The following is a 196,020-nucleotide window of genomic DNA, read 5'->3' as shown; positions in this document are numbered from 1 at the left end:
GTCTCTGGACTATATGGCACCCCGAGCACACCCCGCATTAGCTGCGTAGGGTGTGCAGAAACCAGGGGGTCATTACACAATGAGGCGCCGTCCATCGACCTTAGCTAGGCAACACTCAGTACTATCCGCTTCGAGGTACCATTCAGCCTAATATTCTTGACCTAAGCAAAGCACCCACGGTGGTGTCTGGACTAATAACAATATCGACAGAACGTCATCGACCAAGAACTTTTTATAAAATATTAAGGAGAAAATCCACTAACAATTTCTACCTCAGTCAAAGACGCCTTAAACCTTCTAATTTACTGCAGACCCATCCCTCATTTCACAAAAACTATGAAATTCATAGTGGACATGGATCCGTTATCGGCAATCCTGGGGCAGACACCTTCCCCTCGCTCTTTCACTCTTCACTATAGGAAGGGTGCTTACGCTTCCCCCCAAACCCCAAGCTAATGAAACCATAGAATGCCAAACTCCCCCTCTTTTTAACGAGCGACCACTCAAATATTCAAAACTCTTTCGCACAACCTATTAACCTGAGCATCGGAGTGCGAAACCAATACAACAGTCTGTTCTGAGTGAAGCTTCTTCATCATCTCGGCCTCGGCCTTTTTCTTGAAGTGTTTATCGCCGACACTCAGCACTTCATCAAGCAGAAGTACATCAGGCGTCATATACATAGCCACCGAAAAACCTAAGCGCGCCCGCATCCCCGACGAATACGTCTTGACCGGCTCATTCATAAAACTACCGAGCTCCGAAAACTCGGCAATATCATTCAGCCTTTTTTCCACTTGCCTTCGGGTATATCCCATCAGCATACCACTGAGAATAGCATTGTCGGTACCAGGCAACTCAGCATCGAACCCTGCCTGCAAAGCCAGCAAGGAGATGGTGACACCATGGTTGATGACTTCACCACTATCAGGTTGAATGATACCAGCAATGACTCGAAGCAGGGTTGATTTTCCGGCGCCATTTCGCCCCAGCACCCCTAACGTTTCTCCCCGGTGAATATCGAAACTCAACCCTTCCAGAGCCTGGAAATATTCCGGTTTTTGAAACAGCCCGCCCCGTCGTTTATAGCGCACGCCCACATCTCGAAGCGAGATGATGACCTCTCTCCCAGTTTCTGATACGACTTCATTCATTCAATAACAACCCTCGGAAAAATAGGCTCGAAACGTCGATACAGAAAGACCACAACTACCAGTCCTAGTCCGCACCCAAGGGCCACCCAGCCAAGGCCACTCCAGTCCGGCCACTGGTTTTCCACTAATACCAACCTATACTGATAGAGAATATTAGCCATGGGATTGAGAAAGAATAGTGACCGCCACTCTTCTGGAATGCGCTCAATATTATAGAAGATACCACTGGTAAACAGAAGAAACTGGATGCCTGTTGGTATTAGGTTGGTCAGATCACGTACGAAAGGTACTATCATAGCCAGCAAACAGCTCACTACTGCCATCAACAACAACTGCACTAAAACAACGGGAATAAAAGCCAACCAATGAATGGTAGGAGGCAGCCCATACAGTATCAGAAAGATCGCTAGCATGGCGAAGACAAGCAGCTGTTTTCCAGTATTCTGCACAATGCCCACCAGCGGAAAGAAAAGCGGCGAGATGCGGACTTTATGCATCAAGCCCTTGCCACCGACTATGGAGTTGGATGTATGCTGAACCGTCTTTGCAAACCATTGAAAGGGTACCAACCCTGTCAGCAAGTAAGCGATGAACCCAGGCCCTCCACGCTCCATCAATAGGCCGAAGACGACGTAGAAGACCGTCATATAGAGCAAGGGGTCAAGAATCCACCATAGGTAGCGCAAATGATTCTGACTGGCCTCGCTTTTCAGGTTCAACCGTGCTTTCGTCCAGACAAGATCCCAGAACATCCTCACAGTTCTGCGGCTAGGTGGATTAATTACTTCGCTTACACTACCCTCTTGATTGGATTCCTTCTCGAGCCAATCATTGCCGTATTCCTGAGCAAGCTTTAACTGTCGCGCGTATCGCACTTGCCCCATTGCCTCGGCTGCCTCGGCTGCCTCCGCTGCACGAACATACCCCTTGGCATGATCGGGAAAGCGAGAACGCACATCCGCCCAACGTTCCAAGGCCGCCGACCAGTCGCACGCTTTCATGGCCATCTCAGCATATTGTACCCATGGCCAAGGATGATCAGGACAATATTCCCGGGCATGACGGTTCATGGTTACCGCTTCGTCATGTCGTCCAAGTCGTTCCAGTACATCCGCGGCCCTGGCCCATCCAACAATATTCTTGGGAAAGTTGTCTCGCAACATCCTCAATCGTTCTAGCGCTGAGGCAAACTCACCGCGATCGACGTCCAGATCACTCCACTGGGCAAGTACACTAGCGTTGAGCGGAAAGCGTTCCCAGGCTTCACGAAGAAACCTTTCGCTTTCTTCATATCCCTCTAACTGGCGATGTGCGATACTCAACTGTATCCATACAGCGACATCATTCGGATAAAGGCGGCGCAAAACATTCCACCTTTCGATAGCAACGCGCCACTGGCGCTTTTGCATCGCTTCCATGCCCCAGCCGACCACATTCTCCAAAGGAGGGAGAGAGTCGGTCATCGATGCTTCGCCGGCTGATGAACTCTCTTTCATACCCGAATATTCAACTTTGAATTCAAGACTCTAACCCCGTAAACCTTCATACTCATGGAAAGCCACTGCCAACCAATCACTCTCTGCTTAACCAGGAAAACGTCCAGCAGGTGAGAGTTGGCTGGCTTATACTGCCTTCATGGATAACCATGCGCTTCATTAGCATTAAATTCGAATCAATTTTTACAGCCTAATATTCACGAGCCCAAAAGGTACAAACCCTTCAGGATACCACTCTAAACCTCATAGGACTATTCTGAGTGGATAGCACACCGCCGTCCTTGCAAGGCAAGGACCCAAAAGCATCGGGGCCCAGCACAGCAGGGCCCCGATACTTTCGGAGAAGGGTCCGCGATCGTGATGGCTATTACCGATACACGGGCAACCGGGTGCAGACCTGCTCGACCTTGGCCTTCACCTCGGCCTCGATGGCGGCGGTGTCGTCGCCCTTGACCATGACGTCGAGGATATCGCTGATCCAGCCGGCCAGCTCCCGACACTCGGCTTCGCCGAAGCCACGGGTGGTCACCGCCGGTGTGCCGATGCGCAGCCCCGAGGTCACGAAGGGGCTCTGCGGGTCATTCGGTACGGCATTCTTGTTGACGGTGATATGGGCACGGCCCAGGGCGGCGTCCGCGTCCTTACCGGTCAGGCCCTGCTTGACCAGCGACAGCAGGAAGAGGTGGTCCTCGGTGCCACCGGAGACGATATCGAACCCCCGCTCGATGAACACGCCGGCCATCGCCTGGGCATTCTTCACCACCTGCTGCTGATAGGCCTTGAACTCGGGATCCATGGCTTCCTTGAAGCAGATCGCCTTGGCGGCGATGACATGCTCCAGGGGACCACCCTGGCCACCGGGGAACACGGCCGACTGCAGCTTCTTCTCGATCTCGGCATCGTTCTCGCTGGAGAGGATCAGGCCGCCACGCGGACCGCGCAAGGTCTTGTGGGTGGTGGTGGTCACCACGTGGGCGTGGGCCATCGGGCTCGGGTAGACACCGGCGGCCACCAGGCCGGCGATATGTGCCATATCGACCAGCAGGTAGGCACCGACGTCGTCGGCGATTTCACGGAAGCGAGCCCAGTCGATGATCTGCGAGTAGGCGGAGAAACCGGCGATGATCATCTTCGGCTGGTGTTCGCGCGCCAGATTGGCGACTTCGTCGTAATCGATGCGGCCGCTCTCGTCGATGCCATACTGCACGGCGTTGTAGTGCTTGCCGGAGAAGTTCGGGCGGGCACCATGGGTCAGGTGGCCACCGGCGTCCAGGCTCATGCCCAGCACCGTGTCACCCGGCTTGACCAGTGCCTGGAAGACGGCACCGTTGGCCTGGGAGCCGGAGTGAGGCTGGACGTTGGCGTAGCTGGCACCGAACAGTTCCTTGGCGTAGTCGATGGCCAGCTGTTCGACGACATCGACGTATTCGCAACCGCCGTAGTAACGCTTGCCGGGATAACCTTCCGCATACTTGTTGGTCAGCTGGCTGCCCTGGGCTTCGAGCACCCGGGGGCTGGCGTAGTTTTCGGAGGCGATCAGCTCGATGTGGGCCTCCTGCCGTGCGCTCTCCTTCTGCATCGCATCGAACAGGGCATCATCGAAACCGGCAATCTGCATATCACGGCTGAACATCGGCGCAAGACCTCGCATCACGGAAAAATCGGAGGCGCTCATCATACCCCAGCCCATGACGGCTTTCACATGAAAGGCCGTCATGGGTGACCGCATCATTTCTCATGTGGACTTGAGAAATTCTGAAGGATCCTTCATCGCGATCAACGCGTGTGTACCTTCATCGACAGCTTGCTCGGCAGCACCAGCGGGTCATCGGCCAGCGCGTCCAGTTCGTGCTCGCCGTCCTCCGGCAGGGTGAGATGTACGACCAACTCACTGGCCTTGCCTTCCATCATGTCGACCAGCCCGCCGAACAGGGTGGCGAATTCAGGACCGAACATGCTGCCGAGCCCTTTAGCCTGAGTACGCGCCTGGGCCAGGAACTCGCCCTCGCTCACGCCCTGGCGGGTCGCGATCACTGCCGGCAGACGACCGAACAGGCCGAGGTCGGTCAGCGTCGTCTCGACCTCCCCGCCCAGCAGGGTGACGCCCTCGAGGCCATCCACTCCGGCAAAGTATGTCGCCGGGTCGGCACCTTTCGGTAGACGGGCCGGGGTCTCGCTGTCGAAGGTCCAGCGGAAAGCATCGTCGGCCGTCACACGGCTCTCGCCGGTCAACATTGCTCTGGTGTCGCCCAGCGACTCCCATTGTCCGTCGAAGGCGGCATCGAGTGCCAGGCGACCGCTGCCGCCAGTCAGCACATTGCTCATCATGCGCAGCCGAGTCCGTTCCTCTGCCGGCGCCAGCTCGATCATCCGCGCCAGGTCGAGATCGAGCGACTCCAGCTGAAGACCGCCGCTACCATCCGCCATGTCACTGTCGAGCAGCAGCCGTTCGAGGGTCGCCGCCAGACGCTGGGCCTCGATATCCAGCGCTTTCAACTCCACGCGATCGGCCCGCGTGTCGGTGTGATGATCCAGGTCATGCAGGCCCTCGATATTCAAGCTGCCCAGCGTGAACTTGCCATCGCCGATCTCGCCGAAGGCCTCGCCGCTGCCGGCGATACCGGTCGCCTCCAGGCGCCCGATGGTGTCCGGGGCGAGATCCAGGGCATGCAGCCGTTCGACCGTCATGCGGGGGTTCGTCACGCTGTGCGGTGTGTCCCCTGTCGCGTCGAGCACGGTGCGCCCGCGACTCTCGACCGTCAGGTCGTCGACGGTCAATTCGGCGGCTTCGAGGCCATCGGCCAACAGCCCCCGGGGCGACAGCACCGACCGGGAAGGTTCAATGACCACCAGGCGACGCGCGGTGATGGTGCCCTCCTGACCGTCCGTTTCCTCGGTGACGTTCAGCCCTTCCAGAACTACCTGGTCGGGGTTGTCGTAGTCGCCCTCGATGGTATAGCGGTCGACCTGCACCCGCTCGCCTCGCTCGCCGATGTATACCAGGTCTTCCGCCCGGGTCTCGCCGCCCATCATGCTCTCGGAGACATCTCCGATGGTCAGCTCTCCAGGCTGGTCGGCGAACAGCGCCCGCAGGTCTGCCTCCAGCCGCTCGGTATCTGCCAGGGCGGGCCCGACGAGCGGGACGGAAAGTGCTGCGGACAGCGCCAGGCGGGACAAGGCGACACGAACAAGATGCATGATGGGATTACCTCCTATGTAATCTGAGTAGAGTGCGTCCTGCCAGTCTAGCCCAGTTTTTTCTCATGGCTCACGGCGTAAGGCTCCCGGCACTGCCGGGCTCAGGCCTCCCCGAGCAGACCGAGGCTCGCCGCCGGCGCCCGACGCCGGAGTCCTCGCGACAGCCACTGGCCGAGTCCCCCGACCAGCAGTATGCCGACCAGGGGCAGCCCAACCCACAAGGCAGGATGCCAGCGGGGCGACAGGTCCAACCAGGTCGTATAGATGCCGACGGCAGCCAGTTCGGCCAGCGAGGCAGCCAGCAGACCGCTGGCCAGTCCCAGCAGAGCGAACTCGGCTCCCTGAATGCGCGACAGCAACCGGTCTCCGGCACCGAACACTCGCAGCAGGCCCGCTTCATGCGCCCGCACGGGCATGCTCGCGACCAGGGCGGCATAGAGCACGCTGACACCGGCCAGCAGCACGAAGACCAGCACCAGCTCCACGGCCTGGGTCACCTGATCCAGCACCTCGCGAACCCGTGAAAGAATCGACTCGACGTCGAGCAGCGTCACGGCCGGGAAGTCTCGAATCAATCCTCGCAGCAGCTCCTGCTGGCCATCGTCGAGATGAAAGGCGGTAATGTAGCTGTGGCCGAACGGTTCCAGCACCCCGGGGGGGAAGATGACGTAGAAATTGGGCCGGAAGCTGTCCCAGTCCAGGTCCCTCAAGCTCGCGACTCGCCCCTGCAGCGTCTCGCTGCCGACCGCAAAGGTCAGGGTATCGCCGAGCGCGAGCCCGAGGCGTTCGGCGAGCTCGCGCTCCATCGAGATCGGCGCGACCGGGTCGGCAGCGACGGCCCCCATCCAGCCTTCCGCCGTGGACGCCGATGGCTCGAACCATTCGCCGGCCACCAATCGGTTACCGGTCGGCAGTTCGGCACTCCAGGTCAGATTGAGTTCGCGACGCAGGGCATTGTCGCCTTGCGATTCCTCCGGGACCACCTCCCGTGGCGGCTGACCCTCGATGGCAGTGATACGGCCGCGCACCATGGGGTACAGCGCGCTACGCGCCTCGGCGGCCCCGGCCAGCGCCGCCTCGAAGGCATCGCGCTCGGCCGGTTGAATGTTGATGGCGAAATGATTCGGGGTGTCCTCGGGCAACTGAGCACGCCAGGTATCGAGCAGGTCGCCACGCACCAGGGCAATCATGCCCATGGCGAACAGCGCCGTCGCGAAGGCCAGCAGCTGGCCAAGACTGGCAGCTCGACGCCGGGACAACTGCTGGCCTCCCAGCCTCAGGGCCCGCCACAGGCTGTCGTGAGTCTTCGCCTCGCGTGGCAGGCGCGCACAGAGTCTGGCCAGCAGAGCGAGCAAGGCATTCCCCACCCCCCAGAGCGCCAGCAAGGCCAGCAGGCCGCCGAGCAACAACCCCAGGGCCAATACGATATCGCCGGAATACAGCCACAGCAGACCGCCGAACACGCTGGCGGCGACGGCCACCACCCACCAGGCCGAGGCCGGGAGTGGATCGAGCTCTCGGCGCAACACCTTCAGGGCACTGACGCGACGCAGCCGAAGCAGAGTCGGTCCGGCAAAGCCCGTCAACACCGCCAGGGCCGTGAAGATTCCCATACCCAGCGGCAGGATACCCGGCGGCGGCAACTCGATCGGCATGACCGCCCCCAGCAGGGCCAACAGCGCCGCCTGACCGGCCAACCCCAGGACGGCGCCGACCAGCGAGGCCGCCAGCGCCAACCACAAGAGCTGCAAGGCGAAGATCCAGACCAGCTCGCGCTGGCTGGCGCCGAAGCAACGCAGCAGGGCCGCCGTGTCCAGGTGCCGCTCGACATAGCGGCGCGTGGCCATCGCCACGGCCACACCGGCCAGCAGTACCGCCGCCAGCCCCGCCAGACTCAGGTAACGGTCGGCGCGTTCCAGGGCACTACCCAGTCGAGGGCGATCCTCACGGACGTCCTGGACCTCGACCCCCTCGGTGCGCAAGCGGGCAAGCAGCGGTGCCACCTCCTCCACCGTCTGGGCCGAGCCCGCGGCCAGCAGTTCATACTCGATGCGCGACCCTTCCTGTACCAGCCCCGTGGCCGGCAGGTCATCGACATGCATCATCAGGCGCGGATTGAAGCTACCGAACCCCGCCGAGGGGTCGGCTTCGCGCTCGATCACCGCACCGACCCGGAACTCTCCTCCGCCCACACGCAGGCTGTCGCCCGTCTCGACATTCAGCAGCATGGCCAGTCTAGGCGCGACCCACACCTCGCCACGAGGCGGGCCTTCGGCGACCTCCTCGACATCGCCTCCCCGCGAAATACGCGAGACCCCATAATGCGGATAGACATCATCCACCGCCTTGAGACTGACCGACTGGAAGACATCTCCCCGGCTGACCATGGACACCATGTCGACCTGGTCGGACAGCGCCAGCCCTGCTGTCTCCAGCGTTTCTCGCACTTCGGCCTCGAAGGGGCGGGACTGTTCCAGGACCACGTCGCCACCCAGCAGCTGTCCTGCCTGCCGGGTCAGTCCACGGTCCAGACGATCCAGAAAGAAGCCGATCATCGTCGAGGCGGCCACCGCCAGGGCCAGCGCCACGAACAATGCCCGCACATCGCCGGCCCGCAAGTCGCGCTTGAGGCCGCGCCAGGAGAGGCGCAGCAATCGCATCGGCTCGCTCATGCGCCGACCTCTTCGCGAGTCATCTCGACGAGCTGGCCATCCGCCAGGCGTAGACAGCGATCGCAACGCCGCGCCAGGGCGTGGTCATGGGTCACCAGCACCAGGGTGGTCCCGGCCTCATGATTCAGCTCGAACAGGGTGTCGATGATCCGTTCGCCGGTCGTGGGGTCGAGGTTGCCGGTCGGCTCGTCGGCGAATACCAGTTCGGCGCCCGTGACAAAGGCCCGGGCCAGGGCGACGCGTTGCTGCTCGCCGCCGGAGAGCTGCTTGGGCAGGTGGTCGAGCCGCTCTCCGAGGCCGACCCGGGACAGCCAGTTGCGGGCTCGTACCTCGGCATCCGCCACCGCTGTCAGCTCCAGCGGCATGAGCACGTTTTCCAGCGCCGTCAGGGTCGGCAACAGCTGGAAATTCTGGAACACGAAACCGACTCGACCGGCTCGCAGCCTTGCTCGCCCGTCCTCGTCCAGCGCGCCCAGGGCCTGGCCAAACATCGCCAGCCTGCCGGTACTGGGTGCATCCAGCCCGGCCAACAGGCCCAGCAGGGTCGACTTGCCTGCCCCGCTCTGGCCGAGGATGGCCAGACTCTCGCCGGACAGCACCGACAGGTTCAGTTCCTTCAGAATGGTCAGATGCCGTTCACCACTGACGACCTGCTTGGTCAGGTCCTCGGCATGTAGAATCGGTTCATTGGCATTCTCGTTCGAGGAGTTGGACATGCTGCAACGTTCCCCCGTGGGTCGAGTCGACACGCCCTGCCGAAAGCTCCTGCGGCGCGTATGGCTGATCCTGGTACTGTGCCTGGTCGCGGGGCCGGCACTGGCCGCGCCTCGCCCGCTGATCCTGGTGATGGGCGATAGCTTGAGCGCTGCCTACGGCATCGAACGCCAGGATGGCTGGGTCAGCTTGATGGCCGATCGTCTGACGGGCAAGGCCCGGGTCGTCAACGCCAGTATCAGCGGCGAGACCACCGCCGGCGGCAAGACGCGCCTGCCCGAACTGCTGGGACAGCATGACCCGGACATCGTTCTGCTCGAGCTGGGTGGCAACGACGGCCTGCGCGGCCTACCGCCGACCCAGATGCGCGCCAACCTGGCGGCGATGATCGAGGCCAGCCAGGCGTCCGGAGCCAGGGTGGCACTGCTCGGCATCGATATTCCGCCCAATTATGGTCAGGCCTACCGCGATGCCTTCACCGGGGTCTTCACGACCCTTGCGCAGCGCTACGAGGTGCCCCTGGTTCCCTTCCTGCTCGACGAGGTGGCCTTGAACGATGACCTGATGCAGGACGACGGCATTCACCCCACCGCCGCCGCCCAGCCCCGGGTGCTCGACAACGTCTGGACGGTACTCGCGCCGCTGCTGGAAACCTCGGGCGTCAAACTCGCTCGCCGACAGGAGTAGGCCTCAGGGCTGAACGTCGGCCGATTCGGCTGGCGCCTTCTGCCGTTGCTGCAGACCGAGCCCACCGAGGATCAATACCAGGCCCAGCAGCGTCGAGGGCAGGATCGGCTCGCCGACGATGAAGAACAGCAGCAACAGCGATACCGGCGGCGACAGGAAGATCAGGTTGGAGATCCTGGCGGTACGCGAGATCGTGCGCATCGCCAGCTGCCAGAACACGAAGGCAATGCCCATCTCGAACAATCCCACATAGATGCCGGCGGCGAGTCCGGTGGCGCCGACCCACTCCACCTCCGGGCCCAGCAGCAGGATCAGGGTAAGCACCGGCATGCCGACGCTGAAATTCTGCCATTGCGCCACCAGCGGCGAACGCTGGTCGCGGGTATTGAGCAACCAGTACAGCGCCCAGATCAGTGTCGAGACCAGCGCCAGGCCGACTCCCAGAGGATCGGCGAAATCCACGTCGAGCACACGCCCCCGGGTGGCGATCACCCAGACCCCGGAATACGCGATCAGGCCGGCCAGCACGTCCATGCGCGTGAGCCGTTGACCAAGTATCGGCACGGCGAGAAACGCCATGGTCAACGCCCAGGTGTAATTGAGCGCCATGGCTTCCTGGCCCGGCAGCCGGTCATAGGCGGCGAACAGCACCAGATAGTAGGCCACCGGGTTCATCAGGCCGGCCCAGGCAGCGGTCCGCCAGCCGTGGCGAAGGGCCTCTCGAACCTGCCCACGGCGCCATACCAGCACACCGATCACCGCCCAGGAAACCAAGGAGGCGATCCACATCAGGGTCAAGGGCGACATATGGCCAAGCGCCACCTTGAAGGCCGTGGCCACGGTGGACCACAGTCCCACGGCGCCGAGTCCATAGAGAATGGCGCGACGGTCCGGTGTCATAGTCTCTCCCTGCTCATGGGTCAACGCTCAAGCCGCACGAACCCACGGCCCTGCGGGATGGCTCGTATCTCGTATCTCGTATCTCGTATCTCGTATCTCGTAGCTCGTAGCTCGTAGCTCGTAGCTCGTAGCTCGTGGCGCATTATCGATCGACGTGCCCCAGGTCGCGTTCCGGATCCAGCCGGTCGCGCACCTTCTGCTTCAGAATCTTGCTGTCGGGAAAGCCTCCGTCGCGCTTGCGTTCCCAGAGACTCTCGTCGTCGAAGAAAATCTCGAAATGGCCGCCGTGGGAGGGGGCCAACGCCACTTCCTCGAGCGCCTCACCGAAGGTGGAAAGCAGTTCCTGTGCATACCAGGCACTGCGCAGCAACCACTGGCACTGGGTGCAGTAGTGAATGCGAATACGTGACATGGAACCTCGACTACCGCAAGAATTGACGCTCCATGTTACCGCCAAGGAGGGACGATGGCCCAGCGCGAGATCGGTCAATCCCGATGATTCGCGCAGCTCGGTGGTAAAAGTCGGTCGCCAGCCGGCAATCCGGGGTTGCACTGATCGGCATCTCGTCTTATACAGCCGGCAGGTGCCCTCGCCGAGCGCCGGCTCAAGGCCTGGCGCCGTGTACGGCAACGTAGTGACTGGCCATGGGAGGAGATCGCATGCGCCCCGACTCTCTTCACGACGAGCACTTCGACGACCCCGACCAGGATACCGACATCGATGCCGATGCCACGCCCGAACGCCCGACCGGTCGTGCCGAGCAGCTGCGCGCCAGGCGGCGTCTGGAGGACCTGCTCGAGGAGCGACGGCTGCGACGTGACATCGAAGACGACTGGGATCTGGATGAAGAGCAATGATGGGCGGGCATAGTTTGTCCGTCCATTCTCTAGTGTCCTGTTTCGAAGGTTCGTTGACGAGGTGGCGAGCGCATTGGGTCGCCAGAATTCTCCAGTCAACCTCTGATACAGGACACTAGCCTTTCCCCTGTCCGGCCACTATCATCGTGGCCAGTCAGTGCTCCAATCCCGAACCTCCAACCCTAGTGAGATTCCATGGCGCAATACGTCTACACCATGAATCGGGTGGGCAAGGTCGTGCCCCCCAAGAAACAGATTCTCAAGGACATTTCCCTGTCCTTCTTCCCGGGCGCCAAGATCGGCGTGCTCGGCCTCAACGGCGCAGGCAAGTCGACCCTGCTGCGCATCATGGCCGGTGTCGATACCGAGTTCGAGGGCGAAGCGCGTCCGATGCCGAACATGAATGTCGGCTACCTGCCTCAGGAGCCCGAACTCGACGACGAGAAGAACGTCCGCGAGACCGTGGAAGAAGCCCTCGGTGCCATCAAGGACGCTCAGGAGAAGCTCGACGCCGTCTACGTCGCCTATGCCGAGCCGGACGCCGACTTCGACGCCCTGGCGACCGAACAGGCACGTCTGGAGAACATCATCGAGGCTGCCGACGCCCATAACCTGGAACGCAAGCTGGAGGTGGCCGCCGAGGCCCTGCGCCTGCCGCCCTGGGACGCCAGGGTCGGCAATCTCTCCGGTGGCGAGCGGCGTCGCGTGGCACTGTGCCGCCTGCTGCTCTCCAACCCCGACATGCTGCTGCTGGACGAGCCGACCAACCACCTCGACGCCGAGTCAGTGGCCTGGCTGGAGCGCTTCCTGCACGACTACAGCGGTACCGTGGTGGCCATCACCCACGACCGCTACTTCCTCGACAATGTGGCCGGCTGGATTCTCGAGCTGGACCGTGGCGAAGGCATTCCCTTCGAAGGCAACTACTCCCAGTGGCTCGACGCCAAGGAAAAACGCCTTGCGCAGGAGGCCAAGCAGGAAGCCTCACGCCAGAAGGCCATCAAGCAGGAGCTCGAATGGGTACGCTCCAACGCCAAGGGCCGACAGGCCAAGAGCAAGGCGCGCCTCAACCGCTTCGATGAACTGCAGTCCGGCGAATTCCAGCAGCGCAACGAGACCAACGAGATCTATATTCCGCCCGGTCCGAGACTCGGCGACAAGGTCATCGAGTTTCACGGGGTCTCCAAGCGCTTCGACGACAAGCTGCTCTATGAAGACCTCAGCTTCACCGTACCTCCCGGCGCCATCGTCGGCCTGGTCGGCGGCAACGGTGCGGGCAAGTCGACCCTGTTCAAGCTGATCGAAGGCAAGGAGACGCCCGACACCGGCGACGTGGTCAAGGGCGAGACCGTGGACATCGCCTACGTCGAACAGCTGCGCGATGACCTGGACAACAAGCAGACGGTGTGGGAAGCGGTCTCCGATGGCCAGGACATCCTCAACATCAATGGCTATGAGGTCTCGTCCCGCGCCTATGTGGGCCGATTCAACTTCAAGGGCAACGACCAGCAGAAGCGCCTGTCGGACCTGTCCGGCGGCGAACGCGGTCGCCTGCAGCTGGCCCAGACCCTCAAGCAGGGCGCCAACGTACTGCTGCTCGACGAACCCTCCAACGATCTGGATATCGAGACCCTGCGCGCCCTGGAGGAAGCCCTGTTGGCCTTCCCCGGCTGCGCCCTGGTGATCTCCCACGATCGCTGGTTCCTCGACCGGATCGCCACGCACATCCTCGCCTTCGAGGGAGATTCCCACGTGGAATTCTTCGAAGGCAACTACACGGAATACGAGGCGGACCACAAGAAGCGCGTGGGGGACGATACCCCGCACCGGATGAAGTACAAGCGCATCGACGCCTGACCGGCTTCGCCGGAGCGATAAGCCGTAAGCTTTAAGCTGTAAGAATAACCCCACTGACCTCAGGTTCGTGGGGTTTTCTTATGGCTTACGGCTTAAAGCTTACAGCTCCCAAGCTGTACTGAAGCGAAGCTTCAGTACAGCTTGGGCTCGCCCTGGGGTCGGGTCTTGAAACGCCGATGCAGCCACAGGTATTGCTCGGGGTGGCGGCGGATGGCAGCTTCGATGATGGCGTTGATGCGAGTGGCATCGGCCACTTCGTCGCCGGAGGGAAAGTCTTCCAGGGGCGGCAGGTACTCCAGACGATAGGTGCAGTCGTCGGGATTGCGATGAAAGATCAGCGGTATGACGGGCGCGCCGGTCATGCGGGCGATCTTGGCGGTAAGCTTGATGGTTGCGGCCTCGACGCCGAAAAAGGGCGCAAAGACGCTAGCGTCGCGCCCGAAGTCCTGGTCCGGCGAATACCAGACATTGTGGCCGGCCTTGAGCCGACGTACGACACCGCGCAGGTCATGGCGATCGATGGCGACACCGAAGATGCGATTGCGCGCCCGTGTCATGAAGCGCTCGAACAGCAGGTTGTCATGGGGCCGATAGACCACGTCGGCGGGGAAGAACAGGGAATGCAAGGCACCGCCGAGGTCCAGGGTCGAGAAATGAATGCCGATGATCAACGCGCCCTTGCCCTCGGCTTTCACCCGTGCCATGTGCTCTTGCCCATCGAAGACGACACGATGACGCAAGTGCTCGGGATCCCGACACCAGCCAGTCGCCGTTTCCAGGATACCGATACCATTGGCAATGAAAACGTCCCGTACCAGACAGCGTTGTCGCGCGCCGTCGAGCTCGGGAAAACACAGCCGGATATTGGTCTCGGTGATATGACGACGCCGCTTGGCAAAACGCCAGGCAGCGAGCCCGATGCCCTTGCCGACCCACAGCTTGAGTCGCCAGGGCAGCCAGGCGCTGATATACATGGCACCGATGGCGACCCAGGTCGGCCAGTAGCGAGGATGAAGAAAGCGGGTCGAGGATGCTTGCTCGGACATGGGGCTCTCGCACTTGGATTCAGCCGCCATGATACCGTCTGGGCACCCTCGGCAGCACCCCGGTCAACAACGTATAACTGATGGTCTCGCAGTGGCGAGCCACCTCATCCACCGTCAGTACCTCGCCGCTGGCGGCGCGTCCCCAAAGCACGACCTCGCTGCCGATATCGGCCTCCGGCAACTCGGTGAGATCCACCGTGAGCATGTCCATGGAAACCTTGCCGGCAAGCGCCGTGCGACGGCCCGCGACCAGGATCGGCGTGCCATCGATGGCATGGCGATCATAGCCGTCACCGTAACCGCAGGCCACCACGCCGATACGCGACGGACGCGGTGCCCGCCAGCGCCCGCCATAGCCGACGGGCTCGCCCTCGTCGAGGTCACGCACGGCGATAAGCTCCGAGCGCAGCGTCATCACCGGCAACAGACGACGGCTCGACGCGTTGGAGGCCTCGAGGGGGTCGCTGCCATAGAGCATGACGCCGGGGCGATTCCAGGCACCATGGCTCTCCGGCCAGGCCAGGGTCGCCGGCGAATTGGCCAGACAGACAGGCGCCTCCAGCATCTCGGCCAGATCGCGCATGACGCGCATCTGGTGCTGAAAATAGGCCGGGTCGACATGGTCGGCGGTGGCGAAGTGGCTCATCAGGTGCAGATCGCACACTCGCGTCGGGGCGGCGCTCAGACGCGCCCAGACCGATGCTGCCCGCTCGAGGGAAAAGCCCAGGCGATGCATGCCGGAATCGACCTTGATCCAGGTGGGGACCGGTGTCGCCGGCCGGTGGGCCAGCAATGCCTCGACCTGCCAATCGCTGTGCACCACCGTCCCCAACCCCAGCGCTTCCACTTTTGCCAGTTCATCGGTCGAGAAGATGCCCTCCAGCAGAACAATCGGCGCCGTGATGCCAGCATCGCGCAGGGTTTCCGCTTCCTCGAGACACGCCACGGCGAAGGCGGGCGCCACCCCTTCCAGCGCGCGGGCGCACGGCACCAGGCCGTGGCCATAGGCATCGGCCTTCAAGACCGCCAGCGACTGGCTGTCCGGCGCCAGGTCTCGGGCGAGGCGATAGTTATGGCATAAGGCATCGAGGTCGATGTCGGCACGCAGGGGTCGGGCCATCTGTCACTCCAATGGATCGGGATACGGGGCGAGCGTCTGGACGCTGAGCAGGCACCAGAATGCCACGCCTACACCCGAATAAGATGCCAAATTATCTAGAAAATGCAGTTCAATAGACTATAAATAAATCATTTATCGACTATTTTTCATATTTAAAAGCAAGAAAGCCAGGACAATGTCCTGGCTTTCGCGTGTGTCGAAAGGATCGCTTACTCGAAGATGGCGTCCAGATCCAGCCCCTGCTTGTCGAGCATGCGACGCAACTTTTTCAGGGCCTCGACCTGAATCTGGCGGACTCGCTCACGAGTCAGCCCGATCTCCTCGCCCACCTGTTCCAGGGTAGAGGCCTCATGGCCACGCAGCCCGAAGCGTCGCACCACCACTTCGCGCTGCTTGTCGGTCAGCTCGGCCAGCCAGTCATCGACATGCTGCTTGACGTCACCATCCACCAGGGTGGATTCGGGCCCCAGGTCATTGTCGTCGGTCAGCGTCTCGATCAACGGCTTGTCGCTTTCGCTACCCACCGGATAATCCACCGACGAGACCCGCTCGTTGAGCCCCATCATCTTCTTGACGCTCTCTACCGGCTTGTCGAGGTGGTCGGCGATTTCCTCGGCAGTCGCTTCGTGATCGAGCTTCTGGGTCAGCTCCCGAGCTGCCCGCAGGTAGATATTGAGCTCCTTCACCACATGGATGGGCAGGCGAATGGTACGGGTCTGGTTCATCAAGGCCCGCTCGATGGTCTGGCGAATCCACCAGGTGGCATAGGTGGAAAAACGGAAACCACGCTCGGGATCGAACTTCTCGACGGCGCGGATCAGCCCCAGGTTGCCCTCCTCGATCAAGTCGAGCAGGGTCAGGCCCCGATTGAGATAACGCCGCGCGATCTTGACCACCAGGCGCAGGTTGGACTCGATCATCCGCGAACGTCCCTGCGGATCGCCCTGGCGAGCAAGGCGACCGTAGTGGACCTCTTCCTCGGGCGTCAGCAGCGGCGAGAAGCCGATCTCGTTGAGGTAGATCTGCGTGGCATCCAGGCTGTGGTGATGACGATCCTCTCGGCTGAGCGCCTTCTCGAAGGCTTCGTCACTGTCATCGGCCGCACCGGCTTCGATCTCGACGGTCTCGACGGCATCGTCATCCGCCTCGGCGGCCGATTCCAGATTCACATCCTGAAGGTCCCGTTCAAGCATGCTCATCGATTGCTACCCCATGGTTGCGGCTGGACATCGTTCGTCATGCTGATCACGATCCATGCCCGAGATTATTATTGTATGACGCTCCGGTAATCATACGGGAGAGGCTCGCTGGACACGCTATTCAACGTGCGGGCAGATACTCCAGGGGATCCTGAGGCTGGCCATCCTTGCGAACCTCGAAGTGCAGCCTGACATCCTGGGCATCGCTGTCGCCCATGGTGGCGATCACTTCGCCAGCTCGGACCACATCGTTCTCCTTCACGCTCAGGGTGTCGTTATGGGCATAGGCACTCAGGTACTGGTCATTGTGCTTGAGCAGGATCAGCTTGCCGTAGCCGCGCACCCCGCTGCCCGCATACACCACGATACCCGGCCCGGCCGCCTTGACAGGTTGCCCCTTTTGACCATCGATATCAATGCCGGCGGTGATACTGTCGCCTTCGCCGAAACTTCCCACCACACTGCCATCGGTCGGCCACTGCCAGGGCACCTCATCCACCGGCGTATAGCGGCGCTCATCGTCGTTCTGCGTATTCTGTGCAGAGGTATCGGCATCGGCTTCCCCGGCGCCTGCCGTCTCGCTGGTCTGTGTCTCGGTCTCGGACGCGTCATCCTCCGCTGGCTCGTCGGTGGCCTCGTCGGCGCCGCTATCGTCACCGTCATCGCTGGAGGCGTCGTCGTCGGCCGTCGTGTCGTCCTCGTCGGATGCCGGCTCCTCGTCATCCTCATAGACCGGCCCCGGCACACCGTTCTCCGATGCTTCCTCGCTTGCCGGACCGGCGCCAGACGCACTGTCCTCGGGCAGCAACCAGTCCAGCGAGCCATCGTCGCTGTCGCTCGACCCGCCTCCGGTACCGCTGGCCACCGCACCGGCAGCCGCCACACCAGTGGCGACAGCGCCTTCGGCATCACTGGTACCGTCCGACGTCGACGCTTGACCGGCCGAGCCGCCTTCACCGCCCAGGACCAGCCGCTGACCGGGCTGGATGCTATAGGGCGGGCCGATGTCATTCATCTCGGCCAGGTCTCGATAATCCATATCGTGTCGCCAGGCGATCCCGTACAGGGTGTCACCCGACTTGACGGTGTACTCGGCAGGTGTCGATGCCGCCCGGCCGGTCGACAGATCCTCGACCTGTACCGGCGGCGTCTCGCTCCGGGGTGTGGCACAACCGGCCAGTGCCAGCGCGAGCCCCGAGATCAGCAGCCCCTTATGCATTGGAACCATCCTCCTTGTCCTTGTCTACGCTATCACGCCCACCGGTCTGTGGTGTATCGGTGCCGTGGTTGAGGCGATCAACGCACAGCACCAGGCCGGCACCGACCAGCATCAATGCCAGCACGGCCGGCAACTGGACGGGATCACCGGTGACCACCCCGAAGTCGCCCGGGGTCAAGTAATGATAATCCAGCGGGATCATCTGCCCATCCGGCCCCAACTGATACGACGCCAGTTGGCGCCAGGGCCAGAGCATTGGCAAGGATCCCACGATGAAGCCAACCAGCAGTTGCAGCGTGGCGTCATGGCAACGCCGCAGCAACCAGGACAACAGGCGCGAGAAGACGAACAGGCCGATCAGGCAGCCGCCGCCGAATACGGCGATCAATCCCATGTCGAAATTCCGCACGCCTTCCATCACCGTGCCATAGAGCCCCATGGCCAACAGCAGGAAACTGCCGGAAACCCCCGGCAGCAACAAGGCGCTGATGGCGATGGCCCCGGCCACCGACAGTACCAGATTGGTACTACCCAGTTGCGCGACCCAGGGCATCAGAGCGGGCAACCACTGTGCCAGCAGCAGCCCGACGACCAGCGGCAGCAGATACCACCACCGCCATGCCGCCGGGTGGCGCCAGACGACCAGAGCCGAGGCGGCCACCAGGCCGAAAAAGAAGCCCTCGAGCAGCCGTGGCTGCGCGTCCATCAACCACACGACCAGGTGAGCGACGCTGACCAGGCTGATCACGATACCGAGCAACAGGGGAACCAGAAAACGCAGGTTGAGATACTCGGCCAGCCCGACCAGCCCTTGGCGTCGCCATACGACGAAGGCTCCCGGACCGAAACGCTCGATGGTGTGAATCAACTCTTCATAGATACCGGTGATGAAGGCGATGGTGCCGCCCGAGACGCCGGGTACCGCATCGGCAGCCCCCATGCCGGCACCCTTGAGCAAGAGGCCAAGATGACGCTTCAACGAATGACTCCTTCCAGCAACGGCACGAAACGTACCGGTTCCAGGCGCTCTCGCTCGAACTGGTCGCCATTGCGGCGCACCCGCACGAGCCACTGGCGACCCCCTTTGTCTGCCACCGGCGCGATCATGACACCACCATCGGCCAACTGGGCCAGCAACGACATGGGCATCTCGCTGGCACAGGCCGTGAGCAGAATGACCTCGAAGGGGGCCGCTTCAGGCCAACCGTGTCCTCCGTCGGCCAGTCGCAACTGGACATTGTCCGCCCCGAGCAACCGCAATCGGTCGCCGGCGCGCTGGTGCAATGCATTGATCCTCTCCACCGACCAGAGTTCCGCGACCAGTCTTGCCAGCACCAGGGTCTGGTAGCCGGAGCCGGTGCCAACTTCCAGTACTCGGCCCGGTTCGGCCTGGACGACCAGCTCGCTCATGCGCGCCACGATCCACGGGCGTGACAGGGTCTGGCCGTGGCCGATGGGCAGGGACGTATCCTCATAGGCACGATGCGACAATGCCTCGTCGAGGAACAGGTGCCGCGGCGCCCGCGTCATCACGTCCAGCACGCGCCGGTCGCGAATGCCCTGATAGGCCAGGCGCTCCACCATGCGGTCCCGGGTCCGCTGGGATGTCATCCCGATCCCTTGCAGCAGGCCGGGGCGAAGGTCAGGTGAGTGCATTCAGCCAATCCTGCACGTCGTCGCGCGCCGCATGCCGAGTCAGGTCGGTATGCAGCGGCGTGATGGACACGAAGCCAGCTTCCACGGCGGCGAAATCGGTATCCGGACCATCATCGGCATTTTCGCCTACCGGGGCAATCCAGTAGCGCTTGTGGCCACGCGGATCCCGCACTTCGAGGGGCCGTGCTGCCGGTCCCCGGTACCCCATCCGGGTCACCCGGAAGCCTCGCAGCTCTTCCCAGGCCAGGTCGGGAACGTTGACGTTCAACAGACTGCGCGGCGGCAACGACAGCTGGTCGGCGGCACCCACCAGGCTTGCCGCCACACGACCGGCCGTCTCGAAATGGTGCCGTCCCACCAGCGACATGGCGATGGCGGTCATCCCCAGGTTGCGTCCCTCCATGGCCGCCGCGACAGTTCCTGAATAGAGCACATCATCCCCCAGGTTACCGCCATGGTTGATGCCGGAAATCACCAGATCGGGCCGCTCTTCCCAGACGCCGTTTACCCCCAGATAGACGCAATCCGCCGGCGTGCCATCGACACTGTAGAAACCATTCTCCAGAGCGGACAGCGCCAGAGGCCGCGTCAGGGTCAGCGAATTGCTGGCACCGCTCTTGTCGCGGTCGGGCGCCACCACACGCAGGCGGGCATGCGGCATCAACGCATCATGCAGCGCCCGCAGGCCGGGGGCGTGGACACCATCATCATTGGACAGCAGCAGTCGGCGCATCCGGAGCTCCTCGTTCGTCGTCCCCAGTCGGGGACGGCTGGAAATTCAGGGTCGGGTGATCGATCAATTCGCGCAGTACCGAGGTGGCGTAGGCGCCGGGCGGCAGTTCGAACGACAGCCAGATCGCTCCGTCGATATCGCGTTCGAGGCCGGGCGACGTCAGACGCAGACGCAGGGGGCGCCGCGCCAGGCGGGCGCCGGCACGCTCCAGCCCCTCGCAAAGCGCCGGGTGCGCCGCCAGGGAATCGCGCTCGGACGCCAGGGCGGCGTCCCGGGCCACCGAGTCGCCACGGCCCCACAGCACACCACTGGGGTGAATATCCAGGCGCGCCGCTCTGTCACGGAGCTCATCATCGAGCCGCTCTGTGACGAACTGGCTGCTCGACCCATCCAGGACCACAACCTCCCCCTCGAGCGGCGAGTCCCAGGTGCCCTGCTCGATACGTGCGGCCAACTGGACGTTGAATAGATAACCGCGTGCCGCCGAGAGCAGCATCCCCTGGGGATCGTCGCGCTTCCGCCACTTCCGCGCCAGCAGCGAGGCTGCGCGATACAGGTTGCGGCCATCCGGACCGAATCGCTGAGGACCGAAGTAATTGGGCACCCCATGTCGACACAGCCACGACCAGCGCTCGTCCAGTCCTGGCACGTTCGCGGCCTCCCCCGTCAGCCGCAGCCGAAAGCGGTTGCCACGATGCACGCCACGCTTCAGCTTGCGTGGATGCCGATGCGTCTCCAGCAACACGATGGAAGGCTCCGTCAGGCGAGCCGTCAGGTCGTTCGGCGCTTCACGACCCGGGAGATGTACCGAGAACCACTGGCGGGTCACGGCGACACGATCCTTCAGGCCAGCATAACCGATCGACCTGGACGGTACCTCGCAGGCTCGCGCCAGCTCTCGTGCCACCATATCGCTGGTCATGCCGCGCTTCTCGACCCATAACCAGAGATGTTCCCCTTCTCCTTCCGGCGAGAACCCGAGGACTTCTTCCACCTGGAAATCCTCGGGGCGGGCCCGGTAGGCGCCGGGGCAGGGCGGACCGAAAGGGGCATCGAGCACCCGAGGCCAATGCGGCGGCCAGACGGGACGCGTCTCAGTCATTCGCGCGCTCCATCAGCAGGACAACCGCCTCGGCGGCCACGCCTTCACCACGGCCGGTAAACCCGAGACGCTCGGTCGTGGTCGCCTTGACGTTGACCGAGGAACGCTCGACGCCCAGATCCTCGGCGATATTGGCGGCCATGGCGTCGATATGCGGTGCCATGCGCGGCAACTGGGCGATCACCGTGGCATCCAGGTTGCCTGGGTGCCAGCCACGTTCCGCGATCAACGCCACCACATGGCGCAGCAGCATGCGGCTGTCGGCATCGGCCCAGGTCGGATCGTCATCGGGGAAATGGTGGCCGATGTCCCCCAGGGCACAAGCGCCCAGCAGGGCATCGCAGATGGCATGCAACAGGACATCGCCATCCGAGTGAGCAACGAAGCCATGGGTGTGAGGGACGGCAACGCCACCGATCTTCAGGTGGTCGCCGTCGCCGAAACGGTGCACATCGAAACCGTGGCCGATTCGCATCATGATGTCAGCGGCACTCCTCATCGTCGGTTGGAATCGCACCCGATACCTGGGCGGCCAGGATCTGCCCGGCCAGCGCCAGGTCTTCGGGGTGCGTGATCTTGAGATTGTCGCGACGCCCGGGGACCAGCCGCGGCGACAACCCCAGGGCTTCCACCGCCGACGCCTCGTCGGTCACGGCCACGCCGTCGGCGCGGGCCCGCGCCAGGGCACGACGCAGCACTCCCAGGCGAAATCCTTGGGGGGTCAAGGCATGCCACAGGCCCGCACGCGCCTCCGTACGCGCCACTCGCCCGGCACCATCGTCACGTTTCATGGTGTCGGCCACCGGCGCGGCCAGCAGGCCACCGACGGGATCGTCGTTCACCACGGCGAACAGGCGCGCCAGGTCGTCGGCAGCCACACAGGGGCGCGCCACATCATGCACCAGAACGATCGCCTGCTCGTCGGCGCCCTCGGCCACGATGGCTTCCAGGGCGTTGATCACCGAGTCGACACGTTCCACGCCTCCGTCAACCCGACGCCAATCGCGAAATGGTACCCAGGCGGAATCGAAGTGACGGTCCTCGCCATCCAGGCAGAGGCACAGGCGCGCCTCGGGAAAGGCGGCGTGAAGACGCATCAGCGTATGCGCGAGAACGGTTCGCCCTTCCAGCGTCAGATACTGCTTGGGGCGATCGGCGCCCATGCGTCGGCCGCATCCCGCGGCGGGCACAACCAACCAGGGCGGCGTCACTGAGCCGTCCTCCCGTCTCCCGCACCGGGCACCCAGAAGAACTGCTCGTCGCTACGCACCATGCCCACTTCGCTGCGTGCACGTTCCTCAATGGCGTCCAGACCGGTCTTGAGGTCCACCACTTCGGCGGCCAGGCGCTCGTTGCGCGCCCGCAAGGGGGTATTTTCGGCCTCCAGGCGCTCCACGCGCTGCCCTACCTCGGCGAGCTCGCGAACACTGCCCTCACCCAGCCACAGGCGATACTGCAACAGCGCCAGCAGTGCCACGAGCACGACGGCCAACCACTTGAGCATGCGAGAATTCCGTCACCAGATTGCGATGGCGGCATTATGCCATCTTCCCCCGCCGGCCTCACCCACGAAACGCCCCGGGCCCATATGCCCGAAACAGCAACGGCGACCGGGACAAGGCCCGGCCGCCGTACTGGTATCGCGCCTCAACCCTCGGGTCTCGGCCATTCCCTCCTGTCCCTCAGAGCTGGATTGGCATGCGGAAGGTCAGGCTGATATCGGAGGCATCATCGGTGAGGCCAATGCCCAGGTTGGTCACGATGGAAGTGGAGTCATTCAAGGCATAGGTGCCACCGATATTGAAGACGCCGACATTGGCGTCGCTGTCGATGACCTGGCGAGTACTGCCGTTGGAAGTGATTTCGGACTTGCGGATATGCTCATGGGAGTAGGAGAGCGCCAGGCTGAGTCGCTCGTTGAGCGCGAAGGCCGTACCGAAACCTGCCTGGATGCTGTCGCCCAGGTCGACATCACCGGGTTGATCCCCTGAGGAGGCCGAAATGTCGTCGAACGATTCTTCAAAATTGTAGGTGTATCCCAGGCTGCCGAAGACGATGGCCGGATCCAGCGTCTTGAGCAGCGATATGCTGGTCGTCGCTGCCCAGACACCATTACCGGTAGGCAACTCGGTCGGCACCATCAAGTTCGTATTATCGTCTTCACGCAGACCGATACCATAAGGATCCTTGCCGGTCGGCGCGCGGACTCCTGCACTGATGACGACATCGGGTCGTGTCTGGGTTTCCGGGAGCAACCGATAGGACAAGGTTGCCGAAACATCGCCCAACGCCGCCTCATCGACATCCACTTCGCTTGCCCGTTCCGTGGAAAGGTCATCGCCAATGGACTGATAGGTCGTGCTTCGGTACACGAAAGGCACCGTCACCCCAAGCTCCAGACGATCGGAAAAGCCATACCGCATGTTGAGGTCCAGGGTGGTGATGTGTGTTTCCACTCCGTCGAGGTTCAACTCCCCCAGAAAGATCGCATCCAGGGCGAGAAACCCCCTGAGCGCCAGCTTGGACCGGTCGGAATAAGAGTAATTGATGCTCGGCTCGATGGAGAATCGGTTGTCGAACAGGGTATGCTCTTCGCGAAGCACATTCTCGACGCTCTGACTCGGTCTCGCCTCACGTACCACCTCTCCGTCACTCTGTTGCGCCACGGCCGGAGTGGCCGCGAACCCTGCCATGCCGATGACGACAAGCCGCCACCTTCCCCCTGCACCCTTGGCTGACATGTTATTTTCCACAATCATTCTCCTTCCCCCTCGGTATAGGACCGCAGGCGTACTGACCGGGCGCCACATGCAAGATGTCGGGAGCACGCCTTTCCTGAATCAGCCTAGTCGTCCCTGGAAAACTGTCTCGTCCACTTCTTGTACGGTGTCTTCAACGGCGAAGTTGTGACGCCATGCGCATGGCACTTCTGACGCCCATCGACGATTCCATCGTCGGTCGGTTGTTCATGTAGAGCTGGACTCGGGTCAGGTTCTGCACTCGCTGCAGGTTGCTCGAGAGCTGGATGCGCTGATGCAACCCCTGTCCCGGCAGGATGGCCTGCGATACATGGCCAACGCCGGGCACCTTCATGTCGACACTGAAATCGTTGCCCGACGCGCTGACCGAGACTCGAGTCCCTGACGTCAGGTGTCGTTCGATCCGAGATGAACGCGCCGAAGCGGTCGGCACGGAGGTGCCGGCGGCATCCAGGATATCGATCTGCAACTCGTTAGCCGCCGTGTTGAAGTCCCCACCGGCCTGGATCGACTGCACAACGCCTCTGGCATTGGGCGTTCCACCATCGACCACGACGGCGCCATTGCCCATCGTGGCTTTCAGGCCTGCCCCTTCGACCACCGAAATGACGGGCTCGAACGACACGCGAGGCGTTCTGCCGCTGAGATCGCCCATGACGCCCGCCTTGGCCCGGATATGCTCACCGGTCGCCGTTCGCCATTCACTCGACATCTGTACCCCGAAATACATGATTCGCCCTCGATCCACGAAACGCCCCCGCATGGTGCCCAGTTCCTCGTCACTGAGCTGTCGACCCTCGGAGAACGACTCGAAGCTCGAGGTCGCCGCTACCGCCGGTGAAACTCCCCCCTGCCACATGGCCGCCAGCAACGGCGTAGCCAGAGCAACAGTGCGCCAGGTACTGGCGACCCCGTGATATTTGCCGATCATGACCGTACCCCCTTGAGTGGTACACCAGGCCGACGAGCCCGAGGCTCAGAAAAGCTCGGCGTGCCGAAAACCAAAATCGATCAACTGATCTCGCGGTGCCGGAGAAAAGACGTCCTGCAGGCGATGCGCGGTCAATGGCTGACGCGGATCGAGCAGCACCGTATAACGGTCATACCCTTCCCCCACCACTGCGAAGATGATGTTGTTCCATGCCGCCATGAAGTCGTCGCGCGACATCACGCGGTTGCCAAGCGCCGGATCCCCGACATAGACACGATCTCCCCGGGCCTTCTTCATCACCACGAAATGTTTGTAGCCTTCCAGATCGAGCAGCACAATCACCGGTATCGATATCTCATCCAATGTCGCGGGGTCGACCTCATAACCACGCCCTCGGTAGCCGCTCGTTTCCACATAACGTTTCAGATCCAGCAAGGAAAAACCGCGCTGACGCACGACCTCGGGATCGGCTACCTCGAGCATGCCCGCCAGGACCTCGTTCTCGGTGATGTCCGTACGCCCATAGGCATACTTGAGTACCGTGGCCAGGGCGGCGGCGCCGCAGGAAAAGTCGGTATGCTGTTCGACCAGATCCTCGTAACGTCGCTCGCGGATGGACTGCACGTCCTTGCGCACCATGGTGTCGGACAGCACATTGCCCAGGCTCATGCTGGCCCCCAGTGCCATGTCGGCAGATGCCACACTGAGACAGATCCCCGCCACCATTGCCTTGAATCGTTGCAAACGCCTGGAGTTCATGGTGCGCTCCTGGTCCCGAATCGTCGGAGGCCGAAATCGCCCCCCGACAAGGAAAGAATCTCCCGACCCGCGAAGCGGGCCGGGAGTGTTGAGCCTGTCCTGATACCCATGGGTATCAAGCAGTGCCGAGAGTTACTCGGTGCCGCCGCCACCGCCAGTGCCGCCAGCAGCGGACGACGCGATGGACAGGGAGTTGCGTTGCAGGTTGTTGGTGCCGGCGGCAACGTTGACGCCGATGTTGCCGACCGCACCGCGCAGGGCATTACCGCTCAGGTCGGCATTGTTCTCGTTGGCCACATACACGGTATTGGTCGCCGTGACGCTACCGGAGAGCGTACCGCCCATGGCCATCAGGCCCGCTTCGCGGAAACCCAGCCGGCCACGGTATTCCCCTTCTGTGGTGCCGTCCTCGTTGAAGGCGAAGGCGCCGCCATCGTTGTTGAGGTCCTGAGCACCCTGAGCGGCGGAATCGATATCGATGTGCCCGGTGGCATTGCCTGAGGCATGCACCCCACCGTCACCGTTATCGGTGCCATTCCATGTATCGGGATACAGATCGCCGATCTGGTCGGACTGGCCGGTATAGGTGCCATCGTAAGTACCGGATTCGCGGCCACGGCCGACACCCGCATAGCCGCCCACCATCACGCCGGACACCGTAACGTCCGTAGTATTGGTGAAGGTCTCGGTATGCCCCTTGTTGGTGGTACGGTTGCCATAGGTGGTCTGTACGCCACCCGTGGTGGCATCGGCCGACCCGCTGGAGGTGTTGACCGCCGCGGCCAGGCTGTTCTGCTGGCCATTGCCGACACCGGCGGCCACGTTCACCCCGATGTTACCGCTGGCACCGCGCAGGGCATTGCCACCCATGCTGGCGTTGTTCGGGCTACCGCTGTTCTTGGTCCAGTTGCCTGAGCTGGACTGGGCAGAGAAGGAAGCAGCCTGACCGAACACGCGAGCCGCATCGGAGGCGGCGAGTGCCGCATCATTGGCCTGCTGGTTGTTGTCGCCCGCCGCCACGTTGACGCCGATGTTGCCGGCGGCATTGCGCAGGGCATTGCCATCGAGACTGGCATCGTTGGTCGAGACGGTGTTATGGACCCCATTGCCATTGATCAGCTGCTTGCTGTCCACGGTGGCACCAGCATAGTTGGGATCGCTGGCCCTGACCCGGACATCGACCTTGAGGTCCTTGTAGGTATCGCTGTCGTGATTGAGTTCGACGTCGATGCTGTTATCGAACTCGGAGTCGATACGGCTGTCGGTGTCGAAGTCATTGCCCCCATTCCTGTCGGCGAAAGCCACAGGGGCGGCCATCAGTGCGGCGACAGCCAGAGCGATCGGAGCTTTTTGGAAGGTTTTCATGGTCTTTCTCCTGAATGAACCGTTGGTAATGCGTCATTACTGTCTGATTTACGCTACTGCCCCAGCGTCATGTTCATGCGGAAGCTGTTGCGCGTAGCGTTCCCCGTACCGGCTGACTGGTTGACCTGAATCACCCCGCGGGCACCGCTGAAGGTCGTACTGTCGATCTCGACCCTTCGGCCAGTGTCCTCGGTGGAGTCATCCCCGCCACCGTTCAGCCCCTGCTGACTCGCCAGCACCTGTTGCAGGTTCCTGTCATCCAGGGTGCTGACGTCGATGCCCAGAGCCATGCCGAACGCATTGCTCTGCACATTGCCTTGGCCTGCCGCTTGGTTGACCGACATCCAGCCGCTCGCCTCACGGAAGGCCTTGTCCTGTATCTGCACGTCGTTCTGCAGGCTGATCAGGCTCTCGTCGATGCGCGCCTGCTGAACCAACTGACCGGACGTGCCGGACGTTCTACCGATGGATAGAGCGCCGCTGTTGGCTTGCCGGTTTCCCTCCCCGGCGGCCATGTTGGTGTTCGCCACGCCGCTGACGTGGCTCAGGGCACTGCCTTGAAGAACCGTGCTGTTGCGCAGCCCGATATCCTGGGCATTGGCCGTATCGAAACTGGCCATCATCATCCCCAGGCACGTCGCGAAGATCGTGTGCCTGACGAGATCTCGAACCTCGGGACGCGCTGCCGCCGACTGACGTGTCGCAATGGAGTGCCGCATGATCAACGCTCCCCTGTGAGCGGCGACAAGGCGCCTTTTATGGTGCCAGCGAGCCCAGAGGTGACACCGACCACCCCGCCACCGACCGAACCACCGCCGAGGCTGCCTGCCGCCTGCCCGGAGCGGGCCGAAACGGCCCCCGAACGCCCCGATACGTCGGTACCCAGCGTCCGGTGCAGCTGCGGCATGCCGAGGCTCGCGCCGCTGCTGATGCCCGCCGCACGGTCATCGGTCAGAACCACCGCCCTGACGCCCGAAAGCTGGCGGTGCGTCTCGCGGGTCACCGCCTCATTGAGTTCGGTGTTGCGGCGCAGATCCACCCGGGCCCTGATCGGCCCACCGACACGGTCCGATTGACCGAAGGCTGCAGGTTCCACCTCGCGCAGAATGATCACTTCACCGGGCTGCACCCCTGGCCGCAGGTTGTGCTGTCCCCGGGCTTCCTCGACCCCGGCGCCCAGCAGCACTGCCGCCGCCACGCCGACAGCCCCCAGCATGGATCGTCCCCTCACGACACCGACGTGGCTGCTTGTTGTCCCCTGCATTGTCATGTCGCTCACCTGTTGTCTCGTTGGCTAATGGTGTGGTTGCGCTGCAGGTTGCCGGCCCCGTCCATCAGTCGCGCTTGCCCGCTGCGATCGACGCCCCCTGCATCGTGCCCAGGGCGTTCATCCCAGAGGATGACCTGCCCTGCTCGCGGCACCTGCCATTCCGGCGTATAGCGACCCTGGATCCCGTCGAGCACCTCATCCGTCAATGCGACCTGGCGCTCGACCCTCGGACTCTCGAATATCTCGGGGACATCCGGACCGCGCTGTTCCGCAGCCACGTTCGACGCCACGCCCAGCCCAGAGAGGACGACAACCCGCCACAGCCAGCTCGTCTTGCGAATTCGGTGAGTCATGCTGGTGTCCTCGCTTTTGCCAGGGTCCGCTTTGTGTCCCTTTGTATGAGCAAGGCGCGTGCCAACATCGTTTTTCTTTTGTTTACAAATACTTGGAGATTTCAGGCCACACAAAAGTGTTAACTTCATGAAACATTTCGGGGCCAGGCGATCGTCCCGGACCAGGGAATTCTTATTAATGCCTTGTTGAATCAAGGCATTACGATAAGTGTTAGGCAGATGAAACAGCGGAGGGGGCAAACAGGAGGGCAGGACACACAACGCAGGACGCCCGCCGAAGATATTCGACAGGCGTCATGGAAGGTATCAAGTACTGAAGGGGCTACAGCTGAGCCGGGTGGGGCGCCGGATCATCCTCTGTCGTTCCACCCGGGGTGCGCGGAATACCGTGCTTGTTGAGCAGCCGGTACATGGTGACGCGCGATACGCCGAGCTCATCGGCGGCAGGGTGAACCCGATACTTGTTGCGGGCCAGGGCCGCCAGCAGAGAGTCGCGTTCGGCGCGTTCCCGCGCTTGATCCAGCGTCAGCACATGGCGATGAATGCGACGCCGCTCGATCCCCAGGTCGTCGGGCTGGATCAACCGACCCTCGCACATCACCATGGCGCGCCGCACGCGGTTGATCAGCTCGCGGACATTGCCCGGCCAGGGATACTGCCGCATCAATGCCAACGATTCCCGCGAGAAGCCCTTCAGGTAGGCCGGCTTGTCACTGGCGAAACGCTTGAAGAAGAAGCGCGCCAGGATTTCGATATCCTCGGGATGTTCCCTCAGGGCCGGCACCGTGATCTGCAGGACATTGAGCCGGTGATAGAGGTCCTCACGGAAACGTCCGTCATCGACGGCCTTGGCGAGATCGATATGAGTGGCCGCCAGAATCCGCACATCCACGCTGATCTCGCTCAACCCTCCGATTCGCTGGATGCGTCGTGTCTCAAGAAAGCGCAGCAGGTTGACCTGCAACTCCAGCGGCAGGTCCCCGATCTCGTCGAGGAAGAGCGTACCGCCGTCGGCGGCTTCGATACGCCCGATCTTTCGCTGACCGGCCCCCGTGAAGGCGCCCTTTTCGTGACCGAACAACTCAGATTGAATCAGGTTCTCGGGCAGGGCGCCGCAGTTGATCGCATGGAAAGGCCCGGCCGCTCGCGGAGAGCGCTCGTGAAGGGCCTGGGCCGTCAGCTCCTTGCCGGTCCCCGATTCGCCATGGATGCAGACCGACGCTTCGACCGCCGCAATCTTGCGTATCGTCTTGAACAACTGCCACATGGCCGGCGTGGTGCCGACCATTTCATACTCACCCGAGTCCACGAACGCCTCGGCCGCCGCCTGCTGCTGGGACTCGCTCTCCCAGCGCTGCAGGCGCAGCTGATCGGCCGCACTCCACAGGAGTGCATCGAGCCGGTCGGCATCCACAGGGTCCGTCACATAGCCAAGACATAGGCTGATGATCAGTCGACGCGTATCGCCATCGGCCAACCCTGCCTCGTCCACCAGCCCGATCCATGGGCAACGGCTCTTGATCATCGACGCCTCGAGTCGTCGCAGCTCATCGGAAGACAGGGTATCGAGCGCGACGAGACCTACCTCGTTCTCCGCGACATGTTCATGACAGCAACAGGCGCCCGAGGACTCGAAAAGACAGTCGCTGTGCACCTGCCAACCACGTTGCCGCAATGTATCGCCAAGCGATGCATCTCGGTCACTGCCTCTGCCAAGCAGCCTCACGCCTACCGGAGACTCCATCGAACACCCCTCCCCGCGAGTCGGGCGAACTTCCGGGTATTCCCGCTCGCTGTCGGATATACCCTGATCGAGCTTTACAAGAACGTTGTTGTTACGGGCTTTGCCGTTACGAGCCTTGTCGTCATGGCATGTCACCCGATTTCTAGCTCAGCTGGCACGCGCTCGCCACCGTAGTGTAGCGGGCTCTACTCTTATAGCAGCTACACTTGTTTAAATTTTAAACGGCAAGGATCGGCCGGCTGCCTCATGGTAGGCCGTCACATGGGCGCTTTCCTCATCACAGAAGCGCGCCACGCCAGCACGCAGGCGCGGATCGGCGATATGGTGCAATGACGTCAGGCGTTGCGGTGCGAAGCCTCTTGCCAGCTTGTGCTCGCCCTGAGTACCGGGATCGAACAGGGTCAGGCCCCTTGCCAGGCAATGTTCGATTCCCTGGTAGTAACACGTCTCGAAGTGCAGGCCATCGGCCATCACCTCGCTGCCCCAGTAACGTCCATACAGCGTTCGGCTCCCTTGCAGACACAATGCCGCAGCCACCGGTCGCCCCTCCAGGCGGGCCTGTATCAGCAGCAGCGATGCGGGCAAGTCACGACGCAACCGCGCAAAGAAGGCTTCGTCAAGATAGCCACGTTGGCCGCGTTCCAGGTAGGTGATCTGATAGCAGTGGAAAAAGTGCGCCAGATCCGCATCACCGATCTCGTGGCCCTCCAGGCGATGCAGGGTCAGTCCCTGCTCGGCGACCCGACGGCGTTCGCGGCGAATGGCCTTGCGACGCTTCGAGGTCAGCGTCGCCAGGAAACCTTCGAAATCACCGAAGCCCCGATCTCGCCACTGGAACTGAACGCCATGACGAGGAATCAGTTCGGGACGCGCCTGTCGCCACACATCGACCTCGGCCTGCTCGGCGAACAGCAAGTGCCAGCTCGAGACGTCGCCCGCTTCCCACGCCTCGGCCAGCCGGCACCGCGCCTGCAAGGGATCGATATCCGCCGCCAGCAACAGGCGCGGTCCCGGTACCGGCGTGAAAGGAATCGCACTGAGCGCCTTGGGATAGTAACGTCCTCCGGCTCGTTCCCAGGCCTCGGCCCAGGCCCAGTCGAACACATATTCGCCAAAGGAGTGATACTTGAGGTAATGCGGCAGAATGCCGACCAGCTCATCCCCACGCCACAAGGTCAGGTGGCGAGGGACCCAGCCGGTCTCCGGCGCCACGGCTCCGGTGTCTTCGAGGGCGGCCAGGAATTCATGACGCAGGAAGGGATAATCATCGCTCACCAGGGCATTCCAGGACGACGCCGGTATCGCCTCGATGGGCGACGGCGCTCCAGGGCGTAATCGAGTCATGACAGCTCCATACCGGGCCAGCCGGCTGACAAGCGGCCGGCGCAACGCCTACATTGTGCGTAGCCCCGCCGTCTCTCGCCACCCCGCCGGACTCGCCAACATCGCAACGACATGGCGAGCCTGCGGGGCCGCCATCCACGGGCCATCGGGAAGAAGGGCATCGAAAGCCTCATTTTTTTGGGTAAAATAATTACAAAAATGGCCCAAAAGGCCCTATCATGGCCGAGTGACTCGCAATATTTTTGTTAAATTTACCAAAATTTCTTAGAATGCTGCCGAGGTGCCCCATGGCCCAAGCCCCCACGCCCCTCAACGCCACCGTCCAGCAAGTCACCGAGCGTATCCGTGAACGCTCGCGTGAGCGCCGCGCCCTCTACGAGCAGCGCATGGACGACCAGCATCGCCGCGGCGTGCACCGTGCCGAGCTCTCCTGCGGCAACCTGGCCCATGGGTTTGCCGCCTGCGGTACCGAGGACAAGAATGCGCTGAAGATGCTTAACAGCGCCAACCTGGGCATCATTTCCGCCTACAACGACATGCTCTCCGCCCACCAGCCGCTGGAGACCTTCCCGGAGACCATCAAGGCCGCCGCCCGCGCCATGGGGTCCACCGCCCAGTTCGCCGGTGGCGTGCCCGCCATGTGCGACGGCGTCACCCAGGGTCAGCCGGGCATGGAACTGTCGCTGTTTTCTCGCGACGTCATCGCCATGGCCTCCGCCGTGGGGCTTTCCCACAACATGTTCGATGCCGCCCTGTATCTCGGCGTATGCGACAAGATCGTCCCGGGGCTGTTCATCGCCGCGGCACGCTTCGGCCACCTGCCGGCCATGTTCGTGCCCGCCGGTCCCATGCCCAGCGGCCTACCCAACAAGGAAAAGGCCCGCATCCGCCAACTGTTCGCCGAAGGCAAGGCGAGCCGCGAGGACCTGCTGGAGGCGGAATCCGAGTCCTATCACAGCCCGGGCACCTGCACCTTCTACGGTACCGCCAACTCCAATCAGCTGATGATGGAGATGATGGGCCTGCACCTGCCGGGCACGTCCTTCGTCAACCCGGGCACCGAGATGCGCGAGGCGCTGACCCGCTTCGCCACCGAACAGGCGATCCGCAACACCGAGCCCGGCGGCGACTACCGCCCCTTCTACAAGCAGATCGACGAGCGCGCCATCGTCAATGCCGTGGTCGGCCTGCTGGCCTCCGGCGGCTCCACCAACCATACGATGCACCTGGTCGCCATGGCGGCGGCAGCCGGCATCACCCTGACCTGGGAAGACTTCACCGACCTGTCCGCTGTGACGCCCAGTCTGATGAAGGTCTATCCCAACGGTCAGGCCGATATCAATCACTTCCAGGCCGCCGGCGGCATGAGCTACCTGTTCCGTGAGCTGATCGGCGCCGGCCTGATTCACAGCGACATTCCCACGGTGTTCGGCACCGACATGACCGCCTATACCCGGGAACCCTTCCTGGAAGACGGCAAGCTGATCTGGCGCGAGGGACCGGAAAACAGCCTGGATGAAGACGTCCTGCGCCCGGTGGCCAACCCCTTCACGCCTACCGGCGGTCTCACCGTCCTCGACGGCAACCTGGGGCGCGGCGTGATCAAGGTCTCGGCGGTAACCGAGGAACATCGCGTGGTCGAGGCGCCGGTCAGGATCTTCGAGGACCAGAACGAAATGAAGGCGGCCTTCGAAGCCGGCGACCTGGATCGCGACGTCATCACCGTGGTGCGCTTCCAGGGACCCAAGGCCAACGGCATGCCCGAGCTGCACAAGTTGACGCCCTACCTGGGCGTGCTTCAGGACCGCGGCTACAAGGTGGCACTCGTCACCGATGGCCGCATGTCAGGCGCCTCCGGCAAGGTTCCGGCCGCCATCCACATGAGCCCCGAAGCGCTGGACGGCGGTCCGCTGGCCAAGCTGCGCGACGGCGACATCGTGCGCCTGGACGCCAACGCCGGCACCCTCGAGACCAAGGTGGATGCTCATGTCTGGGCCGATCGCGAGAAACATGTCGCCGAGCTGGACCACTACCATGTGGGCCTCGGTCGTGAACTCTTCGCTGGCTTCCGCCACCTGGCCATGCGTGGTGAAGAAGGTGCCGGCGTCTTCGGTGGCTTCGAAGCCGACGACCTCGCCCGCCAACAGGGCCAGATCCACGACGAAGACGCCTGAGGAAGGAACGCCTGGATGACCCGACCCGCACTGATCGGCGATATCGGGGGCACCAACGCCCGCCTCGCCCTGGTGACCCCGGGCGCCTTCGCGCCCCATGACATCCTGAGCCTGCCCTGTGCCGACTACCCCGGCGTCGTCGAGGCGGTTCGCGACTACCTGACCCGCGTCGGCGCCACCGGCGACCGCGCGCCACGTGAGGCGTGCCTGGCCTTCGCCTGCCCGGTCCACGGTGAGCGGGTGGTGATGACCAATAACCACTGGGACTTCACCAAGACGGCCGTGCGCGAAGCCCTGAACCTCGACCTCTTCAAGGTCATCAACGATTTCATGGCCCAGGCGCTTGGCGTGCCCCATGTCGACGACGCTGAACGGGTCACTCTGCAGGAAGGTACCTCCGCCCCCCATGCCGCGCGCCTGGTGATCGGCCCCGGTACTGGTCTCGGCGTGGCCGGCGTCTTCCCCGGCCGCCACGACTGGATTCCGCTGCCGACGGAGGGCGGGCATGTGACCTTTGCACCCACCGACGAACGCGAACAGAACCTGCTCCGCCACTTCCGCAACCGCTATGGCCGGATCTCGGTGGAACGTCTGCTCTGCGGCCAGGGCCTGCTGGACCTGTATACCGCCCACTGCTCACTTAAGGGGGCCAACCCGCGTTATGCCAGCCCCGCCGACGTCACGGAAGCGGCCAGAAGCGACGACCCGGTGGCACGTGATACCCTGCTGCGTTTCCTGAAGATCCTCGGCGACGTCAGCGGCGATGCCGCGCTCACCATGGGGGCTCGTGGCGGTGTCTATCTGTGCGGCGGAATTCCGCCCCGCCTGCTGGACTGGCTGCCGGATAGCCGCTTTCTGGAGGCCTTCGCCGCCAAGGGCCGCATGAGCGACTACACCGCGAATATCCCGGTGCACGTGGTCACCGCCCCCTGGACGGGCCTGCTAGGCGCCGCCGAGGCCCTGCACAACCCAGAGGTCGAATAAGCCGAGCTCGACGGAGGAGGTACTATGATTCCCGCATCCCTGCGTGCCCTGCTGGACGCCACCCAGGGCCAGCGCCGCACCGAATGGGCCGGTCGCGAGGTATGGCTGGCCAACGAGCCCTGGGGCGAACTCGCCGTTTCGCTGCAAGGCGCCCAGGTGCTGCACTTTTTACCTGCGTCGCCCGAAGACGCGACCGCTGAGGGCTCTTCTCCCGCGTCGCCCGACGACACGACCGCTGAGGGCTCTGCTTCCGCCGGCGCCATGGAGGGTCTCGAAGCTGCGCGAGCCGAGGATGAAGAGGCCCTGGTACCCGGTGGCTGGCTCTGGGTGACACCCACGCCTCAGGACCTGCCCGGGGCGATCCGGGGTGGCATCCCGCTGTGCTGGCCCTGGTTCGCCGACGAGCACACCGCCGACGAGTCTCCCGACCGATCAGGCCCCATGCACGGCCCGGCGCGCAAGGCCGATTGGCGCCTCGACGCCGTGGACGAACACGAAGAAGGCGTGGAACTGCACCTCAGCCCGCTCGAGCGCCTGCACAGCCAGCTCGTGCCCCGGGCAGTGATCCAGGCCAACGCCCAGCGACTGCATGTCGAATTGATCACCGAGCACACCGGCGAGACCCCGGTGAAGATCACCGGCGCCCTGCACAGCTACCTGGCGGTGGACGATGCCTTCTCCTGCCGCGTCGAAGGCCTGGTCGGCGCCCGCTATCTCGACAAGCTCAAGGACTTCGCCGAGAGCGAGCAGCAAGGTGAGCTCGGCGTGCGCGGCGGCATCGACCGCATCTATCACAGCAACGAAGAGACCCTGCTCGACGATGGCCTGCGCCGCCTGCGCGTCGCCCGCCAAGGCAGCGACTCGGTGGTGGTATGGAACCCGGGCGACACGCCGCCCGCCGACACCTCCCCGGCGGCCGCGCGGCGCTTCCTGTGCGTCGAAGCGGCCAATACCCGACTCGATCCGGTCTGGTTGGTGCCCGGCGCCCAGCACCTGCTGGGCACGACCCTGTCGCGGTCGACCTGAGAGGGTATTTGCCAATTACTGCGCTCGACCATACAGCGTTGAAATGCGGCTCGAAGTGCTCATTTAGTACGGCATCCAACAACCACAAGCCAGAGAGGAAACGCCAGATGCACCGACTGATCGCCTTCGGCGAGGCCCTGGTCGACATGCTTTCCAGCCGACTGGGCGACACCCACGAGGGGCCGGAAACCTTCACGCCCTATGCCGGCGGCGCCCCGGCCAACGTCGCCGTGGCCTGCGCCCGGCTCGGCCTGCCGAGCCAGTTTCTCGGCATGCTCGGCGAAGACTACTTCGGCAACTTCCTGGCCGGTGAACTGGCCGCTCACGGCGTCGACGTCTCCGGTGTGCGGCATACCCACGAGGCGCGCACGGCACTGGCCTTCGTCTCGCGCGATGTCGACGGCGAGCGTACCTTCGACTTCTACCGACCGCCCGCCGCCGACCTGCTGTACCGCCTCGACCATCTGCCCGCCGGCGTATTCGGCGAGCCCGCCCTGCTCCATCTGTGCAGCAACAGCCTGACCGAACCAGCCATCGCCGAGACCACCCTGGCCATGGCCGACATGGCACGTCGCGCCGGCTGCCTGGTCAGCGTCGATGCCAACCTGCGCCACAACCTCTGGGCAAGCGGTGAGGCGGACATCAGCCTGGTCACCCGCCTGCTGGACGGTGCCGACCTGCTCAAGCTGTCCGCCGAGGAGCTCGACTACTTGCGTGCCGACCACCCAGAGGAGGACTGGCTGGCCGAGCGCCTCGCCGCCGGCGTCAAGGCCATCATCATCACCGACGGGCCCGACGAGGTCAGACTGAAAGGCATGGGAATCGAGACCCACGTGGCACCGCCACGCGTGCAGGCAGTGGACACCACCGCCGGTGGCGACGCCTTCATCGGCGGCCTGCTGGCCCGGCTCGTCGAGCGCTACCACGACGACTGGCACCGCGACACCGCCCTGCTGAAAGATGCCCTGACATTCGCCTGCCGCTGTGGCGCCCATGCAGTGACCCGCCCCGGCGCCTACGCCGCCCTGCCGACCCGCGACGATCTCGCCCATTGAGGCCAAAAAAAGCCGGCCCAGCGGGCCGGCAAGAAAGAGACAGCACCAGGCTGTCGAGAGAGATCTTTCAAGAGAGATCTTTCAAGAGAGAACGTTCGAGAGATCCGCAACCACCCGCCGCCTCATCGCCACTCAGTGGTGGAAGCGTTGCGCCGCTTCCTTGGCAAGTTCCCGAATACTGTGCCAGTCCTCGGCTTCGACCAGCGGGGCCGGCGTCAGCCAGGAGCCACCCACGCACATCACGTTGTTGAGGGCCAGATAGTCGTCGGCGTTATCCAGGGTGATGCCACCGGTGGGGCAGAAGCGCGCCTCGGGAATCGGTCCGGCAAAGGCCTTGAGCGCCTTGACGCCGCCACTGGCTTCGGCCGGGAAGAACTTGAAGCGGCGATAGCCGAACTGCCAACCGATCATCAGCTCGGAGACCGTCGCCACGCCGGGCAGCATCGGCACCGGACTGCTCACGCCATGGCGATACAGCGCCTCGGTGGTGCCCGGCGTCACCACGAAATCGGCGCCGACCTGTTCGGCCTGACGATACTGAGCGGGTGTCAGCACCGTGCCGATGCCGACACTGGCCTGGGGCAGCGCTTCCTTGATGCGCTGGGTGGCTTCCAGGGCACAGTCGGTGCGCAGGGTGACCTCGAGCACGCTCAGCCCCCCCTCGACCAGGGCCTTCGCCAGCGGCACGGCATCTTCCACGCGCTGAATGGCCAGCACCGGAATCACTTCGGCCTTGAGGCAGATACTGTCGAGCTCGGTGGTCCGCGTGGATGGCAGTTGCTTGTCGATGGTCATGTCATTCTCCGTGATGCAGGGCCGGTAACGAGGTGGCTCAAGGGGCCCAGTAAATACCCAGCGGGCTGGCCAGAAAAGCACGAATCGGCAGCGCCCGGGTGTCATCGCCGACCAGCGCCTTGCCCAGAACGTCGCGCTTGGCCTCGCCGGTGATGTGCAGAAAGTGTCGATACGCCTGATGCAGCCGGTCGGCACTCAGGCTGATCCGAGGTTGCGGCTGGCTGGGAGTGCGCACGGCCACGACCGGCTCGGCGGTGGAAAGCGCCAGGTCCAGCTCGCGACTGTCCGGAAACAGCGAGGCGGTGTGCCCATCGCCGCCCATGCCCAGCACCACGGCACTGGCCGGCCAGGCCAGAGCGCTGACACGCTCGGCCACCTCGGCCGAGCCTTCCTCGGGCGTGGCAGCATCGCTCGTCAGCGGCACGAAACGTGCCTGACGCGCCTCGCTCCGCAGCAGGTGCTCGCGGACGAGCCGCGCATTGCTGTCGTCGTCGGTCTCCGACACCCAGCGCTCGTCGGCCAGTGTCACCTCGATGCGCGACCAGGGCAACGGCATCTCCGCCAGGGCACGCAGGAAGGGCACCGGCGTCGAACCGCCGGATACCACCAGCAGCACCGTTTCCCGCTCGGCCAGGTCGGCCCTCAGCGCCTCGGCCACGGCTTCGGCGAGTTGGTGTGACAATCGTTCGCGTGGCGCCTGTTCGCCTGTCATATCAGTAATCCTCATACCAGCTACGGCCATCCTGGGTGATCATGGCGATCGAGGCCACGGGTCCCCAGGAACCGGCGGGATAGCGTCGGGGTAACTCCTCGCGCGCCTGCCAGGCATTGATCAGGCTGTCACACCATTGCCAGGCATGCTCGACCTCATCGCGACGCACGAACAGATACTGCTGCCCCTTCATCACCTCCAGCAGCAGACGCTCGTAAGCATCGGGGATCCGCGTCTTGGCGAAGGCACTGTTGAAATCCAGATGCAGCGGTCCGGGACGCAGTCGCATGCCCTTGTCCAGGCCGCTATCCTTGGTCAGCACCTGCAGAGCGATCCCCTCGTCCGGCTGCAGGCGGATCACCAGCTTGTTGGCGGCCAGGGCGCGTTGATCGGGATCGAAGATGTAATGCGGCTGCTGACGGAAGTGAATGACGATCTGCGAAAGTTTCTCGGGCATGCGCTTGCCGGTACGCAGATAGAAGGGCACGCCGGCCCAGCGCCAGTTGGACACCTCGGTCTTCATGGCCACGAAGGTCTCGGTGTGGCTCTCGGTGTTGGCGTCGGGCTCCTCGAGGTACCCCGGCACCCCGACGCCATCGCTGGTGCCGGCGATGTACTGGCCGCGCACCACGTCGCGACCGAGCATATCGTCGGTGAACGGCTTGAGCGCCTTGAGCACCTTGACCTTTTCGTCGCGGATGGCGTCGGCATCGAGATTCGCGGGCGGATCCATGGCAATGAGGCAGACCAGCTGCAGCAAGTGGTTCTGTACCATGTCACGCAATTGACCGGCCTGATCGAAATAGCCCCAGCGTCCCTCGATACCGACCTTCTCGGCCACGGTGATCTCCACATGGGAGATATGGTTCTGGTTCCACTGGGTGCCGAACAACGGATTGGCGAAGCGCAGCGCAATCAGGTTCTGGACGGTTTCCTTGCCCAGGTAATGGTCGATGCGATAGATGCGGGACTCGGGGAAGACCGCACCGATAGCGTCATTGACCTCGGCGGAGGACTCGAGGTCGTAGCCGATCGGCTTCTCGACCACCACGCGACTGCGCTCGTCGAGGCTGCCGCTGTCCTGGAGGTGGCGGCAGATGTCGCCATAGAGATTGGCCCCTACCGCCAGATAGATGACCATGGGGCGCTCTCCGGCGCCCTGGCGCCATTCGCGAATACCGGCATAAGCCTCAGCCTGGGTGGCGTCCACACAGCGGTAATCGAGCCGGGCCAGGAAGCGCTTGAGTGTCGAGCGATCCAGCTCCTCGCTCTTGACATACTGCTTGAGCGCCGCCTCCACGCGGGACTTGTAGCCAGCGAGGTCTTCTTCCTGGCGCGCCACGCCGAGCAGGCGTGTCCCCGCGGCCAGCAGATTTTCCCGATCAAGGTGGTATAGCGCGGGGTACAGCTTGCGCTGCGACAAGTCGCCCAGCGCGCCGAACAGCACGAAATCGACCTCCGTTCCAGTGGCGTCGGAGGACCGCGCCGACCGGGACCGCGTGTCTTGACTCATGTCTGCCCCCATTTGGTTAACTTAACAAAATACTAGCGCAATAATGCACCAGTCTCCAAAATTTTTCTGTAAAATTACTACCAAAGCCAAAGCGTCCAGGCACCACTCAACGACCGACTATGGCGTCTCACGAGGCTCCCGCGCTAGGATACCGAGCACAATGTCGTTAAATAACCACCTGGACAGGGCACCGGCCCACCATCATGGAGACGCTTTCGCCCATGGTCAGTCATGATCTGCTGGACCGCATCCGCCGTCGACTCGACGAGCTCAATCGTTCCGAGCGCAAGGTCGCCGACGTCATCCTCGCCGATCCGGGCGCCGCTACCAGCATGAGCATCGCCAGTCTGGCGCATGCCGCGTCAGTCAGCGAGCCGACGGTCAACCGGTTCTGCCGCAGCTTCGATGCCAAGGGCTATCCCGACTTCAAGATCAAGCTGGCACAGAGTCTCGCTGGCGGCACACCCTATGTCAGCCAGGCCGTGGAGCCCGGCGACAGCGCCGAGGGGTACACCAGCAAGATTTTCGGCGCCACCATCGCCGCCCTCGACCTGGCGCGGCGCGAGACCGACGCGGTTCGGGTCGATCGCGTCGTCGACTATCTCACCCAGGCCAAGCAGTTGCACTTCTTCGGGCTCGGCGCCTCAGGCGCGGTGGCCCAGGATGCCCAGCACAAGTTCTTCCGTTTCAACATCCCCGTCTCGGCCTATATCGACGTCTTGATGCAACGCATGGTGGCCGCCGCCTGCCATACCGGCGATGTAGTGGTCGTGCTCTCCTACACGGGTCGCACCCGTGAGCTGGTCGACATCGCCAGCCAGGCACGCGGCAACGGCGCCGTCGTGCTGGGCATCACCGATCCCGACTCGCCACTGGCCGACGAGTGCACCGAGATCCTGGCCGTGAGCGCCCCGGAGGACACCGATCACTACATGCCGATGACCTCACGCATGATCCAGTTGGCCTTGATCGACGTCCTGGCCACCGGCGTGACCCTGCGACGCGGCGAAGACTTCCTGCCGCACCTGAAGAAGATCAAGGACAGCCTGAAGGAAACACGCTACCCGGCGCGTTGAGCATGGCCTCCGCTTGCCAAGTCGTCGGCGAGCCACAACAATGACGGCTCCTTTTTCATCAGGAGACCGCCGATGCGCTGGATCGCCACGACTGCCGCCGCCCTGGCCCTGTTCGCCCAGGGGGCGCAGGCCAATGAGACCTTCCGTTTCACCGCCATTCCCGACGAGGACCAATCGCGCCTGATCGAGCGCTTCTCGAAGGTCGCCGACTATCTCGAGGCGCAACTGGACGTCGAGGTGGAGTACGTTCCGGTGAAGTCCTACGGCGCCGCGGTCACGGCCTTTCGCAACGACCAGGTGCAGCTGGCCTGGTTCGGCGGCCTCTCCGGCGTCCAGGCACGTCGCTTGGTCCCTGACTCCCGGGCGCTCGCCCAGGGCCAGGAGGACGCCGAGTTCAAGAGCTACTTCATCGCCCACCAGTCCACCGGCCTGGAGAGCGCTGACGAACTGCCGAGCGACATTCGTGACCTGAGCTTCACCTTCGGCTCGAAGACCTCGACATCCGGCCGGCTGATGCCCGAGCACTTCCTGCGCCAGCGCTTCGACGAGGCCCCCGAGGACGTCTTCTCGCGGGTCGGCTTTTCCGGCGATCATTCGCGCACCATCGCCCTGGTCGAATCCGGCACCTACGAACTCGGCGCCGTCAACTACGCCGTCTGGGAAGCCGCCGTCGAGGACGACCGCGTCGATACCGACAAGGTCGAGGTGATCTGGTCGACCCCCAGCTACCCGGACTATCAGTGGACCCTGCGCGGCGATGCCGACGAGCGTTTCGGCGACGGCTTCGGCGACCGGGTGCGCGATGCCCTGCTGGCGATGGACGATCCCGAGCTGCTGCAGAGCTTCCCGCGCTCGGCTTTCATCCCCGCCGCTAACGACATGTACGCACCCATCGAGCAGGTGGCGGAATCGCTCGGCCTGCTGCGCTGATATGCCGGAACGCCAAGCCCCGCTACTGGCCCTGAAGGATGTCGACCTCGGTCACGGCGATCGAGTGGTATTGCCACGCCTGAGCCTGACCCTGAATCCCGGTGAGCGCGTCGCCCTGCTCGGCCCCAGCGGCGCCGGCAAGTCGACGCTGCTGGCGGCCCTGCGCGCCCGGTTGGGTGATGACGTCGCCTGGTGCCCGCAGCATCATGGCCTGGTGCCGGGGCTGGCGGTTTACCACAATATCTACATGGGGCGTCTGGCCGAGCATTCGGCTCTGGCCAACCTGTGGAATCTGGTGCGCCCCTTGCGCGGGCCCTGGCGGGAAATCGCCGGACTCTGCGAGCAACTCGGCATCGATGATCTGTTGCGTCGCCCCGTGGGGCAGCTGTCCGGCGGCCAGCGCCAGCGCACCGCCATCGGCCGCGCCCTGTACCAGCGACGCCGTCTGTTTCTCGGCGACGAACCGGTAGCCAGCGTCGACCCCCACCAGGCGCTGCGCCTGCTGTCGCTGATCGATGCGCAACACGACACCTGCGTCATCGCTCTGCATCAGCGCGAGCTGGCACTCTCCCATTTCGACCGAGTCTGGGGACTGCGGGACGGTCAGCTGGCGGTCGACGCGCCAGCCACCGAGCTGAGTCTCGACGACCTGGATGCCCTCTACCCCGACGCCGAGGCGACCGCCACCTCCGACACGACATCGTCGCCCCGTCCGCTGCCCTGTTATCGGGGGCAAGCGTGACCCCGCTCGCTCGCCCCTTGTGGTTCACCGGCGACGCCCTGGGCCCCCGGCTGGCCCGCCATACCCTGACGCTGGTGGCGCTGTCCCTGCTGCTGCTGCCCCTGGCGGATCTCTCGATCATCACCCGGGACCCATGGGCCGAGATCTCGCGCATGGCCCGGGGGCTCGCCTGGCCGGCCTGGGGCGCTGTGGAATCCCCTTTCCATGCGCTGGGGCTGACCATCTCGGTCGCGCTCTGGGGAACACTGGCCGGCATGGTGCTCGGCTTTCCCCTGGCGCTGCTCTTCAGCAAGTCCCGCCTGGTCCGCGCCAGTTGTGCCTTCCTGCGGGCCATCCACGAGCTGTTCTGGGCCCTGCTGTTCCTGCAGGTCTTCGGGCTCTCGGCCCTTACCGCCCTGGCCGCGCTGGCCATCCCCTATGCCGGGATCTTTGCCAAGGTCTATGCCGAGATCCTCGAAGAGACGCCCCGGGCGCCCGGCGATGCCCTGCCACCCGGGGTCGGCCGACTCGTTCGCTTCGTCTATACCGAGTTGCCGCTGGCCTGGCCCCGGCTGGCCGCCTATACCCGCTACCGCTTCGAGTGTGGCCTGCGCGCCAGCGTGCTGCTGGGCTTCGTCGGCCTGCCGACCCTCGGGTTCCAACTCGAGACCGCCTTCCGCGAAGGCCGCTACCATGAGGCCGGCGCATTGCTCTGGTTGTTCTATCTGCTGATCGCCAGCCTGCCCTGGTGGAGCCACCGCCGACTGTTGCCGGTGCTGGCCATTGGCGGCGCCTTCCTGCTCGGCCCCTGGCCCTCGGTGGACAGCGCCCTGCTGTGGCGCTTCGTCAGTCAGGACATCTGGCCGCAACCATTGCTCGCGTGGGACTGGCCGGGTCTCGTCACCTGGTTGACGCGCATCCCCGACTTGGCCCCGGCCATCGGCAATACTCTGCTGCTCGGTCTGCTGGGCACGGTGGGCAGCCTACTGGTGGCCCTCCTCATGTGGCCTCTGGCCAGCCGTCACTTCGGCAATCGCGTCTCGCGCCTCGCAGGCCGTGGTCTGCTGGTCCTGCTGCGTTCCACGCCGGAGCTGATGCTGGCGTTCATCTTCCTGCTGCTGCTGGGTCCCTCGATGCTCCCGGCCTGGCTGGCGCTGGCCCTGCACAACGGCGCGCTAATCGCCTTTCTCATCGCCCGCCACGCCGACAGCCTGACGCCCGGCATGACCCACCTGCCCGCCTCGGGCCGACTGGCCTACGAGCTGTTGCCGCGCCTCTACCCGAGCCTGCTGGCGCTGCTCTACTACCGGGCGGAGGTGATCCTGCGCGAGACCGCGATACTGGGCATGCTGGGCGTGGCCACCCTGGGCTACTACATCGACGAGAACTTCCAGTACCTGATGTTCGACATCGCCTTCTTTCTGCTGCTGGTGACCGCCGCGCTCAATATCGCCGTGGACGCGCTGTCACGGCGGTTCAGGCCGAAGGAAGCGCCGCTGGAGGCGCCTGGTTATTAACCCGGCAAGCTTTTATGTCGGGTCAATCGCGGCACAGGGACGTGCCGCCGCCGGCCATCAGGCCGGCGCGAGCCCGCGCCACACCAGAAGATCCGCGCATCTGCGCCAGCGTGGTGCGGGCGATAATCCAATCAATCAGGACGAGCTATTGGATGGCTGGGCTATTAGTCCTTGACGAGGGCAGTGACGGTGATCTCCACCCTCAACTCATCGGCGGGCATCGGCGCGCAGACACAGGTGCGTGCCGGGGCATGCCCTTCGGGCACCCAGGCGTCCCAGACGGCGTTCATGGCGGCGAAGTCGCTCCCGTCCTTGAGGTAGAGGGTGGCCGAAAGCAGATGCTCGCGGTCGGAGCCGATCTCGTCGAGCAGGGCCTCGACGCGGGCCAGCATGCTTTCGGTCTGGACGGTAATGTCGCCGTGGCGAGCTTCGGGACCGGCCACCTGGCCGCACAGGTAGGCGACGCCGTTGTGGATGACGGCACGGCTCATGCGCGCCTTGGTGTCATGGCGTTGGATGCTCATTCATGTTTCTCCTGGCAGGATGTATCAACGAGGCATACTACCCCAGGAAAGCGAGAAAAAGCAGCGTTAATCACCAGCTCAGTCGGCGCAATCGATACATTTCAACACCAGAGGATCCCAGTCCAGGCGCTTGGCGCCGATCCACTCGCCACACTCGATGCACTCGCCATACTCGCCGCGTTCGATCCGCTCGAAGGCCGCACTGATCCGCCGCAGGGCCAATTGCCGTCGCTCTTCCTCGGCCTTGGCCATGGCCTGCCCCTGGAGGGCGTCCATCCTCGACAGACGCCCCACCGAGGTCTGATCCAGCATCACGGTGTCGCGCGATTCCTGGCTGGCCTCGCTCTGTGCCTGCAAATCGGCTCTCAGTTCGTGCAGCCGCGCCTCGACGCTCTCCATATCCAGTTCGGGGTGATTCATGATCGTCTCCGGCTGACTGGGCCACGCCCAATCGTTCGATATATGAGTGATATCCTGTATGACCTGGAGATCAGGGACGCCTCTTTCATCCTGCCATCTCGCCACCGATATCGCATTCGTCGTTTCATGGAGGATCCATCACATGGGGTACCGCACCCTCCTGCGCGATCACCGGGGCCTGCTGAGCATCGCCTTTCTGGCCATGTTCTCCTCGAGTCTCGGTCAGAGCTACTTCGTCGGCCTCTTCCAGGCACCGCTCTCCGAGCGACTGGGCCTCAGTGCGGGCCAGTTCGGTACCGCCTACTCGGCGGTCACCCTGATCGCCGGTTTCGCCATGCTGCGTTTCGGTCCCAGCATCGACTGGATATCGCCGCGGCGATTCGCGTCGACCGTTCTCGCCATGCTGCTGCTCGGCGTGCTGCTGCTGACGCTGTCGCCCTGGTGGGGGATCGGACTATTGGGCCTCGGGCTGGTGCGGCTATGCGGACAGGGCATGATGTCCCACCTGGGCAATACGCTGGCCGGGCGTGAATTCACGACCATGCGCGGCCGTGCTCTCGGGCTGGTGGGGATGGGCATCATGCTGGGTGAAACCCTGCTGCCCCCGGTGATGGCGGCGCTGCTGGCATGGTTCGGCTGGCGCGAGCTGTGGTGGCTGTTCAGCCTGTTGCTGGCCGGGCTGTGGATTCCGCTGCTGTGGCGCGGCAGCTGGCCCAAGGCCCCCGGCAAGCGCCCGGATCGGGCCCGACGCCACGACGGCCCGCGTCCCTTTCGCGAACGGTGCTTCTGGCAACTGCTGCCCCTGCTGATGATACTGCCGGTCACCATGACGGGACTGTTCATCTACCAGGCGCGGATGACCGAAGACCTGGGCAGCAGCCTGGCCGTCTACGCCCTGGCGCTGACCGGCATGGGACTCGCCAAGCTGCCCGGCGCACTGCTCGGCGGACGCTGGGTCGACCGCCTGGGCCCCGCGAGAGTGGCACGGCTGTATCTCGTGCCCTATGTGGCGGCGCTGCTGATCGCCATTCTGCACGGCGGCAACGCCGGCGTCTGGGCGCTGATGGTCGGCGGCGGACTCGCCATGGGCGCCCAGGAATCCATCGCCACCAGCCTGCTGGTGAGGATCTGGGGCGCCGAGCATCTGGGAACGCTGCGCTCCACGCTGACCGCCTGCATGGTCTTCTCCACCGGTATCGCCCCCGCCATTCTCGGCGTGGCCCTGGACCTCGGCGCCAGCTTTACCTCTGTGTTGATCGGCATGCTGGCCCTGCTGGCCGGCGGCTGGGGTATCGCCCAGCCCGTGCTGGCCACCCCGGCAGCCCGGGGCGGCTGACGCAACCTCGCGGTCACGGAAGCGCTGAACAAATCGGCGAGCGGAGTAAAGCGCAAGGCGCACGGAGCACAGAAGTCGGAGCATATGGGGTATATGTGACGGCTTCGAACACCGCGCACAAATTCGCCGGGAGCGAATTTGAACCGTCTTTAGACGGGCCCGTAGGGTAGCCGCCAAGGATGGCGGCTATAGCGTGGCGATTTGCCCGCGCAGGTATTTATTCAGTGCCTTCTTAACGCAGGAGCAGCACGGGCACGCTAGCCCGCCGCAACATGGCCGTGGTGGTACTGCCCACCAGCAGGTGCCGGATGCGTGAATGGCCATAGGCTCCCATCACCACCAGATCGATAGCGTGCTCGTCCTTGTAGGTGCGCAGGGTTTCCTCGACCTCGCCGGCCCGGATGGCGCCTTCCGCCTCGTGGCCGGCGTCGCGCAGGGTCTTCAGTGCCCAGTCGAGCTGGGAGCGATGGTCGCCGGTCTCGGCGCCGACGATCACCACATGCACCGGAATGCCCTGGAACAGTGGACTGCTGGCCAGCATTTCGACGCCCTTGCGGGTGGTCTTGCTGCCATCGAAGGCGATCATCACCCGCTCGGGGCGCTTGAAGGTCTCCGGCACCATCAGGATCGGACGGTGCAGGCCTCGCACCACGCGCTCCAGGCTGGACCCCAGATGCTCGCTGGCCTGATGCGCCGTCTCGCCGCGCTTGCCGATCACCAGCAGGCGTATTTCGTCCTCCAGTTCGTCCAGGGTCTCGACGAGAGTGCCGTTGCGCTGGCGCGTCGCCGGCTCGGCGACACCATCGTCCACCGCACGCTCGACGGCGGCCTTGAGCATCAGGCGTCCCTGCTCCTGGGCGACCTTGGCACGCTCTTCATCCAGGTGCGAAAGCTCCTCGAGTAGATGCTCCCGGGACCCCAGGCCAATGTTGCCGGAAAGATCCGCCTCGGCGGTCTGGGGATGATTATCGACCACATGCAGGAAGGTCAGGGGCGCCTCGAGCGCCAGGCTGGCCCAGGCCGCATAGTCGCAGACACCCTCGGAAAATTGCGAGCCGTCGATGGCGGCCATCACCTGTTCTGTCATCTGTCTGTCCTGAAGCTGGCGTGTGTTGTCTTGTTACCCATGTTCTACACCATCGCAGCCGCCCCGTCACAGGGGCGGCCATGGCAAGCACTCAGTGGCCGCCCATCAATTTTTCGACGGCTTCCGGGTCGTCGTGGATGGCGTAGCGATCAACGATGGTGGCGCTGGCTTCGTTCAGGCCGATCAGCTCGACCTCAGTGCCTTCACGACGGAATTTGATCACTGCGCGATCCAGCGCCTGCACGGCGGTGATATCCCAGAAATGCGCGCGGGACAGGTCGATGGTGACCTTCTCCACGCTTTCCTTGAAGTCGAAGGCCGCCGCGAAACGCTCCGATGAGGCGAAGAACACCTGGCCGACCACCTTGTAGACCCGACTGTGCTCGCCCTCGCCGTCTTCGACGCCGACATAGAGGATATTGCCGACCTTGTTGGCGAAGAACTGCGCCGCCAGCAACACGCCGACAAAGACCCCCATGGCCAGATTGTGGGTACTCACCGTGACGGCCACGGTGGCCAGCATCACCAGATTGGACGACATGGGATGCTTCTTGAGGTCACGGATCGACGCCCAACTGAAGGTCCCGATGGAGACCATGATCATCACGGCTACCAGCGCGGCCATGGGAATCTGCGAGACCCAGTCAGCAAGAAATACCACCATCATCAGCAGCATGACACCGGCAATCAGGGTCGAAAGGCGGCGGCGTCCACCCGACTTGATGTTGATCACCGACTGACCGATCATCGCGCAACCCGCCATGCCGCCGAGCAGCCCGGCACCGATATTGGCAATGCCCTGCCCCTTGCATTCGCGATTCTTGTTGCTTCCCGTGTCGGTCAGCTCGTCGACAATAGTCGCGGTCATCATCGACTCGAGCAGTCCCACCACGGCCAGCATCAACGAATAAGGGAAGATGATCGACAAGGTTTCCAGATTGAGCGGCACATCCGGCCACAGGAAAATCGGCAGACTATCCGGCAGTTCCCCCATGTCGCCCACGGTGCGAATCTCCATGCCGGTGGTGAGATAGACGGCGGTGAGCACCAGGATGCAGACCAGTGGCGACGGCAGTGTCTTGCCAATCACCGGCACATAGGGAAACAGATAGATGATGGCGAGCCCTGCCGCGGTCATGGCATAGACATGCCAGGTCACATTGGTGAGTTCGGGTAGCTGGGCCATGAAGATCAGGATCGCCAGCGCATTGACGAAGCCGGTGACCACCGACCGTGATACGAAGCGCATCAGGTCGGCCAGGCGCAGATAGCCGGCGATGATCTGCAGCACGCCGGTGAGCAGGGTGGCAGCCAGCAGGTACTCGAGGCCATGTTCCTTGACCAGCGTCACCATCAACAACGCCATGGCACCGGTAGCCGCCGATATCATGCCCGAACGTCCGCCGGCGAAGGCGATGATCACGCAGATAGCGAAGGACGCATAGAGGCCCACCTTGGGGTCGACGCCGGCGATGATCGAGAAGGCGATGGCCTCGGGAATCAGCGCCAGGGCAACGACGATGCCCGAGAGAGTGTCACCCTTGAGGTTGGAGAACCAACTCAGTTTCATTTTTTCGTACATGCTGCGGTCCAGTCAGGGGATGATTGTCATGCCATGGGCCCAGAGGGCATCGCGCCCCCGGATCGACATCACGGTGGATGTCGGCGCCAAGGCGTTGTGTCGAAAAAGCGGAAAGTCGCGGGGCGGGCGCAAGGACGCCCTGGGCATCACGACGATGCCCGACCGTGATGACATCGTGACGACGGCATCGCGGTCCGGAATTGGAAGGGGAATGCTAGGGCGGCGTGGCCAGCCCGGAACGAGGGGTCATCACGGTCTATCGGTTCCCTGGTTCGACATCAGCGGGGCGTTGAACGAAAGTCTAAGAAGCGTCCCCGACAAGAGCGCAAGAGTCTACCAGACTCCATCAGGCTCTGCACCCACCCCTCCGCCTGGAGCAGGGCTATCGAAGCTGATCCGTCGACAGGCCCAATGCGACAGCCCTGCCGCCCGGAGCTCGGCTCATTCGTCCCTTGACGGCTTGGTGCCCTTGGCCTGCTGGAAGGCTTCCATGATGTCGATGGGCAGCGGCACCACGATGGTGGAGGCATTCTTGTTGCTCATGTCGCTCATGGTCTGCAGGTAGCGCAGCTGCAGGGCGGCCGGGTTCTCCGACATGATGTTGGCGGCGTCGACCAGCTTCTTCGAGGCCTGCAGTTCGCCTTCGGCATGAATCACCTTGGCGCGTCGCTCGCGTTCGGCCTCGGCCTGGCGGGCGATGGCGCGGATCATGCTTTCGTCCAGGTCGACATGCTTGATCTCCACGTTGGCGACCTTGATGCCCCAGCCCTCGGCCGAGGCATCGATGATCTCCTGAATGTCGTCATTGAGCTTGTCGCGCTCGGAGAGCATCTCGTCGAGATCGTGCTTGCCCAGCACCGAACGCAGGGTCGTCTGGGCCAGCTGGCTAGTGGCGTTGACGAAGTGCTCCACCTGGATGATCGCCTTTTCCGGGTCCACGACCCGGAAATAGAGCACCGCATTGACCTTGACGGTGACGTTGTCCTGGGAGATCACGTCCTGCTCGGGCACATCCATGGTGATCACCCGCAGATCGACCACCTGCATCTTCTGGATGGCGGGAATGACGATGACCAGTCCGGGGCCCTTGACGGACTGGAAGCGCCCCAGGAAGAACACCACGCCGCGCTTATACTCCGGCAGGATGCGGATCGAGGCCGCCAGCAACAGCAGCACCAGGACGGCCGGCACGAGATAGGTAAGCATCATGACGCATTCTCCTCATCGTTGACGCCTGTGGCCGCGGCGTCTGTCGGTTCGACCACGACCGTGAGGCCATCCATGTCGATCACCCGCACGACCTGGCCAGGCTCGAGAAACACCTCGCTGCGGGCATTCCAGCGCTCGCCGTGCAAGCGCACGTGGCCCTCGCCCCGGAAGCCCTCGAGCACTCGGGCCTCGCTGCCCAGCAACTCTTCCTGGCCGGTGCGCGCGGGGCGCCGACGCAAGCCCATGAAGCGAGTGACCACCCACAGCATCAGGCCGGCCGCCACCAGGGCCACGCCACCGATCAGGGGCAGTGAGATATTCAACGTATCTGCGTCCATCAGCATCACCGATCCGATCACGAAGGCCACAATGCCGCCCATGCCGAGAATCCCGAAGCTGGGCATCAGGGCCTCGCCGACGATCAGCCCCAACCCGACCAGGATCAATGCCAGGCCGGCATAGTTGATGGGTAGCACCTGAAAGGCGAACAACGCCAGTAGCAGCGAGATGATGCCCACGGTACCGGGCACCAGGCTGCCGGGATTGGAGAGCTCGAAGATCAGGCCGTAGAAGCCGATGATCATCAGGAAGTAGGCGACATTGGGGTTGGTGATCACTGCCAGCAGTCGGGTTCGCCAGTCCGGATCGAAACGCTGGATGACCAGCCCCTCGGTGGACAGGGTGCGCCGGCCGTCGTCCATGACCACCTCGCGACCGTCGATCCGGGCGAGCAGCTCATCGAGGTCGGTGGCCACTACGTCGATGACATTACGCTCCAGGGCCTCCCTGGCGGTGAGGTTGCTCGCCTCGCGTACCGCGGACTCGGCCCAGTCGGCGTTGCGCCCATGGCGTTCGGCCAGGGAGCGAATATAGGAAACGGCGTCCTCCAGCACCTTGCGCTCCATGGCGGTCTCGCCACGGCGCTTGTCCGAGGCGCCCTCTTCCGCGGAGTCCGTCGTGTCGGTTTCGCCTTCCGAGGCGGCATCGCCGGCACCTTCGCCATCATCCGGCGTTTCGGGCTCGCCGCCGATGCCCGGCACACCACCGCCGCCGAGCTGAACCGGGGTGGCCGATCCCATATGCGTTGCCGGCGCCATGGCCGCCACATGACTGGCATAGAGCAGGTAGGTCCCGGCACTGGCAGCTCTGGCGCCGGCGGGCGCGACATGGAAGGCCACCGGCACCTCGGCGGCGAGCATGGCGCTGATCATGTCGCGCATCGAGGCATCCAGGCCGCCCGGCGTATCGAGGCGCACCACCACCAGCTCGGCGTCGTCCGCCTCGGCCATGGCCAGGCCGCGCTGGAAGTAGTCGCTGGTGGCGGGACCGATGGCCCCCTCGAGGGTCATCGCCAACGCCATGCCCTTCTCCCTCGGGGCCTCCTGGGCGACCGCCTGCCATCCCAGCAGGGCACCCGCCAGCAACAGACAGGCCAGGCACAGCCAGATGGCGGCGTGACGCGGGTGGTGCCTCGGCTCGACGTACATGCGCCTCACCTCGAAACGGCAGATAGAGTGAGTCGTCCCGCCGGTCCATCGGCTCGTTCAGTGCCGGGGATTCATCGCCAGGACATCGGCGCGAATCACCTTCTGCTCGGCGATCAGTTCATTGACGACCGCACGGCTCTCCTTGTAGTGGGACGTTTCCTTGTGGGCCACCAGGGCCTGTTGATCAGTGTAGATCTCATAGAGGTGAATGAGGTCCGGTTCGTCGCGATCCTCGATCACATCGAAGGCATGGCAGCCGGGCTCCTCGCGCACCGACGCCTCGGCATTGGGCAGCATGGCCTCGAGAAAGCGTTCTCGGGTACCGGGCTTGAGCCGCGTCTGGACGATGATGCAGTACATGGGAATCTCCTTGGGGTTGTGGAAAGCAACGATATGTGAAAATATTTTCCACTATACGTTTCAACCTCGACCGCGCACAAGGAGGCCTCATGCAACGCCCCGCCCCGTTCAACGGCATGCGCCACATCGCCCTGCAGGTTCAGGATCTCGAAGCCTGCGAGCGCTTCTACGTCGAGATCCTCGGCATGGACATCCTGCGGCGCGCCCACGCGGATCTGGTCTACCTGACGCTGGGCAACGACAACGTCTCCCTGGCCCGCGCCAAGCAGGCGACCGGCGGCGACCCGCAACGCCTCGATCACCTCGGCCTCGTCGTCGACGAGCGCGACGATGTCGACGCCTGGCACGACTACCTGGTGGCGCAAGGCGTCGAGGTGGTGCGCGGCCCCCACGACCACGCCGACGGCGGGCGCAGCCTCTACTGCAAGGACCCGGACGGCAACACCGTTCAGCCACTGTTTCATCCCAGCGTCTCGGGACAACGCCTGGCCTGAGGCGCATCTCCAGGCACCCGGAGGCAAGGCCCCCCTCGTGCCAACCAGCTCTCTCGTGGCAGCCCATGGCCGCCGCATCCCTGCATGCCTGGCATGCTGGCTCGTTTGGCGTCCCGGTCACGGTGACGCCCTTTTTCTTTGCCCCGTAGCGGTTACCATCAGGGGATGCCCTCGACCTGGATGCCGCCGATGTCACGCCGTTTCGTCCTTGCCCTTGCTCTAGCCACCGCCTCGATCGCCCCCATCCCGAGCCTGGCCGCCGACGCCGAATCACCGCTTGACGCCCCCTGGCCCGCCGTCGAACGACAAGCCGAGGGACAGACCGTCTACTGGAGCGCCTGGGGCGGCGATCCCGCCATCAACCGTTATATCGGCTGGGTGGCCGACCGAATGGACGAACGGCACGACCTCGACGTCGTGCACGTCAAGGTCGACGACATCGCCACAACGATATCCCGGGTCGTCGCCGAACAGGCCGCCGGCAACGATGACCAGGGCGCCGTCGATCTGATGTGGATCAATGGCGAGAACTTCGCCGCCATGAAAGAACGCGGCCTGCTTTTCGGGCCCTTCGCCCGCCGGTTGCCGAACTTCTCGCTGACGGCGCCCGACGACAATCCCGAAATGCTCACCGACTTCACCCTGCCGACCGAGGGCTACGAGTCGCCCTGGGGCAAGGCGCAGTTGACCTTCTACTACGACGCCGAGCGGCTCGAGACGCCACCACGCAACATGTCGGAGCTGTTGTCCTGGGCCCGCGAACATCCCGGCCGCTTCACCTACCCCCTGGTGCCCGACTTCCTGGGCAGCACCTTCCTCAAGCAGGCGCTGCTCGCCAGGGTCGAGGAACCGGAGATGCTGGCCGACCCCGCCTCACGCCATGATGTCGAGACCGTGACCGCGCCGCTCTGGGAGTATCTCGATGCCCTGCACCCCCACCTCTGGCGCCAGGGACGACACTTTCCATCCAGTGGCCCCGAGCTCAAGCGTTTGATGGGGGACGGCGAGCTGTCGCTGGCCTTCACCTTCAATCCCGCCGAACCGGCGGCCGCCGTGACTGCCCACCAGTTGCCGCCCAACACCCGCAGTTATGTGCTCGAAGGCGGCACCCTGGGCAATGTCCATTTCGTGGCAATCCCCTTCAACGCTCGCCACAAGGCCGGCGCCATGGTGTTGGCCAACTTCCTGCTGTCGCCCGAGGCTCAGGCCCGCAAGCAGGATATCGATGTCTGGGGCGACCCCACTGTGCTCGACATGCGCCGTCTCGATACCACCGAACGCGAGGCCTTCGAGGGCGACCGCCATCCCGCAAGCCCGCCCCCCGAGGCATTGCAACACGTCCTGCCCGAGCCCCATCCAAGCTGGGTCGAGGCCCTGGAAGCGGAGTGGCAGGTACGTTATGGCGATGGCTGACGATAGAGCACGACACTGATGCCGTACTTCGTGACCGCGATACGCGTCGTTCCCGCCATTGCCCTGGCGCTGCTGATCCTGCCGGTGCTCCTGGGCCTGGCCGGCGTGGTCGCCCCGGCTTTCGGCTGGCACCCGGCGCTGGGCGGCGAGGCCTGGACACTGAGCCACTGGCAGGCGCTCGGCAGCGCGCCCGGCCTCGATGACATGATCCGTCTGAGTCTGCTCACCGGTCTGGCCAGCGCCCTGGCGACATTGATCATCGTGACGCTTTGCCTGGCCACCTTTCTCGAGACGCGCGCCTTCGGCGCGATACGGCGCCTGCTGTCGCCGCTGCTGGCGGTTCCCCACGCGGCCGCCGCCATCGGCCTGGCCTTCCTTCTGACGCCCTCTGGCCTGGCCAGTCGCCTGGTCTCGCCCTGGCTCAGCGGCTGGGCCCATCCGCCCGACTATCTGTTTCCGGGGGACTCGATCGGCCTGGCCCTGGCGCTCGGGCTGACCCTCAAGGAGATTCCCTTTCTGCTGCTGATGAGTCTGGCCGCCCTGCCCCAGTGCCGAGCCGGGGAACGCCTGATGATGGCCCGTTCGCTGGGCTACGGGCGAATCAACGGCTTTCTCAAGGGGGTGATGCCGGCGCTCTACCCGCTGATCCGACTCCCCCTCTACGCGATCATCGTCTTCGCCACCGCCAACATCGAAGTGGCCATGATCCTGGGCCCCTCGACACCGCCGCCCCTGGCCGTTGCCGTGGTGCGCTGGCTGGGGGACCCCGATCTCACGATGCGTTTCCAGGCCGCCGCGGGGGCACTGCTGCAGATCGGTGTCACCGCCGGGGCCCTGCTGATCTGGTGGCTGGGCGAGCGGCTGGTCTCGCGACTGGGGGCCGGCTGGCTGCGCGATGGGCACCGACGACGCGGCGAACGCCTGGGACGAGGCCTCGGCACCCTGATGACCTGGCTGGCCATCGGCGTGCTGGTCGCCGCCCTGGGCGGCCTCATCCTCTGGTCGCTGGCCGGTTACTGGCCCTTCCCTGACGCCTGGCCCGCCCCGCTGACGCTGCATGCCTGGCAACAGGCCACCATGGGCATCGGCACCTCCCTCTCGAATACCGTGACCATCGGGCTGGCTGCCACCGGCATCGCCCTGGTGCTGACCCTCGGGTGCCTGGAAGCCGAGACGCATCGTCGTCGCCCATTGAGCGCCGGTACCCAGTTGATTCTCTACCTGCCACTGCTGGTTCCCCAGGTGGCTTTCCTGCAGGGACTCGTGCAGTGGCAGACCCAGGCAGGGCTGAACGCCGGCTGGCCGGCGGTGACCCTGAGCCATGCCCTGTTCGTACTGCCCTACACCTTCCTGTCCCTGGCGGAAAGCTATCGTCGGCAGGATCCCCGCTGGCGCCAGGTCGCCGCGACTCTGGGCGCCTCGCCCGCCAGCATCTTCCTGCGCATCCGTCTGCCCATGCTCGCCGCGCCGATCCTCGTCGCCGGTGCCGTGGGCTTCGCCGTCAGCATTGGCCAGTACCTGCCGACCCTGTTGCTCGGCGCCGGCCGCTTGACCACTCTGACCACCGAGGCGGTGAACCTGGCCAGTGGTGGTGACCGCCGACTCACCGCTGTCTACGCCCTGTACCAGCTCGCCTTGCCGGCCCTCGGCTTCGCCCTGGCCACGGCCCTTCCCCGTCTGTGGTGGCGCCACCGCCGACAGATGCTGTCTGGAGACGCCGCATGAGCACCGCCCCTCTACGACTGGACGAGATCGCCATCACTCATGGCGGCCCCCCCCTGATCGACATCTCGGCCAGTGTTGCCCCCGGCGAGATCCTGACCCTGATGGGGCCATCAGGCGTCGGCAAGTCGACCCTGCTGGCGCATATCGCCGGCTTCTTGCCGGTCGGCTTCCAGGCCTCGGGACGCGTTCTGCTCGGCGAGACCGATCTCGGTCTCCTGCCGCCGGAGCGACGACGTCTCGGCCTGCTGTTCCAGGATCCCCTGCTGTTTCCGCATCTCGATGTAGGCGGCAACCTGGCCTTCGGCATGCCGGCGGGCGGCTCGCGTCGACAACGGCGAGACGAGGTGAACACGGCGCTCGACGACATCGGCCTGTCGGGTTTTGCCGAACGCGACCCAGGAACCCTCTCCGGTGGTCAACGCGCCCGAGTCGCCCTGATGAGGGTACTGCTCGCCCGCCCCCGAGCCATGCTGCTGGACGAGCCCTTCTCCAAGCTCGACACCGCCCTGCGCGACGAGATGCGACGCCTGGTGTTCGAACGAATCCGCCGGGATGGCCTGCCGACCCTGATGGTGACTCATGATCGCGCCGACGCCGAGGCCGCCGGCGGACCGATCATCGAGCTCTGAGGCGTCGCCGCCGACGAGTTTCCATGGCCTGTGTAAGGTTTCGCCGTCTGCCGCGACAAAACGTTGCCCATCGACATATCGACACGGTGCTCGATGGCGCCCCACAACGCAGAAGCCCACGGAGGCAAACCATGAAACAGTCCACACTGATGGCCGCCATCATCACCACCGCCATTGCCCAGGCCGGCGCCATGGGCACCACCATGGCCGACGATAAAGAGGCCATGGAAAAGTGCTACGGCGTCGCCCTGGCCGGCGAGAACGACTGCAAGGCGGGACCGGGCACCACCTGCGCCGGCACCTCCACCGTCGACTACCAGGGCAATGCCTGGACCCTGGTCCCCGAAGGCAGCTGCACCAGCATCGAGACCCCGCACGGCAACGGCAGCCTGGAACCCATCGAGCGTCCCTGAATGTCACCGGCTCACCCCGCGGGGTGAGCCGGATATCGGCAGGAGCCTGTTACCCACAGAGGAGGAACTGACATGCTCATGGATGCCCACCGCCTGCCTCGCGCCGCCCAGGGCATCGGCCTGAAGCCCCAGCACATGACCGAGCTGATCGCCGAGCGGGCCGACATCGACTTTCTCGAACTGCACGCCGAAAACCACATGAGCGCGGGCGGGCCCATGCGCGACGATCTCGCCGCCATCGCCGCGCGCTACCCGCTGTCGGTGCATGGCGTCGGTCTGTCACTGGGCAGCGCCGAGCCGCTGGATGACCAGCACCTGGCCCGTCTGGTGCATCTGGTGGACGAGTTGAACCCGGTGCGTGTCTCCGAGCACCTGGCCTGGAGCCGACTGGAAGGCGATTTCTACAATGACCTGCTGCCACTGCCGCTGAGCGAGGAAAGCCTCGAGGTGGTGGCCCGCCATGTCGACACCACCCAGCAGGCCCTGGGGCGACAACTGCTGGTCGAGAACCCCAGCCTGTACATGGCGCTGGACAACACCCTGAGCGAGGCCGACTTTTTGACCGAGCTCGTCCGGCGCACCGGTTGCGGCCTGCTGCTGGACATCAATAACGCCTACATCAGCGCCGAAAACCTGGGACGAGACCTGAGTGACTACCTGAGTGCGCTGCCCCTGTCGGCGGTGGGCGAGTTTCATCTGGCCGGGCATTCGCTGGACACCGAGGCGACGCCGCCCCTGCGCATCGACGATCACGGCAGCCCGGTCTGCGAGGCCGTCTGGCAGCGCTATGCCCAGCTGACGGACACCCTGCCGGCGGTGCCCACCCTCATCGAATGGGATACCCGCATCCCCAGCCTGCCGCGTTGGCTGGAAGAAGCGGCCCTCGCCCGACGCTATCACGCCAGCGCGGCCACGGCACCGCTGGCCTGCCTGGAGTCGGCCTCATGACGTCGCTCGCCGAATGGCAACGGGACTTCGCCCGGGCCCTGCAGTTTGGCGAGGCCGGCGACAGCCGGCTGGGCCATCAGCCGGGCTTCGATGTCTATCGCAACAATGTGCGCCACAGCCTGATCGAGGCCCTGGCCCAGACCTTTCCGCACACCCGCACACTGCTCGGCGAGCGTTTCTTTCGGAGTGTGGCCAGCGACCATGTGCGTCAACGGCTCCCCGAAGAGCCACGCCTGCGCTACTACGGCCAGGCTTTTGCCGAGGCGCTGGAGCGCCTGACCGTGATGCAGGATTACCGCTATGTGGTGGATATCTGCCGACTCGAGCATGCCCGACTCAGCGTCAGCCACGCGGCCGATGCCGCGCCACTGAGCGCCGATCTGCTGGGCCAGGCAGAGGACCCGCAAGCCGTCTGCTGCATGACGCATCCGGCATCCCGGCTGGTGGAGGGCTTCCACGATGTGCTGGGCCTCTGGCACGCCCTGGAGCGCGGCGAAGACCACGCCCCCGTTGGCGCCGCCGGCGACTGGCCATGGCTGCTGATCCGCCTGGGCCGGCGTGTCGAGATACACCCAGTCAACCCCAGCACGCGCCGACTCTATCAGACCCTGGCGACCCCCACCCCACTCGGCGAGGCGCTGGCGACCAGCGCCCGCCAGGCGGATCAGGCGCAGGTCAGCGAGGCGCTGGGCACCCTGCTGGCGCTGGGCTGCCTGACCCAGGCTCAGGAGACACCCGCATGAAGATTGACTGGCGCAAGCCACTCCACGGCTATTATCTGAAGTTCGCCCCCTGCCTCGACCGACTGCCGCTGGATGTCGTCCTGCTGCTGATGCGTCTGGTGCTGGGCAGCGTCTTTTTCCTCTCGGCCCTGACCAAGGTGGATGCCGGCGGCATCACGCAGAGCACCTTCTTTCTGTTCGAGAACGAATACGACCTGCCAGTGATTCCCCCGGCCCTGGCGGCGTATCTGGCGACCCTTGCCGAGATCAGCCTGTCGCTGGCGTTGTGGGCCGGACTGGCAACCCGGCTTGCTGCCGTCGGCCTGCTAGGCATGACCCTGGTGATCCAGGTCTTCGTCTACCCCGGCGCCTGGGTCACCCACGGACTCTGGGCCGCCAGCCTGCTGACCCTGATCCTGCGCGGTGCCGGCCTGGTCTCGCTGGACGCCCTGATCCATGCCTGGCTGTCTGGCCCGGCCAGTCGTTGAAAATCGCATGGACATTTCAATGAGCCATGACATCAGGATGGTGTCAGGGTCGACAGGCAGGGTACCGCCATGCCGGCCATCCGCTCGATCCATGCACCATCAGCCCAACGCTCAAGGGAAAGGACTCGTGAACCAGAGCCAGCCCCATGTCACGGACGATGAGACCCTGCGCCAACGCCTCGAGGCAGTGCGCCCTCGGTTGGTGTCCTTCGCGCTGCTCCATCTGTGCGATCGTTGCCAGGCCGAGGACGCCGTACAGGATGCACTGCTCACCGCCATGGAAAAGACCGCGAGCTTCCAGGGTCACTCCGGCTATGAAACCTGGGTCTTCGGGATTCTCAAGTACAAGATCCTGGATGCCATGCGGGCCCAGAAGAAAAACGGCCAGTGGCAGCCGCTGGAGGACGAATCGGACGACGACGCCATCGATCGCATGTTTCAGCAGAACGGCCACTGGAGCCCTCAGGCACGCCCCGCTGCCTGGGGAGATCCGGATCTCGACCTCGACAACCAGGTCTTCTGGCAGACCTTCGATGCCTGCATGATCGGACTGCCGGATAACCTGGCGCGCATTTTTTCGCTGCGTGAGCTGATGGGGCTGTCGACCGCGGAGATCTGCCGGGAGGTCGGCATCAAGGAGAACAACTGCTGGGTGATGCTGCACCGCGCCAGGCTTCGTCTGCGCAGTTGCATCGAGAAGGGCTGGCTGAACACGGAGACAGCCTCATGAACAAATGCCAAGCGGCCACCCGCCTGATGTCGCTGAAACGCGATCGCCCGCTGACCCTCGGGGAGCGAGCGGCATTACGCCTGCATCTCGCGATGTGCAGCGCTTGTCGCGAGTGCGATCGTCAATTCGAACTCTTGCATCACGTGAACCGGCGTTTCGAGCCGCCGACGGAAGACCGGATGACCGACGACGCCCCTCGACACTGAATGGCGGCCTCTCGCCAAGGTCCGCCTCATCTAGGAGCCTGTCGGATTTGACCGATCGTCGCGAGAATCACGGATTTCGAGACAAGTTTATCGATCTGATGAGGCGAATAGCCCGCTATTTAACGAATCAGATCGAATGAAATTGGCCGAAAGCCCGGGCTTCGTAGCAGATCAGCGTTAAGTCCGACAGGCTCCTAGTCCAGGTAGTCGGCCAGCCCCTCGAGATCGGACACCGTGATATCGGGATCGATGCCCCAGGGATCGAAGGGCGCCTCGGGGCTGCGCCGGACCCAGGCGGCATGCAGTCCAGCGTGGCGGGCGCCGATGACATCGAAGGCATTGCTGGAAATCAGCCAGGTATCACCGGGCTCGACCTCGAGGCGCTGACGCAAGTGGGCATAGACTGCCGGATCCGGCTTGAAGCGCCTGACCTCCTCGACGCTGACGATATCGGCGAAATATTCGCCAAGACCGGCGCCTTCGAGCAACCCGGCCACGGCTTCCCGACCACCATTGGAAAAGGCCACGCAGGTGATATCGGTCTCGGCGAGACGAGCCAGCGCCGCCTGGGCATCGGCAAAGGCCGGCAGGCCGGCATAGGCGCCCATCAGGTGTTCCTTGTCGGTCTCGGACAGGCCGGCACCCAGCAACCGATCGGTGAACGCCAGGGCCTCCCGGGTGCAACGCGAGAAATCCACGTAGGCGCCCATCAGTCCCCGTCGAAAGCTGTACTCCAGCTGCTTGTCGCGCCAGCGTCGCGAGAACTCCCCGGCCATGGACGGCTCGCCCAGGCGCGCCTGCAGTTCGTCGACCACGCCATGCGTATCGATCAGGGTGCCATAGACATCGAAGGCCAGTACGCGTCGGCTCATTGCGGTCTCCTCGACAAGGGGGCGGCAAACGTCTCCCGCTTCAAGATTGCCATGCCTTGTCCACCAACGGCTAGTGTCCTGTTGCGGAAGTTCGTTGAAGACGATGGCAAGCGCATTGGACCGTCAGCCAAGGCGCCATGACGAGACATAACAACGCTATGGCGAGGAGCGGCCAGAGTTCTACCGCCAAACTTTTGATACAGGACATTAGGACAGCCGGGACAGCGCATAATCGGCGATGGCGGTATCCTGCACGCCGGTACCGGTGAGATCGCAGACCGTGATGGTGGCATCCGACAACCGCAGCATCTCGCGGGCCGAGACCACCTGCCCCAGCTCGTGAACCTTGAAGGGTGTCTCCCGTCCGGCAAACGCCTTGAGCTCGCCGTTGACCTCGCTCTGGGCCCGAGTATCGCAGACGAAGGCATCAGCGCGGGTCAGCAGGGCGACATCCAGCTCACGCTTGTGGGGACTGTCCGAGCCCATGGCGGTGACATGCACGCCATCCGGCAAGTCCCGAGCCTGCAACAGCGGCTCCCGGGACGGCGTGGCGGTGACGATGATGTCGGCCCGCTCGCAGGCCGCCGGAACCTCCTCGTGCACATTGACCTCCAGACCGCGACCGCGCAGCGTTTCGGCATACGACTCGGCGGCTTCCCGACGACGTGCCCAGACATCGACGACGCGGATGTCACGCACCAGCCGCAACGCCTCCACCTGCCGCTCGGCCTGTTCACCGGCACCCAGCACGGCGACGCGATGGCTGTTCTCCCTCGCCAGATGCTTCGCGGCAATGGCACCGGCCAGGGCCGTCCGGATCATGGTCAGATAGCCTTCATCGAATAGCACCGCCTCCACCAGCCCGGTCCTGGCAGAAAACACCATCATCAGGCCATTGAGACTCGGCAGCCCGAGCCCGGGGTTGTCGAAGAACCCCGGGCTGACCTTGATGGCGAAGCGTTCGGCGCCGCGAATGTGCGCCGTCTTGACGTCGACCTCGCCGTTGGCCTCTTCGATGGCCATGGAAAGGATGGGCGGCTGAACCACCTCACCCCGCCCCAGGGCGGCGAAACCGGCTTCCACCGCCGCCAGGGCCTCGCGGTCGACGCCGACAGCGCACTCGATGGCAGCGCGATCGTAAAGCTGCATGGAAAACCTCCTCACAAGCGCGAAACCCAAAGCATACGAGCAGCGAGATACGAGATCCGAACCCCGGCAAACCGCCTCCAGAGCGGAAGCTCCCTGCTCGTCGCTCGTCGCTCGTCGCTCGTCGCTCGTCGCTCGTCGCTCGAAGCTCGAAGCTCGAAGCTCGAAGCTCGAAGCTCGAAGCTCGAAGCTCGACATTCATCGTCCCGCCAGGGAACGGGCGCGATCAAGCGTTTCCAACGAAACGCCGTTGCCGGAGAGCACCAGTGCCACCTTGCGCCCCCGCACGTCCAGATCGTGCTCGTTCAGGGCCGCCAGCCCCACGGCGGCGGCACCTTCGACGAGGACTTTCTCGTACTCGAGCAAATCGACCATGGCCGTGGCAATGGCGCGTTCCGAGACACGCCAGTGCGAGTCCATGACCTCACGCACCAGCGCGAAGGTACATCGATTGTCCAGCCCGATTCCGCCGCCCAGGGAGTCGCCGAGGCTGTCGATTTCCTCGACCGCCACCGGATAGCCGGCCAGCAGGCTGTCATGCATGGCCGCGCCTTGCGACAGGCTCACGCCGGCCACTTCCAGCGATGGGCGGATCGCCTTGAGGGCGGCACCGATCCCCCCCAGCAGGCCGCCACCGGAAAGCCCTACCAGCACGCGATCGAGGTCCGGCACATCCTCCATCAGCTCCACGCCGATGGTGCCCTGGCCGGCGGCGATCAAGGGGTCGTCGAAAGGGGGAATCGCCACCATGCCGTGTTCGGCCACCAGCCGCTCGACCTCGCCGAAGGCCTCGTCCTGGCTATCGCCGACGCGCCGAGCTTCGGCACCCAGGGCCTCGATAGCCGCAACCTTGTTGTCGGGCACCCGCCTCGATAGACAGACCACCGCCGGCACACCGAGCCGTGAAGCGGCGTGGGCCACCGCTCGACCGTGATTGCCGGTGGATGCGGTGGTCACGCCCGCCGCCAGGGCCTCGCGACCATTGCGTTCCAGCATGGCCGCGATCATGTTGGTGACGCCACGCAGCTTGAAGGCACCGGTGGGCTGCAGAGTCTCCAGCTTGAGCAGAATCTCGGCATCGAAGCGTCGCGACAGAACCTCGGAACGCACCAGTGGCGTGCGCACCGCCTGCCCGGCGATGCGTCGACGCGCCGCATAGATCTCGGCCAGGGTCACGCCATGCGATGGTGTCGACATCTCACCTCCCCTTTCTCGCATCATGCGACGGTAGGATCCATCATTGACGTCCACAACAACGACATTCGCCGCAGGGAGCCCCGCGGCGAATGTCATCACGCTATCGTCGATGTCCCGTACACGATCTAGGCGGCCTGGATGGCGCCTTCCCGGGTCAGTGCATCGGTCACCTTGTTCACTGCCCGCTCGGTGCGCGCGACGATCTCGTCGACTTCCTCGCGCGTGGTGGTCAGCGGCGGCGCGAAGCCGAGAATGTCGCCCTGCGGCATGGCACGCGCGATCAAGTCTTCCTCGAGGGCGGCGGCAGACATGCGCGGCCCGACCTTGAGGGACGGATCGAAGTGACGACGCACCGCCGGGTCAGCGGAGAACTCCAGCGCGGCCATCATCCCCACACCACGCACCTGGCCGACGACCGGATGGTCGGCGAAGGCCGCTTGCATGCGCTCCTGCAGGTAGGCGCCGGTCTCGGCGGCGTTGGCGGTGAGGCCCTCGCGCTCGATGATCGCCAGGTTGGCCAGCCCGGCGGCACAGCCCAGCGCGTGACCGGAATAGGTCCAGCCGTGACCGATCGGGCCATATTCGCCGGTACCCTGCTCCAGCACGTCCCAGACACGGTCGCCGACGATCACCCCGGACAGCGGCTGGTAAGCGCTGGTCAGGCCCTTGGCCACGGTGATCAGGTCCGGCTTGATGCCGTAGTGATGGCTGCCGAAATCGCTGCCCGTGCGACCAAAGCCGCACACCACTTCGTCGGCGATCAGCAGCACGTCGTACTTGGCCAGCACCGCCTGGATCTCGTCCCAGTAACCTTCGGGCGGCGGCACGATGCCGCCGGTGCCGAGCACCGGCTCGCCGATGAAGGCGGCCACGGTGTCCGGCCCTTCGGCCAGGATCATCTCCTCCAGCTTGGCGGCACAATGCTTGGAGAACTCGCGCTCGGTCATGCCTTCCTGCTCGGCGGCACGATGATAATAGTACGGCGCCTCGGTATGGCGAATCGTCTCGATCGGCAGGTCGAAGTGATCGTGGAACGCCTTCAGGCCGGTCAGCGAGCCGGAGGCGATGCCGGAGCCATGATAGCCACGCATGCGCGAGATGACCTTCTTCTTGTGCGGCCGACCGAGCACGTTGTTGTAGTAGCGCACGATCTTGAGCTGGGTCTCGTTGGCATCGCTGCCGGACATGCCGTAGTAGACCTTGGACATGCCGGGGCCGGCCAGCTCGAGGATCTTCTCGGAAAGCGCGATCTGCGGCTCGTTGGAGTGGCCCACATAAGTATGGTAGTAGGACATCTCCAGGGCCTGCTGGTAGATCGCCTCGGCGACCTCGCTGCGGCCATAGCCGATGTTGACGCAGTACAGGCCGGCAAAGCCATCGATGAATTCGCGGCCGTCCTTGTCGACGATCTTGATGCCCTTGCCACCGGTGATCACGCGGCCCGGCGCATCACCATGGGCGAAGTCGCGCAGGTGCGTGGAGGCGTGGAAGGTCACCTTGCGATCGCGGTCGATCAGATCCTTGTGCGTGGTCATGCGTTTCTCCTTGAATGATATTGGTGCAGCGCCGGACGTCGGAAGCCACGAGTACCGAGCGGCGAGCTACGAAGGTCAACCCCACTCCTCAGACGTCGGAGAGGGGGAGGGGTAGCTCGTAGCTCGTAGCTCGTAGCTCGTAGCTCGTAGCTCGTAGCTCGTAGCCAGGCTAGCTCCCAGAAACCGACCCCAGGGCTCCCAGGCAGTAATACTTCGTTTCGAGATATTCATCGATACCGGTCACGCCGCCCTCGCGGCCCAGGCCGGACTGCTTGACGCCGCCGAAGGGTACCGGCGGGCCGGTCATCTTCACCGAGTTCACCGAGACCATGCCGTACTCCAGCGCCCGCAGCAGCTTCCAGATGCGACGGATGTCGTGGGTGTAGACGTAGGCCGCCAGGCCGTACTCGGTGTCGTTGGCCATCTCGATGACCTCGTCGTCGTCGCGGTAGGCGGTGATGCCCGCCACCGGCGCGAAGTTCTCCTCGCACCACACTTGCATATCCGGGGTCACGCCGGTGAGCAGGGTCGGCATGAAGAAGTTCGGGCCGGGCGCCTCGCGCTGGTCGCCCGCCACCAGGGTGGCGCCACGAGAGACAGCGTCGTCAACGATGGACGAGGCCTTTTCCACCGCCTGGCCGTGGATCAGCGGGCCGAGATCGACCTCGCTTTCCAGGCCGTTGCCCACGGTCAGCGCCGCCATGCGTTCAGCGAACTGTGCCACGAACTCGTCGTGGATCGACTCGTGGACCAGAATGCGGTTGGCCGCCAGGCAGTCCTGGCCGGCGGTCTGGAACTTGGCCGCCACCGCCGCGAAGGCAGCTTCTCGCGGGTCCATGTCCGGCCCCACGATGAAGGGCGCATTGCCGCCGAGCTCGAGCGAGACGCGCTTGACGGTGTGTGCGCACTGTTCGATCAGCAGCCGGCCGACCCGGGTGGAGCCGGTGAAGGACAGCGCCTTGATGCGCTCGTCATCGCACAGCAGCTTCGACACCTCGGGGGCATCGCCCAGCACCACGTTGAACACCCCGGCGGGGATACCGGCACGCTCGGCCAGTTCGGCCAGGGCCAGCGCCGAATAGGGCGTCTCGTGGGCCGGCTTAACGATCACCGGACAGCCGGCGGCCATGGCGGCGGCGGCCTTGCGGGTGATCATCGCCAGCGGGAAGTTCCAGGGGGTGATCAGCGCGGCGATGCCCACCGGTTCCTTGAGGGTACCCAGCGCGGCGTTGGGAATATGGCTGGGAATGGTGTCACCGAAGGTACGCTTGCCTTCCTCGGCGAACCAGCGCACGAAGCTGGCTCCGTACTCGACCTCGCCACGGGCATCGGGCAACGGCTTGCCCTGCTCCAGGGTCATGATGGTCGCCAGGTCCTCGCGGTTGGCCTGCAGCAGGTCATACCACGCCAGCAGGCGCTCGCAGCGCTCGTCGGCGCGCAGTGCGCGCCACTGCACGAATGCCGCTTCGGCGGCGTCCACCGCGCCCCGGATCTGCTCGGCTTCCAGCACCGGGATATGGCCGAGGGCCTCGCCGGTAGCAGGATCGAAGACGGCCTCCTCACGGCCGGCATCGCCGTGAGTCCACTTGCCGTCGATGTAGGCGTACTGACGGAACAGTCGCAGATCGCTGAGTTGGTTGGACAGCGTCATAGGCACCTCCCCTGACACGCCGACGTCCTTGCGACGCCGACCATGAAGACAACCGCGGCGATGGCCGCGTGATGCCTCCATGGTAAGGGAGGTGAGGGCTCAGGACTTTTCGAAGCAAGGCGCCGGGAGCATGAGGATTTTTTTTCCCGTGCGACTGACTTGGTGTTTTTTCTGTGCGCTCGCCCGGACACCCTCGGTCGGGCAAAGACACGCCTCAGGCCGCCGCGGGATCGACCAGCGCCGCTTCGGTGAACACCAGCAGACCGAGCTCTGGACGATAGCCATGGATCTCGGTGACGTCCAACGCCTGAAGAAAGTGCAGGATGCCTTCGCTGATCACCTGACCCGGCACCAGCACCGGAAAGCCAGGAGGGTAAGGAATCACGAAGCTCGCCGAGACCACGTCGCGCCCGGCACGCATCTGCGCCTGCAGCGCCCCGTTGTCGAAGCGCAGATATTCGGTATTTTCCTCGTCATAGGCCAGGAAATAGGCGCAACGAATGTCCCCCTGGGGCGTCTCGGAACACTGCCGGAAGGCGTCATGGAAACGGCTGAAATCGGGAAGCGGCGGTAACTCCTGGGTCAAGGAGTGCACGCGATGCTCGATGATCTTGCGTTCGGGACGGCTGCTTTCCTCCCAGCGATACTCGAACTCCTTGGCCAGTTTGATCAACACATCGAGCAGATAGGCGATAGCACCGCGAGACGTACCAATGTTGGTCATGAACAACACGGTGTTGCGCGAGGTCTTGTTGATCTGAATACCGTACTTGTTCATCAGGTATTCGTTCTTGAAGGCATCACCATCCACCCCGGTAGCGCCGATGGCGATGGTCACGCGGCTGGGATCGACCACGAACTCGTCGCGCGCCCAGGCCTCTTCCATCTGATTCCAGCCGGTCACCGGGTCATAGTAGGACTCGACCCCTGATTCGCGATATGCCGCGGGCACCATGTCGGCGTTCTTCAGCACTCGGAAATACTTCTGCAGCAACGGGTGAGTGTAAAGCTGCTCGCGCAGGGTGAGCGCCGCCTCGACCTGGGCATGCACCAACTCGAAACCCTCCATCTCGGCCTGCATGCGCCCCACGTCGAGCGAGGCAACGATCTGATAGTTGGGCGACGTCGAGGTGTGGGTCATGTACGCCTCATGAAACGGCGCCTCAACCTTCTGGCGGAAGTCCTGATCCCAGACGTGAATCATCGATCCCTGGCGCAACGAGGTCAGCGTCTTGTGGGTCGAGTGGGTCGCATAGGTACGAATACGCACCAGGTCAGGGTCAGGCAACAACCGCCGGTCGAGCCAGGTAGCGTCGTCATCCGGATCGAGCCGATCGAACTCGGCCTTCCAGGCAGCGTACTCCTCATGGTAGGCCTCGCTGCGATAGCGATCGCGCAGGGTCCGCGCCGTGTGCATGGCGGTGCGCGGGCGGTAGGTCGGGTTGAAGCCGGCAAAGGCGAACCATGCCTCGTCCCACAGGAACACCAGGTCGGGCTTGATCGCCAGGCACTCCTCCATCACCCGGCGAACGTTGTACACCACCCCGTCGAAGGTGCAGTTGGTGAGCAACAGCATCTTGACCTTGTCGAGCTCACCGGCTCGCTTGTAGGCAAGAAGGGTCTTCTTGATCTCCCGCAACGGCACGGCCCCGTACATGGAATAATCATCGAGCGGATAGGAATCCAGGTAGCTGACATGGGCACCGGCCAGCACCATTCCGTAGTGGTGCGACTTGTGGCAATCACGGTCGATCAGCACGATGTCACGGGGCTTGATCAGTGCCTGCACCACTATCTTGTTGGCCGTGGAAGTGCCGTTGGTGACGAAGAAACTCTGTCGAGCACCGAAGGCTCGAGCGGCGTACTCCTGCGCCTTCTTGATGGGTCCATAGGGCTGCAGCAGTGAGTCGAGCCCGCCGGAGGTCGCCGAGGTCTCGGCCAGGAAGATATTGATGCCGTAGAAGTCGATCATGTGGCCCGCCCAGTGAGAGCGGGTCACCGACTTGCCCCGTGAGATGGGCATGGCGTGAAAGACCCCGGTGGGCTTCCTGCTGTACTCGCGCAAGGCATCGAAGAAGGGCGTCTGGTAGCGATTGTCGATGGCACGCAGGATGGTGTGGTGCTGCTCGATATAGTCGGTCTCGCGGTAGAAGATGCGATTGAAGTAGCGGATGTCGCGACTCGCCGTAGCCTCCACGTCGCCGCTGGTGACCAGGAACTGGTCGATCTCGGGGCGCAGCTCGTGGATCATCGAACTGAGCAGGATGCTGCGCTCGGCCTCGGACTGATTCTCCAGCTCCTGCTCGGAGAGCCCCTCCAGGTAGTTGCGCAGGGCGCTCAGGTTGTACTTCGACTTGTAGGGGAACTCGTAGCGGATCAGACAGGCCTGGATATTGGGGTTGACCAGCACCGCGATCAACGCATCCTCGAAGCTGCGCACCGTGACCACGTCATAGACAAAACGGTCTTCTGGTCGACGCAGGTTGTGAAAGGCCTCGCGAACGACTTCTTCCTCCTGTGCCGAGAGGTTATCGACGATCAGCAGCTCAAAGTAGGGCTGCGCCGAGCTGTTGGAGGCCGGATGGCCGCGCCTGAGCTGATTGAGGGCATCGAGGGTCTCGAGATCTTCCGCATCGGCGTCGGTCTCGCTGAGATCGACGTGGCGTCGCCGGTAGGACTCGCTGATCAACGCCCGAACCAACCGTTTGACCACCCTCTCCAGCAGCAGATATTCCTCTCGGTCGAACAGCGACCAGAGGTGACGGAAATCCTCCTTGGAGGGAAAAGCGTGGTAGTCCTCTATGATCTCCAGGCGAGTCAGCTTGACGTCTATGGCCTTGATCAGGTTCCGGGCACGTTGGTCGGCGGCATCCAGCTTGATCAGCTGGCCCAGGTCTCGCTTCAGCGCGTTCCAGGTATCGGCACGCAGTTGGGAAATCTTGTGGTAGAAGCCCAGGGCGGTATAGGGCGTTTCGGTATGGCTGCTCTCGTGCATGGCGACCCCCTTCTGGCTCTTGTTCTGCACCCGTTCAGAGGGTGTTTACAAACTACTGCGCTCGGCCATACGGCGTTGAAGTCAGCCTCAAGATGCTCATTTACCAGCTCGTAAACTCCGCTCTTTCGGATGATTTCGCCTTGTCTTGCCGTCGCTCGTGGCTTTTGTAAACACCCTCTCAGCCCGTATAGAGCCCCCGCGCACCATAGCGCACGGTGATACGCTCTTCGGGAAAGTCATCGAACGTCAGGTCCAGACCAAGACCCGGCCAGTGAAATTCGGCTCGGCCGTCGACCGGACGATAGATTGCGGTATAGATGGTGCCCAGACCACGCGCATAGTCATGGCGGAACAGCGGCGGCGCGGCGAAGGCGGACACGAAGCGCGCTTCGCTGGTCGTCTCGTCATCCACCAGGATCGACAGCTGACGCTCGCGAATCAGCGTCTCCGATGCCAGGGCATGGGCGTACCACTCGATTCTCTTCTGATGGTTGGTGGCCACCGGCACACGACGGATGCTGGCACGCTGGTCCGGGGCGATCATCGCCGTCACATAGCGCCCCGCGCTGTCGGCAACGGTGATGTTATAGGCCATGTGGGTCGGCACCCGAGCCAGCACCTCGGCAGCCTGGGGCACGTTGTCACAGAACTCCAGGATATAGCGCAGGATGATCGGCGCCCCGAAGCCATCACCCACCGCCTTGCGTCCACCGAACGCCAGGGAGACCGCCAGACCGGCATCGTTCATGCCATCCAGCACCCCCCACAGGCAGTCAGACATGGCCATCACCCGTCGCTCGTTCCAGTGGCTGTAGAGGATGGTGCCCTCACACAGCTCCGGCGGATAATCATAGTTGCGCGCCAGCAGGGTGGTGGACGACCGGGTCAGCACCGCCTGCGAGCAGCCGGTGATATAGGCCGGCGGCCGATAAAGACTCAGCAGCCGCGAACTGAGGTCTCCGCCACCTGCCAGTTCACACAGGGTCCGATAGGTATCCATCAGCTCGGGCATATGGCGGCGCAGAGCGTTGTAGCAGGCTAGGTAGCCCGGACGCTCACGCTCGCCCTCGCTCAAGTACCACTGCTCGTAAGCCGGCCAGTGGTAGTCGAACAGCGACTTCCACCTTCGCCCGGGCACCTTCTCCCGTACGGTATGAAAGTCCAGCACCTTGGGCGCGCCGTCCCCGAACGACCTTCCCGGGGGCAGATCAGCGTGGTATCTCCCGCTCATAGGATCTTGAAGTTGCCGCCGCCGATGGCATGGCTGACAGCGACTTCCTCCACGACCGGATCCTGGAGCGGCTGGCCGGCGAACTGGCCACGGATGCCATCGATCCAGGCACGGGCTCGTTCGGTGAGCTGGAAGTCATCATCCATCAGTCGCCCACGCGTGATCAGAATCCCCAGATCGGCCCCTTCATAGCGAAAGTCCCCTTCACCGCTGATGCGCAGGAAGAAGGCCTCTCTCTCGTTTTCGGCGGCATGAGGGTGGGAGTCGTAGTGGTCGTAGACGACGCTGCCGTCCTCTTCCATCCGCCACACTCCGGAGGCCGGCGCGGCAGTGAGCAAGTCGACATTTTCGTCGGTATGCTTGATGACCAGTTGGCTCCAGCTGTCGACACTGTCGGGATGCGACCAGCGCTCATTGATCTCGTCGATATCGAGGTCGAAGTCGAGACCCGAGAACTCCAGCAGGTGGAACAGGAACAGCGGAATGTCGGAGTGAGCGAAGGCTGCCACGTTAGTCAGCGAACTCGCCCCGGTGACGCGAGGATTGAGCTCGCCGAGATAGACCTCCTGGGTTGCCATGTCGATCAGGAAGTCGAGCTCGAAGTAGCCATGATAGCCTTCATCGCGCAGCGCCTCGCCGAACCTGAAGGTATATTCCCGCGCCTTGTCGCGCACCGCCTGACTGAAGGCCCCGGAGAACATCTCGTTGCCGCACCACCCCCCCTTGTAGGGCGTCAGCGACTTGAACCCGACCAGTTCGGTCATCAAGGGCCCCACCACGGTCCCGCAACGGGTGGAACAGGCCTCTATGGCCGAGCCGCGGCAGTCGATGCGCTTCATGATCTTGACCTCGGGTTCGGCCTCGATCTCTTCGGCATGCTTGTAGTAGTCGTCCTCGCTGGCGATGAAGAAGGTGGTATGCCCCGAGTCGCCGAAGGCGGTCTGCACCACCAGGTCATCACCAAGCTCGCGGCTGACGTCGCAGAGTTCCTGGTAACTGCCCACCCTGGCCAGCACATTGGGCACGCTGGGAACGCCGGCCTTGTTGCCGATGCGCACCGTCTCGATCTTGTTGTCCATCCGCTGACGCAGTTCGGCCGGCGGGAAGGCAACCTTGAGCCCCAGCTGCTCACAGATCTCCTCGGTATGTTCATCGAACATCAGGAAGGCGGCGATACCGGCGTCATCACCCTGGGCTCGGGATTGGATGAAGTCGATCACTTCCTTGTGTTCGAGCAGGTAGTTGTTGATGTCCTCGATGCCCTCGAAGTCGCGGGGGAATTTCTCGCGGGGTACGAAGACGTTGCGCTGGCGTCGATCGAAGCAGTCGATATAGTTGATATGGCGGAAGTTTCCGACCCAGTCGCCGATTCCCAGCAGATTGAAGTTGGTGGCCGATATGAAATACACCGGTCGCTTGTTGCCGAGGAAATGACGACGGACGTCGGCAATGCTTGTTATTTTGCTCATTGTGGTTGCCCCCTGGTTATCGACGGAAGCCTCGCCCTCCGCCGCTTCGGCAGCGGGGACGAGCCGGTCGGAATCGGTGGCGTCGGCGGTACCGGCGGCCGTGGATGGAGCGAACAGGCGTCGCAAGACATCAAGGATTCCAGCAAACATGGCAAGTCCTCTTTCGGTGGGATCGCATTGCAGAAATGCCCAGGCGCCCGTCCGGGTCGAATCATCCCTCCTCGATATTGGTACGTTGCGGCTTGGCGAGCGGCCCCAGTGAATCCAGGAAGGGGGAGGAGCCACCTTCATTGCGGTATAGCAAGAAATCGACACGGCGGTCACGGAAGCTCTTGAGCGGTTGACCGAGTCCACGCAGGCCAGTCTCGCGCTCGCGACGCACACGACTCAGATCGACCTCGATGGGCATGATCTCTTCACCAGTGCCGGCCTGATGGATGACATCACCCGAGGGCCCCACCACGATGGAGCGGCCGTTGCCGAGAGCGCCGGCGCCGTTGATGTCGAAGAAGTAACATTGGTTGACCGCCGCGTTGGTTCGCGCAATGGCCAGTTCGATGTCGCGGTCGATGGTGTCAGTCATGGTCGGGTGCAGGATCACCTCGGCTCCCATGGACGCCAGAGTGCGGGTCGTTTCCGGGAACCACATGTCATAGCAGATCGACACCCCGAAGCGTCCGACGTTGGGCACGTCGAAGGTGATGAACTCGCTGCCGCTCTCCACGCCGGCCTCGTAGGGACGGAAGGGAAACATCTTGCGGTAGCGAGCCACCACCTGGCCATGGGGGTTGATGACCGACAAGGTGTTGTAGATGCCATCCTCGCATTGCTCGAACATCGAACCGGGAATCAACCAGATCCGGTATTGCTCGGCCAGCTGGCAGAACAGCGCCTCGGCCGGACTGGACAACGGCCGGGCGTGATGTGGTGAGGCCCCCATCGGCATCAACTCGCTGAACAGCACCATCTGCACCTGCGGGAAACGGCCCATCAGGACATCGATGCGGTGGCGCATGGCCTCGGTATTGTCGCCATGATGCAGGGCATGCATCTGGACACCGGCAATCGTGAAGTAGGACATGTCATTCCCTCTGCGTCAGGTGATCTCGAATCACCAGGCCTTGTCCGGAAATTGCCTGCGCTCGACCATACGGCGTTAAGCATCAGCTCAAGCTACTCATTGACACTCGCACTCTCCGCTTGTACACGGATTCTTGCCCTGTGCCCCCGCTGGATGCAGGGAAATGCGCTGGCCCGCCGAGCGCGAGCCCGGGCTCTGGTCTTCGCGCACCGACTTTTCAGACAAGCCACAGGGCTCAGACCCTCGGCCAGCGGCTCTTTTCCCGTCATGCCGGTGGGGTCACCCGTCAATGGCGGGACGTCGCCTCCTCTTCCTTCAGCTTATGCCCATGGGCGGCGAAGCGAATCAACGCAGAAGACACGCCAGACCGGTCACGCTCGACTCGATGCGAAATCGTCCATGGTGAAGCCATCCGCGGGGCGCTTGACGGTCTTGGTGACGATGTAGGTGAAGTAGCGCTCGATGCCGACATCCGAGGTCAGCCAGTCGTCGATCAAGCGCTGGTAGGTGTCGATGGTATCCGCCTCGATCCTGACCAGATAATCGAGGCCGCCGCCGACGGCCACGCACTCGGTCACTTCCGGGGTGTCATGCACCAGGGCCTCGAAGCGGGCGAAGCTTTCGGCGTTGTGAGCCTTGAGTTCGATCTGTACCCAGACGGGAGTGCGCTTGACCAGCACATCGGTATTGAGGCGAGCGCCATAGCCTTCGATGACGCCGGCCTTCTCCAGGCGCCGAACGCGCTCCCAGCATGGGCTGACCGAAAGGTTGATGGCCTCGGCCAGCTTCGACTTGGTGATACGACCGTCCCTGGAAAGGATCTCGAGGATCTTCAGATCATAGCGATCAAGCTTCATGGGGCTACCTGATTGTCCATATTCAGCCGAGCGACTCGACGACCTCGGCGATCACCGCAATGGTATCACCCATGTTGACACTGGCCGGAAAGCGTCGTGCGGCCAGTACACCATCGCGCCCGGCTCGATATTCGATGGGCGCCACGCCGCTGCGGGTCATGTCATAGACCCGGGCGATCACCTGCCCCTGTGTCACCGGCTCGCCCAGCGCCACGGTCAGCTCGAGCAGGCCGGTGTGCTCGCTCTGCACGTAACAGCTGGCATCGGGCATGTCGAGATAGATCTGGGGCTCGGCGGGTGCCTGGAGCTCACCCTCGACCAGACCGTAGTGCACCAGGAAATTGTCGATGCCACGCTCGGTGATGGCCAGGCTCTCGGGCGTCGAGGTCCCCCCGCCGCCAAGCTCGGTGGCCACGAAGATCTTGCCCTGACGCTCCACGGCGGTATCGAACAGCGCCTCGGCGTCGAGCTCGAACATCATGATGGCATAGGGGGCGCCGAAGGCCTTGGCCCCTTCCAGCGCGCGGCGCTGCTGGTCGGCATCATCGAGCACGTGGGAGGCGGCGAACGGGATGATATCCAGCGTCCGGCCGCCAGAGTGCAGGTCGAGCACGACATCGCTCATCGGTACCAGCACCCGGGTAAAATAGTCGGCGATCTTCTCGGTGACGGAGCCATCCGGGTCCCCCGGGAAGCTGCGATTGAGGTTGCCGCCATCCATCGACGACGTACGGCGGCCAACCGTGCAGGCCGGCGTGTTCATCATCGGCACGATGATCACCCGGCCCTGGACGTCCTCCGCGCGCAGTCGGCTGGAAAGCTTCTGCAGAGCGGTGATGCCCTCGTACTCGTCGCCGTGGTTCCCGCCGGTCAGAAGCGCCGTGGGCCCCTCGCCACGCTTGACCACGGTGACGGGGATCATCACCGCGCCCCAGGCCGACTCGTCGTTGGAGATCGGCAGCTTGAGAAAACCGTGCTGGACACCCTCGGCATCGAAGTCGACGGTGGCGGAAATCGGGCTGGGCCGCTGCTGGCCGGGTTGCTTGCTCATGGGGACTCCTTACTTGACGAACAGCTGGCGCGGGAAGTCGGCCAGCGTCTCGCAACCGTTCTCGGTGATCAGAATGCTCTCGGTAATCTCGAGGCCCCAGTCCTCCACCCACAGACCGGGCATGAAATGGAACGTCATCCCCGGTTCGAGGATTGTCTCGTCGGAAGGGCGCAGGCTCATGGTGCGCTCGCCCCAGTCCGGCGGATAACTGATGCCGATGGGGTAGCCGCAACGCGCGCCGCCTCGGTCGAAGCCATACTTGTCCATGGCCGCACCCAGCGCCATGGCGATATCGGCCGTGCGGTTGCCGGGCTTGGCCACTTCCAGGCCATTCTCGATGCCCTCGAGCAGGGCCGACTCGGCACGCACGAACTCGGGGGGCGGACGCCCCAGGTAGACAGTGCGCGACATCGGCGCGTGATAGCGCTTGTAGACGCCGGCGATCTCGAAGAAGGTCCCCTCGCCCTTGCGAAAGGGCGTATCGTCCCAGGTCAGATGGGGTGCCGCCGCATCCTGGCCCGTGGGCAACATCGGCACGATGGCCGGATAGTCACCACCGAATACCCTGCCGTCGGGCGATGTCCAGCCCTCGATACCGACCCGGTAGATCTCCGACACCAGCTTGCTCTTGGGCAGACCCGGCTCGATGACTTCAAGGATGCGCGAGTGCATGCCGGCGACGATCTTGCCGGCAATGCGCATGTAGTCGATCTCCTGGGGCGACTTGATCGCGCGACACCAGTTGACGAGGGAGTTGGCGTCCATGAAGCGCGCATGGGGCAACTCTCTCAGCAGGCATTGATACGCCTTGGCCGAGAAATAGTAGTTGTCCATCTCCATGCCCACGACGCCCTTGTGCCAACCACGGTCGGGCAGGATCGTCTGGGCCAGATAGTCCATGGGATGCATGTCCGGATTCTGGACATAGTGATCCGGGTAGTAAGTGATGTTGTCCGGATCGATCCAGCAGGTGCGCAGCGCCCCGTTGGCGTCCATGCGTCGCCCGTACCAGACCGGTTCGCCCTCGAGGCCGATCAGCACGCACTGATGCACGTAGAACGACCACCCATCATAGCCGGTCAACCACGCCATGTTGGACGGGTCGCTGATGATCAGCACGTCGATACCCCGGCTCGCCATTTCGGTACGCACCTTCCATAGCCGGCCAGCGTATTCCTCGCGAGTGAAGGGTAATGAAACCTGAATCATGAAATCGCTCGCCAAACGATCATGTCACCAATATCCGGCTGCCTCTTGCCCGAGGCACCGGGGCATAGCGCAAACCTGCCGACCGTCACGGGGCCATGTCCATTGTCATGACATTTGTTAACATGTCTCATGACAATTACCGGTCAATATCGCTAGTCTGATACTATCACCACCACTTGGCGGGCGGTCAAAGGCTTTATTGAATCATGACAATTGATCTGACGCCCTATCTTTCCGATACGGGCCCCAAGTACCTCGCCATTGCCCGAGCGTTGTCCGAGGCGATACGTCAGGGCCAGCTGACGCCCGGCACGCGATTGCCGCCGCACCGTCAACTGGCCGACACGCTGGGCGTCAGTGTCCAGACCGTCTCCCGGGCCTACGCCCAGGCCGAGAAGATGGGGCTCGTTCAAGCCCGTACCGGCAGTGGCACCTGGATCAACGCCCTGGACGACACTCGAGAGTCTGCCTATCTGCGCAACCTAGAGCCCCGCCACGAGGATGCGCTGATCGACCTGTCCATCGCCCACCCGGTCTGCCCCCCCGGCCATCACCTGCGCTTTCGCGAGACCCTGGCCCTGCTCGCCGAACAGGCCAGTCCCGAGGTGGTCACCGCCAGTCGTCCAATCGCCGGACTTCCTCATCAGCGGGAAAGGGCCAGCGAATGGCTGTCCCATCGTCTCGGCGTGCCCGGCGAGCCGGATGACCGCATCCTCTGCAATGGCGCGGCCCATGGCCTGCTGTTGGCCATTTCCACGATCGTGCAGCATGGCGACCTGGTACTGACCGAGGCCCTCACCGATCATGGCCTGATTGCCTTGTCCCGCACCCTGGGCTTCCAGTTGAGGGGCGTGGCCCTCGACGACCAGGGCGTATTACCCGAGGCACTGGACATCGCCTGCCGGCGCTTCAAACCCCGCGCGGTCTGCCTCACGCCCACCCAACTCAACCCCACCGGCGCCACCATGGGCGAGGAGCGGAGAGACGCCGTCGCCGAGGTACTGGAACGTCATGGTGTCTGGCTGATCGAGGACGATGTCCACGCCCTGCTCGAGCCCCCCGGCCTGACGCCTCTCACCGCACGCGTGCCGCACCTCGGCTTCCATATCACCAGCTTGACCAAGGCCACGGTGCCGGGGCTGCGGGCCGGCTACCTCAGCGTGCCGCGAGGCCAGTTGCATCACACTCTGCCACGCATGCGTGCCACCACCTGGATGGCCACACCGCTGATCTTCGAGATCGCCGACGCCTGGATCGCCGACGACACCCTGGAGAGCATGGCCAGCGAACAGCGCGAGCTGCTGGCCGAGCGCCAGCGCCTCGCCACGCGCCTGTTGAGCGGCCACGAGCGCACCGCTCGCCCCACCAGCCTGCATGTCTGGCTGGCATTGCCGACCGCCTGGCGTACCGAGGAGCTCCAGCAACAGGCCGAACAGGAGGGTGTCGCCATCACCACTGCCGTCCCCTTCATGGTGGAGCAGACGGCGGCGCCTCGACGGGTTCGCTTGAGCGTCGGCGCCGAGCCGGATATCGAGCGTTTCGAGGAAGGCCTGCAACGCCTCGCCAACTTGCTCGGCGAGGCACCACCCCCCATGATGCAGTTCGTCTACTAGCCACCAGGAGCACGACATGATGCGCGTACTCGTCCACCACGACCGCGCCGACGACTGGCGCGAGGCCCTGGCCCGGCGACTGCCGGATGCCGAGATCCTGACCCGCGAGGCGAGTGCCGAGCAACGCCGCGATGTCGACTACCTGGCCGCCTGGAAGCCCCCGGCGGAGCTGTTCGCCGAACTCGGCCGGCTCAAGGGCATCGTCAACCTGGGTGCCGGTGTCGATGCCCTGCTGAACAACCCCGCCCTGCCTCGCGACGTCCCCATCGTCAAACTGCGCGACGCCGGTATGGCCGGCCCGATCGCCGATTATGTCCGCTACGGCGTGTTTCACTTCCAGCGCGATTTCGACCACTACGCTCGTCAGCAAGCTGCCAACGAATGGCGAGAGCGCCCCATGACAGACAAGACGGACTGGCCGGTCGGCGTGCTCGGGCTCGGTGCCATCGGCGCCAAGGTCGCCACCTCGCTGGCTACCGATGGCTTCCCGGTGCATGGCTGGAGCCGTTCCCCCAGGCAGCTCGACGATGTGACCTGTCACCATGGCAACGAAGGCCTCGATACCCTGCTCGGCCAGGTCCGAAGCCTAGTGTTGCTGCTGCCGGATACCCCCGCCACCCGGCACCTCATCGATACACGAACCCTGGGGCTGATGCCCGAAGGGGCCAGCCTGATCAATCCCGGACGCGGCTCGCTGATCGACGAAACGGCCCTGCTCGATGCCCTGGACACCGGACGGCTGCGCGGTGCCCTGCTCGATACCTTCCCGGTGGAGCCCCTGCCCGCCGACAGCCCGCTGTGGTCACATCCGCGCATTCTGATCACGCCACACATGGCCGGCCCGACGCCTCTGGGCGATGCCGTCGATCAGGTCGCCGACGCCTTGCGCGCCTTCGAGGCCGGCACACCTCAGCCGACCATCGATCCGGATGCCGGCTACTGACGTCATGGCCTACACGAACGCCCCTGCAAGCGATACGCTGATGAATAGCAGGGGCAATCCCGCCCCTGGACAAGTGACACCCACCGGCTCCCGTCAAGGAGGTGCGCGATGTCTCGGATCACACAGTCTCAAGCCACTCGGACCCGGCCTCCCCAGCACTATGAGCGCCACGATGCCTTGCTGGTGGTCGACATGCAGAACGACTTCTGCCCGGGTGGCGCCCTGGCCGTGACCGGTGGCGACGCCCTGGTGCCGGGGATCAACGCCGAGATGGCCGAGGCCCGGCGGGCCGGCGCCCTGATCGTCGCCTCCCGGGACTGGCACCCCGTGGACCATGTCAGCTTCGCCCATCGGGGCGGCCCCTGGCCGGTACACTGCGTGCAGGACACCCCGGGGGCCGCCTTCCACGCCGATCTGGCGTTGCCCGACACGACCATTCGCGTCAGCAAGGCCACCGCCTTCGATCGCGACGCCTACTCGGCCTTCGACGATACCGGCCTCGGTGACTATCTCCGCGAACGCGGGATCGAGCGTGTCACGATCTGCGGCCTGGCACTGGATGTCTGCGTCAAGGCCACGACGCTCGATGCGCTGCGCGAGGGATTCACCACCCGCCTGCTCGACGACTTGAGTGCCGCCGTGGACCCGGAAGGCATCGAGGCCTGCCAGGACACACTCACCGACGCCGGTGCCGAACTATGCCGATGACCGCCCCGCTGACGGTGGAAGACGACGAGCTGGCGCTGCTTACCGACCTCTACCAATTGACCATGACCCAGGCCTATTGGCGCGAGGGCATGGACGATTGGGCGACCTTCAGCCTGTTCTTCCGACGCCTGCCGGCCGAGCGCCGCTTCATGCTCGCCTGCGGCCAGCAACATGCCGCAGAACTCGTCAGTCGGCTACGCTTCGGCGAGCGCGCCATCGCCCGACTGGCCGAGACCGGGCGCTTCGACGACGCCTTCCTCGACTGGCTGACGAACTGGCGCTTCGAAGGCGACATCTGGACCCTGCCGGAGGGCACGCCGGTCTTCGCCGACGAGCCCCTGCTGGAAGTCGATGCCCCCATCGCCCAGGCTCAGCTGCTCGAGAGTCTGCTCATGAACCTGGTGCAACTGGAAACGGTACTGGCCTCCAAGGCGGTACGCCTGGTCATGGCCGCGCGGGGACGTCCGGTGGTCGATTTCGGCCTGCGCCGCATGCATGGCGTAGACGCCGCCGTGCGCGGCGTGCGCGCCTATCGCACCGCCGGACTGGCCGGCACCAGCAACGTCCTCGGCGGCCTGCGCCACGACCTGCCCCTCAACGGCACCATGGCGCACAGTTACATCCTCGCCCACGACAGCGAGCGAGAGGCCTTCCGTGCCTTCGCCCGCCATATGCCGGATACCACCCTGCTGGTGGATACCCACGACACCCTGTCGGGCGTACGCAACGTCATCGGCCTGCTGCGTGACGAGCCCGAGCTGAGCATCGGCGCCATCCGGCTCGACTCGGGCCACCTCGCGGAACTAGCGCGCGACGCACGCCGACTGCTCGACGACGCCGGCCTCGGCGACGTGAAGATCGTCGCCAGCAGCGGTCTGGACGAACACGCCATCGACGCCCTGCTCACTGCCGGCGTGCCGATCGATGCCTTCGGCGTCGGCACCCAGCTGGGTGCCTCGGCCGACGCCCCGGTCATCGATCTCTCCTACAAGCTGGTGGAATACGCTGGCGAGCCACGGGTCAAACACTCGCCGGGCAAGGCCAATCTGCCGGGACGCAAGCAGGTCTATCGCCACGTCGACGATGCCGGACGCTTCACCGGCGACACCATCGCCCGGCGCGACGAGCAACTCGGCCATGGCTCACCGCTGCTGGTACGCAGTGTGTCCCGAGGCCAGCCCGCCCCCGACGGCATGGCGCTGGCGGCGTCCGCTCGGGAGCGAGTCATGGAAGCCCGTGGACGCTTCCCGGAACCCCTGACCCGCCTCGAACCAGGCACCAGCGACTATCCGGTGACGCTCAGCGAGGGGCTCGCCGCCTGGCGTTGAGCCGAACGAGCGACCTACAGGAGCTCGTGGAATCGCGCCAGCCAGGCCGGATGCGCCGGCCAGGCCGGGGCGGTCACCAGCTTGCCGCTGGTGATGGCCTGATCGACCTCGAGCTGGGCATAATCGCCACCGGCCAGGGCAACCTCTGGCGCACAGGCCGGATAGGCCGAGACGCGAAATCCCGACAGTGAGATGGCGGCGGCCAGCAACTGGGCGCCATGACAAATGGCAGCCACGGGCTTGTCATGCTCGAAGAAGTGGCGCACCGTCTCGAGGACGCGCTCGTCCAGGCGCAGATACTCCGGGGCACGACCGCCGGGAACCACCAGGCCATCGTAGTCGGCCGCCGATACCTCGGCGAAGGTGGCATTGAGAACGAAATCATGCCCGGGCTTCTCGGTATAGGTCTGATCGCCTTCGAAGTCGTGGATGGCGGTGCGGATCCGGTCGCCCTCGCGCTTGTCGGGACACACGGCGTCCACCGTATGGCCCATGGCCTGCAAGGCCTGGAAGGGCACCATGATCTCGTAGTCCTCGACGAAATCGCCGGCGATGAGCAGTAAGCTGGCCATGGTATTCACCTCGTCTGCGAGTGGAGAAGGTTGCTGTCGCCAGCATAGGCCATGTCCGGCGAAGCGACGAGCGCCCGGGTGCCGAGGCAAACACATGGCCGCTATTCCCGACCCTCCTCGGGAACCTCACGCCCCTCTTCGGGCTCCCAAGGCCGTCGACACCGGGAGAATCGCTCATGCTCGCCTTGCCGCTATATCGCTCATGGCTACTGCTACTGCTCCTGTTGGTCGCTGGTCCGGCCGTTGCCGATACCGCGCCCCAGCCTTTCAACGCCCGTTACCATCTACAAGTGGCAGGCTGGCCCGATGCCGATATCCAGCATCGGCTGCAACGCACCGCCAGTGGCTGGCAAAGCGAGATGAGCGCCGAACTGCCGGGGATCAGCGGCCATGAGATGGGCCGCTTTCGCCTCGAGGACGACCGGGTTCGCTCGCTCTACTATGCGTCCGGCTACTCGCTGCTGGGCATCCAGCGCTCCTACCGACTCGAGCGTGATGCCCTGGCGGCATGGCCGGACCGCCAGAGCGCCCTTTTCGCCCTGTCCCGACGTGCCATCGACGGAGACTGCGCATCGGCCTGCCGAGTGCATTATCTCGATCATCGAGGACGCGAGGAGCGCCTCGACTACCGGCGGGTCGGCCGCGAGACGCTGGATCTGTCCGCGGGTCGGTTCGACGCGCTGCGCGTGGAAGTCACCGAGCCGGACGAACCGGACCGCCGCCTGGTTTTCGACTTCCTCCCCCGGATGCCAGGACTGCTGCTGTCCATGGCCTACTACCGCGACGGCGAGCGCCGCAGCCACCTGACGCTTACCCGCCTGGACGCCCCCTGACCCGCGGCCTTCCGCCAGGTAACGAAAACGCCTAGAGTGGTGGTTTTTTTTGGCGCACCGCCGGGCGGAACAACAGACCCGCCTCGCGGTGCCGCGTTTCTCCAAGGAAGGAATCTCGCGATGTTGAGTGGCCTCTTGATCGTCCTGCTCCCCCTGGTGCTCGGCTATCTGGTGCGTATTCGCCATACAACGCTCATGGCCGGCATCAACCGGGGCGTGAACGTTTCCATCTACGTGATCCTGCTGCTGATGGGCATCGGTCTGGCCGGCCTCGACGACCTGGGCGGCAAGCTGACCCGACTGGGCGGTCAATCGCTGTTGCTGTGCGCCGTGATTTCAGCCTGCAATCTGGTAGCCCTGGCCTGGCTGTCGCGTCGCCTGCGCCTCGAGGTCGATGCATCCCGGGCGGTGGCAGGCGCCCCCACCAGCAAGCTGGCTGCCATGGCCGGCTCGCTGTCGCTGATCGGCGTGGTGCTGGCCGGCGTCATTCTCGGCCTGGCCGCGGGCGGGCCACTGGGCGAGCCCCTGTTCGCCTGGGCCGAGACGCTCTCCGAGTGGGTCCTCTATGCCCTGCTGGCCTTGATCGGCTGTCAACTCAGAAACTCCGGCATGCCACTCAGGCAGATCCTGCTCAACCGCTACGGCCTGGCCATCGCCAGCGTCCTGGCGGCGAGTTCCCTGATCGGCGGGCTGTTGGCCGCCCCCCTGCTCGACCTGCGCTGGAACGAGGGGCTGGCCATGGCGGCCGGTTTCGGCTGGTACTCGCTCTCCGGCATCCTGATCGGCGACCAGTTGGGGCCGCTGCTTGGCGGCATCGCCTTTCTCAACGACCTGATCCGCGAGCTGGTGGCCTTCATGCTGATTCCCCTGATCATCCAGCGCCATGCCGCCCTGGCCATCGGCTATGGCGGTGCTACCTCCATGGATTTCACCCTACCGGTGATCCAGCAGCACGGCGGGGTCAGCTGCGTCCCGGTGGCCGTGGTCAGCGGCTTCATCCTCTCGCTGTTGTCTCCCCCGCTGATCCTGTTCCTGCTGACGTTGTAGGCCCATCGCACACTGCCGCCTTCCCCGCTGCTCCCGAGCCAGCTGTCGCGATCCACTGGGCTGCCCAACGAAAACGCCCGCGACCCAGAGGTCGCGGGCAAGCATCGAAACAGGGCTCGGCCAGGCGAGACACGCTCAGAACCAGATCTCGCTCTGCACCCCGAAGGCCCACTCGTCGCCGGTGAAGCCGGCGCTGCCGAAGGCGTCGTCCGCCGAGTAGTCGTTGAGCGCCTCGTCCCAGTCGCTCCAGGAGGCGAACAGGCGAATCTCCGGGCGCTTCCAGAAGCCGCCCACCTCGGGCTTGAAGGTCGGGGCGATGGTCAGCTTGGTGTAATCCCCCTCGACGGCGTTGTTGCCACCATAGCCTTCCGGCGAGATGTCCATCCACTGATAGCTGCCCTCGTACTGCATCTCGAAGTTCTCGGTCAGCTCATGGGCCAGGCGAACATTGAACGTTGCCCAGTCGTACTGGTCGCCCTCGACGTAACGATCCTCGCTGGTCTCGGCCAGAATCGCCGGCGCCACACGCCAGCCGGGCGCCAGGTAGGTGGTGCCATAAAGGCCCAGGCGCGTCGCGGTGGCATCCTCGGTCAGGTTGCCATTACTGCCGATGGTCTTGGTTGCGGCCCCCAGGCCCTGGCCATGCATGACGGCCGCCTTGAAGTTGCCGTCGTTGAGGCCGAAGAAGTCATCGCCATGATAGGCCACCATGGTGTGCACGCCATTGTCGGCGGCATCCAGGGAGCTCGAGGTCGACCGCTCATCATTGTCAGTGGCGTTAATGCCGCTGACCATCCATTGCCAGTTACCGAAGTAGTTGTTGGAGGTCAGGATGAGGCTATCGGTGCTGTCGGTCTCTTCCCCTGCCGGACTCATGCTGTCCACCGGGAAGTCGGTGAAGCTGCGACCGTAGACGGACAGGTTCGACGTCCAATTGTCGGCGAGCTGCATGTCGTAGATACCGCCACCGGTACCGGCCAGGAAAATGAAATCGCTATCGAGCCAGTGAATATCGAAATTGTCGCGATCGAAGCGCTTACCCGCCCAGATCTTGGCATCCTCGAAGGCGCCGGTGAAGCTCGGCAGATCACTGAACTCGGCATAGACCTGACGCACATTGAGACTCGACTCGCCGGCCGTCCAGTCATTACTGGTGGTGACGCCATCAGCGATCATGGTGGTGTACTTCGCCTTGGCACCGTTATCGAAGCGCATCTTGTAATTGAGGATCGCCTCGGCGTAGGTATCCGGTTCGTTGCCGAGACGTCCCACGGCACCACCTTGCGAGCCGGCCGGCGTCAGGTAGGGGCCTCCCTCGGTGCTCTTGCCATCCTCACCGATCAGCAGCCCCGAACGAGCATAGGCGTTGAAGGAGAAACCTTCTTCACCATTGGCATGGCGCTCCACCTTGGCAAGACGCGACGCGATGTCCTGACCGACAGGCCGAGAGTCGTCGGCCTGCTCCCGGGCCATTTCCCGTTCCGCCTTTTCGGCCCGCCTTTCCGCGGCGGCGGCGCGCTGCTCGGCGGCGACGATGCGTTGCTCCAGCTCGGCCAGCCGGGCCTCGATGTCACTGTCCGCTTGAGCGCTCGCCAGCGAGCTGGCCGTCATGGCAGCAGCGGCAACCGCCAGGACAAGAGGGGATTTGCGCAGGCGTTGGGTCGCAAATGTCATCTCATTCAAAGCCTTTGTTGTTGTCACGGGAAGAGACCAGCCGGCGACGCCTGTCGCCACACCCTGTGCATGGCCTGTGCATGGGGAGGCGCATCAGCGAAACACCGATCTTAATCGATTAAGACAATACTCCAGTTGCGACTGGTTCCTAAATACCACCTATGTCTAACCACCCTGCCGATTTATCTATAAAAATAATTACTTTCAAAAAGTTATAAAGGAAAGCGCTTTGAGCCGGCGTACCGGCGCTCGCCTTTAGCCCAAAGTCTGGGTTGATCGTGCTCCTCACCCGGTCTAACGTTTTTCTGTAGTCGATCTTAATCGATTAAGACAGCACCTTCAGAAAGCATCCGAAACCAAGGCTTCCCCTTTCGTCACACCGGCGGCCAGCCTTGAATCAAGCGTCAGCGCATAACAACAAGTCGACAAGGAGCACCATGAACAACAGATGGATTCCCGTCATCGCCTTGGCCGGCCTGGCCGCCCAGCAGGCCCATGCCGCCGAACTGACCATCTCCTGCGGCGCCGTGGGGGCTGAACTGCAGCTCTGCGAGCAGGGCGTCGAGGCCTGGGAAGAGAAGACCGGTCACACGGTCGATATCGTTTCCACGCCCAACTCCTCCACCGAACGACTGTCGTTCTATCAGCAGATCCTCTCGGCCCAGTCAGGCGACATCGATGTCATGCAGATCGACGTGGTATGGCCCGGCCTGCTGGCCAACCACCTGCTCGACCTGAACGAGACCCTCGGCGAGGGGGCTGCCGACGGCCATTTCGAGGCCATCGTCGCCAACAACACCGTGGATGATCGACTGGTCGCGATGCCCTGGTTCACCGACGCCGGCGTGCTCTACTATCGCCAGGATCTTCTCGACGAGTACGGCTTCGAACCGCCGGAAACCTGGCAGGAGATGACCGAGATCGCTCGCCAGATCAAGGCCGGCGAGCGTGACGCCGGCAACGACGATATCTGGGGTTATGTCTTCCAGGGGCGTGCCTACGAGGGCCTGACCTGCAATGCCCTGGAATGGATTGCCGGCAGTGGTGGCGGCACCGTCGTCGATGCCGAGGGCGAGATCACCATCGACAATCCGGAGGCGGCCGACGCGCTGGACCTCGCCGCCTCCTGGGTCGGTGATATTTCGCCGAATGGCGTGCTCAACTATACCGAGGAAGAGGCTAGGGGCGTCTTCCAGTCCGGCAACGCGGTCTTCATGCGCAACTGGCCCTACGCCTGGGCCCTGGCCCAGAGCGAGGACAGCAAGGTGCGCGGCAAGGTCGGCGTGGTGGCCCTGCCGCATGGTGACGGCGACAGCAGTGCCGCAACCCTGGGCGGTTGGAATCTGGCCGTTTCCCGCTACTCGGAAGTCCCGGACCTGGCCGCGGAGCTGGTCGCCTTCCTGACATCCGAGAAAGAGCAGAAGCGTCGCGCCATCGAAGCCTCCTACAATCCGACCCTCGCCACCCTGTACAAGGACGAGGAAGTCCTCGAGGCGGTGCCCTTCTTCGACACCCTCTATCCCACCTTCACCAATGCCGTGGCACGCCCGTCATCACCGACCGGCAGCAAGTACGGCCGAGTGAGCAACGGCTTCTTCAATGCCGTGCACAACGTGCTGTCCGGCAACCAGAGCGGGGCCGAGGCAGTATCGCAACTGGATAGCGAACTGTCGCGCCTCAAGCGCCGCCGCTGGTAAGCCAGGAGGCCCTCATGTCACAACCCGTCGCCGAGCGCGCCCCCCACCGCGGGGGTGCCGCCAAGTCCGGTTATCGCGGCACCAAGGTACGTCGCCAGCGAGTCCGTGCCGCCTGGCTGTTTCTCGCTCCCATGCTGGTGGCGCTGGCCCTGGTGGCCGGCTGGCCACTACTGCGCACCTTCTACTTCAGCTTCACCGATGCCTCCCTGGCCGATACCGGCCGGGCGGCACTGATCGGTTTCGACAACTATCTGGTCTACGACGATGGCGCCTGGTACGGACTGCTCACCGATCCTGTCTGGTGGACCTCGGTCTGGAACACGGTGTTCTTCAGCGTGACGTCGGTATCACTGGAAGTGGTCTTCGGGGTCATCGTCGCCTTGCTGCTCAATGCCGAATTCCGGGGGCGCATGCTGGTGCGCGCCGCCGTGCTGATTCCCTGGGCAATTCCGACCATCGTCTCGGCGAAGATGTGGGCCTGGATGCTCAACGACCAGTTCGGGATCATCAATCACCTGCTGATGATGCTGGGCATCATCGACGCTCCCCTGGCCTGGACCGCCGACGCCGACCTCTCGATGTGGGCGGTGATCATGGTCGATGTCTGGAAGACCATTCCCTTCGTCGCCCTGCTGGTATTGGCCGCCCTGCAGATGTTGCCGAGCGACTGCTACGAAGCCGCCGAGGTCGACGGCATTCATCCGGTCAAGGTGTTCTTCCGCGTCACCCTGCCGCTGATCACGCCGGCCCTGATGGTCGCGGTGATCTTCCGCCTGCTCGATGCCCTGCGCGTGTTCGACGTGATCTACGTGCTGACCTCCAACTCGACCAACACCATGACCATGTCGATCTACGCCCGCCAGCAACTGGTCGAGTTTCAGGACGTCGGTTACGGCAGCGCCGCCTCGACGCTGCTGTTCCTGATCATCGCCCTGATCACGGTGCTCTACCTCTATCTGGGCCGCCGCCAACTGGGAGTCGACCAATGAACCGGACCGTACTCCGACTGCTCAAGCGCCTCGGTTTCTATGCACTGATCGCCGTGGTGCTGTTCTACGCCATCTTTCCTTTCTACTACGCCGTGGTCACCTCGCTGAAACCCTCCAGCGAACTGTTCCGCGTGGATTTCTGGCCGTCATCCTTCGATCTCGTCAATTATGCCCGGATCCTCGGCGAGAAGAGCTTCGTGCGCGCCATCCTCAACTCCATCCTGGTGTCGTTCAGCGTGGTCTTCATCGCCCTGCTGCTGGGCCTGACGGCCTCCTATGCACTGGGTCGCGTGCGTTTCCGAGGCCGCACCTCGGTGCTGCTGATCATCCTGGGTGTCTCGATGTTTCCTCAGGTGGCGGTACTCTCGGGACTGTTCGAGGTGATCCGCGTCCTCGACCTCTACAACAACCCCGCCGGCCTGGTGCTCAGCTACACCATCTTCACCCTGCCCTTCACGGTCTGGGTACTGACCACCTTCATGCGCCAGCTTCCCCAGGAACTGGAAGAAGCCGCCATCATGGACGGCGCCACCCCCTGGATCACCATCACCCGCGTTTTCCTGCCGTTGATGTGGCCGGCCATGGCGACGACAGGGCTGCTGGCCTTCATCGCCGCCTGGAACGAGTTCCTGTTCGCCCTGACCTTCACGCTCACCGACGACCAGCGCACCGTGCCGGTGGCCATCGCCCTGATCTCCGGCGGCAGCCAGCACGAACTGCCCTGGGGCCCTATCATGGCCGCCTCGGTTACCGTCACCGTACCGCTGGTGGTGCTGGTAATGATCTTCCAGCGGCGCATCGTGTCGGGGCTGACTGCCGGCGCGGTCAAGGGCTGAATCTCTTTATCAAGGAGTCCAAGATGCAGGACAACACCTTCTGGTGGCACGGCGGCGTCATCTACCAGATCTACCCGCGCAGCTTCATGGATGCCAACGGCGATGGCATCGGCGATCTCGCGGGCATCACCGAGAAACTAGACTATGTGGCGAGCCTCGGCGTGGACGGCATCTGGCTATCGCCCTTCTTCACTTCGCCGATGGCCGATTTCGGCTACGACGTCAGCGACTACCGCGATGTCGACCCGATGTTCGGCACCCTGGACGACATCAAGGCCTTGCTGGCCCGAGCCCACGAACTGGGCCTCAAGGTGATCATCGACCAGGTGCTCAGCCACTCCTCGGACCGCCACCCCTGGTTTCGGGAGAGTCGCCAGGATCGTGGCAATGCCAGGGCCGACTGGTATGTCTGGGCCGATCCCAAGCCCGACGGCACGCCACCCAACAACTGGCTGTCGATCTTCGGCGGCCCAGCCTGGACCTTCGAGCCTAGACGCCGTCAGTACTACCTGCACAACTTCCTGGCCAGCCAGCCCGACCTCAATTTTCACCATCCCGAGGTGCGACGGGCGCAGCTCGACAACATGCGCTTCTGGCTGGACCTGGGCGTCGACGGCTTCCGCCTGGACACCGTGAATTTCTACTTTCACGACACCGCCCTGCGCGACAATCCGCCGGTGCCGGAAGGGGCGCCCAGGACCCTCGGCGCACCGGACAGCAACCCCTACACCTGGCAGCGCCACCTGTACGATATCAGTCGCCCGGAGAATCTCGACTTCCTGCGCGAGCTGCGTGCCCTGATGGACGACTATCCCGGTACCACCACGGTAGGCGAAATCGGTGACGACACCCCGCTCGAGCGCATGGCGGAGTACACCGAGGGCGGCGACAAGCTGCACATGGCCTACACCTTCGACCTGCTCAACGAGCCGCACTCGCCGGCCTACATCCGCGAAGTGATCGAACGCTTCCAGACGTTGGCCGGCGATGCCTGGCCCTGCTGGGCGCTCTCCAACCATGACGTCATGCGCAGTGCCAGCCGCTGGGGCGGTTCCGAGGACCCGGATGCCTATCCTCGGGTCGCTCTGGCGCTGCTGTTTGCGCTACGCGGCAGCGTCTGTCTCTACCAGGGCGAGGAACTGGGACTACCGGAGGCCGACGTGCCCTTCGAACGCATCCAGGACCCTTACGGCAAGGTGCTGTGGCCGGAATTCAAGGGGCGCGACGGTGCCCGCACGCCCCTGCCCTGGCGTTCCGCCGCGTTCGGCGGCTTCTCGACGACCGAACCCTGGCTGCCGCTGGACAGGCGCCACCTGCCGCTGGCCGTGGAGGCACAGGAGCACGACCCCGGCTCCACGCTCAACGCCGTACGGCGACTGTTGAGCTTCCGGCGTCGACACCCCGCCCTGCGCGACGGCGACCTCGAGCTGATCGAGGTGGGCGAAGCGCTGCTCGGCTTTAGCCGGCAACATCGCGACGAGCGCCTACTGTGCGTGTTCAACCTGACCGGCGAGACGCAATGTACCCGCCTGCCGGCCAAGGGACGCCCCCTCGACGATCATGGATTCAGCGCCACGCTGGACGGCGAGACCCTGACGCTGCCGCCCTACCAGGCCGCTTTCCTGCACCTCGATTCATCCCCCCAGACAGCCGGAAACGCAAACCGGCAGGGAGTCGCCACATGGCAAGCGTGACCCTCGAAAAGCTCAACAAGGTCTTCGGCAACACCCATATCATCAAGGATGTCGACCTGACGGTCGGCGACGGTGAGTTCGTGGTCTTCGTCGGCCCCTCAGGTTGCGGCAAGTCGACGCTGCTGCGATTGATCGCCGGCCTCGAATCGATCACCGACGGCGAGCTGTCCATCGGCGAGCGCGTCGTCAACGACATGCCGCCCCGCGAACGCGGCGTGGGCATGGTGTTCCAGTCCTACGCCCTCTACCCGCACATGACGGTCTACGACAACATGGCCTTCGGGCTCAAGCTGGCCAAGGCCGATGACCAGACCGTCGAGCAGCGCGTCATGGAGACCGCTCGAACCCTGCAACTCGAGACACTGCTCAAGCGCAAGCCCAAGGAACTCTCGGGTGGCCAGCGGCAACGGGTCGCGATGGGCCGTGCCATGGCGCGCAACCCGCAGATCCTGCTGTTCGACGAGCCGCTATCCAACCTCGATGCCTCGCTGCGCGTGCAGATGCGCAACGAGATCGCCCAGCTCCACCACCGGCGAGGCTCCACCGTCGTCTACGTCACCCACGACCAGGTCGAGGCCATGACCCTGGCCGACAAGATCGTGGTGCTTCGGGACGGGCGCATCGAGCAGGTCGGCAGCCCGCAGACCCTCTACCAGCGACCGGCGACACGCTTCGTCGCCGGCTTCATCGGTTCGCCGACCATGAACTTCCTGCCTGCGGAACTGCGCAGCTCGAGTCGCGATGGTTGCCGGGTGGCGATCGCCGGCATCGGCGAACTCGACCTGCACCAGGATGCCGGCGAGACATCGGGGCAACAGCTGACCTTGGGCATTCGCCCCGAGCACCTGCGGCTCGACGCGGCCGAGGGCGATAACCGCTTCACGATCGTCAACGTCGAGTACCTGGGCAATGAAGTCTATGTCTATCTCGAGCCCAGGGAAGGCGACACGCTGTTGATCCACCGCAGCGAAGCGCCCAGCGACTGGCAGGTCGGCCAGGACGTCGCCCTGTGCGTCGACGTCGAGCATGCCCATCTATTCGATGCCTCCGACCGAGCCCTGACCATCACCACGCGGCGTCACGCTGCCTGACCGGGAGACATCATCACCATGGGACGCCTGACACTCACCGGCATCGGCAAGGACTACGACGGTGTCGAAGTCTCGCGAGACATCGACCTGACCATCGAGGACGGCGAGTTCGTGGTCTTCGTCGGACCCTCCGGGTGCGGCAAGTCGACGCTGCTGCGCATGATCGCCGGCCTGGAAGACATCAGCCGAGGCGAAATGTGCCTGGATGGCGAGCGTCTCAACGAGACACCGCCCCAGGAGCGCGATATCGGCATGGTCTTCCAGTCCTACGCTCTCTATCCCCACATGACGGTGGCGGAGAACATGGCCTTCGGACTCAAACTCGCCCACGCCGACAAGGCCGAGATCAAGCAACGGGTCGAGGCCGCCGCCCATACCCTGCAGTTGTCGCCGCTGCTGGATCGCCGCCCCAAGGCACTGTCCGGTGGTCAACGCCAGCGGGTGGCCATCGGCCGCACCCTGGTCAAGCAGCCTCGGGTCTTCCTGCTCGATGAACCCCTGTCCAACCTCGATGCGTCGCTGCGCGTCGAGATGCGCGTGCAGCTCGCCGAGCTGCATCGACGACTCGGCACCACCATGGTCTATGTCACCCACGACCAGGTCGAAGCCATGACCCTGGCGGACCGGATCGTTCTGCTCAGCGGTGGCCGCATCGCTCAGGTCGGCGCACCACTGACGCTCTATCACTTTCCCGAAAGCCTGGAAGTCGCGGCCTTTATCGGTTCGCCCCGCATCAACACCCTGCCGGTCACGGTCATCGACCCCGGACGGCGGCGTACCGGCGTGCGACTGCCCAACGGCGAGACCCTACCCGTGGCGGTGGATGGTTCGCGCCTGACGGCGGGCGACACGGCCACCCTGGGCATCCGCGCCGAGGACTTCGTGGCACCGGACGCGGCCGACGCCCTGCTGCAAGGTCGGCTGGGCGTGGCCGAACGCCTCGGCTACGAGACCCTCGCTCACATCGAGGTGAATGGCGCCAACGGCACCATCACCCAGCGCCTCGACCGCCTGGCGCACCTCGAGCCTCGTCAGGCGACGACGCTGGGCCTGTCCGGCGAACAGTGCCACCTGTTCGATGCCCAGGGGCTAGCCTGTCCCCGCCAGGTGACGCTGACCGGCGTGGCGGCATGAATGCCGTCTCCCGCGTCGAACGACGCGGGAGACGGACCATAAAGGACCATCGAGGCGGTTCAGCGTGCCTGGAGACGTTCCGCCAGCCAGGCGCGTGCCTCCTCGTCGCCGGCACGCGCCGCACGCTCGGCGAGCTGCATGGCGAGCTCGATGTCGCCGGCCTGCACGGCGGCCCGCATCAGGCGACGCCAATCGAGAGGCGCCGACTCGACTGGTTCTTGCTCACGAGAGGGCTCGGCCCGTGCCGTGTTCGTCGACATCATCCCGGCATCACCGCTGCCCAGCAGAGGTGCCAGCAGACCATCGCTCTCGCCCAGCGGCCTCACCCGCAGCGATACCTCGCCACTGGCCAGGTGCGGCGCCACGGGGTCGACCACCGCCGGCTCGGCGAGATGACGCGCCCGTGCCTGGGCGCGCGCCGGATGCAACAGCTCGCTCTCGGCGGCTCGGGCGGCATCGGACGTCAGGACCACCAACCGATCGGCCTGGGCCGAGGGTGTGACGCCGAGACTCAGGTAAAGTCGATCATCGTTCAGCCCTCGTGCCGGCTGGTAGGTGAAGTCCTGCCAGTCGAAGCGTCGCTGTATCGCCCCCGTCTCGTCGAGGAGCAGCACCAGAGGAGCGAACAGTGACCGTTGCCCCTGATCGTCGCGCTGCACGCGGCTGATCAACTCCAGCCGCAACGGCCCCATCCCCCGCGGTAGTGCCATGGCATGAAAGGGACTCGGACCGGTATCGAAGCGGTGCACCGGCGTCTCGGGCCCAAAGCGCAAGGTTCGTTCGTCACGCCCCGCCAGCGGCGATAGCGGCAGGGTGGCGAGCCCCCGACAGCAATCACTGGCACGCTCGAGCCAAGCTTCGTCGAGACGATGTTCGGTGGACGTGGGCGTCGTCGTGGCGCAACCGCCGAGCAGCAACGCCCCCAGTACGCCCGCCAGGGCAAGACGACGCTTGGTCGCCTCTCGGGGCAATTCGATGGACATGTCAGGACCTCGTGGGGTGGCAGGAAAGCGGTGACAAGGAAAAATGCCGGTGCCTCGAGAGCACCGGCAAAGGATCAGCAAGCTGTCATCTCACGGAACGCGCGGGGCTTACCACCAGGCCTCGGCCTGCAGGCCCACGGTCACGCCGTCATCCTCGCCCATCTCGATGGACTCGCTGGCGGCGTTGTAGACATCGCCGTCCCAGTTGGCGTAGGTGACGAAGGCGCGCAACACCGGGCGCGCGAAGGCACCGCGTCCCGCCGACCATTGCTGGGCCAGAGTCAGCTTGGTCAGGTCGGCCGTTTCCATGCTGTCCTGCTGGGGGTCGATACGGTCGTAGCCGAGTTCCAGCGCAGTGCTCTGAGTATCGCTCCAGTAATAGGTCGGTCGGATACCGGCCGACAGCCAGGTCTGCCCCTGGCCATTGTCCAGGTCACGATCCTCGTAGATGGCGGCATAAAGCATGTCGATATCCGGCGTCAGGTTGACCTGGCCATGGTCGAGCACGCGAATCATGCTGCCTTCCGGCGTGGTCGAGGCGGTGTTGGTACGACCCGAGCCGCCGATGATGCCATCGGTGGCGTACTGCACCGCAAGCTTGTTGTAACCGCCGAACCAATCACCCTGAGTGTGCTGCAGGGTCACCATGTGCCCTTTCTCGGGATCGACGCCGGCACGGTCCTGGGCATCGGTTAGCGTCGCCGATCCATAGTCATAGCCGATCTCGAGGCTACCGCCCGCATTGGTCTCGATATCCGCCAGACGGATGTCGAAGGTGTTGTTGGCGAGATTCTGACGCCCGTCGGGAAACTCGGTGTCTTCACTGGAGTTGCGCAGCCAGGCCAGGCTCAGCTTGCCGAAGCCCAGGTCGATGTTCTCGATACCACCACCGGGCCCCGAGAGATCCCAGTAGTAGTAGTCGTTCATATGAATGTCGTGACGCTGGTAGAAGCGCTTGCCGGCCCAGAGGGTGGCCTCGGGCATCGCCTCGATCACGCCGGTCGCCTGGACGTTGAGCTGGCGCAGCGCAATGGTGTTGCCATCGTCACTGTCGCTGTCCAGCCCTTCGAAGTCATTGGCCTGCTCGTTGACGTAGGCCACCAGGCTGTCGAAATAAAAGGTCTTGTCGTCCTTCTCGTAGAGGGTCGAGCCCAGCCCCAGCTCGGCATAGGTCTCGCACTCGTTGCCGAGGCGATACTTGGCCGGCGCCCCGGCCGCCTGGAAACAGGCCTGATCGCCACCGCCGGAGGTCGAGCCGATCCCCGAGCGTCCATAGCCATGGAAATTGACGTCGGCAGCCTGCGCGGCCCCGGTCGCTGCCAGGGCGATGGCCGCGGTCAGAGAGGAAAGCGTGAAGCGTCGTGTCCTGGGAGAGGTCATGATGATCCCTTTATTGTTGTGCATGGTGCCGTCGGGTTGAAAACCCTTGCTCTTGAAACCCGATCGGGCGTGAAACCACGGCAGCCCTGTCATGGGATACCGCCGTGATGCCACTGTGTCGGAAAGCGCTCGGGGTGTTGTCCTCCCCGCCCCCGTGACGAGGGGGCGGGGGAATGAGGCGTAGGCAGCAACCCGGGGAGGAGGAGAATCAGCCCTTCACACCGCCGGCGGTCAGACCGCCGACGATCCAGCGCTGACAGAGCAGGAACACCAGGGTGATGGGCAGTCCGGAGAGCACCGCCGCCGCCGCGAAATCCCCCCAGCGCTGGTTATGTTCGGCGAGATATTGCTGGGCCCCCACCGCAAGCGTCAGCTTGTCCTCGTCGAGCAGCAACACGGAGGCCATGGGGTACTCCATGATCGACATGATGAAGGCCAGGATGAAGACCACCATCAGGATCGGCACCGACAGCGGCAGAAGAATATGCCGGAACGCCTGCCAGGTGCTCGCACCATCCATCATGGCGGCTTCCTCCAGGGAGCCGTCGATGGATTCGAAATAACCCTTGATGGTCCAGATATGCAGGGCCACCGCGCCAAGCGAGGCGAGAATCAGCGATCCGTGGGAGTTGATGCCGAGCCAGGGCACCAGTTGTCCGAGCCGGTCGAACAATGCATAGAGCGCCACCAGCGACAGCACCGGCGGGAACATCTGGAAGATCAGCATCCCCTTGAGCAACCCTGCCTTGCCGCGAAAACGCATTCGGGCGAAGGCATAGGCACTGGTGGTGGCGAGCAGCAGGATCAACACCGAGGACACCGCCGCCACCTTGACCGAGTTCCAGAGCCACAGCAGCACAGGAAATGGCGGCTGGACCATGCTGCCATCGGGCCGCTCCCAGGGAATGCCCAGCGCCAGCGACCAGTGCTCCAGGGAAAAGCGCTCGGGGATCAGGCTGCCGGTGGCGAAGTTGCCCTCACGAAACGAGATCGAGATCACCAGCAGCAAGGGGAACGCCACCAGAGTGACGACGCCCAGCAGGGCGAGATGCGCGGCCAGCTTGCGCGCGCGGATGGAACGCGGTTGAACCATGGCCATGGAAGAATCCTCCTGAAATCCGAACGGTGGCGTGTTCCGTTACACCTCGACCCTTGATAGCCGCAGGTTGAGCAAGGACAAGCCCATCACCAGCAGGAAGATCAGGGTGGCGATGGCCGCCGCCAGACCGAAGTCCTGACCGGCATCCTGAAAGGCGATGCGATAGGTGTAACTGACCAGCAGGTCGGTGGTGCCCGCCGGCGTGCTCGCCCCGAGGATGTCCGGGCCGCCGCCGGTCAGCAGGGTGATCAGCACGAAATTGTTGAAGTTGAAGGCAAAGGCGGCGATCAACAATGGCGTCAACGGCTTGATGATCAGCGGCAGGGTGATCCGGAACATGTTGGTCAGCGGCCCCCCGCCATCCACCGCCGAGGCTTCGTACAGGTCACGGGGCACCGACTGCAGCAGTCCCATGCACAGCAGCAGCATGTAGGGATACCCCAGCCAGGTATTGACGATCAGCAGCATGGTCCGCGCCATGGCCGGGTCGGTGAACCAGTCCGGACGGATGCCGAAGACATTCTCGAGAATCAGGTTTATCTCGCCATAGGACTGATTGAACATGCCCTTGAAGATCAATATCGAGATGAAGGCCGGCACGGCATAGGGCAGGATCAGCAGGGTGCGATAGACGGCCTTGCCCCGCAGTTGCTCCCATTGCAGCAAGGATGCCAGCACGAAGCCCACCGCCAGAGTGAAAAGCACCGTGAGACCGGCAAAGACGAAGGTCCAGACGAAGATCGCCAGGAAGGGACCTCGCACATCCGGGTCCAGCAGCACCCGGGCGTAATTGTCCAGCCCTACCGCCACCGGCCAGCCCGGCGTCAGGCGTTCTCCCTCACCATCGACGAAGAAGCCATGTTCATGATCCGGTGTCAGGCGTGTCCCGTCGCGCCGATCGGTGAGGCTGCCGTCGGGATTTTCCGTGTAACGCGGCAGGATCGGCGCAAAATGCCGTAGCCCCGCCATGCGCAGCTCGACATCATCGGGTGTGGTCAGCACCAGTCGCTGGAGGCGTTCACGCTCGGCGATCACCTCGCGCATGCCCAGTGCCTCCCCCGCCGGCGGCGACTGAGTGGGATGCACCGCCAGGGCACCCTGCTGCCCACTGTCGGCCAGGGGCTCGGATACCAGTCGCGATGTCCCGATATCCGCGTCTTCCCCCTGGGCCTCGAGATAGAGTCGGCGGCGTTCTCCCTCGCGATAGAGCCGGAAGTCGAAGGCGCTGCCCTCCGCCTGATAAGTGCGTTCGAGAAACTGGGCGCGAACCCGCTCCTCACCGAGCAGGTTACTCGAACTGTAATTGCTGAAGCTGATGCCGACGGTATACAGCAACGGAAAAATCACGAACACGCCCATGCCGGCCAGAGCCGGAAAGACATAGCGGTGACTCATCAGATCGCGCTTGCCGAATACCACGGCCAGGGAGGCCCCCAGCACCAGGAACAGCAGCGCGAACATCCACTGCCCGCGCAGGTGGAACGCCACCACCAGCCACAGCAGAGATACCACCAGCACCGCCACCAGGGCACGCGAGACCCAACGGCGATAACGCTCGGCAATGGAACGGGAACGATGGCGCGGCAGGCCGCGTGAAGCATTGGTCGTGAACATGGTCGGTCACCTGCCGCCCGCAACCGGACCGGGGCCAGGACGCGGGCGAATGTCGGGAAGGGTCACTGATTCGAGGTGCGCATGCGCTCGGCGGCGGCATCGAGAGCGGCTCGCGGCGCCTGACGGCCACTGCCGATGTTCTGCAGTGCCGGCTCCATGGCCGACCAGAAGGCGCCCATTTCGGGAATGTTGGGCATCGGCTCGCCGATCTCGGCATTGGCCAGGGTGGCGGCGATATCGGGATTCTCGCCCAGCTCCTCCTGATAGGCCCGATGTGCCACCGCGCCCAGGGAGCCATCACTGTTGAAGGTCCGCAGGCCTTGCTCGTCGAGCAGATAGCCTTCGAGAAATTCGATGGCCAGGAAGTCGTTGGGCGAGGCGGCATTGATCATGGCCGCGGTCACACCGAACAGCGGCTTCGCCCTGGCTTCCCCGACCCGGGGCAAGGGCGCCACGCCGAAATCGATACCGCTCTTCTCCAGATTGCTCCAGGCCCAGGGGCCGCTGATCATGGTCGCCACCTCGCCGCGATTGAAGCGGGAGGCCATGACGTTGTAGTCGGTTCCCTCGGGCAGTACGCCGGACGCAATCAGCTCGCGCAGACGCTGAGCTCCCTCAATGGCCCCGGCATTGTTGACGCCGATATCGCCGACATCATAGCCCTCGGCAGTCCGCTTGTAGGGATAGCCGCCATTGGCGGCCAGCAGGGTCCAGCCGTAATAGGGCTCGCCATAGTCGAACAGGATCGCCTTCTTGCCCTCCTCGCTCAGTTCGGCGTCGAGCTCAGCCAGGGCCTCGAAACTCTCCGGCGGCGTCTTGACCAGTGCCTTGTTATAGATCAGCCCCAGAGACTCCACCGAGATGGGATAGCCATACGTCTCGCCATTCCAGACCATCGCCTCCCAGGTGAAGTCGAAATAGCGCTCGCGATACGCCGCCGACGGCGACACGCTCTCGAGCAGCCCGCTTTGTGCCCACTCTCCCATACGGTCATGGGCCCAGATGACGATGTCCGGCCCCTTGCCGCTGCCGGCGGCCTGCTGGAAACGATCGGTGAGGTTATCGGGGTTGACGATATCGACGTCGATGCCCATTTCTCTCGTGAAGCGCTCGGCCACCTCACGAATGCCTTCCGGGCCCTTGTTATCGCCCATCCAGATCGTCAGGGCATCATCCTCGAAAGCCAGCGCGGGCGATCCTCCGAGAGCGGTCGCCACCAGGCAGGCCGGCAGTGCATAGCGTCGTATCATGGCGCGGTTCCTCTTGTTATGATCCTGCAAGCATCGATCTCTCCATGGACCGATGCCCCGTCGCCACGAGACTCGGCTATCCTTGTCGCGACGTGCTCATCCCGCGGTCCCGCCAGGGTGGCGTAGCCCCGGGGCGTAGGCCCCTCGCGGGGCAGGTTCGGCCTGGGGGCTTCTCTCCCATCGCCTACCACCTTGGTCGCAGATCGCCCCACAAGACGATAATTCGCGCCATACTGACAGCATCTGTAACGATTAAGACGCTGCCTCAGGTGCCGCATGCCGTTGATCCATGACAAGCTGATGGCCCCCGCTCTCCCACCGACCACCGTGTCCCGCAAGCGGCTCAACGACCATTTCGCGCTCAGCGAGCACACGCGCTTGATGGTGGTCCAGGCCCCTTCCGGTTACGGCAAGAGCACCCTGATGGCCGAGCGACTGCCGGCACTCGAACAATCTGCCGCCTGGCTGCGCCTCGAGCCTCTGGACGATGATCCGGCGCGCTTTGCGCGCTACTTCGCCGCCGCGCTGGGCACACTCTGTCGCCAGCACCTCGGCCTTTCACTGCTGGAAGACGACGAGACCCAGCCACTAGCCTCGCGCATCGATGGCTGGCTGACAGTCCTGCCCGACCAGGCACCTCCCTGCCGTCTGGTCATCGACGAATTCGAACACCTGCGTTCACCGGTGCTACTGGAGGCCTTGCGCTACTGGCTGCGCCATCAGCCTCGCTGGTTGACCCTGACCGTGATCTCCCGCTCACGCCCGGACCTCGGACTCGCCGCTATGCGCCTGCGCGGCGAACTGGAGGAGCTCGGCCCGACGCAACTGGCCTTTACCCTCGACGACAGCCGCGCGCTGAGCGACCAGTTGCTAAGCTTTCCGCCCACCCGGGTCAGCCTCGAACGCGCCCTGCGGCTCACCGGCGGCTGGGCCATGGCCATCAACTGGCTGTTCGAGCGCACCACCACCACCGCCAGTTTCGATGCGCTTCTGGAACGCCTGGGCGGCGGTCACCCCGACTTCGTGGCCTGGTTCGACGATTTGATGCGCGAGGCACTGGAGGAGCCGGACCGTATCCTGATGCACCAGCTCGGCGTGCTCGAACGCTTCTCGCCCCACCTGGTCGCCCGGCTACTCGAGGGCCAGCATGCCGGACGCCGCCTCGAGGCGCTGGAGCAGGCCGGACTCTTCATCGAACGCGACGACCCCCACTCACCCTGGTGTCGTTTCCATCCGCTATTTGCCCAGTACCTGCGCTACTGTCGCGGGGAGCTCAGCCTGGACGCCCAGCGTGACCTGCATCGCCGCGCCAGCCAGGCCTGGCTGGCCATGGGCGATTCTGCCCTGGCGGTGGCACAGATGACCGAGGCACAGGACCCCGAGGCCCTGGCCACGCTGGTCGAAGCCGAAGGACCGGGGTTGCTCGATCGTGGACAATGCGCCCCGCTGGCACGCGCTCTCAACGTGCTCGGCGACACGCGCCTGTCGGCCTCGCCTCGATTGACGCTGTTGTGGGGCTGGGTCACCCACGCCCAGTATCAGTTCGCGCACACCGAACGCGTCCTCGGCTGGATCGAGGCGCGACGCGATCGGGACGAGTGGCAGGCGCTTAGCGCCGAGTTCGACACCCTGCGCGCCCAGCTCGCCATCAACCGTGGCGAGGCCCGACACGCCGCACCGCTGGCCGAACGTGCCCTGAACCTCCCCGCCACCTACCTGCCCGGCATGCCGTTGGCGGCCGCCACCATTCTCTGCGAATCCCGCTTCGTGCAGGGATACCTGGACGAATCGCTGCGTCGCGTTCGCGATGTCGCTCGCGAAGCGCGCCGACGCGGTGACGACCAACGCCTGCTCTGGGCCCATTGCCATGAATCGGAGACCCTGTTCGCCATGGGTCGACTGCAGGCCGCGCACGACGTACAGCAGCGCGCCGTGGCACATATCGAGCGCCGCCGACTGCAGCACCTGCCCATCGTCGAATTCGTGCATCGCATCCGCAGCCAGTTGCTGTGGGAATGGCATCGCCTCGACGAGGCCGAACAGGCGGCGCTCGATGGTATCGCCGTGCTCGACAAACAGGGCGAGCACTGGACCCTGCAGTGCCATATCAGCCTGGCCAAGATCGCCCTGGCGAGAGGCGATCATACCCAGTGCAGCGACCATGTTCGCCGTATTCGAAAGTCCCTGGCCGACGGCGACTACCATATCGACTGGCGAGCCAATGCCCACACCACCCTGCTCACCTGGTGGGCGAGCCAGCGCGACCTGGAGGCCATCGAGCGTTGGCGTCAGGACGCTCCGGAGGCCAGCCCGGCCGATGCCACCAACCACTTCACCCAGTGCAATGCCCGCAACCATGCCCGGGCCCTCATGTACCTGGGACACTTCGCATCGGCACGCGAGCTGCTCGAGACTCTGGAGACACAGACACGACGCCTGGGACTGGTGACGGACGCCAATCGCAATCGGCTCTGCCTGGCCCAGCTCGAGTGGCTGGCCGGCCATCGGCATGCTGCCCTTCCGCATCTCGAACAGGCCCTGGAGCTGGCCTCGCGTACCGCTCTGGTCGGCAGTTTTCTGCGCCTGGATGATAACCTGGCCCCCATGCTCGACCTCCTCCTGGAGGACGACACCCTGGACACACTGACGCGTCAGCGTGCCGAGCGCCTGCTCGACCTGAGCCAGCGGCGATGCAACTATGGACGCGCGGTTCGACTGATGCTCGACGATGCCGTGATCGACGACCTGGTCGCGCGCCCCGATGTGCCCGAGTTGATCCGCACCTCGCCGCTGACACGACGCGAATGGCAGATCCTCGGCCTGATCCACGCCGGCCTCTCCAACGAACGGATTGCCGAACGTCTCAACGTGGCCCCCACGACCATCAAGACGCATATTCGCAGCCTGTATCAGAAGCAGCACATCCGTCATCGCGACGAGGCCATCGCCCTGGCGGGCCAGTTGCTCGAGCGCATCCAGGGTGACACGCCGGCCCCCGCCGCCATCGCCTCCGCCCCGGTTCCTCCCCCGAGCTACGCCTGACGGGGAGGAGGCCGGACGCTTGCCGGATCGTCACCATGTCTCCTGCCAGGCGGCGCCCGCCACATCCGTTCCGGGCGCCGTGTCTCTCGACAGGAGGATTCGGGGCATGACCCGGACGACGCAAATCGACAAGCCAGGCCAGGATTGGTGGCGTGGCGCGGTGATCTATCAGGTCTATCCGCGCAGTTTTCAGGATACCGGCGACAACGGGGTGGGCGACCTGCGAGGTGTGACCGCACGGATTGACTACATCGCCTCGCTGCACGTCGATGCCATCTGGCTCTCCCCCTTCTTCACCTCGCCGATGAAGGATTTCGGTTACGACATCAGCGACTATCGTGACGTCGACTCGCTGTTCGGCACCCTCGAGGACTTCGACCGACTGGTGGAAGCTGCCCATGCAAGGGGCCTCAAGATCATCATCGACCAGGTACTGTCGCATACCTCCGACCAGCACCCCTGGTTTGCCGAAAGCCGTCAGGATCGCGACAACCCTCGCGCCGACTGGTACGTCTGGGCCGATCCGCGCCCCGATGGCACCCCCCCCACCAATTGGCAGTCGATCTTCGGCGGTGCGGCCTGGCAGTGGGATACCCGGCGTCGCCAGTACTACCTGCATAATTTTCTGGCCGAGCAGCCCGACCTCAACTTCCACAACCCGGAAGTGGTCGAGGCCATCCTCGGCGAGGTGCGTTTCTGGCTGGATCGTGGCGTGGATGGCTTTCGTCTCGATGCGATCAATTTCTGTACCCACGGCGCCCTGCGCGACAATCCCCCTCGGGAGGCCCTCGAAGAAGGCTTCATGGGCGTACGACCGGACAACCCGTATGCCTTCCAGCACCACCTGCACGACAAGACCCAGCCCGAGAACCTCGTCTTTCTCGAGCGCCTGCGCGCTCTGCTGGACGAATATCCCGGCACGACCTCGGTCGGCGAGGTCGGCGATGATGACTCGCTGACGGTGATGGCCGACTACACCCGGGGCGGCAAGCGGCTGCACATGTGCTATTCCTTCGATCTGCTGGGCGAGCGACACGATCCCGACTACCTGCACCACACCCTGGCCACCATGGAAGCCCGACTCGACGACGGCTGGCCCTGCTGGGCACTCGGCAACCATGACGTGACGCGACTGGCCACACGCTGGAATGCCGACCGGGATGCGGCAGCCTTGCGTCTCTTCATGGCCTTCCTGCTGACCCAACGCGGCAGCATCTGCCTTTATCAAGGCGAGGAGCTGGGGCTGGGCGAGGTGTCGCTGGACTTCGCATCGCTGGTCGACCCTGCCGGCATCGCCTTCTGGCCAGCCTACAAGGGACGCGACGGCTGCCGAACCCCGCATCCGTGGCGTCACGACGCCCCTCATGGCGACTTCTCGACGACCACCCCCTGGCTGCCCGTCGCCACCGAACACCTGGCCCTGGCCGTGGATCGACAAGAGGACGACCCGGACTCCCTGCTCAACGCCTATCGCGACTTCCTTGCCTTCCGCCGGCAACACTCCGCGCTGGTCGAGGGCGATGTCGTCCACCATCCGATACAGGACGGCGTCATGCGCCTGGAACGATGCCACGGCAGTGAACGCCTCCTGGTGGCCCTCAATTTCGCCGACGAGCCCCGCACCCTGTCCGCCCCACCGGGCGTCACGCCGCTGAACGATGTGCCGGCATGCGTCAACGGCCGATGGTCGCCAAACAGCGTGACACTACCGGCACGAGGCATCGCCATCACCGCGGCGACAGAGGGGTGGCCATATCACTGATCTTCATCATGCGGGAGGCTCATTATCGATCATGGCACACGCTCCGATGGCCAGTCGGCACCACCGGCCCGGCCCCGCCTCGATGACGACTCCCCCCATACGGCATGGTCAGGGCTGGGCCCGCCCCGGCCATGCCGGTATGCTGGTCACCCAACGCCTTCAGCATGGAATCTGGCTGTGACACCTTCCCCTCGCCACATCACGCTCAAGGACTTGGCTCGCGAACTCGGCGTCTCGACCGCCAGCGTGTCCAACGCCTTCAATCGGCCGGACCAGCTCTCTCCGCGCCTGCGCGAACGCATCCTCAGCGAGGCCCAGCGCCTGGGCTATCAGGGACCGGATGCTCGGGCTCGCACCCTGCGTACCGGTCGTTCACGGATCATTGCGGTCGTGCTCGCCGAAACCCTGACCTATAGCCTGAACGACGCCGTCTCCAGCGAACTTCTGGCCGGGATCACCGAGGTGCTCGACGATCACGGCCATACCCTGTTGCTGCTCTCGGGGCGACAGCCCGGCTCTGCTCAGACACCCGGCACGGCGAGCATGGCCGACGGTTTCATCGTCTATGGCCTGATGCCGAGCGTGATGCTGCTCAGCGACCTGCCCGCCCAGCGCCCGCTGGTGGCCGTGGACTTCAACATTGAAGGCCGACCGATGGTGCACATCGACAACGAGCCCGCCAGCTACGCCATTGCCTGCCACGCTCTGTCGACACCGCCTCGCCGTGTGGGCGTGATCACCCTGCGGCTCACCGAGACACCCTGCAACGGCCGGGTGACCGAAACGCAGCCCTGGTTGACGGCCGAGCGCACCATCACCCGAGCTCGCCTCGATGGCTTCTATCGCGCCTTCGAGGAACATGGCATCACCCCGTCCTCGGTGCCGGTGTGGAATATCGAGGAGAACACCCATGACGTCTGCGCCCCGGTGATCGCCGAGATCCTTGACCTCCCTGACGACGAGCGCCCGGACCTGTTGCTGTGCATGTCGGACCGTATCGCGCTCACCGCCCTGACCCTGGCCGAGCAGCGCGGCCTGCGTGTCCCCGAGGACCTTCGCCTGACCGGTTTCGACGGCATCGCCGAAGGCCAGTACCGATCGCCTCGACTGACCACCATGCATCAGGACAGTGTCGAGAAGGGGCGCGCCGCCGCCCGCATGATCCTGGATCTGGAGCCGCACCGGGCACTGACGCTGAACACCGAACTGATCGTCGGCGAAAGCTGCCCCTGATCGAGCGGCGACTTTCACCGGGATTGCACGATACGCCCGCTCCGCGACGGTATCCTGAGGTATTGCTCCCTGCTCGAGGACGACCCACGTATGCGCCCCTCCCGCCCCTCCTTCTCGCGACTCGGCATCAAGCTGTTCGTGATCATACTGGTGGTCAACGTGGCCATCTCGGGGCTGGTGTTCATCGCCGTGTCGCGCAGCCTCGATCAGGGCTTCATCGAATATCTCGACCGGACCCAGACGCGCCGCGCCGAAACCCTGGCCGAAGGCCTCGCCGATGAATGGTCGCGACGCGGCGATTGGCAGTGGCTGCGTCAATCGCCACGCGCCTGGCATCATCTGGTACGCCACCAGCTCTGGCCCGGCGATGCGCCGCCACCGGAGGGCATCGAACGACGCCTGGGCGATCCCAAGGATTTCGTGCTCCATGACGCCCGTGGCCTGCCGGTCATCGGGCTGCCACCGGACAACGACCGGGATGCCGCCGAACTGCGCTGGCTGCCGATCATCAGCGACGGCGAACAGGTCGGCACCCTGGGCTACCGACCGCCCCAACAGTTGATGGCACGCATGGACCGCATCTTCCTCTCCCAGCAGCGCCGAAACCTGGCGATCATCGTCGCCGCCCTGGGGCTGGCCTCGCTGCTGCTCGCCGGTGGCCTCTCGTGGTGGCTGGGGCGCCGAACCGGCGGCATGACGCTGGCCACACGGCGTCTCACCGAGGGGGATTACAGCACCCGCCTGACCGAGCGAGGCCGCGACGAGCTGTCACGCCTGGCCCGCGACTTCAACGTCCTGGCCGCCACCCTGGAAGCCAGCCGCGAGGCCCGCAGCCGCTGGGTATCAGACATCGCCCATGAGCTGCGCACCCCGCTCGCCGTACTACGCGGCGAGATAGAGGCGATGCAGGACGGCGTGCGTCCCCTGAGCCTGGACAGCCTCGGCTCGCTAGGCCAGGAAGTCGGCCAGCTCGAACGCCTGGTCGCCGACCTGCGCCTGCTCTCCCAGAGCGACGCCGGAGCCCTCGAGGTGCAGTTGGCCCCCCTCGACCTGGCCGACACCCTCGCCTCGCGTCTCGATGAGGCCGAAGGCTGGCTGCACGATGGCGGTTTCACACTGGAAACCGCCATCGACGGCCCCGCCTGGATTCGCGGCGATACCCAGCGCCTTCGCCAGCTCTGGACCAACCTGCTGGACAACACCTGCGCCTACACGCATTCCCCCGGACGACTACGGGTCACGCTCACCCGCCAGGGCGAGTCCTGGCGGCTCCATTGGGAAGACAGCTCGCCCGGCGTTCCGGAAGCCGAACTGCCACGCCTGACCGAGCGTCTCTATCGTGTCGAGGGCTCGCGCAGCCGCGCCAGCGGCGGCAGCGGTCTCGGCCTGTCCATTGCCATGGCGCTGGCCCGGGCCCATGGCGCCGACATGACACCCAGCGTGTCGGTACTGGGCGGGTTATGCTGGACGCTGACCTTTCCGGCCATCACCGACCACCAGCTCAGAGGGGATGACACATGAGCCGCATCACTACCGACAGCGTCCTGATCGTCGAAGATGAGCCCAAGATCGCTCGACTGGTGGCCGATTACCTGGAGGGCAGCGACTACACCACTCACCATATCGACCACGGCGACGCGGTACTGCCCTGGTTCGAATCCCTGGATGCCGTCCCCGAACTGGTCCTGCTGGATTTGATGCTGCCGGGCACCGATGGTCTGACCCTGTGCCGCGAGATCCGTCAGCGCTGGCCGCGGATTGCGATCATCATGCTCACCGCCCGGGTCGAGGAAGTCGACCGCCTGCTGGGACTGGAGCTCGGCGCCGACGACTACATCTGCAAGCCATTCAGCCCCCGCGAGGTCGTGGCCCGCGCCCGTGCCGTGCTGCGCCGTAGCCGGGCGACCGACGACACCCCTCACGCGGGCGGCACTGCCCTGACCCTGGACGACGATGGCTGGTGTGCCATGGCCGATGGGCACGACCTGGCCCTGACCGCGGTGGAGTTCCAGCTGCTGCGGGTGATGATGCACTCGCCCGGACGCATCTTCTCCCGCGAGCAGTTGATGGATCACATGTACCGCGACCACCGCATCGTTTCCGAACGAACCGTGGACAGCCACGTCAAGAAGCTGCGCAAGAAGATCGCCGACATCTGGCCGGATCGCGAGATCATCCGTTCGGTTTACGGCGTGGGCTACAAGTACCAGCCCGAAGAATGAAGGATGACGTCCGGCCGAAGCTGATCTAGTGTCCTGTATCAGAGGCTGAATGCGCTCGCCACCTCTTCAACGAACTCCGAAACAGGACACTAGATGGCACATCACCGGGACATCATGCGCTTCTGGCGTGACCCCGCTCTGCCGTTTCTCGAGGCACGCCGGGTCACGGACGGTCGCCGCGTCTGCTACGAAAGGCACAGCCACGATACCTTTTCGGTCGGCGCCATCACCGGAGGCTACAGTACTTACTGGAACCAGGGCCACACGGAACGCGTCGCCCCGGGGACGGTCGTGGTCATGAATCCCGAAGAGGTGCACGCCTGCAACCCCATCGACGACCGCCCCTGGTCGTATGACATGCTCTATCTCGACAACGACTGGCTGGCCGGCCTGCAGCACGAGCTCGGCGCCCCCGCCCACCTCGATTTCCAGACCTACTCCGCCCGCTCGAGCCGTCATCCGGCACTGTATCGGCGACTCGTCAGCCTCTGCGACACCCTGTTCGCCCCCGATGCCACACGCCTCGCCCGGGAAACCCGGGCCACCGAGCTGGTCGTCGAGATGCAGCGCCGACTCGCGCCGCGGATATCGCCCATCGAGGAATCACCTCTCGGCTTGAGGCGAGCCGCGGACTACATCGATACCCACTGTACCGAGGCCATCGGCCTGGACGACATCTGCCACGCCGCCGGCCTGTCGCGCTCCTACCTGGTGCGCCGTTTCAAGGCCCACTACGGCATGACACCGCACGCCTTCCTCATCAACCGCCGCATCCAGCTCGGCTGTGCCAGACTGCGTGCCGGCCAGCCCATCGCCGACGTCGCGGCCGACTGCGGTTTCTCCGACCAGGCGCACTTCCAGCGCACCTTCAAGCGCCTGCGGGCCACCACACCCGGCCAATACCTCGGCGGCACCGGATAGCCGGCGATCAGCCGACAGGTGTTGCGTTACAGGCGGGCCACCACCAGATACCCCGCACTGACCAACAGCAGCAACGCCAGGACACGGTTGACCAGGCGTACCTGGGACGCGTCACGCAGCCAGTGGCGAAGACAGGCACCGGCCACGGCCCAGCAGGCGATCGAGAGATAACAGATCACCAGGTAGAGCAGCGCGAAACGCAGGATCAGGCCGACCTCGCCATTGGCGGCATAGGCTCCCATCCCCGCCAGCGAGGCCAACCAGGCCTTGGGGTTGAGCCACTGCATGATCGCGCCCTGCAGCATGGAAGGTCCCCGGGTGTTCCCGCCGTCTCCGAGCCGACCATCGTCGACGCCGAGCTTGATCGCCATGTAGCCGAGAAAGGCCACGCCGGCCCAGCGAACCCCCTCGATGATCGACGGCCAGCGCTCCAGCAGCTCATGCAGACCCAAGCCGATCAACAGCAACAGCAGGGTGAAGCCCAGGGAGGCGCCGGCGACATGCCGCATGCTGGCGCGCAGACCATGGCGTGTCCCGGCGGACAAGGCCACGATATTCACCGGTCCCGGCGATATCGACGCGGCCAGGGCGAAGGCCGACATGGAAAGCAGCAAGCTGAGCGTCATCATCACGCTTCTCCCGTTTCGACTGGACTGTTCCCGTGCAGAATACGCGGGCCCCGCCGGATGGTATTGAACGCTATTGCCCTCTGCCGCCTCCTCGGTGTTTGCACGCTTGGTACACCGACCTTGCACGCCGGAAACCGATACTGACCTCGTCACTTCAGGACACAAGGAGTCTGTTCATGACGACATCGCTTTCCCGCAAGCTGCTGATGCCTGCCCTGCTGGCCGCCCTTGTCGCACCGCTGTCGCTTGCCGCCAGCGCGTCCCCCGACCATGCCCCCCGCCACGGCGACCACCACAAAGACGTGCGCCAGGCGCTGTTCGAGCGGGCCGGCATCGACCAGCAGACCCGCGACGAGCTCTCCCAGGCCCGCGAATCTTATCACCAGTCGATGGACGAGCTACGCGCCGAGCACCGCCAACAGGTCGACGAAATCCTCGGGGACGATGGCAAGGCCGCCCTCGCCAAGGCCAGGCAACAGCTTCGCGAGGAACATCGCGCCGAGCAACGTCAGGCACGCGAGGCACGCATCGATGCCCTGTTCGACGAATGGGAACTTTCCGAGGCGACCCGCGAGGCCCTGGCCACTCAGCGTGACACCTTCCGCGCCAAGGCCGAGGCCCTGGGGGAACGCGAGTTCGAGAACCCCGAGGCCCGCCACCAGGCCTGGAAGGAACTGATCCAGTCCCATCGCGAGGCGTTGTCCGACTATCTCGACGACGACCAACTCCATGCCCTTCGCGATGCCATGCGGCCCGAAGGCCATGGTCCCGACCGCCCCCATGGTCGTGGACACGGCCACAAGCACCCGGGACCCATGAACGGCTGATCCCGGCCTCCCGCCACTTCCCGTCACCTCCTGCACTACGCCCGGCCCTGCGCCGGGCGTAGTGCGTCGGGCTCGGGCTTCTCTCCCCATGGCCCTCCTGCCCACAGGCCCCGCCACTCGGTCGATTCCGTCCTTCGACTTGCAGTCGGCGAGGGATGTGCGTATTTTATTTGAACATTCATTTAAAAAAAGAGAGCTAAGGAGGATATATTGAATGTCGGATAACCACGCCATTCCCGAGAAACGCGACCGGATAAACCGCACGGTCTTCCACGGCAGTGTGGCCGGTATCCTGGTCTTCCTGATCCTGACCATGACGTTCACCGAGGAGGCCGGCGCCTTCTTCGACGCCGGCCTGGCCTGGGTGAACGACACCTTCGGTTGGTATTACATGCTGGCCGCCGTGGTCTATCTGGTCTTCGTGATCGTCATCGGTTGCTCACGCGTCGGCAACATTCGACTTGGACCCGACCACTCCCGCCCCGAGTTCTCGCTGGTCTCCTGGGCCTCGATGCTGTTCGCCGCCGGCATTGGCATCGATCTTCTGTTCTTCTGTGTGGCGGAGCCGTTGTCCCACTACCTGGCACCGCCCGACATGGCACCTGAGAGTGCCGCGGCGATGCGCGCCGCCGTGCCCCAGACCTTCCTGCACTGGGGGCTGACCGGCTGGGGCATGTATGTCCTGATGGGCATGGCACTGGCCTATTTCAGCTACCGCCACCGCTTGCCACTGGCCATCCGCAGCGCTCTCTTCCCGCTGCTCGGCAAGCGTATCCACGGCCCCATCGGCAATGCCGTCGATATCACTGCCGTGATCTCCACCGTGTTCGGCATCGCCACCAGTCTCGGCATCGGCGTGATGCAGCTCAATTACGGGCTCACCTTCATGTTCGGTGTGCCCGAGAGCCTTTCCACCCAGGTGGTACTGATCGTGCTGGTCGTGATACTCGCGACCATTTCGGTCGTCACCGGCGTGGAGAAGGGCATCCGTCGCCTGTCCGAGTTCAACATGGGGCTGGCCGCCCTGCTGCTGCTGTTCGTGCTCTTCCAGGGCGATACCCTGCACCTGCTCGACGCCCTGGTCCTCAACGCCGGCGACTATCTGAGCGGCTTCGTCGGCAAGAGCTTCGACACCTATGCCTTCGCCGGGCCCGATGCCCAGCAGTGGAAAGGCTGGTGGACCATCTTCTTCTGGGGCTGGTGGATCGCCTGGACGCCCTTCGTCGGCCTCTTCCTGGCTCGCATCTCGCGTGGCCGCACCATTCGCGAATTCGTCATCGGCGCCCTGCTGATCCCGCTCGCCTTCATGATGGCCTGGATGTCGGTCTTCGGTAACAGCGGCATCGAGATGGTCGCCAATCAGGGACTGGCGGAGCTCGGCCAGGAAGCCCTCAACTCACCGCAGACCACCATCTACACTTTCCTCGAGCAGTATCCGTACATCGGCATCACCGCCTCGGTGGTGACCCTCCTCGGCATCGTGTTCTTCGTCACCTCCGCCGACTCGGGCGCCCTGGTGCTGGCGAACTTCACCTCGATCCTGTCCGACGTGAACCACGACGCGCCGATCCGTCTGCGTATCTTCTGGTCGGTGGCCATCGGCCTGGTCACGGTGGCCCTGCTGATGGCCGGCGGCCTGTCGGCCCTGCAGAGCGCCGTGGTGATTACCGCCGTGCCCTTCTCGCTGGTGATCTTCGCCATCATGGCCGGCATGGCCCGGGCCTTGAAGCTGGAAAGCACCAAGGCCGATGCTCGCCAGCATGTCAGTGGCGCCGCCCCCGGCGGCGACTGGCGCGAACGCCTGGATCGTGCCCTGGACACGTCCAACCGCGCCGGCGCCGCCGCCACCATCGAGCATGCCATCCGCCCGGCCCTGCGCCAGTTCGCCGAAGAGCTCGAGGGCCGCGGCCAGGCAGCGACGGTCAGCGAGGAGACGGTCGACGGCGAACCCTTGCCCTATCTGACACTCCAGGTGGGCTTCGACGATGCCGCCAGCTTCGTCTATCAGGTTCGCGCCCACCGGCTGCGCACGCCGAGCTTCCTGCCGGTGGATGACGACTATTATGTCCGCCTCGATGTCTATCTGACCGAGGGCGGCGCCGACAAGGACCTCAACGGCTACACCCGTGGCCAGGTCATCGGCGACGTGCTCGCCGAGTACGAACGCCACCTGCACTTCCTGGCCCTGGCCGGGGAAGGCGGCAACGTACAGGCCATGCCTGGCTCGGTGGGCGACCCTCCCCAGGACCTCAGCCCGGCCTGAGACGGATGCTCTTCACGACGGCGACCCAAGGGTCGCCGTCGTCGTTCACGGGCCCGTGAAGACGAGGCTCGGGTCGGGTAGGCTGAGGAGTGTCCCAGCCCAGGAGGCTCCCATGCCCGACTCCAGCTCCCTCGATACCGCCTGTATCCGCTACTACCATGCCCATCTCTACTACCGCGACGCCAACGGCCTGGCCGAGGCGCGGCGCATCGCCGAAGCGGCCGCCGCGCGCTTTGACATCCGGGTGGGGCGCTTCCACGAGCGCCCGGTGGGCCCCCATCCACTGTGGAGCTGCCAGCTGTCCTTCGCCCCGTCGGTCTTCGCCGAACTCGTGCCCTGGCTGGCGCTCAATCGCGGCGACCTGGACGTCTTGGTGCACCTGGGCACCGACGACGATCTGTTCGACCATACCCAGGGCGCGATGTGGCTCGGCCATAGCCACTCCCTCGACCTCAGCGCCTTCAACGCCTGAGCGAGCACGCAGACACGAGGGGCGCGACCGGTGTCGCGCCCCTCGCTATCGCGTGCGCTTCCTTGGCGTTCAGAAGAAGCCGAGCGGGTTGCTGTCGTAGCTGACCAGCAGGTTCTTGGTCTGCTGGTAGTGCTCGAGGGCTATCTTGTGGGTCTCGCGGCCGACCCCGGACTTCTTGTAGCCGCCGAAGGCCGCATGGGCCGGATACTGGTGGTAGCAGTTGGTCCACACGCGGCCGGCCTGGATGCCGCGGCCCATGCGGAAGGCCACGTTCATGTCGCGGCTCCACACCCCGGCGCCGAGGCCGAACTCGGTGTCGTTGGCGATGGCCAGCGCCTCGTCCTCGTCCCGAAAGGTGGTCACGCCCACTACCGGGCCGAAGATCTCCTCCTGAAAGACGCGCATCTTGTTGTGGCCCTTGAGCAGGGTCGGCTGGATGTAATAGCCCTTGTCATAGGCCGGGTCGAAGCTCTCCTGGCCGCCGCCGGTGAGGAACTCGGCGCCCTCCTCCCGGGCCACCTCCATGTAGGACATGATCTTGTCGAACTGCTCCTGGCTGGCCTGGGCGCCGACCTGGACGTCGGTATCCAGCGGATTGCCGCGCTTGATCGCCTGGGTGCGCTCGACCACCCTGGCCATGAAATCGTCGTACATCGACTCCTGAATCAGCGCCCGCGACGGGCAGGTGCACACCTCGCCCTGGTTGAGGAAGGCCAGCACCAGTCCCTCGACGGCCTTGTCGATGAACTCGGGCTCGGCGTTCATGATGTCGGCGAAATAGATATTCGGCGACTTGCCACCGAGCTCCACGGTGGAAGGGATGATATTGGCCGCCGCGCACTCGAGGATGTGCGAACCCACTGGCGTCGAGCCGGTGAAGGCGATCTTGGCGATGCGCTTGCTGGTCGCCAGTGCTTCACCGGCCTCGGCCCCATAGCCGTTGACCACGTTGATCACGCCGGCGGGCAGCAGGTCGCCGATCAGCTCCATCACCTTGAGGATCGACGCCGGGGTCTGCTCGGCAGGCTTGAGCACCACGCAATTGCCCGCCGCAAGCGCCGGCGCCAACTTCCAGGTGGCCATCAGGATCGGGAAGTTCCAGGGGATGATCTGCCCCACCACGCCGAGCGGCTCGTGGAAATGGTAGGCCACGGTGTTAGCGTCGATATCGGCTGCGGTGCCCTCCTGGGCGCGGATACAACCGGCGAAGTAGCGGAAGTGGTCCACCGCCAGCGGCAGGTCGGCGTTGAGGGTCTCGCGCACCGCCTTGCCATTGTCCCAGGTCTCGGCGACGGCCAGCATCTCGATGTTGTCCTCGATGCGCTGGGCGATCTTCAGCAGGATATTGCTGCGCTCGGTGGCCGAGGTCTTGCCCCAGGCCGGCGCCGCGGCATGGGCCGCATCCAGCGCCTTGTCGATGTCCTCCGCGGTGGAGCGGGGAATCTCGCAGATCACCTCGCCGTTGACCGGGCTGACGTTATCGAAATACTGCCCCTTCACCGGGGCGACGAACGCGCCCCCGATATAGTTGCCGTAACGCGCGGCGAAATCGACCAGGGCATCGGGGGTACCGGGGTTGGCATAGATCATGGCATGGCTCCTGAAGGTTATCGTTATGAATGACACTCCCCAGTTTTGGCCATACAGATCGAGCGGGACATACACCTTTGGCAGGACAACGCCTCCCGGATTGACCGGGAGGCAAAGGCGCGCTGGCTGACACCCGGCAATCGCCGGGCCCGGTGCGACGTCAGCCCTCGGCCGCCATCGTCCCGGTCTTGTCACTGCGCTTGATCAGCGCATAGCCCAGGCCGGTGACCAGCGAGCCGGCGACGATGGCCAGCAGGTAAGGCAGTACCGGCGTGATGGCATTGGGGATCAGCAGCACGAAGATGCCCCCATGGGGTGCCATCAGCTTGGCGCCGAACAGCATCGCCAGCGCGCCGGTCAGGGCGCCCCCGACCATGCTCACGGGAATCACGCGCAACGGGTCCTTGGCGGCGAAGGGAATGGCCCCCTCGGTGATGAAACACAGGCCGAGCACGAAAGACGCCTTGCCGGCCTCGCGCTCCGGGTCGGCGAACTTTCCGCGGGCCACGAGGGTCGCAATGCCCATGCCGATGGCCGGCACCATGCCGGCCGCCATGATCGCCGCCATCGGCGCATAGCTCTCAGAGGCCAGGAGCCCCACGCCGAAGGTATAGGCGGCCTTGTTGACCGGCCCACCCAGGTCGAAGCACATCATGGCACCGAGCAGGGTCCCCAGCAGCACGGCATTGGCCGAGCCCATGTCCTCGAGAAAGGCCGTCAGGGCAGCGAGAATACCGGCCACCGGCTCGCCCACCACGTAGATCATCACCAGGCCGGTGACCAGGCTGGCCAGCAGCGGGATGATCAAGATCGGCTTGAGCGACTCGACGCTGGCCGGCAGCTTGATGTAGCGGGTCACCGCCCAGGCTGCATAGCCGGCCAGAAAACCGGCCAGGATGCCACCGATAAAGCCAGCGCCGATATCGGACGCCAGCATGCCCCCGATCATCCCCGGCGCGATGCCAGGGCGGTCGGCGATGGAGTAGGCGATATATCCCGCCAGTACCGGGATCATCAGCGCGAACGCCGTGCCGCCGCCGATCTCCATGAGCGCTGCGGGCAAAGTGCCCTCTTCCTTGAAGGCCTCGATGCCGAACACGAAGGAGAGTGCGATCAACAGGCCGCCGGCAACCACCATCGGCAGCATGAAGGACACCCCGGTCAGCAGGTGCTTGTAGACCCCCTTCTCCTTGATGCTTTTCTTTGCTTCCCCCTTGCCGGAGGCCATACCCTCGTGCTCCACCTCGGCCTCCGCCAAGGCCGCTTCGATGGTCGGCCGTGGTTTCTTGAGGGCATTGCCGGTGGACGTGCGGTAGATCCGCTTGCCGGCGAAACGGGTGGGATCCACTTCGATGTCGCAGGCCAGGATCACCACCTCGGCGGCAGCGATCTCTTCCTCGGTGAGGCCATCCTGGGCACCTACCGAGCCCTGGGTTTCCACCCGAATCTCGTGGCCGAGCGCCTTCCCTGCTTCACTGAGCGCTTCTGCGGCCATGAAGGTATGCGCCACGCCCGTCGGGCAGGCGGTCACAGCGACGATGCGTTGCCCCCCGGTCTCGCCCGTCGGTGTCTCGTTCGCCGTTTCCTCGAACACGAAGGGGCGTGCATCGCGCTCGGCGCGTGCCAGAAAGGCCTCGGGATCGGGCAATGCCTGATCGAGCGGTGCCTGGAAGACAGACTTGCCGGCAAAGCGCGAGGCATCGGGAATTCGATCGGCGGCCACCACGACCAGTTCGGCGGCCTCCAGGGTGGCGTCATCGACCGGCGTGACGGCCCTCGCCTCGCCATGCACTTCGGTCGTCACGTGCCAGCCCCGGCGTTCGGCGGCGCCCTGCAGGCGGCGCGCGGCGAGATAAGTGGTGGCCATGCCGCTCGGGCAGGCGGTGATCAGGATCACATTCATGCAAGCGCTCCCCCTGCGTCGTCGCCCTCTTCCAGGCGGTACACGCGAGTCTGTCGTTGGAGTTCGGAAAAATCGTCGGCATCCGGGCGCCCCACGCCGACATGCCGCACGGCCTCGGCAGACAAGGCCGTGGCCAGGCGCAGCGCGACATCGGGTGAGACATCGTCGAGCACGCCATGCAGCAGCGCCGCCACCAGCGTATCGCCGGCGCCCACGGTATTGACGGCCTCCACCCGGGGCGGCATCGCTTCCCAGGCACCACGTCGACCGAGCCACAGCACGCCCTCGGCACCAGCGGAGACCACCGCCTCCTCGGCGCCGGCATCACGCAGGCGCTGCGCTGCGCCGTGCCGTGCCGAGGCATCAAGCGATGTTCGGCCCATCCAGACGGCGAGCTCATGCTCATTGGGCTTGACCGCCGTGGCACCCGCCGTGATGGCCGCATCGAGCGCCGGACCGCTGGTATCCACCCATACCGGCAGGCCTGCCGCGCGCCCCAGGGCGACCAGCTCGGCCAGCATGGCAGGCGTGACACCAGGGGGCAGACTCCCGGCGATCACCACCGCCCGGGGCCGAGGAGAGAATGCCTCGCAGCGCTGCGTCAGCCTGTCGATCAGACGGCGCCAGGCGTCGGCGTCGATGACCACGCCCGGCCCATTGATATCGGTGACACGACCGTCGTCCTCGGCCAGCTTGACGTTGGTGCGGGTCTCGCCCGGAACCCGCAGGAAGGCATCCTCGATACCCAGGGTCTCGAAGGCACGGCGAAAGGCACCATCGTTGTCGGCACCGAGAAAGCCCGACACCGTTACCTCGTGCCCCAGCGCTACCAGCACCCTGGCCACGTTGACGCCCTTGCCGGCGGCTTCCAGATGTGTCTCGCGCGTTCGGTTGACCTCGCCGGGCGACAGTCGCTCGAGGCCGATCGACAGGTCGAGTGCCGGGTTGAGGCTTAGGACCATGATCGAGGCCATCATGCGTCCTCCAGGCCATCGCGCACCTCGTCCGCGGTAGCCCGAGTCAGCGCTCGTCGTGCCTGATCCCGGGCATCCGCCAGATCGAACTCGCGCAGCCGCGCCTTGACCATCGGCACCTGGCGGGCACTCACCGAGAGCTCATCGACGCCAAGCCCCACCAGTACCGGCACCGCCGCGGCATCCGAGGCCAGTTCACCGCAAACCCCGACCCATTTGCCATGGGCATGGGCCGCCTCGACGGTCATCTCGATCAGTTTCAACACCGAGGGGTGCAGTCCGTCGGCCTGGGCGGAGAGCTCGGGGTGCCCACGGTCGATGGCCAAGGCGTACTGGGTCAGGTCATTGGTGCCCACCGAGAAGAAATCCGCCTCCACGGCCAGGCTCGACGCCAGCAAGGCGCTGGAGGGCACCTCGATCATCACCCCCAGCTGGACATCGGTGGAGCGCTCGTGCTCCGGAAGTTCGGCGAGCAACCGATCGAGCATTCCCCGGGCGATGCGCAGCTCGGCCACATCCTTGACCATGGGCAGCATGATGCGCAGTGGCCTGCCGGCGGCAGCCCGGAGCAACGCCTCGAACTGCGTTGCCAGGACCTCGGGACGCGTCAATGCCAGGCGAATGCCGCGCAGGCCGAGGAAGGGGTTGTCTTCCTGGGGTACCGGCCAGTACGGCAACGGCTTGTCGCCCCCCACGTCCAGGGTCCGCGCCACCAGGGGACGCCCATCCAAGGCATCGAGCGCCTCACGATACTCCGCTATCTGAGTGTCGAGATCCGGCGCCTCGGCGTGGGCCATGAACAGAAACTCGGTACGCAGCAGGCCGACTCCCTCGGCCCCCCGCGATACCGCATCGGCGGCATGCGCCGTATTGCCCAGATTGGCCGCCACTTCGACGCGATGCCCATCCCGCGTGCCGGCCGGCTCGAAGCGGGCCTCCCAGGCCTCGCGCTCGCGCTGCTCGCGTTCCGCCAGTTGCCGCTCGGCCCGTTGGCGTCGCGCCTCCCCCGGGGCCGGCACGACCCGGCCTCGCTCGCCATCGAGAATCAAGGGAGTGTCATTTTCCAGGGACAGGATGCGCTCGCCGGCACCAACCACGGCGGGAATGCCCAGCGCCCTGGCAAGAATCGCGCTGTGCGCCGTAGCGCCCCCCCTGGCGGTCAGCAGGCCACGTACCCGCTCGGTATCGAGGCGGGCCACATCCGAGGGGCCGACATCATCCATCACCAGGATATAGGGATGCGTCGGCGGTTCAGGCAAGGCCACGTCACACAGCCGCCCCAGCACCCGTCGTCCTACATCCCGCAAATCGGCGGCACGCTCGGCAAGCAACCGATCAGCGAGCATTTCCTGGGCCCGGGCGGCAGTGTCGATGGCATTCCACCAGGCGGCCTCGGCGGAACGTCCTTCCTGAATGCCCTCTCGAGCGGCCTGCCGCAGCTCTGGGTCCTCGAGCATTTCCTCGTGCATGGAGAGAATCTCGGCGACCTCCCCGCCCGGCGCGCGGCGTACCAGCTCGGCAAGCTGTTCGCCACCCTCGCGGACCGCCACCTCGAGTCGATGCATTTCGGCGTCGGGATCATCGGCCTCGAGGGAGTAATCGAAACGCGGCGTGCGCATCACGAAAACCGGGGCAATGGCCAGGCCCGGCGAAGCCGCCACTGCTTGATGAACGGTATCGTCGGGCAAGGGAGCCGGCGCGTCATCCGTGTCGGCTGCCACGGCCGTTGGCGCGGACTCACGACTGTCGTCGAAAGGCTCCACCGACTCGCCGAGCCCTTCGGCGACCGCCTTGTCGATGGCCGCCAGGGCCGGTTCGGCGTCCTCTCCCTCGGCGGAAAACACCAACCATTGGCCACGTCGAGCACCGAGTCCGATGACCTTGGTCAGGCTGGTAGCCGACACCGGCTCGGCACCGCCTTCCACCAATCGCACCCGGATCGGCACGGTCTGTTCACGGGCCACCTGAACGAGTTGCTTGGCCGGGCGCGCATGCAAGCCATGGGCATTGAGCACCCGCACGCGTTGCGTATGCGTCGACGCCCCCTCGCCGGCCAGGCACGCCAGCACCGTTTCGGCATCGGCACGCCGCAGCGTCTCGATCTCGCCGCTCTCCAGCAGGGTGGCGAGCCGCTCCAGCAGTTCCAGGTGCGCGTCTTCCCGCGCCGCCAGACAGAACACGCCATTCACGACCTCGCCCTGTACCTCGAGGGCGGTGGCGGGGGTCGCCAGCGACAAGGCCGGCACCGAGACGTCACGACGGGCCATGGCCAGCCAGGTACCCTGTCCAAGCCGTCGGGGTGTCATCCCGGCAATCTCGGCGATGAAGCCATCCTCGACACAGCCGGCCTGGCGCAGCCTGGCCGCCCCCGCCAGCGCCAGTTCTCTAATATCGCGGGCCGGCATCCCCAGGCACAGGGTATCGGCGTCGAGACGGGCCTTGGCCGGAATACGGGACAGCAGCGCCACCACCTCGTCGGCATCACCGGCACTGGCCAGCCGCTCGGCGACATCGTCACGGTCCAGCACATGGGTCAACTGACGCAGGATATCCAGATGCTCGTCGTTCTGAGCGGCGATGGTCACCAGCACATGGACTCGCTGCCCGTCGTGCCACTCGATGCCCCGGGGAAACTGCAGCACCCGAATGCCGGTGCGCCGTACATGGATGCGGCTTTCCGGCGTGCCATGAGGAATGGCGATGGCATTGCCCAGATAGGTGGAGGACTGTGTCTCCCTGGACAACAACCCTTCCCGGTATGCCGGCTCGGCCAGTTCCGCGCCGACGAGAGCCTCGGCGGCAAGATCCAGGGCCGATCGCCAGTCCTCGGCCCGGCAGTCGAGCAGAATGTCGCTTTCGCGTAGCGTCAGCATGCGTTTCTCCTGTGCGGTGGTGACGCGACCGGGATAGCCCCGAAAGCTGAATCGTGTCACCTTGATGATTTCAATGCTGGATCGATTCATACTGTATGGCAAGCTTGAACGTCTACGACTTTGGCAGAAGCCTGGCACGACGTCGCTACCGCCATCGACCGCTACGCACCGGAAGACGCCATGACGCTCGCCGAAATTGCCCGACTGGCCGGGGTCTCACGCACTACCGCCAGCTATGTCATCAACGGCAAGGCCCAGGAACGCCGCATCAGCCAGGATACCGTCGACCGGGTCATGGCGGTGGTGGGCCGATACCATTATCGGGTCGACGCCCAGGCCGCCGCCCTGCGTCGCGGCTCCAGCCGGTTGCTTGGCTTGATCGTTCCCGACCTGGAAAATGCCAGCTACGCACGCCTGGCCAAGTTGCTGGAGCATGGCGCCCGACAACGCGGCTATCACCTGCTGATCGCTGGCTCGGATGATGACATGGCAGGCGAACGGGAACTGGCCCTGGCGTTGAGGGCCCAGGGCTGTGATGCCCTGATCACCGCCAGTTGCCTGCCGATGGAAGCGCCCTTCTACCGGGACCTGATGGAAAGTGGGTTACCCGTGGTGGCGATGGACCGAGGCCTTGACCCGACACATTTCGCCAGCGTGGTCAGCAACGACCGGGAGGCTGCCGAGTGGCTCACCCGCTCGGCGCTCGACGCCCCGGTGAACCGGGTCGCCTGGTTCGACGCGGTCCCGGCCCTGTCGATCAGTCGCGAGCGTCGCGCCGGCTTTCAGGATGCCCTGGCCCGGCACGATGTCGCGGCCAGCCTGCACAGTGCGGAGCGTTATGACCGTGCCGCCGGCGCGAACCTGATGCGCGAGCTGCTCGATCAACATGGTCTGCCCGATGTCCTCATCACCGCGTCCTACACCCTGCTGGATGGCGTCTTCGATGTCCTGCTGGAGGATGGCCGCCTGCCCGATGGTCTGCGCCTGGCGACCTTCGGCGATAATCGGCTACTGGATTTCCTGCCCCTGCCGGTAGATTCGGCGGTTCAGGATCACACCCGCATCGCCGCCACCACCCTGGCATGCGCCGAAGCGGCGGCCAACGGCGACTACCGCCCCGGTCACCAAGTCATCGGCCGAACGCTCCACCGACGCTCCGCGCCCCCGAGCCATCGCCAGGGTGCGCACGCCTGACGCCCCATCGCCCCGACAGGTGTTTCATCGGCTCGACGGGGCCGAGACATCGAACGCTTGCAGGGTCTGCGCCAGACGTTCCTCCAGGCGCTGCACATCGGCCTGCGCACTGTCCAGTACGCCCTCTTTGCCGGCCCGTTCAAGACGCAAGGCCGCGTCGGCGACCTTCACGGCGCCCAGACTGGCGGACTCGCCCTTGAGCTGATGGGCCTGGTAGCGTACCGCCTCGGCATCATGGCGCGTCACGGCGTCCTTCAATGCCGCCAGGTGCTCACGTGACTGATCTCGGTAACGCGCCACCAGGGCGACCAGGTCATCATCGCCGAGGCTCTCCTTCAGGGCACCGAGGACGTCATCATCCAGCAACGATTCCGGCTCCACCGTCGCGGCCCGGACCCTCGGCTCATCCCGTCCCCGATGCAGATGGCGGCGCAACATCACCTGCAGGGCATCCTGGAACAACGGCTTGACCAGATACCCATTCATCCCGGCCGCCAGACAGCGAGCCTGATCCCCGCCGGGACCTCCGGCGGTCATGGCCACGATCGGCACCTCGGCCATCCAGCCTCCGCGTTCACGAAGCCGGCGCGTCACCTCCAGGCCATCCATGTCAGGCATCTGAACATCCATGAAGATCAGGTCGAAACGCTCCGTTTCAACGCGTTCCAGCGCCTCCTGACCGGAACAGGCCAGACCGACCCGGCATCCCAGCTTGTCCAGCATGGCGGTGGCAACCTGCTGATTGACGGGATTATCCTCCACCACCAGCAGTCTGGCACCGCCCAGGACATCGTCATCCTCGCGAGGCGAGCCGTTATCCAGGGGGACCGCTTCATTGGCCCCCGCCACCAGCGGCAACCGAACCCAGCAACGGCTGCCGACGTGCACTTGACTCTCCATGCCGATGCGCCCTCCCAGGGCCTCCACCAGCCGCTTGCAGATTGCCAATCCCAACCCGGTGCCACCAAAGCGCCGGGCAGTGGATGGATCGCCCTGCTGGAAGGGTTCGAACAACTTCGCCTGGCGCTCTGCTTCGATGCCACAACCGGTATCGATGACATCCATCCCCAGTTCGCCATCATCGGTGACGAAGGCCTCCACGCGTACTTCGCCTTGCTCGGTGAACTTGATGGCATTCGACAGCAGGTTCAACAGGATCTGACGCAAACGCCCTGGATCGCTGACGACATGCGGCGGCAGGGAAGGATCGATCCATGCAGACAGACGAATACCCTGCGCTTCGGCATGGGGCGTGAAGAGCGACAGCGCACCATTCACCAGCTTGGCGAGTGACAGCGACCGGGTTTCCAGGTCCAGGCGCCCGGCTTCGATCTTTGAGAAGTCCAGAATATCGTTGATCAATTCCAGCAGACGTTGCGCACTGTCATGGATGGTATCGGCATAGTGTCGGGCACCATTCGGCAGGCTGTGCTCCGCCAGGAGTTCGCTCATGCCGATCACACCATTGAGCGGCGTACGGATCTCATGGCTGACGGTCGCCAGAAACTCCGACTTGGCCTGACTGGCCGACTCGGCCCGACGCGCCGTGACTTCCAGCTCGTCGCTCAAGGTTTCCAGGGCTCGTCGGGCGGCGGCGTTGTCACGGGATTCGCGAACCAGGAACGTCACCACCATCATCGCCGACACGCTCATGGCCAGAATCAATACCAGAAGCAACCCATACAGCCATTTCAAGCGGCCACGCTCCCGTGTCGACGCTTCAGCCAGATGGCCATTGATGGTCACGATCAAACGTTCGGTGGGCTCGCTCAGCTCGACCAGCTGTCGGCTCATTCTGGCCTGGGTCTCGGCATCCAGGGTACCGGCCTCGCGGATGATGGCGTCGAGTGCCTCGAGATGCCGTTCAATCTTGCCCGACAAGCGTTCGGCGAGCGGGATCGACTCGATGAGGTCGGCAATCTCGCCGCCTTTCAGCAGGGTCAGCCGACTATAGAGCAGCTCGAAGCGCAGCCGAGCGTCCTCGAGCGCCCCATCACCGGGCTCGTGCGACGCCAGGAAGTTGCGTAACTGCACGACATCGCGATCCAGCTTGTAGGCATGCCAGGTGGCATCCTCGCCCACACGCCAGATCAGGCTATCCTGTCGCCAGGCCACCAGCCCCACCACCAGCAAGGCAGCGGCAAACAGCAACAGGGCAGAAATGGCGCCGAGCTTGAGACGCAGGGGGTATTGCTGAAGCACCGACACCTCCTGGCAGGCACGGGGAAACACCACTGTCGATCTTTGGCGTCCTCAGTACACGAAGATACGATTCACCTGCCATACCGAGCGAAAGCGGATGGCCTCGGTCTTGAGATCGGGATGTTCATCGAAGGGATACACCACGAACAGAGGACCGAAGTCCCGAATCGGCATCGGCTCACCATTGCGACGCATGGCCAGGATCACGTCATAACGCTTGAAATCACTGACCGGAATCCGGGCCTCGAAACCGTTCAGGGCCCCGACCCTCACTTCATCGCCGTCGGCGCCCACGGCATCCAGCAAGGCCGAAAAGAGAGGGCCCTCGAAACACCCGGGGCCGGGCTGCCAGGGCGTCGTCGTGTCGATGGTGCGCGATGCCAGGCGATCGAGCATGGCACGATCGAAACGTGCCTCGTCACCAACATTGGGATGCGCTATATCACCGCGAATGGTCAGGATCACCTCGCCGCTGGGGGGAGGCAGGGGCGCCGCCTGAACGGCGACACCCAAGGCTGCCACCACCAGACCGATGATTACCGTGAATACAAGCCTCAGGGACATGCGAAACATCTCGATTACCGATCATGGCGCCAAGCCTACGCGATTCACGTGCCACATGCAGTGACAGTCTCGTCACACCGTGCCCCGACACGCCCGAGGCACGGTTACAAGCCATCAGGACAGGTTTCACCGCACGATCATCACCGACACCTTGCTGTGATGCACCACATGCTCTGCGTTGGGGCCAAGGACATAGTCGGTGAACTTGCGTTTGGTATGCGAGGCCATGACGATCAGGTCGGCCTCGACCTTCCTGGAGGCCTTGATGATCGCTTCCCAGGGCGAGCCGTCGACGATCACGCTCTGGACCTGGATGTCCTCCGGCACCCGGTCCCGAATGAACGCATGCTGTGCATCGCTGACCGCCTCGCGCGCCTTGTCGACGAAATCTTCAGGAAAGAATCCGCCGACCATCGGCATTTGCACATCGGGCAACACCGTCACCACATGCAGAGAGGCCCCGAAGGTTCGGCATAGCGTCAGTGCCGTGGGCAGGGCCTTGGACCAGGAAGCGTCCTCGTTGAGATCCACCGGTAACAGGATCTTGCTGTACATGGTCTACCTCCTCAGGCCGACACCGGCTCGCCATCGCGACTCCGACGCCGACGCTGCAGCCATACCACCAGAGCGAACACCAGGAAGGCCGGTATCCACATCCACTCCTTCGTCCAGCGCTCTACTGGCGCCAGGACTTCGATGATTTCCTGATCGAAATCGAAACCGAGCTCCGCTGCCTGGCTGCCATAGGTCACCATGTCGACCACGGCCCGCTCATCTTCCATGCGCAATTCGAGCCCGAGGTTGGTCATGCGCTCCTCGGCACTGTCACCATCCGGCACCGGCAGGGTCATGTAGGTGCTCATCGGGTCGCCGTAGGCATCCTCGCCATGAATCTGCAGGCGCAGGGTGCTGTCCTCGTCGACATTGCCCAACGCCTCGACGAATTGCGTCGGCGGGATCGAGCGATACGGATCATGGATCATGTCCATCCAGAAACCGGGACGGAACAGCGTGAAGGCCACCAGCAGCAGCAGGATCGACTCATACCAGCGATTGCGGGTGATCATGAAGCCCTGAGTCGCCGCCGCGAAGATCAGCATCGCCAGCGTGGCCACCACGAAGATCAATACGCCCTGCAATGGCGAGACATCGATCAACAGCAGGTCGGTATTGAAAATGAACAGGAAAGGCAGCGCCGCGGTACGCAGGCTGTAGTAGAAGGCCTGGAAGCCGGTACGAATGGGGTCGCCCCCCGAGACCGCCGCCGCGGCGAACGATGCCAGCCCCACCGGCGGCGTGACATCGGCCATGATGCCGAAATAGAACACGAACAGATGCACCGCGATCAGCGGTACCAGCAGGCCGTTCTGCTCGCCCAGGTGGACGATCACCGGTGCCAGCAGGGCCGATACCACGATGTAGTTGGCCGTGGTGGGAAGCCCCATGCCGAGAATCAGGCTGAGCACGGCAGTGAACAGCAGGATCAGCATCAGGTTGCCCATCGACAGGATCTCGACCACATCGGCCAGCACCAGGCCCACCCCGGTCTGGGAGACGGCCCCGACGATGATCCCGGCGGTCGCCGTGGCGATACCGATACCGATCATGTTGCGGGCACCGGTCACCAGGCCGTCCCACAGATCCAGAAAGCCTTCGCGAACATCGGCGCCGAAATTGCTGCGATGTCGGAACATGGCCATGATGGGGCGCTGGGTCAACATGATGAAGATCATCAAGACCGTCGCCCAGAAGGCCGACAGCCCCGGCGACAACCGCTCCACCATCAGGCACCAGATCAGCAGGACAACAGGCAGGATGTATTGCAGACCGACCATCACCGTGGGGCGTGTCTGCGGCAGGGAATAGATCGGTTCGTTGGGATCATCGAGTTCGAGCTCGGGATAGCTCGACCCCAGCTTGAGCAGGGCCACGAAGATCACCACCAGGGCCAGGGCCACGACCCAGGGCGTGGCGCCACCGAGTAACGGCTTGAGCCACCCCAGCCCGTAATAGACCACCAGGGCGGTGACCATCATCAGCAACAGGCCGCCGAGGAAGCCGATCACCTTGCGCACCAGTGGCTTGGGCGGATTGCTGCTCTCCAGCCCCTGCATGTTAGCCTTGAGGGCCTCGAGGTGAACGATGTAGATCAAGGCGATATAGGAAATCAGCGCCGGCAGGAAGGCGTGCTTGATGACCTCGACATAGGAAATCCCGACGTACTCGACCATCAGGAAAGCCGCCGCCCCCATCACCGGAGGCATGATCTGCCCATTGACCGAAGAAGAGACCTCGACGGCACCGGCCTTCTCGGAGGAGAAGCCGACCCGCTTCATCATCGGGATGGTAAAGGTGCCGGTCGTCACGGTATTGGCGATCGACGACCCGGAAATCAGGCCGGTCATGCCGGATGCCACCACGGCAGCCTTGGCCGGCCCCCCCTTGTAGTGACCCAGCAGCGAGAAGGCCACCTTGATGAAATAGTTGCCGGCGCCCGCCTTGTCCAGCAGGGCCCCGAACAGCACGAACAGGAAAACGAAACTCGTCGACACCCCGAGCGCGATGCCGAATACCCCCTGACCGGTCAACCACTGGTGGTTGATCAAGCCATAGAGGCTCACGCCACGGTGCGCCAGGATACCCGGCATCCACGGCCCGGCCAGCGAATAGATGATGAAGATGCTGGCGATGATCGTCAGCGGCGGGCCCAAGGCACGTCGCGTCGCCTCGAGCAGCAGCAACAGCCCCATCACCCCGATGATCACATCCTGCAGGATCGGCGCCCCGGGACGCTGGGACAGTTGCTCGTAGAACACGAAGGTATAGGCAGCGGCAGAGGCCGCCAGGATGGCCAGCACCCAATCCAGCAATGGAATCCGGTCCCGCGGTGATCCCTTCAATGCCGGATAGGCCATGTACGCCAGGAGCAAGGCGAAGGCCAGGTGAATGGAGCGCGCCTCGGTGGCATTGAAGACCCCGAACCCGAACACGAATGGCAGCGGGGACGCGATCCATAATTGAAAAAGCGACCATGCCGCCGCGATGCTCACCAGCAACTTGCCCGGCATGCCCGCCGGCTTGCGGGCGCCCGAATCGCTCGAGGAAACCATATCCTCGAGATCGACCTCGGTGTCCGGCCCCCTCTTCTTATCCTCAGTCATAAGCGTGCCCTGCTCTGAATCGGTTGACACTCCCCGTGCGGTACCGACGACCGACCGGCACCGCAAACGCAAAACGCGGCCCCTCGGCAAGGGACCGCGCATCCTTCAACGAGATGCATGTGATCTCATTCGATTCCGATCACTCGATCCAGCCCTGCTCGCGATAATAGCGTGCAGCCCCTTCATGCAACGGTGCAGACAGACCTTCGGAAATCATGTTCTCGGGCTGCAGGTTGGCGAAGGCCGGATGCAGCTGCTTGAAGCGATCGAAGTTGTCGAACACCGCCTTGACGGTCTGGTAGACAACATCGGAATCGGTTTCGGCGGAAGACACGAAGGTCGCTGCCACACCGAAGGTCTCGACATCATCCGGATTGCCCTTGTACAAGCCGCCCGGGATGGTCGACATGGAGTAATAGGGGTACTCGTCGACCAGACCCTGGATGGTCTCGTCATTGAGCGGAACCAGCTTCGAATCGACGGTGGTGGTGGCTTCCTGAATGGCCCCGTTGGGGTGACCCACCACATAGGCCATGACGTCGATGTTGTTGTCGGCGAGCGCAGAGGCCATCTCGGCGGCATCCAGTTCGGAGGCCAGGGAGAAGGTATCCTCGGTCCAGCCCTTGGCATCCATCACCACTTCCATGGTGTTGCGCTGCCCGGACCCTGGATTGCCGATATTGACGCGCTTGCCTTCCAGGTCGTCGAGCGTCTCGACGCCAGCGTCGGCTCGGGCCAGCAGCGTCAACGGCTCGCCATGCACACGGAAGACCGCACGCAGATCCTCATAGGCCTCACCCTCGAAGTTTCCGGTGCCATTGTAAGCCTGGTACTGGACGTCGGACTGAGCGACCCCCATGTTCAGCTCACCGCTGCGAATGCCGTTGATATTGGCCACCGAGCCACCGGTCGAAGGGGCATTACACTTGATATTGGCGTCTTCCAGGCGATTGACCAGGCGACATACCGACTGGCCGACCACATAGTAGACGCCGGTCTGGCCACCGGTGCCGATGGTGATGAACTGCTCTTCTTCCTGCGCCATGGCCGGCGACGCGAACATCGCGGCCCCAAGCAGAGCACCGGAGAAAGTGGCGGCGGAGAAAACATGGCGTTTCATGGACACACCTCATTGTGACGTTATGGTCGAAGCGTTCGATCGACGAGCCCGTGTCGGCGATCGTCGGCGGTTTGACCGCCCCTTCCTACTTTAGCGAAAAACGCAGTAACATGATGCGGCATCTTGCCTGCCGTGACAGTCTAGTCGGACACAACGTTTAGCGTTCGTTAATTTTCATGTCTGACCGGTGGCAACGCAACGTTTCATTCCCTCTCTTGCGGTTGCCGGCATGCCTCCGGGGGTATCAGACTGTCAAAGGATAGTGCCAAGCGAGGAGAACGACATGCCGGCTCCCGACGCCATCATCGAGTGTCGCCAGGGCGATATCGCACGCCAGGAAGACGTGGAAGCCGTGGTCAACGCCGCCAATGCCGCCTTGCGAAGCGGTGGTGGCGTAGCGGGCGCCCTGCATCGCGCCGCTGGCCCGGCACTCGCCGACGCCTGCCGCCCGCTGGCTCCGATCCAGCCCGGCCAGGCGGTGCTCACCGACGCCTTCGAGCTTCCCAACTGCTACGTCATCCACTGCCTGGGACCGGTCTATGGTGTCGATGAGCCCTCCGACGAACTGCTCGCCGGCTGCTATCGCCACGCCCTGGAGCTGGCCCAGCGGCACGGCATCGCGAGCATCGCCTTCCCGGCGCTTTCCACCGGCGCCTTCGGTTATCCCGCCTCCGAGGCGGCGCGCATTGCCCTGTCCACCGTCCTGGCCACCCAGCCCGACTGCCCGGTCGTGCGCCAGGTTCGCTTCGTGCTGTTCGACGATGCCAGCCGTTCGCTCCATCAGCAGTGGCTCGATGCCCTGACCGACAACTAGCGACGAAGCGCCAAGCCCCGAAAAGCAGCCACGAGCCTCGAGCGGCGAGTCACGAAACCCGAGCCCGGCAGGCCCAGGCTGGCCTCTCGCCGCTCGTCACTCGTCACTCGTCACTCGTCATTCGTCATTCGTCATTCGTCATTCGTCACCTAGACGTTATAACCGAGCACCTTGGGCAACCAGAGGGCAATACTCGGGAATATCGCCACCAGCGCCAGGGCAGCCGCCATGGCCACCACGAAGACCATCGCCCAGCCAAGGGTCTGTTCCAGGCGCACTTGCGCCACCTCGGTGGTCACCATCAGATTGACCGCCACGGGCGGCGTGAATTGCCCGATGGCGATATTCATCGCCAGCAGGATGCCGAACCATACCGGGTTCCAGTCGAAATGCTGCATGACCGGTATCAGGATCGGCATCAAGATCAGGTAGATCGAGATGGCATCCAGCAGCATGCCGGCCACCAGTACCGCCAGCATGATCAGCACCAGCAGTAGCGTGCCGTTGTCGGACAGCGCGATCACCCACTCTGCCAGGTGCCGGAAGGTCCCCAGCATGGTACCGGCCCAGGCGAAGATACCGGCCAGCGCGATGATCAACATCACCACCCCGGAGATCACCGCCGCTTCGCCGAACAGCTCCCAGAGGTCACGCCAACCGAGTTCTCGGGTCAGCCAGAGGCCCACTACCACACCATAGGCAACGGCCACCACCGCCGCTTCGGTGGGCGTGAAGAGACCACTGCGCAAGCCCCCCAGGATCAACACCGGTGCGAACAGCGCCGGGATGGCCTGGCGAAAACTCTCGCCGAGTGGCGGGCGCTCGACATCCTCCGGTGCCTCCCAGTGATGGCGACGCGCCAGCCACCAGGCCGGTACCAGTAATGCCGCACCGGCCAGCATCCCCGGAAAGAGACCGGCGGCAAACAGAGCACGCAGGTCGACCCCCGGTACCACGATGGAGTACAGGATCAACGCGACCGAAGGCGGAATCAGGATGGCCGTGGACGCCGAGGCGGCGATCAAGGTTGCCGAGAAGGGTCTAGGGTAGCCGGCCCGTGTCATGCTGGGCAGCATGACCATGGCGACAGCCGCCGCATCGGCGGGCCCCGAACCGCTCATGCCGCCCATGATCATGCAGACCAGTACCGCCACCAGCGCCAGCCCACCGTGGCGGGGACCGATCAACGCCTGGGCGAAGCGCACCAGGCGCGCCGCCACCCCGGCACGCTCGAAGATCAAGCCGGTGAGAATGAACAACGGGATGGCGATCAAGGGGTACTTGGCGACACTGTTGTAGGTATTCGTGCCCAGGGTCGCCAGCATGTCGGGCGACAACCCGGCGACGATACCGACCGCACCGGACAGGCCCAGCGAGAAGGCCACCGGCACACCGGCGATCAACAGACCGGCAAAGGCCAGCAGCATCCACAGATCAGGACTCATCGTCGAGCCCTCCGCGCAGGCGATCAAGGGTCTGCTGACACTGGCGCCAGAACATCAATGCGGCAAGCAATGGCAACCAGACCAGGTACCACCACTGGGGCAGCCCGAGCCCCGGCGAGAGCGTTTCCCATTGATATTCCTGCCAGGCCAGCTTGCCGCCGTGCCAGGCGATCAGCCCCAGCACGACCAGGCCACACAGGCCCTGGAAGAGGATCAGCACGCGCCGCGGCCCCGGCGGCAGGGCCCGCTCCAGCAGACCGATGCGGATGTGGCGATGACGCCGCAGCGCCACCGAGGCACCGGCGAAGGTCAACAGGACCAGTAGAAAGACCGAGAACTCCTCGGTAAAGGCGAAGGAGGCATCGGTGACATACCGCACCACCACATTGGCCAGGCTGATCAGGCCGATGATCAGGATGGCCAGGGTCGCGAGCACGCGCTCGACTCTTGCATCGGGACGTTTCATGACGGGGATCTTGACGGCTGGGGAACGACGACGGCGCCCGGCGGTGGCCGGGCGCCGCCTCACGGCTCAGCGCCTCAGGGCGTGTCGACGTCGCGGCGCGCCGCCTCCACGATATCTTCACCGATACGCGACACCCACTTGTCATGCACGCTCTCGGTGGCCTCGACGAAGGCCTGGTGCTGTTCATCGTTCAGCTCGGTAACGGTTACGCCACGCTCGCGGATCGCCTCGAGCCGCGCGGCTTCTTCCTCGCGAGTCTTGGCGATTTCCCAGGCACCGGCCTCGACGGCCGTCTCGCGCAGCATCTTCCGCTGTGAATCGGAGAGCGAGCCCCACACCTGGCGATTGGCAGCGAACACCAGCGGATCATTCATGTAGTTCCACAAGGTCAGGTGCGTCTGTCCCACCTGGTCGATGCGTGCGACATCGAACACCGACAGGGGATTTTCCTGGCCGTCCACGGCGCCGGTGGTCAGTGCCGGCTTGGCATCGGCCCAGCTCATCTGAGTCGGATTCGCCCCCAGCGCGGAGAAGGTGTCCTGAAACAGCGGCGAGCCCACCACGCGAATCTTGAGCCCCTCGAGGTCGGCCGGCTCATCGATGGCACCACTGGAGTTGGAAAGCTGACGGAAGCCGTTTTCGCCCCAGGCCAGCGGTACCACGCCCTTGTCCTCGATGGCGGAGAAGATCATCTCGCCGGCCTCGCCACCGGTCACCGCATCGACGGCTTCTGTGTCAGGCAGCAGGAAGGGCAACGAGAACAGGTTGAGCGCCGGCACCTGTGGCGACCAGTTGATGGTCGACCCCACCGCCAGGTCGATCAACCCGGAGCGCATGGCCGAAAACTCCTGGGTCTGGTCACCGCTGACCAGTTGGGCATTGGGATAGACGCGCAACGTCAGCTCGCCATCGGAACGCTCCTCCACCAGTTCAGCCCATTTCTGCGCGGCCTGTCCCCAGGGGAAAGCATCGGACAATACGGTGGAAACAGAAAGCTCCCGAGCCTGGACGGTCAACGCCGACGTCAGGAGGGCGGCACCGGCCAGGGTGGCGACGAATCTTGCGAGGTGGCGGGTCGTTGGCATGACGTGTCCTTGGTATCCGCATCGCGGTTATTGGTTGTCGGGGAGCATACCGGCACCGCGGACGACATCCTGGGCCATCGCCGCTATCCCTGCATATCAGCGGTTTGCAGCACCATCTGGGCATTGTCCCTGTCCATGCCGCGAGGGCACCGGGCCTGCTCCGTCTTCCTCCTGGTTCCGGAGGTTTGTGTATTCACAACGTTTAAATATGCATGCAAGACACGGTCTTCCACAAGGGCCAGTACCGGCCGACGCCGGCCGGCGCTGAACAAGAATATCTGTACACAAAAATCATTGATGGAAGGTCCAATAGAATTTATAACTGTATACAAGCACTGTCAGACAAAATGATCACTCGCTTGTCTACAAGCGATGAAAACAATAACAAGCTTCGCCAGCGTCCCTCCGCTTCCCGTCATGGCGCATGTCGCCACCGGCAGTGCCGGGACTCGCCCAACGGCTGGGCGCTCGAGGCATCGGCCCACTCCAACGACAACAGCCAACAACGGAGAACCATGATGCTCAACAAGACCCGACTCGTCCTGGCCACCGCCGCCGCTTCGCTGTGCCTTGCCCAGAGCGCCAATGCCGCCCTGTTCAGCACCACCAAGGTGGAAGCCCTGTACGGCTGGGATTACGAGAGTCAGGCCGGGGCCGGTTTCCCCATCGACAACGAGGAACACGCCATCCTGACCCTGGCCAACGCCACAGGCTGGGCCTATGGCGACAGCTTCTTCTTCGCCGATGTCACCAATCTGGATCACGGCAACGAGGGCGAGGACGACTATGGCAGCGTGCACGCCGAATGGAACCTGCGCGGCAATATCGGCGAGCTCAGCGGGCTCGACCTGTCCGCCGGGCCCATCAGTGACCTCTACGTCACTGGACAACTGGACATCGACCGCAACGCTTCGGTGCGCAAGACCACCCACATGGCAGGCCTGTCCGCCGACCTTGAGATACCGGGCTTCCAGTTCTTCAAACTCTATGCCATGTATCGCAATGACGAGAGCAGCGGGGCCCGCGGCAGTTCGGAGCAATACACGGCAGTGTGGAACCTGCCCTTCACGCTGGGCAGTGCCGACTTCACCTTCGAGGGCTTCGTCGACTACATCACCGAGGAAGGCGACCTGGAAGCTCAGTTGCTGACCCAGCCGCAACTGGTCTGGCATGCCAACGAGCACCTCGGATTCGGCATGGAATACCAGCACTGGGAAAACAAGTTCGGTCTGGAGGACACTGACGAGTCCTTCCCGCAGATCATGGTCCGCTGGACCTTCTAGTGCCCTGTTTCAGACGCTGACTGTAGAACTCTGGCGGCCCGCTGGGCCGCCATGGGGCCTCGCCAAGGCGGTTCCCCTGCCTCACGCACGCCACCGACGTCTGATATGCTATCGGCTTCCTTCTCGCTACCGAACAAGGAAGTCTCGTGCCACTACGCGACCTGTTCATCGGGCTGGGTGTCATCGTCATCTGGGCGCTGAACATCATCGTCATCAAGGTCGGCGTGACCGACATGCCGCCCCTGCTGCTGACCACGCTGCGCTTTGCGCTAGTGGCCGTGCTGCTCGTGCCCTTTCACCCGGTCGCCCGCCACCAGTTGCCCTTTCTGATCCTGCTGTCGCTGACCTTCGGCACGCTGCACTTCGCCCTGCTGTTCATCGGGCTCGGCCAGGCCGAAGCGGGAACCGGCGCTCTGCTGGTCCAGATGGGAACCCCCTTCGCCACTCTGCTGGCAGTGATCGTGCTCAAGGAACGCCTGGGGCTACGGCGCCTGGCCGGCCTGATCCTGTCCTTCGCCGGCGTGGTAGTGCTGGCCGGTGGCCCGACATTGCCTGCACCGCTACCCACCGCCCTGCTGCTCACCAGTGCGCTTGGCTGGGCCATCTCCCAGTTGCTGATCAAGCGCGGCCCCAATGTGTCTCCCCTGGCCCTGGCCGGTTGGGTCGCGCTGTTTGCCATCCCCCAGGTCGCGCTTGGCTCCTGGTGGTTCGAGCAGGATCAGCTGGCGGCAATGGGCGCAGCCGGCTGGATCGGTTGGGGCGCCGTCTTCTATACGGCGGTGATGTCCTCGATCATCGCCTATGGCGCCTGGTACGGCCTGCTGCGACGCCATCCGGTCAATCGCGTGGTGCCCTTGACCCTGTTGGTCCCGGTGCTGGCGGTGGGACTCGGCGTGCTGATGCTCGGCGACTCGCTGGGCCCCCACAAGCTGATCGGTGGCGGTCTGGTGATCGCCGGGATCGGCTTGATCGTGCTGCGTTTCAAGGGCAGGAACACCAAGGACGGCTCCGGCCGTCCGGCCTCGTGACAGGCCCGGCAAGAGGCCGGGCCGGCAGTTACTCTTCGAAGGGAGCAGTATCACCGCGCCCTTCGCGTACCACCTGAGGGGGAAGCTCGCGCAGATCAATGACACTGGTGGGTTCCAGATGGCAGGCACCGCCATCGATGACCAGATCCAGATGCGCACCGTAGCGATCACGGATTTCCTCTGCCTCGGTCATCGGCAGCTCCTCGTCCACCGGAATCAGCGTCACGCTCATCAAGGGCTCGCCCAGTTCGGCAAGCAACGCTCGGGGAATCGGGTGATCCGGCACCCTCACGCCGATGGATCGCCGCTTGGGGTGCAGCAACAGCCGTGGCACTTCGCTGGTGGCCTGGAGAATGAACGTGTAAGCGCCGGGCGTATGCGCCTTGAGCAGGCGAAAGACGGCATTGTTCACCTTGGCGTAGGTGCCGATCTCGGAGAGGTCGGAACACACCAGGGTGAAGTTGTGCTTGTCATCGAGGGAACGCAGCCACTTGATACGTTCAATGGCCTTCTTGTCACCGAGATGGCAGCCCAGGGCATAGCCGGAATCGGTGGGATAGGCAACCACCCCACCATCGCGGATGATACGGACCGCCTGATCGATGAGTCGCTTCTGGGGATTTTCCGGATGGATCTGAAAGAACTGGCTCATGGGCGCTCCCTGTTCGTTGATATTACCGAGGACGTTCACCGGCTTCAGGCTGCCGGCACGGAGCGACCGAAGGCGGCCGCAAGGCATGGATGGGTCCAGACCGGCGCCACGGCCGTGCGCGGCACCGGCGTCATGCTGCCCGGTGCCAGATGGCCACCGGGGAAGTGGAAATCGCTGCCGAGCGAAGCCAGCAGGCCCCGCTCGTCCAGTTGTCTGGCCAGGTCGCGCGTGACATCGGCATTCTGGAAGCCACTGACCAACTCGGCGGCCTGGCCGCCGGCGGCGCGAAAATCATCGAGCAGTTGCCCACGCTTGCGGCGGGTCAGCCCGTAGCGTAGCGGATGCGCCAGCGTCGCCACGCCACCGGCGTCGAGCACCCAGCCCACCACCGTGGAGAGCACAGGCCAATGAGCCTTGATGTCACCCGCCTTGCCGTTTCCCAGATAACGACGGAAGGCCGTGGCCATGTCGGGGACCAGCTCCGCCGCCACCAGGGCTTTCGCGAAATCCGGACGTCCCAGGGGGCGATCCGAGTCGGCCTGCTCCCGGGCCCGGTCGAGCGCATTCTCGAGGCCAAGCCGCTCCATGCGGGCAGCGATCTGCAACGCGCGATGCTCGCGTGCCTCGGCCTGATGCTCGAGCCCCGTGGACAGCTCGCCCCGGACGCCTGACGGCAGCAACCCCACCACATGGATGTTGTGGCCACGCCATTGGCAGGACAACTCGGTACCGGGCAACACTGTCACGCCATGATGCTTGCCTGCGGCACTCGCCCGCGCAACACCGGCGACGGTATCGTGGTCGGTCAAGGCCATGTGGGTCAGGCCTCGTGCCGCACAGGCTTCGACCAGCACCTCGGGAGACAAGGCGCCGTCGGACGCGGTGGAGTGCATATGAAGGTCGATAGAGAGCGCTTCGCCCTCGAAACGCTCAGGAAGTGCATTCATTGGCATGACGCCGGCAGGTGTCTTTGTCAGAATATCGTCCATGGTGCTCGCACGGCCCATGGGGGTCAAATGCCGAGCCCTCTCGTTCACGCGGCGCGAGCCGCTTTACCGAGGACTATCCGTGATGCTCTACGCCATCATCAGTGAAGATGTGAACAACAGCCTGGAGCGGCGCCTGGCCGCACGTCCCGATCACCTGGCCCGCCTCGAGGCACTGCGCGACGAGGGGCGACTGGTGCTGGCCGGCCCGCATCCCGCCATCGACAGCGAGTCGCCGGGCGACGCGGGCTTCAGCGGCAGCCTGGTGGTCGCCGAGTTCGAGGACCTGGAAAGCGCTCAGGCCTGGGCCGACGCCGACCCCTTCGTCATTGCCGGCGTCTACGCCAGGGTGACCGTAAAGCCCTTCAAGCGGGTCCTGCCATAGGGGACAAGGGAGGCGCTGAATAAATAGCCGAGCATAGTAAAGCGTAAGGCGTACGGAGCACAGAAAGCGAGACATAACGAGAGGTTAGGCAAGCTTTCGAGCACCGCGTACAAATTCGCCGGGAGCGAATTTGAACCGTCTTCAGACGGGCCCGCAGGGTAGCCGCCAAGGATGGCGGCTATAGCGAAGCGATTTGCATGCGCAGGCATTTAAGCAGTGTTTCCCAAGGTATCCACAGCGGTTTCCCCACAACTTCTGTGGATAACATTGTTGAAACGCCGCGGACGCATCTCCAGGGCCCGGCCGCCATGCCGCCATGGCGGCATCGATCAAACATTGACCAATAGACGCGGAGTCATGTCTTGCCACCCGCCAAGGATCCATTGCCGCCACTTGCCGGCCTGCCCCGGGCCCACCTCGACTGGCGGCCCGACGACGGCGGGGACGATGCACCGCATTCCAGCGAATTCGATGATGTCTACTTCTCCCGCCATGACGGCCGCGCCGAGACCGAGCATGTCTTCCTCGAGGCCAACCGCCTGCCCGAACGCTTCCGAGCCTGGTGGGAAGCGCGTCCTTTCGTCATCGGCGAGACGGGCTTCGGCACCGGGCTCAACATGCTCTGCGCCTGGGCCTGCTTCGACGCCCACGCGCCCGACTCCGCCCGGCTACACCTGGTCTCTACCGAGCTGTATCCGCTGGGCCGCCAGGACCTGGTCCGGGCGCTGACCGCCTGGCCGGACCTCGCCGACCGAGCGGCGGCGCTGCTGGCGCAATGGCCCGAACCGGTGCGCGGCGTGCATCGCCTGTGGCTCGACGACCGGGTGATCCTGGACCTGCACTTCGGCGATACCACCGAACGACTCGAGCGGCTCGACGGCGCCGTGGATGCCTGGTTCCTGGATGGCTTCGCGCCATCGAAGAACCCCGAGATGTGGCAGCCCGAGCTCTTCGCCGCCATGGCCGCACGCTCGCGCCCAGGCGCGACCTTCGCCACCTTCACCTGCGCCGGGGTGGTCAAGCGCGGCCTCAAGGCCGCCGGCTTCGCCTGGCGCAAAGTGCCGGGCTTCGGCCGCAAGCGCGAGATGCTGGCCGGCGAGATCGCCACCCCGCCAGCAGACCAACGCCGTCGGTCGACGCCCTGGTTCACGCCGCCCGCGGCGCGCCCGGCGCGCCGCGTCGCGGTGATCGGTGCCGGCCTCGCCGGCTGCACCGTGGCCGCCGCTCTGGCCCGACGCGGTGTGGCAGTGACGCTGATCGACCGCGAGGGCCCCGGCGCCGGCGCGTCGGGCAACGCCCTGGGCGCGCTCTACGTGAAGCTCGCCGCCGAGACCAATCGGCAGAGCCGCAGCTACCTGGCCGGGCTGCTGTACACCCGGCGCTGGCTCGAGGCGCTCGACCCCGACCACGAGCTGTGGTCGCCCTGCGGCGTGCTGCAACTCGCCACCGCCGAGCGCGAGGCTCGCCGCCAGACCCGTTTCCTCGCCAACCATCCGCTGCCGGCGAGCGTGGTGCGCCAGGTCGACGCAGCAGAGGCCAGCCGGCTGGCCGGCCTCGCGCTGCCCCACGGCGGGCTCGACTATCCCCTGGCCGGTTGGGTGCGTCCGGCCGCTCTGTGCGATCACCTGGCGGCCAGCGACGGAGTGAGCGCTTACCGGGACGAGGTGCAAGAGCTCGCACCGACACCCGATGGCTGGCGGCTGACGCTGGCCGGCGAGCACGGCGACACCGCATTCGAGGCCGACCAGGTGGTGATCGCCGCGGCGACCGCCTCCAACGGCTTCGCCCAGACCACCGCCCTGCCCCTGCAGCCGGTGCGCGGGCAGATCTCGCGGCTCGCGCTGCCGGACGGCACCCCGGCGCCGAGGCGGGTGGTCTGCGCCGGCGGCTACGCCATGCCGCCGCGGGACGGTGCGCTGACCTTCGGCGCCAGCTTCACGCCGAACGACACCGACGCCACGACTCGCGAGGCCGACCACGTCGCCAACCTGGAGGAGCTCGAGCGCACCCTGCCCGGCTATCTCGCCGCACTGGTCGAGGCCGGCGCCGACGTCTCGCCAGGCGCCCTGGACGGCCGCGCCGCGGTGCGCGCCGCCAGTCCCGACAAGTCGCCCTACGCCGGGCCGGTGCCCGACGCCGACGCCTGGCGACGGGACTATGCCGCCCTGGCCAAGGACGCCACCCGAGTGCCGGACCTGCCCGGTCGTCATCATGCGGGACTATGGATCAGCGCCGCCCACGGTTCCCGGGGACTCGCCAGCGCGCCGCTCACCGCCGAGCTGCTCGCCTCGCGGATCTGTGACGAGCCGCTGCCCCTGGAGGCGCCGCTGGTCGACCATCTTCACCCCGGGCGGCGGCTGATACGCGACCTCATGCGCGGTGGCTGAAGCTCGTAGCTCGTAGCTCGTGGCTCATGGCTCGTGGCTCGTGGCTCGTGGCTCGTGGCTCGTGGCTCGTGGCTCGTGGCTCGTGGCCAACCTATCCTTCTTCCTCGTCGTCGGCCAGGTCCCGCCCGAAGGCCCGCCACTGGGCCAGGGTCATCACCTCGGTGGTCTCGGTCTCGAGGTCGTGGGCGATGATCAGCTCGCTGTTTTCCAGCTGGCGCTTGAGCTGAGTCGTCCAGCCGGTCATGCCCTGCTCGGTATCACTAGTATCGTACCCCTGACGGGTGACGAAGGCCTCCAGCAGGCCGTCCAGGGTCTCCCCCGGCAGCATCCGATAGGGCACCTCGATAAAGCGATCGCCGCTCATGCCTCGTCCTCCTGCGCATCGTGCTTCGATTGGCCATTTTCCCAGTTCGCCAGGCGCTCGATAAAGGTCGCCTCGTCGATCACCTCGACGCCGAGCTGTTCGGCCTTGGCCAGCTTGCTGCCGGCAGCCTCGCCGGCCACCAGGCAGGCGGTCTTCTTCGATACGCTGCCGGAGACCTTGGCGCCCAGCGCCTGGAGCCGCGCCTTGCCCTGATCGCGGGTCATGGCCTCCATGGTGCCGGTGAGCACCCAGGTCTGGCCTTCCAGCGGCGTCGGGCCGGCCTCCACCTCGGTTTCCTCCCAGTGCAGTCCGGCGTCGATCAGCGCCTGGATCGTCTCGCGGTTATGGGGCTGCTGGAAGAAGGTATGCACATGGGCGGCAACGATGGGACCGACGTCGTCCACCGTCTCTAGGGCCTCGCGACCGGCCGCCATCAGCGCCTCGAGCGTGCCGAAGTGGCGCGCCAGGTTGGCGGCGGTGGCCTCGCCCACCTCGCGGATACCGAGCGCGAAGACGAAACGCGAAAGCGTCGTCGCCTTGGCCTTGTCCAGCGCCGCGACCAGGTTCTCCGAGGATTTCTGCCCCATGCGCGGCAGCTCGGCGAGACGCTCGGCCTCCAGGGCGAAGAGGTCCGCCGGGGTCTTCACCCAGTCGCGCTCGACGAGGCCGTCGATCAGCTTCTCGCCCAGCCCCTCGATGTCCAGCGCCCGGCGCGAGGCGAAGTGCTTGAGCGCCTCCTTTCGCTGGGCGGCGCAGTAGAGCCCACCGGAGCAGCGCGCCACGGCCTCGTCCTCGAGACGCTCGATCTGCGAGTCGCAGACCGGGCAGCGCTCGGGGAAGACGATCTCCCGGGCGTCGGCGGGCCGCTCCTCCTCCTGAACCCGCACCACCTGGGGAATGACGTCGCCGGCTCGGCGGATGGCCACGGTGTCGCCGATCATCACCCCGAGGCGTTCGATCTCGTCGGCGTTGTGCAGCGTGGCATTGGAGACCGTGACGCCGGCCACCGAGACCGGCTCGAGGCGCGCCACCGGGGTGATGGCGCCGGTGCGGCCGACCTGGAACTCGACGTCGTTGAGCCGCGTGACCTGCTCCTGGGCGGGGAACTTGAAGGCGATCGCCCAGCGCGGCGCCCGGGCCACGAAGCCCAGCTCGCGCTGCAGGCGCAGGTCGTCGACCTTGATCACCGCCCCGTCGATATCGTAGCCAAGCCCATCGCGCTGCTCGCCGAGGCGGCGACAGTAATCGATGATACCCGCTGCGCCTGCCACCACCTCGAGCTCGGCATTGACTCGGAACCCCCACTCGCGGAGCAACGCCATCTGTTCGCTATGCGTCGGGGTATCGATATTGGCGAGACTCGCCATATCCTGGCGAACCAGTTGATAGGCGGTGAATTCCAGCGGCCGGGTGGCGGTGATACGCGGGTCGAGCTGGCGCAGGCTGCCGGCGGCGGCGTTGCGCGGGTTGGCGAAGACCTTGGTGTCCTCGGCGCGCGCCTTCTCGTTCATGGCCTCGAAGTCGGCGTGGCGCATGGTGACCTCACCGCGCACTTCCAGCCGCTCGGGCCACTCCTTGCCGCGCAGCCTGAGCGGGATCGACTTCAGGGTCCGCAGGTTGGAGGTGATGCCCTCGCCGGTGCGCCCGTCGCCCCGGGTGACGCCGGCAGTCAGCTCGCCCCGCTCGTAGACCAGCGACACGGCGGCGCCGTCGAGCTTGGGCTCGCAGCAGAAGGCCAACCGCTCGGGGTCGGTCTCCAGGCGGTCGGCGACCCGCTTGGCGAAGGCCGCCAGTTCTTCCTCGTCGAAGGCATTGTTCAACGACAGCATGGGCACCGCGTGTTCCACCTCAGGAAAGCCCTCGGCGGGCGCGGCACCGACCCGCTGGGTGGGCGAGCCGGGCGTCTCGAGCGCGGGATGCTCGGCCTCGATCTCCTGCAGGCGACGCAGCCGACGGTCATAGTCGGCATCGGTCATGCGCGGCTCGTCGAGCACATAGTAGCGGTAGTTGGCGTCCTCGAGCTCGGCGCGCAGGCGCGCCGCCTCGTCCTCAATCGTGGGGTCGGGGTGGGTCATGTCATCCGTGTCTCGATTGGAGGGAACACTGATTGATTACTGCGCTCGCGACATAAATCAGTCGGTCCCCAAGCGAAGGCCTCGAAGCTCGAAGCTCGAAGCTCAAAGCTCAAAGCTCAAAGCTCGAAGCTCGAAGCTCGAAGCTCGAAGCTCGAAGCTCGAAGCTCGAAGCCAGCATGGTCGCCTAGCTTACCAAAGCAGCAACCCCCGTGGGGTGGCCTCACGGGGGTTGTCTTATCACTTCCGGTTTATCACTTCCGGTTTATCACTTCCGGCTTCAGTTTACCTGATAACGATGCAAGCGATTGCGGCGCTCGAACTCCTGAACGCGCTGGCGGGCGAACTCCACGGTCTGCGCGGTCATCACGCTCATGTTCTCGTCCTTCAGCTCGCCGCCCAGGTGACGGACGATGACCATGGCCGTCTCGACCATCGCCTCGAAAGCCGCCGAAGTGTCGCTGGCACTCGGCAGGGGCATCAACAGGGTGACACCCGGCGTCTGAAAATCATCCATGGAATGGATAGGGAAAGTACCGGGCTTGACCACATTGACCATGGAGAACTGCAAGGGGCTTTCGGCATCTTCAGTCTCGAAGCGATGAAAAATGCCCATGTCGCGACCGTAACGCAACCCACAGGCCAGCATCAGATCCAGCAATGCCGTCCCCGAGAAGCCCCGCTCCTCGCGTGACATCACGCTGATCACAATGACTTCTTCGGCATGACTCAGGGCCTGGCGGGCATGGCCGGCGCTCACATCGTGACGCATGGCCTTTTCCAGTACCGGATGCGCCTTGACCACATCATCCTCGAACGGCATGTCCGCCACCTCGGCCGCGGAGCCGGCGTCCTCCTCATGGTGGCGGGGCGCAGAGGTACCATCGAACAAGGGATCATCATCGCGCTCGGCAGCCTCTGCCTCGAAACGATGGCGTTCCGCCTCGCGAGAGGCCCTGACCTCGGCTTCCTCTCGCTCGCGGCGCGCCTTCTCCTCGCGTTCGGCCTGTTCGCGCTGCTTGCGTTCTGCTCGCTCCTGCTCCTTGCGCGCACGCTCCTGTCGCTTGTGGTCGCGACGTTCGGTGAGCGTCTTCTGCAGGGAGGAGCCGAAACGCTGCATGGACGACCCCATGCGCCTGGAACCACTCTTCAACGAGTCGCCCATGCCTTCGAGATCCACCAGGCGATACCGCTCATCGTCATCGTGATATCCCTCGTGATCATCGGGATCGGCCGCCAGGGGCTCGGGCGCAGGTTCTGACGGGCGACGCTCACCATCCGGCGACGCATCGGCCAGCGGGCCGTCATCGATATCGAGCCCGGGCTCACGTCGCTCTCCATCGGCGTCAGTGTCATGATTCGGCTCATGCATCATTGACGCACCGGCAGGGGGCGTCGTGACGTCGGCGTGGTCAGGATCACCATGCATCCGCACATCGGCTGCCGGCTCGGGCGCATGATGAACGGACTCGGCATGCCTGGAAGCCGGTACGTCTCCGACCTGCGGATCCATCTCATCATCCCGACGCTGACGGCGGAATTCGGAAAGCACCCTGGAGGGGCCGGGGTGATCCTGTCGCTGCAATTTCGGCTTGGGCTGCACATCCGCCTGTTCAGCCGGCCTGACGACACGCGCCCCGCCATTGGGCAGTTCCCATCTCAGCTCGGCCTCGCGCTCCGCTGCCTCGGGGTCTTCATCGGAATCCGTCGTCGCGCCGTCCGCCGGCTCGTAACCGGCCCGGTCGAGACGCGGCACCTGCCGTTGGCGCTGGAGGCGACGCACCCCATCGATCACGATGAGGGTCACCAATGCCAGCCCAAGAATGATCAGCCACTCTCTAAGTTCCATGGGTCGTCATGCCTTTTGCTAAGGCGCCATGCCTGAAGGTTGTTCGACAACAGCATAGCGCGATTGCCCGAAAAAGGACCACTTTTTTGTTTGTCAAGCTCGGATTTTTTTCACCGAGTGTCGACAAGGCCCCTCGCAATCGCCCTTCGTCAATCCCTTTACGTACTTGCAATGCAACATTGTTACCTTCCTTGTAAACCCTTCACCATTATCGTTCAAGCCTGTCAGGCCTCGGCAAGGGCTGCCGCTTCCTCGACACCCACCGAGACAAGACGTGATACCCCCGGCTCCTGCATGGTCACCCCCATCAGTCGCTCCGATGCTTCCATGGCGATCTTGTTATGGGTGATATAGATGAACTGAACCGACTCCGACATTTCCTTAACCAGTTTGGCATAGCGTCCCACATTGGCATCATCCAAGGGTGCATCCACTTCATCCAGCATGCAGAAGGGTGCCGGATTGAGCTGGAAGATGGCAAAAACCATGGCCAACGCGGTCAGTGCCTTTTCTCCCCCGGACAGAAGATGAATGGTGCTGTTCTTCTTGCCCGGAGGCCTGGCCATGATGGCCACACCGGTCTCCAGCAAATCGTCGCCGGTCAGGGTCAACCATGCGGTCCCGCCGCCGAAGATCTTGGGAAAAAGCGTCTGCAGACCCGTATTGACTCGCTCGAAGGTATCGCGAAAACGCGTTCGGGTTTCCTGATCGATTCGCCGGATCGCTCGATCCAGGGTCTCCAGCGCCTCGCTGAGCTCCACATGCTGGGCCTCCAGATAATCGCGCCGTTCGGCCTGCTGGTCGTACTCCTCGATAGCCGCAAGGTTGATCGCACCGAGCCGGCGGATGCGCTCGCCGACCTCTTCCAGGCGCGTCTGCCAGGCAGATTCGGTCGCGTTCGGGTCCAGCGACTCGGCCAGGGCATCGACATCGTGCCCCAATTCGCGTAGCTGCTCGTCCTGGGACTCGGCCTTGAGTGCCAGGGCCTGAACCTGCATGCGAGATTCCTGCAGACGCTCACGAATGCCCTCGAGCTGACGCTCGTGCCCCTGGCGAGCCTGTTCGTCCTCGCGCAGCCGTTCCACCAGGCCGGCGGCCCGGGAACGGGCCTCGTTGAGCTCGCGCTCCTCGCGCTCGCGCCGGTGCAGCAGTTCCTCGAGGCGCTCGCGGCGCTCTTCGTCCGGCTCATGCAGTCCTTCGCGCTCCTCTTCCAGTTCCGTGCAGCGTTGCTCGAGGCGCTGACGAGCCTCGCCGGAGCGCCCCTGTTGTTCCGCCAGCCCCGCACGCTCGGTGGTCAATCGCTGATATTCCAGCGTCAGGCGCTGGGACTGCTCGGCGAGGGGGCGCTGCCGGGTACGCAGCGACGTCAGCCGTTCGCGAGCCTCGCGGCGCTCGCGCTCCAGGCGCTCGCGCTTCTCGGCGCCTTCCTCGAGCCGGGCCATGGCGGCCTGCCAATGCTCCCGGGTTTCCTCGATGGCCAGACGCGTTTCCTCGGCGGACGCCTCCAGCCCCTCGACTTCCTCGGCAAGCTCGGCCGCCCGCCCCTGAAGATGCTCGAGACGGCTGGCCAGCCCGCTGTCCTGGACGGCCAGTTGCTGACGCTGCTGATCCAGATCGCGTTGCTCGATACGCCCCTCTTCCTGGCCGGCCTCGGCGCGTTCGACCTCTTCGCTGGCTTCGGCGAGCTGCGCTTCGAGGGCCTCCAGGCGCGATTCCACCGCCGCCAGCTCCTCGCGTACTTCGGCCTCGCGGCGGCGGCTGACCAGCAGGGCATCCGGGCCGTCTTCCTCACCACGATGACGAGCCCAGCCATCGCCCACCCAGAGCCCATCGGCGGTAATCAGGCTGTCACCAGGCGACAGCGTCGATTGACCGGCCCAGGCTTCATCCCGCGAGGCGACACAGCGAATCGTCGCCAGCCACTGGCCCGCCGCGCCGGCCCCCTTCACCTCAGCGGCGAGGCTGCCGACCGGTGCCTCGCGCTCCGCTTCCGACAGCAGTCCCAGTTCGGCGGCCAGTCCGGGGGCGAAGACGCGGGCGCCATCATCCGGCGACGCCACACGAGCCTTGAGCCAGGGAGCCAGCACCCAGGAGACCGCATCCTCCCAGCCCGGCGTGACATCGAGCCGCTCACCGAGCCGGGCGGCGCCTTCCAGACCGTGCTCGGCCAGATGCGCCGCCAGATGCTCATCGTGATCGGCGAGTGCCGCCTGGATCAGCGCCTCGAGGGAGGCCAGCTCCCCCTGCAGGGTGCTGCGACGCTGGCGTTCGAGCTCACGCGCGTCCTCGGCTTCACGAACCCGTTCACGGGCAGCATCCCGACTTGCCTGCCACGCAGCGCGCCTGTCCTCGCTGGCTGCCAGTTGTTCCTCGAGCTCGGCCAAGCGTTCGGCGACTTCGCTTCGCTGGGCTTCGAGTGCCGCGATGTCGGGAAGTTCCTCACGCTGCATACGACGCTTGCGCGCATCGTCCTCGATACGTTCGAGCCGCGACTCCTGCTCGCGCAGGCGATCCTGGGAACGTTCGGCCTCGCGACTATCCTCCTGCCAGCGCTCACCGAATGCTTCCCAGGCAGCATCCGCCTCCTCGGCAAGCGGTTCAGCCTCCTCCAGGGCGGCTTCCAGTTCGGCGAGCTGTTCGGCCACCTCTTCCTGTTCCGGCCCCAGGGTCTCGAGACGCTCGTCGAGCCGGGCCAGGCGTTCACCGTCGTCTTCCCCCACTCGCTTGAGGTCGTCCAGCTCGCGGCGGGCGCTGTCCAGATCCCGGGCCAGTTGCTGATCCCGGGCGCGGGTATGCTCGAGGTCCTGCTCCAGACGGGCGATGGCGGTGGTCGTCTCGTGGAAACGCGCCTGATACCCCTCGAGTTCGGACGCCAGGCGATCATGCTCCGCCCGCGCTTCCTCCAGTCGCGTCTCGCATTGGCGAAGCCCCAGTACCTCGCGCTCAACGGCAGTCTCGAGCTCACCGACCCGTGCCTGTTCCTCGTCCTGGCTGGCTTTCAGGGCGCGGCCACGCAACAGTGCCAGTTCCCCCTTGAGCTGGTATTCCTCCTGCTTGAGGGTCTGGTAGCGCCGTGCCGCGTCGGCCTGACGCTTGAGCTTGTCCAACTGCTTGTCCAGTTCCTCGCGGATGTCTTCCAGACGCTCGAGGTTCTCCTGGGTGCGGCGCATGCGGTTCTCGGTTTCACGACGCCGCTCCTTGTACTTGGAGATACCGGCCGCTTCCTCGAGGGTTCCGCGCAGCTCCTCGGGGCGCGACTCGATAAGCCGCGAGATCATCCCTTGCCCGATGATGGCGTAGGAACGCGGCCCCAGGCCGGTGCCGAGGAACAGATCGGCGATGTCGCGACGGCGACACTTCTGGCCATTGAAGAAATAGCTGGACTGCCCTTCGCGGGTGACCTGCCGCTTTACCGATATCTCGGCGTACTGGGCGTAGGGGCCGCCCATGGAACCGTCACGGTTGTCGAACATCAGTTCGATGGAAGCCTGCCCCACCGGCTTGCGACCGGTGGAGCCATTGAAGATGACATCGGCCATCGACTCCCCACGCAGGGTCTTGGCCGAGGACTCGCCCATGACCCAGCGAACGGCATCGATGATGTTGGACTTGCCGCAGCCATTGGGTCCGACGATGGCCGTCATGTTGCCGTCGAAGGGCACACTGATGGGATCGACGAAGGACTTGAAACCGACCAGGCGGATGGATGTCAGGCGCATGGATTATTCGACTACCCTGTCGATGGCCGCATCGGGCATGACACTACCCGGGGCCGTGTCGCGTTGTCCGCTGGATGTTCCGTCGCTCGCCTGCCCGGCGGCAGCCAGACGACGCTGGGCGGTCTCGATCCCCTGGCGCAGAGCATCGGCGGAGCGGCTGTCGCCCATACCGGCGATGGCTCGGCGCCAGCGGTCGATGGCCAGACGATAATCTCCGTTCTCGAAAGCGTCGATACCCAGCATGCCCAGTACCGTAGGCTGGTCGGGCGCCTCGGCAAGCACTTCGTCGACCAGCGACCGGACATCCGCGCCGAGGGTGCGTCCCGCCGCGAAATAGCGCAACTGTGCCAGCTCGGCCAGCAACGCCGGACGCCGGCCTTCCAGTTCGATCAGTTGGGCCAGGGCCGACTCGGCCGCGCCTACCTGTCCGGTGTCGCGATAGAGCGGGAACAGGGAGCGCCAGACATCGGCATTCTCGGGTTGTCGCGCGGCCTGGGTTTCGAGCGCCTCGATCAATGCGGTCACCGACGCATCGGGCTTCTGCAGAACCTGCTGCTGAGCGGCACGCAGTGCCAGGTCGCCCTCGGCCCCCTGCTGGCGATACCAGAGCACGCTGGCCACCACCAGCAGAATCATCACCGCCGGCACCAGCAGCCGCCCCGAGAGGTCGGACTTCAAGGGCGCGCGACGCGAACGCTCGGTATCCTCGAGCAGACCGCGCTCGAGTTCCAGGCGATCCTCCTCGAAGCGGTCGACATCGATGTCGCCGCGTGCCAGAGCGGCTTCAAGCGAGGCCAGGCGACGCCGGTAGATCGCCACATTCTGCTCGGTGCCGGGCTCGCTCGCCTCGGCAGCCTCCTGCGCCGCCCGCACCCCACCGGCTCGGCGCAGGGGAAGAATCAGCAACCACAGGGCCGGTAACAGCAGGATGGCAAAGGCGAACCAGAGCAGGGTCATTCGTTCCTCTCATGGTGAGCGGTGTCGCGATGAACGGTATCGTGATGCACACCCTGGCGATGAACCAGGGCATCGAGCCGGGCGCGCTCGGCCTCGCTGAGTCCGCGCGCGGCAACATGACGGCGCGCACGCACCAGCATGACCACCAGCACGATGCCGAGCATCACCAGGGCCGCGGGCAGCCCCCACAGCAGGAGCGTCCGCCCCTCGAGGCGCGGATTATAAAGCACATAATCGCCAAAGCGATGCACCATGAAGTCGAGAATTTCCTTGTCCGACCGTCCTTGCTGCAATTGCTGGTAGACCCGGTCGCGCATGTCGCCGGCGATGGGCGAGTCGGAATCACCGATCGCCTGATTCTGGCACTTGGGGCAGCGCAGCGTCGCGGTAAGATCCCGGTAGCGCTCTTCCAGGACCGGGTCGTCGAACTGACGTACCTCGACGGCCGCCAGGGCCGGCACCGACAGCGCCGCCAGCAGAATCAGCAGCCAGACAGTCAGTCGCGCCATTTTTCCACCTCCGGCATGATCACGCGATCCACATCCTCGGGGGCGATGTAGCCGGTGTGGTGATACCGGATCACACCGTCGGCGTCGACCAGAAAGGTTTCCGGTGCCCCGTAGACGCCGAGATCGAAGCCCAGACTGCCTTCGGGGTCGAAGATATTGACCTCGAAGGGATTGCCGAACTCGTCGAGGAAGGCACGCCCCTTGGCCCGGGTATCCTTGTAGTCGACGCCCACCAGCCGCACGCCACGCTCGGCCAGCTCGAGCAACTGGGGCATTTCCTGTTTGCAGGTCGGACACCACTCGCCCCAGACATTGACCAGCGTCACCTCTCCCGCGAGCAGCGAGGCATTCACCCGACGGTCGGGATCGGCCAGAGTGGCGAGATCGAACTCGGGGAAGTTCCGAGCCACCATGGCGGAATCACGGTCCGACGGGTCCATTGACAGGCCGCGGTACAGGAATCCCCCCAGCACGAGAAACCCCAGCAATGGCAGCAACAGCAGCAGGCGGCGCTTCATGCGTTGACCTCCTGCGCACGCTTCGAGGCGGCACGTTCGGGGTCTCGCGCGGTGACCGCACGACGATAGCGACGGTCGATTACCGCCAGCAGACCACCGACCGCCATCAACAGGGCACCCAGCCACAGCCAGCGCACCAGGGGCTTGTACTGAAGCCTCAGCGCCCAGCTGCCATCCCCCAGGTCCTCCCCCATGGCCACGTAGAGATCACGCAATGGCCCCGGACGCAGGGCCACATCGGTCATCGGCATGCCGGTGGCGAGATACAGGCGCTTCTCCGGCGTCATGACGAAGTGCCGATCATCCTCGCCATGCCGCACCTCGAGTCGCGCCGTGTCGGCGACGAAGTTGGGCCCTCGACGCTCGCCCAGCTCGGTCAGGGTGAAGGTGTAGCCGGCCAGGCTGGCGGTATCGCCGACGCCCATGCGGACATTGCGCTCCACGGCGTAGTTGGCGACCACGCTGACCCCGACGATGGTCACTGCCACTCCCAGGTGAGCCAGCAGCATCCCCCAGTAAGCGAGTGACAACTTGCGCAGGGCGGCCCGTTTCGAGCTTCCCTGACGCATCCGGTCCAGCAAGCCGCGCAGCATCGGCAGCACGATCCACAGTGCCGCCGCCAACCCCAACGAGACCCGGAGGTTCCACTCACCGTCGTACAGCAGCGGTATCGCCCCGGCAATGACAAGGGCCAGACCGCCGGCCAACCAGGTCCGTCGCAGGAGCGTGCGCGCGCGCGAGCGCTTCCACTGCGCCAGCGGCCCCAATCCCATGAAGACACAGAGAATCACCGTCAGCGGCACGAACAGGGCGTTGAAATAAGGCGGCCCCACGCTGATCTTGCCAAGCTCGAAGGCATCGAGCAGCAGCGGATAGAGGGTGCCCAGCAGCACCGTGACCGTCATGACCACCAGCAGGATGTTGTTGATCAACAGCAGTGCATCCCGGGATAACCAGGTAAAGCCCGTGCGCTGACCGACCCGCGGAGCACGCAGCGCGAACAGCAGCAGAGACGCCCCCACGGTGATGCCCAGCAGTACCAGAATGAAGAGCCCTCGTGATGGATCGTTGGCGAAGGCATGCACCGAAGTGAGCACGCCCGACCGCACCAGGAAGGTGCCGAGCAACGACAGCGAGAAGGTCGAGATGGCCAGCAGAACCGTCCAGCTCTTGAAGGCCCCGCGCTTCTCGGTGACCGCCAGGGAGTGGATGAGCGCGGTACCGGCCAGCCAGGGCAACAACGAGGCGTTCTCTACCGGGTCCCAGAACCACCAGCCGCCCCAGCCGAGCTCATAGTAGGCCCACCAGCTGCCCAGCGCGATGCCCACGGTGAGGAAGGCCCAGGCGACATTGGTCCAGGGGCGCACCCAGCGTGTCCAGGCGGCATCCAGGCGGCCGCCCATCAAGGCCGCAATGGCGAAGGAAAAGACCACCGAGAAGCCCACATACCCCATGTAGAGCATCGGCGGATGGATGATCAGACCGACGTCCTGCAGCAGCGGATTCAGGTCGGCGCCATCGGTCGGCACGTCAGGCAACAGCCTCGCGAAGGGATTGGAGGTCACCAGCACGAACGTCAGGAACCCCGTACTGATCAGCCCCATCACCCCCAGCACCCGGGCCAGCATGTCCCGGGGCAGTTCCCGGGAAAAGCGCGAGACGGCATAGGTCCAGGCCCCCAGAATCAAGCTCCACAGCAGCACCGAACCTTCGTGGTTGCCCCAGACGGCACTGAACTTGTAATACCAGGGCAGCATCGAGTTCGAGTTGTTGGCCACCGTGGCCACGCTGAAGTCATCCAGCAGGTAGCTGGCGGTCAGGCAGGCATAGGCCACGATCAAGAAGGCAAACTGACCGGTCGCCATGGGACGGGCATAGGCCATCCACAGCGGTCGACGAGTCGCCGCACCGGCCAGCGGCACCACCGCCTGCACCAACGCCATCAACAGGGCGATGACCAGGGCAAAATGGCCGATTTCGGGGATCATCTCGATCAGCATGGCGACTCCGTATCACTCCTGACCGGCACGCCGTTCGGCATCCAGCCGTTTTCCCACCTCGGCGGCCTTGTCCCGATAATCTTCCGGCGCATAACCGGCCTCTTCGAGTGCCTCGGCCACTTCGGGCGGCATGTAGTTTTCATCGTGCTTGGCCAGCACCTTGTCGGCACGTACCCAGCCGTCCGGCTGAAGCTCGCCGACCACGACCACCCCCTGCCCCTCGCGGAACAGGTCGGGCAGGATGCCGTTGTAACGCACCTGTACGTCTTCGACGTAATCGGTAACCCCGAAGGTCACGTCCAGGCTTTCCGGGTCGCGTGCCACGGAGCCTTCCTCGACCATGCCGCCGGCACGAATCTGACGTTCCAGCGGCGCCTCCCCGGCCACGATCTGTACCGGGCTGAAAAACAGGTTGATGTTGCTGCGCAGGGCATAGAGCGTCAGTCCCACCGCGACCGCGACCAGAGACACCAGCCCCAGAATGACGAACAATCGTTGCTTGCGCCTGGCTCTCATGACACTGCCCTTCCATCACGCGCCAGACGCCGCTCGCGCCGGACTTGACGTCGCAGCTCGCGCCACAGGCGACGACGCTCCAGGCGCAGGTGCCAGACCACCCCGAGCAACAACAAGAGCGTGGCGCCATAGGCAGGCCAGACATAAGGTGCGTCGCCACCCATGGCCAGGAAAGCGGTGAATGAATCGAAAGCCATCAATCTCCCTCCCCGACCAGGTCGCGCACCCAGCGCTTGGCGGACTCGCGACGCAGGATCTCGCTGCGCGTCCGCGTCAGGGTCACGGCGACGAAAAAGCTATAGAAGCCGAGCACCATGATCAACAAGGGCCACCACATCTCGGCAGGCATCGCCGGGCGCGATGTGATGGAAAAGGTGGCCGGCTGGTGCAGGGTGTACCACCACTCCACCGAATACTTGATGATCGGGATATTGATCACGCCGACCATGGTCAGCACCGAGGCCGCTCGCGACCCGCTGTCTCGGCCGCCGAAGGCGCCACGCAGGGCAATCACGCCGATGTACAGAAAGAACAGGATCAGCATCGAGGTCAGACGGGCGTCCCATTGCCACCAGGTTCCCCAGGTCGGCACCCCCCACACGGCGCCGGACAGCAATGCCACGAAGGTCATGCCGGCCCCCAGCGGGGCCATCGCCGTGGCCGCCATGTCGGCCAGCTTGATCTTCCAGACCATGAACACCAGTCCGGCCAGGGCCATGGCCACGAAGACCGACTGCGCAAGAAAGGCTGCCGGCACATGGACATAGATGATGCGAAAGCTGTCGCCCTGCTGGTAATCGGCCGGCGCAAAGACCAGCCCCCAGACGATACCGGCCCCGATCAGCACGGTTGCCGCGGCCCAGAACCAGGGCGACAGCCGTGCGCTGAAGGCGTAGAAGCCTTTCGGGGAACCGAGCTTGTGAATGAAAGCCCACATTGACGTGACGATACCTCAACCGTTGAGACTGATACGCAGCGACGCTGCAATTCCCCAGGGCGCCAACACCAGAGCCGCCGCCAGCAAGGCGCCGAGCAAGGCCAGGTGCGCCGCCACATCCCCCCCCGCAATAACCGACTGAACGGCACCAGCACCGAAGATCAAGACCGGCACATAGAGCGGCAGCACCAGCAACGACAGCAGCACCCCACCCCGGGAAAGGCCGACGGTCAAGGCCGCCCCGATGGCGCCAATCAAGCTCAACGTGGCGCTACCAAGCGCCAGCGACAACGCCAGTACGCCGTAACTGCCGAGCGGTAGCGACAGCATGACGCCCAGCACCGGTGCCATCAACGCCAACGGCAGACCGGTCGACAGCCAATGTACTGCCACCTTGGCCAAGGCCAGCGCCGGCAGGGGCTGAGCTGCCAGCAGCAACTGCTCCAGCGTGCCGTCGGCAACATCCTCGCGGAACAATCCATCCAGCGACAGCAAGGCCGCGAGCAGCGCCGCCACCCACAACAGGCCCGGCGCGATGGTCGCCAGCAGCTCCGGGTCCGGCGAGATGCCGATCGGAAACAGGGTGATCACCAGGGCGAAAAAGACCAGAGGGTTGAGCATCGCACCGGGGCGTCTGAGCAACAGTATCAGGTCCCGTCGCATGGTCGCGTACAGCGCAGGTGCGAGACCGGCTTCGGGGTCCCGCTCTCGGTCGGGGACGACCGTACTCGAACGGGTTTCAGAACGCGACATGATCTCCCCCGTCACCCAGGCGTACGCGACGCATCGGCACCGACACTGCCAGTGGCTGATGCGTCGTCAATACCACGCTCCCTCCATCGTGCACATGCACGGCCAGGCGTGCCTCCAGGTCGGCGACACCCTCGCGGTCGATGGCAGTGAAGGGCTCGTCGAGAATCCATAGCGGGCGCGGCGTCAGCTCGAGGCGCGCCAGCGCCACACGTCGCTGCTGACCGGCGGAAAGTTGCCCGACGGGCACGTCCTCGAAGCCTGCCAGCCCCACCGCCTCGAGGGCCGACATCCGTTGTGCCTCATCCTTGCCGACACCGGCCAGAGCCTGGTACCAGGCCAGATTCTCGAGAGGCGTCAAGGCCCACTTGACGCCCGTGGCATGGCCGAGATAAAGCACGTTGGCGAGAAAGTCACGGTAGACTTGTCGCAGAGGGACTTCCCGCCAGAAGAGAGCCCCCTGGTAATCCGTCAGCTGGCCGGACAGAATCTTGAGCAGGGTCGTCTTGCCACTGCCATTGGCCCCTTCGATGCGCAGGACCTCGCCGCCACGGACCTCCAGGTCGAGATCGTGGAACAGCCAGCGATCGTCCCGTTCACAGGCCAGCTTTCGGGCTTGCAGGCTCAAGATCGCCTCCGAAGCGTGGGAATCTGATCGAGAACTGTACGCGCAAATGGTTCGCACCACCAGTATACAAAATGACTAGAAAAGTGTACCCACTTTTCCGATGCCGACATGCGCCGCCACCCTTGCCAGATTCATGTTGCCTGCTATGCTGGCAAAGTACTGTATGAATCGACAGTCATCGCCAACGGAGAGACGTCGCGCCATGCCAAGCCCTACCGCACAGTACCTGTTCCGTCAGCCCAACCTGCCCCTGGCCACCTCCTGGTCCCCCATCGCCGCCGATGACCTGGTGGAGATCCCCCTGCTCGGACGCGTCTCGGCGGGCATGCCCATCGAGGCCTGCCTGGATGCCGGCAGCATCGAGGTGCCTTCACGCATGGTCAGGCGAAACACCTACGCGCTTCGAGTGCATGGTGACTCCATGATCGATTGCAACATCTTCGATGGAGATGTGATTATCATCGAACGTCGCGAAAGCGCCGAAAACGGCGAAACAGCGGTGGTGATGATCAACGACCAGGAGGTCACCCTGAAGAAATTCTACATCGAGAAGTCCGGTGTGCGCCTGCAACCGGCCAATGACGAGATGCCCCCCATCTACCTGCGCAACAGCGATATCCAGGTACTGGGCCTGGTGATGGGTGTGGTACGCCAGCCGGACCTGGCCGCCTGATGCGCTACCAGGTTCCCGATCTCGCCGAAGGTGTCTGGCATGAAACCGAGCTGGAAATCGAACGCAGCCGCTTCATCACCTGGACCGCTCACACCCCGGACGTGATGGCCTTCGAGACACTGCTGTCCGAGGCCCGTCGTGCCCACTCAGGTGCCAGCCACCATTGCAGCGCCTTCATCGCCGGCCCTCCCGGTGAACAGAACGCCATCGGCTTCTCCGACGACGGCGAACCCGGCGGCACCGCCGGCCGCCCCATGTTCCAGGTGCTGGAAGGCACCGGACTCGGGCGAGTCGGCTGTGTGGTCATCCGCTATTTCGGCGGCATCAAGCTGGGTACCGGCGGCCTGGCACGCGCCTATGCCCAGGCGGTCAGCGAGGCCCTCGACAGCCTGCCCAGGCGTGAGGTCGTCGAACGCATGGCCTTGAGCCTGAAGGTCGACTTCGCCGGCGAAGCCGTGGCCCGCGCCTGGTGTGGCGAGCACGACATTCCCGTCGAACACGCCGACTACCAGGCCGATGGCGTGACCCTGACCCTCGGCTGGCCAAGCGACGTCGAGCGCGACCTCGACCCCCTCAATGCCAGGCTCAAGGGGCGAATGGTACTGGTCGAGCCTGCCTAGACGCCTGTTCGATGCCTGCCTGACCCTTGGTGCCATCCCTTGCCGTCTCGCCGATATAACGCTCGCGCTTCTCGGGCTTCAAGCGTGTGACATCCACGACCACCAGTCCGTCGGTGCAATAACCGAAGCCGGCATCGACGCCGAAAGCCAGAAAGCGCGCTCCACCGGGCTCGGCGACATCGACGTACTGCTTGTAGAGAGCCGGCACTCCGGCCCCCATGGCCTGAAGGGCATGGCGCAGGCGTCGGAAATCTTCCTTGGCATCGCCGCCATCCAGCAACCGCTCCACTTCCAGCTGGCCGGCCCGCGACATCCGGAAGGGAGCCCGGGGACGAATCGAGGCCTCGGCATCGCCATGGTAATGCTGGTAATAGCCCACCAGCAGCTCCTTGGCCAATGGCGGCATCAGGTTGGGGATGGTCACCGGCCCGAACAGCCAGCGAACCTCGGGGTGCTCGCGCAGGTAGGCGCCTAGCCCGACCCAGAGATAATCCAGGCTGCGACGTCCCCAGTAGCGCGGTTGCACGAAACTGCGCCCCAGCTCCAGTCCATGGCGCCACTCAGCCCAGGGGGCCTGTTCAAGCTGGAAGATCGTCGAGCTGTACAGTCCTGCCGTCCCCTGGCGGTCGAGAATCTCGCCGACATCACCGAGACGATAGGCACCGGCGATTTCCAGGTCCTGTTCATCCCACAGGATCAGGTGCCGATAGTGGCTGTCGAAGTCGTCCAGATCGCGCTTTTTGCCGGTCCCTTCACCCACGCGGCGAAAGGTGATCTCGCGCAGGCGGCCGATCTCGCGCATCACCGCCGAGTCGGGCCGGCTGTCGAATAACAGGATACGCTTGCCGTCTGCCGTCTCGCCCAGGCGACGCGCCTCGCGCAACTCCTCGCGCAGGCGCTGGCGGTTCTCGGGACGGGCAATACCGGTCTCACTGACAAACACGCCCTTGCGGCCACGCCCCAGTCGATACACATGCTTGCGCAACAGCTTCAACTTTACCGGCGTGGTCAAATCGTCGCGATCGAAGCGTGCCAGGGGGATCAGGCCCCCGACCCGCAGGGAGATCTGGCGATCGCGCTGACGAAACATTTCGCTGGGCAGCATCAGGGTTCCCAGCGGGGCGTGCAGCGATGACAGACTATAGAAGCGAGAGGAATTTCGACCGCCCACATGTACCGGCAGGATCGGTGCATTGGTGCGCCGCGCCGCATGCAGGAAGCCTGACAGCCACTTGCCGTCGCGAACACCGGCGGGCCCGGCCCGAGAGACCTCGCCAGCGGGGAAGACGATGACCGCACGGTCTTCTTCCAACGTGCCGATCATGCGCTCCAGGCTGCGGCGAAAGCCCTTCCGGGACAGGTTGTCCACCGGCAGCATCACCTCGCGCAACGGCTCGATCTGCAGCAGCAGGTCGTTGGCCAGGATCCGCACATCGGGCCGCAGCTCGGCGACCATCTTGACCAGGGCCAGGCCATCCAGGGCTCCCAGGGGATGGTTAGCCACGATCACCACCCGTCCGGTGGCGGGAATGTTGTCGCGATCCCGGGACGACAGGGTATAGCCGAACCGGAAGTAGTCGAAGACCTGGTCGATGAACTCGAGCCAACCGAGTCGCCCATGACGTACCAGGAAGTCGTTGACGTCGCGCTCGTGCACCAGCCGACGCAGGCCGGCGAACAGCGGCCTCTGCAGCCAGGAAGGCCAGGCCGCGATGCGGGGGGACTTGTCCAGCAGGGACCCTTCGATATCGATCATCCGACTCTCGCTCCGACCGGGCGCCACGGCGCCGATGCCCTCAGGCTAGGAGCGAAAGATGACAGGACGATGGCGACCCCGGAGCGCGATACGGCGCCCCGAGAGGCGCCGTATCGTCATCATGATCAATGGCGGGAATCAGCCGAGGTACTTGATCATCACCCCGGCGGCCACGGCCGAACCGATGACGCCGGCCACATTGGGCCCCATGGCGTGCATCAACAGGAAGTTGTGAGGGTTGGACTCCAGCCCCACCTTGTTGGAAACCCGCGCCGCCATGGGAACTGCCGAAACCCCGGCAGAGCCGATCAGCGGATTGATCGACTGCTTGCTGACCGCGTTGAGCAGCTTGGCCATGAGAATGCCGCAGGCCGTGCCGATGGCGAAGGCCACCATGCCGAGCCCGAGGATGCCCAGTGTCTCCAGGGCCAGGAAACGATCCGCCATCAACTTGGAACCCACCGAAAGCCCCAGGAAAATGGTCACGGTGTTGATCAGGGCATTCTGGGCGGTATCCGAAAGCCGCTCCACCACGCCGCACTCGCGCATCAGGTTGCCGAAGCAGAACATCCCCAGCAGGGGCGCAGCGTCGGGCAGAAAGAGCACGACCAGGACCAGCAGTGCCAGCGGGAAGACGATCTTCTCGAGCTTGGACACCGGCCGCAGCTGGGTCATGGCGATCTCGCGCTCACGGGTCGACGTCAGCGCACGCATGATCGGCGGCTGGATCAATGGAACCAGGGCCATGTAGGAATAGGAGGCCACGGCGATGGCCCCCAGCAGCTCCGGCGCCAGCAGACTCGAGACATAGATCGACGTCGGCCCGTCGGCACCACCGATGATGCCGATCGCCGCCGCCTGCTTGAGCGAGAAGTCCATCACGCCCATCGCCGAGAGGCCCACCGCGCCGAGCAGGGTGGCGAAGATGCCGAACTGGGCGGCGGCCCCGAGGAACAGGGTGCGCGGATTGGCCAGCAGCGGACCGAAATCGGTCATGGCGCCGACCCCCATGAAGATCACCAGAGGCGCCACGCCGGAGGCGATGGCCACGCTGTAGAACTGATACAGCATGCCGGGGGCATAACCGGCACCGGCGGCTACATCATTGGCGGCTCGTACCAGTGCCGGGGAGGTATCGCCGTGCAGGGCTTGCGTCACGAGATGACGCGCGCCCTCGATACCCGCAGCCGGGTCCAGGGTTGTCCCGAGGGCCGAGGCCAGGCGCTCGAGTACCTGGGGCCCGGCCTGATGGGCGGCCTGCTCGGCGGCCGACAGGGCCAGTCCCGCTTCGGGGATGTTGGCCAGGATGCCGCCGAAGCCGATCGGCACCAGCAGCAACGGCTCGAACTTCTTGTTGATCGCCAGGTAGAGCAGACCCAGCCCCACCAGGATCATCGCCCCCTGGCCCCAGTCCAGGTTGTAGAGCCCCGAGCCATGCCACAGGGTCAATAGTTTGTCTGTCATGAAACCATCCTTAGAGAACGATCAGCTCGTCACCCACCGCCACGCTGTCACCTTCACTGACCTTGACCTCCGACACCGTGCCGGCACCGGCGGCTCGTACCTCGGTTTCCATCTTCATGGCCTCGAGGATGATCACGACATCGCCCTCGGCGACACTGTCCCCTGGTTTGACATTGACCTTGAAGATATTGCCTGCCAAGGGCGCCGCGATGGCCTCGCCAGAGGGAGCCGCCGGTGCAACGGGCGCGGAACTCTCGCCCTGTTCCTGCACTCGGTCGATCTCGCCGCCCTCGGCGACCTCGACCACATAGGCCTTGCCGTTGACCTTGACGGTATAGGTCTCGGGACCGGCCGGCTCGGTCGCCGATGCCGGAGCCCTTGCCGGCGGATTGGCCTGGGCACTGCCGGTATCGGGTACTTGAGGCGCCGGCTCGAAGGCATCGGGATCATCGCGGTTGGCGAGGAACTTCAGGCCAATCTGCGGGAAGAGTGCATAGGTGAGCACATCATCGATGTGCCGCTCGCCCTCGGCCAGCCGGATGTTGTCCTCGGCGGCCTTGTTCGTCAGTTCCTCGGACAGAGGCTCCATCTCCGGTGACAGACGGTCCGCCGGACGCTCGGTGATGGGTTGCGCACCGTCGAGGACGCGTGCCTGCAACTCCTGGTTGAAGGCGGCGGGCGCCGCACCGTACTCCCCCTTGAGCAAGGCCTGCACTTCCTTGGAGATGGACGTGTAGCGTTCGCCCATCATCACGTTCATCACCGCCTGGGTACCGACGATCTGCGACGTCGGTGTCACCAGGGGGATGTAGCCCAGATCCTCGCGCACCCGAGGGATTTCGGTCAGGACGTCATCGAGCTTGTCGCCGGCGCCCTGCTCCTTGAGCTGGCCTTCCATGTTGGTGAGCATGCCACCCGGCACCTGCGCCACCAGAATCCGTGAGTCGATGCCCTTGAGCGCCCCCTCGAAGGCGGCATACTTCTTGCGCACCTCGCGGAAATAGCCGGCGATGTCCTCGAGCAGTTCGAGGTCGAGCCCGGTGTCGCGCTCGGTGCCCTTGAGGATGGCCACCAGTGACTCGGTCGGGCTGTGGCCGTAGGTCATCGACATCGAGGAAATGGCGGTATCGACATTGTCGACTCCCGCTTCCACTGCCTTGAGCGCAGTGGCCGTGGACATGCCAGTGGTAGCGTGACAGTGCAAGTGGATGGGAATATCCAGCGCCTTCTTGAGGCGCGACACCAGCTCGAAGGCATCATAGGGTGTGAGCAGGCCGGCCATGTCCTTGATCGCCAGGGAGTCGGCTCCCATATCGGCAATGGTGCGTGCCAGTTCCACCCAGCTTTCCATGGTATGCACCGGGCTCACGGTATAGGAGATAGTGCCCTGGGCATGGCCTTCATTGGCACGTACCGCACGAATGGCACGCTCCAGGTTGCGCGGATCGTTCATGGCATCGAAGACACGGAAGACATCGACGCCATTGGTCCTGGCGCGCTCGACGAAGCGATCGACCACATCGTCGGCATAGTGGCGATAGCCGAGCAGGTTCTGGCCGCGCAGCAGCATCTGCTGAGGCGTATTGGGCATGGCCTCTTTCAACGCCCGTATCCGCTCCCACGGATCCTCGCCGAGATAGCGGATACAGGCGTCGAAGGTGGCGCCACCCCAGGACTCCAGCGACCGGAACCCGACACGGTCGAGCTTCTCGGCAATAGGCAGCATGTCGTCCAGACGCAGTCGCGTGGCGAACAGCGACTGGTGAGCATCGCGCAGCACCACATCCGTGATACCGAGCGGGCGGGCATTCTCAGTCATTGCGGGTTTCCTTATCGTTGTAACCGAAATGCGTCGTCATCCAACGAGGCACGAAACGAAAACGGGCCAGTTATCGCTCAGCGGCGATGACGGCGACGATGACGATGTACGGCAGCACTGATCGCGGCCATGACATCATCATCACGGGCCGATACGGACCGGCCAGAAGCCGACGGGGGACTCGCAGGCGCCGGTTCCGGGAAATAGCGCCCGATGATCCGGGACATCAGGGTCGTGGTGACCACCAGAACGGTCAGAAAGACGAATACGAACCCCATGCCGAGCCCCATCAGGGCAAAGCCTTCATTCAGTAACGATGTATCCTGCATGCGGTTTCCTCCTCGTTCGCGCCGCCATTCCGTCTGCCGATGACGAACGCATGAATACTGAGGCCATAACCTGCCACCCTCGCGATGGATTACAATGACGCCATGGTGGAAGTCGACGTTGTTAATTTACTACATAAGGGTCGCATCGGCCTAGCCCCGATGGAAGGGGTCATCGATGCCGCAACTCGCGACCTGCTGACACGCCGCGCCGGCATCGACTGGACGGTCACCGAATTCGTGCGCGTGGTCGACACTCGCCTGCCGCCGCGTGTCTTTCTTCGTCATTGCCCCGAACTGGCCAATGGGGCGCCCCGTACGCCCGGCGGAGCTCCGGTGCACCTCCAACTACTGGGCTCCGACCCCGCAGCGCTGGCGGCCAACGCACGCCAGGCGCTGTCCCTGGGGACGACGAGCCTCGACCTCAACTTCGGCTGCCCCGCCAAGCTGGTCAACCGACACGACGGGGGCGCCTCCATGCTGCGCGACCCCCGGCGCCTGCGCGCTGCCGTCGCCGCCGTTCACGATGCTGTGGGCGACACTCTCCCGGTGACGGCCAAAGTCCGGCTCGGATTCGCCGACCGCCGCCTGGCTCTGGACTGTGCCCGCGCCGCCGAGGATGGTGGCGCGCGCCAGCTCGTGGTCCACGCCCGCACTCGCAACGAGGGCTATCGCCCGCCGGCCCACTGGGAGTGGATCGCCCGTATCCGCCATCGACTGTCGATCCCGGTAGTAGCAAACGGTGATATCTGGACTCTCGAAGATTACTGGAAGGCCCGGACCCTTTCCGGCTGCCACGATGTCATGCTCGGTCGAGGCGCCCTGGCCGATCCCGGGCTGGCGCCACGAATTCGCCACTGGCAAGGCACCGGCAAGCAGCTCCCCGCCACCTGCTGGGCCGCCAAGGCCGAGACGCTGATCGAATATGCTGCAATGCAGCGTAACATACTTCCGCCGAAGGTGGTGGTAGCTCGACTAAAGCAGTGGATGAACCACATGCGTGGACGGGACCCCGAGGCGGCACGCTGTTTCCAGGCGCTGCGGCGGGTCACCGAACTGGAGGACTTTCTGACAGGGTTGGTGGCATCGACGGGGAAGCGGAGCGAGGCAGTGGCAAGCCCCCCTCGAATGCCAAGGAACTCGAGGGAGAACACTGGATGAAAAGCATGCACAAAAAAAGAGGCGCTCGTCGCATCGCGACGGCGCCTCGAACGATCGCAGGACCACTCAGGGGTGACGGGTCCAGCTAATGGCAAGCCTGCCAAAACGAAAAACCCGCCCTCTCATGGAGGACGGGTCGAAATCTGGCGCGCCCGGGAGGATTCGAACCTCCGACCGCCTGATTCGTAGTCAGGTACTCTATCCAGCTGAGCTACGGGCGCGTTGCACAACGAGCGAGTCGTTGAATTTGACGGTGAATCCTCCTAGTCTCGACAAGTGAGGACTTGTCTGAAGGAGGTGGCGCGCCCGGGAGGATTCGAACCTCCGACCGCCTGATTCGTAGTCAGGTACTCTATCCAGCTGAGCTACGGGCGCTTACCTTCACCGTGCCGAACATGGCGGAGAGGGAGGGATTCGAACCCTCGAAGGGGCTATTAACCCCTTACTCCCTTAGCAGGGGAGCGCCTTCAGCCACTCGGCCACCTCTCCCTCATCGGCACGGTGCGCATCCTACCGATTTAAAAGGCCATTGTCCAGCGCCCGGAGGATTTTTCTCGTGTTCCCCGGCGCCAGTATACGCCGGGGACCCCCTCAAGGTGTCTCGTCGTCGGTATCGTCGTCGGATTTCTCGCGCTGGATCCGCTGATAGATCTCCTCACGGTGCACGGCGACGTCCTTGGGTGCATTGACACCAATGCGGACCTGGTTGCCCTTTACCCCCAGAACGGTGACGGTGATGTCGTCGCCGATCATCAGGGTTTCGCCGACGCGGCGGGTCAGGATGAGCATGACTGATCTCCTTTTCAGACTTCTGGCTACGGGATGCTGCCACCTACAGGGGACGACGGCGCATGACACCATGGCACGATGTCGTCCCCGAGCCAATAGCGCCGACCATGACACTGCAACGCCTCGTTCACGGGTAGCCCTTTCACGCCAGTGTCATGGACTCCCTACCAGCGTAGAAGCTGTCGGCGAACCTGGGTGGCGTTTATTCGCTCTCGATGTCTGACTTGTCGAGCCCAAACGCCTTGTGCAAGGCACGCACCGCCAGTTCCATGTGCTTCTCATCGATCACCACGGAGATCTTGATCTCGGACGTCGACACCATGCGGATATTGATGTTCTCTTCAGACAGTACGCGGAACATCTTGGACGCCACGCCGGCGTGGGAGCGCATGCCGACACCGACCAGCGAAACCTTGGCGATGTTGTCGTCGCCCTTGACCTCGCCTTCGCCCAGCGCGGGCAGCACCTGATCCTCGAGGATACGCAGAGTCTGCTTGTAGTCACCCTTGGCCACGGTGAAGGTAAAGTCGGTGTAATCGCCGGCCGGTGCCACGTTCTGCACGATCATGTCGATCTCGATATTGGCATCGGCGATCGGCCCCAGAATCTTCGAGGCGACACCGGGAACATCCGGCGTGTTGAGCAGGGTCAGCTTGGCTTCATTGGCGGTAAAGGCGATACCGGAGATCAGCGGTTCTTCCATGGAATCCTCGTCATTATCGGAGTCTGCGACGATCAGGGTGCCGGGGCCACCCTCGAAGCTGGACAGCACGCGCAGCGGAACATTGTATTTGCCGGCGAATTCGACGGCACGGATCTGCAGGACCTTGGAGCCCAGGCTCGCCAGCTCCAGCATTTCCTCGACGGTGATGGTATCCAGGCGCTGGGCCCGGGAGCAGACCCGCGGGTCGGTGGTATAGACCCCGTCGACGTCGGTGTAGATCTGGCACTCGTCTGCGCCCAGCGCCGCAGCCAGGGCCACGCCGGTGGTGTCGGAGCCGCCGCGACCAAGGGTGGTGATGTTGCCTTCCTCGTCGACGCCCTGGAAACCGGCCACCACGGCCACCTGGCCATCATCCAGGTCCTGACGCATGTCCTCGGTCTCGATGCGCTGGATGCGCGCCTTGGTGTGGGCGCTGTCGGTCATGATGCCGACCTGGGAGCCGGTATAGGACGTGGCCGGCACGCCCAGCTTGTGAAGCGCCATGGCCAGCAGCGAGATGGTCACCTGTTCGCCGGTGGACACCAGCATGTCCATCTCGCGCGGGGTCGGCTCATCGTTGATATCGTTGGCCAGGCCGATCAGCCGGTTGGTCTCGCCGCTCATCGCGGAAACCACGACCACGACCTGGTGCCCCTCGTCACGGAAGCCCTTGACCTTCTCGGCCACGGCCTTGATGCGCTCCACGGAGCCCACCGAGGTCCCACCGAACTTCTGTACGTATAGTGCCATTTATCGTTGTCCCTCGTATCCGGGTTAACGTTCGAATGAAAACGGTTAGCTGCATAAAAGAAGGGCCGAAGGCATCCCGCCTTCGGCCCCGATGATCATCAGAGCTTTGACTCGACCCACATGGGTACGCTATCCAGCGCACCAGGCAGGGCCGGGACATCGCTGCCGCCAGCCTGGGCCATGTCGGGACGCCCACCTCCCTTGCCGCCGACCTGGGAGGCCACGTGGTTGACCAGCTCGCCGGCCTTGACCTGACCGGTCAAGTCATCGGTGACGCCGGCGATCAAGCTGACCTTGCCGGCCTGCTCGTCGCCCACGCCGAGCACCACCACCCCCGAGCCCAGCTTGTTCTTGAGCTGATCGAGCAGACCTCGGAGCTCCTTGCCTGAAACGCCTTCGAGGCGCTTGGCCAGCACCTTGACCCCCTTGACCTCGCGGGCGTCGCCAAGCATGTCGCTGCCGGCAGCGCTGGCCAGCTTGGCCTTGAGACGCTCGAGCTCCTTTTCCAGATCACGGTTGCGCTCGACCAGCGAGGTCACACGCTCCTCGACCTGCTCCGGCTTCGCTTTCAGGCGCTCGCCGATTCGCGCCACTCGTGCTTCCTGGTCACGAAAATAGGCCAGGGCGCCTTCCCCGGTGATCGCTTCGATACGGCGCACACCGCTGGCGATACCGGCCTCGGCGACGATATGGCAACAACCGATATCACCGCTACGGGCCACATGAGTGCCACCGCACAGTTCGATGGAGAAATCGTCGGCACCGATGGTCAGCACGCGCACGCTGTCGGCATACTTGGCCTCGAATAGTGCCGCTGCCCCCTTTTCCTTGGCTTCATCGAGCGTCATGTTCTCGATACGGGTCGGCGCGTTGGCCAGCACCTGTTCGTTGACCAGCCTCTCTACCTCGGCAAGCTGCTCGTCGGTCATCGGCTCGAAGTGGCTGAAATCGAAACGCAGCCGCTCCGGGGTCACCAGCGAGCCCTTCTGCTGGACATGATCGCCCAGTACAAGACGCAATGCCTTGTGCAGCAGGTGGGTCGCCGAGTGATTGCGTACCGTGGCGGCGCGCAGGCCCGCATCGACGTGCGGCGTCACGCTGGCGCCGACCTCGAGCTCGCCTTCCAGCAGGCGCCCCTGGTGCAGATGGTGCCCGGCCTGCTTCTGGGTGTCCTCGACCAGAAAGCGGCCGTTGTCGAGTTCGAGGTAGCCGGTATCACCAACCTGGCCGCCGGACTCTCCATAGAAGGGCGTGCGATCGAGCACCACCACGCCCCGCTGCTCGGTCTCGAGCCGCGCCAGGGCATTGCCCGCCTCGTCGACGAGAGCCACCACGGTGGCTCGATCCTCGAGTCGGTCATATCCGGTAAAATCGGTTTCGCCCTCGAGCTCCAGGGCGGCGCCGTAATCGACGCCAAACTGACTAGCCGCCCGAGCCCGCTGGCGCTGGGCCTCCAGCTCGCGCTCGAAACCGGCCTCGTCGAGCGAGACGCCGCGCTCGCGGCAGACATCGGCAGTCAGGTCATAGGGGAAACCATAGGTGTCATAAAGCTTGAACACCGTTTCCCCGGGCAGGGTGTCGCCGTCGAGGGCATCGAGCGCTTCTCCGAGCAGGCCCATGCCATGCTCCAGGGTTCGCGCAAACTGTTCCTCTTCCTTCAGCAACACGCGCTCGATCTGGCCACGGGCTTCGCGCAGCTCGGGGTAGGCCTCGCCCATCTCGGCGTCCAGTGCCGCCACCAGCTTGTGGAAGAAACTGCCCTGGGCACCGAGCTTGTGGCCATGCCGCACGGCACGCCGAATGATGCGCCTCAGCACATAGCCGCGCCCTTCGTTGGAGGGCAGCACGCCATCGGCCACCAGAAAGGCACAGGAACGGATATGATCGGCGATCACCCGCAGCGAAGGTGCCTTCGTGCCGTCATGCCCCGTCGCTTCGGCGGCAGCGGCCAGCAGGTTCTGGAACAGGTCGATCTCGTAGTTCGAGTGCACCCCCTGCATGACCGCGGCGATGCGCTCCAGTCCCATGCCGGTATCGATGGACGGCTTGGGCAGCGGGTTCATGTTGCCGGAAGCATCGCGGTCGTACTGCATGAAGACCAGATTCCAGACCTCGATGTAGCGATCGCCATCTTCCTCGGGACTGCCGGGAGGACCGCCCCACACCTCGGGGCCATGGTCGTAGAAGACTTCGGAGCTCGGCCCGCAGGGGCCGGTATCCCCCATCTGCCAGAAGTTGTCCTCGTCGAGACGAGAGAAGCGCTCGGGATCGATGCCGACCTCGTCCTTCCAGATGCGCTCGGCCTCGTCATCGCTGACGTGAACGGTGACCCAGAGCTTTTCCCTGGGCAGACCGAGCACCTCGGTGAGGAAGCGCCAGGCGAAATGAATGGCATCACGCTTGAAGTAGTCACCGAAGCTGAAGTTGCCCAGCATCTCGAAGAAGGTGTGGTGACGTGCGGTATAGCCGACGTTGTCCAGATCATTGTGCTTGCCGCCGGCACGCACACAGCGCTGGGCCGAGGTCGCGCGCACATAGGGGCGCGGATCGCGCCCCAGGAAGACGTCCTTGAACGGCACCATGCCGGCATTGGTGAACAGCAGGGTCGGGTCGTTGTCCGGCACCAGGGAGCTCGTCGGGACGATGGTATGCCCACGCTCCTCGAAGTAGCTCAGAAAGGCCTGTCTGATGTCTGCACTTTTCATGGAATATCCGTGACGATAAGCATGGTGGCCCTCCAGGCGGACACCCGCCCGGGGCACTGGGAAGCACTCAATAAATCGGCGAGCGTGTCGAACACGGGGCCCTCGGGCTACCGCAACGACGCTGACGGGACTGGCCGATATCTCGGCCGGGCCGGCGGCCATCGCGTAGCGATCAGGGCGCCGAGCGTCGTGAAGGCTAGGCCCGTTCCCGACGGGCCATCGCATTTCCCACAGCCTTGTGGGTCACGCAAGGCGTACGGAACACAGAAAGCGAGACATAACACTTGGTTAGGCGAGCTTTCGAGCACCGAGCAACACAGCGATTCGCACGCGCAGGCATTTAAGCAGCCTTTCCTTTAGTCAGTGCTTCCTTCGCAAAGGGAGCCATTATAGCGCAGTCGTCAAGCAACGACAGGGCAGGAAGGCCTTGATCGCCTCAGGTATCGTCCCAGGCGTGCGTCATGGCGTACCGAAGCTGATCGAAATCGAATCCTCTGCCGGCCAGGAAGCGCTCCCGCCGAGCCCGCTCCCGCGGCATCTCGCCAGGCCCCGAGAAGCGGCGCGCCAGCGCCTCGGCGGCCAGGCTGAACCAGTCGACCTCGGTCGCCAGCTCGGTGAAGGCCTGGCGCACGACCTCATCGTCGATGCCACGCCGCTCGAGTTCGGCGCGCAACTTGATCGGCCCCTGCCCCCGGGCAACCCGGGCCCTCAGGAAACTTTCGGCGAAACGCACGTCGGACTGCAGGCCCTGCTCCTCCAGATCGAACAGGCAGGCTTCGACGTCTTCGTCGGCATGCCCCTTCGCGGCCAGGCGTTCGCGCAATTCCCCACGGGCATATTCTCGCCTCGCCAGCAGCCGAATGGCATCTTCCCGGGGGGTACTCTCGGCCGTCTCGCGCATCGTCTACAGCAGGCCGTCCTCGCGCTCGCTGCCCTCGCCGATGGGCGCCTCGCCTTCGCCTTCTTCCTCGCGAGGCTCCGGCACGGCCAGCAACTGGGCACGAATCTGGCTTTCGATCTCCTCCATCACCGAGGGGTTGTCCTCGAGGAACTGGGCAGCGTTGGCCTTGCCCTGACCGATCTTGTTGCCCTGGTAGCTGTACCAGGCGCCCGCCTTGTCGACCAGGCCGCACTGGACCCCCAGGTCGACCACCTCCCCGGCATGGTAGATCCCCTTGCCATAGAGAATCTGAAATTCGGCCTGGCGGAACGGCGGGGCCACCTTGTTCTTGACCACCTTGACCCGCGTCTCGTTGCCGGTGACCTCGTCGCCCTGCTTCACCGAACCGGTGCGTCGGATATCCAGGCGCACGCTGGAGTAGAACTTCAGGGCGTTGCCACCGGTGGTGGTCTCGGGGCTTCCGAACATCACACCGATCTTCATGCGGATCTGGTTGATGAACACCACCATGCAGTTGGCATTCTTCATGTGGCCGGTGACCTTGCGCAACGCCTGGGACATCAGGCGTGCCTGCAGGCCGACGTGGGAATCGCCCATCTCACCTTCGATCTCGGCACGCGGCGTCAAGGCCGCCACCGAGTCGATGATGATCACGTCGACACCGCCCGAGCGCACCAACATGTCGCAGATCTCGAGGGCCTGCTCACCGGTGTCGGGCTGCGAAACCAGCAGGTCATCGAGGTTGACGCCGAGCTTCTCGGCATAACTCGGGTCGAGGGCATGTTCGGCGTCGATGAAGGCACAGGTCTTGCCCTGCTTCTGGGCCTCGGCAATGACCGCGAGGGTCAAGGTCGTCTTGCCCGACGACTCGGGGCCGAAGATCTCCACGACACGGCCATAGGGAAGGCCGCCGATGCCCAGTGCGATATCCAGGCCCAGCGAACCGGTGGAGACCGACGGCATCACCACACGCGGCGTATCGCCCAGCCGCATCACGGTCCCCTTGCCGAACTGTCGATCGATCTGGGATAGCGCGGCGTTCAGCGCCTTGGAACGGTTCTCGTCCTGAGCCATGACAGGCCTCCTAAGCGATAGCGAATGACGGAGACATGGCCAGCGACCACGCTCCTTCACTGTATGATTGCACAGTATTATGACGAAAAAAGCGCCACTCGGCCAGTCCCTCGAACGAGCTACCCATGTGGTGCCAGCCAACGGATCAGCCCCACCAGCGCCTCACGCACCGCCGCCTCGCGCACGGCATCGCGATCGCCGGAAAAGTGCCGGCACTCCGAGTCACGCTGCCATCCATCGCCCCAGGCCAGCCACACGGTACCCACCGGCTTGCCGTCGGTGCCGCCTCCCGGGCCGGCGACACCACTGACGGCCACGGCCAGGTCAGCCCCGCTCTCGGCACAGGCCCCGGCGACCATGGCCTCGACCACCTGCCGACTGACCGCGCCATGCTCGGCCAGCACGGCTTCGGGCACGCCGAGCAGTCGCGTCTTGGCAGCATTGGCATAGGTCACATAGCCGGTCTCGAAATAATCGGAGCTACCGGCGACCGCGGTGATGGCGCTGGCCACGCCACCACCGGTACAGGATTCCGCGGTACTGACCACGATGCCCCGCTCCCGACACAGGCGTCCCAGATATTCGGCGAGCCTTGCCGGATCGAGAGGATCGGAATTTTCGACATGTACCGCCATGGCATTTCCCCCAGGCCGATGATGACTGGACGGCAGCGCTCCTGACGCCGAACGCCCTTGAGCGTAGAATACTGGCTTTGTCCGCGACATGCATGATACGCAACGTCGCCACGATTCCGCTGTCGTTCTTCGCACCATCACCACCGGCAAGCCAAGGAAGCCCATGTCACAGGCCAGCCCCCAACACACCCCGATGATGGCTCAATACCTGAAGATCAAGCGCGAACATCCCGACGTGCTGCTCTTCTACCGAATGGGCGATTTCTACGAGCTGTTCTTCGAGGACGCCAAGCGTGCCGCCGCCCTGCTCGATATCACCTTGACCCAGCGCGGCCAATCGGCGGGCAAGCCGATTCCCATGGCCGGGGTGCCCTACCACAGTGCCGAAGGCTACCTGGCACGATTGGTCGCCGCCGGTGAATCGGTGGCCATCTGTGAACAGATGGGCGACCCGAATACCGCCAAGGGACCGGTGGAGCGTCAGGTCGTGCGCATCGTCACCCCCGGCACTCTCTACGACGAGGCACTGCTCGACGCCCGCCGCGACAACCTGGTGGTCGCACTGCATGCCGCCGGTGATCGCTGGGGGCTGGCCTGGCTGGAGCTTTCCAGCGGTCGTTTCAGTGTGCTCGAGGTGGAAGGCGAAACCGAGGCGCTGGCCGAGCTGACACGCCTGGACCCGGCCGAGCTGCTGGTCACCGAAAGCCTGACGCTGCCGCCCGGCCTGGACACGCATCGTGGCCTGCGCCGCCAGAACGACTGGCTGTTCGACCTGGAAAGCGCCACCCGCACGCTCTGCGACCAGTTCGCCGTTCAGGACCTCCGAGGGTTCGGCTGCGCCCACCTGGAAGCGGCCATCACCGCCGCCGGCGTGTTGATCGACTACGCCCGCGATACCCAGCGCTCACAGTTGCCCCATGTCACGGCCATCGGCGTGGAAAGCCGCGACGATGCCGTGGTGATCGATGCCGCCAGCCGTCGCAACCTGGAAATCGGCATCAATATGGGCGGTGGCACCGACAATACCCTGGCCAGCGTACTCGACACCACGTCCACCGCCATGGGCTCGCGGCTGCTCAAGCGCTGGCTCAACCGGCCACTGCGCGATCGTGCCCAGGTATCAGGCCGCCAGGCGGCGGTCTCCGCCCTCCTCGACGGCGATGGCTTCGTCGCGCCACGGGACGCCCTGAAGGCGATCGGTGACGTGGAACGCATTCTGGCCAGAGTCGCGCTCTACAGTGCCCGCCCTCGCGATCTCGCCAGGCTGCGTGACGCCCTGAACGCCCTGCCCGAGCTCGAGACCGAACTGGCCCGTTTCGACGAAGGCACCGCTCTGGATGACCTCAAGCGCCGTATCCACCCCTACCCGACGCTGGCCGATACCCTGAGCCGCGCCCTGGTGGAGAACCCGCCAGTGGTGATCCGCGACGGTGGCGTGATCGCCGAAGGATTCGACGCCGAACTCGACGAGCACCGAGGCCTGGCCGAACATGCCGGCGACTACCTGATCGAGCTGGAAACCCGGGAGCGCGAACGCACCGGGCTGCCCGGCCTCAAGGTCGGCTACAACCGGGTTCACGGCTACTACATCGAGATTCCCCGGGCCCAGGCCCGGGAGGCGCCGGTGGACTACATCCGTCGCCAGACCCTGAAAAACGCCGAGCGCTTCATCATCCCTGAACTCAAGGAGTTCGAGGACAAGGCGTTGTCAGCCAAGTCACGGGCACTGGCTCGCGAGAAGCTGCTCTACGACGGTTTGCTCGACGACCTCAACGCCGAACTCGCTACGCTCCAGGCCACCGGCCAGGCCCTGGCGGCACTGGATGTGCTCGCGACCCTGGCCGAGCGCGCCCGAGCCCTGGACTTCGTGCGCCCCGAACTGCCCGAGACACCGGGCATCACCATTCGTGCCGGTCGCCACCCGGTCGTCGAACAGGTCAGCGATACGCCCTTTGTTCCCAACGACCTGAGCATGGACGACGAGCGGCGAATGCTGGTGATCACCGGTCCCAACATGGGCGGCAAGTCGACCTACATGCGTCAGGCCGCCCTGATCACCCTGCTCGCCCACACCGGCAGTTTCGTGCCCGCCGATGCCGCCTCGATCGGCCCCGTGGACCGCATCTTCACCCGAATCGGCTCATCGGATGACCTCGCCGGCGGGCGCTCCACCTTCATGGTGGAGATGACCGAGACCGCCAACATCCTGCATAACGCCACCGACCACAGTCTGGTGCTGATGGACGAGATCGGGCGCGGCACCAGTACCTTCGATGGCCTGTCGCTGGCCTGGGCCAGCGCCGAACAGCTGACCCGCAGCCGCGCCTTCACGCTGTTTGCCACCCATTACTTCGAGATGACGGCTCTGGCCGAGCAGGCGGGCGGCGTGGCCAATGTTCACCTGACGGCCACGGAGCACAGGGAAGGCATCGTCTTCATGCACCGGGTGGAAGACGGTCCGGCCAGCCAGAGCTATGGCCTGCAGGTCGCCCAGCTGGCCGGCGTTCCCCAGGGCGTGATCGCCCGGGCGCGAGAAAAGCTCGCCACCCTCGAGCAGCAGGAGATCGACCAGGGCCAACGCAGCCTGCCCACGGACGAGAGCGCCGCGTCGAGCGTCACGCCACAACAGGCCGACCTCTTCGCCAGCGCACCGCACCCCGTGGTGGAAAGTCTGGGGAGTCTGGGGCTGGACGACATGACACCGCGTCAGGCACTGGAATGGCTGTACCACTGGAAGGAAAGGCTCTAGCCGCCTTGCGGTCGGCGTGGCGGGCCGACTAGAATGGGGTCGAAAAGCTCACTATATTATAAAAGCAACAGTTTTTATAACTTAAACTCATCATACGAGACCGATTGGCCGTGGCGCAACCCGGCCCGAGGAAGGGAGACAGACATGACATTCGTCGTCACCGAAAACTGCATCAAGTGCAAGTACACCGACTGTGTCGAGGTCTGCCCGGTGGACTGCTTCTATGAAGGCCCCAACTTCCTGGTGATCCACCCCGACGAGTGCATCGACTGCGCCCTGTGCGAACCGGAGTGCCCGGCCGAGGCGATCTATTCGGAGGACGAGCTGCCGGAGGGACAAGAGCAGTTCATCGAGATCAATGCCGAACTCTCCGAAACCTGGCCGAACATCACCGAGAAGAAGGACCCACCGGAAGATGCCGAGGAGTGGGATGGCAAGCCAGGCAAGCTAGAGCAGCTGGAGCGCTGACGAGGACGGGCAGACCATGGCCACCCTCGCCGGCCCTCGAGGCGGCGTGCGCAAGCATGGCCATGCACTGACCGGCAGGACACAAGAACGCCGAATGTCACTCGACATTCGGCGTTCTTGTATCTGCCCCATAATGACAAGAGGGGCACCAGACACAGAAAAGGCGGCCCGCAGGCCGCCCGCTCCTAGCTAATCCTCGAGCGAATCCTTTCGCCCTCCATCCTGCGAGTGCTGTCCATGCCCGGAGGCGACGTCCTGTCACACCAGGCGCACTCGAGACTGCATCCCGTGGCATCCTGCCGGAAGAGCTCCGCTCTCCCTTGTCCCGAGTACATTGTGGCACGCTTGCGGAGCTTCTCAAGTCGCCAGGATGGCATTCCAATGGGGGCTTCTTTACCCGCCTTCCTTTAAATATCCTTTATAATCAAAAAGATAAAAAAAGACCGATGCTCTACACACCGGTCTTCGCAGGGTTTTTGTCGTCAATGTCTTAGGCTATCTGTAGGAAATCTCTTACAAAATGACGAGCAAAAAACAACAGTGTTCGCTTATTGCCCCTTGATGGCGCCGCGCCCGGGGTAGTCCACTCGCCCATCCAGATCGCGCTCGATCACCAGCAGGCGGTTATACTTGGCGACGCGGTCACTGCGGCACAGTGAGCCCGTCTTGATCTGGCCGGCACTGGTACCCACGGCCAGGTCGGCGATGGTGGTGTCCTCGGTTTCACCGCTGCGATGCGAGATGACAGCCGTGAAGCCGGCATCCTGAGCCATCCTGATGGCATCCAGGGTCTCGGACAGCGAACCGATCTGGTTGAACTTGATCAGGATGGAATTGCCGATCCCCTCGTCGACACCGCGCTTGAGGATACGGGTGTTAGTGACGAAGAGGTCGTCGCCCACCAGTTGCACCTTGTCACCCAGCTTGTCGGTCAGCGCCTTCCAGCCGTCCCAGTCGGACTCATCCATGCCGTCCTCGATGGAGACGATCGGATACTGATCGCACAGCTCGGCCAGGTACTCGACGAAGCCGGCCGCATCAAAGGACTTGCCCTCACCGGACAAGGCGTACTGGCCATCCCGATAGAACTCGCTGGAGGCGCAATCCAGGGCCAGAGTGACATCACGACCGAGCTCATAGCCGGCATCCGCCACGGCCTGCTTGATCACCGCCAGCGCCTCGGCATTGGAGGCGAGATTCGGCGCGAAACCGCCCTCGTCACCCACGGCGGTCGCCAGGCCACGCTTGGCCAGTACCTTCTTCAAGGCATGGAACACCTCGGCGCCCATGCGCAGGCCTTCGCGGAAGCTCGGCGCACCCACCGGCTGGATCATGAATTCCTGGATATCGACATTGTTGTCGGCATGCTCGCCGCCGTTGAGGATGTTCATCATCGGCACCGGCATCAGGTACTGACCCGGCTGCCCATAGAGCTCGGCGATATGAGCGTAGAGCGGCATGCCCTTGGCATTGGCGGCTGCCTTGGCGGCCGCCAGGGATACCGCGAGAATCGCATTGGCGCCGAGCCCCGCCTTGTTATCGGTGCCGTCGAGCTCGAGCATGGCGCCATCGAGGCCTCGCTGGTCACGCGCATCCATCCCCACCAGACGCCCGCGAATCTCGCCGTTGATGGCCGCCACGGCCTTCGACACGCCCTTGCCAAGATACCGGGTCTTGTCACCGTCGCGCAGCTCGAGAGCCTCGCGGGAGCCGGTAGAGGCGCCACTGGGCGCGCAGGCTTCCCCCACGGCGCCGCTTTCCAGGCGCACTTCGGCCTGTACGGTCGGGTTGCCACGTGAATCGAGCACCTCGAGGGCGCGGATATCGACGATCTTGGTCATAGGTTGTGTCGTCCTTAAGCGAGTCAGTCAGCGTTGAAAAAATCAGGCAATCTCGAGTGCGTCAAACCCCTTCACCAGGTCATCCAGCGCCTTGAGCTGCGCCAGGAAGGGCTCGAGCTTGTCCAGCGGCAGGGCGCAGGGCCCGTCGCACTTGGCATTGTCGGGGTCCGGGTGCGACTCCAGGAAGAGTCCCGCCAGCCCCACGGCCACCCCGGCACGCGCCAGCTCGGCGACCTGAGCACGACGACCGTCGGCGCTGTCGGCACGTCCGCCGGGGCGCTGCAGGGAGTGGGTCACATCGAACAGCAGGGGGTAGCCGGTCTGCTTCATGTCACCGAAGCCGAGCATGTCGACCACCAGGTTGTTGTAGCCGAAGCTCGATCCCCGCTCACAGAGGATCAGGCGGTCATTGCCGGCTTCCTCGCACTTGCGCAGGATGTGACGCATCTCGTGGGGCGCCAGGAACTGTGGCTTCTTGATGTTGATCACGGCACCGGTTTCGGCCATGGCCACCACCAGATCGGTCTGGCGGGCCAGGAAGGCCGGTAGCTGGATGACATCGGCGACTTCCGCTACCGGCGCTGCCTGCCAGGGCTCGTGCACGTCAGTGATCACCGGAACCCCGAAGCGCTCCTTGATCTCGGCAAGCATCGCCACCCCTGCATCCAGGCCGGGGCCCCGGAAGGAATGGATGGAACTGCGGTTGGCCTTGTCGAAGCTGGCCTTGAACACATAGGGCATGCCGAGCCGCGAGGTGACCTCGACATAGGCCTCGGCGACCTCCAGGGCCAGTTCCCGGGACTCCAGCACGTTCATGCCGCCGAACAGGGTCAGCGGCAGTGAATTACCGACCCGAAGGCCGGCGAATTCGATGGGACGTTCGGGGTCGGTCATCGGTCTCACTCCTGCGGGGTGGACTGGGCGCGGTTGCGTATCGCCTTGTGTTCCAGGGCCGCACTGACGAAGCCGGTGAACAGCGGGTGGCCATCACGGGGCGTCGAAGTGAACTCCGGGTGAAACTGACAGGCCACGTACCAAGGATGATCGGGCAGCTCGACCATTTCCACCAGGGAGTTGTCGACGCTCTTTCCGGACACCACCAGGCCGGCCTTTTCCAGGGCGTCGACGAACTGGTTGTTGACCTCGAAGCGATGACGATGGCGCTCGACGATCTCGTCGTCGCCGTAGGCCTCGCGAGCCCGTGTCCCCGATGCCAGGCGGCATACCTGCCCGCCCAGACGCATGGTACCGCCCAGATCCGAGGCTTCGTCGCGAAGTTCGATATTGCCTTCCGGGCTGATCCACTCGGTAATGAGACCGACCACCGGGTGCCGGGTCTCGCGGGTAAACTCGGTGGAATTGGCGTCGTCCCATCCCGCCATGTGGCGGGCAAACTCGATCACCGCCACCTGCATGCCGAGGCAGATTCCCAGGAAAGGAATATGGTTTTCCCGGGCGAACCGGGCAGTGGCGATCTTGCCTTCGACGCCGCGCTCGCCGAAACCGCCGGGCACCAGGATCGCATCCTTGCCGGCCAGCCGCTCGGGACCATGACGTTCGATGTCTTCGGAATCGACGTAATCGATGTTGACCTTGATCCGGGACTGGATACCGGCATGAGTCAGCGCTTCATTGAGCGACTTGTAGGCATCGAGCAGCTCCATGTACTTGCCGACCATGGCGATGTTGATCGACTTGAGCGGATTGAGCTTGGCATCGAGCACCCGAATCCATTCGCCGAGATCCGCTTCGCCGGCCGTGAGGCGCAGCTTGTCGCAGACGATTTCGTCAAGGCCATGCTCATGCAGCATCAGGGGGATGCGATAGATGGTATCGGCATCCTGCAGCGGCACGACGGCACGCTCTTCGACGTTGGTGAACAGCGCGATCTTGCGTCGCTCGCTTTCCTCCAGCTCCACCTCGCTACGGCAGATCAGGATATCCGGCTGGATACCGATGGAACGCAGTTCCTTGACACTGTGCTGGGTCGGCTTGGTCTTGGTCTCGCCGGCCGTCTTGATGTAGGGCACCAGCGTCAAGTGCATGAAGATCGCCCGGCTGGCGCCCAGCTCGCTTCTGATCTGACGAATCGACTCGAGGAACGGCAGCGATTCGATGTCCCCCACGGTGCCACCGATCTCGACCAGCGCCACATCGAAGCCTTCGCCACCCTCATAGACACGACGCTTGATCTCGTCGGTGATGTGGGGAATCACCTGCACGGTACCGCCAAGATAGTCGCCGCGACGCTCCTTGCGCAGCACGTGCTCGTAGACACGGCCGGTCGTGAAGTTGTTGGCCTGGGTCATCTTCGTGCGAATGAAGCGCTCGTAATGCCCCAGGTCGAGGTCGGTCTCGGCGCCATCCTCGGTGACGAACACCTCACCATGCTGGAAGGGGCTCATGGTGCCCGGGTCCACATTGATATAGGGGTCGAGCTTGAGCATGGTGACCTTGAGGCCGCGCGCCTCCAGGATAGCCGCCAGCGAGGCCGACGCGATGCCCTTGCCGAGTGAGGACACAACGCCGCCGGTCACGAAGATATATCGTGTCATGAAGAACCTGTCGAAACGTGATCGGTAGGCCCGGCAGGAAGCCGCGCCAGGATGGGGCCACAGAATAGCAGATGAAGACCAATGGCTCAATTTGGGCACCAAGCGCCAAGCAGGATCATGGAGAGGACTCCAAGGCCGCGGCTTACACGTCCAGGTAGTCGAGAATCCCTTCGCCAGCCTGTCGTCCTTCGAACACGGCGGTCACCACCAGGTCCGAACCGCGCACCATGTCGCCACCGGCAAAGATCTTTTCGTTGGTGGTCTGGAAGGCATAGGCACCCTCTTCGGGCGCCTTGACCCGCCCTCTCTCGTCGAGCTCGATGCCGACAGTCTCGAACCAGGGCGCCGGGCTCGGCTGGAAACCGAAGGCGATGACCACCGCATCGGCGGGTACCACTTCTTCAGAACCGGGTACGACCTCGGGACGCTGACGACCATTCTCGTCGGGTTCACCGAGACGCGTCCGCACGACCTTGATGCCCTCGACCCGGTCCTCGCCGACCACCGCCACCGGCTGACGGTTGAACAGGAAGTCCACGCCTTCTTCACGCGCATTGGCGACCTCCTTGCGCGAACCGGGCATGTTCTCCTCATCGCGGCGGTAGGCACAGGTCACGGAAGCGGCACTCTGGCGGGTGGCGGTGCGATTGCAGTCCATGGCGGTGTCGCCACCGCCCAGTACCACGACCTTCTGGCCTTCGAGGGAAACATAGTCCGTCGGGTCCGTCTCGAACCCCAGGCAGTGATTGACGTTGGCGACCAGGTAGTCGAGCGCCTTGTGCACGCCCGGCAGGTCCTCGCCGGGGAAACCGCCCTCCATGTACTTGTAGGTGCCCATGCCGAGAAAAACGGCGTCGTACTGCTCGAGCAGCTCGTCGAAGGGCATGTCTCGACCCACGTCGACGCCCAGGCGAAACTCCACGCCCATCTCCTCGAATACCGCGCGACGACGCTCCATCACGGTCTTCTCGAGCTTGAACTCGGGAATACCGAAGGTCAGCAGCCCGCCGATCTCCGGATACTTGTCGAACACCACCGGCTTGACGCCGTTGCGCACCAGGATATCGGCGCAACCGAGCCCCGCCGGGCCAGCACCGATGATCGCCACCTTCTTGTCGGTCCAGGTGACCCTGGACATGTCCGGACGCCACCCCATGGCGAAGGCGGTGTCGGTGATGTACTTCTCCACCGAACCGATGGTCACCGCACCGAAGCCATCATTGAGGGTACAGTCACCCTCGCAGAGCCGGTCCTGGGGGCATACCCGGCCACACACCTCGGGCAGCGAGTTGGTGCGATGAGACATCTCGGCCGCTTCCAGGATGTTGCCCTCGCTGACCAGTTGCAGCCAGTTGGGAATGTAGTTGTGAACCGGGCACTTCCACTCGCAGTAGGGGTTGCCGCAGTGCAGGCAGCGATGCGCCTGCGACGCTGCGTCCTGGGGCTTGAAGGGCTCGTAGATCTCGGCGAACTGTTTCGCTCGGGTACGAGCCGGCTTCTTCTCGGGGTCCTGGCGACCCACATCGATGAACTGAAAGTCGTTGCTCAGACGGTTGGCCATGTTATGTGCTCCTCTCTGCGGGCTGACTCGGGACGACGACGCGACACATTCATTCCGGCTGACGCCTGGATTGGGCCAGCAGGCTGGCGAGGCTCGCCGCCTTGGGCTTGACCAGCCAGAAGTGGCGAATGAAGTCGCTGAAGTCCTCAAGGATGTCGCGGCCGCGCTGCGAACCGGTGTGTTCGACATACTCCTCGATGATCTCCCGCAGGTGTCGTCGATGGGCCTCCATGGCCTCGGTATTGACGCGGTGGATCTCCACCAACTCATGGTTGTACTTGTCGACGAAGGTGCGGTCCTCGTCCAGCACATAAGCGAAGCCGCCGGTCATGCCGGCCCCGAAATTGACACCGGTCTTGCCGAGTACCGCGACCAGGCCGCCGGTCATGTACTCGCAGCAATGATCGCCAGCACCCTCGATCACCGCATGGGCGCCAGAGTTGCGCACCCCGAAGCGCTCGCCGGCGGTGCCGGCGGCGAACAGCTTGCCGCCGGTGGCGCCGTACAGGCAGGTGTTGCCGATGATCGCCGTCCTGTGGCTCTCGAAACGACTCTCCCGCGGCGGCACGATCACGACTCTGCCGCCGTTCATGCCCTTGCCGACATAATCGTTGGCATCCCCCTCCAGGTAGAGTTCGAGGCCTCGGGCATTCCAGACCCCGAAGCTCTGCCCGGCCACACCACGGAAGCGCGCGGTCACCGGGGCATCCTCGAGGCCCGCCTCGCCGTATCGCTTGGCGATGGCACCGGAGGCCAGGGCGCCCACGCTTCGATCGCAGTTGGTGATGGAAAATGCGAACTCTCCGCCGGACTTGTCCTCGATGGCCGCCTTCAGCGCCTCGAGCACCTCCTGGTTCTTGGCGCCCGGGTCATGGGGCACATTGCGATCGACACGACAGAACTGCGGCGCCTCGGCCGGCACGAAGTCGTTGGTCATCAGCGGCGACAGATCCAGCCGGCGTTGCGACGGCGTCACGCCCTCGATCGCCTCGAGCAGGTCGGTGCGACCGATCAGGTCGGTAAGCCGGCTCACGCCCAGCATCGCCATCAACTCGCGCACTTCCTCGGCGATGAAACGGAAGTAGTGCTTGACCATGTCGACGGTGCCACGGAAGTGCTCGTCCCGCAGATACTGGTGCTGGGTCGCCACGCCGGTGGCGCAGTTGTTGAGATGGCAGATACGCAGGTACTTGCACCCCAGCGCGACCATCGGTGCGGTGCCGAAACCGAAGCTCTCGGCGCCGAGGATCGCCGCCTTGATGACGTCGAGCCCGGTCTTGAGACCGCCGTCGGTCTGCAGGCGGATCTTGTCGCGCAGGCCATTGATCCGCAGCGCCTGATGCACTTCGGGAAGCCCCAGCTCCCAAGGGCTGCCGGCATGCTTGATGGACGTCAGCGGGCTCGCCGCGGTGCCGCCGTCATAGCCGGAGACGGTGATCAGGTCAGCATAAGCCTTGGCCACACCGGTGGCGATGGTGCCGATGCCGGGCTCGGAGACCAGCTTCACCGAGACCTGGGCGTCCGGGTTGACCTGCTTGAGATCGAAGATCAGCTGAGCCAGGTCCTCGATGGAATAGATGTCATGGTGCGGCGGCGGCGAGATCAGCGTCACGCCGGGCACCGAGTAGCGCAACCGAGCGATCAGTTCATTGACCTTGCCGCCGGGCAGCTGGCCGCCCTCGCCTGGCTTGGCGCCCTGGGCCACCTTGATCTGCAGTACCTCGGCATTGGCTAGATAGGCCGGCGTGACGCCGAAACGCCCGGAGGCGATCTGCTTGATCTTGGAGCTCCGGATGGTGCCGTAGCGAGCCGGATCCTCGCCGCCCTCACCGGAATTGGAGCGCCCTCCGGTCTCGTTCATGGCCTGGGCCAAGGCCTCGTGGGCCTCCGGGCTCAGGGCGCCCAGCGACATGCCGGCACTGTCGAAACGTGGCAGCAGGTCCTCGACGGGCTCCACGTCTTCCAGCGCCAACGGCGTTTCGGCGGGCTTGAGTCGCAGCAGGTCACGGATGGTGGCCGGGTCGCGCTCATTGACCAGGGACGCGAACTTCTTCCACTTGGTGTAATCGCCCTCCTGCACCGCCTCCTGCAGGGACTTGACCACATCCGGGTTGTAGGCGTGGTACTCGTGGCCATGCACGTACTTCATCAGGCCGCCCTGAGAAATACCCTTGCGCGGTTTCCAGGCATCCTTGGCCAGCAGTTCCTGCTGCAACTGCAGCTCGGAGAAGCCGGTGCCCTCGATACGCGAGGCCATACCGGTGAAGCACATGTCCATGACCTCGGAGGACAGGCCCACGGCCTCGAACAGCTGGGAACCACGATAGGAAGCCAGTGTCGAGATCCCCATCTTCGAGAGGATCTTGAACAGCCCCTTCTGCAGGCCCTTGCGGTAATTCTCGCGGGCATCGGCCGGGTTGCCGACCAGCTCGCCGGTACGGTGCATGTCGGCCATGACCTGATAAGCCAGCCAGGGATAGACCGCGGTGGCCCCCACGCCGAACAGCACCGCCATCTGGTGAGCATCCCGGGCATAGCCGGTCTCGACGATCAGATTGACGCGAGGGCGCAGGGCCAGGCGCCCCAGGTGATGGTGCACCGCTCCCACGGCCAGGGCCGCATGGATTGGTAGTTGCCCCTTTGCCAGGTCGGCGTCGGAGAGCACCAGCAGCACCGTGTCACCCCGGGCGGCCTGCTCGGCCTCGGCACACAACGCCTGCAGCGCTCCCTTGAGCCCCGTCGTCTCGGGATCATAACCCAGCGACAGTGTGCGGCTGGCGAAGGCCGGATCCTCATGGGTGACCAGAGCCGTGAACTTGCGAGGCGACAGCACCGGGGTGGTCAGGATCAAGCGATGCGCATGTTCCGGCGTCGCCTGAAAGACATTGAGCTCGGCGCCGATGCAGCTCTCCAGCGACATCACGATCGATTCGCGCAGCGGGTCGATGGCCGGGTTGGTGACCTGGGCAAACTTCTGGCGGAAGTAGTCGGTCAACAGCCGCTGCTTGCCGGACAACACCGCCATGGGGGTGTCATCCCCCATGGACCCCACCCCCTCCTGGCCACTTTCGGCCAGGGGGCGAAATACCTGGTCGCGTTCCTCGAAACTGATCTGGAACATCTTCTGCTGCACGGCCAGGGCATCGGCATCCATGTTCTGGAAGCGCGCCAGCTCGGTGAGCGCCGATTCCAGATAATTGGCCTCCTGCTTGAGCCAGCGCTTGTAGGGATAGGCCGACTTGAGTCGCGAGTCGATGTCTTCGGTATGCAGCACCTCGCCGGTCTTGGTGTCCACGGCCAGGATCTGGCCGGGGCCGACGCGGCCCTTGGCCACCACGTCCTCGGGCTTGTAGTCGTAGGTACCGATCTCGGAGGCCAGGGTGATATAGCCGTTCTTGGTGATCACCCAGCGCGCCGGGCGCAGACCATTGCGGTCGAGCATGCAGACCGCCTGGCGGCCATCGGTCATGACCACGCCGGCCGGGCCGTCCCAGGGCTCCACATGCATGGAGTTGTATTCATAGAAGGCACGCAGGTCGCCATCCATGATCTCGACGTTCTGCCAGGCCGGCGGCACCATCATGCGCACCGCGCGATGCAGATCCATGCCGCCGGTGAGCAGCACCTCGAGCATGTTGTCCATGCTCGAGGAGTCGGAGCCGGTGGTATTGACGATCTCGTCGAGTTCGGCGATGTCGGGCAGCCTGTCGCTCGCGAAGTTTTCCTTGCGCGAGTTCGCCCAGCCACGGTTGGCCTGGATGGTGTTGATCTCGCCATTGTGGGCCAGCAGCCGAAATGGCTGAGCCAGCGGCCAGCGCGGCGCCGTGTTGGTCGAGAAGCGCTGATGGAAGACGCAGATGGCCGTCTCCAGGCGGGTATCGCCCAGATCGTGATAGAAGGCGGGCAGGTCCACCGGCATCACCAGGCCCTTGTAGGACACCACCTCGGGCGATAACGAACAGACATAGAAGTCCTCGTCGTCGCACAGGGCCTGTTCGGCGCGGCGACGCGCCATGAACAGCTCCACATCGAAGGTGTCCGAGGCCGTCTCGCCAGGTTCGACGAACAGCTGACGGATACGCGGCAGACAGTCCAGCGCCATGGGGCCACAGACGCTGGGGTCCACCGGCACCTCGCGCCAGCCCAGCACCTTGAGGCCGCGTGCCTCGAGTTCGCGTTCGAGGGTCTCACGCCCCCGCGCCTCCCGGGTGTCGTCGTCGGGCAGAAAAATGGAGCCGACCGCGAAACGCTCGCCGAGCTCCACACCGAGCGCCTCATGGGCCATCTCGCGCATGAAGGACTCGGGCATTTTCAGCAACAGGCCGCAGCCGTCGCCGGTCTTGCCATCGGCGGCGATGCCGCCACGGTGCGTCATGCAGGTCAGCGACTCGATGGCGGTCTTCAGCAAGTCGTGGCTGGCCTGTCCCTCCATGTGGGCGATCAGGCCGAACCCACAGTTGTCACGGAATTCGTCGGGCTGGTGGAGACCTCGGTTCATGGACGTGCCTCAGCTACGAAGTATGTTTTATTTGCAGATATTATGTGTTATATTTATATGTTTTTTCTTTTTACACAGAGCCCCTGTTCGGGGCTCTCAACTGCACGGCAAAAGGCCGATCAGAATAGCCAGCCCCCACTCTCGACGCAACGCCCCTCGTCTCTTCCACCCCCTGTTTTCTCCGGCAAATCCGTGACTTGCACAACCATTCAATAAAAAAACCCTACCAACTCAACGGCTTGCAAAGTGCTTGAGAGTCACTCCAGGCCTCGACACCAATAATAAGACTTTAGTCGCAAAAGCGCTCACCACCCCATGCCGATATGGCATATGGCATGCGAATTAATGCAAGTCGAGCCCCCATGACGACGACGCCCGCGGCAAATGCGCGGGCGTCGTCGTTGGCACTCGGCTCCTGTCCTCTGCTATTGCCGGGGAAAATTCTCCAACAGCTCCCCCAACATCTCGGGGGGCGTCTCGTCATGAATGCAGGCATCACCGAGACGACGCAACAGAATCAGGCGCAACCGCTCGTCCAGATTCTTCTTGTCCAGACGCATCAGCGACAGGAAGTCCGCCTCGCCCATGCCGGCCGGTGCCGCCAGCGGCAACGATGCGGCCTCGAGGATCGCACGGACCCTGGTCACGTCATCCTCCTCGAGCCAGCCCAGCCGATGCGACAACTCGGCGGCCATCAGCATGCCGGCTCCCACGGCTTCGCCATGCAGCCAATGCCCATATCCCTGGTGAGCCTCGATGGCGTGACCGAAGGTGTGCCCTAGATTGAGCAGTGCCCTCACTCCCTGCTCGGTCTCATCCTCGGCCACGATCTCGGCCTTGAGACTGCAACTGCGCTCGATGGCAGGCGTCAGGGCATCGACCTCAAGACGCCGCAATGCCGGCATCCGTGCCTCCAGCCAGGACAGGAAGGCGTCATCTCGAATCAGACCATACTTGATCACTTCGGCCAGCCCGGCAGACAGCTCGCGAGGCGGCAGGCTCGCCAGGGTATCCGTGTCGATCAGCACCGCCCGGGGCTGCCAGAAGGCCCCGATCATGTTCTTGCCGCGCGGGTGATTGACCCCCGTCTTGCCACCGACCGAAGAATCCACCTGGGCCAGCAGCGTCGTGGGTATCTGGATGAAGGCGACACCGCGCTGATAACTGGCGGCAGCATAGCCGACCATGTCGCCGATCACCCCGCCCCCCAGGGCGATCAGAGTACAGCGACGGTTGAATCCGGCCGCCAGCAGGGCGTCCCAGATGCGCTCGACGCTTGCCAGCGTCTTGGTCGCCTCACCATCGGGCAACACCAGCGCATGAACCTCCAGTTCGTCCGGCAACCCACGCTTGAGCGCGTCCAGATACAGCGGCGCCACGGTCTCGTTGGTCACCACCATCACCTGGCGACCGGCGAGATGAGGCATCAACCACTGGGGGTCGCCCAGCAACCCCGGACCGATGTGGATGGGGTAGCTGCGCTCGCCCAGCGCCACGCGCAGGGTACTGAGAGCATCATGGGAGGGCGGGACATCATGAGATGGCGTCATGGAATCAGGCCTTGCATTGGAGTGGATCGACCAGGCGCTCCACGCGACGCAGGATATCGCCCGCCACGGCGCGCGGCCCCCGTCGGTCGGTGCGCACGATGATATCGGATGTCGCCTGGTAGAGCGGATCGCGCAACACAAACATTTCTTCGAGCACCTGGCGGCGATCATCACGCTGCAGCAGCGGGCGATTGCGATCCTTGGCAGTGCGCCGCAGTTGCTGGCTCACGGTGGTATAGAGATAGATGACGGTACCGCTTTCGCGCAGGACCCGACGATTTTCCTCGCGCAGCACGGCCCCTCCGCCAGTGGCGATGACCACCTGCTCGCGCTCGGCCAGCTCACGAATCATCTGGGCCTCGCGATCGCGAAACCCCGACTCGCCCTCCACATCGAAGATCCAGGGAATATCGGCGCCGCAACGCGACTGGATCTCGTGATCGCTGTCGAGGAAGTCTCGTGACAGGTCGGCCGCCAGCAGGCGGCCGATGGTGCTTTTCCCGGCCCCCATGGGGCCGACCAGGATCAGATTGGGTAATGCCGGCATCAGTGAGTCGCCAGGTTGTCGTCCAGTATTCGGGGCGTGATGAATACCAACAACTCTACCTTATCGCTGCTGTTCTCGGTATAGCGAAATAGATGGCCAATCAGCGGAAGATCGCCAAGCAGAGGCGTCTTGAACAGTTGATGCACCTGCTCGGTGGTGAGAATCCCGCCCAGCACCACGGTATCACCATCATCGACCAGCACCTGGGTGGCGATCTGATTGGTATCGATGGCTGGCGCCCCACCGAAGGTTTCCTGGGCGACAGTATCGTTGTTGATCGCAAGCTCCATGATGATTCGGTCGTCGGGGGTGATCTGGGGTGTGACCTCCAGGGACAGGACCGCCTCCTTGAACTCGACATTGGTCGCACCGCTGGATGTCGCCTCCTGGTAGGGGATCTCGGTACCCTGCTTGATCAACGCGGTACCTTGATTGGCGGTGATCACCCTGGGCTGGGAAATGATTCGACTCTTGCCTTCGCTTTCCAGGGCGCGCAGCTCCAGGTCGAGCAACACATCCCCGGACAGATAGCCGAACCCGAAGGTGGTGGCCGGTGAACGAGCACTCCCCAGGTCCACGGTCAAGCCGCCACGCTCGGCCACACCGCTGGAGGCGCCACGAGCATTGAGTCCGTTCGGCGTACCACCCTCGCCGACGGACAGCCCCCAGTCGACACCCAACTCGCGCGCCACGCTGTCCCGGGCGATGACGATACGCGCCTCGATACGTACCTGTCGCACCGCCACATCGAGGCGCGCCAGCATACGCTGGACCGCGGCAATGCGCTCGGCGGTATCCTGTATCACCAGGGTGTTGGTGCGCACGTCCACGGCGACCCGACCGCGCTTCGTCAGCAGGCCCACCCCCTTCTCACCTCGCAGCATACCCGCCAGATCCGCCGCCTTGGCATACTTGATGCGCAGGTGCTCGGTCACCAATGGCGACTCGGGCATGATGTGCCCGGCTCCTGCCTCTGCACTTCCTCGCCTCGTCAGCTCCTCGACGGGCGCCACCATGATGACATTACCCCGTCGACGGCTGGCCAACCCGTGGCTTTCGAGTATCAGCGCCAGGGCCTGCTGCCAGGGCACCTCCTCGAGGTTCAGCGTCACTCGACCGGAAACACCGTCGCTGGCCACCAGGTTGAGATCGGTGACATCGGCGATGGCCGCCAGCGCGGTACGTATCGAAACATCCCGAAGGTTGAGCGAGATGGGGGGTACACCATCGTCGCCTCCCTCCTTCGCCCACACCTGACAGGCCAACACGGCCACGACCATCATGACCGGCACGACAGCGCTCACCGCGCCACTACGGGTTCTTGCCATATCCCCAGCCTCCATGCCGTGGGCGCGACGCCTCAGTCATCCAGCCTCAAGGTGACGTCACGCTCGTTCCAGCCTCCCTTGCCATCGGGGCGCCTCTCCACCAGGTGTATCGCCGTGCCAGCGACCGAGACGACGCGCCCTCGATAGGGCCTCAGATGATCACCGACCCCCACCCGACGCACACGCCCCTCCGGCGTCTTCATCAGTGCCCAGGACTTGCCAGCAATATGCAATGTCCCGACCAGGTCCAGCGTTTCGAGCGCATGTCCTTCCAGCGCTGGCCGTGCGCCGCCCCTCACCGACACCGCATTCCCTTCGATCCGACCTGCCTTTGGCACGATAAGCGAGAATGGATCGCGAGAATCGGCAAGCCGATAATCTGCCGACACTGGCCGCGACGCTGGCGACGGCTCTTCCATGGGCGGGGCAACGGCATCATCACGCCATGCCACGAGCCGTTTCTCCAGCGCTTCGAGGCCAGCGTCCTGACACCCTGCCATCAGCATCGCCAGCCACAGGGCACCGACCCGACGCCGGCCCATCATTCACCCCGCTCCCCGGCACTCGGCGGGCGAGCGCTGTACGCCCGGGCCTGCACCGACAGCTGCAACCGCCCCTCGGCCTTCACCAGCCGAACGTCATGCAGGGTCACCAGGCGTGGGAGATCGGCGACATCAGCGATGAACCCACCCAGCCGGTGATAGGGGCCGGTCACGCGAACCGACACTGGGTGAACGATGACGAAACGCGCTGGATCAACGACTTCAAGCCGTATCGCCTCGATGCTCAACTGGTGCTCGAGGGCCGCCGAGCCAATGTCGTCGATCAGCGACGCCATGTCGGCCCTCTCTGGAAAGGCTGTCGCCAGGCCGGCCAGATGCCGCTCGAGTACCATCACGCGTTCACGCACCCCCGGAAGGCGCGCGGCTCGTTCGACGTCATCACGATAACGCTCCAGCAACGCCGCCTCCTCGAGCTTGGCATCCTCCAGAGCCCTGGCGGTCGGCAATGCCAGATACATGTAAGTCACGGCAGACAGCACGACAACCAGCACGCCACAGCACAACCATTGCAGACCGAGGGGCCACCGGTCGGCGTCGCGGACATCCAGTTCGCGCCAGTCCAGCTGCATCAGCCGATGCCGGACCGATTGCCACCTCACGATGCCCCCTCTCTCTGGCCGGCCAGCACCACGCTCAATCGGAAATGCCACCCTTCCGGCAAGGGCTCCACTTCCGACAGCGACGGCGCTTCGAAGATGGGTGACGCCTCCAGCGCCTGCAACTGCGCGGCGATGCGCCGATGACTGTCGGCCGAACCACTCAACGCCAATAATCTCTCTCGCTGCTCGAGGGTCGAATAGTGCACCCCCTCCACCAGCGTGGCCACCAATCCATGGAAGGTCCTCAGGGTGTCGGTACGACTGTCGAGACGCTTGCGCAGTGCGGCCAGGCGCTGTTCGAGCTCGGTCATTCGCTCCTGTTGTCGCTCGAGCGCCAGAACAGCGGGCTCCAGCGCCTCGACATGGCGCTCGATGAGCGCATGGCGACGCTGCTGCGCATCCATCCGGGCCGCGTAATGACGATCCACGACACACCCCGTCGCCACACCGATCAACAGGGCACACAGCAGCATGACGCGCCAGCGTCGACGCCGCCTCTCGCGCCGCGTCTCGCGCCAGGGCAGCAGGTTGATCTCGACACTCATGCCACCCCTCGCATCGCCAGTCCGAAGGCGACCATCATGTCCGGGGCATCCGCCACCAGCGCCCGAACATCGACGCGCGAATCCGTTTTCAGGCCACGCAACGGGTTGATGACCGTCACTCGCATGCCGACCTTCTCCGCCAGGTGCCCCGCTAGCCCCGGCACGACGCTGGCCTTCCCCACCAGGGACATGTGCCTTACCTCAGGGCGACGCCCCGCGGTGTTATAAAGCTGCAGGGCTCGACCGAACTGCACTGCCAGGGATTCGACAAGGGGTTCCAGCACGCGGCAACGATACGCTTCCGGCGGGGTATTGCCGTGCGGGTCATGCCCTGCCTCGGGTGTACCGAGCCCGGAAGGGGCGTGACCCAGGGCAATGTCATGGCGGTAGGTAATGCGCCCACGATGCAAGATATAGAGCGTTCCGGTGTCGCCCCCGATATCCATCAACGCCACGCCTTCTCCCTCTTCCGTGGGGAAGGCAGCAGGACAGGCACCAGGAGCCGCCATCGCCCGCTCCACGGCGAAGGTGTCGACATCCACGACCATCGGCGTCAGGCCTGCACGGCTCAACAGCTCGGCACGCTGGGCGACGGCATGGCGACGACAGGCGACCAGCAGCACCGACTGCTGCCCGGCATCATCGACAAGCGGTCCACGAGACTGGAAATCGAAGGCGACTTCACCGAACGGAAAGGGGATGTGCTTGTCGGACTCGAGTTGAAGACGGGACTCGATGTCATCCTCGTCCAACGAGGCGGGAAGGTTCAGGGTCTTGACGATGGACGCCTCGGCCGGCACGGCGACACAAGCCTGCTTGCCAAGGGGACAGGCACCCGCCAATGCACGCGACAGGGCGTCGACGACGGCCTCTGTATCATGGACATGACGTTCGACCACAATGCCTGGCGACAAGGGCACAACGGCGTGTCCGGATACCCGCGGCTCGCCCCCCTTGAAACGAAGCTCGATGAGCCTGACGGCTGCCGAACCGATATCGACACCGATCAATCCCTTGTCGACTGCCTTGAATCGCCACATCGCTCACACTCTCCGGTGCGCGTCATGCCGCGGGCATCCAGCGCCTCCCTGCGCCTCGTCGGTCACTACCGCAAGCCCGTTCACCTAGGTTAGATGCCAATGGCAAATTCCGCACAAAAGCACTGTCGCCACCTGTCAACGCTGGTGGTCCCTTCCCCGTCTTCCTATAATGGCCATCGCATCGCACGACCACGCTTCGCACCTCGCTACGACGTTCTCGTTCTCAGCACGGATACCGCGTTTTCATGAAGTTCCTCAGAACCCTGGTTTTTTCAGCACTCTGGCTGCTGGTTTCACTTACCGCCGCCTCGGTGCTGGCCGTGGTCGGCGCGGCACTGTATTTCGCCCCGGGGCTACCGGACGTTCGCCAGTTGCAGGACTTCGAGCTGCAGACGCCGCTTCGCATCTTCACCCGCGACGGCAAACTAATCGGCGAGTTCGGCGAAGAACGGCGCATGCCGGTCGAATTCGACGATATTCCCCAGGACATGGTCCAGGCGCTGCTGGCCGCCGAGGACGCCAGCTATTTCGATCATCATGGGGTCGACCCCAAGGGACTGGCCCGGGCCGCTGTCGAACTGGTCGCCAGCGGCGGCGACATCCAGTCGGGCGGTTCGACCATCACCATGCAGGTCGCGCGAAACTACCTCTTGACCCTGGATCGCACCTACATCCGCAAGGTCCGCGAAATCCTGCTGTCACTGGAGATGGAGCAGATCCTCAGCAAGGAGGACATCTTCGAGCTCTACGTCAACAAGATCTTCCTCGGTCACCGCTCCTACGGCATCGCCGCCGCCGCCGAGGTCTACTACGACCGCCCGCTGGAGGAGCTGACCCTGGCCGAGCAGGCCATGATCGCCGGACTGCCCAAGGCTCCCTCTGCCTTCAACCCCCTGGCCAATGCCGAACGCGCCTTGATCCGCCGCAACTGGATCCTGTTCCGCATGCGAGACCTCGGCTTCATCGACCAGGACGCCTATCAGGAAGCCGTTCAAGCACCGGTCACCGCTCGGCGCCATGTCGCCAAGGCCGAAGTCCGAGCCGACTATGTCGCCGAAATGGCGCGTCAATTCGCCACTGAACGCTTCGGCGACAAGGCTTATACGGGGGGCTACCGGATCACCACGACCCTCGACAGCGAACTCCAGCCCATGGCCCGGCAGGCTCTGGCCAACGGTCTGATCGCTTACGATACCCGTCACGGCTGGCGCGGGCCCGAACAGACCGACATCCCGCGCAGCCTGGCCGAAGCCCAGGAGCGTACCGAGCGCCAGGGGCTTGAGGAAGAGCTCTCCGAATCCCCGGAAGTCATGGAAACCGCACGGCGTGCCGCCGAGCGCAGCCAGACCGAAGTGGAAGGCATAGAAGGCGATGTCAGCAACTGGTTGCAGGTGCTCGAACGCACCCCGGAGCTCGGCCCTCTGCAACCGGCCATCGTGGTCGAAAGCGAAGGGCGCGAGATGCGCGTACTGACCAGCGACCAGGAGATCAAGACCCTCGCCTGGGATGGACTCGACTGGGCCCGCCCCTATCGCAGTGCACACAGTCGCGGCGCGACACCCAACAGCGCCACCGACATTGCCACTCCTGGCTCGCTGGTCCGCATCATGCAACGCGAGGACGGCAGCTGGCGACTGTCTCAGCAGCCCGATGCCCAAGGCTCGCTGGTCGTCATGGCTCCCCGGACCGGGGCGATCCTGGCCCTGCAGGCCGGCTTCGACTTCGATGCCAGCAAATTCAACCGTGCCATCCAGGCCCGCCGCCAGTCAGGCTCCATCTTCAAGCCATTCATCTATCTGGCGGGGCTCGACAGTGGCGACGTGACCCCGGCCACCGTGATCAACGACGCGCCGGTGGTCATGAGCGACGGCAGTGACGAACTATGGCGCCCCAGCAACTCAAGCGGTGATTTTCTGGGCCCAACTCGACTCAGGGTGGGGCTGGCCCGCTCCCGCAATCTGGTCACCATTCGCCTGCTGCAATCGCTGGGGCTCGACCGCACCCTCGACTTCCTCGATGAATTCGGCTTCGACCCGGAGCGTCTGCCACATGGCCTCTCTCTCGCCCTGGGCAGTGCCAGCCTGACGCCTCTGGAGATGACGCGAGCCTATGCGACGCTCGCCAACGGCGGCTTTCGCGTCCAGCCCTGGTTCATCCAGCGCGTGACCCGCGGCGAGCACCATACCCTGGTGGACAAGGCAGACCCCAGGGTCGCCTGCCGCGATTGCACACCCGACCAGGACACCACCGAGATCGACGGTGAGACCTACCGGATCGCTCCCCGCATCGCCGATCCTGCCGCCGTCTACCTCCTGCGCGACATGCTTCGCGAAGTCGTCGAGCATGGCACCGCACGCGGCGCCCTGGCGCTGGAACGCGAGGATATCGTCGGCAAGACCGGCACCACCAACGACCAGCGGGATGCCTGGTTCGCCGGTTTCAACATGGACCTCGCCACGACCGTCTGGGTCGGCAAGGATGACAATTCACCCACCGCCGAGTATGGCTCCCAGGCCGCTTTGCCGATCTGGGTGGACTTCATGGGACAGGCGCTCGAGGGCCGCCCGGAGCGACTGCCCGAACGCCCCGAGGATATCGTCGAACGGCGCGTGGATCCCGACTCCGGTCGTCTCCTGCGTGACGACCAGGGCGGGGGGATCCAGGAACTGTTTCGTGCCGACCACCTGCCCGACTACCAGCCACGCCGCGTGGATCAGGAAGTCGAGCAGGAAAGCGGTTCGCAGGGCAGCGGTACTTATGAAGCGATTTTCTGACCCATCAGCGACGGGAGGCGGCGAATCCGCCGCTTCCCGTCGCTGACGAACGGGATGACCTGAACCCCTTCGCCGAGCTGTGACGGGAAACCATGACAATGACGCCGGCCCGAGGGCCGGCGTCATTGTCATGGTACGTCGAGCAGAGTGGCGGCGTCAGCCGCCATAGACGTCATCCACGGTCTGAAGTGGATAGTGCGAAGGATAGGGCCGACGCGCCACGCCCGAATCCACTGCCGCCTGGGCGACCGCCGAGGAAACGCGCTCGAGGAGACGAACGTCGATCGGCGTGGGAATGATATAGTCGCGGCCAAAGCTCATGGCGTCCTTCTCGTAGGCCTCCAGCACCACCTGGGGCACAGGCTCGCGGGCCAGATCCTTGAGCGCATGGACCGCCGCCACCTTCATTTCCTCGTTGATACGCGTCGCCCGCACATCCAGGGCACCCCGGAAGATAAAGGGAAACCCCAGTACATTATTGACCTGATTGGGGTAGTCCGAACGCCCTGTGGCCATGATCACATCCGGGCGTACCTCCCGCGCCAGATCCGGATGAATCTCCGGATCGGGGTTGGTGCAAGCGAAGACCACAGGATTGTCCGCCATCCGGCGTATGTGCTCCTCGGTCATCAAACCAGGACCGGAAAGCCCGACAAAGACATCGGCGCCCTCGATGGCGTCACCCAGGGTCCGCTTGTCGGTATCGACGGCGAACATCGCCTTGTACTGGTTGAGGTCCTCGCGGCCGCTGTGGATCACGCCCTTGCGATCCAACATCACCAGGTTCTCGGAACGCGCCCCACAGGCTACCAGCAATTTCATGCAGGCAATCGCTGCCGCGCCGGCTCCCAGGCAGACGATCTTCGCACTTTCCAGCGACTTGCCGGCAATATCCAGCGCATTGAGCATGCCCGCTGCCGTGACGATGGCGGTGCCATGCTGATCGTCGTGGAACACCGGGATGTTGCACCGCTCGATCAGGGCGCGCTCGATCTCGAAACACTCCGGCGCCTTGATATCCTCGAGGTTGATCCCTCCCCAGCTGTCGGCGATACGTGCCACGGTATCGATGAAGGCCTGAGGACTCTCGGCATCGACCTCGACATCGGTGGAATTGATGCCGGCAAAGCGCTTGAACAGCACCCCCTTGCCTTCCATGACCGGCTTGCTGGCCAGGGGGCCGAGATTGCCCAGGCCGAGGATGGCGCTACCATCGGAAATGACAGCAACCAGATTGCCCTTGCCGGTATAGAGATAGGCATTTTCCGGGTCCTGCGCGATCTCGCGAACCGGCTCGGCCACACCCGGGCTATAAGCCAGGGCGAGGTCTCGGGCAGTGGCGGTAGGCTTGGTCAGCTCCACCGACAGCTTTCCGGGAATGGGTTTCGCGTGATAGTCCAGCGCCGCCTGTCTCTTCGCGTCTGTCATGCTGAGGATCCGATCTGCGATTCAATAAGATACTCAGATTATAGAAAAAACTTCCATTTCTCAACTTAATGAAACTAGGCAATTTTTCACGGCAATTCAGCGATGATGGCATGTATTTACTGCAACTTATATCAAGTCGCCCATGCATAACGCATCCATTATTGCTGCATCGCAACTCATCGAGATGATGCCTTATTAACCCGGCAAGCTTTTATGTCGGGCTAATCGCGGCACAGGGACGTGCCGCCGCCGGCCGTCAGGCCGGCGCGAGCCCGCGCCACACCAGAAGATCCACGCATCTGCGCCAGCGTGGTGCGGGCGACAATCACATAGATCAGGACGATCTATGTGATGGCCAGGTTAATAAAAAAGAACCCGCCTCCAGGGCGGGTTCCTCTCGTCTCTTCGGCACGCGGCCGTGAGGCATTGCTCAGCGCTTGAGAGCAGCACCGAAGCGCTTGTTGAAGCGCTCGACACGACCACCGGTGGTGGCCTGCTTCTGCTTGCCTGTATAGAAGGGATGGCACTGAGAGCAGACGTCCAGGTACAGCTCCTGGTCGGCGGTAGAGCCCACGTCGAAAGTGGCGCCGCAGGAACAGGTCGCGCTGACCGTCTTGTAATTCGGGTGGATACCTTGTTTCATCTTGAGCCTCGCAAAGCTGTATGCCGCCACCTGATCTTCTGCCAGGCACCGCATACGGTTTATCGGAACGTGCAAACCGGCTGCCCGCGCCATCGCAGGGTGACGCGGCGGCGGAGCATTCTAGCAGAGCCGGCACCGGAGGCCAATTGTCCGTTTCTCCCCGCCCCATGCCCCGTGTACTGGGGGTCGCCATCCCCTCGCCCCTGCGACGACTGTTCGACTATCGCCCCGCAGGCCCGGCCCCGTCGGACGGCTGGCAACCGGGCTTGCGAGTACGCGTCCCCTTCGGGCGCCGCCAGGTAGTGGGCGTGGTCATCGAATGCCGCGATGAAAGCGAACTCCCGCTGGCCGACCTCAAGCCGATCGACGCCCGTCTGGACGAGACTCCCCTGCCCGACGACTGGTTATGGCTGTGCCGCTTCACCGCCCGCTACTACCAGCACGCCACCGGCGATACCCTGCACCATGCCATGCCCGCCCTGCTGCGCCAGGGCCGCGCCCTGACAGCACGCACTCGGGAACGCTGGGCCGTCACGCCGACGGGACGCGCCGACACCCCGCCGGGGCTCGAGCGCGCCCCACGCCAGGCCGCTCTGCTGGCCATGCTCCGCCAGCATCCGCACGGTCTGGTTACTCAGGCCGTGCTGGCCCAATCCTTCACCCGCGAGCAGCTCAAGGCGCTGGTCAACAAGGGGCTCATCGCACGTCACGAAGAACCCGTGACCGGCGGCGGCCCGCCGAAGGGCCCCTCACTGGCCGAGCCTGCCCTGCCCTTGAATGGCGAACAGGCCGCTGCCATGGGGGCACTCCATGAAGGGCTGGACACCTTCCACCCCTGCCTGCTGCATGGCGTCACGGGCAGCGGCAAGACCGAAGTCTATCTGCAACTGATCGAGGCGGTCATCGGCCGGCAGCGCCAGGCCCTGATCCTGGTCCCCGAAATCGGCTTGACGCCCCAGACGCTGGAACGCTTCCGCAAGCGTTTCCAGGTGCCGATAGTGTCGCTGCATTCCGGCCTCACCGATCATGAACGCCTGGATGCCTGGGAGGCCGCCGCCAACGGCCGAGCTCCCATCGTCATCGGCACCCGCTCGGCGATCTTCACGCCCCTGGCCCGACCCGGCGCGATCATCGTCGACGAGGAGCATGACGGCTCCTTCAAACAGCAGGAAGGACTGCGTTACCACGCCCGGGACCTGGCCGTCATCCGGGCCCATCGCCACGGCATCCCGGTCGTCCTCGGCAGCGCCACGCCCTCGCTGGAATCATTGCATCGCGCCCGGGTCGGCGACTACCGCCACCTGCGCCTGACCCGCCGAGCCAGCCGTCATGCCCCGGCCCGGCTGGAACTGGTCGATCTACGTGGCCGCCCTCGCCGGGGAGGGCTGATTGCCCCCGTCATCGACGCCATCTCGACGACATTGAGCGCCGGGCACCAGGTCCTGGTCTTCATCAACCGTCGCGGCTTCGCCCCCACTCTGGCCTGCCACGCCTGCGGCTGGCTGGCCGAGTGCAACCACTGCGATGCGCACATGACCCTGCATCGCCAGCCGGCGCTGCTGGCCTGCCACCACTGCGATCATCGCCGCGGCCTGCCCGACGCTTGCCCCGATTGCGGCAGCGCCGACCTGCGCCCCCTGGGCAGCGGAACGGAACGCACCGAAGAAACCCTGGCGGAGCGCTTTCCCGACACACCGGTGCACCGTATCGACCGCGACAGTACCCGGCGACGCGACGCTCTGGAACGTACGCTCGGAGAAGTGCGCCGGGGCGATCCCTGCCTGCTGGTGGGCACCCAGATGCTGGCCAAGGGCCACCACCTGCCACACGTCAACCTGGTCGTCGTGGTCAACGCCGATGCCGGCCTCTATGCCAGCGACTTTCGTGCTCTGGAGCACAGCTCCCAGCTCCTGGAACAGGTCGCCGGCCGCGCCGGCCGCGCTTCCCATCCCGGGCGCGTGCTGGTACAGACCCTGCACCCCGATGACCCCAACCTCCGGCTCCTGGCGGCTCAAGGCTACGACGCCCTGGCCGAGCAACTACTCGAGGAAAGACGCGCCGCCAGCCTGCCCCCCTTCCGCTTTCTGGCACTATTGCGCCTGGAGAGCCCACGCGAGCACGACGTCAGCGCACTCGGCGACCGCGCCGCCGACGCCACCCGACAGCATATCGAACAACGCGGCCTGGACGTCGACTGCCTCGGTCCCGTCCCCGCCCCCATGGAACGCCGCCAGAACCGCTACCACATGCAGATCATGCTCGGCGCCGACAGACGCAGTCGTCTTCACGAAGCCGGCGCCTGGCTCATCGCCTGGCTGGAAGCCGAACCCGCCGCACGGCGTGTACGCTGGTCGCTGGATATCGACCCGCAGACCCTCGCCTGAAAGCCGTAAGCCGTAAGCCGTAAGCCGTAAGCCGTAAGCCGTAAGCCGTAAGCCGTAAGCCGTAAGCCGTAAGCCGTA

164 protein-coding genes, 3 tRNA genes and 1 pseudogene are annotated in these 196,020 nt (G+C 64.3%); 56 read left to right on the top strand and 112 right to left on the bottom strand.

Annotation, left to right across the window (positions count from 1 at the left end; all coding sequences use genetic code 11):
* Positions 1-503: 503 nt before the first annotated feature.
* The 6 genes and pseudogenes from RSO41_RS07990 to RSO41_RS07965 form a co-directional block, all read right to left on the bottom strand.
* Positions 504-1,028: pseudogene (locus RSO41_RS07990) on the bottom strand (ABC transporter ATP-binding protein); the annotation flags it as partial.
* Positions 1,029-1,150: 122 nt separating this feature from the next.
* Positions 1,151-2,617, bottom strand: a complete 1,467-nt coding sequence (locus tag RSO41_RS07985) for an ABC transporter permease (RefSeq protein ID WP_315618575.1) — start codon at positions 2,615-2,617, stop codon at positions 1,151-1,153.
* A 400-nt stretch (positions 2,618-3,017) separates the two neighbouring features.
* On the bottom strand, positions 3,018-4,283 hold the full coding sequence (glyA, locus tag RSO41_RS07980) for a serine hydroxymethyltransferase (protein ID WP_315618573.1): 1,266 nt from the start codon (positions 4,281-4,283) through the stop codon (positions 3,018-3,020).
* Positions 4,284-4,426: 143 nt separating this feature from the next.
* Positions 4,427-5,848, bottom strand: a complete 1,422-nt coding sequence (locus RSO41_RS07975; RefSeq protein ID WP_315618572.1) for a hypothetical protein — start codon at positions 5,846-5,848, stop codon at positions 4,427-4,429.
* A 101-nt stretch (positions 5,849-5,949) separates the two neighbouring features.
* Complete coding sequence (locus RSO41_RS07970; protein ID WP_315618571.1) at positions 5,950-8,520, bottom strand: ABC transporter permease; 2,571 nt, start codon at positions 8,518-8,520, stop codon at positions 5,950-5,952.
* On the bottom strand, positions 8,517-9,236 hold the full coding sequence (locus RSO41_RS07965; protein WP_315618570.1) for an ABC transporter ATP-binding protein: 720 nt from the start codon (positions 9,234-9,236) through the stop codon (positions 8,517-8,519). Before RSO41_RS07965 ends, RSO41_RS07970 begins: the two co-directional genes overlap by 4 nt.
* Here RSO41_RS07965 and RSO41_RS07960 point away from each other — a divergent pair.
* Entirely contained in the window at positions 9,235-9,921 is a 687-nt protein-coding gene (locus RSO41_RS07960; protein ID WP_315618569.1) for an arylesterase, read from the top strand. The two genes, RSO41_RS07965 and RSO41_RS07960, sit on opposite strands and share 2 nt — an antisense overlap.
* A gap of 3 nt (positions 9,922-9,924) precedes the next feature.
* Here RSO41_RS07960 and RSO41_RS07955 read toward each other — a convergent pair whose 3' ends face one another.
* Entirely contained in the window at positions 9,925-10,821 is an 897-nt protein-coding gene (locus tag RSO41_RS07955) for a DMT family transporter (protein ID WP_315618568.1), read from the bottom strand.
* 142 nt (positions 10,822-10,963) lie between these two features.
* Positions 10,964-11,233, bottom strand: a complete 270-nt coding sequence (locus RSO41_RS07950; protein ID WP_275286400.1) for a SelT/SelW/SelH family protein — start codon at positions 11,231-11,233, stop codon at positions 10,964-10,966.
* Between the two features lie 248 nt (positions 11,234-11,481).
* Here RSO41_RS07950 and RSO41_RS07945 point away from each other — a divergent pair, with 248 nt between their 5' ends.
* Both RSO41_RS07945 and ettA read left to right on the top strand, forming a co-directional pair.
* A complete protein-coding gene (locus tag RSO41_RS07945) occupies positions 11,482-11,679 on the top strand; it encodes a PA3496 family putative envelope integrity protein (protein ID WP_315618567.1) in 198 nt (65 codons plus the stop codon).
* Between the two features lie 195 nt (positions 11,680-11,874).
* Positions 11,875-13,536, top strand: a complete 1,662-nt coding sequence (gene ettA, locus RSO41_RS07940; protein WP_315618566.1) for an energy-dependent translational throttle protein EttA — start codon at positions 11,875-11,877, stop codon at positions 13,534-13,536.
* A 131-nt stretch (positions 13,537-13,667) separates the two neighbouring features.
* Here the strand turns inward: ettA and lpxL are convergent, their stop codons facing one another.
* The 20 genes from lpxL to RSO41_RS07840 form a co-directional block, all read right to left on the bottom strand.
* Entirely contained in the window at positions 13,668-14,582 is a 915-nt protein-coding gene (gene lpxL, locus RSO41_RS07935) for an LpxL/LpxP family Kdo(2)-lipid IV(A) lauroyl/palmitoleoyl acyltransferase (protein WP_315618565.1), read from the bottom strand.
* 19 nt (positions 14,583-14,601) lie between these two features.
* Positions 14,602-15,702: an alanine racemase gene (alr, locus tag RSO41_RS07930; RefSeq protein ID WP_315618564.1), complete on the bottom strand. Its 1,101-nt coding sequence runs from the start codon at positions 15,700-15,702 to the stop codon at positions 14,602-14,604.
* A 209-nt stretch (positions 15,703-15,911) separates the two neighbouring features.
* On the bottom strand, positions 15,912-16,901 hold the full coding sequence (gene rpoS, locus RSO41_RS07925; protein ID WP_275286395.1) for an RNA polymerase sigma factor RpoS: 990 nt from the start codon (positions 16,899-16,901) through the stop codon (positions 15,912-15,914).
* A 121-nt stretch (positions 16,902-17,022) separates the two neighbouring features.
* Positions 17,023-18,129, bottom strand: coding sequence for a peptidoglycan DD-metalloendopeptidase family protein (locus tag RSO41_RS07920; RefSeq protein ID WP_315618562.1), 1,107 nt, complete (start codon positions 18,127-18,129; stop codon positions 17,023-17,025).
* The gene (locus tag RSO41_RS07915) at positions 18,113-19,099 is read right to left on the bottom strand and encodes a DUF368 domain-containing protein (protein WP_315618560.1); all 987 of its coding nucleotides are present in this window, start codon (positions 19,097-19,099) and stop codon (positions 18,113-18,115) included. The genes RSO41_RS07920 and RSO41_RS07915 overlap by 17 nt, the downstream gene beginning before the upstream one ends.
* Positions 19,096-19,776, bottom strand: coding sequence for a protein-L-isoaspartate(D-aspartate) O-methyltransferase (locus RSO41_RS07910; protein WP_315618559.1), 681 nt, complete (start codon positions 19,774-19,776; stop codon positions 19,096-19,098). The genes RSO41_RS07915 and RSO41_RS07910 overlap by 4 nt, the downstream gene beginning before the upstream one ends.
* Positions 19,763-20,509 carry a 5'/3'-nucleotidase SurE gene (surE, locus tag RSO41_RS07905; protein ID WP_315618558.1) on the bottom strand — a complete coding sequence of 249 codons (747 nt, stop codon included), beginning with the start codon at positions 20,507-20,509 and terminating at the stop codon, positions 19,763-19,765. Before surE ends, RSO41_RS07910 begins: the two co-directional genes overlap by 14 nt.
* The gene (gene truD / locus RSO41_RS07900; protein ID WP_315618557.1) at positions 20,484-21,611 is read right to left on the bottom strand and encodes a tRNA pseudouridine(13) synthase TruD; all 1,128 of its coding nucleotides are present in this window, start codon (positions 21,609-21,611) and stop codon (positions 20,484-20,486) included. Before truD ends, surE begins: the two co-directional genes overlap by 26 nt.
* Positions 21,604-22,086 (bottom strand): 2-C-methyl-D-erythritol 2,4-cyclodiphosphate synthase, encoded by a 483-nt coding sequence (ispF, locus tag RSO41_RS07895; RefSeq protein ID WP_315618582.1) that lies wholly within the window; start codon positions 22,084-22,086, stop codon positions 21,604-21,606. The genes truD and ispF overlap by 8 nt, the downstream gene beginning before the upstream one ends.
* 7 nt (positions 22,087-22,093) lie before the next feature.
* Positions 22,094-22,822 carry a 2-C-methyl-D-erythritol 4-phosphate cytidylyltransferase gene (gene ispD / locus RSO41_RS07890; RefSeq protein WP_315618556.1) on the bottom strand — a complete coding sequence of 243 codons (729 nt, stop codon included), beginning with the start codon at positions 22,820-22,822 and terminating at the stop codon, positions 22,094-22,096.
* On the bottom strand, positions 22,819-23,115 hold the full coding sequence (gene ftsB / locus RSO41_RS07885; protein ID WP_315618555.1) for a cell division protein FtsB: 297 nt from the start codon (positions 23,113-23,115) through the stop codon (positions 22,819-22,821). The genes ispD and ftsB overlap by 4 nt, the downstream gene beginning before the upstream one ends.
* 178 nt (positions 23,116-23,293) lie before the next feature.
* Entirely contained in the window at positions 23,294-24,352 is a 1,059-nt protein-coding gene (locus RSO41_RS07880) for a transporter (protein WP_315618554.1), read from the bottom strand.
* A gap of 151 nt (positions 24,353-24,503) precedes the next feature.
* On the bottom strand, positions 24,504-25,301 hold the full coding sequence (locus RSO41_RS07875) for a hypothetical protein (protein WP_315618553.1): 798 nt from the start codon (positions 25,299-25,301) through the stop codon (positions 24,504-24,506).
* A 45-nt stretch (positions 25,302-25,346) separates the two neighbouring features.
* Positions 25,347-26,060, bottom strand: coding sequence for a C39 family peptidase (locus RSO41_RS07870; protein WP_315618552.1), 714 nt, complete (start codon positions 26,058-26,060; stop codon positions 25,347-25,349).
* A 132-nt stretch (positions 26,061-26,192) separates the two neighbouring features.
* Complete coding sequence (locus RSO41_RS07865; protein ID WP_315618551.1) at positions 26,193-27,425, bottom strand: hypothetical protein; 1,233 nt, start codon at positions 27,423-27,425, stop codon at positions 26,193-26,195.
* A 53-nt stretch (positions 27,426-27,478) separates the two neighbouring features.
* Positions 27,479-28,144: a hypothetical protein gene (locus tag RSO41_RS07860; RefSeq protein WP_315618550.1), complete on the bottom strand. Its 666-nt coding sequence runs from the start codon at positions 28,142-28,144 to the stop codon at positions 27,479-27,481.
* Between the two features lie 2 nt (positions 28,145-28,146).
* On the bottom strand, positions 28,147-28,641 hold the full coding sequence (locus RSO41_RS07855; RefSeq protein ID WP_315618549.1) for a hypothetical protein: 495 nt from the start codon (positions 28,639-28,641) through the stop codon (positions 28,147-28,149).
* A gap of 59 nt (positions 28,642-28,700) precedes the next feature.
* Positions 28,701-29,048, bottom strand: coding sequence for a hypothetical protein (locus RSO41_RS07850; protein ID WP_315618548.1), 348 nt, complete (start codon positions 29,046-29,048; stop codon positions 28,701-28,703).
* A 322-nt stretch (positions 29,049-29,370) separates the two neighbouring features.
* Positions 29,371-30,792 carry a sigma-54 dependent transcriptional regulator gene (locus RSO41_RS07845; RefSeq protein WP_315618547.1) on the bottom strand — a complete coding sequence of 474 codons (1,422 nt, stop codon included), beginning with the start codon at positions 30,790-30,792 and terminating at the stop codon, positions 29,371-29,373.
* A gap of 210 nt (positions 30,793-31,002) precedes the next feature.
* Complete coding sequence (locus RSO41_RS07840; protein WP_315618546.1) at positions 31,003-32,136, bottom strand: GNAT family N-acetyltransferase; 1,134 nt, start codon at positions 32,134-32,136, stop codon at positions 31,003-31,005.
* Between the two features lie 287 nt (positions 32,137-32,423).
* On the opposite strand from RSO41_RS07840, the gene edd reads away from it, so the two are divergent.
* The 4 genes from edd (at position 32,424) to RSO41_RS07820 (ending at position 37,375) form a co-directional block, all read left to right on the top strand.
* On the top strand, positions 32,424-34,310 hold the full coding sequence (edd, locus tag RSO41_RS07835; RefSeq protein WP_315618544.1) for a phosphogluconate dehydratase: 1,887 nt from the start codon (positions 32,424-32,426) through the stop codon (positions 34,308-34,310).
* A 15-nt stretch (positions 34,311-34,325) separates the two neighbouring features.
* On the top strand, positions 34,326-35,294 hold the full coding sequence (gene glk / locus RSO41_RS07830) for a glucokinase (RefSeq protein ID WP_315618543.1): 969 nt from the start codon (positions 34,326-34,328) through the stop codon (positions 35,292-35,294).
* A 24-nt stretch (positions 35,295-35,318) separates the two neighbouring features.
* Positions 35,319-36,320, top strand: a complete 1,002-nt coding sequence (locus tag RSO41_RS07825) for a D-hexose-6-phosphate mutarotase (RefSeq protein WP_315618542.1) — start codon at positions 35,319-35,321, stop codon at positions 36,318-36,320.
* Positions 36,321-36,427: 107 nt separating this feature from the next.
* Positions 36,428-37,375: a carbohydrate kinase gene (locus RSO41_RS07820; RefSeq protein ID WP_315618541.1), complete on the top strand. Its 948-nt coding sequence runs from the start codon at positions 36,428-36,430 to the stop codon at positions 37,373-37,375.
* 132 nt (positions 37,376-37,507) lie between these two features.
* Here RSO41_RS07820 and RSO41_RS07815 read toward each other — a convergent pair whose 3' ends face one another.
* Genes RSO41_RS07815 through zwf form a run of 3 tightly spaced genes read right to left on the bottom strand, consistent with a single transcriptional unit; the run spans position 37,508 to position 40,395 of the window.
* Entirely contained in the window at positions 37,508-38,170 is a 663-nt protein-coding gene (locus RSO41_RS07815; protein ID WP_315618540.1) for a bifunctional 4-hydroxy-2-oxoglutarate aldolase/2-dehydro-3-deoxy-phosphogluconate aldolase, read from the bottom strand.
* A 37-nt stretch (positions 38,171-38,207) separates the two neighbouring features.
* Positions 38,208-38,882 (bottom strand): 6-phosphogluconolactonase, encoded by a 675-nt coding sequence (pgl, locus tag RSO41_RS07810; RefSeq protein WP_315618539.1) that lies wholly within the window; start codon positions 38,880-38,882, stop codon positions 38,208-38,210.
* Between the two features lies 1 nt (position 38,883).
* Positions 38,884-40,395 (bottom strand): glucose-6-phosphate dehydrogenase, encoded by a 1,512-nt coding sequence (gene zwf / locus RSO41_RS07805; protein ID WP_315618538.1) that lies wholly within the window; start codon positions 40,393-40,395, stop codon positions 38,884-38,886.
* 221 nt (positions 40,396-40,616) lie between these two features.
* Here zwf and RSO41_RS07800 point away from each other — a divergent pair, with 221 nt between their 5' ends.
* The 4 genes from RSO41_RS07800 to RSO41_RS07785 all read left to right on the top strand — a co-directional run bounded on the left by RSO41_RS07800 (position 40,617) and on the right by RSO41_RS07785 (position 44,639).
* Positions 40,617-41,471, top strand: a complete 855-nt coding sequence (locus RSO41_RS07800; RefSeq protein ID WP_315618537.1) for a MurR/RpiR family transcriptional regulator — start codon at positions 40,617-40,619, stop codon at positions 41,469-41,471.
* Positions 41,472-41,543: 72 nt separating this feature from the next.
* Positions 41,544-42,401 carry a putative selenate ABC transporter substrate-binding protein gene (locus tag RSO41_RS07795; protein WP_315618536.1) on the top strand — a complete coding sequence of 286 codons (858 nt, stop codon included), beginning with the start codon at positions 41,544-41,546 and terminating at the stop codon, positions 42,399-42,401.
* 1 nt (position 42,402) lies between these two features.
* On the top strand, positions 42,403-43,143 hold the full coding sequence (locus RSO41_RS07790; RefSeq protein ID WP_315618535.1) for an ATP-binding cassette domain-containing protein: 741 nt from the start codon (positions 42,403-42,405) through the stop codon (positions 43,141-43,143).
* Complete coding sequence (locus RSO41_RS07785) at positions 43,140-44,639, top strand: PhnE/PtxC family ABC transporter permease (protein WP_315618534.1); 1,500 nt, start codon at positions 43,140-43,142, stop codon at positions 44,637-44,639. The genes RSO41_RS07790 and RSO41_RS07785 overlap by 4 nt, the downstream gene beginning before the upstream one ends.
* 164 nt (positions 44,640-44,803) lie before the next feature.
* Here RSO41_RS07785 and RSO41_RS07780 read toward each other — a convergent pair whose 3' ends face one another.
* Positions 44,804-45,163, bottom strand: coding sequence for a RidA family protein (locus tag RSO41_RS07780; RefSeq protein ID WP_315618533.1), 360 nt, complete (start codon positions 45,161-45,163; stop codon positions 44,804-44,806).
* A 78-nt stretch (positions 45,164-45,241) separates the two neighbouring features.
* On the bottom strand, positions 45,242-45,583 hold the full coding sequence (locus RSO41_RS07775) for a TraR/DksA family transcriptional regulator (protein WP_315618532.1): 342 nt from the start codon (positions 45,581-45,583) through the stop codon (positions 45,242-45,244).
* Positions 45,584-45,725: 142 nt separating this feature from the next.
* Between RSO41_RS07775 and RSO41_RS07770 the strand changes: the two genes are divergently transcribed.
* Positions 45,726-46,919 carry an MFS transporter gene (locus RSO41_RS07770; protein ID WP_315618531.1) on the top strand — a complete coding sequence of 398 codons (1,194 nt, stop codon included), beginning with the start codon at positions 45,726-45,728 and terminating at the stop codon, positions 46,917-46,919.
* A 232-nt stretch (positions 46,920-47,151) separates the two neighbouring features.
* Here RSO41_RS07770 and RSO41_RS07765 read toward each other — a convergent pair whose 3' ends face one another.
* From RSO41_RS07765 to RSO41_RS07745, 5 genes are all read right to left on the bottom strand, one after another.
* Complete coding sequence (locus RSO41_RS07765) at positions 47,152-48,006, bottom strand: universal stress protein (protein ID WP_315618530.1); 855 nt, start codon at positions 48,004-48,006, stop codon at positions 47,152-47,154.
* Between the two features lie 91 nt (positions 48,007-48,097).
* Positions 48,098-49,588, bottom strand: coding sequence for a SulP family inorganic anion transporter (locus RSO41_RS07760; protein ID WP_315618529.1), 1,491 nt, complete (start codon positions 49,586-49,588; stop codon positions 48,098-48,100).
* 441 nt (positions 49,589-50,029) lie between these two features.
* Entirely contained in the window at positions 50,030-50,797 is a 768-nt protein-coding gene (locus RSO41_RS07755; protein WP_315618528.1) for a slipin family protein, read from the bottom strand.
* A complete protein-coding gene (locus RSO41_RS07750) occupies positions 50,794-52,284 on the bottom strand; it encodes a nodulation protein NfeD (RefSeq protein ID WP_315618526.1) in 1,491 nt (496 codons plus the stop codon). The genes RSO41_RS07755 and RSO41_RS07750 overlap by 4 nt, the downstream gene beginning before the upstream one ends.
* Positions 52,285-52,341: 57 nt before the next feature.
* Entirely contained in the window at positions 52,342-52,644 is a 303-nt protein-coding gene (locus RSO41_RS07745) for a putative quinol monooxygenase (protein ID WP_275286350.1), read from the bottom strand.
* Positions 52,645-52,733: 89 nt separating this feature from the next.
* Here RSO41_RS07745 and RSO41_RS07740 point away from each other — a divergent pair, with 89 nt between their 5' ends.
* From RSO41_RS07740 to RSO41_RS07695, 10 genes are all read left to right on the top strand, one after another.
* Complete coding sequence (locus RSO41_RS07740; protein WP_315618525.1) at positions 52,734-53,138, top strand: VOC family protein; 405 nt, start codon at positions 52,734-52,736, stop codon at positions 53,136-53,138.
* A gap of 189 nt (positions 53,139-53,327) precedes the next feature.
* Entirely contained in the window at positions 53,328-54,551 is a 1,224-nt protein-coding gene (locus tag RSO41_RS07735) for an ABC transporter substrate-binding protein (RefSeq protein ID WP_315618523.1), read from the top strand.
* A gap of 18 nt (positions 54,552-54,569) precedes the next feature.
* Positions 54,570-56,276 carry an ABC transporter permease gene (locus RSO41_RS07730; RefSeq protein WP_315618522.1) on the top strand — a complete coding sequence of 569 codons (1,707 nt, stop codon included), beginning with the start codon at positions 54,570-54,572 and terminating at the stop codon, positions 56,274-56,276.
* A complete protein-coding gene (locus RSO41_RS07725; RefSeq protein WP_315618521.1) occupies positions 56,273-56,905 on the top strand; it encodes an ATP-binding cassette domain-containing protein in 633 nt (210 codons plus the stop codon). Before RSO41_RS07730 ends, RSO41_RS07725 begins: the two co-directional genes overlap by 4 nt.
* Before the next feature lie 131 nt (positions 56,906-57,036).
* Positions 57,037-57,318, top strand: a complete 282-nt coding sequence (locus tag RSO41_RS07720) for a DUF2282 domain-containing protein (RefSeq protein ID WP_315618520.1) — start codon at positions 57,037-57,039, stop codon at positions 57,316-57,318.
* 72 nt (positions 57,319-57,390) lie between these two features.
* Complete coding sequence (locus RSO41_RS07715; protein ID WP_315618518.1) at positions 57,391-58,266, top strand: DUF692 domain-containing protein; 876 nt, start codon at positions 57,391-57,393, stop codon at positions 58,264-58,266.
* Positions 58,263-59,009 (top strand): DNA-binding domain-containing protein, encoded by a 747-nt coding sequence (locus RSO41_RS07710; protein ID WP_315618517.1) that lies wholly within the window; start codon positions 58,263-58,265, stop codon positions 59,007-59,009. The genes RSO41_RS07715 and RSO41_RS07710 overlap by 4 nt, the downstream gene beginning before the upstream one ends.
* Positions 59,006-59,476 carry a DoxX family protein gene (locus RSO41_RS07705; RefSeq protein ID WP_315618516.1) on the top strand — a complete coding sequence of 157 codons (471 nt, stop codon included), beginning with the start codon at positions 59,006-59,008 and terminating at the stop codon, positions 59,474-59,476. Before RSO41_RS07710 ends, RSO41_RS07705 begins: the two co-directional genes overlap by 4 nt.
* Before the next feature lie 127 nt (positions 59,477-59,603).
* The gene (locus tag RSO41_RS07700; protein WP_315618515.1) at positions 59,604-60,206 is read left to right on the top strand and encodes a sigma-70 family RNA polymerase sigma factor; all 603 of its coding nucleotides are present in this window, start codon (positions 59,604-59,606) and stop codon (positions 60,204-60,206) included.
* Positions 60,203-60,412 carry a zf-HC2 domain-containing protein gene (locus RSO41_RS07695; RefSeq protein ID WP_315618513.1) on the top strand — a complete coding sequence of 70 codons (210 nt, stop codon included), beginning with the start codon at positions 60,203-60,205 and terminating at the stop codon, positions 60,410-60,412. Before RSO41_RS07700 ends, RSO41_RS07695 begins: the two co-directional genes overlap by 4 nt.
* A 194-nt stretch (positions 60,413-60,606) precedes the next feature.
* Here the strand turns inward: RSO41_RS07695 and RSO41_RS07690 are convergent, their stop codons facing one another.
* From RSO41_RS07690 to doeA, 12 genes are all read right to left on the bottom strand, one after another.
* A complete protein-coding gene (locus RSO41_RS07690; protein ID WP_315618512.1) occupies positions 60,607-61,284 on the bottom strand; it encodes a haloacid dehalogenase type II in 678 nt (225 codons plus the stop codon).
* A gap of 207 nt (positions 61,285-61,491) precedes the next feature.
* A complete protein-coding gene (locus RSO41_RS07685) occupies positions 61,492-62,433 on the bottom strand; it encodes a cyclodeaminase (RefSeq protein ID WP_315618511.1) in 942 nt (313 codons plus the stop codon).
* 195 nt (positions 62,434-62,628) lie between these two features.
* Positions 62,629-63,627: a hydroxyectoine utilization dehydratase EutB gene (gene eutB / locus RSO41_RS07680; protein WP_315618509.1), complete on the bottom strand. Its 999-nt coding sequence runs from the start codon at positions 63,625-63,627 to the stop codon at positions 62,629-62,631.
* A gap of 125 nt (positions 63,628-63,752) precedes the next feature.
* Positions 63,753-65,162, bottom strand: a complete 1,410-nt coding sequence (locus RSO41_RS07675; RefSeq protein ID WP_315618507.1) for an aspartate aminotransferase family protein — start codon at positions 65,160-65,162, stop codon at positions 63,753-63,755.
* Between the two features lie 169 nt (positions 65,163-65,331).
* On the bottom strand, positions 65,332-66,813 hold the full coding sequence (locus RSO41_RS07670) for an NAD-dependent succinate-semialdehyde dehydrogenase (RefSeq protein ID WP_315618506.1): 1,482 nt from the start codon (positions 66,811-66,813) through the stop codon (positions 65,332-65,334).
* A 214-nt stretch (positions 66,814-67,027) separates the two neighbouring features.
* Positions 67,028-69,808, bottom strand: a complete 2,781-nt coding sequence (locus RSO41_RS07665; RefSeq protein WP_315618505.1) for an ornithine decarboxylase — start codon at positions 69,806-69,808, stop codon at positions 67,028-67,030.
* A gap of 178 nt (positions 69,809-69,986) precedes the next feature.
* A complete protein-coding gene (locus RSO41_RS07660) occupies positions 69,987-70,976 on the bottom strand; it encodes a C45 family peptidase (RefSeq protein ID WP_315618503.1) in 990 nt (329 codons plus the stop codon).
* A 59-nt stretch (positions 70,977-71,035) separates the two neighbouring features.
* Positions 71,036-72,658, bottom strand: coding sequence for a biotin carboxylase (locus RSO41_RS07655; protein ID WP_315618502.1), 1,623 nt, complete (start codon positions 72,656-72,658; stop codon positions 71,036-71,038).
* 61 nt (positions 72,659-72,719) lie between these two features.
* Positions 72,720-73,589: a carbon-nitrogen hydrolase family protein gene (locus RSO41_RS07650; protein ID WP_315618501.1), complete on the bottom strand. Its 870-nt coding sequence runs from the start codon at positions 73,587-73,589 to the stop codon at positions 72,720-72,722.
* A gap of 371 nt (positions 73,590-73,960) precedes the next feature.
* Positions 73,961-74,446 (bottom strand): Lrp/AsnC family transcriptional regulator, encoded by a 486-nt coding sequence (locus tag RSO41_RS07645; protein WP_315618500.1) that lies wholly within the window; start codon positions 74,444-74,446, stop codon positions 73,961-73,963.
* 22 nt (positions 74,447-74,468) lie between these two features.
* A complete protein-coding gene (gene doeB / locus RSO41_RS07640; protein WP_315618499.1) occupies positions 74,469-75,497 on the bottom strand; it encodes a N(2)-acetyl-L-2,4-diaminobutanoate deacetylase DoeB in 1,029 nt (342 codons plus the stop codon).
* 9 nt (positions 75,498-75,506) lie between these two features.
* Positions 75,507-76,706 (bottom strand): ectoine hydrolase DoeA, encoded by a 1,200-nt coding sequence (gene doeA / locus RSO41_RS07635; RefSeq protein WP_315618497.1) that lies wholly within the window; start codon positions 76,704-76,706, stop codon positions 75,507-75,509.
* Between the two features lie 206 nt (positions 76,707-76,912).
* Between doeA and RSO41_RS07630 the strand changes: the two genes are divergently transcribed.
* The 4 genes from RSO41_RS07630 to RSO41_RS07615 all read left to right on the top strand — a co-directional run bounded on the left by RSO41_RS07630 (position 76,913) and on the right by RSO41_RS07615 (position 81,298).
* Positions 76,913-78,319: a PLP-dependent aminotransferase family protein gene (locus tag RSO41_RS07630; RefSeq protein ID WP_315618495.1), complete on the top strand. Its 1,407-nt coding sequence runs from the start codon at positions 76,913-76,915 to the stop codon at positions 78,317-78,319.
* A 19-nt stretch (positions 78,320-78,338) separates the two neighbouring features.
* Entirely contained in the window at positions 78,339-79,262 is a 924-nt protein-coding gene (locus tag RSO41_RS07625) for a glyoxylate/hydroxypyruvate reductase A (RefSeq protein ID WP_315618581.1), read from the top strand.
* A gap of 108 nt (positions 79,263-79,370) precedes the next feature.
* Positions 79,371-79,970, top strand: a complete 600-nt coding sequence (locus tag RSO41_RS07620; protein ID WP_315618494.1) for a nicotinamidase — start codon at positions 79,371-79,373, stop codon at positions 79,968-79,970.
* Positions 79,961-81,298, top strand: coding sequence for a nicotinate phosphoribosyltransferase (locus RSO41_RS07615; protein ID WP_315618493.1), 1,338 nt, complete (start codon positions 79,961-79,963; stop codon positions 81,296-81,298). Before RSO41_RS07620 ends, RSO41_RS07615 begins: the two co-directional genes overlap by 10 nt.
* Before the next feature lie 14 nt (positions 81,299-81,312).
* Here RSO41_RS07615 and RSO41_RS07610 read toward each other — a convergent pair whose 3' ends face one another.
* Positions 81,313-81,870, bottom strand: a complete 558-nt coding sequence (locus tag RSO41_RS07610) for a DJ-1/PfpI family protein (protein WP_315618491.1) — start codon at positions 81,868-81,870, stop codon at positions 81,313-81,315.
* A gap of 176 nt (positions 81,871-82,046) precedes the next feature.
* On the opposite strand from RSO41_RS07610, the gene RSO41_RS07605 reads away from it, so the two are divergent.
* Positions 82,047-82,703 (top strand): hypothetical protein, encoded by a 657-nt coding sequence (locus RSO41_RS07605; RefSeq protein ID WP_315618489.1) that lies wholly within the window; start codon positions 82,047-82,049, stop codon positions 82,701-82,703.
* 120 nt (positions 82,704-82,823) lie between these two features.
* Positions 82,824-83,750: a lysine exporter LysO family protein gene (locus RSO41_RS07600; protein ID WP_315618488.1), complete on the top strand. Its 927-nt coding sequence runs from the start codon at positions 82,824-82,826 to the stop codon at positions 83,748-83,750.
* Between the two features lie 135 nt (positions 83,751-83,885).
* Here the strand turns inward: RSO41_RS07600 and RSO41_RS07595 are convergent, their stop codons facing one another.
* Positions 83,886-85,424, bottom strand: coding sequence for a carbohydrate porin (locus tag RSO41_RS07595; protein ID WP_315618487.1), 1,539 nt, complete (start codon positions 85,422-85,424; stop codon positions 83,886-83,888).
* 437 nt (positions 85,425-85,861) lie between these two features.
* On the opposite strand from RSO41_RS07595, the gene RSO41_RS07590 reads away from it, so the two are divergent.
* From RSO41_RS07590 to ugpC, 6 genes are read left to right on the top strand one after another with little or no spacing between them, the layout of a single operon-like run.
* Positions 85,862-87,121 carry an ABC transporter substrate-binding protein gene (locus RSO41_RS07590; RefSeq protein ID WP_315618485.1) on the top strand — a complete coding sequence of 420 codons (1,260 nt, stop codon included), beginning with the start codon at positions 85,862-85,864 and terminating at the stop codon, positions 87,119-87,121.
* Positions 87,122-87,135: 14 nt separating this feature from the next.
* A complete protein-coding gene (locus RSO41_RS07585; protein WP_315618484.1) occupies positions 87,136-88,110 on the top strand; it encodes a sugar ABC transporter permease in 975 nt (324 codons plus the stop codon).
* Positions 88,107-88,946: a carbohydrate ABC transporter permease gene (locus tag RSO41_RS07580; RefSeq protein WP_275286321.1), complete on the top strand. Its 840-nt coding sequence runs from the start codon at positions 88,107-88,109 to the stop codon at positions 88,944-88,946. The genes RSO41_RS07585 and RSO41_RS07580 overlap by 4 nt, the downstream gene beginning before the upstream one ends.
* Before the next feature lie 23 nt (positions 88,947-88,969).
* The gene (locus RSO41_RS07575; protein ID WP_315618483.1) at positions 88,970-90,640 is read left to right on the top strand and encodes an alpha glucosidase; all 1,671 of its coding nucleotides are present in this window, start codon (positions 88,970-88,972) and stop codon (positions 90,638-90,640) included.
* A complete protein-coding gene (locus RSO41_RS07570; RefSeq protein ID WP_315618482.1) occupies positions 90,628-91,731 on the top strand; it encodes a sn-glycerol-3-phosphate ABC transporter ATP-binding protein UgpC in 1,104 nt (367 codons plus the stop codon). The genes RSO41_RS07575 and RSO41_RS07570 overlap by 13 nt, the downstream gene beginning before the upstream one ends.
* A gap of 18 nt (positions 91,732-91,749) precedes the next feature.
* The gene (gene ugpC / locus RSO41_RS07565; protein WP_315618481.1) at positions 91,750-92,865 is read left to right on the top strand and encodes a sn-glycerol-3-phosphate ABC transporter ATP-binding protein UgpC; all 1,116 of its coding nucleotides are present in this window, start codon (positions 91,750-91,752) and stop codon (positions 92,863-92,865) included.
* 59 nt (positions 92,866-92,924) lie between these two features.
* Here the strand turns inward: ugpC and RSO41_RS07560 are convergent, their stop codons facing one another.
* The 5 genes from RSO41_RS07560 to malE all read right to left on the bottom strand — a co-directional run bounded on the left by RSO41_RS07560 (position 92,925) and on the right by malE (position 99,191).
* A complete protein-coding gene (locus RSO41_RS07560) occupies positions 92,925-93,848 on the bottom strand; it encodes a MalM family protein (RefSeq protein WP_315618480.1) in 924 nt (307 codons plus the stop codon).
* A gap of 108 nt (positions 93,849-93,956) precedes the next feature.
* Positions 93,957-95,252, bottom strand: a complete 1,296-nt coding sequence (locus RSO41_RS07555; protein ID WP_315618479.1) for a maltoporin — start codon at positions 95,250-95,252, stop codon at positions 93,957-93,959.
* Positions 95,253-95,436: 184 nt separating this feature from the next.
* Complete coding sequence (gene malG / locus RSO41_RS07550; RefSeq protein WP_315618478.1) at positions 95,437-96,327, bottom strand: maltose ABC transporter permease MalG; 891 nt, start codon at positions 96,325-96,327, stop codon at positions 95,437-95,439.
* A gap of 39 nt (positions 96,328-96,366) precedes the next feature.
* A complete protein-coding gene (gene malF / locus RSO41_RS07545) occupies positions 96,367-97,941 on the bottom strand; it encodes a maltose ABC transporter permease MalF (RefSeq protein ID WP_315618476.1) in 1,575 nt (524 codons plus the stop codon).
* Positions 97,942-98,003: 62 nt separating this feature from the next.
* On the bottom strand, positions 98,004-99,191 hold the full coding sequence (malE, locus tag RSO41_RS07540; protein ID WP_315618474.1) for a maltose/maltodextrin ABC transporter substrate-binding protein MalE: 1,188 nt from the start codon (positions 99,189-99,191) through the stop codon (positions 98,004-98,006).
* A gap of 276 nt (positions 99,192-99,467) precedes the next feature.
* On the opposite strand from malE, the gene malT reads away from it, so the two are divergent.
* The 6 genes from malT (at position 99,468) to RSO41_RS07510 (ending at position 108,371) form a co-directional block, all read left to right on the top strand.
* On the top strand, positions 99,468-102,233 hold the full coding sequence (gene malT, locus RSO41_RS07535) for an HTH-type transcriptional regulator MalT (RefSeq protein ID WP_315618473.1): 2,766 nt from the start codon (positions 99,468-99,470) through the stop codon (positions 102,231-102,233).
* Between the two features lie 106 nt (positions 102,234-102,339).
* The gene (locus RSO41_RS07530) at positions 102,340-103,995 is read left to right on the top strand and encodes an alpha-amylase family glycosyl hydrolase (protein ID WP_315618472.1); all 1,656 of its coding nucleotides are present in this window, start codon (positions 102,340-102,342) and stop codon (positions 103,993-103,995) included.
* Between the two features lie 177 nt (positions 103,996-104,172).
* Positions 104,173-105,228 carry a LacI family DNA-binding transcriptional regulator gene (locus tag RSO41_RS07525; RefSeq protein WP_315618471.1) on the top strand — a complete coding sequence of 352 codons (1,056 nt, stop codon included), beginning with the start codon at positions 104,173-104,175 and terminating at the stop codon, positions 105,226-105,228.
* Between the two features lie 90 nt (positions 105,229-105,318).
* Positions 105,319-106,749, top strand: a complete 1,431-nt coding sequence (locus tag RSO41_RS07520) for an ATP-binding protein (RefSeq protein WP_315618470.1) — start codon at positions 105,319-105,321, stop codon at positions 106,747-106,749.
* Complete coding sequence (locus RSO41_RS07515; RefSeq protein ID WP_315618469.1) at positions 106,746-107,450, top strand: response regulator; 705 nt, start codon at positions 106,746-106,748, stop codon at positions 107,448-107,450. The genes RSO41_RS07520 and RSO41_RS07515 overlap by 4 nt, the downstream gene beginning before the upstream one ends.
* Positions 107,451-107,543: 93 nt before the next feature.
* Positions 107,544-108,371: an AraC family transcriptional regulator gene (locus tag RSO41_RS07510; RefSeq protein ID WP_315618468.1), complete on the top strand. Its 828-nt coding sequence runs from the start codon at positions 107,544-107,546 to the stop codon at positions 108,369-108,371.
* A gap of 26 nt (positions 108,372-108,397) precedes the next feature.
* Here RSO41_RS07510 and RSO41_RS07505 read toward each other — a convergent pair whose 3' ends face one another.
* Entirely contained in the window at positions 108,398-109,000 is a 603-nt protein-coding gene (locus RSO41_RS07505; RefSeq protein WP_315618467.1) for a LysE family translocator, read from the bottom strand.
* 176 nt (positions 109,001-109,176) lie between these two features.
* Here RSO41_RS07505 and RSO41_RS07500 point away from each other — a divergent pair, with 176 nt between their 5' ends.
* The 3 genes from RSO41_RS07500 (at position 109,177) to RSO41_RS07490 (ending at position 112,562) form a co-directional block, all read left to right on the top strand.
* Positions 109,177-109,827 carry a hypothetical protein gene (locus tag RSO41_RS07500; RefSeq protein WP_315618466.1) on the top strand — a complete coding sequence of 217 codons (651 nt, stop codon included), beginning with the start codon at positions 109,177-109,179 and terminating at the stop codon, positions 109,825-109,827.
* A gap of 214 nt (positions 109,828-110,041) precedes the next feature.
* Positions 110,042-112,090 (top strand): choline BCCT transporter BetT, encoded by a 2,049-nt coding sequence (betT, locus tag RSO41_RS07495; protein WP_315618465.1) that lies wholly within the window; start codon positions 110,042-110,044, stop codon positions 112,088-112,090.
* A gap of 112 nt (positions 112,091-112,202) precedes the next feature.
* Positions 112,203-112,562, top strand: coding sequence for a DOPA 4,5-dioxygenase family protein (locus RSO41_RS07490; protein ID WP_315618463.1), 360 nt, complete (start codon positions 112,203-112,205; stop codon positions 112,560-112,562).
* Positions 112,563-112,631: 69 nt separating this feature from the next.
* Here RSO41_RS07490 and RSO41_RS07485 read toward each other — a convergent pair whose 3' ends face one another.
* From RSO41_RS07485 to ptsP, 4 genes are all read right to left on the bottom strand, one after another.
* Positions 112,632-114,152, bottom strand: a complete 1,521-nt coding sequence (locus RSO41_RS07485) for an aldehyde dehydrogenase family protein (RefSeq protein ID WP_315618462.1) — start codon at positions 114,150-114,152, stop codon at positions 112,632-112,634.
* A gap of 160 nt (positions 114,153-114,312) precedes the next feature.
* Positions 114,313-116,055 (bottom strand): PTS fructose-like transporter subunit IIB, encoded by a 1,743-nt coding sequence (locus tag RSO41_RS07480; RefSeq protein ID WP_315618461.1) that lies wholly within the window; start codon positions 116,053-116,055, stop codon positions 114,313-114,315.
* Positions 116,052-117,029: a 1-phosphofructokinase gene (gene pfkB, locus RSO41_RS07475; protein WP_315618579.1), complete on the bottom strand. Its 978-nt coding sequence runs from the start codon at positions 117,027-117,029 to the stop codon at positions 116,052-116,054. Before pfkB ends, RSO41_RS07480 begins: the two co-directional genes overlap by 4 nt.
* Positions 117,029-119,902, bottom strand: coding sequence for a phosphoenolpyruvate--protein phosphotransferase (gene ptsP, locus RSO41_RS07470; protein ID WP_315618460.1), 2,874 nt, complete (start codon positions 119,900-119,902; stop codon positions 117,029-117,031). The genes pfkB and ptsP overlap by 1 nt, the downstream gene beginning before the upstream one ends.
* 180 nt (positions 119,903-120,082) lie before the next feature.
* Here ptsP and cra point away from each other — a divergent pair, with 180 nt between their 5' ends.
* A complete protein-coding gene (cra, locus tag RSO41_RS07465) occupies positions 120,083-121,096 on the top strand; it encodes a catabolite repressor/activator (protein WP_315618459.1) in 1,014 nt (337 codons plus the stop codon).
* Positions 121,097-121,120: 24 nt separating this feature from the next.
* Here the strand turns inward: cra and RSO41_RS07460 are convergent, their stop codons facing one another.
* The 5 genes from RSO41_RS07460 to RSO41_RS07440 form a co-directional block, all read right to left on the bottom strand.
* Positions 121,121-123,298 carry an ATP-binding protein gene (locus RSO41_RS07460; protein WP_315618458.1) on the bottom strand — a complete coding sequence of 726 codons (2,178 nt, stop codon included), beginning with the start codon at positions 123,296-123,298 and terminating at the stop codon, positions 121,121-121,123.
* A 51-nt stretch (positions 123,299-123,349) separates the two neighbouring features.
* The gene (locus tag RSO41_RS07455) at positions 123,350-123,862 is read right to left on the bottom strand and encodes a molybdopterin-dependent oxidoreductase (RefSeq protein ID WP_315618457.1); all 513 of its coding nucleotides are present in this window, start codon (positions 123,860-123,862) and stop codon (positions 123,350-123,352) included.
* A 126-nt stretch (positions 123,863-123,988) separates the two neighbouring features.
* Positions 123,989-124,417 carry a universal stress protein gene (locus RSO41_RS07450; RefSeq protein WP_315618456.1) on the bottom strand — a complete coding sequence of 143 codons (429 nt, stop codon included), beginning with the start codon at positions 124,415-124,417 and terminating at the stop codon, positions 123,989-123,991.
* An 11-nt stretch (positions 124,418-124,428) separates the two neighbouring features.
* The gene (locus tag RSO41_RS07445; RefSeq protein ID WP_315618455.1) at positions 124,429-127,023 is read right to left on the bottom strand and encodes a TRAP transporter permease; all 2,595 of its coding nucleotides are present in this window, start codon (positions 127,021-127,023) and stop codon (positions 124,429-124,431) included.
* Between the two features lie 139 nt (positions 127,024-127,162).
* On the bottom strand, positions 127,163-128,143 hold the full coding sequence (locus RSO41_RS07440) for a TAXI family TRAP transporter solute-binding subunit (protein WP_315618454.1): 981 nt from the start codon (positions 128,141-128,143) through the stop codon (positions 127,163-127,165).
* A 283-nt stretch (positions 128,144-128,426) separates the two neighbouring features.
* Between RSO41_RS07440 and RSO41_RS07435 the strand changes: the two genes are divergently transcribed.
* Positions 128,427-128,957 carry a macro domain-containing protein gene (locus RSO41_RS07435; RefSeq protein ID WP_315618453.1) on the top strand — a complete coding sequence of 177 codons (531 nt, stop codon included), beginning with the start codon at positions 128,427-128,429 and terminating at the stop codon, positions 128,955-128,957.
* A gap of 149 nt (positions 128,958-129,106) precedes the next feature.
* Here RSO41_RS07435 and RSO41_RS07430 read toward each other — a convergent pair whose 3' ends face one another.
* The 3 genes from RSO41_RS07430 to RSO41_RS07420 form a co-directional block, all read right to left on the bottom strand.
* On the bottom strand, positions 129,107-130,402 hold the full coding sequence (locus tag RSO41_RS07430; protein ID WP_315618452.1) for a TRAP transporter large permease: 1,296 nt from the start codon (positions 130,400-130,402) through the stop codon (positions 129,107-129,109).
* Entirely contained in the window at positions 130,392-130,868 is a 477-nt protein-coding gene (locus RSO41_RS07425; RefSeq protein WP_315618451.1) for a TRAP transporter small permease, read from the bottom strand. Before RSO41_RS07425 ends, RSO41_RS07430 begins: the two co-directional genes overlap by 11 nt.
* A 74-nt stretch (positions 130,869-130,942) precedes the next feature.
* Positions 130,943-131,953, bottom strand: a complete 1,011-nt coding sequence (locus RSO41_RS07420) for a DctP family TRAP transporter solute-binding subunit (protein ID WP_315618450.1) — start codon at positions 131,951-131,953, stop codon at positions 130,943-130,945.
* Between the two features lie 518 nt (positions 131,954-132,471).
* On the opposite strand from RSO41_RS07420, the gene RSO41_RS07415 reads away from it, so the two are divergent.
* Both RSO41_RS07415 and RSO41_RS07410 read left to right on the top strand, forming a co-directional pair.
* Complete coding sequence (locus tag RSO41_RS07415; RefSeq protein WP_315618449.1) at positions 132,472-133,236, top strand: outer membrane protein OmpK; 765 nt, start codon at positions 132,472-132,474, stop codon at positions 133,234-133,236.
* Positions 133,237-133,382: 146 nt separating this feature from the next.
* Positions 133,383-134,264 (top strand): DMT family transporter, encoded by an 882-nt coding sequence (locus RSO41_RS07410; RefSeq protein ID WP_315618448.1) that lies wholly within the window; start codon positions 133,383-133,385, stop codon positions 134,262-134,264.
* Positions 134,265-134,292: 28 nt separating this feature from the next.
* Here the strand turns inward: RSO41_RS07410 and RSO41_RS07405 are convergent, their stop codons facing one another.
* Both RSO41_RS07405 and RSO41_RS07400 read right to left on the bottom strand, forming a co-directional pair.
* On the bottom strand, positions 134,293-134,916 hold the full coding sequence (locus RSO41_RS07405) for an L-threonylcarbamoyladenylate synthase (protein ID WP_315618447.1): 624 nt from the start codon (positions 134,914-134,916) through the stop codon (positions 134,293-134,295).
* A 44-nt stretch (positions 134,917-134,960) separates the two neighbouring features.
* The gene (locus tag RSO41_RS07400; RefSeq protein WP_315618446.1) at positions 134,961-135,869 is read right to left on the bottom strand and encodes a PHP domain-containing protein; all 909 of its coding nucleotides are present in this window, start codon (positions 135,867-135,869) and stop codon (positions 134,961-134,963) included.
* A 118-nt stretch (positions 135,870-135,987) separates the two neighbouring features.
* Between RSO41_RS07400 and RSO41_RS07395 the strand changes: the two genes are divergently transcribed.
* Positions 135,988-136,287, top strand: a complete 300-nt coding sequence (locus RSO41_RS07395) for a YciI family protein (RefSeq protein ID WP_315618445.1) — start codon at positions 135,988-135,990, stop codon at positions 136,285-136,287.
* A 362-nt stretch (positions 136,288-136,649) separates the two neighbouring features.
* On the top strand, positions 136,650-138,674 hold the full coding sequence (gene mnmC, locus RSO41_RS07390; protein ID WP_315618444.1) for a bifunctional tRNA (5-methylaminomethyl-2-thiouridine)(34)-methyltransferase MnmD/FAD-dependent 5-carboxymethylaminomethyl-2-thiouridine(34) oxidoreductase MnmC: 2,025 nt from the start codon (positions 136,650-136,652) through the stop codon (positions 138,672-138,674).
* Positions 138,675-138,765: 91 nt separating this feature from the next.
* Here mnmC and RSO41_RS07385 read toward each other — a convergent pair whose 3' ends face one another.
* The 13 genes from RSO41_RS07385 to ccmA form a co-directional block, all read right to left on the bottom strand.
* Positions 138,766-139,038, bottom strand: a complete 273-nt coding sequence (locus RSO41_RS07385) for a YheU family protein (protein WP_315618442.1) — start codon at positions 139,036-139,038, stop codon at positions 138,766-138,768.
* Positions 139,035-141,113 (bottom strand): NAD-dependent DNA ligase LigA, encoded by a 2,079-nt coding sequence (gene ligA, locus RSO41_RS07380; protein ID WP_315618441.1) that lies wholly within the window; start codon positions 141,111-141,113, stop codon positions 139,035-139,037. Before ligA ends, RSO41_RS07385 begins: the two co-directional genes overlap by 4 nt.
* Positions 141,114-141,390: 277 nt before the next feature.
* On the bottom strand, positions 141,391-142,959 hold the full coding sequence (zipA, locus tag RSO41_RS07375) for a cell division protein ZipA (RefSeq protein ID WP_315618440.1): 1,569 nt from the start codon (positions 142,957-142,959) through the stop codon (positions 141,391-141,393).
* A 224-nt stretch (positions 142,960-143,183) separates the two neighbouring features.
* A complete protein-coding gene (smc, locus tag RSO41_RS07370) occupies positions 143,184-146,678 on the bottom strand; it encodes a chromosome segregation protein SMC (RefSeq protein WP_315618439.1) in 3,495 nt (1,164 codons plus the stop codon).
* Positions 146,679-146,681: 3 nt separating this feature from the next.
* A complete protein-coding gene (gene ccmI, locus RSO41_RS07365) occupies positions 146,682-147,635 on the bottom strand; it encodes a c-type cytochrome biogenesis protein CcmI (RefSeq protein ID WP_315618438.1) in 954 nt (317 codons plus the stop codon).
* Positions 147,632-148,144 carry a cytochrome c-type biogenesis protein gene (locus RSO41_RS07360; protein ID WP_315618437.1) on the bottom strand — a complete coding sequence of 171 codons (513 nt, stop codon included), beginning with the start codon at positions 148,142-148,144 and terminating at the stop codon, positions 147,632-147,634. The genes ccmI and RSO41_RS07360 overlap by 4 nt, the downstream gene beginning before the upstream one ends.
* On the bottom strand, positions 148,132-148,662 hold the full coding sequence (locus RSO41_RS07355) for a DsbE family thiol:disulfide interchange protein (RefSeq protein WP_315618436.1): 531 nt from the start codon (positions 148,660-148,662) through the stop codon (positions 148,132-148,134). The genes RSO41_RS07360 and RSO41_RS07355 overlap by 13 nt, the downstream gene beginning before the upstream one ends.
* Complete coding sequence (locus RSO41_RS07350) at positions 148,659-150,662, bottom strand: heme lyase CcmF/NrfE family subunit (protein ID WP_315618435.1); 2,004 nt, start codon at positions 150,660-150,662, stop codon at positions 148,659-148,661. The genes RSO41_RS07355 and RSO41_RS07350 overlap by 4 nt, the downstream gene beginning before the upstream one ends.
* Before the next feature lie 12 nt (positions 150,663-150,674).
* The gene (gene ccmE, locus RSO41_RS07345) at positions 150,675-151,178 is read right to left on the bottom strand and encodes a cytochrome c maturation protein CcmE (protein WP_315618434.1); all 504 of its coding nucleotides are present in this window, start codon (positions 151,176-151,178) and stop codon (positions 150,675-150,677) included.
* The gene (ccmD, locus tag RSO41_RS07340; RefSeq protein ID WP_315618433.1) at positions 151,175-151,375 is read right to left on the bottom strand and encodes a heme exporter protein CcmD; all 201 of its coding nucleotides are present in this window, start codon (positions 151,373-151,375) and stop codon (positions 151,175-151,177) included. Before ccmD ends, ccmE begins: the two co-directional genes overlap by 4 nt.
* Complete coding sequence (locus tag RSO41_RS07335; protein WP_315618432.1) at positions 151,375-152,115, bottom strand: heme ABC transporter permease; 741 nt, start codon at positions 152,113-152,115, stop codon at positions 151,375-151,377. Before RSO41_RS07335 ends, ccmD begins: the two co-directional genes overlap by 1 nt.
* Before the next feature lie 15 nt (positions 152,116-152,130).
* Complete coding sequence (gene ccmB, locus RSO41_RS07330) at positions 152,131-152,868, bottom strand: heme exporter protein CcmB (RefSeq protein WP_315618431.1); 738 nt, start codon at positions 152,866-152,868, stop codon at positions 152,131-152,133.
* Positions 152,855-153,493, bottom strand: a complete 639-nt coding sequence (gene ccmA, locus RSO41_RS07325; protein WP_315618430.1) for a cytochrome c biogenesis heme-transporting ATPase CcmA — start codon at positions 153,491-153,493, stop codon at positions 152,855-152,857. Before ccmA ends, ccmB begins: the two co-directional genes overlap by 14 nt.
* A 202-nt stretch (positions 153,494-153,695) precedes the next feature.
* On the opposite strand from ccmA, the gene lexA reads away from it, so the two are divergent.
* Together lexA and RSO41_RS07315 are read left to right on the top strand one after the other, a co-directional pair.
* On the top strand, positions 153,696-154,166 hold the full coding sequence (lexA, locus tag RSO41_RS07320) for a transcriptional repressor LexA (protein WP_315618429.1): 471 nt from the start codon (positions 153,696-153,698) through the stop codon (positions 154,164-154,166).
* Positions 154,166-154,786, top strand: a complete 621-nt coding sequence (locus tag RSO41_RS07315) for an IMPACT family protein (RefSeq protein ID WP_315618428.1) — start codon at positions 154,166-154,168, stop codon at positions 154,784-154,786. The genes lexA and RSO41_RS07315 overlap by 1 nt, the downstream gene beginning before the upstream one ends.
* Here the strand turns inward: RSO41_RS07315 and RSO41_RS07310 are convergent.
* The 4 genes from RSO41_RS07310 to RSO41_RS07295 all read right to left on the bottom strand — a co-directional run bounded on the left by RSO41_RS07310 (position 154,752) and on the right by RSO41_RS07295 (position 160,154).
* Positions 154,752-156,542: a lysophospholipid acyltransferase family protein gene (locus RSO41_RS07310; RefSeq protein WP_315618427.1), complete on the bottom strand. Its 1,791-nt coding sequence runs from the start codon at positions 156,540-156,542 to the stop codon at positions 154,752-154,754. The genes RSO41_RS07315 and RSO41_RS07310 overlap by 35 nt on opposite strands.
* A 138-nt stretch (positions 156,543-156,680) precedes the next feature.
* Positions 156,681-158,006 carry a sodium ion-translocating decarboxylase subunit beta gene (locus RSO41_RS07305; protein WP_315618426.1) on the bottom strand — a complete coding sequence of 442 codons (1,326 nt, stop codon included), beginning with the start codon at positions 158,004-158,006 and terminating at the stop codon, positions 156,681-156,683.
* A 10-nt stretch (positions 158,007-158,016) separates the two neighbouring features.
* A complete protein-coding gene (gene oadA, locus RSO41_RS07300; protein ID WP_315618425.1) occupies positions 158,017-159,825 on the bottom strand; it encodes a sodium-extruding oxaloacetate decarboxylase subunit alpha in 1,809 nt (602 codons plus the stop codon).
* Between the two features lie 77 nt (positions 159,826-159,902).
* Complete coding sequence (locus RSO41_RS07295) at positions 159,903-160,154, bottom strand: OadG family protein (RefSeq protein WP_315618424.1); 252 nt, start codon at positions 160,152-160,154, stop codon at positions 159,903-159,905.
* A gap of 159 nt (positions 160,155-160,313) precedes the next feature.
* On the opposite strand from RSO41_RS07295, the gene RSO41_RS07290 reads away from it, so the two are divergent.
* Complete coding sequence (locus RSO41_RS07290; protein ID WP_315618423.1) at positions 160,314-161,312, top strand: tRNA-dihydrouridine synthase family protein; 999 nt, start codon at positions 160,314-160,316, stop codon at positions 161,310-161,312.
* Between the two features lie 144 nt (positions 161,313-161,456).
* Here RSO41_RS07290 and RSO41_RS07285 read toward each other — a convergent pair.
* The 9 genes from RSO41_RS07285 to RSO41_RS07245 form a co-directional block, all read right to left on the bottom strand.
* Positions 161,457-161,533, bottom strand: a tRNA-Arg gene (locus tag RSO41_RS07285).
* A 77-nt stretch (positions 161,534-161,610) separates the two neighbouring features.
* Positions 161,611-161,687 (bottom strand) — tRNA-Arg (locus RSO41_RS07280).
* 21 nt (positions 161,688-161,708) lie between these two features.
* A tRNA-Ser gene (locus tag RSO41_RS07275) sits at positions 161,709-161,801 on the bottom strand.
* 102 nt (positions 161,802-161,903) lie between these two features.
* Positions 161,904-162,101, bottom strand: coding sequence for a carbon storage regulator CsrA (gene csrA / locus RSO41_RS07270; RefSeq protein ID WP_315618422.1), 198 nt, complete (start codon positions 162,099-162,101; stop codon positions 161,904-161,906).
* 202 nt (positions 162,102-162,303) lie between these two features.
* Entirely contained in the window at positions 162,304-163,554 is a 1,251-nt protein-coding gene (locus RSO41_RS07265) for an aspartate kinase (RefSeq protein WP_275289158.1), read from the bottom strand.
* A 98-nt stretch (positions 163,555-163,652) separates the two neighbouring features.
* On the bottom strand, positions 163,653-166,259 hold the full coding sequence (gene alaS / locus RSO41_RS07260) for an alanine--tRNA ligase (protein ID WP_315618420.1): 2,607 nt from the start codon (positions 166,257-166,259) through the stop codon (positions 163,653-163,655).
* Between the two features lie 436 nt (positions 166,260-166,695).
* Complete coding sequence (locus RSO41_RS07255) at positions 166,696-167,160, bottom strand: regulatory protein RecX (RefSeq protein ID WP_315618419.1); 465 nt, start codon at positions 167,158-167,160, stop codon at positions 166,696-166,698.
* A 3-nt stretch (positions 167,161-167,163) separates the two neighbouring features.
* Positions 167,164-168,234, bottom strand: coding sequence for a recombinase RecA (gene recA / locus RSO41_RS07250; RefSeq protein WP_315618418.1), 1,071 nt, complete (start codon positions 168,232-168,234; stop codon positions 167,164-167,166).
* Between the two features lie 119 nt (positions 168,235-168,353).
* Positions 168,354-168,869: a CinA family protein gene (locus RSO41_RS07245; RefSeq protein ID WP_315618417.1), complete on the bottom strand. Its 516-nt coding sequence runs from the start codon at positions 168,867-168,869 to the stop codon at positions 168,354-168,356.
* A gap of 163 nt (positions 168,870-169,032) precedes the next feature.
* On the opposite strand from RSO41_RS07245, the gene mutS reads away from it, so the two are divergent.
* Together mutS and fdxA are read left to right on the top strand one after the other, a co-directional pair.
* On the top strand, positions 169,033-171,618 hold the full coding sequence (gene mutS, locus RSO41_RS07240; protein WP_315618416.1) for a DNA mismatch repair protein MutS: 2,586 nt from the start codon (positions 169,033-169,035) through the stop codon (positions 171,616-171,618).
* A 144-nt stretch (positions 171,619-171,762) separates the two neighbouring features.
* Positions 171,763-172,086: a ferredoxin FdxA gene (gene fdxA, locus RSO41_RS07235; protein ID WP_315618415.1), complete on the top strand. Its 324-nt coding sequence runs from the start codon at positions 171,763-171,765 to the stop codon at positions 172,084-172,086.
* A gap of 548 nt (positions 172,087-172,634) precedes the next feature.
* Here the strand turns inward: fdxA and eno are convergent.
* The 12 genes from eno to pilM form a co-directional block, all read right to left on the bottom strand.
* Positions 172,635-173,927 carry a phosphopyruvate hydratase gene (gene eno, locus RSO41_RS07230; RefSeq protein ID WP_315618414.1) on the bottom strand — a complete coding sequence of 431 codons (1,293 nt, stop codon included), beginning with the start codon at positions 173,925-173,927 and terminating at the stop codon, positions 172,635-172,637.
* A 42-nt stretch (positions 173,928-173,969) separates the two neighbouring features.
* Positions 173,970-174,821, bottom strand: a complete 852-nt coding sequence (gene kdsA, locus RSO41_RS07225) for a 3-deoxy-8-phosphooctulonate synthase (RefSeq protein WP_315618413.1) — start codon at positions 174,819-174,821, stop codon at positions 173,970-173,972.
* Positions 174,822-174,826: 5 nt separating this feature from the next.
* A complete protein-coding gene (locus tag RSO41_RS07220) occupies positions 174,827-176,482 on the bottom strand; it encodes a CTP synthase (protein WP_315618412.1) in 1,656 nt (551 codons plus the stop codon).
* A gap of 142 nt (positions 176,483-176,624) precedes the next feature.
* Positions 176,625-178,043 (bottom strand): FAD-dependent oxidoreductase, encoded by a 1,419-nt coding sequence (locus RSO41_RS07215; protein ID WP_315618411.1) that lies wholly within the window; start codon positions 178,041-178,043, stop codon positions 176,625-176,627.
* 49 nt (positions 178,044-178,092) lie between these two features.
* On the bottom strand, positions 178,093-182,541 hold the full coding sequence (gene gltB / locus RSO41_RS07210) for a glutamate synthase large subunit (protein ID WP_315618410.1): 4,449 nt from the start codon (positions 182,539-182,541) through the stop codon (positions 178,093-178,095).
* 425 nt (positions 182,542-182,966) lie between these two features.
* Positions 182,967-184,091 carry a 3-dehydroquinate synthase gene (gene aroB, locus RSO41_RS07205; RefSeq protein WP_315618409.1) on the bottom strand — a complete coding sequence of 375 codons (1,125 nt, stop codon included), beginning with the start codon at positions 184,089-184,091 and terminating at the stop codon, positions 182,967-182,969.
* Positions 184,092-184,095: 4 nt separating this feature from the next.
* Positions 184,096-184,638 carry a shikimate kinase AroK gene (gene aroK, locus RSO41_RS07200; protein ID WP_315618408.1) on the bottom strand — a complete coding sequence of 181 codons (543 nt, stop codon included), beginning with the start codon at positions 184,636-184,638 and terminating at the stop codon, positions 184,096-184,098.
* Positions 184,638-185,966 (bottom strand): type IV pilus secretin PilQ, encoded by a 1,329-nt coding sequence (locus RSO41_RS07195; protein WP_315618407.1) that lies wholly within the window; start codon positions 185,964-185,966, stop codon positions 184,638-184,640. Before RSO41_RS07195 ends, aroK begins: the two co-directional genes overlap by 1 nt.
* 32 nt (positions 185,967-185,998) lie before the next feature.
* Positions 185,999-186,511: a pilus assembly protein PilP gene (locus tag RSO41_RS07190; protein WP_315618406.1), complete on the bottom strand. Its 513-nt coding sequence runs from the start codon at positions 186,509-186,511 to the stop codon at positions 185,999-186,001.
* Positions 186,508-187,128, bottom strand: a complete 621-nt coding sequence (locus RSO41_RS07185) for a type 4a pilus biogenesis protein PilO (protein ID WP_315618405.1) — start codon at positions 187,126-187,128, stop codon at positions 186,508-186,510. The genes RSO41_RS07190 and RSO41_RS07185 overlap by 4 nt, the downstream gene beginning before the upstream one ends.
* The gene (locus RSO41_RS07180; protein ID WP_315618404.1) at positions 187,125-187,673 is read right to left on the bottom strand and encodes a PilN domain-containing protein; all 549 of its coding nucleotides are present in this window, start codon (positions 187,671-187,673) and stop codon (positions 187,125-187,127) included. Before RSO41_RS07180 ends, RSO41_RS07185 begins: the two co-directional genes overlap by 4 nt.
* Positions 187,670-188,713 (bottom strand): type IV pilus assembly protein PilM, encoded by a 1,044-nt coding sequence (gene pilM, locus RSO41_RS07175; protein ID WP_315618403.1) that lies wholly within the window; start codon positions 188,711-188,713, stop codon positions 187,670-187,672. Before pilM ends, RSO41_RS07180 begins: the two co-directional genes overlap by 4 nt.
* A 245-nt stretch (positions 188,714-188,958) precedes the next feature.
* Between pilM and RSO41_RS07170 the strand changes: the two genes are divergently transcribed.
* Entirely contained in the window at positions 188,959-191,487 is a 2,529-nt protein-coding gene (locus tag RSO41_RS07170; protein ID WP_315618402.1) for a penicillin-binding protein 1A, read from the top strand.
* Between the two features lie 156 nt (positions 191,488-191,643).
* On the opposite strand, the gene RSO41_RS07165 is transcribed toward RSO41_RS07170, so the two are convergent.
* Both RSO41_RS07165 and rpmE read right to left on the bottom strand, forming a co-directional pair.
* The gene (locus tag RSO41_RS07165) at positions 191,644-192,915 is read right to left on the bottom strand and encodes a malic enzyme-like NAD(P)-binding protein (RefSeq protein ID WP_315618401.1); all 1,272 of its coding nucleotides are present in this window, start codon (positions 192,913-192,915) and stop codon (positions 191,644-191,646) included.
* Positions 192,916-193,345: 430 nt separating this feature from the next.
* Positions 193,346-193,558, bottom strand: a complete 213-nt coding sequence (gene rpmE / locus RSO41_RS07160) for a 50S ribosomal protein L31 (protein ID WP_275289137.1) — start codon at positions 193,556-193,558, stop codon at positions 193,346-193,348.
* Between the two features lie 167 nt (positions 193,559-193,725).
* On the opposite strand from rpmE, the gene RSO41_RS07155 reads away from it, so the two are divergent.
* Entirely contained in the window at positions 193,726-195,942 is a 2,217-nt protein-coding gene (locus tag RSO41_RS07155; protein ID WP_315618578.1) for a primosomal protein N', read from the top strand.
* Positions 195,943-196,020 lie beyond the last annotated feature (78 nt).

The organism is Halomonas sp. I1, from assembly GCF_032334135.1.
GTDB lineage: Bacteria > Pseudomonadota > Gammaproteobacteria > Pseudomonadales > Halomonadaceae > Halomonas.
This window is presented reverse-complemented; position numbering and strand designations above follow the sequence as displayed.

What these genes read in the sequence shown, in the direction of transcription:
- RSO41_RS07985 (WP_315618575.1), bottom strand. Translation starts at nt 2,617, where the DNA reads ATGACCGACTCTCTCCCTCCTTTGGAGAATGTGGTCGGCTGGGGCATG.
- glyA (WP_315618573.1), bottom strand. Translation starts at nt 4,283, where the DNA reads ATGTTCAGCCGTGATATGCAGATTGCCGGTTTCGATGATGCCCTGTTC.
- RSO41_RS07975 (WP_315618572.1), bottom strand. Translation starts at nt 5,848, where the DNA reads ATGCATCTTGTTCGTGTCGCCTTGTCCCGCCTGGCGCTGTCCGCAGCA.
- RSO41_RS07970 (WP_315618571.1), bottom strand. Translation starts at nt 8,520, where the DNA reads ATGAGCGAGCCGATGCGATTGCTGCGCCTCTCCTGGCGCGGCCTCAAG.
- RSO41_RS07960 (WP_315618569.1), top strand. Translation starts at nt 9,235, where the DNA reads ATGCTGCAACGTTCCCCCGTGGGTCGAGTCGACACGCCCTGCCGAAAG.
- RSO41_RS07965 (WP_315618570.1), bottom strand. Translation starts at nt 9,236, where the DNA reads ATGTCCAACTCCTCGAACGAGAATGCCAATGAACCGATTCTACATGCC.
- RSO41_RS07955 (WP_315618568.1), bottom strand. Translation starts at nt 10,821, where the DNA reads ATGACACCGGACCGTCGCGCCATTCTCTATGGACTCGGCGCCGTGGGA.
- RSO41_RS07950 (WP_275286400.1), bottom strand. Translation starts at nt 11,233, where the DNA reads ATGTCACGTATTCGCATTCACTACTGCACCCAGTGCCAGTGGTTGCTG.
- RSO41_RS07945 (WP_315618567.1), top strand. Translation starts at nt 11,482, where the DNA reads ATGCGCCCCGACTCTCTTCACGACGAGCACTTCGACGACCCCGACCAG.
- ettA (WP_315618566.1), top strand. Translation starts at nt 11,875, where the DNA reads ATGGCGCAATACGTCTACACCATGAATCGGGTGGGCAAGGTCGTGCCC.
- lpxL (WP_315618565.1), bottom strand. Translation starts at nt 14,582, where the DNA reads ATGTCCGAGCAAGCATCCTCGACCCGCTTTCTTCATCCTCGCTACTGG.
- alr (WP_315618564.1), bottom strand. Translation starts at nt 15,702, where the DNA reads ATGGCCCGACCCCTGCGTGCCGACATCGACCTCGATGCCTTATGCCAT.
- rpoS (WP_275286395.1), bottom strand. Translation starts at nt 16,901, where the DNA reads ATGAGCATGCTTGAACGGGACCTTCAGGATGTGAATCTGGAATCGGCC.
- RSO41_RS07920 (WP_315618562.1), bottom strand. Translation starts at nt 18,129, where the DNA reads ATGGTTCCAATGCATAAGGGGCTGCTGATCTCGGGGCTCGCGCTGGCA.
- RSO41_RS07910 (WP_315618559.1), bottom strand. Translation starts at nt 19,776, where the DNA reads ATGCACTCACCTGACCTTCGCCCCGGCCTGCTGCAAGGGATCGGGATG.
- surE (WP_315618558.1), bottom strand. Translation starts at nt 20,509, where the DNA reads ATGCGCCGACTGCTGCTGTCCAATGATGATGGTGTCCACGCCCCCGGC.
- truD (WP_315618557.1), bottom strand. Translation starts at nt 21,611, where the DNA reads ATGACTGAGACGCGTCCCGTCTGGCCGCCGCATTGGCCTCGGGTGCTC.
- ispF (WP_315618582.1), bottom strand. Translation starts at nt 22,086, where the DNA reads ATGCGAATCGGCCACGGTTTCGATGTGCACCGTTTCGGCGACGGCGAC.
- ftsB (WP_315618555.1), bottom strand. Translation starts at nt 23,115, where the DNA reads ATGCTCAAGTGGTTGGCCGTCGTGCTCGTGGCACTGCTGGCGCTGTTG.
- RSO41_RS07880 (WP_315618554.1), bottom strand. Translation starts at nt 24,352, where the DNA reads ATGTCAGCCAAGGGTGCAGGGGGAAGGTGGCGGCTTGTCGTCATCGGC.
- RSO41_RS07875 (WP_315618553.1), bottom strand. Translation starts at nt 25,301, where the DNA reads ATGATCGGCAAATATCACGGGGTCGCCAGTACCTGGCGCACTGTTGCT.
- RSO41_RS07870 (WP_315618552.1), bottom strand. Translation starts at nt 26,060, where the DNA reads ATGAACTCCAGGCGTTTGCAACGATTCAAGGCAATGGTGGCGGGGATC.
- RSO41_RS07865 (WP_315618551.1), bottom strand. Translation starts at nt 27,425, where the DNA reads ATGAAAACCTTCCAAAAAGCTCCGATCGCTCTGGCTGTCGCCGCACTG.
- RSO41_RS07860 (WP_315618550.1), bottom strand. Translation starts at nt 28,144, where the DNA reads ATGCGGCACTCCATTGCGACACGTCAGTCGGCGGCAGCGCGTCCCGAG.
- RSO41_RS07855 (WP_315618549.1), bottom strand. Translation starts at nt 28,641, where the DNA reads ATGCTGGGGGCTGTCGGCGTGGCGGCGGCAGTGCTGCTGGGCGCCGGG.
- RSO41_RS07850 (WP_315618548.1), bottom strand. Translation starts at nt 29,048, where the DNA reads ATGACTCACCGAATTCGCAAGACGAGCTGGCTGTGGCGGGTTGTCGTC.
- RSO41_RS07845 (WP_315618547.1), bottom strand. Translation starts at nt 30,792, where the DNA reads ATGGAGTCTCCGGTAGGCGTGAGGCTGCTTGGCAGAGGCAGTGACCGA.
- RSO41_RS07840 (WP_315618546.1), bottom strand. Translation starts at nt 32,136, where the DNA reads ATGACTCGATTACGCCCTGGAGCGCCGTCGCCCATCGAGGCGATACCG.
- edd (WP_315618544.1), top strand. Translation starts at nt 32,424, where the DNA reads ATGGCCCAAGCCCCCACGCCCCTCAACGCCACCGTCCAGCAAGTCACC.
- glk (WP_315618543.1), top strand. Translation starts at nt 34,326, where the DNA reads ATGACCCGACCCGCACTGATCGGCGATATCGGGGGCACCAACGCCCGC.
- RSO41_RS07825 (WP_315618542.1), top strand. Translation starts at nt 35,319, where the DNA reads ATGATTCCCGCATCCCTGCGTGCCCTGCTGGACGCCACCCAGGGCCAG.
- RSO41_RS07820 (WP_315618541.1), top strand. Translation starts at nt 36,428, where the DNA reads ATGCACCGACTGATCGCCTTCGGCGAGGCCCTGGTCGACATGCTTTCC.
- RSO41_RS07815 (WP_315618540.1), bottom strand. Translation starts at nt 38,170, where the DNA reads ATGACCATCGACAAGCAACTGCCATCCACGCGGACCACCGAGCTCGAC.
- pgl (WP_315618539.1), bottom strand. Translation starts at nt 38,882, where the DNA reads ATGACAGGCGAACAGGCGCCACGCGAACGATTGTCACACCAACTCGCC.
- zwf (WP_315618538.1), bottom strand. Translation starts at nt 40,395, where the DNA reads ATGAGTCAAGACACGCGGTCCCGGTCGGCGCGGTCCTCCGACGCCACT.
- RSO41_RS07800 (WP_315618537.1), top strand. Translation starts at nt 40,617, where the DNA reads ATGGTCAGTCATGATCTGCTGGACCGCATCCGCCGTCGACTCGACGAG.
- RSO41_RS07795 (WP_315618536.1), top strand. Translation starts at nt 41,544, where the DNA reads ATGCGCTGGATCGCCACGACTGCCGCCGCCCTGGCCCTGTTCGCCCAG.
- RSO41_RS07790 (WP_315618535.1), top strand. Translation starts at nt 42,403, where the DNA reads ATGCCGGAACGCCAAGCCCCGCTACTGGCCCTGAAGGATGTCGACCTC.
- RSO41_RS07780 (WP_315618533.1), bottom strand. Translation starts at nt 45,163, where the DNA reads ATGAGCATCCAACGCCATGACACCAAGGCGCGCATGAGCCGTGCCGTC.
- RSO41_RS07775 (WP_315618532.1), bottom strand. Translation starts at nt 45,583, where the DNA reads ATGAATCACCCCGAACTGGATATGGAGAGCGTCGAGGCGCGGCTGCAC.
- RSO41_RS07770 (WP_315618531.1), top strand. Translation starts at nt 45,726, where the DNA reads ATGGGGTACCGCACCCTCCTGCGCGATCACCGGGGCCTGCTGAGCATC.
- RSO41_RS07765 (WP_315618530.1), bottom strand. Translation starts at nt 48,006, where the DNA reads ATGACAGAACAGGTGATGGCCGCCATCGACGGCTCGCAATTTTCCGAG.
- RSO41_RS07760 (WP_315618529.1), bottom strand. Translation starts at nt 49,588, where the DNA reads ATGTACGAAAAAATGAAACTGAGTTGGTTCTCCAACCTCAAGGGTGAC.
- RSO41_RS07755 (WP_315618528.1), bottom strand. Translation starts at nt 50,797, where the DNA reads ATGATGCTTACCTATCTCGTGCCGGCCGTCCTGGTGCTGCTGTTGCTG.
- RSO41_RS07750 (WP_315618526.1), bottom strand. Translation starts at nt 52,284, where the DNA reads ATGTACGTCGAGCCGAGGCACCACCCGCGTCACGCCGCCATCTGGCTG.
- RSO41_RS07745 (WP_275286350.1), bottom strand. Translation starts at nt 52,644, where the DNA reads ATGTACTGCATCATCGTCCAGACGCGGCTCAAGCCCGGTACCCGAGAA.
- RSO41_RS07740 (WP_315618525.1), top strand. Translation starts at nt 52,734, where the DNA reads ATGCAACGCCCCGCCCCGTTCAACGGCATGCGCCACATCGCCCTGCAG.
- RSO41_RS07735 (WP_315618523.1), top strand. Translation starts at nt 53,328, where the DNA reads ATGTCACGCCGTTTCGTCCTTGCCCTTGCTCTAGCCACCGCCTCGATC.
- RSO41_RS07730 (WP_315618522.1), top strand. Translation starts at nt 54,570, where the DNA reads ATGCCGTACTTCGTGACCGCGATACGCGTCGTTCCCGCCATTGCCCTG.
- RSO41_RS07725 (WP_315618521.1), top strand. Translation starts at nt 56,273, where the DNA reads ATGAGCACCGCCCCTCTACGACTGGACGAGATCGCCATCACTCATGGC.
- RSO41_RS07720 (WP_315618520.1), top strand. Translation starts at nt 57,037, where the DNA reads ATGAAACAGTCCACACTGATGGCCGCCATCATCACCACCGCCATTGCC.
- RSO41_RS07715 (WP_315618518.1), top strand. Translation starts at nt 57,391, where the DNA reads ATGCTCATGGATGCCCACCGCCTGCCTCGCGCCGCCCAGGGCATCGGC.
- RSO41_RS07710 (WP_315618517.1), top strand. Translation starts at nt 58,263, where the DNA reads ATGACGTCGCTCGCCGAATGGCAACGGGACTTCGCCCGGGCCCTGCAG.
- RSO41_RS07705 (WP_315618516.1), top strand. Translation starts at nt 59,006, where the DNA reads ATGAAGATTGACTGGCGCAAGCCACTCCACGGCTATTATCTGAAGTTC.
- RSO41_RS07695 (WP_315618513.1), top strand. Translation starts at nt 60,203, where the DNA reads ATGAACAAATGCCAAGCGGCCACCCGCCTGATGTCGCTGAAACGCGAT.
- RSO41_RS07690 (WP_315618512.1), bottom strand. Translation starts at nt 61,284, where the DNA reads ATGAGCCGACGCGTACTGGCCTTCGATGTCTATGGCACCCTGATCGAT.
- RSO41_RS07685 (WP_315618511.1), bottom strand. Translation starts at nt 62,433, where the DNA reads ATGCAGCTTTACGATCGCGCTGCCATCGAGTGCGCTGTCGGCGTCGAC.
- eutB (WP_315618509.1), bottom strand. Translation starts at nt 63,627, where the DNA reads ATGTCGACACCATCGCATGGCGTGACCCTGGCCGAGATCTATGCGGCG.
- RSO41_RS07675 (WP_315618507.1), bottom strand. Translation starts at nt 65,162, where the DNA reads ATGACCACGCACAAGGATCTGATCGACCGCGATCGCAAGGTGACCTTC.
- RSO41_RS07670 (WP_315618506.1), bottom strand. Translation starts at nt 66,813, where the DNA reads ATGACGCTGTCCAACCAACTCAGCGATCTGCGACTGTTCCGTCAGTAC.
- RSO41_RS07665 (WP_315618505.1), bottom strand. Translation starts at nt 69,808, where the DNA reads ATGCACGAGAGCAGCCATACCGAAACGCCCTATACCGCCCTGGGCTTC.
- RSO41_RS07655 (WP_315618502.1), bottom strand. Translation starts at nt 72,658, where the DNA reads ATGTTTGCTGGAATCCTTGATGTCTTGCGACGCCTGTTCGCTCCATCC.
- RSO41_RS07650 (WP_315618501.1), bottom strand. Translation starts at nt 73,589, where the DNA reads ATGTCCTACTTCACGATTGCCGGTGTCCAGATGCATGCCCTGCATCAT.
- RSO41_RS07645 (WP_315618500.1), bottom strand. Translation starts at nt 74,446, where the DNA reads ATGAAGCTTGATCGCTATGATCTGAAGATCCTCGAGATCCTTTCCAGG.
- doeB (WP_315618499.1), bottom strand. Translation starts at nt 75,497, where the DNA reads ATGAGCAAGCAACCCGGCCAGCAGCGGCCCAGCCCGATTTCCGCCACC.
- doeA (WP_315618497.1), bottom strand. Translation starts at nt 76,706, where the DNA reads ATGATTCAGGTTTCATTACCCTTCACTCGCGAGGAATACGCTGGCCGG.
- RSO41_RS07630 (WP_315618495.1), top strand. Translation starts at nt 76,913, where the DNA reads ATGACAATTGATCTGACGCCCTATCTTTCCGATACGGGCCCCAAGTAC.
- RSO41_RS07625 (WP_315618581.1), top strand. Translation starts at nt 78,339, where the DNA reads ATGCGCGTACTCGTCCACCACGACCGCGCCGACGACTGGCGCGAGGCC.
- RSO41_RS07620 (WP_315618494.1), top strand. Translation starts at nt 79,371, where the DNA reads ATGTCTCGGATCACACAGTCTCAAGCCACTCGGACCCGGCCTCCCCAG.
- RSO41_RS07615 (WP_315618493.1), top strand. Translation starts at nt 79,961, where the DNA reads ATGCCGATGACCGCCCCGCTGACGGTGGAAGACGACGAGCTGGCGCTG.
- RSO41_RS07610 (WP_315618491.1), bottom strand. Translation starts at nt 81,870, where the DNA reads ATGGCCAGCTTACTGCTCATCGCCGGCGATTTCGTCGAGGACTACGAG.
- RSO41_RS07605 (WP_315618489.1), top strand. Translation starts at nt 82,047, where the DNA reads ATGCTCGCCTTGCCGCTATATCGCTCATGGCTACTGCTACTGCTCCTG.
- RSO41_RS07600 (WP_315618488.1), top strand. Translation starts at nt 82,824, where the DNA reads ATGTTGAGTGGCCTCTTGATCGTCCTGCTCCCCCTGGTGCTCGGCTAT.
- RSO41_RS07595 (WP_315618487.1), bottom strand. Translation starts at nt 85,424, where the DNA reads ATGACATTTGCGACCCAACGCCTGCGCAAATCCCCTCTTGTCCTGGCG.
- RSO41_RS07590 (WP_315618485.1), top strand. Translation starts at nt 85,862, where the DNA reads ATGAACAACAGATGGATTCCCGTCATCGCCTTGGCCGGCCTGGCCGCC.
- RSO41_RS07585 (WP_315618484.1), top strand. Translation starts at nt 87,136, where the DNA reads ATGTCACAACCCGTCGCCGAGCGCGCCCCCCACCGCGGGGGTGCCGCC.
- RSO41_RS07580 (WP_275286321.1), top strand. Translation starts at nt 88,107, where the DNA reads ATGAACCGGACCGTACTCCGACTGCTCAAGCGCCTCGGTTTCTATGCA.
- RSO41_RS07575 (WP_315618483.1), top strand. Translation starts at nt 88,970, where the DNA reads ATGCAGGACAACACCTTCTGGTGGCACGGCGGCGTCATCTACCAGATC.
- RSO41_RS07570 (WP_315618482.1), top strand. Translation starts at nt 90,628, where the DNA reads ATGGCAAGCGTGACCCTCGAAAAGCTCAACAAGGTCTTCGGCAACACC.
- ugpC (WP_315618481.1), top strand. Translation starts at nt 91,750, where the DNA reads ATGGGACGCCTGACACTCACCGGCATCGGCAAGGACTACGACGGTGTC.
- RSO41_RS07560 (WP_315618480.1), bottom strand. Translation starts at nt 93,848, where the DNA reads ATGTCCATCGAATTGCCCCGAGAGGCGACCAAGCGTCGTCTTGCCCTG.
- RSO41_RS07555 (WP_315618479.1), bottom strand. Translation starts at nt 95,252, where the DNA reads ATGCACAACAATAAAGGGATCATCATGACCTCTCCCAGGACACGACGC.
- malG (WP_315618478.1), bottom strand. Translation starts at nt 96,327, where the DNA reads ATGGCCATGGTTCAACCGCGTTCCATCCGCGCGCGCAAGCTGGCCGCG.
- malF (WP_315618476.1), bottom strand. Translation starts at nt 97,941, where the DNA reads ATGTTCACGACCAATGCTTCACGCGGCCTGCCGCGCCATCGTTCCCGT.
- malE (WP_315618474.1), bottom strand. Translation starts at nt 99,191, where the DNA reads ATGATACGACGCTATGCACTGCCGGCCTGCCTGGTGGCGACCGCTCTC.
- malT (WP_315618473.1), top strand. Translation starts at nt 99,468, where the DNA reads ATGCCGTTGATCCATGACAAGCTGATGGCCCCCGCTCTCCCACCGACC.
- RSO41_RS07530 (WP_315618472.1), top strand. Translation starts at nt 102,340, where the DNA reads ATGACCCGGACGACGCAAATCGACAAGCCAGGCCAGGATTGGTGGCGT.
- RSO41_RS07520 (WP_315618470.1), top strand. Translation starts at nt 105,319, where the DNA reads ATGCGCCCCTCCCGCCCCTCCTTCTCGCGACTCGGCATCAAGCTGTTC.
- RSO41_RS07515 (WP_315618469.1), top strand. Translation starts at nt 106,746, where the DNA reads ATGAGCCGCATCACTACCGACAGCGTCCTGATCGTCGAAGATGAGCCC.
- RSO41_RS07510 (WP_315618468.1), top strand. Translation starts at nt 107,544, where the DNA reads ATGGCACATCACCGGGACATCATGCGCTTCTGGCGTGACCCCGCTCTG.
- RSO41_RS07505 (WP_315618467.1), bottom strand. Translation starts at nt 109,000, where the DNA reads ATGATGACGCTCAGCTTGCTGCTTTCCATGTCGGCCTTCGCCCTGGCC.
- RSO41_RS07500 (WP_315618466.1), top strand. Translation starts at nt 109,177, where the DNA reads ATGACGACATCGCTTTCCCGCAAGCTGCTGATGCCTGCCCTGCTGGCC.
- betT (WP_315618465.1), top strand. Translation starts at nt 110,042, where the DNA reads ATGTCGGATAACCACGCCATTCCCGAGAAACGCGACCGGATAAACCGC.
- RSO41_RS07490 (WP_315618463.1), top strand. Translation starts at nt 112,203, where the DNA reads ATGCCCGACTCCAGCTCCCTCGATACCGCCTGTATCCGCTACTACCAT.
- RSO41_RS07485 (WP_315618462.1), bottom strand. Translation starts at nt 114,152, where the DNA reads ATGATCTATGCCAACCCCGGTACCCCCGATGCCCTGGTCGATTTCGCC.
- RSO41_RS07480 (WP_315618461.1), bottom strand. Translation starts at nt 116,055, where the DNA reads ATGAATGTGATCCTGATCACCGCCTGCCCGAGCGGCATGGCCACCACT.
- pfkB (WP_315618579.1), bottom strand. Translation starts at nt 117,029, where the DNA reads ATGGCCTCGATCATGGTCCTAAGCCTCAACCCGGCACTCGACCTGTCG.
- ptsP (WP_315618460.1), bottom strand. Translation starts at nt 119,902, where the DNA reads ATGCTGACGCTACGCGAAAGCGACATTCTGCTCGACTGCCGGGCCGAG.
- cra (WP_315618459.1), top strand. Translation starts at nt 120,083, where the DNA reads ATGACGCTCGCCGAAATTGCCCGACTGGCCGGGGTCTCACGCACTACC.
- RSO41_RS07455 (WP_315618457.1), bottom strand. Translation starts at nt 123,862, where the DNA reads ATGTCCCTGAGGCTTGTATTCACGGTAATCATCGGTCTGGTGGTGGCA.
- RSO41_RS07450 (WP_315618456.1), bottom strand. Translation starts at nt 124,417, where the DNA reads ATGTACAGCAAGATCCTGTTACCGGTGGATCTCAACGAGGACGCTTCC.
- RSO41_RS07445 (WP_315618455.1), bottom strand. Translation starts at nt 127,023, where the DNA reads ATGACTGAGGATAAGAAGAGGGGGCCGGACACCGAGGTCGATCTCGAG.
- RSO41_RS07440 (WP_315618454.1), bottom strand. Translation starts at nt 128,143, where the DNA reads ATGAAACGCCATGTTTTCTCCGCCGCCACTTTCTCCGGTGCTCTGCTT.
- RSO41_RS07435 (WP_315618453.1), top strand. Translation starts at nt 128,427, where the DNA reads ATGCCGGCTCCCGACGCCATCATCGAGTGTCGCCAGGGCGATATCGCA.
- RSO41_RS07430 (WP_315618452.1), bottom strand. Translation starts at nt 130,402, where the DNA reads ATGAGTCCTGATCTGTGGATGCTGCTGGCCTTTGCCGGTCTGTTGATC.
- RSO41_RS07425 (WP_315618451.1), bottom strand. Translation starts at nt 130,868, where the DNA reads ATGAAACGTCCCGATGCAAGAGTCGAGCGCGTGCTCGCGACCCTGGCC.
- RSO41_RS07420 (WP_315618450.1), bottom strand. Translation starts at nt 131,953, where the DNA reads ATGCCAACGACCCGCCACCTCGCAAGATTCGTCGCCACCCTGGCCGGT.
- RSO41_RS07415 (WP_315618449.1), top strand. Translation starts at nt 132,472, where the DNA reads ATGCTCAACAAGACCCGACTCGTCCTGGCCACCGCCGCCGCTTCGCTG.
- RSO41_RS07405 (WP_315618447.1), bottom strand. Translation starts at nt 134,916, where the DNA reads ATGAGCCAGTTCTTTCAGATCCATCCGGAAAATCCCCAGAAGCGACTC.
- RSO41_RS07400 (WP_315618446.1), bottom strand. Translation starts at nt 135,869, where the DNA reads ATGCCAATGAATGCACTTCCTGAGCGTTTCGAGGGCGAAGCGCTCTCT.
- RSO41_RS07395 (WP_315618445.1), top strand. Translation starts at nt 135,988, where the DNA reads ATGCTCTACGCCATCATCAGTGAAGATGTGAACAACAGCCTGGAGCGG.
- RSO41_RS07385 (WP_315618442.1), bottom strand. Translation starts at nt 139,038, where the DNA reads ATGAGCGGCGATCGCTTTATCGAGGTGCCCTATCGGATGCTGCCGGGG.
- ligA (WP_315618441.1), bottom strand. Translation starts at nt 141,113, where the DNA reads ATGACCCACCCCGACCCCACGATTGAGGACGAGGCGGCGCGCCTGCGC.
- zipA (WP_315618440.1), bottom strand. Translation starts at nt 142,959, where the DNA reads ATGGAACTTAGAGAGTGGCTGATCATTCTTGGGCTGGCATTGGTGACC.
- smc (WP_315618439.1), bottom strand. Translation starts at nt 146,678, where the DNA reads ATGCGCCTGACATCCATCCGCCTGGTCGGTTTCAAGTCCTTCGTCGAT.
- ccmI (WP_315618438.1), bottom strand. Translation starts at nt 147,635, where the DNA reads ATGACCCTGCTCTGGTTCGCCTTTGCCATCCTGCTGTTACCGGCCCTG.
- RSO41_RS07360 (WP_315618437.1), bottom strand. Translation starts at nt 148,144, where the DNA reads ATGGCGCGACTGACTGTCTGGCTGCTGATTCTGCTGGCGGCGCTGTCG.
- RSO41_RS07355 (WP_315618436.1), bottom strand. Translation starts at nt 148,662, where the DNA reads ATGAAGCGCCGCCTGCTGCTGTTGCTGCCATTGCTGGGGTTTCTCGTG.
- RSO41_RS07350 (WP_315618435.1), bottom strand. Translation starts at nt 150,662, where the DNA reads ATGCTGATCGAGATGATCCCCGAAATCGGCCATTTTGCCCTGGTCATC.
- ccmE (WP_315618434.1), bottom strand. Translation starts at nt 151,178, where the DNA reads ATGAGAGCCAGGCGCAAGCAACGATTGTTCGTCATTCTGGGGCTGGTG.
- ccmD (WP_315618433.1), bottom strand. Translation starts at nt 151,375, where the DNA reads ATGGCTTTCGATTCATTCACCGCTTTCCTGGCCATGGGTGGCGACGCA.
- RSO41_RS07335 (WP_315618432.1), bottom strand. Translation starts at nt 152,115, where the DNA reads ATGTGGGCTTTCATTCACAAGCTCGGTTCCCCGAAAGGCTTCTACGCC.
- ccmB (WP_315618431.1), bottom strand. Translation starts at nt 152,868, where the DNA reads ATGTCGCGTTCTGAAACCCGTTCGAGTACGGTCGTCCCCGACCGAGAG.
- lexA (WP_315618429.1), top strand. Translation starts at nt 153,696, where the DNA reads ATGCCAAGCCCTACCGCACAGTACCTGTTCCGTCAGCCCAACCTGCCC.
- RSO41_RS07315 (WP_315618428.1), top strand. Translation starts at nt 154,166, where the DNA reads ATGCGCTACCAGGTTCCCGATCTCGCCGAAGGTGTCTGGCATGAAACC.
- RSO41_RS07310 (WP_315618427.1), bottom strand. Translation starts at nt 156,542, where the DNA reads ATGATCGATATCGAAGGGTCCCTGCTGGACAAGTCCCCCCGCATCGCG.
- RSO41_RS07305 (WP_315618426.1), bottom strand. Translation starts at nt 158,006, where the DNA reads ATGACAGACAAACTATTGACCCTGTGGCATGGCTCGGGGCTCTACAAC.
- oadA (WP_315618425.1), bottom strand. Translation starts at nt 159,825, where the DNA reads ATGACTGAGAATGCCCGCCCGCTCGGTATCACGGATGTGGTGCTGCGC.
- RSO41_RS07295 (WP_315618424.1), bottom strand. Translation starts at nt 160,154, where the DNA reads ATGCAGGATACATCGTTACTGAATGAAGGCTTTGCCCTGATGGGGCTC.
- RSO41_RS07290 (WP_315618423.1), top strand. Translation starts at nt 160,314, where the DNA reads ATGGAAGGGGTCATCGATGCCGCAACTCGCGACCTGCTGACACGCCGC.
- csrA (WP_315618422.1), bottom strand. Translation starts at nt 162,101, where the DNA reads ATGCTCATCCTGACCCGCCGCGTCGGCGAAACCCTGATGATCGGCGAC.
- RSO41_RS07265 (WP_275289158.1), bottom strand. Translation starts at nt 163,554, where the DNA reads ATGGCACTATACGTACAGAAGTTCGGTGGGACCTCGGTGGGCTCCGTG.
- alaS (WP_315618420.1), bottom strand. Translation starts at nt 166,259, where the DNA reads ATGAAAAGTGCAGACATCAGACAGGCCTTTCTGAGCTACTTCGAGGAG.
- RSO41_RS07255 (WP_315618419.1), bottom strand. Translation starts at nt 167,160, where the DNA reads ATGCGCGAGACGGCCGAGAGTACCCCCCGGGAAGATGCCATTCGGCTG.
- recA (WP_315618418.1), bottom strand. Translation starts at nt 168,234, where the DNA reads ATGGCTCAGGACGAGAACCGTTCCAAGGCGCTGAACGCCGCGCTATCC.
- RSO41_RS07245 (WP_315618417.1), bottom strand. Translation starts at nt 168,869, where the DNA reads ATGGCGGTACATGTCGAAAATTCCGATCCTCTCGATCCGGCAAGGCTC.
- mutS (WP_315618416.1), top strand. Translation starts at nt 169,033, where the DNA reads ATGTCACAGGCCAGCCCCCAACACACCCCGATGATGGCTCAATACCTG.
- fdxA (WP_315618415.1), top strand. Translation starts at nt 171,763, where the DNA reads ATGACATTCGTCGTCACCGAAAACTGCATCAAGTGCAAGTACACCGAC.
- eno (WP_315618414.1), bottom strand. Translation starts at nt 173,927, where the DNA reads ATGACCAAGATCGTCGATATCCGCGCCCTCGAGGTGCTCGATTCACGT.
- kdsA (WP_315618413.1), bottom strand. Translation starts at nt 174,821, where the DNA reads ATGACCGACCCCGAACGTCCCATCGAATTCGCCGGCCTTCGGGTCGGT.
- RSO41_RS07220 (WP_315618412.1), bottom strand. Translation starts at nt 176,482, where the DNA reads ATGACACGATATATCTTCGTGACCGGCGGCGTTGTGTCCTCACTCGGC.
- RSO41_RS07215 (WP_315618411.1), bottom strand. Translation starts at nt 178,043, where the DNA reads ATGGCCAACCGTCTGAGCAACGACTTTCAGTTCATCGATGTGGGTCGC.
- gltB (WP_315618410.1), bottom strand. Translation starts at nt 182,541, where the DNA reads ATGAACCGAGGTCTCCACCAGCCCGACGAATTCCGTGACAACTGTGGG.
- aroB (WP_315618409.1), bottom strand. Translation starts at nt 184,091, where the DNA reads ATGACGCCATCTCATGATGTCCCGCCCTCCCATGATGCTCTCAGTACC.
- aroK (WP_315618408.1), bottom strand. Translation starts at nt 184,638, where the DNA reads ATGCCGGCATTACCCAATCTGATCCTGGTCGGCCCCATGGGGGCCGGG.
- RSO41_RS07195 (WP_315618407.1), bottom strand. Translation starts at nt 185,966, where the DNA reads ATGGCAAGAACCCGTAGTGGCGCGGTGAGCGCTGTCGTGCCGGTCATG.
- RSO41_RS07190 (WP_315618406.1), bottom strand. Translation starts at nt 186,511, where the DNA reads ATGATGGGCCGGCGTCGGGTCGGTGCCCTGTGGCTGGCGATGCTGATG.
- RSO41_RS07180 (WP_315618404.1), bottom strand. Translation starts at nt 187,673, where the DNA reads ATGAGTGTCGAGATCAACCTGCTGCCCTGGCGCGAGACGCGGCGCGAG.
- pilM (WP_315618403.1), bottom strand. Translation starts at nt 188,713, where the DNA reads ATGTGGCGATTCAAGGCAGTCGACAAGGGATTGATCGGTGTCGATATC.
- RSO41_RS07170 (WP_315618402.1), top strand. Translation starts at nt 188,959, where the DNA reads ATGAAGTTCCTCAGAACCCTGGTTTTTTCAGCACTCTGGCTGCTGGTT.
- RSO41_RS07165 (WP_315618401.1), bottom strand. Translation starts at nt 192,915, where the DNA reads ATGACAGACGCGAAGAGACAGGCGGCGCTGGACTATCACGCGAAACCC.
- rpmE (WP_275289137.1), bottom strand. Translation starts at nt 193,558, where the DNA reads ATGAAACAAGGTATCCACCCGAATTACAAGACGGTCAGCGCGACCTGT.
- RSO41_RS07155 (WP_315618578.1), top strand. Translation starts at nt 193,726, where the DNA reads ATGCCCCGTGTACTGGGGGTCGCCATCCCCTCGCCCCTGCGACGACTG.